Source organism: Halobacillus sp. B29 (assembly GCF_052246755.1).
Taxonomy (GTDB): Bacteria; Bacillota; Bacilli; order Bacillales; family Halobacillaceae; genus Halobacillus; species Halobacillus halophilus.
On sequence record NZ_JBQQCM010000001.1, the window covers coordinates 1 to 230,686 of the forward strand.

Annotated in this window: 213 protein-coding genes, 4 pseudogenes, 6 riboswitches and 1 other annotated feature (1 of these 224 cut by a window edge); of the genes and pseudogenes, 138 read left to right on the forward strand and 79 right to left on the reverse strand. The window is 43.7% G+C overall.

Features of this window, described 5'->3' with window-relative positions:
* Together ACTWP7_RS00005 and ACTWP7_RS00010 are read left to right on the forward strand one after the other, a co-directional pair.
* Positions 1–119: cold shock domain-containing protein (locus ACTWP7_RS00005; RefSeq protein ID WP_443121863.1), on the forward strand; the 119-nt coding region annotated here is incomplete at its 5' end.
* Positions 120–621: 502 nt separating this feature from the next.
* Positions 622–819, forward strand: coding sequence for a cold-shock protein (locus ACTWP7_RS00010; protein WP_014641831.1), 198 nt, complete (start codon positions 622–624; stop codon positions 817–819).
* A 205-nt stretch (positions 820–1,024) separates the two neighbouring features.
* Here ACTWP7_RS00010 and ACTWP7_RS00015 read toward each other — a convergent pair whose 3' ends face one another.
* From ACTWP7_RS00015 to ACTWP7_RS00025, 3 genes are all read right to left on the reverse strand, one after another.
* On the reverse strand, positions 1,025–2,584 hold the full coding sequence (locus tag ACTWP7_RS00015) for an alkaline phosphatase (RefSeq protein ID WP_443121491.1): 1,560 nt from the start codon (positions 2,582–2,584) through the stop codon (positions 1,025–1,027).
* A 208-nt stretch (positions 2,585–2,792) separates the two neighbouring features.
* Positions 2,793–3,098: a hypothetical protein gene (locus ACTWP7_RS00020; protein ID WP_014641834.1), complete on the reverse strand. Its 306-nt coding sequence runs from the start codon at positions 3,096–3,098 to the stop codon at positions 2,793–2,795.
* Positions 3,099–3,244: 146 nt separating this feature from the next.
* The gene (locus ACTWP7_RS00025) at positions 3,245–3,541 is read right to left on the reverse strand and encodes a rhodanese-like domain-containing protein (protein ID WP_014641835.1); all 297 of its coding nucleotides are present in this window, start codon (positions 3,539–3,541) and stop codon (positions 3,245–3,247) included.
* A 292-nt stretch (positions 3,542–3,833) separates the two neighbouring features.
* On the opposite strand from ACTWP7_RS00025, the gene ACTWP7_RS00030 reads away from it, so the two are divergent.
* From ACTWP7_RS00030 to ACTWP7_RS00045, 4 genes are all read left to right on the forward strand, one after another.
* Positions 3,834–5,000 (forward strand): LysM peptidoglycan-binding domain-containing protein, encoded by a 1,167-nt coding sequence (locus tag ACTWP7_RS00030; protein ID WP_443121492.1) that lies wholly within the window; start codon positions 3,834–3,836, stop codon positions 4,998–5,000.
* 431 nt (positions 5,001–5,431) lie between these two features.
* Positions 5,432–6,256, forward strand: coding sequence for an amino acid ABC transporter substrate-binding protein (locus tag ACTWP7_RS00035; protein ID WP_443121493.1), 825 nt, complete (start codon positions 5,432–5,434; stop codon positions 6,254–6,256).
* Positions 6,234–6,938 carry an amino acid ABC transporter permease gene (locus tag ACTWP7_RS00040; protein WP_014641839.1) on the forward strand — a complete coding sequence of 235 codons (705 nt, stop codon included), beginning with the start codon at positions 6,234–6,236 and terminating at the stop codon, positions 6,936–6,938. The genes ACTWP7_RS00035 and ACTWP7_RS00040 overlap by 23 nt, the downstream gene beginning before the upstream one ends.
* An 11-nt stretch (positions 6,939–6,949) precedes the next feature.
* On the forward strand, positions 6,950–7,687 hold the full coding sequence (locus ACTWP7_RS00045; protein WP_443121494.1) for an amino acid ABC transporter ATP-binding protein: 738 nt from the start codon (positions 6,950–6,952) through the stop codon (positions 7,685–7,687).
* A gap of 86 nt (positions 7,688–7,773) precedes the next feature.
* Here the strand turns inward: ACTWP7_RS00045 and ACTWP7_RS00050 are convergent, their stop codons facing one another.
* The 3 genes from ACTWP7_RS00050 to ACTWP7_RS00060 all read right to left on the reverse strand — a co-directional run bounded on the left by ACTWP7_RS00050 (position 7,774) and on the right by ACTWP7_RS00060 (position 11,065).
* The gene (locus tag ACTWP7_RS00050; RefSeq protein WP_443121495.1) at positions 7,774–9,297 is read right to left on the reverse strand and encodes an FAD-dependent oxidoreductase; all 1,524 of its coding nucleotides are present in this window, start codon (positions 9,295–9,297) and stop codon (positions 7,774–7,776) included.
* 15 nt (positions 9,298–9,312) lie between these two features.
* Positions 9,313–10,452, reverse strand: coding sequence for a M14 family metallopeptidase (locus ACTWP7_RS00055; protein ID WP_443121496.1), 1,140 nt, complete (start codon positions 10,450–10,452; stop codon positions 9,313–9,315).
* 430 nt (positions 10,453–10,882) lie between these two features.
* Positions 10,883–11,065, reverse strand: coding sequence for a YjzC family protein (locus tag ACTWP7_RS00060; protein WP_089754391.1), 183 nt, complete (start codon positions 11,063–11,065; stop codon positions 10,883–10,885).
* A 299-nt stretch (positions 11,066–11,364) separates the two neighbouring features.
* Here ACTWP7_RS00060 and ACTWP7_RS00065 point away from each other — a divergent pair, with 299 nt between their 5' ends.
* From ACTWP7_RS00065 to ACTWP7_RS00090, 6 genes are all read left to right on the forward strand, one after another.
* Positions 11,365–12,348, forward strand: a complete 984-nt coding sequence (locus ACTWP7_RS00065) for a ring-cleaving dioxygenase (RefSeq protein ID WP_443121497.1) — start codon at positions 11,365–11,367, stop codon at positions 12,346–12,348.
* Between the two features lie 173 nt (positions 12,349–12,521).
* On the forward strand, positions 12,522–13,172 hold the full coding sequence (locus ACTWP7_RS00070; RefSeq protein ID WP_443121498.1) for a hypothetical protein: 651 nt from the start codon (positions 12,522–12,524) through the stop codon (positions 13,170–13,172).
* Positions 13,157–13,906, forward strand: a complete 750-nt coding sequence (locus tag ACTWP7_RS00075) for a cytochrome c biogenesis CcdA family protein (protein WP_443121499.1) — start codon at positions 13,157–13,159, stop codon at positions 13,904–13,906. The genes ACTWP7_RS00070 and ACTWP7_RS00075 overlap by 16 nt, the downstream gene beginning before the upstream one ends.
* Positions 13,907–13,924: 18 nt before the next feature.
* Entirely contained in the window at positions 13,925–14,506 is a 582-nt protein-coding gene (locus ACTWP7_RS00080) for a redoxin domain-containing protein (protein WP_443121500.1), read from the forward strand.
* Positions 14,507–14,521: 15 nt separating this feature from the next.
* Positions 14,522–15,205, forward strand: coding sequence for a response regulator transcription factor (locus ACTWP7_RS00085; protein WP_443121501.1), 684 nt, complete (start codon positions 14,522–14,524; stop codon positions 15,203–15,205).
* On the forward strand, positions 15,192–16,271 hold the full coding sequence (locus ACTWP7_RS00090; RefSeq protein WP_443121502.1) for a sensor histidine kinase: 1,080 nt from the start codon (positions 15,192–15,194) through the stop codon (positions 16,269–16,271). The genes ACTWP7_RS00085 and ACTWP7_RS00090 overlap by 14 nt, the downstream gene beginning before the upstream one ends.
* Positions 16,272–16,330: 59 nt before the next feature.
* Here the strand turns inward: ACTWP7_RS00090 and ACTWP7_RS00095 are convergent, their stop codons facing one another.
* Entirely contained in the window at positions 16,331–17,008 is a 678-nt protein-coding gene (locus ACTWP7_RS00095; RefSeq protein WP_443121503.1) for a superoxide dismutase family protein, read from the reverse strand.
* Between the two features lie 136 nt (positions 17,009–17,144).
* Positions 17,145–18,266: a zinc-dependent alcohol dehydrogenase gene (locus tag ACTWP7_RS00100; RefSeq protein WP_443121504.1), complete on the reverse strand. Its 1,122-nt coding sequence runs from the start codon at positions 18,264–18,266 to the stop codon at positions 17,145–17,147.
* Between the two features lie 272 nt (positions 18,267–18,538).
* Between ACTWP7_RS00100 and ACTWP7_RS00105 the strand changes: the two genes are divergently transcribed.
* Positions 18,539–19,297 (forward strand): class I SAM-dependent methyltransferase, encoded by a 759-nt coding sequence (locus ACTWP7_RS00105; protein ID WP_443121505.1) that lies wholly within the window; start codon positions 18,539–18,541, stop codon positions 19,295–19,297.
* A gap of 37 nt (positions 19,298–19,334) precedes the next feature.
* Positions 19,335–19,763 (forward strand): annotated as a pseudogene (fosM, locus tag ACTWP7_RS00110) (FosM family fosfomycin resistance protein).
* Positions 19,764–20,532: 769 nt separating this feature from the next.
* On the opposite strand, the gene ACTWP7_RS00115 reads toward fosM, so the two are convergent.
* Both ACTWP7_RS00115 and ACTWP7_RS00120 read right to left on the reverse strand, forming a co-directional pair.
* Positions 20,533–21,744 carry an Nramp family divalent metal transporter gene (locus ACTWP7_RS00115; RefSeq protein WP_443121506.1) on the reverse strand — a complete coding sequence of 404 codons (1,212 nt, stop codon included), beginning with the start codon at positions 21,742–21,744 and terminating at the stop codon, positions 20,533–20,535.
* A gap of 171 nt (positions 21,745–21,915) precedes the next feature.
* Positions 21,916–23,397 carry a xylulokinase gene (locus tag ACTWP7_RS00120; RefSeq protein WP_443121507.1) on the reverse strand — a complete coding sequence of 494 codons (1,482 nt, stop codon included), beginning with the start codon at positions 23,395–23,397 and terminating at the stop codon, positions 21,916–21,918.
* A 900-nt stretch (positions 23,398–24,297) separates the two neighbouring features.
* On the opposite strand from ACTWP7_RS00120, the gene ACTWP7_RS00125 reads away from it, so the two are divergent.
* From ACTWP7_RS00125 to ACTWP7_RS00145, 5 genes are all read left to right on the forward strand, one after another.
* The gene (locus ACTWP7_RS00125; protein WP_443121508.1) at positions 24,298–25,263 is read left to right on the forward strand and encodes an AAA family ATPase; all 966 of its coding nucleotides are present in this window, start codon (positions 24,298–24,300) and stop codon (positions 25,261–25,263) included.
* Entirely contained in the window at positions 25,260–26,525 is a 1,266-nt protein-coding gene (locus ACTWP7_RS00130; protein WP_443121509.1) for a DUF58 domain-containing protein, read from the forward strand. Before ACTWP7_RS00125 ends, ACTWP7_RS00130 begins: the two co-directional genes overlap by 4 nt.
* Positions 26,525–28,729: a transglutaminase TgpA family protein gene (locus ACTWP7_RS00135; protein ID WP_443121510.1), complete on the forward strand. Its 2,205-nt coding sequence runs from the start codon at positions 26,525–26,527 to the stop codon at positions 28,727–28,729. The genes ACTWP7_RS00130 and ACTWP7_RS00135 overlap by 1 nt, the downstream gene beginning before the upstream one ends.
* A gap of 31 nt (positions 28,730–28,760) precedes the next feature.
* A riboswitch (purine riboswitch) is annotated at positions 28,761–28,862 on the forward strand.
* Positions 28,863–28,980: 118 nt separating this feature from the next.
* The gene (gene guaA / locus ACTWP7_RS00140; protein ID WP_443121511.1) at positions 28,981–30,519 is read left to right on the forward strand and encodes a glutamine-hydrolyzing GMP synthase; all 1,539 of its coding nucleotides are present in this window, start codon (positions 28,981–28,983) and stop codon (positions 30,517–30,519) included.
* A gap of 83 nt (positions 30,520–30,602) precedes the next feature.
* Positions 30,603–30,705: riboswitch (purine riboswitch) on the forward strand.
* A gap of 147 nt (positions 30,706–30,852) precedes the next feature.
* Positions 30,853–32,187 (forward strand): NCS2 family permease, encoded by a 1,335-nt coding sequence (locus ACTWP7_RS00145; protein ID WP_014641860.1) that lies wholly within the window; start codon positions 30,853–30,855, stop codon positions 32,185–32,187.
* A 685-nt stretch (positions 32,188–32,872) separates the two neighbouring features.
* Here ACTWP7_RS00145 and ACTWP7_RS00150 read toward each other — a convergent pair.
* Positions 32,873–33,298: an Hsp20/alpha crystallin family protein gene (locus ACTWP7_RS00150; RefSeq protein ID WP_443121512.1), complete on the reverse strand. Its 426-nt coding sequence runs from the start codon at positions 33,296–33,298 to the stop codon at positions 32,873–32,875.
* 142 nt (positions 33,299–33,440) lie between these two features.
* Between ACTWP7_RS00150 and ACTWP7_RS00155 the strand changes: the two genes are divergently transcribed.
* The 14 genes from ACTWP7_RS00155 to purD all read left to right on the forward strand — a co-directional run bounded on the left by ACTWP7_RS00155 (position 33,441) and on the right by purD (position 47,174).
* Entirely contained in the window at positions 33,441–34,013 is a 573-nt protein-coding gene (locus tag ACTWP7_RS00155; RefSeq protein WP_443121513.1) for a DUF2179 domain-containing protein, read from the forward strand.
* Positions 33,982–34,182, forward strand: coding sequence for an NETI motif-containing protein (locus ACTWP7_RS00160; protein WP_443121514.1), 201 nt, complete (start codon positions 33,982–33,984; stop codon positions 34,180–34,182). Before ACTWP7_RS00155 ends, ACTWP7_RS00160 begins: the two co-directional genes overlap by 32 nt.
* An 84-nt stretch (positions 34,183–34,266) precedes the next feature.
* Positions 34,267–34,367: riboswitch (purine riboswitch) on the forward strand.
* A gap of 94 nt (positions 34,368–34,461) precedes the next feature.
* A complete protein-coding gene (gene purE, locus ACTWP7_RS00165) occupies positions 34,462–34,953 on the forward strand; it encodes a 5-(carboxyamino)imidazole ribonucleotide mutase (RefSeq protein WP_443121515.1) in 492 nt (163 codons plus the stop codon).
* Positions 34,943–36,070 (forward strand): 5-(carboxyamino)imidazole ribonucleotide synthase, encoded by a 1,128-nt coding sequence (purK, locus tag ACTWP7_RS00170; RefSeq protein ID WP_443121516.1) that lies wholly within the window; start codon positions 34,943–34,945, stop codon positions 36,068–36,070. The genes purE and purK overlap by 11 nt, the downstream gene beginning before the upstream one ends.
* Before the next feature lie 18 nt (positions 36,071–36,088).
* Positions 36,089–37,381 carry an adenylosuccinate lyase gene (gene purB / locus ACTWP7_RS00175; protein WP_443121517.1) on the forward strand — a complete coding sequence of 431 codons (1,293 nt, stop codon included), beginning with the start codon at positions 36,089–36,091 and terminating at the stop codon, positions 37,379–37,381.
* A 127-nt stretch (positions 37,382–37,508) separates the two neighbouring features.
* Entirely contained in the window at positions 37,509–38,231 is a 723-nt protein-coding gene (gene purC / locus ACTWP7_RS00180; protein ID WP_014641867.1) for a phosphoribosylaminoimidazolesuccinocarboxamide synthase, read from the forward strand.
* The gene (gene purS / locus ACTWP7_RS00185; RefSeq protein WP_014641868.1) at positions 38,219–38,464 is read left to right on the forward strand and encodes a phosphoribosylformylglycinamidine synthase subunit PurS; all 246 of its coding nucleotides are present in this window, start codon (positions 38,219–38,221) and stop codon (positions 38,462–38,464) included. Before purC ends, purS begins: the two co-directional genes overlap by 13 nt.
* Complete coding sequence (gene purQ, locus ACTWP7_RS00190) at positions 38,465–39,148, forward strand: phosphoribosylformylglycinamidine synthase subunit PurQ (RefSeq protein WP_443121518.1); 684 nt, start codon at positions 38,465–38,467, stop codon at positions 39,146–39,148. It begins immediately after the preceding gene.
* Positions 39,132–41,360 carry a phosphoribosylformylglycinamidine synthase subunit PurL gene (gene purL, locus ACTWP7_RS00195; RefSeq protein WP_443121519.1) on the forward strand — a complete coding sequence of 743 codons (2,229 nt, stop codon included), beginning with the start codon at positions 39,132–39,134 and terminating at the stop codon, positions 41,358–41,360. The genes purQ and purL overlap by 17 nt, the downstream gene beginning before the upstream one ends.
* Positions 41,336–42,748: an amidophosphoribosyltransferase gene (purF, locus tag ACTWP7_RS00200; RefSeq protein ID WP_443121520.1), complete on the forward strand. Its 1,413-nt coding sequence runs from the start codon at positions 41,336–41,338 to the stop codon at positions 42,746–42,748. Before purL ends, purF begins: the two co-directional genes overlap by 25 nt.
* A gap of 18 nt (positions 42,749–42,766) precedes the next feature.
* A complete protein-coding gene (gene purM / locus ACTWP7_RS00205) occupies positions 42,767–43,789 on the forward strand; it encodes a phosphoribosylformylglycinamidine cyclo-ligase (protein ID WP_443121521.1) in 1,023 nt (340 codons plus the stop codon).
* On the forward strand, positions 43,786–44,364 hold the full coding sequence (gene purN, locus ACTWP7_RS00210; protein WP_443121522.1) for a phosphoribosylglycinamide formyltransferase: 579 nt from the start codon (positions 43,786–43,788) through the stop codon (positions 44,362–44,364). Before purM ends, purN begins: the two co-directional genes overlap by 4 nt.
* A complete protein-coding gene (gene purH / locus ACTWP7_RS00215; RefSeq protein ID WP_443121523.1) occupies positions 44,361–45,890 on the forward strand; it encodes a bifunctional phosphoribosylaminoimidazolecarboxamide formyltransferase/IMP cyclohydrolase in 1,530 nt (509 codons plus the stop codon). The genes purN and purH overlap by 4 nt, the downstream gene beginning before the upstream one ends.
* Positions 45,891–45,908: 18 nt before the next feature.
* On the forward strand, positions 45,909–47,174 hold the full coding sequence (gene purD / locus ACTWP7_RS00220) for a phosphoribosylamine--glycine ligase (RefSeq protein WP_443121524.1): 1,266 nt from the start codon (positions 45,909–45,911) through the stop codon (positions 47,172–47,174).
* On the opposite strand, the gene ACTWP7_RS00225 is transcribed toward purD, so the two are convergent.
* Both ACTWP7_RS00225 and ACTWP7_RS00230 read right to left on the reverse strand, forming a co-directional pair.
* The gene (locus ACTWP7_RS00225; protein ID WP_443121525.1) at positions 47,148–47,261 is read right to left on the reverse strand and encodes an EYxxD motif small membrane protein; all 114 of its coding nucleotides are present in this window, start codon (positions 47,259–47,261) and stop codon (positions 47,148–47,150) included. The genes purD and ACTWP7_RS00225 overlap by 27 nt on opposite strands.
* Before the next feature lie 68 nt (positions 47,262–47,329).
* Positions 47,330–47,581: a YgaP family membrane protein gene (locus ACTWP7_RS00230; RefSeq protein ID WP_443121526.1), complete on the reverse strand. Its 252-nt coding sequence runs from the start codon at positions 47,579–47,581 to the stop codon at positions 47,330–47,332.
* 75 nt (positions 47,582–47,656) lie between these two features.
* On the opposite strand from ACTWP7_RS00230, the gene ACTWP7_RS00235 reads away from it, so the two are divergent.
* The 19 genes from ACTWP7_RS00235 to ACTWP7_RS00325 all read left to right on the forward strand — a co-directional run bounded on the left by ACTWP7_RS00235 (position 47,657) and on the right by ACTWP7_RS00325 (position 70,898).
* Entirely contained in the window at positions 47,657–49,402 is a 1,746-nt protein-coding gene (locus ACTWP7_RS00235) for an adenine deaminase C-terminal domain-containing protein (protein WP_443121527.1), read from the forward strand.
* A gap of 39 nt (positions 49,403–49,441) precedes the next feature.
* Positions 49,442–50,488, forward strand: coding sequence for a DUF3048 domain-containing protein (locus ACTWP7_RS00240; RefSeq protein ID WP_443121528.1), 1,047 nt, complete (start codon positions 49,442–49,444; stop codon positions 50,486–50,488).
* A 20-nt stretch (positions 50,489–50,508) separates the two neighbouring features.
* A complete protein-coding gene (locus tag ACTWP7_RS00245) occupies positions 50,509–50,811 on the forward strand; it encodes a YerC/YecD family TrpR-related protein (RefSeq protein WP_014641879.1) in 303 nt (100 codons plus the stop codon).
* Positions 50,812–51,461: 650 nt separating this feature from the next.
* On the forward strand, positions 51,462–52,565 hold the full coding sequence (gene thrC, locus ACTWP7_RS00250) for a threonine synthase (RefSeq protein WP_443121529.1): 1,104 nt from the start codon (positions 51,462–51,464) through the stop codon (positions 52,563–52,565).
* Between the two features lie 60 nt (positions 52,566–52,625).
* Complete coding sequence (locus ACTWP7_RS00255; protein ID WP_443121530.1) at positions 52,626–53,231, forward strand: YitT family protein; 606 nt, start codon at positions 52,626–52,628, stop codon at positions 53,229–53,231.
* Positions 53,232–53,394: 163 nt separating this feature from the next.
* Positions 53,395–54,087, forward strand: coding sequence for a heptaprenylglyceryl phosphate synthase (locus ACTWP7_RS00260; RefSeq protein WP_443121531.1), 693 nt, complete (start codon positions 53,395–53,397; stop codon positions 54,085–54,087).
* A 16-nt stretch (positions 54,088–54,103) separates the two neighbouring features.
* Positions 54,104–56,338 (forward strand): DNA helicase PcrA, encoded by a 2,235-nt coding sequence (pcrA, locus tag ACTWP7_RS00265; RefSeq protein ID WP_443121532.1) that lies wholly within the window; start codon positions 54,104–54,106, stop codon positions 56,336–56,338.
* Positions 56,339–56,352: 14 nt separating this feature from the next.
* The gene (ligA, locus tag ACTWP7_RS00270) at positions 56,353–58,362 is read left to right on the forward strand and encodes an NAD-dependent DNA ligase LigA (RefSeq protein ID WP_443121533.1); all 2,010 of its coding nucleotides are present in this window, start codon (positions 56,353–56,355) and stop codon (positions 58,360–58,362) included.
* Positions 58,363–58,479: 117 nt separating this feature from the next.
* Positions 58,480–59,631 carry a CamS family sex pheromone protein gene (locus tag ACTWP7_RS00275; RefSeq protein ID WP_443121534.1) on the forward strand — a complete coding sequence of 384 codons (1,152 nt, stop codon included), beginning with the start codon at positions 58,480–58,482 and terminating at the stop codon, positions 59,629–59,631.
* 287 nt (positions 59,632–59,918) lie between these two features.
* The gene (gene pruA, locus ACTWP7_RS00280; protein ID WP_014641886.1) at positions 59,919–61,469 is read left to right on the forward strand and encodes an L-glutamate gamma-semialdehyde dehydrogenase; all 1,551 of its coding nucleotides are present in this window, start codon (positions 59,919–59,921) and stop codon (positions 61,467–61,469) included.
* Between the two features lie 363 nt (positions 61,470–61,832).
* Positions 61,833–61,961 carry a hypothetical protein gene (locus ACTWP7_RS00285; protein ID WP_014641887.1) on the forward strand — a complete coding sequence of 43 codons (129 nt, stop codon included), beginning with the start codon at positions 61,833–61,835 and terminating at the stop codon, positions 61,959–61,961.
* A 6-nt stretch (positions 61,962–61,967) separates the two neighbouring features.
* Positions 61,968–63,479, forward strand: a complete 1,512-nt coding sequence (gene putP / locus ACTWP7_RS00290) for a sodium/proline symporter PutP (RefSeq protein WP_443121535.1) — start codon at positions 61,968–61,970, stop codon at positions 63,477–63,479.
* 916 nt (positions 63,480–64,395) lie between these two features.
* Positions 64,396–64,686: an Asp-tRNA(Asn)/Glu-tRNA(Gln) amidotransferase subunit GatC gene (gatC, locus tag ACTWP7_RS00295; RefSeq protein ID WP_014641890.1), complete on the forward strand. Its 291-nt coding sequence runs from the start codon at positions 64,396–64,398 to the stop codon at positions 64,684–64,686.
* An 11-nt stretch (positions 64,687–64,697) separates the two neighbouring features.
* A complete protein-coding gene (gene gatA / locus ACTWP7_RS00300) occupies positions 64,698–66,170 on the forward strand; it encodes an Asp-tRNA(Asn)/Glu-tRNA(Gln) amidotransferase subunit GatA (RefSeq protein ID WP_443121536.1) in 1,473 nt (490 codons plus the stop codon).
* Positions 66,167–67,597, forward strand: a complete 1,431-nt coding sequence (gene gatB / locus ACTWP7_RS00305; RefSeq protein ID WP_443121537.1) for an Asp-tRNA(Asn)/Glu-tRNA(Gln) amidotransferase subunit GatB — start codon at positions 66,167–66,169, stop codon at positions 67,595–67,597. The genes gatA and gatB overlap by 4 nt, the downstream gene beginning before the upstream one ends.
* Before the next feature lie 156 nt (positions 67,598–67,753).
* Positions 67,754–68,668, forward strand: coding sequence for a diacylglycerol kinase (locus ACTWP7_RS00310; RefSeq protein WP_443121538.1), 915 nt, complete (start codon positions 67,754–67,756; stop codon positions 68,666–68,668).
* A 110-nt stretch (positions 68,669–68,778) separates the two neighbouring features.
* Positions 68,779–70,161 (forward strand): 23S rRNA (uracil(1939)-C(5))-methyltransferase RlmD, encoded by a 1,383-nt coding sequence (gene rlmD, locus ACTWP7_RS00315; protein ID WP_443121539.1) that lies wholly within the window; start codon positions 68,779–68,781, stop codon positions 70,159–70,161.
* Between the two features lie 33 nt (positions 70,162–70,194).
* Positions 70,195–70,395: a hypothetical protein gene (locus ACTWP7_RS00320; protein ID WP_443121540.1), complete on the forward strand. Its 201-nt coding sequence runs from the start codon at positions 70,195–70,197 to the stop codon at positions 70,393–70,395.
* A 215-nt stretch (positions 70,396–70,610) separates the two neighbouring features.
* The gene (locus tag ACTWP7_RS00325; protein WP_443121541.1) at positions 70,611–70,898 is read left to right on the forward strand and encodes a YkvS family protein; all 288 of its coding nucleotides are present in this window, start codon (positions 70,611–70,613) and stop codon (positions 70,896–70,898) included.
* 159 nt (positions 70,899–71,057) lie between these two features.
* On the opposite strand, the gene katG is transcribed toward ACTWP7_RS00325, so the two are convergent.
* Positions 71,058–73,298, reverse strand: a complete 2,241-nt coding sequence (gene katG / locus ACTWP7_RS00330; protein ID WP_443121542.1) for a catalase/peroxidase HPI — start codon at positions 73,296–73,298, stop codon at positions 71,058–71,060.
* A 398-nt stretch (positions 73,299–73,696) separates the two neighbouring features.
* On the opposite strand from katG, the gene ACTWP7_RS00335 reads away from it, so the two are divergent.
* The 3 genes from ACTWP7_RS00335 (at position 73,697) to ACTWP7_RS00345 (ending at position 76,730) form a co-directional block, all read left to right on the forward strand.
* Positions 73,697–73,822, forward strand: coding sequence for a hypothetical protein (locus tag ACTWP7_RS00335; RefSeq protein WP_263622350.1), 126 nt, complete (start codon positions 73,697–73,699; stop codon positions 73,820–73,822).
* Between the two features lie 225 nt (positions 73,823–74,047).
* A complete protein-coding gene (locus ACTWP7_RS00340) occupies positions 74,048–74,647 on the forward strand; it encodes a class I SAM-dependent methyltransferase (protein ID WP_443121543.1) in 600 nt (199 codons plus the stop codon).
* Between the two features lie 154 nt (positions 74,648–74,801).
* Positions 74,802–76,730 (forward strand): SEC-C metal-binding domain-containing protein, encoded by a 1,929-nt coding sequence (locus ACTWP7_RS00345; protein WP_443121544.1) that lies wholly within the window; start codon positions 74,802–74,804, stop codon positions 76,728–76,730.
* A 104-nt stretch (positions 76,731–76,834) separates the two neighbouring features.
* On the opposite strand, the gene ACTWP7_RS00350 is transcribed toward ACTWP7_RS00345, so the two are convergent.
* The 3 genes from ACTWP7_RS00350 to ACTWP7_RS00360 form a co-directional block, all read right to left on the reverse strand.
* Positions 76,835–77,806 carry an arsenic resistance protein gene (locus ACTWP7_RS00350; protein WP_443121864.1) on the reverse strand — a complete coding sequence of 324 codons (972 nt, stop codon included), beginning with the start codon at positions 77,804–77,806 and terminating at the stop codon, positions 76,835–76,837.
* A 105-nt stretch (positions 77,807–77,911) separates the two neighbouring features.
* On the reverse strand, positions 77,912–79,078 hold the full coding sequence (locus ACTWP7_RS00355) for a DUF4317 domain-containing protein (protein ID WP_443121545.1): 1,167 nt from the start codon (positions 79,076–79,078) through the stop codon (positions 77,912–77,914).
* A 163-nt stretch (positions 79,079–79,241) separates the two neighbouring features.
* Complete coding sequence (locus ACTWP7_RS00360; protein WP_224893437.1) at positions 79,242–79,415, reverse strand: hypothetical protein; 174 nt, start codon at positions 79,413–79,415, stop codon at positions 79,242–79,244.
* A gap of 848 nt (positions 79,416–80,263) precedes the next feature.
* Between ACTWP7_RS00360 and ACTWP7_RS00365 the strand changes: the two genes are divergently transcribed.
* From ACTWP7_RS00365 to ACTWP7_RS00385, 5 genes are all read left to right on the forward strand, one after another.
* A complete protein-coding gene (locus ACTWP7_RS00365) occupies positions 80,264–82,459 on the forward strand; it encodes an ATP-dependent helicase (protein WP_443121546.1) in 2,196 nt (731 codons plus the stop codon).
* Positions 82,460–82,596: 137 nt separating this feature from the next.
* Positions 82,597–82,965 (forward strand): hypothetical protein, encoded by a 369-nt coding sequence (locus ACTWP7_RS00370; protein ID WP_443121547.1) that lies wholly within the window; start codon positions 82,597–82,599, stop codon positions 82,963–82,965.
* A 572-nt stretch (positions 82,966–83,537) separates the two neighbouring features.
* Complete coding sequence (locus tag ACTWP7_RS00375) at positions 83,538–84,374, forward strand: deoxyribodipyrimidine photo-lyase (RefSeq protein WP_443121548.1); 837 nt, start codon at positions 83,538–83,540, stop codon at positions 84,372–84,374.
* A gap of 3 nt (positions 84,375–84,377) precedes the next feature.
* A complete protein-coding gene (locus tag ACTWP7_RS00380) occupies positions 84,378–85,037 on the forward strand; it encodes an FAD-binding domain-containing protein (RefSeq protein ID WP_443121865.1) in 660 nt (219 codons plus the stop codon).
* Between the two features lie 130 nt (positions 85,038–85,167).
* Complete coding sequence (locus tag ACTWP7_RS00385) at positions 85,168–85,656, forward strand: divergent PAP2 family protein (RefSeq protein ID WP_443121549.1); 489 nt, start codon at positions 85,168–85,170, stop codon at positions 85,654–85,656.
* A gap of 121 nt (positions 85,657–85,777) precedes the next feature.
* On the opposite strand, the gene ACTWP7_RS00390 is transcribed toward ACTWP7_RS00385, so the two are convergent.
* Positions 85,778–86,560, reverse strand: a complete 783-nt coding sequence (locus tag ACTWP7_RS00390) for a DUF5995 family protein (protein WP_443121550.1) — start codon at positions 86,558–86,560, stop codon at positions 85,778–85,780.
* Between the two features lie 248 nt (positions 86,561–86,808).
* Between ACTWP7_RS00390 and ACTWP7_RS00395 the strand changes: the two genes are divergently transcribed.
* The 4 genes from ACTWP7_RS00395 to ACTWP7_RS00410 all read left to right on the forward strand — a co-directional run bounded on the left by ACTWP7_RS00395 (position 86,809) and on the right by ACTWP7_RS00410 (position 90,159).
* The gene (locus ACTWP7_RS00395) at positions 86,809–87,648 is read left to right on the forward strand and encodes an Nmad3 family putative nucleotide modification protein (protein WP_443121551.1); all 840 of its coding nucleotides are present in this window, start codon (positions 86,809–86,811) and stop codon (positions 87,646–87,648) included.
* 146 nt (positions 87,649–87,794) lie between these two features.
* Positions 87,795–87,926 carry a hypothetical protein gene (locus tag ACTWP7_RS00400; protein ID WP_443121552.1) on the forward strand — a complete coding sequence of 44 codons (132 nt, stop codon included), beginning with the start codon at positions 87,795–87,797 and terminating at the stop codon, positions 87,924–87,926.
* Between the two features lie 90 nt (positions 87,927–88,016).
* Positions 88,017–88,628: a class I SAM-dependent methyltransferase gene (locus tag ACTWP7_RS00405; protein ID WP_443121553.1), complete on the forward strand. Its 612-nt coding sequence runs from the start codon at positions 88,017–88,019 to the stop codon at positions 88,626–88,628.
* 142 nt (positions 88,629–88,770) lie between these two features.
* Positions 88,771–90,159 (forward strand): MFS transporter, encoded by a 1,389-nt coding sequence (locus tag ACTWP7_RS00410; protein ID WP_443121554.1) that lies wholly within the window; start codon positions 88,771–88,773, stop codon positions 90,157–90,159.
* Between the two features lie 421 nt (positions 90,160–90,580).
* On the opposite strand, the gene ACTWP7_RS00415 is transcribed toward ACTWP7_RS00410, so the two are convergent.
* The gene (locus ACTWP7_RS00415) at positions 90,581–92,542 is read right to left on the reverse strand and encodes a hypothetical protein (RefSeq protein ID WP_443121555.1); all 1,962 of its coding nucleotides are present in this window, start codon (positions 92,540–92,542) and stop codon (positions 90,581–90,583) included.
* Between the two features lie 33 nt (positions 92,543–92,575).
* Entirely contained in the window at positions 92,576–93,835 is a 1,260-nt protein-coding gene (locus ACTWP7_RS00420) for an ATP-grasp domain-containing protein (RefSeq protein WP_443121556.1), read from the reverse strand.
* 599 nt (positions 93,836–94,434) lie between these two features.
* Here ACTWP7_RS00420 and ACTWP7_RS00425 point away from each other — a divergent pair.
* From ACTWP7_RS00425 to ACTWP7_RS00435, 3 genes are all read left to right on the forward strand, one after another.
* On the forward strand, positions 94,435–94,629 hold the full coding sequence (locus ACTWP7_RS00425; protein ID WP_443121557.1) for a DUF6366 family protein: 195 nt from the start codon (positions 94,435–94,437) through the stop codon (positions 94,627–94,629).
* A 126-nt stretch (positions 94,630–94,755) separates the two neighbouring features.
* A complete protein-coding gene (locus ACTWP7_RS00430) occupies positions 94,756–95,217 on the forward strand; it encodes a YkvA family protein (protein WP_443121558.1) in 462 nt (153 codons plus the stop codon).
* A gap of 13 nt (positions 95,218–95,230) precedes the next feature.
* Positions 95,231–95,695, forward strand: coding sequence for a UPF0158 family protein (locus ACTWP7_RS00435; RefSeq protein WP_443121559.1), 465 nt, complete (start codon positions 95,231–95,233; stop codon positions 95,693–95,695).
* 377 nt (positions 95,696–96,072) lie between these two features.
* Here ACTWP7_RS00435 and ACTWP7_RS00440 read toward each other — a convergent pair whose 3' ends face one another.
* The 6 genes from ACTWP7_RS00440 to ACTWP7_RS00465 all read right to left on the reverse strand — a co-directional run bounded on the left by ACTWP7_RS00440 (position 96,073) and on the right by ACTWP7_RS00465 (position 102,165).
* Positions 96,073–97,122 (reverse strand): homocysteine S-methyltransferase family protein, encoded by a 1,050-nt coding sequence (locus tag ACTWP7_RS00440; RefSeq protein ID WP_443121560.1) that lies wholly within the window; start codon positions 97,120–97,122, stop codon positions 96,073–96,075.
* A gap of 62 nt (positions 97,123–97,184) precedes the next feature.
* Positions 97,185–98,384 carry a cystathionine beta-lyase gene (gene metC / locus ACTWP7_RS00445; protein ID WP_443121561.1) on the reverse strand — a complete coding sequence of 400 codons (1,200 nt, stop codon included), beginning with the start codon at positions 98,382–98,384 and terminating at the stop codon, positions 97,185–97,187.
* Complete coding sequence (locus ACTWP7_RS00450; protein ID WP_443121562.1) at positions 98,381–99,490, reverse strand: methionine biosynthesis PLP-dependent protein; 1,110 nt, start codon at positions 99,488–99,490, stop codon at positions 98,381–98,383. Before ACTWP7_RS00450 ends, metC begins: the two co-directional genes overlap by 4 nt.
* 80 nt (positions 99,491–99,570) lie before the next feature.
* Positions 99,571–99,675, reverse strand: a riboswitch (SAM riboswitch).
* 262 nt (positions 99,676–99,937) lie between these two features.
* Positions 99,938–100,201, reverse strand: coding sequence for a hypothetical protein (locus ACTWP7_RS00455; protein ID WP_041601185.1), 264 nt, complete (start codon positions 100,199–100,201; stop codon positions 99,938–99,940).
* Positions 100,202–100,447: 246 nt separating this feature from the next.
* Positions 100,448–101,029: a YdhK family protein gene (locus ACTWP7_RS00460; RefSeq protein WP_443121563.1), complete on the reverse strand. Its 582-nt coding sequence runs from the start codon at positions 101,027–101,029 to the stop codon at positions 100,448–100,450.
* Between the two features lie 353 nt (positions 101,030–101,382).
* Positions 101,383–102,165: a CAP domain-containing protein gene (locus ACTWP7_RS00465; RefSeq protein ID WP_443121564.1), complete on the reverse strand. Its 783-nt coding sequence runs from the start codon at positions 102,163–102,165 to the stop codon at positions 101,383–101,385.
* Between the two features lie 382 nt (positions 102,166–102,547).
* On the opposite strand from ACTWP7_RS00465, the gene ACTWP7_RS00470 reads away from it, so the two are divergent.
* Both ACTWP7_RS00470 and ACTWP7_RS00475 read left to right on the forward strand, forming a co-directional pair.
* A complete protein-coding gene (locus tag ACTWP7_RS00470) occupies positions 102,548–103,303 on the forward strand; it encodes an SDR family NAD(P)-dependent oxidoreductase (RefSeq protein WP_443121565.1) in 756 nt (251 codons plus the stop codon).
* A 92-nt stretch (positions 103,304–103,395) separates the two neighbouring features.
* Complete coding sequence (locus tag ACTWP7_RS00475) at positions 103,396–103,743, forward strand: hypothetical protein (protein WP_443121566.1); 348 nt, start codon at positions 103,396–103,398, stop codon at positions 103,741–103,743.
* Between the two features lie 662 nt (positions 103,744–104,405).
* On the opposite strand, the gene ACTWP7_RS00480 is transcribed toward ACTWP7_RS00475, so the two are convergent.
* Complete coding sequence (locus tag ACTWP7_RS00480; RefSeq protein WP_443121567.1) at positions 104,406–106,073, reverse strand: DUF2207 domain-containing protein; 1,668 nt, start codon at positions 106,071–106,073, stop codon at positions 104,406–104,408.
* Between the two features lie 150 nt (positions 106,074–106,223).
* On the opposite strand from ACTWP7_RS00480, the gene ACTWP7_RS00485 reads away from it, so the two are divergent.
* Genes ACTWP7_RS00485 through ACTWP7_RS00500 form a run of 4 tightly spaced genes read left to right on the forward strand, consistent with a single transcriptional unit; the run spans position 106,224 to position 108,952 of the window.
* On the forward strand, positions 106,224–106,610 hold the full coding sequence (locus ACTWP7_RS00485) for a GntR family transcriptional regulator (protein ID WP_443121866.1): 387 nt from the start codon (positions 106,224–106,226) through the stop codon (positions 106,608–106,610).
* On the forward strand, positions 106,607–107,512 hold the full coding sequence (locus ACTWP7_RS00490; RefSeq protein ID WP_443121568.1) for an ATP-binding cassette domain-containing protein: 906 nt from the start codon (positions 106,607–106,609) through the stop codon (positions 107,510–107,512). The genes ACTWP7_RS00485 and ACTWP7_RS00490 overlap by 4 nt, the downstream gene beginning before the upstream one ends.
* A complete protein-coding gene (locus tag ACTWP7_RS00495; RefSeq protein WP_443121569.1) occupies positions 107,496–108,248 on the forward strand; it encodes a hypothetical protein in 753 nt (250 codons plus the stop codon). The genes ACTWP7_RS00490 and ACTWP7_RS00495 overlap by 17 nt, the downstream gene beginning before the upstream one ends.
* Entirely contained in the window at positions 108,245–108,952 is a 708-nt protein-coding gene (locus ACTWP7_RS00500; protein WP_443121570.1) for a hypothetical protein, read from the forward strand. The genes ACTWP7_RS00495 and ACTWP7_RS00500 overlap by 4 nt, the downstream gene beginning before the upstream one ends.
* Positions 108,953–109,664: 712 nt before the next feature.
* Here ACTWP7_RS00500 and ACTWP7_RS00505 read toward each other — a convergent pair.
* Genes ACTWP7_RS00505 through ACTWP7_RS00515 form a run of 3 tightly spaced genes read right to left on the reverse strand, consistent with a single transcriptional unit; the run spans position 109,665 to position 113,619 of the window.
* Positions 109,665–111,461 carry an LTA synthase family protein gene (locus ACTWP7_RS00505; RefSeq protein ID WP_443121571.1) on the reverse strand — a complete coding sequence of 599 codons (1,797 nt, stop codon included), beginning with the start codon at positions 111,459–111,461 and terminating at the stop codon, positions 109,665–109,667.
* A complete protein-coding gene (locus ACTWP7_RS00510) occupies positions 111,458–113,059 on the reverse strand; it encodes a GNAT family N-acetyltransferase (protein WP_443121572.1) in 1,602 nt (533 codons plus the stop codon). The genes ACTWP7_RS00505 and ACTWP7_RS00510 overlap by 4 nt, the downstream gene beginning before the upstream one ends.
* On the reverse strand, positions 113,056–113,619 hold the full coding sequence (locus ACTWP7_RS00515; protein WP_443121573.1) for a glycerol-3-phosphate acyltransferase: 564 nt from the start codon (positions 113,617–113,619) through the stop codon (positions 113,056–113,058). The genes ACTWP7_RS00510 and ACTWP7_RS00515 overlap by 4 nt, the downstream gene beginning before the upstream one ends.
* An 803-nt stretch (positions 113,620–114,422) precedes the next feature.
* Between ACTWP7_RS00515 and ACTWP7_RS00520 the strand changes: the two genes are divergently transcribed.
* From ACTWP7_RS00520 to ACTWP7_RS00540, 5 genes are all read left to right on the forward strand, one after another.
* Complete coding sequence (locus ACTWP7_RS00520; RefSeq protein ID WP_443121574.1) at positions 114,423–115,244, forward strand: ABC transporter permease; 822 nt, start codon at positions 114,423–114,425, stop codon at positions 115,242–115,244.
* A gap of 16 nt (positions 115,245–115,260) precedes the next feature.
* On the forward strand, positions 115,261–116,040 hold the full coding sequence (locus ACTWP7_RS00525; protein WP_443121575.1) for an ABC transporter ATP-binding protein: 780 nt from the start codon (positions 115,261–115,263) through the stop codon (positions 116,038–116,040).
* A 14-nt stretch (positions 116,041–116,054) separates the two neighbouring features.
* On the forward strand, positions 116,055–117,146 hold the full coding sequence (locus ACTWP7_RS00530; protein ID WP_443121576.1) for an ABC transporter substrate-binding protein: 1,092 nt from the start codon (positions 116,055–116,057) through the stop codon (positions 117,144–117,146).
* 108 nt (positions 117,147–117,254) lie between these two features.
* Positions 117,255–118,487 carry a GNAT family N-acetyltransferase gene (locus ACTWP7_RS00535; RefSeq protein WP_443121577.1) on the forward strand — a complete coding sequence of 411 codons (1,233 nt, stop codon included), beginning with the start codon at positions 117,255–117,257 and terminating at the stop codon, positions 118,485–118,487.
* A 133-nt stretch (positions 118,488–118,620) separates the two neighbouring features.
* Complete coding sequence (locus ACTWP7_RS00540; protein ID WP_443121578.1) at positions 118,621–119,958, forward strand: D-serine ammonia-lyase; 1,338 nt, start codon at positions 118,621–118,623, stop codon at positions 119,956–119,958.
* A gap of 83 nt (positions 119,959–120,041) precedes the next feature.
* Here the strand turns inward: ACTWP7_RS00540 and ACTWP7_RS00545 are convergent, their stop codons facing one another.
* Positions 120,042–120,824 carry an SDR family NAD(P)-dependent oxidoreductase gene (locus tag ACTWP7_RS00545; protein WP_443121579.1) on the reverse strand — a complete coding sequence of 261 codons (783 nt, stop codon included), beginning with the start codon at positions 120,822–120,824 and terminating at the stop codon, positions 120,042–120,044.
* Between the two features lie 228 nt (positions 120,825–121,052).
* Between ACTWP7_RS00545 and ACTWP7_RS00550 the strand changes: the two genes are divergently transcribed.
* From ACTWP7_RS00550 to ACTWP7_RS00560, 3 genes are read left to right on the forward strand one after another with little or no spacing between them, the layout of a single operon-like run.
* Positions 121,053–122,741 carry an SLC13 family permease gene (locus ACTWP7_RS00550; protein WP_443121580.1) on the forward strand — a complete coding sequence of 563 codons (1,689 nt, stop codon included), beginning with the start codon at positions 121,053–121,055 and terminating at the stop codon, positions 122,739–122,741.
* Between the two features lie 16 nt (positions 122,742–122,757).
* Positions 122,758–123,969, forward strand: coding sequence for an MFS transporter (locus ACTWP7_RS00555; protein ID WP_443121581.1), 1,212 nt, complete (start codon positions 122,758–122,760; stop codon positions 123,967–123,969).
* Positions 123,966–124,295 (forward strand): CHY zinc finger protein, encoded by a 330-nt coding sequence (locus tag ACTWP7_RS00560; protein WP_443121582.1) that lies wholly within the window; start codon positions 123,966–123,968, stop codon positions 124,293–124,295. Before ACTWP7_RS00555 ends, ACTWP7_RS00560 begins: the two co-directional genes overlap by 4 nt.
* 824 nt (positions 124,296–125,119) lie before the next feature.
* Here the strand turns inward: ACTWP7_RS00560 and ACTWP7_RS00565 are convergent.
* Both ACTWP7_RS00565 and ACTWP7_RS00570 read right to left on the reverse strand, forming a co-directional pair.
* On the reverse strand, positions 125,120–125,890 hold the full coding sequence (locus ACTWP7_RS00565; RefSeq protein WP_443121583.1) for an SDR family NAD(P)-dependent oxidoreductase: 771 nt from the start codon (positions 125,888–125,890) through the stop codon (positions 125,120–125,122).
* A 171-nt stretch (positions 125,891–126,061) separates the two neighbouring features.
* The gene (locus ACTWP7_RS00570) at positions 126,062–127,012 is read right to left on the reverse strand and encodes a nuclease-related domain-containing protein (protein ID WP_443121584.1); all 951 of its coding nucleotides are present in this window, start codon (positions 127,010–127,012) and stop codon (positions 126,062–126,064) included.
* Positions 127,013–127,244: 232 nt separating this feature from the next.
* On the opposite strand from ACTWP7_RS00570, the pseudogene nagE reads away from it, so the two are divergent.
* The 8 genes and pseudogenes from nagE to ACTWP7_RS00610 form a co-directional block, all read left to right on the forward strand.
* Positions 127,245–128,654: pseudogene (nagE, locus tag ACTWP7_RS00575) on the forward strand (N-acetylglucosamine-specific PTS transporter subunit IIBC); the annotation flags it as partial.
* Positions 128,655–128,883: 229 nt separating this feature from the next.
* Positions 128,884–130,062, forward strand: coding sequence for an N-acetylglucosamine-6-phosphate deacetylase (gene nagA / locus ACTWP7_RS00580; protein ID WP_443121585.1), 1,179 nt, complete (start codon positions 128,884–128,886; stop codon positions 130,060–130,062).
* A 2-nt stretch (positions 130,063–130,064) separates the two neighbouring features.
* A complete protein-coding gene (gene nagB / locus ACTWP7_RS00585; protein WP_443121586.1) occupies positions 130,065–130,811 on the forward strand; it encodes a glucosamine-6-phosphate deaminase in 747 nt (248 codons plus the stop codon).
* A 4-nt stretch (positions 130,812–130,815) separates the two neighbouring features.
* Positions 130,816–131,541, forward strand: coding sequence for a phosphonate metabolism transcriptional regulator PhnF (phnF, locus tag ACTWP7_RS00590; RefSeq protein ID WP_443121587.1), 726 nt, complete (start codon positions 130,816–130,818; stop codon positions 131,539–131,541).
* Between the two features lie 13 nt (positions 131,542–131,554).
* Positions 131,555–132,277, forward strand: a complete 723-nt coding sequence (locus tag ACTWP7_RS00595; RefSeq protein WP_443121588.1) for a sugar isomerase domain-containing protein — start codon at positions 131,555–131,557, stop codon at positions 132,275–132,277.
* Positions 132,278–132,423: 146 nt separating this feature from the next.
* Positions 132,424–132,990 (forward strand): TetR/AcrR family transcriptional regulator, encoded by a 567-nt coding sequence (locus ACTWP7_RS00600; RefSeq protein WP_443121589.1) that lies wholly within the window; start codon positions 132,424–132,426, stop codon positions 132,988–132,990.
* Positions 132,991–133,027: 37 nt separating this feature from the next.
* Positions 133,028–133,891 (forward strand): SDR family oxidoreductase, encoded by an 864-nt coding sequence (locus tag ACTWP7_RS00605; protein WP_443121590.1) that lies wholly within the window; start codon positions 133,028–133,030, stop codon positions 133,889–133,891.
* A complete protein-coding gene (locus ACTWP7_RS00610) occupies positions 133,888–134,523 on the forward strand; it encodes an NAD(P)-dependent oxidoreductase (protein ID WP_443121591.1) in 636 nt (211 codons plus the stop codon). Before ACTWP7_RS00605 ends, ACTWP7_RS00610 begins: the two co-directional genes overlap by 4 nt.
* Before the next feature lie 91 nt (positions 134,524–134,614).
* On the opposite strand, the gene ACTWP7_RS00615 is transcribed toward ACTWP7_RS00610, so the two are convergent.
* Positions 134,615–135,418 (reverse strand): alpha/beta hydrolase family protein, encoded by an 804-nt coding sequence (locus ACTWP7_RS00615; protein ID WP_443121592.1) that lies wholly within the window; start codon positions 135,416–135,418, stop codon positions 134,615–134,617.
* A gap of 181 nt (positions 135,419–135,599) precedes the next feature.
* On the opposite strand from ACTWP7_RS00615, the gene ACTWP7_RS00620 reads away from it, so the two are divergent.
* A complete protein-coding gene (locus tag ACTWP7_RS00620; protein ID WP_443121593.1) occupies positions 135,600–136,022 on the forward strand; it encodes a DUF1801 domain-containing protein in 423 nt (140 codons plus the stop codon).
* Between the two features lie 213 nt (positions 136,023–136,235).
* Here the strand turns inward: ACTWP7_RS00620 and ACTWP7_RS00625 are convergent, their stop codons facing one another.
* Together ACTWP7_RS00625 and ACTWP7_RS00630 are read right to left on the reverse strand one after the other, a co-directional pair.
* Positions 136,236–136,538: a MerR family transcriptional regulator gene (locus ACTWP7_RS00625; protein ID WP_443121594.1), complete on the reverse strand. Its 303-nt coding sequence runs from the start codon at positions 136,536–136,538 to the stop codon at positions 136,236–136,238.
* A gap of 48 nt (positions 136,539–136,586) precedes the next feature.
* Positions 136,587–136,748: a Fur-regulated basic protein FbpA gene (locus ACTWP7_RS00630; protein WP_145955983.1), complete on the reverse strand. Its 162-nt coding sequence runs from the start codon at positions 136,746–136,748 to the stop codon at positions 136,587–136,589.
* Positions 136,749–137,187: 439 nt separating this feature from the next.
* On the opposite strand from ACTWP7_RS00630, the gene ACTWP7_RS00635 reads away from it, so the two are divergent.
* Positions 137,188–138,258 (forward strand): AI-2E family transporter, encoded by a 1,071-nt coding sequence (locus ACTWP7_RS00635; RefSeq protein ID WP_443121595.1) that lies wholly within the window; start codon positions 137,188–137,190, stop codon positions 138,256–138,258.
* Between the two features lie 884 nt (positions 138,259–139,142).
* On the opposite strand, the gene ACTWP7_RS00640 is transcribed toward ACTWP7_RS00635, so the two are convergent.
* Positions 139,143–140,390 (reverse strand): cytochrome P450, encoded by a 1,248-nt coding sequence (locus tag ACTWP7_RS00640; protein WP_443121596.1) that lies wholly within the window; start codon positions 140,388–140,390, stop codon positions 139,143–139,145.
* A 262-nt stretch (positions 140,391–140,652) separates the two neighbouring features.
* On the opposite strand from ACTWP7_RS00640, the pseudogene rpsN reads away from it, so the two are divergent.
* A pseudogene (rpsN, locus tag ACTWP7_RS00645) lies at positions 140,653–140,921 on the forward strand (30S ribosomal protein S14).
* Between the two features lie 363 nt (positions 140,922–141,284).
* Here rpsN and ACTWP7_RS00650 read toward each other — a convergent pair.
* Positions 141,285–142,808, reverse strand: a complete 1,524-nt coding sequence (locus ACTWP7_RS00650; RefSeq protein ID WP_443121597.1) for a BCCT family transporter — start codon at positions 142,806–142,808, stop codon at positions 141,285–141,287.
* Between the two features lie 195 nt (positions 142,809–143,003).
* Between ACTWP7_RS00650 and ACTWP7_RS00655 the strand changes: the two genes are divergently transcribed.
* Positions 143,004–143,489, forward strand: coding sequence for a GNAT family N-acetyltransferase (locus ACTWP7_RS00655; RefSeq protein ID WP_443121598.1), 486 nt, complete (start codon positions 143,004–143,006; stop codon positions 143,487–143,489).
* A 48-nt stretch (positions 143,490–143,537) separates the two neighbouring features.
* Here ACTWP7_RS00655 and ACTWP7_RS00660 read toward each other — a convergent pair whose 3' ends face one another.
* From ACTWP7_RS00660 to ACTWP7_RS00680, 5 genes are all read right to left on the reverse strand, one after another.
* Entirely contained in the window at positions 143,538–144,548 is a 1,011-nt protein-coding gene (locus ACTWP7_RS00660) for a Gfo/Idh/MocA family protein (RefSeq protein WP_443121599.1), read from the reverse strand.
* Between the two features lie 30 nt (positions 144,549–144,578).
* The gene (locus tag ACTWP7_RS00665) at positions 144,579–145,400 is read right to left on the reverse strand and encodes an STAS domain-containing protein (RefSeq protein ID WP_443121600.1); all 822 of its coding nucleotides are present in this window, start codon (positions 145,398–145,400) and stop codon (positions 144,579–144,581) included.
* A gap of 71 nt (positions 145,401–145,471) precedes the next feature.
* A complete protein-coding gene (locus ACTWP7_RS00670; RefSeq protein ID WP_443121601.1) occupies positions 145,472–146,218 on the reverse strand; it encodes a VCBS repeat-containing protein in 747 nt (248 codons plus the stop codon).
* Between the two features lie 110 nt (positions 146,219–146,328).
* On the reverse strand, positions 146,329–146,784 hold the full coding sequence (locus ACTWP7_RS00675) for a hypothetical protein (RefSeq protein WP_443121602.1): 456 nt from the start codon (positions 146,782–146,784) through the stop codon (positions 146,329–146,331).
* A gap of 232 nt (positions 146,785–147,016) precedes the next feature.
* The gene (locus ACTWP7_RS00680) at positions 147,017–147,874 is read right to left on the reverse strand and encodes a DUF1206 domain-containing protein (RefSeq protein WP_443121603.1); all 858 of its coding nucleotides are present in this window, start codon (positions 147,872–147,874) and stop codon (positions 147,017–147,019) included.
* A 317-nt stretch (positions 147,875–148,191) separates the two neighbouring features.
* On the opposite strand from ACTWP7_RS00680, the gene ACTWP7_RS00685 reads away from it, so the two are divergent.
* A complete protein-coding gene (locus ACTWP7_RS00685; RefSeq protein ID WP_443121604.1) occupies positions 148,192–148,422 on the forward strand; it encodes an excisionase family DNA-binding protein in 231 nt (76 codons plus the stop codon).
* A gap of 33 nt (positions 148,423–148,455) precedes the next feature.
* On the opposite strand, the gene ACTWP7_RS00690 is transcribed toward ACTWP7_RS00685, so the two are convergent.
* Entirely contained in the window at positions 148,456–148,836 is a 381-nt protein-coding gene (locus ACTWP7_RS00690; RefSeq protein WP_443121605.1) for a RidA family protein, read from the reverse strand.
* A 210-nt stretch (positions 148,837–149,046) separates the two neighbouring features.
* Here ACTWP7_RS00690 and ACTWP7_RS00695 point away from each other — a divergent pair, with 210 nt between their 5' ends.
* Together ACTWP7_RS00695 and ACTWP7_RS00700 are read left to right on the forward strand one after the other, a co-directional pair.
* Positions 149,047–149,220: an aspartyl-phosphate phosphatase Spo0E family protein gene (locus ACTWP7_RS00695; RefSeq protein WP_014642015.1), complete on the forward strand. Its 174-nt coding sequence runs from the start codon at positions 149,047–149,049 to the stop codon at positions 149,218–149,220.
* A gap of 1,477 nt (positions 149,221–150,697) precedes the next feature.
* Positions 150,698–152,143, forward strand: a complete 1,446-nt coding sequence (locus ACTWP7_RS00700) for a carbon starvation CstA family protein (RefSeq protein WP_443121606.1) — start codon at positions 150,698–150,700, stop codon at positions 152,141–152,143.
* Between the two features lie 54 nt (positions 152,144–152,197).
* Here the strand turns inward: ACTWP7_RS00700 and ACTWP7_RS00705 are convergent, their stop codons facing one another.
* Positions 152,198–152,704 (reverse strand): peroxiredoxin family protein, encoded by a 507-nt coding sequence (locus ACTWP7_RS00705; RefSeq protein ID WP_443121607.1) that lies wholly within the window; start codon positions 152,702–152,704, stop codon positions 152,198–152,200.
* Between the two features lie 123 nt (positions 152,705–152,827).
* Here ACTWP7_RS00705 and ACTWP7_RS00710 point away from each other — a divergent pair, with 123 nt between their 5' ends.
* Positions 152,828–153,454, forward strand: coding sequence for a flavodoxin family protein (locus ACTWP7_RS00710; RefSeq protein ID WP_422164781.1), 627 nt, complete (start codon positions 152,828–152,830; stop codon positions 153,452–153,454).
* Between the two features lie 84 nt (positions 153,455–153,538).
* On the opposite strand, the gene ACTWP7_RS00715 is transcribed toward ACTWP7_RS00710, so the two are convergent.
* Genes ACTWP7_RS00715 through ACTWP7_RS00735 form a run of 5 tightly spaced genes read right to left on the reverse strand, consistent with a single transcriptional unit; the run spans position 153,539 to position 157,112 of the window.
* Positions 153,539–154,315, reverse strand: a complete 777-nt coding sequence (locus ACTWP7_RS00715) for a TatD family hydrolase (RefSeq protein WP_443121608.1) — start codon at positions 154,313–154,315, stop codon at positions 153,539–153,541.
* Complete coding sequence (locus tag ACTWP7_RS00720; protein ID WP_443121609.1) at positions 154,312–155,049, reverse strand: ABC transporter ATP-binding protein; 738 nt, start codon at positions 155,047–155,049, stop codon at positions 154,312–154,314. Before ACTWP7_RS00720 ends, ACTWP7_RS00715 begins: the two co-directional genes overlap by 4 nt.
* Positions 155,042–155,812 (reverse strand): ABC transporter permease, encoded by a 771-nt coding sequence (locus ACTWP7_RS00725; RefSeq protein WP_443121610.1) that lies wholly within the window; start codon positions 155,810–155,812, stop codon positions 155,042–155,044. The genes ACTWP7_RS00720 and ACTWP7_RS00725 overlap by 8 nt, the downstream gene beginning before the upstream one ends.
* Positions 155,809–156,102: a thiamine-binding protein gene (locus tag ACTWP7_RS00730; protein ID WP_443121611.1), complete on the reverse strand. Its 294-nt coding sequence runs from the start codon at positions 156,100–156,102 to the stop codon at positions 155,809–155,811. Before ACTWP7_RS00730 ends, ACTWP7_RS00725 begins: the two co-directional genes overlap by 4 nt.
* Before the next feature lie 14 nt (positions 156,103–156,116).
* Complete coding sequence (locus ACTWP7_RS00735; protein ID WP_443121612.1) at positions 156,117–157,112, reverse strand: ABC transporter substrate-binding protein; 996 nt, start codon at positions 157,110–157,112, stop codon at positions 156,117–156,119.
* 141 nt (positions 157,113–157,253) lie between these two features.
* A riboswitch (TPP riboswitch) is annotated at positions 157,254–157,365 on the reverse strand.
* 146 nt (positions 157,366–157,511) lie between these two features.
* On the opposite strand from ACTWP7_RS00735, the gene ACTWP7_RS00740 reads away from it, so the two are divergent.
* Positions 157,512–158,456: an ATP-grasp domain-containing protein gene (locus tag ACTWP7_RS00740; protein WP_443121613.1), complete on the forward strand. Its 945-nt coding sequence runs from the start codon at positions 157,512–157,514 to the stop codon at positions 158,454–158,456.
* A 53-nt stretch (positions 158,457–158,509) separates the two neighbouring features.
* Here ACTWP7_RS00740 and ACTWP7_RS00745 read toward each other — a convergent pair whose 3' ends face one another.
* Positions 158,510–159,568 carry an NAD(P)/FAD-dependent oxidoreductase gene (locus tag ACTWP7_RS00745; RefSeq protein WP_443121614.1) on the reverse strand — a complete coding sequence of 353 codons (1,059 nt, stop codon included), beginning with the start codon at positions 159,566–159,568 and terminating at the stop codon, positions 158,510–158,512.
* A 766-nt stretch (positions 159,569–160,334) separates the two neighbouring features.
* Between ACTWP7_RS00745 and ACTWP7_RS00750 the strand changes: the two genes are divergently transcribed.
* The 5 genes from ACTWP7_RS00750 to ACTWP7_RS00770 all read left to right on the forward strand — a co-directional run bounded on the left by ACTWP7_RS00750 (position 160,335) and on the right by ACTWP7_RS00770 (position 167,787).
* The gene (locus tag ACTWP7_RS00750) at positions 160,335–161,402 is read left to right on the forward strand and encodes a C45 family autoproteolytic acyltransferase/hydolase (RefSeq protein ID WP_443121615.1); all 1,068 of its coding nucleotides are present in this window, start codon (positions 160,335–160,337) and stop codon (positions 161,400–161,402) included.
* A gap of 89 nt (positions 161,403–161,491) precedes the next feature.
* Positions 161,492–162,157 (forward strand): diphthine--ammonia ligase, encoded by a 666-nt coding sequence (locus ACTWP7_RS00755; protein WP_443121616.1) that lies wholly within the window; start codon positions 161,492–161,494, stop codon positions 162,155–162,157.
* Positions 162,158–162,317: 160 nt separating this feature from the next.
* The gene (gene fabI, locus ACTWP7_RS00760; protein ID WP_443121617.1) at positions 162,318–163,097 is read left to right on the forward strand and encodes an enoyl-ACP reductase FabI; all 780 of its coding nucleotides are present in this window, start codon (positions 162,318–162,320) and stop codon (positions 163,095–163,097) included.
* 338 nt (positions 163,098–163,435) lie between these two features.
* A complete protein-coding gene (locus tag ACTWP7_RS00765) occupies positions 163,436–164,812 on the forward strand; it encodes a Glu/Leu/Phe/Val family dehydrogenase (RefSeq protein WP_443121618.1) in 1,377 nt (458 codons plus the stop codon).
* 242 nt (positions 164,813–165,054) lie between these two features.
* Positions 165,055–167,787 (forward strand): UPF0182 family membrane protein, encoded by a 2,733-nt coding sequence (locus ACTWP7_RS00770; protein ID WP_443121619.1) that lies wholly within the window; start codon positions 165,055–165,057, stop codon positions 167,785–167,787.
* A gap of 73 nt (positions 167,788–167,860) precedes the next feature.
* Here the strand turns inward: ACTWP7_RS00770 and ACTWP7_RS00775 are convergent, their stop codons facing one another.
* Complete coding sequence (locus ACTWP7_RS00775) at positions 167,861–167,989, reverse strand: hypothetical protein (RefSeq protein WP_443121620.1); 129 nt, start codon at positions 167,987–167,989, stop codon at positions 167,861–167,863.
* 34 nt (positions 167,990–168,023) lie between these two features.
* Complete coding sequence (locus ACTWP7_RS00780; protein ID WP_443121621.1) at positions 168,024–168,599, reverse strand: phospholipase D-like domain-containing protein; 576 nt, start codon at positions 168,597–168,599, stop codon at positions 168,024–168,026.
* Positions 168,600–168,741: 142 nt separating this feature from the next.
* Here ACTWP7_RS00780 and ACTWP7_RS00785 point away from each other — a divergent pair, with 142 nt between their 5' ends.
* Positions 168,742–168,960: a hypothetical protein gene (locus ACTWP7_RS00785; RefSeq protein WP_443121622.1), complete on the forward strand. Its 219-nt coding sequence runs from the start codon at positions 168,742–168,744 to the stop codon at positions 168,958–168,960.
* 70 nt (positions 168,961–169,030) lie between these two features.
* Here the strand turns inward: ACTWP7_RS00785 and ppc are convergent, their stop codons facing one another.
* The gene (gene ppc / locus ACTWP7_RS00790) at positions 169,031–171,790 is read right to left on the reverse strand and encodes a phosphoenolpyruvate carboxylase (RefSeq protein ID WP_443121623.1); all 2,760 of its coding nucleotides are present in this window, start codon (positions 171,788–171,790) and stop codon (positions 169,031–169,033) included.
* A gap of 314 nt (positions 171,791–172,104) precedes the next feature.
* Between ppc and ACTWP7_RS00795 the strand changes: the two genes are divergently transcribed.
* Positions 172,105–172,977, forward strand: coding sequence for an SMP-30/gluconolactonase/LRE family protein (locus ACTWP7_RS00795; protein WP_443121624.1), 873 nt, complete (start codon positions 172,105–172,107; stop codon positions 172,975–172,977).
* A gap of 29 nt (positions 172,978–173,006) precedes the next feature.
* Here the strand turns inward: ACTWP7_RS00795 and ACTWP7_RS00800 are convergent, their stop codons facing one another.
* The 3 genes from ACTWP7_RS00800 to ACTWP7_RS00810 are packed head-to-tail and all read right to left on the reverse strand — an operon-like array spanning position 173,007 to position 174,901.
* Positions 173,007–173,549, reverse strand: coding sequence for a GNAT family N-acetyltransferase (locus tag ACTWP7_RS00800; protein WP_443121625.1), 543 nt, complete (start codon positions 173,547–173,549; stop codon positions 173,007–173,009).
* Complete coding sequence (locus tag ACTWP7_RS00805; RefSeq protein WP_443121626.1) at positions 173,542–174,567, reverse strand: HAAS signaling domain-containing protein; 1,026 nt, start codon at positions 174,565–174,567, stop codon at positions 173,542–173,544. Before ACTWP7_RS00805 ends, ACTWP7_RS00800 begins: the two co-directional genes overlap by 8 nt.
* Entirely contained in the window at positions 174,554–174,901 is a 348-nt protein-coding gene (locus ACTWP7_RS00810) for a PadR family transcriptional regulator (protein ID WP_014642040.1), read from the reverse strand. The genes ACTWP7_RS00805 and ACTWP7_RS00810 overlap by 14 nt, the downstream gene beginning before the upstream one ends.
* A 191-nt stretch (positions 174,902–175,092) precedes the next feature.
* Here ACTWP7_RS00810 and ACTWP7_RS00815 point away from each other — a divergent pair, with 191 nt between their 5' ends.
* On the forward strand, positions 175,093–176,574 hold the full coding sequence (locus ACTWP7_RS00815) for a Na+/H+ antiporter NhaC family protein (protein ID WP_443121627.1): 1,482 nt from the start codon (positions 175,093–175,095) through the stop codon (positions 176,572–176,574).
* 44 nt (positions 176,575–176,618) lie between these two features.
* On the opposite strand, the gene ACTWP7_RS00820 is transcribed toward ACTWP7_RS00815, so the two are convergent.
* A complete protein-coding gene (locus ACTWP7_RS00820) occupies positions 176,619–177,104 on the reverse strand; it encodes a DinB family protein (protein WP_443121628.1) in 486 nt (161 codons plus the stop codon).
* Between the two features lie 176 nt (positions 177,105–177,280).
* Between ACTWP7_RS00820 and ACTWP7_RS00825 the strand changes: the two genes are divergently transcribed.
* The 7 genes from ACTWP7_RS00825 (at position 177,281) to ACTWP7_RS00855 (ending at position 184,171) form a co-directional block, all read left to right on the forward strand.
* Complete coding sequence (locus ACTWP7_RS00825; RefSeq protein WP_443121629.1) at positions 177,281–178,894, forward strand: gamma-glutamyltransferase family protein; 1,614 nt, start codon at positions 177,281–177,283, stop codon at positions 178,892–178,894.
* A 37-nt stretch (positions 178,895–178,931) separates the two neighbouring features.
* The gene (locus ACTWP7_RS00830; protein WP_014642044.1) at positions 178,932–179,507 is read left to right on the forward strand and encodes a chromate transporter; all 576 of its coding nucleotides are present in this window, start codon (positions 178,932–178,934) and stop codon (positions 179,505–179,507) included.
* A complete protein-coding gene (locus ACTWP7_RS00835; RefSeq protein ID WP_443121630.1) occupies positions 179,504–180,034 on the forward strand; it encodes a chromate transporter in 531 nt (176 codons plus the stop codon). Before ACTWP7_RS00830 ends, ACTWP7_RS00835 begins: the two co-directional genes overlap by 4 nt.
* Positions 180,035–180,623: 589 nt before the next feature.
* Positions 180,624–181,322, forward strand: a complete 699-nt coding sequence (locus ACTWP7_RS00840; protein WP_443121631.1) for an AIM24 family protein — start codon at positions 180,624–180,626, stop codon at positions 181,320–181,322.
* Positions 181,323–181,500: 178 nt separating this feature from the next.
* Positions 181,501–181,620, forward strand: a riboswitch (SAM riboswitch).
* Positions 181,621–181,738: 118 nt separating this feature from the next.
* Positions 181,739–182,212 carry a peptide-methionine (S)-S-oxide reductase MsrA gene (gene msrA / locus ACTWP7_RS00845; RefSeq protein WP_014642047.1) on the forward strand — a complete coding sequence of 158 codons (474 nt, stop codon included), beginning with the start codon at positions 181,739–181,741 and terminating at the stop codon, positions 182,210–182,212.
* Positions 182,213–182,366: 154 nt separating this feature from the next.
* Positions 182,367–183,467, forward strand: a complete 1,101-nt coding sequence (gene eutH, locus ACTWP7_RS00850) for an ethanolamine utilization protein EutH (protein ID WP_443121632.1) — start codon at positions 182,367–182,369, stop codon at positions 183,465–183,467.
* 50 nt (positions 183,468–183,517) lie between these two features.
* Positions 183,518–184,171 (forward strand): peroxiredoxin-like family protein, encoded by a 654-nt coding sequence (locus ACTWP7_RS00855; RefSeq protein ID WP_443121633.1) that lies wholly within the window; start codon positions 183,518–183,520, stop codon positions 184,169–184,171.
* 42 nt (positions 184,172–184,213) lie between these two features.
* On the opposite strand, the gene ACTWP7_RS00860 is transcribed toward ACTWP7_RS00855, so the two are convergent.
* From ACTWP7_RS00860 to argS, 6 genes are all read right to left on the reverse strand, one after another.
* Complete coding sequence (locus ACTWP7_RS00860; protein ID WP_014642050.1) at positions 184,214–184,738, reverse strand: ribonuclease H-like YkuK family protein; 525 nt, start codon at positions 184,736–184,738, stop codon at positions 184,214–184,216.
* Between the two features lie 222 nt (positions 184,739–184,960).
* Positions 184,961–185,668, reverse strand: a complete 708-nt coding sequence (locus tag ACTWP7_RS00865; RefSeq protein ID WP_443121634.1) for a TspO/MBR family protein — start codon at positions 185,666–185,668, stop codon at positions 184,961–184,963.
* Positions 185,669–185,803: 135 nt separating this feature from the next.
* Positions 185,804–186,562 (reverse strand): poly-gamma-glutamate hydrolase family protein, encoded by a 759-nt coding sequence (locus ACTWP7_RS00870; protein ID WP_443121635.1) that lies wholly within the window; start codon positions 186,560–186,562, stop codon positions 185,804–185,806.
* A gap of 770 nt (positions 186,563–187,332) precedes the next feature.
* On the reverse strand, positions 187,333–187,560 hold the full coding sequence (locus tag ACTWP7_RS00875; RefSeq protein WP_443121636.1) for a hypothetical protein: 228 nt from the start codon (positions 187,558–187,560) through the stop codon (positions 187,333–187,335).
* A 305-nt stretch (positions 187,561–187,865) separates the two neighbouring features.
* The gene (locus tag ACTWP7_RS00880; protein ID WP_443121867.1) at positions 187,866–189,290 is read right to left on the reverse strand and encodes an MDR family MFS transporter; all 1,425 of its coding nucleotides are present in this window, start codon (positions 189,288–189,290) and stop codon (positions 187,866–187,868) included.
* A 144-nt stretch (positions 189,291–189,434) separates the two neighbouring features.
* Positions 189,435–191,117 (reverse strand): arginine--tRNA ligase, encoded by a 1,683-nt coding sequence (argS, locus tag ACTWP7_RS00885; protein WP_443121637.1) that lies wholly within the window; start codon positions 191,115–191,117, stop codon positions 189,435–189,437.
* A 38-nt stretch (positions 191,118–191,155) separates the two neighbouring features.
* Positions 191,156–191,364: a binding site (T-box leader), on the reverse strand.
* 103 nt (positions 191,365–191,467) lie between these two features.
* On the opposite strand from argS, the gene ACTWP7_RS00890 reads away from it, so the two are divergent.
* The 5 genes from ACTWP7_RS00890 to ACTWP7_RS00910 all read left to right on the forward strand — a co-directional run bounded on the left by ACTWP7_RS00890 (position 191,468) and on the right by ACTWP7_RS00910 (position 197,096).
* Positions 191,468–192,079 (forward strand): DUF421 domain-containing protein, encoded by a 612-nt coding sequence (locus ACTWP7_RS00890; RefSeq protein WP_443121638.1) that lies wholly within the window; start codon positions 191,468–191,470, stop codon positions 192,077–192,079.
* Between the two features lie 87 nt (positions 192,080–192,166).
* Positions 192,167–192,496, forward strand: a complete 330-nt coding sequence (locus ACTWP7_RS00895; RefSeq protein WP_443121639.1) for a thioredoxin family protein — start codon at positions 192,167–192,169, stop codon at positions 192,494–192,496.
* Positions 192,497–193,792: 1,296 nt separating this feature from the next.
* Positions 193,793–194,635 carry a pyrroline-5-carboxylate reductase gene (gene proC / locus ACTWP7_RS00900; RefSeq protein WP_014642059.1) on the forward strand — a complete coding sequence of 281 codons (843 nt, stop codon included), beginning with the start codon at positions 193,793–193,795 and terminating at the stop codon, positions 194,633–194,635.
* Between the two features lie 50 nt (positions 194,636–194,685).
* On the forward strand, positions 194,686–195,813 hold the full coding sequence (gene proB / locus ACTWP7_RS00905) for a glutamate 5-kinase (protein ID WP_443121640.1): 1,128 nt from the start codon (positions 194,686–194,688) through the stop codon (positions 195,811–195,813).
* A gap of 20 nt (positions 195,814–195,833) precedes the next feature.
* Positions 195,834–197,096, forward strand: coding sequence for a glutamate-5-semialdehyde dehydrogenase (locus tag ACTWP7_RS00910; RefSeq protein ID WP_443121641.1), 1,263 nt, complete (start codon positions 195,834–195,836; stop codon positions 197,094–197,096).
* Positions 197,097–197,246: 150 nt separating this feature from the next.
* Here the strand turns inward: ACTWP7_RS00910 and ACTWP7_RS00915 are convergent, their stop codons facing one another.
* Positions 197,247–198,104: an STAS domain-containing protein gene (locus ACTWP7_RS00915; protein WP_443121642.1), complete on the reverse strand. Its 858-nt coding sequence runs from the start codon at positions 198,102–198,104 to the stop codon at positions 197,247–197,249.
* Between the two features lie 201 nt (positions 198,105–198,305).
* On the opposite strand from ACTWP7_RS00915, the gene ACTWP7_RS00920 reads away from it, so the two are divergent.
* Positions 198,306–198,770 carry a DinB family protein gene (locus ACTWP7_RS00920; RefSeq protein ID WP_443121643.1) on the forward strand — a complete coding sequence of 155 codons (465 nt, stop codon included), beginning with the start codon at positions 198,306–198,308 and terminating at the stop codon, positions 198,768–198,770.
* Positions 198,771–198,875: 105 nt separating this feature from the next.
* Here the strand turns inward: ACTWP7_RS00920 and ACTWP7_RS00925 are convergent, their stop codons facing one another.
* Positions 198,876–199,400, reverse strand: coding sequence for a CotY/CotZ family spore coat protein (locus tag ACTWP7_RS00925; protein ID WP_443121644.1), 525 nt, complete (start codon positions 199,398–199,400; stop codon positions 198,876–198,878).
* Between the two features lie 1,108 nt (positions 199,401–200,508).
* Positions 200,509–200,814 carry a hypothetical protein gene (locus ACTWP7_RS00930; RefSeq protein ID WP_014642066.1) on the reverse strand — a complete coding sequence of 102 codons (306 nt, stop codon included), beginning with the start codon at positions 200,812–200,814 and terminating at the stop codon, positions 200,509–200,511.
* 172 nt (positions 200,815–200,986) lie between these two features.
* Here ACTWP7_RS00930 and ACTWP7_RS00935 point away from each other — a divergent pair, with 172 nt between their 5' ends.
* The 13 genes and pseudogenes from ACTWP7_RS00935 (at position 200,987) to ACTWP7_RS00995 (ending at position 213,029) form a co-directional block, all read left to right on the forward strand.
* Positions 200,987–202,198: an acyl-CoA dehydrogenase gene (locus tag ACTWP7_RS00935; RefSeq protein WP_443121645.1), complete on the forward strand. Its 1,212-nt coding sequence runs from the start codon at positions 200,987–200,989 to the stop codon at positions 202,196–202,198.
* 4 nt (positions 202,199–202,202) lie between these two features.
* Positions 202,203–202,982, forward strand: coding sequence for an SDR family oxidoreductase (locus ACTWP7_RS00940; protein WP_443121646.1), 780 nt, complete (start codon positions 202,203–202,205; stop codon positions 202,980–202,982).
* Positions 202,983–203,020: 38 nt separating this feature from the next.
* On the forward strand, positions 203,021–203,893 hold the full coding sequence (locus tag ACTWP7_RS00945; RefSeq protein WP_443121647.1) for a 3-hydroxyacyl-CoA dehydrogenase family protein: 873 nt from the start codon (positions 203,021–203,023) through the stop codon (positions 203,891–203,893).
* Positions 203,894–203,906: 13 nt separating this feature from the next.
* The gene (locus ACTWP7_RS00950) at positions 203,907–204,305 is read left to right on the forward strand and encodes an acyl-CoA thioesterase (RefSeq protein ID WP_443121648.1); all 399 of its coding nucleotides are present in this window, start codon (positions 203,907–203,909) and stop codon (positions 204,303–204,305) included.
* Positions 204,306–204,319: 14 nt separating this feature from the next.
* Complete coding sequence (locus ACTWP7_RS00955; protein WP_443121649.1) at positions 204,320–205,378, forward strand: phosphotransferase family protein; 1,059 nt, start codon at positions 204,320–204,322, stop codon at positions 205,376–205,378.
* Between the two features lie 2 nt (positions 205,379–205,380).
* Positions 205,381–206,127, forward strand: coding sequence for a 2-phosphosulfolactate phosphatase (locus ACTWP7_RS00960; protein WP_443121650.1), 747 nt, complete (start codon positions 205,381–205,383; stop codon positions 206,125–206,127).
* Positions 206,108–207,880, forward strand: coding sequence for an acyl-CoA dehydrogenase family protein (locus ACTWP7_RS00965; protein WP_443121651.1), 1,773 nt, complete (start codon positions 206,108–206,110; stop codon positions 207,878–207,880). The genes ACTWP7_RS00960 and ACTWP7_RS00965 overlap by 20 nt, the downstream gene beginning before the upstream one ends.
* A 16-nt stretch (positions 207,881–207,896) precedes the next feature.
* Complete coding sequence (locus ACTWP7_RS00970) at positions 207,897–208,682, forward strand: enoyl-CoA hydratase/isomerase family protein (RefSeq protein ID WP_443121652.1); 786 nt, start codon at positions 207,897–207,899, stop codon at positions 208,680–208,682.
* Between the two features lie 12 nt (positions 208,683–208,694).
* Complete coding sequence (locus ACTWP7_RS00975) at positions 208,695–209,666, forward strand: quinone oxidoreductase family protein (RefSeq protein ID WP_443121653.1); 972 nt, start codon at positions 208,695–208,697, stop codon at positions 209,664–209,666.
* A 221-nt stretch (positions 209,667–209,887) separates the two neighbouring features.
* Complete coding sequence (locus tag ACTWP7_RS00980; protein WP_443121654.1) at positions 209,888–210,439, forward strand: GNAT family N-acetyltransferase; 552 nt, start codon at positions 209,888–209,890, stop codon at positions 210,437–210,439.
* Positions 210,440–210,466: 27 nt separating this feature from the next.
* Entirely contained in the window at positions 210,467–211,303 is an 837-nt protein-coding gene (locus ACTWP7_RS00985; protein WP_443121655.1) for a PP2C family serine/threonine-protein phosphatase, read from the forward strand.
* 48 nt (positions 211,304–211,351) lie between these two features.
* Positions 211,352–212,048 (forward strand): annotated as a pseudogene (locus ACTWP7_RS00990) (alpha/beta fold hydrolase).
* A gap of 93 nt (positions 212,049–212,141) precedes the next feature.
* Positions 212,142–213,029, forward strand: coding sequence for a branched-chain amino acid transaminase (locus tag ACTWP7_RS00995; RefSeq protein WP_443121656.1), 888 nt, complete (start codon positions 212,142–212,144; stop codon positions 213,027–213,029).
* Positions 213,030–213,085: 56 nt separating this feature from the next.
* Here the strand turns inward: ACTWP7_RS00995 and ACTWP7_RS01000 are convergent, their stop codons facing one another.
* The 4 genes from ACTWP7_RS01000 to pxpB form a co-directional block, all read right to left on the reverse strand.
* Positions 213,086–213,754 carry an O-methyltransferase gene (locus ACTWP7_RS01000; protein WP_443121657.1) on the reverse strand — a complete coding sequence of 223 codons (669 nt, stop codon included), beginning with the start codon at positions 213,752–213,754 and terminating at the stop codon, positions 213,086–213,088.
* Between the two features lie 939 nt (positions 213,755–214,693).
* Positions 214,694–215,461, reverse strand: a complete 768-nt coding sequence (locus tag ACTWP7_RS01005; RefSeq protein WP_443121658.1) for a LamB/YcsF family protein — start codon at positions 215,459–215,461, stop codon at positions 214,694–214,696.
* A gap of 11 nt (positions 215,462–215,472) precedes the next feature.
* Positions 215,473–216,474 (reverse strand): biotin-dependent carboxyltransferase family protein, encoded by a 1,002-nt coding sequence (locus ACTWP7_RS01010; RefSeq protein WP_443121659.1) that lies wholly within the window; start codon positions 216,472–216,474, stop codon positions 215,473–215,475.
* A complete protein-coding gene (gene pxpB, locus ACTWP7_RS01015) occupies positions 216,468–217,187 on the reverse strand; it encodes a 5-oxoprolinase subunit PxpB (protein ID WP_443121660.1) in 720 nt (239 codons plus the stop codon). The genes ACTWP7_RS01010 and pxpB overlap by 7 nt, the downstream gene beginning before the upstream one ends.
* A 168-nt stretch (positions 217,188–217,355) precedes the next feature.
* Between pxpB and ACTWP7_RS01020 the strand changes: the two genes are divergently transcribed.
* The 3 genes from ACTWP7_RS01020 (at position 217,356) to ACTWP7_RS01030 (ending at position 218,380) form a co-directional block, all read left to right on the forward strand.
* Positions 217,356–217,811, forward strand: a complete 456-nt coding sequence (locus ACTWP7_RS01020) for a DUF2188 domain-containing protein (protein ID WP_443121661.1) — start codon at positions 217,356–217,358, stop codon at positions 217,809–217,811.
* Positions 217,812–217,876: 65 nt separating this feature from the next.
* A complete protein-coding gene (locus tag ACTWP7_RS01025) occupies positions 217,877–218,089 on the forward strand; it encodes a DUF2188 domain-containing protein (RefSeq protein ID WP_422167841.1) in 213 nt (70 codons plus the stop codon).
* 96 nt (positions 218,090–218,185) lie between these two features.
* Positions 218,186–218,380, forward strand: a complete 195-nt coding sequence (locus ACTWP7_RS01030) for a YwbE family protein (RefSeq protein ID WP_014642086.1) — start codon at positions 218,186–218,188, stop codon at positions 218,378–218,380.
* Between the two features lie 58 nt (positions 218,381–218,438).
* Here ACTWP7_RS01030 and ACTWP7_RS01035 read toward each other — a convergent pair whose 3' ends face one another.
* The 5 genes from ACTWP7_RS01035 to ACTWP7_RS01055 form a co-directional block, all read right to left on the reverse strand.
* Entirely contained in the window at positions 218,439–218,834 is a 396-nt protein-coding gene (locus tag ACTWP7_RS01035) for a hypothetical protein (protein WP_041601192.1), read from the reverse strand.
* Positions 218,835–219,264: 430 nt separating this feature from the next.
* The gene (locus ACTWP7_RS01040) at positions 219,265–220,266 is read right to left on the reverse strand and encodes an NADPH:quinone oxidoreductase family protein (protein ID WP_443121662.1); all 1,002 of its coding nucleotides are present in this window, start codon (positions 220,264–220,266) and stop codon (positions 219,265–219,267) included.
* A 13-nt stretch (positions 220,267–220,279) separates the two neighbouring features.
* Complete coding sequence (locus tag ACTWP7_RS01045; RefSeq protein ID WP_443121663.1) at positions 220,280–220,483, reverse strand: hypothetical protein; 204 nt, start codon at positions 220,481–220,483, stop codon at positions 220,280–220,282.
* Positions 220,484–220,626: 143 nt separating this feature from the next.
* On the reverse strand, positions 220,627–221,265 hold the full coding sequence (locus ACTWP7_RS01050) for a hypothetical protein (protein ID WP_443121664.1): 639 nt from the start codon (positions 221,263–221,265) through the stop codon (positions 220,627–220,629).
* A 745-nt stretch (positions 221,266–222,010) separates the two neighbouring features.
* Positions 222,011–224,041: a sigma-54 interaction domain-containing protein gene (locus ACTWP7_RS01055; protein ID WP_443121665.1), complete on the reverse strand. Its 2,031-nt coding sequence runs from the start codon at positions 224,039–224,041 to the stop codon at positions 222,011–222,013.
* Positions 224,042–224,201: 160 nt separating this feature from the next.
* On the opposite strand from ACTWP7_RS01055, the gene yfcC reads away from it, so the two are divergent.
* The 3 genes from yfcC (at position 224,202) to ACTWP7_RS01070 (ending at position 227,586) form a co-directional block, all read left to right on the forward strand.
* Positions 224,202–225,692, forward strand: coding sequence for a putative basic amino acid antiporter YfcC (gene yfcC, locus ACTWP7_RS01060; RefSeq protein WP_443121666.1), 1,491 nt, complete (start codon positions 224,202–224,204; stop codon positions 225,690–225,692).
* 32 nt (positions 225,693–225,724) lie between these two features.
* Positions 225,725–226,897, forward strand: coding sequence for a beta-aspartyl-peptidase (gene iadA / locus ACTWP7_RS01065; protein WP_443121667.1), 1,173 nt, complete (start codon positions 225,725–225,727; stop codon positions 226,895–226,897).
* Positions 226,898–227,010: 113 nt separating this feature from the next.
* On the forward strand, positions 227,011–227,586 hold the full coding sequence (locus tag ACTWP7_RS01070; protein WP_443121668.1) for a M15 family metallopeptidase: 576 nt from the start codon (positions 227,011–227,013) through the stop codon (positions 227,584–227,586).
* A 688-nt stretch (positions 227,587–228,274) separates the two neighbouring features.
* On the opposite strand, the gene ACTWP7_RS01075 is transcribed toward ACTWP7_RS01070, so the two are convergent.
* The 3 genes from ACTWP7_RS01075 to ACTWP7_RS01085 all read right to left on the reverse strand — a co-directional run.
* The gene (locus tag ACTWP7_RS01075) at positions 228,275–229,195 is read right to left on the reverse strand and encodes a ketopantoate reductase family protein (protein WP_443121669.1); all 921 of its coding nucleotides are present in this window, start codon (positions 229,193–229,195) and stop codon (positions 228,275–228,277) included.
* Between the two features lie 188 nt (positions 229,196–229,383).
* Entirely contained in the window at positions 229,384–230,505 is a 1,122-nt protein-coding gene (locus ACTWP7_RS01080; RefSeq protein ID WP_443121670.1) for an RNA-guided endonuclease TnpB family protein, read from the reverse strand.
* A gap of 116 nt (positions 230,506–230,621) precedes the next feature.
* On the reverse strand, positions 230,622–230,686 hold the final stretch of the coding sequence (locus ACTWP7_RS01085; RefSeq protein ID WP_443121671.1) for a DUF1428 family protein. It continues 295 nt past the right edge of the window; only the last 65 of its 360 coding nucleotides appear in the window; the start codon falls outside the window, past its right edge; it ends in the stop codon at positions 230,622–230,624.

The window sequence follows — 230,686 nt, forward strand, 5'->3', positions numbered from 1 at the left end:
TCGTTCATTTCTCTGCTATTCAAGGCGAAGGTTTCAAAACACTAGAAGAAAACGAAACAGTTTCTTTCGAAATCGTTGAAGGAAACCGTGGACCGCAAGCAGCTAACGTTCAAAGATAAAACGTTAAATGAAAGACTCCCTTTTGAGAGGGAGTCTTTTTTTTGTGTCTTGACTCGGGTTCAGATGACACTAAATAGGGAAGCATCTTTCTGCCAATTCAGGGTAGTACCTCTTCAGTTCTCGAATCAGGCTTTACAACGTCCAGAATAAGGAAAATGGCAGACAGGATATGCGTGATAATTCTTGCAAACGGTATCTCCTGCATAAGAATTTCCTGTGCTCTTTTTTCGTTGATAGCAGGGTGATAATGTGTAAGATCAGCATAATTTGAAACTTCGGAACAATTTAGGCGATTGAAAGAGCATCTATGTGCCCTCTGACAAAAAAGTTTGCGATAAGGTTGACGGGGATTCACTCAGGTGCTATGATAGAAATTAATTATTCTTGTTCGTCTATGAATGAAAGAAAAAGTAACCTAGTAAGTCACTTTCGTCTAGAATGAATATGCAGAGCAATAATAGTAATACAATGTGGAGAAATTCCACGCAGGAGGCAACAATTATGTTACAAGGTAATGTTAAATGGTTCAACGCAGAAAAAGGTTTCGGTTTTATTGAAGTAGAAGGTCAAGACGATGTATTCGTTCATTTCTCTGCTATTCAAGGCGAAGGTTTCAAAACACTAGAAGAAAACGAAACAGTTTCTTTCGAAATCGTTGAAGGAAACCGTGGACCGCAAGCAGCTAACGTTCAAAGATAAAACGTTAACGAAAAAGACTTCCTTTTTACAAGGGAGTCTTTTTTTTATGCAAATGGATTTTTTGGAGAATTGAGGTGGCACGGTCTGAAGATGTGCGACCTGGTTCTCTCAGGCTTATTTTCTTTGAAGTGATTAATGGTATATGTGATATCAAAAAACAAAAATCAGGTCTGCTTCGAAGCAGACCTGATTTTTTCCCGTTATTTTATTTACTGTGCCATTCATCTTTTAACGTTTGCAGCATAAACACATTCTGATCGTAAGTGCCTTGATAATTGTTTATGTCAAAGCTGTCTGCAATTTCACCGCGGAAGGAAAAATTCGCCTTGTATCCGTTGGATTTTAAGTAATCTACGACACTTCCTCTGTGCCATCCACCCATAGGGACTGCATATTCTATGCCGTCATGTTCTTTCCAAGCCATTCCACCTTCATGGCCTCCGTCTTCGTCATCTAGCTTATGACCCATGGCAGCTGCTATTTTTTTCGGCATATCCGTATTGTTTACCAATCCGGAAAACTGATCAGAAGATGGACCGAATGCATAAACAGGTACATCTACTCCAGTGTGATTGGAACTTGTCCAACCTACGAGCGCGCGGTCACTGACAATTTGATTGATCGCCGCGTTTGGAGTTTCAGAAGAACGGATGGTTTCTACTTCTTCTTTGCTTAACTCCAAACCAGTATATTTGTTAACTACATCTTTAATATTAGATTTATCGTCATTCAATTGCTCCGCCATATGATCGCCAGTAGCCGTAATTTCCTGAACAACATCCTGTTTCACATCATATTCACCGTTAGCACCAACACTCATACCGCCTGTGTCATGGTCACCTGCAATCACAACTAAAGTATTTTTATCTTGTTTAGCAAATTCCAAAGCTTCTGTTACAGCTTTTTCAAAAGCTTGAGTATCGTTCATAGCCCAGGCAGCATCGTGAGCATGGCCGGCCCAGTCAATTTGACTGCCTTCTACCATAAGAAAGAATCCATCTTCATCTTGAGAAAGAGCGTCGATAGCAGAAGAAGTCATATCAGAAAGACTTGGCTGATCGGTTTCATCTCTATCCAGTTCTGAGCTCATTGGACCTTCAGCGAACAGACCAAGGACTTTCTCATCTTCCTTAAGATCCATCATTTCCTCTTTATTTTCCACATAAGAGTAACCGTCTTCCTGAGCCTGTTCAACGAGGTTATTTTCTTTTTGTTTTCCACCCTCAGATTCAGGAAGGAAGTATTCTTTACCTCCGCCCATGATCACGTCTACATCATTTTCTAAGTATTGAGGAGCAATTTTCGCCTGGTCATCACGATCTTTTACAGACGAACCAAATGTAGCGGGGGTAGCATGTGTAATTGTTGAGGTAGCTACCAGGCCAGATGATTTACCTGCTTTTTCGGATACATCAAGAATACTTTCCGCTTCTTCACCATCTGGAGTTACGCCAACCATGCCATTGTTTGTTTTGGTCCCTGTAGCCATAGCCGTTCCAGCCGCTGCTGAGTCGGTCACTTCAGAATCCTCCGAATAGGTTTTCATCATTCCTTTTAAGTAAGGATCGAAAGCAGAATCTTCACCTTTAAACCATCGATAGTTCGTGGCATAGGAAGTTGAATAGCCATCGGGAATCATGTAAATAACGTTCTTTACTTCAGAAGTTTCGTGCTCTCCCGCATGAACCTCTTGACCTCCTCCAAAAGCAGCTCCAGCGAACAACATAGTCGAACTTGCCAATACAGCAGCAGATTTTTTGAGCATACTGTTTCTCCTCTCTCTAATGTAATGGTGTTTCATAGATAACTATAGTATCCAATTGTTAGTGTAACTTTAATTAGATGTAAAATTGTAGAAAATTAAGGAAAATGAGGAAAAAAGACTGAATATAGTCGATGGATAGGAAAGAGTAATGATACTTTTATACTAGTAGAAAGATAAAAAAATACCTGTTCCAAAGGAAGCCTGAAAATCAGGCTGTTTCTCCTTCAGGATCAGGTTTTGCAGCGTCCAGCATAAGGAAAATGGCTGATAGGATATGCATGGTAATCCCTACAAAAGGGATCCACCCTACACAAGAGGTTATAATCCCCAGGATACTTCCCGTGGAGGCGCCGTTATCTTTTTTCGTTAATACCAGGGTGATAATGTGTAAGATTAACATAAGTGCTAAAGGTGTCCAGAGCAGACTGATGATAATGGTTGCACCAAGAAAAGGTACACCCAGAATGGCTTCAAAGCCGCCGGTTACCCATTTCAAAATACGAGATGCTGACATTCGTTTCCCCCTTAAAATGTACTCTAACGGTTAAGTATATCCAGACAACTAGTCCGATATGCTCCGATACATATCAACGGAAAAAAGGCGTCATTATCAAATGTAAAAAAACCCCGCACTTTTTTAAAAAGCGCGGGGTTATGATCTTATCGTACTTCTCCAGTCCAGGCTTTCATGCCGCCTTCCATGTTAAGGGCATTTAAGCCTCTATCATTCATGATGTCGGCAGCCATATCACTTCGTCTGCCAGAGCGGCATACCGTGATATATTCCTTGTTAGGGTCAAGCTCTCCAACTCGTTCTTCTATTTCATCCAATGGGATATGAAGAGCTTCAGGAATTTTACCTTCTGCAACTTCTTCATTGGTCCGTACATCAAGAACTTGAATGTGGTTTTCTTTTCGCTTGCTTTCAACTTGTTCAGGCTGAATGGTTTTAGCCATAGTGTGAACCTCCTTGCTCTTATCGAATATTATAGGTTTCTTAGCCGTACACTTCGATGCGTAAACCTTAGTGTTTAGCACTCAATAATAGATTTTATTGAATCTTATAAAAAGTATTCCCTGTATAAGTGCCACTAAACGAATCATGACTGAATACATATGATCAAAAATTGTTAGCGTTATTTTGAGCTTTATGTAGTATAATAGACTTAATTAGACAAAATATTCTGTTTATTGCAGCTGATCATCTTCACATTAAGGATTCAAAAAAACTTAATAAGAGGTGAATGTAATGGGAGAGAAGTTTTTTAAATACAGTGTGATCTTTCTTCTGTTTATGGGCAGTATCCTGTCTTTTTCTATTCCTGTAGAAGCGTCCGCTTCAGAGTTTGTTACCAAAGGAAATACCTCTGGTAAACGTGTAGCTTTAACGTTTGATGACGGCTCCGATGGGACAAACATTGCTAAGATCCTGCAAACGCTCTCCAAAGAAAATATCCACTCGACCTTCTTTTTAACAGGCTCCGGAACAAAAGCTCATCCAAATTCTATTAAAGATATTAAAGCGGCCGGTCACGAATTAGCTAATCACTCCTATTCCCATGCTGACTTTACTGAGCTATCAAGCGCTGAAATAAAAAATGAATTAGACCGGACTGAAGCTGCGGTGAAAAGTACGACAGGCGTATCCACAAAACCATTATTCAGGGCACCTTTTGGCTCCGTAAATTCCACTGTACTTAAAGCCGTAGGAAACGCGGGCTATACCCACACCATCCACTGGAATATTGATACACTGGATTGGAAAGGTCTATCAGAAACAGAGGTTTATAACCGGGTGGTGAATAACATCGTTCCAGGTTCCATTGTGCTGATGCACACCGGTGCGGGAGCCTCCGGGACTCCGGGTGCACTTCCGGATATCATCCGGTCATTAAAAGCCAAAGGCTATCAATTTGTTACGGTTTCGGAAATTTTAAATATGCCTTCTGCTTCAGGAACCATTCATACGGTAAAAGCAGGAGATACTCTTTATAGCCTCGCTGGAAAATATGAGGTAACGGTAAATCAAATTGTAAAAGCGAATAACCTGGTAAATGCTAATGTAATTCAGATTGGCCAACGCCTTTCCATTCCAGGGGATACGCCGAATCCTCCGCCTGTCCAGGGAGAGAGCTATACAGTGAAAGCCGGGGACACACTTTACAGCATTGCTAAAAGATATAACGTCTCCCTGAATGACCTTATTGAGGCAAATCAAATTTCAAATCCCACCTATATACGGATCGGGCAAAATCTGGTGATCCCTCAGGATATGAAAAATTACACCGTAAAAGCTGGGGATACCCTTTATAGTATAGCGCGGAGAAACGGAACAACGGTTCATCGTTTAGCGGAGGTTAACAATATTTCAAATACGAGTTTAATCTATCCTGGTAGAACGTTAGTGCTTCCATAATATAGGGCGTGAGACAGGGAACTTTTGTCCTTTTATGGTTTTTCAGTATCGTAAAAATTTTTAAAAAGGCGGAAAAGGACTCAGTTTGCGTAGGGCTTTCTAGTGGAACATTTACGTATGTACACAAGGAGGTATGACGATGAAACTGATTCGTTCACTAATTCATACAATTGTTGATATCCTTCTCTTTATCCCACGCGCTATTGGAAGGTTAATCAAGAAAATCGTATAATCAAGAACACTGGAATGCTAAAAGGACACTCTCCGAAGTAGGGAGGTGTTCTTTTTTTTGTAGGCATAAAACAGCCGTACTGGTAGAAATTAAGAGAGATCAAACATTATTGTTGACCTTTACTGAAACGACATGTATTCTCTAATAGTATATTAAACCGATTAAATTAGTTGGTATTAAAAAGGAGGAAGCAAATAGAATGAAAAAATTAACCTGGTTAACCATTACGTCATTATTTATTATTATACTTTCAGCCTGCGGATCAAGTGTAGATGAAGAGGAGTCTTCATCTGGCAGTGACCAAAGCAGTGACAAAAGTTTATATGAACAAATTCAAGAAGAAGGGGTCCTGACGGTAGGAACCGAAGGGACTTATGCCCCGTACACGTTCCATAACGAAAACGATGAACTCACAGGGTATGATGTAGAAGTAGCAAAGGAAATCGGCAAACGTTTAGATCTTGAAATTGAATTCAAGGAAACCAAATGGGATTCTATGTTTGCCGGCTTGAACAGCAATCGTTTTGATATGATTGCGAATCAGGTAGGGATTAAACCGGATCGAGAAGAGAAGTACAGCTTTTCTGTACCTTACACTTATACATCAGCTGTGCTGGTAGCAAGAAAAGATAACAACGATATGCAAAGTTTTGAAGACCTGGAGGGCGCCGTGTCCGCTCAGTCATTAACAAGTAACTATGCCGATGTCGCGAAAGAATACGGGGCTGAGATTCAAAGTGTGGAAGGGTTCAATCCTGCTATGGAATTATTAAATAATGACCGTGTGGATGCTACCGTGAATGACCGTCTTTCCGTGTTGGATTATTTGAAGGAAAAAGGCGATCAGTCGAAAGTGGAGATTGTTGCTAAAGAGGATAACGCATCAGAAACGGCTATGATGTTCCGTCAGGATAATCCTGAACTTGTGGAGGCCGTAAGCGGAGCACTGAAAGAAATGAAAGAGGACGGTACGCTAGAAGAAATTTCTAACGAATGGTTCAATGAAGATGTTTCTACTCAGTAGTTTTCTCAGTTCAGAGGACGTGACTATATTACAAGACTCCTTTCTTCCTTTGTTGAAAGGAGTTCTTTCTTATACGATTCCCCTTACGCTCATTTCTTTTGCAATTGGTCTGATATTGGCGATCACGACGGCTTTATTTAGAATTTCCGGTATCAAAGTACTGTCTGGAATAGCCAGAGTGTACGTATCCATTATTCGCGGGACTCCTCTGCTTGTCCAGTTGTTCATTGTCTTCTACGGGTTAGGTAATTTAGGAATCGAAGCTTTGAAATTTGAACCTTTTGTGGGAGCGATTATTGCGTTCTCCTTAAATACGGGGGCGTATGCTTCCGAGACGATACGGGCCTCTATTTTATCGATTGAAAAGGGACAGTGGGAGGCTTCGTCATCTATCGGAATGTCTTATCTTCAATCTTTAAGACGAGTGATCCTTCCTCAAGCTACTAGGGTGTCGGTTCCTCCTTTATCCAATTCATTTATTGGGTTAGTTAAAGAAACATCACTGGCTTCTACGATTCTGGTCAGTGAAATGTTCAGAAAAGCTCAGGAAATTGTAGCCACGACTTATACTCCTTTACTGGTGTACGTGGAAGCGGGTGCTATTTATTGGGTCATATGCTTTCTACTATCGGTTCTGCAAGGCAGAATTGAGAACCGCATGAACCGTTATGTGAAAACGTAAGGAGAATGCTCATGATTAACATGAACAATATATCAAAACAATTTGGCAACTTAGTCGTTTTAAAAGATATCAGTTTACAAGTAGAACAAGGAAAAGTGGTTGTCATCATTGGTCCTTCAGGTTCGGGTAAAACGACGCTTCTCCGGTGCTTGAACGTTCTTGAACGACCGGAAGAAGGCTCCATCACAATTGATCAGCAGACCCTTAAATTTTCAGAAAAGGTATCCAAAAAAGAAATTAGGGAGTTCAGGAAACAAACCGGCATGGTTTTTCAAACCTATAATTTGTTTCCTCACTTTACGGCCGTTCAAAATGTGATGGAAGGGCCCATAACCGTCCAAAAAGTCGCTAAGACCAAAGCGCGTGAAAAAGCAGTGGATATTCTGACTAAAGTTGGTCTCCACGAGAAAATGGAAGTGTATCCTTATCAGCTTTCAGGAGGGCAGCAGCAGAGAGTGGGGATTGCCCGGGCCATGGCGATTGACCCTAAAGTCATGTTGTTTGATGAACCGACTTCAGCACTGGATCCGGAACTAGTCGGTGAAGTTCTCCAGGTCATGAAGAAACTAGCAGCGGAAGGTCGTACGATGGTGGTCGTTACTCACGAAATGAGCTTTGCTAAAGAAGTAGCTGATGAAGTGCTGTTTATGGATAATGGCATGATCGTTGAAAGAGGCGAACCATCTGTTCTATTTGAACAGCCTAAGGAAGAACGCACAAAGCAGTTTTTAAATTTAATAAAGCAGTAATAAAAAAGAACTTCCGGTTGCGGAAGTTCTTTTTTTAGGGAACGCAATTTTCCAACAAAGCAAACCACTAGTTTAATGGAGGATTATTATTCTTTGCTTAATTTTTTTAGTGGTTTCGTCGCAGGACCTTCGATAACTTCTCCGTCCAGTGTAAACCGGGAACCATGACAAGGGCAGTCCCAGGATCGTTCTCCATTGTTCCATTCCACATCACAGCCCATATGGGTGCATGTAGTATCAACTATTTTCACAGTCCCATCAGCTGTTTTATAAGCACCGGCTTTCTTTCCATCCTTATTTATGAGAGCCCCTTCATCCGGGGCCAGGTCGTTTATTGTCCGATCACCTTTGGTCAGTTTACCCTTTACGAATTCCTTAGCAACATCAGCATTTTCTTTCGTGAAACTCTTTACATCTTCCTGTGCGTGAAAACGAGAAGGGGTAAAAAGTTCTGCATAAGGACTGCTGTCCTTGCTGATTAAATCGGTAATCACCATGGCGGCCGCTGTTCCGTTTGTCATTCCCCATTTAGCAAATCCGGTCGCAACATGGATGTTGGAGTGTTTTTCTGTAATCGGTCCTATATAGGGAACCATATCCAGGGTGGTCATATCCTGAGAAGACCAACGGTAGGACACGTTCTCAACGTCAAAATGGGTCTCCGCGTAATCACGCAGTCTCTCATAATGTTGTTCTGTATTTCTGGTCTGGCCGCTCGGGTGTCCTTCACCGCCGATAAGCAGATAGCGTTCTCCGTGATCATCAATGGCATGGCGCAGCGAGCGCTTGGAAGACTCTGCGTTTATATACATACCGTCTGGGGGTTGATCCGTCATTTTAACGGCCAGACTATAAGAACGGTCGACATGGAGTCTCGCAAAATATAAACCTTTAAAATCTTTGAAGGGGAAATGGGAGGCCATTACGACATAGTCAGAGCGCACAAGCTGCCCGTTTCTTGTCATAACTTCAGGCCTTATGCCTTCTTTAATATCCTCTGCGCGTGTGTCTTCGTAGATTGCTGTGCCGTTTTCTCTTAAGAAGTCAATAAGAGGGAGCAGAAATTTGACCGGGTTAAAGTGGGCCTGGTCTTTCATTTTTATAGAAGCTGTTACAGGAAAAGGGAGATCCGTATGGTCGGAGAGCCCTCCATTAATCCCAAGCTGCTCATAGGCTTTGGCTTCTTTCTCAATGTTCCGTGTTAATTCTGCAGTGGTGCTGTAAACGTAAGCGTCCTGGTAAGCGAAATCGCAGTCGATATGATGTTCCTGTCTAATGTGATCTATCAGCTGCAGTGCCTCCTGATTCGCCTTGTAGTAGAGTTTTGCTTTTTCTTTGCCGAACGTTTGAATAAGGTGGTCATAAATGAGTCCGTGCTGAGAACTGACTTTCGCCGTAGTATAGCCGGTGGTACCTTCCACCATCTTTCCTGCTTCAAGGATCACCACGCTGTATCCTTTTTTCACCAGAAGATAAGCGGTCATGATTCCGGTGATCCCGGATCCGATGACCGTCACATCTGCTTCCGTATTCTCGGTTAGGGCGGGAAAGGATTCAATTGACTGGTCTCTCCATAAGGGAAAAGATCTTTCAGGGAGCTGATGAACCATGTTTTTTTCTCCTTCCTAGATAGTTTGATAGGAAACTAAAATCTCTTCTTGTGTAAGAATAGACTCGATGGCGTGACGTGCTTCTTCCAGTACCGATTGTCGCCATTCGTCCTGATTGGGGTAGAACATATTTTTGAATTCCTCAAGAATCCATTGCCGATCCTGCTCCCTTTCTGCCCCTTCCCAGTAAAGCTGGTTTTCGAGGATAATCGTTGTAAATTCCCGCAGCTCTGCTTTTCGGCTTGTACCGAATGTGCCAAATTCAAATAAAGCTGAAAATAGATACGTATCTGGATTTTCTTCATTTTTTACTTTATGAAAATAGTTGGTAGAGTCTCCTTTTACCTTTTTAGGAGTGAACTTCTGGATATTTTCCATTCCATACTCTTCTTTCATATGATCTTCTTTCCGTTCATCATGTTCGGAGACGACCATTGTAACCTCGTTGGTTGGTCCAAGAGCTGTATGCCAATCCATATGGATCACACGTGGATAGGTAGAAAGGAGCTTTCTCTGCCAAGCTTTTAAAAAGCTGGCTGATTCCTCTTCGCTCGATCCTCCGTAATAGACGCCGCGTGGGAATTCAAATTGTCCCATGCCTTTTGCTTTCTTAATTCCACTGTATCCTTCTCTCATCATTCCTTTGCTCAATTGTTCGTATAGCTCTGTTTTTTCTTTGGCTACATCCTTAACGGGACCGTTGGGCTGAAAAATATGACTCTCTTCCGAGTAATTCTCGTTTACATTCTCAGGAACTGATCCTGGGTCGAATAAATAATTACGGTTCAAATCCACGTTATTTTCAGTTACACGTCTGAAATTCCTCATTCCCCAGGGGTTGATAGCGTGGACGAGGCAGATGCCAGTAGTTTGTGGATCGATTTGATCAAGGTATTCCTCGACAAACAGGTGAGTTACTGCTGCTCCGGCATAACCTTCAATCCCGTGCTCTCCAGTGGTGAAAAAAACGACTTGGTCGTTCGACGTAAGTGCTTCGGAATAAATAACATCAATGGTATTGTCCGGATCCTCTCCGATGGTTTCGATTGATAAAACAGCCTGAGGCCACTTTTCTTTGATGGTGGATAAATGTTCTTGGAACGTTTCTCTGGATTGTTCATAATCTCTCTTGAAAAATTTTTCTATTGCTGTCATAGGACTCACTACCTTTCGAATGCTTTTTGTAATAAATTCCACAAATGTGAAATGCTAAACAGTTATTTTTTATATTAAGATAATATAATTGATGGTGCGGAGTGAATTGAATGCTTTTGAAGTGTCAGAAATAGTATGGTTAAGGTTTTTTGTTTGAGGTATAATTTAATGTTAAAAGATGGTATATTGAATTGTTTTCTTAAAAAAATAAATTCAGTCTTATTTCCGGAGAATGAATCCAATCTAGGGAGAGGGTTTCGTTAGGAATACGGTAAAGGGCAATAAAGTAAGTGGGAGATGAATCCTCTATCCAAAAACTATAGGCATTGTACTCAACCGAGGGCTGTTGTTTTAGTTCAGGACTTTTTCCTATAAGAAAAAGACCGGATCAAGGTTTCCCTTTGATCCGGTCTATCTTTACGTTTGGTGATTACGAAGTTTTTACCCAGTGGGCAGCTTCATTACTTGAAGGAGAAGGGGGGAACTGTTCACCTTTTTCCACTTTCACTTCAGTATTGTCCTGATTTGAAGAACCTCCACTGACTAAACTTTGTACCTTGTAAGTGCCTGATTCTGGCGCTTTTTCGCCTGTCTTATAAGTGTTTTGTGCCATGTTGCTCCACCTCCTGAATAAATTAGAAAAGGAAAAAAATAGGTTGTCCTTTTCTTATATAACGTATTTACCATAGAAGTAATGGGTTAAAACGTAATTATTTGATAAAAATGGAAAATAGGAGATTCGGCAGAGCTGGTTTTTTGGAAAAGTGGGAAGAATTGAGGGAGTATAGTTCGAACAGCATATAGCGAATCATAAAACGGGATGAAATCTCTAAAATTGACATTTAATTGTATTCGTATTATATTTATCTTGAAATTGAGATAAATTATTTTTAAGTCAACGGAGGGTATGAAATGAACGAATTGAAGGGCTTGCACCATGTGACCGCTATTACCAGCAGTGCTGAAAAGAATTATGAATTTTTCACATATGTACTGGGAATGCGGCTGGTGAAGAAAACGGTCAATCAGGATGATATTCAGACATACCACTTGTTTTTTGCGGATGATAAAGGGAGTCCGGGTACAGATATGACATTTTTTGATTTTCCAGGCATCCCTAAAGGTGAACACGGAACGAACGAAATATCTAAAACTTCCTTCCGGGTTCCCAGTGATGAAGCGCTCGAGTACTGGGTGAAGCGGTTCGACCGATTAGAAATTCAACACGAGGGAATCAAAGAGACATTCGGAAAGAGAGTGCTGCCGTTTACAGACTTTGACGAACAAGCATACGAACTCGTCTCCGATGAAAATAACACTGGGGTACCTGCGGGGACTCCTTGGCAGAATGGTCCGATTCCACTGGAGTATGGCATAACGGGTCTTGGACCGCTGCACGTAAGGATTGCAGATTTTGATTATTTTAAAGAAGTACTGGAAAAAGTTCTCCTGTTCAGAGAGATAGCCAATGAAGGTCCTTTTCATCTATTTGAAGCAGGGGAAGGTGGAAATGGAGCTCAGGTGGTGGTAGAGCATAATGATCAAATGCCTTCCTCTCGCCAGGGGTACGGTACGGTTCACCATGCGGCTTTCCGTGTAGAGGACCGAGATGCACTGAATGAATGGATTGATCGTATGCCTCGCTTCGGATTCAGGACCTCTGGTTACGTGAACCGTCATTATTTCGAATCCTTATATGCCGGTGTAGCACCACAAATCTTATTTGAGTTTGCGACCGATGGTCCAGGGTTTATGGGAGATGAACCTTATGAAACACTGGGCGAAATGCTGTCGCTGCCTCCAATGCTTGAGCCTAAACGAGAAGAGATTGAACAAGCGGTACGTCCAATTGATACCGTTAGAAGTACAAAAGATATTAAGAAAGAATATAATTAAAACGGTAAGCCCTCTCCAAGTTGATGAAACTTGGAGAGGGCTTTTTTCTTGAGAATTCATACAAATACTTCCACCTCAGGTCATCCATATTTTAGCACCTCAGGTCATACAAATATTGTTAATGATGCGTCTGTTTAGGTGTGTTCATCATATTTTCACAGAAGTGAGGTATGATGGAATTCAATTCAGTAAAAGTAGAGGTATGTAAGATGACTATTCAACCCGTAACTATCATTCGAGTTGCTTCATTAGTAATTGCTGCCCTGGTCATGTGGCTGGCTGTATCGAAGGAAACCAGTCACAAGAAAAGGGCATTGGATCAGTTCAGCTCTCTACTGCTAACGTGGGCTTTATGGTTTATTGCTGTAAAACTTCTGACGACCTGGCCCCTTGTGCTGGAGTATCCACTTTCCGTATTAGCGTATCCAAGCGGGACCCTGGAATTTTACTTAGCTTCGTTGCTTACGATCAGCACAGAGTTTCGCAGGAAAAAGAAGCATCAGACGTTCATGTACGAGTATATTCTTCTGCTCGCTTGCAGTTTTTTCTTTTTTACATTACTTTCCCAACTGCTGCTCGAGCGAGGGGGATTGGTCGAACTGGTCCTATTTTTTGTATATCTGGCAGCCGTTCTGTTATTCAGGCAAGTTTTTATCATAAGCGCTATTTTTTCTATTAGTGCGGCAGCTTCTGCGTGGGTAGGCGGACCACCGGCCTTAATGGGCTATCGTATGGATCTGTGGTTTTATGTAGTGATCAGCCTCGCGATGTTTTTATTATGGAATTTAGAGAAGAGGAGAGAGGTATCATGTCGGTCGATGTAACGATATGGCTTGCTTTTGGAGCCGGAGTCATTTCATTTTTATCTCCATGTACACTTCCTTTGTTTCCGGCGTATTTGTCCTACATAACCGGAATGAGTGTGAAAGAGATTAAAGAGGATCAGAGTGCCAAGGTAAAAAGGAAGCTGCTTCTTCACTCGGTGTTCTTTCTATTAGGTGTATCTACCGTATTTTTGACTCTGGGGATTGGAGCATCCTACTTAGGAAACGTGATCCAGGGATTTTTATCAGGCGAATCAGGCCTTTTACTGCAGCGAATAGCAGGTGTATTTATTATTCTGATGGGCTTTTTTGTAGCTGGATGGCTTAAAATTAATTGGTTTATGAGTGAAAAACGAATGAGCTTTAAACCGCGCCGTTCGTTTAGTTATGCCGGCACCTGGTTTGCGGGAATGGGGTTTGCAGCAGGGTGGACACCGTGTATCGGGCCGATTTTTGCCTCCATTTTAATGCTTGCGGCAAGCCAGCCCACGCAGGGAGTACTGTACACAGTGGTGTACGTCCTTGGGTTTATTCTGCCGTTTCTTGCCTTCTCCTTTTTCATGGGATCTACACGAATGATTCTGAAATACAGCGGTCAGATTATGAAAGCGGGAGGGGCTATGATGATTGTGGCAGGAGCACTTTTATATACCGGGTATATGACGAGGATTTCGACCTTTATGTTGAACCTCGTGCAAGATACTTGGCTTTCCAATTTAGGATTTATTTTTTAATATGAAAGGAGACAGGTTATGAAACGCTGGATCATTATATTGGCTGTGACGGCTTTGTTTGGCTGGGCGATCTATGATTTTGCTTATCAGGGTAAAGCGAGTACTGATCCTGAAGAAGAGGGGACGACGGTTACCACAGGAGAAACAGATGAACGTTCGAATGCGCCGGAGAACGGGAGGACAGGACTTGAAAAAGGTCAGGAGGCTCCTGACTTTACTCTTCAAACGCTTGAGGGAGAAGAGGTGTCTTTATCCGATTATCGGGGTGAAAAAGTGATGATTAACTTTTGGGCTACCTGGTGTCCTCCTTGCCGGGCGGAAATGCCTGATATGGAGAGATTTTATCAGAACGAAGATATTGTCATCTTAGCTGTAAATCTGACGGAAACTGAATCCGGTTTAAAAGAGGTACAGGAGTTCAGAGATGAATTTAATTTGTCTTTTCCTATCTTATTAGATAAAAAAGTGGAAGTAGCCAATAAGTATCAGATTAATCCTGTTCCTACTTCAGTGTTCGTGGACGAAGATGGAAAAATTGATTCCGTGATGCTTGGAGCGATGAACTATGACATGATGCTTCAGCGTGTGGAGGAATTATAGGAGAGAGTACGTTATATGAAACCGGAAATTTTAATTGTAGAAGATGATCCGAAGATTTCAAATCTCGTTGCTTTGTATGTGAAAAACAGTGGTTATGAGGCACTTCAGGCTTATGATGGCGAAGAGGCAATGCGTCTGTACTCCGAGCGGAAACCATGCTTGATTATTCTCGATCTGATGCTGCCGAAAATAAGTGGGGAAGAATTCTGTGAATGGGTGAAGGAAGGACGGGAAGATGATCCCGGGGTTATTATGCTCTCGGCGAAAGCCAAAACGGATGATAAGATCAGCGGCTTGAAGCTGGGAGCAGATGACTACGTGACGAAACCGTTCAGCCCTGAAGAATTAATGGCTCACGTGGAAGCGGTACTTCGTCGAACAGGACGTGTCTGTCAAAAGATTGTTGTGAATGGACTTGTTATCAAACCTCGAAAAGGAGAGGTGTGGCTGCACGATCAACTGCTCGAATTAACCCATTATGAGTTCAACTTGCTTTATTTTCTAATGGAAAATGCCGAACATGTATTTACACGAGAGCAGCTGGTTCAGCAAATCCATCCTTATGGAGAATCAGAAATCATGGGGCGTACGATTGATGCACATATAAAGAAACTGCGTAGAAAAATCGAGCGTGATCCAGCCAAGCCTGAGCGGATTCTTACCGTGAGAGGAATGGGGTATAAATTTGTTCAAAATTAGAAGAAGCTTAACTCAGAAGCTGTGGGTGAAACTCACTATGGCCAATATAGCCATGCTTGCTGCGGTTGTTATCCTTACAGGCTTCACCCTCTATCGAACCGCTTGTTTTCTGGCTTCGAACATAGCGGGCGTCGAGGGGCAGACCCAGACGTCCTTTAATTCCACCTTGTCGTCTTATGTGTGGATCATTACGCTGCTTCTTATTATAGTAGGTGCCTTCTTCTATTCTGTCATAACGAAGCGAATGCTTGAACCTGTGAATGAACTCTCGCGCGCCATTCAAACGATGAAAAAAGGGGAGTATCCAACGCAGTTGACGGCTAGGTCCCAGGACGAAATCGGAGAACTGGTGCACCATGTGAATCATTTAAATTCTCTGCTTGAACAGCAGGAGAGCAGTAGAAACCAAATGCTTCATGATCTCTCTCACGAGCTCAGGACTCCGCTTTCAAATTTACAAGGTTATCTGGAAGCACTTAATAAAGGCGTAATCCAGGGAGATAAGGCTATTTATAAGTCTTTGGCTGAAGAAACTGAACGGGTTACTCAGCTGGTTCAAGGACTGGATGAAGTGAAGAAGTGGGGCAGGAACGATGAAGAACGTCCCATGACCAAACAGTATACGGTCATGGACAAGTTTATCCTGCAAATTGTCCAGCTGTTCGAAATCGAATATGAGCGAAGGGGAATTGATTTAATCGTTCATGCTTCTCCTGAAGTGATCATGATTAATCAGCAGGGTATCCAGCAAGTGGTAACCAACCTATTAAATAACGCTTTGCATTATTATCAAGGCCACTCCTCTGTAGAAGTAAAAGGAGAGCCAGGAGATTCATTCTATACGGTAACCGTTTCAGGCCCGGGAAAACCAATCCCTTCTGCGGACCAGAATAAAATTTTTGACCGATTCTATCAGGTGGATCCTTCCCGAACACGTAACGACGGTGGATCTGGTCTTGGATTAGCGATCAGCAAGGAAATTGTGGAGAAGCACGGTGGGAAGGTATGGCTCGAGACAGACGGCACGCGTCATTCGTTTCATGTACAACTGCCTTTAAACACATAGGAGAATAAGAGCGATAAGGAAAGCCCCTGGGTCTCAGGGGCTTTCGTAATGGATGGGACTTATTTGCTGATTTCACCACATGCAATTCTTGCACCTGCATCTCCGGAAGGCTGAGATTCTTGATCATCAGCTCCTGCATGAATAACGAGAGCCGTTCCGCCTTCCTTCAGGAGGGAGTTCTCCTGGCCTTCTTCCAAAGTAACACGTTCCGCCGTTAGTTCCTTCTGAATAGAACCTTCTTCGGACACTTCAAGATTAGGAAGGTCTCCTGCATGGGGTCCGTCCTCCGATTCTGTTCCATGACTCACGTTGGTCGGGTTAAAATGACCGCCTGCTGATTTAAAATCTGGATCTTCGCACATGCCTTTTTCATGGATGTGGAATCCGTGGGTGCCCGGCGGAATATCTGACGCGCTGAAATCAATTTTTACAGCGCCATCAGCTTGTGTGAGTTCAGCTTTACCCATCTCTCTGTCTTCCGTATTCATCATCTGTACAGAGATGGTTTTACTAGAGTCATTCTCTGACTGGGAGTCGCTGTTACTTTCAGATTCACTATTTTCACTAGATTCTTTTTCCTCCGAATTTTCCTCACTTTCTCCATTGCCGTCCGCATTCGTTTCGACGGATTCCTCTCCATCGTTTCCAGAATCTCTGGCACTGTCTTCATTTTCTGTGCATGCAGATAGAGCAAATACGGCTAAACCAATAATGAGTAAGGGTAGTAAACGCCTCATATAATCTCTCCTTTAGGTATCGATTGATGGATAGGATATTTTTGGAAACTGAGATGAAGCTGAACTAAAAAAAGTTTATTTCTTTTACTTAAACCATGCAGAAAAGCAGCAAGTGGTTGACTTGCTGCTTTTCATATTATGGTTTAAGCACGACCTTGATGTTGTTGTCTGATTTTTTATCAAAAATATCATAAGCTTCAGGTGCATCTTTGAGGTCCATTTTGTGCGTAATGATATCAGTAGGATCAAATTCGTTGTTTTCAATCATGTTATAAAGTTCCGGCATTAGGTGAATGACGGGAGCCTGGCCCATTTTCAAGGAAACGTTACGGCCGAACAAGTCCCCGATTGGGAAGTTATCCGCATTGATGCCATATACACCTGTTAATTGTAGGGTTCCAAATTTCCGAACGGACTGGGAAGCTGTGATAATGGGGCTGATATTCTGGTCATTGCTGGGTCCGTGATCGCTGGAAGCAACGGTCCCGTCCATTCCTACACAATCAATGACCACATCGGCTCCCCCTTGAGTTGATTGATGGAGGAAACCACCGATTTCATCATGTTCTTCAAAGTTATACGTTTCAACATTGTTGGTACGCTTAGCATGTTCAAGCCTGTGAGGAACATGATCGATGGAAATCACTCGCTTGGCTCCTTTTATCCAGGCGAATTTCTGAGCCATCAGACCGATGGGTCCAGCACCAAGAATGACTACCGTGTCGTCCTGCTTCACACCACTGTGTTCCACACTCCAATAGGCGGTCGGTACGACATCGGACAAGAAGAGCACACTCTCATCTTCCAATTCACTTGATTCTGGAACGACAAAGGAAGTGAAATCAGCGTAAGGAACACGGAGGTACTCGGCTTGGCCGCCGGGATAGTTCCCGAATTGCTCGGAGTAACCAAATAGAGACCCGTTATCGCTGTGCGGGTTAGAATTGTCACACTGGCTTTCCATCTGATTATTACAATAGAAGCAGTCGCCGCACCCTACGTTAAATGGGATCACTACACGGTCTCCCTTTTTAACATTTTTCACTTCAGGTCCTACTTCTTCTACGATACCCATGGGTTCGTGTCCGATAATGTAGTCTTCGGACAGGGGGATTCCGTTTTTATAAAGGTGTAAATCTGAACCGCATATACCTGTTGCGGTAATACGGACGATCATATCATCGCCTCTTTGAATTTTAGGAGCTTTAACGTTTTTGACTTCAACATGGTCTTTTCCTTGATAGGTCAGTGCTTGCATGGAACGTCACGCCTTTCTTTGGAATAGATTACTTCTTATATACGTTCACTCTGCCAAAGGGTTTAAAACTATAAAAAGGATAATATGGTATATTTTACCTAATGGTTGCTTCTTCTATTATCAGATTGTAGTTAGGGTGAATAAAGTGTAAATGACTCATGAAAAACCCTTGTTTTTCCGTTTCATTCCTTAAACCTTCTTGAAAAAAGGGCAGTCAGACAAGCTTCGCGTTATAGTATATATACGGGGTATAGAGAAAAGAGGAGGAAACGATGGTGTCAAAAGAAATTCTAAAACAGAATAAGGTAAGCTGGGATATCGTTGCGCCACATTTTAACGGGGTGGATGCTTTGCCAAACTATGGACCATTCGCTCAAACCGAAGAAGAATTACAGCTTTTCGAAGAACTTCAAGGTAAAAATGTGCTTGAAATTGGTTATGGAAGCGGTCATTCCTTGCGTTATATGGATTCTAAAGGGGCGAGTGAACTGTGGGGCGTCGATTTATCCAATACGCAAAAGGAAGCGGCCGCTCAGCTACTTCAAGGGTTAAAGCCTCATTTATTCTGCGGAGCGATGGAATCAGATGTCGGCCTGCCGAGGGAGTATTTTGATTATGTGTACTCGGTTTATGCGATTGGGTGGACGACAGATTTACAGGCAACCTTTGATCTCATTTATTCCTATTTAAAAAAAGGCGGGATCTTTATATTCAGCTGGGACCATCCTTTATATGCCCATGTGACTAGTGAAGATGGAACATTGCGCTTGGAGGGGAGCTACCAGGAAAAAGGGGCTGAAGTCATGAAAAATTTTAAAGGGGAAGAGGTGGATATGATGATCTATAAACGGAAAATGTCTACTTATATGAATCAGTTAATTCAATCGGGATTTCGAATAGAAGAAGTTATAGAAAGTGAGCCTGGGGAGAGCTACGATGGAATAGAAGCAGAAGTGTCCGATCGCTATTATTCATTGTACAAAGCCCGGAAGTTTCCGGCAACTATGATTATAAAGGCAGGTAAACGCTAGACTGAAAGCTGCAGATAACCTAGAAGGAGTTGAAATTATGTCCATTCAAGGATTAAATCACTTTCTATTTTCCGTATCCGATTTACATAAATCGATTCAGTTTTACCGTGATGTGTTTGAGGCAGAGTTATTGGTGAAAGGCGAGAACACGGCATATTTTGATTTGAATGGGATGTGGCTGGCACTTAATTTTGAGAAGAATATTCCCCGCAATGAAATCAGTCAGTCTTATACTCATATCGCCTTCTCTATAGAACCATCGGATTATGAAGCGATGTATAACAAACTTGAGGCATTGAATGTAAATATCCTATCTGGACGGCCGCGCAGTGAGCAAGATAAAAAGTAGATCTATTTCACCGATCCGGATGGTCACAAGTTTGAGTTTCATACAGGTACTTTGGAAGATAGGCTAAACTATTATAAACAAGAAAAACCACATATGGAATTCTATTACCGGTCATAAATACCATCCTAATATTTCCACCTCAGGCCATTTATATAATGTAATTAAATCCATATAATGTAATTTTGTTTAGGTTTTAATTTAATTACGGTTCTTTTATAGTTTATTTTTAATTTTTCATAAGGCTTATTACGCAATAGGGCCGTTTAGTTAAAGACTCAGTTTCGAGATATTGGTTTGCCGTGAAGGTCCTACGGGGGACGATTTCGCTTTCCGTGGGCATGTGCTGAGCCTCCTCAAGCATCGCTTTCCGGGGTCTCACCGATCATGTTTATCCCACAGGAGTCTTCATCGTCCCCCTCCGGCCCTTGCCAAAACAGAATTTCAAAACCACTTCAAACATCACCTGAGTGATGAGGGATGAGACCATGTGGTTTCGTACCTATTTTAGGATGTAACGATGCACAATAGCCTGTCATAAAAGCATTTCATACAGATTAAGGAGGAAAACCTTTCTCTTCTAGGAGGGTCCGTTTTTCTTAATCATGTTGGGGTGGCGGAGGAAACGACGAGACTCCCGCGGGAGAAGGAGCTAGGTGAGACCCCACAAGGAGTGTTAACGACTGAGGAGGCTTGCCAGTTCCCCCGCAGGAAAGCGAGTTGTTTCCGTAGCCGCCATCATCTAATGTTTGCAACGGACCCGAGTTATCTCGAAACTGAGTCTTCAAGTAATGGGAGCTTTACCTTAATAACAACACGGAAGGTTAACAGAGCCTTAATTAAAGAAAGATCAAATAAAAAAACCCGTCCGATGGCGGGTTTTTTGGGTTTAGAAAATACCAAATGACATAAGGGATAAGGTTACAGTAATGATGAAGATCAGCCAGCCTACTATATTGATCCAGATTGGATTGACGTATTGGTGCAGTGTTTTTCGATTATTCATGGCAAACATTAAGAATAATACGATAATCGGCAGAATCAATCCATTCGCATATTGAGAAAAAACAATCAGTTGAATAGGATCATAGCCCAGGCTTGAAAAGATGACACCTACGAGCAGAACAATAATCCAAACGAAACGGAATTTTGCTGAACGAAGATTCTTTTTCCATCCCAGCGCTCCGGCTGTGGCATAGGCAGCAGCCAGAGGAGCTGTCATGGAGGAAGAAATTCCAGCAGCAAAAATCCCTATGGCAAAGACGTATTTTGCCCATGAGCCAAGCAGCGGCTGTAACTGTTCTGCCATGGAGGAAGGATCCTGAATGGACGTTCCTAAAGGAAAAGCAGCAGCTGCTGTAATGATAATGGAAACGGATATAATTCCGCATATTGCCATAGTCAAAATAACATCGAAGCGGCTGTCGCTTAGGTGTTCTTCCCCTTTAAATCGTTCCTGCACGGTAGAGGATTGCAAGAACAGAGTGTAAGGGACAATGGTGGTCCCTATTAAAGAAATGACATACAATGTATTCCCAGATGAAACTTTAGGAACGAATCCTTTTGTGAATATAGCAGAGAGCTCAGGCTGAACTACGATAGCCGTGATCACAAAGCTTAGTGTCATTATTAAAATAAGTCCTACAAAGACTCGTTCAATCACCTTATACTGGCCAATCCATAAGAGAATTCCAGCAAAGACTCCAATTATAACAGCAACTAATTTAGTAGGAAGTCCGGTGATGGCTACCATCCCGAGGGCTCCGCCCACGATATTTCCAGCTTCATAGGCTGCACTTCCAATCACGATGGCAGAAATAATTAATAAAATTGTGGTCCATTTTAATACAGGATTGGAAAACTGTTCTCTTAAAATAGTACTTAAATCCTTACGAGTAATTACTCCAAGTCTTGTTACCATTTCCTGGAGAAACATGGTGGCTATGACGGAAAAAACAAGCGCCCAGATAAGAGCGTAACCAAATTCTGCTCCAACATTACTGGCTGTCGTGACCGTTCCTGGACCAATGATGGCCGCAGCCACAATAGCGCCTGGTCCGACATTTTTCAGCCGTCTTTTAAAGGTGCTGTCTTTAGGCATAACGTTCCCTCTCTTTCTATTTTTTAAATAGGAAGTGGCTAAGCTTTAAAGGCTGCTTCGGCTAGGTCTGGGAATATGTACAAGGAATTCATTACATTATCGGGAAAATATTTTAATTTTTTAACAATTCCCTTTATGATCCTGCGTTAATCGTTTTATTTTTAATGCTAATCAATTGTTATAGGTAGCCTGGAGACTAGGATAAAGCTTGATATAACGCCCGTATTGGGCTCTATAAGTCTCTTGGTTTTCTTGTACAGGTGTGAAGACTTCCGCTTCCTGGGGATCGATATATTTTTCAGTAAATTCCGCGTAATCCTCGACCCAGCCCATAGATATAAAAGCAGTCGAGGCAGCTCCAAGTACAGTAGAGTATTCGCTTTCATTCGGAACTCTGATTGGTCTGTTTAAAATAGAAGCGAGTGTTTGAGTCCAGACGCGGCTTCTGGTTCCACCTCCTATGATCGTTAGCATTCCTTCTTGTTTTTCGGATAGGGATTTAATCACCTGACAGCAGGAAAAGCATAATCCTTCTACTACCGCACGTGCGAAATCGGACTTCTGGACAGCTGGGTTCAGCCCAACGAAGGCGCCTGAAGCTTCCTGATCCATAACCGGAAACCGTTCTCCGTGCAGATAAGGCAAAAAGAGAACGCCATTTGCACCAGCTTGCGAGGCAGCAGCCAATTTTTCAAAATACTCGTAAGGTGCTTCACTCTGATCGCCCCAAGTATGGACGGCCCACTGATAAACGTTTCCGGCGTTCAACAGCGGGGCGATGGAAATGTTGGTTCCTTCCGGCAGATGCGAAAGGGTGAATACGCTGTCTATCTTATTTGCACTCTTATTTGTAGGAGCAGCTGCCCAGCCCGTAGTTCCCAAGTATAAATACAAATCACCTTCGTGAAGAGCGCCTGCACCGAGTGTGGCGGCACCTGCATCCCCGCTGCCGCACAAGACAGGAATGTCCACAGAAAATCCTGTCCATTGAGAGACTTTATCCGTTATCTTTCCTGCTTCTTGTTCAGGTTCAAGAAGACGCGGCATCTTACCGGCATCTATTGAAAAATCGGAAAGAAGTTCTTCGCTCCACCTCCGCTCGTGTAGATCCATTAGACCTGAAGATGCTGCGGTTACAGGGTCGGTCACTGCTTTATTTGTCAACTTATAGATGAGATAATCCTTCGCGCTGAATACGAAGGCTTTTGCATATAGGTATTGAGCTGGCCGATGCTTTTTCATCCATAATAATTTCGCAAGAGGAGTAGAAGAGCGGATCGAATTCCCTGTTATATTTGAAAGGAAAGGCTTCTTTGATTGTATATATTGTGCTTCTTCATCCGCTCTTGTGTCTGAATAAAGAATGGCTGTAGAAGTAGTTCCGGAAGCATCCAGCGGAATAACATCTTCCATTTGGCCGCTAAACGTAACTGCCCTGATGGCCTCTACTCGTTCGGGAGTGGTGTCCTGCCAAAGGGATAGGATAGTTTGAAGCGCCTGCCACCATTGTTCCGGCTGTTGTTCAACTTCCTCGTTCGGCCCATATTTCGTTTCAATTTCTATCGACTGTTCACTCGTCCGGCGACCCTGTCTATCTAAAAGAATTCCTTTTAGAGCAGATGTTCCCAGATCGAATGCTGCTATGTATGTCATTCTGATCCCTCCAGCTTGAATAGTAATCCTTATTTCTTCAAATTGTACACGATTCAATCCATATAATGAACGTGAAAGATTAAGAGATGATAGAAATGATAGGCTCGTTTATTCCAACAATTTATTATGAGAAAGACCAGCTTAAAAGGGGAGAAAAAAGATCTGTATTTATTTGTAAAAAGATAGGCAGAGAGGTATATTTATGTTATCTTTAATTCAAGCCATCTTAATTAAAGAGAAATTATAAAAAAGAGACGATGGTTTGTATAGGTATAGGATTAGGTGGTGAAGCTCTGGTCCATTGGCCAGGGCATTCAGTGGCAGTAATAGTCACATTGAGTAAAAAAGTGGGAATCCTCATCATGGATTTCCACTTTTTTATTTTTTGCTAATTTTAGTCAACCTGAGGCTTATTGCAGATACGCTCCCATTACTTGAAGACTTTATTTCGAGATAAATGGGTCCGTTGTCAAAAAAGGGGAAGGCGGCTACGGAAACAACTCGTCTTGTTCCATCACCCAGACACTTGAGACATAAGCCGCTCATCAACGGATGGAAAAACCGCCATCCTTTTGATGGTCGGCTTATGCTGGTCGTGTCTTTCGGGGTGATTCCACATTTGAACACTTTCCTGCGGCGTGCAGGGCCGGAAAGCGAACTCGTTCCCTGGAGACCCTTTCTCCATAAAATATCTCGAAACTGAGCCTTCCACAATATGGCCCTTTAGTTTAATAGATCCTGATTTTTACAAATTCTTAATGTTACTGAAATCCTGATAAGCCGGGAATTTTAATAGATAGGAACATCTACATATTTTGTCCCGAGTCTCTGGATGTAGTATAGTTAGAATGAGCGTGAGAATTCTGAAAATAGTGTAATAGGAAGAGAGGGGTACACCTAATGAATCAGCAAACATTTTTATATCAGCCAAAGATTTCTGATGTGATGAAAAATATTAATAAGGTGATGATTGGGAAAGAAGAAGCGGCTTTACTAAGCATTGTGGCTTTGCTCGCGAAAGGGCACGTACTGCTTGAAGATGTCCCGGGCGTAGGAAAGACGATGCTTGTAAAAACCCTTGCCAAATCCTTGGATTGTGAGTTTAAACGAATTCAGTTCACCCCAGATTTGCTGCCATCTGACGTTACAGGTGTCTCTATATATAATCCAAAAGAAATGGAATTCGAATTTAAGCCTGGTCCTATTCTAGGAAATGTTGTACTGGCAGATGAGATTAACCGTACTTCTCCGAAAACACAATCCGCTTTACTGGAAGGTATGGAAGAAACGAGTATTACGGTAGATGGAAACGCTGTGCCTCTTAAAGATCCTTTCTTTGTCATGGCTACCCAGAACCCCATTGAATATGAAGGAACATACCCGCTGCCTGAAGCTCAGCTGGACCGTTTTTTGTTAAAGATGAAAATGGGATACCCTACTGCAAGTCAGGAAATGGAGATGCTAAGCCGGACCTCAGGCGGCCATCCGATCAATGAGATATCGTCTGTAATTACCCGCGATGAACTGGTAAGTTTACAGAAAGAAGTCGAAGAAGTGTATGTGGATAGAACCGTAAACCGCTACATTATTGATTTAGTTACAGGCACCCGAAATCATGAAGGTGTCTATCTGGGTGTGAGCCCTCGTGGATCGATTTCCCTCATGAAAGCTGCTAAAGCCTATGCATTTGTTCACGACCGTGATTATGTCGTGCCCGATGATGTCCAGTACCTTGCCCCTTATGTATTGTCACACCGTATGATTCTTACTTCTGAAGCGAATTTTGAAGGAGCAACACCTGAAAGTATTATCGAAGAGCTGCTCTCCGCCACTTCCATTCCTGTAAAGAGGAATATTAGTGAATGAGACAGACTTTTCAATTCACGGCTAAACTCCTCGTTGTATTGACATTGTTTACTGTTTTATTTTCTTATGCAATGTTTCAGGGAGGCTTTGTCAGCTGGTTTCTCTTCTACGCATTTCTTCCTTTTCTCGTCTACATGACAGGGGTACTGCTTTATCCAATAAACGACTGGAAGGTAGAACGTAAACTATCAAAAAGGGTCGCTACAGGAGGCGAAAGTGTTGAGGTTAAGGTGACACTGACAAGAAGAATCCCTTTTCCGATTTATTATTGCGTTATTGAAGAGTATCTCCCTGAGTCCCTCAAGAAACAGGACCGTCATCTAGAGAAATTCAGAGATATGGAGAAAGCGAATGAATTTCAGCAGGACAGGATTGTTAAGAAAGTCACGTTCCCCTGGTTCAAGAGACATTTACGCTACCATTATGAGCTTGAGAAGCTACCGCGTGGAGAGCACCAATTTAAGGCTTTCCGCATCAAAACTGGGGACTTTTTTGGGTTTATTAAAAAAGAGCACGTGTATCAGGAAGAGGATAAACTCCTCGTCTTTCCTTATAAGCGTCCAGTGAAAATGCGTGAGCGTGTGTACAGCTTTGAACAGGGAGCGAGCCCCTCTTTTAAACTCAATGAAAAAAATACGAACGTCGTCACAGGTGTTCGTGAATATATGCAAGGCGACCGCTTTGCCTGGGTGGATTGGAAGACTACTGCCAAAAAGAATCAAATGATGACGAAAGAATTTGAGCAGGAAAAAAGTGTCGATATGCTTATCATTTTGAATGCAGTCTATCACCCTTCCATGAACCCTGTGAGCTTTGAAGGCTCCGTTGAATTCACCGCCTCTTTACTAGAGGAACTTCATAAAAAATCTTCTCAGCTTGCTTTCATGACTCTTGGAGATGGACGAGCGTATTTTCCGTTTCATCAAAATCATTCACAGACCCACCAAATTCAGGGCCATCTTGCTAAAATAAGGCCGCTCGGCCGTGTGCCGTTTTCACAGCAGCTGGACCGTGAACGGGCTCAGATTCCTTCAGGGACGATTGCATTAGTGATCAGTCATTACTTAGATGAGAATACCGAACAATCCCTCGTGAAATTAGCGAAAAAAAGCAAACGTCTTGTCTTTTTTTATGTGCGCCCGCGCGAGCAGTTGAACTTTCAAGACCATCAGCACATTAAGCTGTTAAAAAATCAGGGAGTCGTTGTTCAAGTATTATCAGAGGAGCAACTGATACAACAAGAATTTGAGGTGAGTACCTGATGCCAAATACAATTAATGACCAGCGCTCTACTGTGTTTAAACTCATGATCTATGTAATTGGTTTCCTATTATTTTGTGAATGGCTCCTGCCTCTGGAGGCTATTACGGAAACGAAAAATGTGACGATCTTTTTTATTTATGCAACGTTTTGTTTTTTTGTATCTTTTATTCAGGTTCCATGGTATTTATCTATGCCCCTCAAACTATTGGGATTAGCCTTTATATTGGACGGGCTCTATATTGCCGAAACCATTTTCAGCCGCAATTGGTTTTCTGTCCTCTATGATCAAATCGTCTTTAACGTCCAGGTGATTCAGGCACAGGAATGGTGGCAGATGACTCCTTTATTCCGGAGTCTGCTTTTTCTCATCCTCTTATGGTTAATGAGTTACTTGCTGTTTTACTGGATTGTAGTCGCAAACCGTATGTTCGTGTTCGTACTGCTTACGCTTATTTACGTTACGGTGATTGATACGTTTACTGTATACGATGGAAAATGGGCGATCATCCGCACATTCGTGCTGGCAATGTCCGCTCTCGGTGTTACCAGCTTCCACAAAGAGATGGATAAAGAATCGATTGGTTTGAGCGGGTTTAAAAAAGGTCACCTGTGGGTGCTGCCTTTGCTTGCGATCATCCTGATTTCAACGGTTGCGGCTTATGCTTCTCCCAAACTCTCGCCGCAGTGGCCGGACCCCGTTCCCTTTATTCAGAGTGCTGCAGGAGGCGCTGGACCTGGAGGAAGCGGTGTCGTCCAAAAGGTTGGCTACGGTGAAAACGATAGTCGTCTAGGAGGATCTTTTATTCAGGACGACACTCGCGTCTTTACAGCCATGGCCGATGGAGAAAGGTACTGGAGAATTGAATCAAAAGATACGTACACCGGAAAAGGCTGGGAAGATACATTGGAAGATCCCGTCCAAACGGTTTCTCCTGACAATATTCCTTTTCAAACCTTTACGGATGAAGTCGAAGTAGAAGAACAGCAGTCCCTTATCGAGTTAACTAGTGAAGCTGATTTTCAAAAACTTGTGTATCCATATGGCGTCACTTCGCTTGACTCTTACCCCGAAGATTATAGGCTTCAGATTCATGAAAATACCGGTGAAATGGATACACTCAAAGGAGATTCCAAAGCTAAGCTGAACAGATACGTCATCAACTATGATTTTCCTTCTTTTGAATATGATCAGCTTCGGGAATCGAGCACTGACGACCCGGAAGAGATCAAAGAGAACTACTTGCAGCTTCCAGATTCCCTGCCGGGGCGTGTGCGCAATCTCGCCAGTCAAATTGTCGAGGAAGCAGACAATCGGTATGATAAAGCGAAAGCTGTAGAGTCGTATTTTTCATCGAATGGATTCGAATATTCAACGACCGATGTACCGGTACCTGATGAAAACGAGGACTATGTGAACCAGTTTTTATTCGAATCTCAAATCGGATACTGTGATAACTTCTCCACGTCCATGGTGGTTATGCTGAGGTCAGAAGGCATTCCGGCCCGCTGGGTAAAAGGGTTCACAGCTGGAGAGCGAATTGATGCAACAGATACTACGTACACTGATGGACTTCAGAATAAATATGAAATCACAAGCGGCAATGCGCATTCGTGGGTGGAAGTTTATTTTCCAGATGTCGGCTGGGTTCCATTCGAACCAACGAAAGGGTTTACGAACAACGCGGATTTCTATACAGATATAGAGACCGATGAAAGTGACTCAGCAGCTTCAGGTTCAGATACGGAAACCCCTGAAGACAATATGGGTAACCCGCAGCAAATGGAGGAGCAGGAAGCAGCCTCTGATTCTGAATCCGTGAATATCGATTCAGAACAGAGCTATGTATGGGTCTATGTTCTAGCCGCATTTCTACTCCTTGCTTTACTCGTTCTGTATGTGACTCGTTACAAGTGGATCTCCGCTTTTCTCATTCGACGCTATCGAAAAAAAGAGGACGAAGAAACGTATGAAAAAGCCTACCAATATTTACTAAAAGTACTGGATCATAAAGGGTTCAAGCGTAAACCCGAACAGACGCTCAGAGACTATGCCTTCGTCGTCGACCGCCACTTCCAGTCCAATGACATGCGGCGTTTGACGAATGATTACGAGCGGGTTCTGTACAGAAATGAGAGTCGCCGTTCCCATTGGCCGAAAGTCACTGAATTATGGGAAAATTTAATTAAAAAAGCATTGTCTTGATTCCTGTCAGAACCGTTGATAAAATGAATGGAAATTAGACGCATTCTTCCTTCGTATATCCTCGAGAATATGGCTCGAGAGTCTCTACCGGGGCACCGTAAATGTCCTGACTATGAAGGTGGGGATCACGTGACGAGATATGCACGGATGGATTTCTGCCTTCGCCTGAATTATTTTAACGGGAAGGTGGGAATCCTTTTTTTATAGGCCCCAGGTCGTGCGTTTTTTCTAATGAAAAGGAGTGGAAAGATATGGAGCAGGTCCAAGGTATGATCCTGGTACTGGATTTCGGAAGTCAATATAACCAATTAATTACCCGCCGTATACGTGAGTTCGGGGTTTATAGTGAACTTCACTCTCATAAGATGACGGTTGAAGAGATCAAGGAACTGAACCCAAGCGGGATTATTCTTTCTGGCGGACCTAACAGCGTCTATGGAGAACATAGCTTCCGTTGTGATGAAGGTCTGTTTGAGCTGGGGATCCCGGTGCTTGGCATTTGCTATGGCATGCAGCTGATGACTCACCATTTCAAAGGAAAAGTGGAGCGTGCGAATGAACGTGAGTACGGAAAAGCAGAGATTAACATAGCCGAAGATCCGGTTATCTTTAAGAAAACTCCCCGGCATCAGACGGTTTGGATGAGCCATAGTGATAAAGTCATTGACCCGCCTCAAGGCTTTGTCGTAGATGCGACCAGTCCTTCCTGCCCTGTAGCTGCGATGAGCAATGGGGAAATTAATATGTACGGTGTTCAATTTCACCCGGAAGTGCGTCATTCCGAGTACGGCAATGATATCCTGCGCAGCTTCGTATTTGATGTATGCGATGCGAAGGACGACTGGACAATGGAGCACGTGGTGGAAATGGAAGTAGAGAAAATCCGCGATCAAGTCGGGGACCGTAAAGTATTGTGCGCGCTAAGCGGCGGGGTAGATTCCTCTGTTGTTGCAGCGCTGATTCACCGTGCGATCGGAGACCAGCTGACTTGTATTTTCGTTGATCACGGATTGCTTCGAAAAAATGAAGCAGACGATGTTATGCGCACGCTTGGCGATGGCTTCAATATGAACATTATCAAAGTAGATGCCAAAGACCGATTCCTAAGCAAGCTTGAAGGCGTATCTGATCCTGAACAGAAGCGGAAAATCATCGGTAATGAGTTTATTTACGTATTTGATGATGAGGCTGAAAAACTGAAGGAAATTGATTATCTCGCTCAGGGAACTCTTTATACCGATATTATTGAGAGTGGTACGGAAACGGCTCAAACGATTAAATCCCACCACAATGTCGGGGGCCTTCCTGAGGAAATGGAACTTCAGTTGATCGAGCCTTTGAACACACTCTTCAAAGACGAAGTGCGTGCGCTTGGAACTGAGCTTGGTGTACCGGAACATATCGTTTGGCGCCAGCCATTCCCAGGACCTGGACTTGCGATCCGCGTATTAGGTGCGATTACAGAAGAGAAGCTTAAAATTGTTCGTGAATCCGATGCTATTTTGCGTGAAGAAATTAAAGAAGCCGGGCTGGATAGGGATATTTGGCAGTATTTCACCGTCCTTCCAGATATTCGATCCGTAGGAGTTATGGGCGATGAGCGGACGTATGACTATACAATCGGCATTCGTGCGGTTACATCCATTGATGGGATGACGTCAGATTGGGCTCGAATTCCCTGGGACGTTCTCGAGAAAATTTCCACCCGCATCGTGAATCAGGTCGATCACATCAACCGAGTGGTTTATGACGTAACGAGTAAGCCGCCGGCTACGATTGAATGGGAATAAACGAACGTTAAAGTTGTTTTTGATAAATAATGTTCGGGAATAGGGTTGACGAACTATAGTCTTCCCTAGTAAGATAGAGAAAAATTAAGAATTAGTAACACCGCCGTATAATTTTGGGGATAAGGCCCATGAGTTTCTACCGGACCGCCGTAAACTGGTCTGACTACGCTGGTGAATAGTTGACGCCTTGCATGTGGTTTGTGCCTGGCTCATCTATTGCCTCCGTATATAGGTAGACACTCTTGATCATTCAAGGGTGTTTTTTATTTGGGTCTTAACATAGAGATAACTCTCCGAATGGAGCGGCTGGTGACTGTGAGGGAGGAAATAGAAATGAGTAAATTTTTTAAGTTTAAGGAGCTGGGCACGAACTACCGCACGGAATTCATGGCGGGTCTTACGACATTTCTCGCGATGGCCTATATTCTGTTCGTTAATCCGTCTACGCTTGCTCTTGATGGGATTGAGCAGCTTCCTGAAGGAGTAACGCGTATTGATAAAGGGGCTGTATTTACAGCGACGGCCATAGCTGCTGCTGTTGGTACATTGATTATGGGTGTTTTTGCAAAATATCCAATTGCTCTTGCGCCTGGTATGGGACTGAATGCGTTTTTTGCTTATACAGTAGTTCTTGGATATGGCATCCCTTGGGAAACGGCACTGGCAGGTGTATTAGCATCCGGACTTATTTTTATTGTATTAACGGTAACCGGCCTGCGCCAAAAGATCATTGATGCAATTCCTGGGAACTTGAAACTGGCTGTTGGAGCAGGGATTGGTTTATTTATTGCTTTTATCGGCTTTCAAAATGCAGGTATCGTTCAGAACAGTGATGCGACGCTTGTACAGCTTGGTGACTTAACGGCTGGTCCAACGATGCTTGCGATTTTTGGAATTATCGTATCTGTTGTATTTCTTTCTTTAGGCATTAAAGGCGGTATTTTCTACGGCATGGTGCTGACGTCTATTGCTGGAATGGTGACAGGACTGATTGCACCGCCGACAGCAGTGAATGATGTCGTAGGGGCTGCGCCGAGCGTGGCACCGACTTTTGGGGCGGCATTAACTCACTTTGGTGATATCTTTACAATTGAAATGCTGGTCGTTATTCTCACCTTCTTATTTGTCGACTTCTTCGATACAGCGGGAACATTAGTAGCGGTGGCTACGCAGGCAGGATTCATGAAGGATAATAAATTGCCTCGTGCCGGACGCGCACTGTTTGCGGATTCTGCAGCGACTGTAGTTGGGTCCGTTGTAGGTACATCAACGACTACCTCTTACATCGAATCCACAGCAGGCGTAGGAGCCGGGGGGCGAACAGGCTTTGCATCTGTCGTAACAGCTGCCTTTTTCTTACTGGCGCTATTGTTTTCGCCATTATTATCCGTTGTAACCGCACAGGTCACGGCACCAGCCTTGATTATTGTAGGTGTGCTGATGGCATCCACTTTGAAAAATATCGACTGGGATCAATTTGAAATCGGTGTTCCGGCCTTCTTTACAATTGCCGCTATGCCGCTTACGTACAGCATTGCTACAGGAATTGCGATCGGATTCATCTTTTATCCAATTACAATGCTGTTAAAAGGACGTTCCAAAGAAATTCATCCAATTATGTACTTCTTGTTCGTCATCTTTGTTCTTTACTTTGTCTTCTTAGCTTAATGGAGGTATCTCAAGGTGCAGCTTATTCCATATAAGCTCCCGTTTGTTGAAGGCTCAGTTTCGAGATAAATGGGTCCGTTACGTTAGATGGATAAGGGCTGGTGGGGAAATAACTCGCTTTCCTATGGGGGAACGGTGAGCTTCCTCGCTCGTTTCACTCCCTGCGGGATCTCACCTAGTTCCTTCTCCCATGGGAGTCTCGCCATTTCCCCACCAGCCCAGCCGAGTAAGCATAACGGACGCTTTTATATGAGAAGATGTTCTCTTTCTTAATCGGTCCTACATGCTTTTATGGAAGTCTATTTCACATCGATATAGCATAAAAATAGCCTCGTGATCCATGCTTTTGTCTCATGAACCAGTCGATTTCTTAAATGGTTTCGAGTTTATGATTCGGCCAGGTCCGGAGGGGGACGATGAAGACTCCTGCGGGATGAACATGATCGGTGAGATCCCGCAGGGCTGTCAAGCCCGAGGAAGCTCAGCACAGAAGAGGTTCGACTAAGAACGCCACGTCGTGTGGCAACGTCGAACGACCCTGCGTCGTGCAGGGCCGGAAAGCGAAATCGTCCCCCGCAGGACCTTCCCTCTCTTCAAGTATCTTGAAACTGAGTCTTACAGTAAACGGCCCGTTGGCTTAATAAGTCTCTTATAAAAAACACGGCAGTCGTGGTGACTGCCGTGTTTATTCATCTTCAAGGTGACGGATGCTGAGTGGCTTTTGACGCGTCTGGTCCGTAACGTGACGATAGAGCTGGATGACGAGCAGACCGTGCTTATAGGTGGCTTCCATTTTGTCGCTTCGGACAGGGAAAGGCAGGTCGATGCTACGCTCGAAAGTTCCGTCCGCAATTTCAGACATAAGCTGGTGACCACCGCGCTGGTTGATTTCAATTTTTCCTTTTATCGTGAGGGTGGTGTGATCGACAAGTACTTCTACATTTTTCGGATGGCTCATTCCAGGGATACTCACATAGCATAAAAGTTCGTTATCATACTGATACATATTGATATAAGGAATAGAAGGCTTCATCATTCCCTCAAAGTCGCCCCAGAATTCATTACCGAAAAAACGGTCTAAATTGGATTTCCAGTCTTTAAATTGATTCATGTCATCACCCTCCATAATTTGTCAGTAATTGCGATGAAAAATGATTGTGTCACAGACTTCTCATAGTTTATAGTGTATGCAAGAAAGAGCCCATGGGTGAATATCCTGAATAGTAAGAGGGGCAGAGGCAGGAGGGTGCTGGATGTTTGAAAATCCGTTATTGCTGATCGGAATTATTTTAGCTGTCAACATTGTTTATGTATCGTTTTTAACGATGCGTATGATTTTTACATTAAAAGGCCGCCGTTACACGGCAGCTTTCCTCAGCATGTTTGAAATCGTTACCTATATATATGGTCTTGGGATTGTGCTTGAGCGTTTGGATCAGATCGAAAATGTTATTGCTTACGCCATCGGTTACGGTCTTGGTGTAATTGTCGGGATGAAGATTGAAGAGAAGCTTGCTTTAGGGTATATTACGGTTAACGTTATTTCTTCAGACCCGGATATTGATTTTACCCGCAGGCTTCGTGAGAAAGGATACGGAGTTACGAGCTGGTATGCTTATGGGATGGAAGGTGATCGGTTGGCTATGCAGATTTTAACTCCACGGAGATATGAGCTTTCTTTGTATGAAACCATTCGCACCATTGATCCTAAAGCATTTATCATAGCTTATGAACCTAAGCAGATTCATGGCGGATTCTGGGTTAAATCCGTTAGGAAAGGAAAGATCCGCGAAGATGCCGAAAAACAACAACAAGAAGCGCTTTGAGGTACAAGAGCACGAAACCATTGGCCAATGCCTGGATCGTATGAAGAAGGAAGGTTATCTTCCAGTGCGCCGGGCGGAGGAACCGATATTTCGTGAAGAGACTAAAGATGGTGAAAAAGTCATGGAACCCGTGAGTAAACGAATTGTTTTTCATGCGGTGAAGGAATAAACACGAACGATACTAAGTTTGTATTTTTAAAATGTTCGTCATTTACGTTGACATTTCTTTGCGGCTATTGATATGATGGAAGCAGAAATTGCATAAAAGGAACCTCATATAGGATGGGAATACGGCCCGTCCGTCTCTACCTGGGAACCATGAATTCCCGGACTATGAGGGGAGTCCAAGCATTCTATATCCATCAACAGTCGACACGTATGCCTGTTCAACTCCTCTCATGATTTGAGGGAGCTTGAGCAGGTTTTTTTAATGAAAGAAGGGATAAACATGGCTGAAGTAGGTGTTATCATGGGTAGTATCTCCGATTGGGAGACGATGAAGAATGCCTGTGATGTATTAGATGAGTTACAAATCTCGTATGAAAAAGAAATCATTTCTGCCCATCGCACCCCGGAGGATATGTTTACCTATGCGGAACAGGCGAGGGAAAAAGGATTGAAAGTCATTATTGCAGGAGCTGGTGGAGCGGCTCACTTGCCAGGGATGGTGGCTGCTAAAACCACACTGCCTGTCATTGGTGTTCCAGTAGAATCGAAATCACTCCAGGGACTCGATTCGCTGTTGTCTATTGTGCAAATGCCAGGCGGCGTTCCTGTTGCGACAGTGGCCATTGGAAAGGCCGGAGCGAAAAATGCAGGGATTCTGGCAGCGGAAATGATCGGAGCTTTTAATACGGACACAGCAGAGCGTCTGGATTCGTATCGCAAGCAAATGAAAGATAAGGTCGAAGATATGAGGAGCGATTTAAATGAATCCTAATGTAATTAGACCAGGTCAAACGATCGGTATTCTAGGTGGAGGTCAGCTCGGAAGAATGATGGCCGTGGCTGCCAAACATATGGGCTACCGGGTTGCTGTTCTTGACCCTGCCGAAGACTGCCCATGCGCCCAGGTGGCTGATGAACACATCGTGGGTGCTTATGATGATGTGGAAGCCGCTGAACAGCTGAGCGAGCGGAGTGATGTCATTACGTATGAATTTGAAAATGTAGATCTTGAAGTGGCCCGTCTGTTTGAGAGTAACGGGAAATTACCTCAAGGTGCTTACTCTTTGGAAGTAACTCAAAACCGAGCCAAGGAAAAGCAGGAAGCCGTAGCAGCTGGTCTTTCGGTTCCTTTTTACGACATTATCGATAATTATGATCAGTTTCTGGAAGCTCTTGATAAGACTGGCTATCCAGCGGTCATTAAAACGACCAGCGGTGGGTATGACGGAAAAGGTCAGTTGAAGATCGACCATGAAGATGAAGCAGCAAAAGCGCGTCAATTTATAAAAGAAGGACGCACGTATATCGTGGAGCAGTGGGTCGAATTCGATATGGAAATCTCGCAAGTGTTTACGCGAGCAGCCGATGGTGAGATTACGTATTTCCCTATCCCTGAAAATATTCACAAGAATCATATTTTACATGAATCGAGAGTGCCGGCGGAGTTGGGTGAAACTCTGGTGGATAAGGTGCAAGAAGCGGTGAAACGCCTGTCGGAGCAGATGGGAATTGTAGGAACATTTGCCGTCGAAATGTTTGTGAGCGGAGAAGATATTTTTATTAATGAAATGGCCCCGCGGCCGCATAACTCTGGTCATTTTACCATCGAAGCCTGTAATGTTTCCCAGTTTGAACAGCATGTACGGGCGATTTGCGGGCTTCCACTGCTGCCGGTCCATTCTTTTTCGTCAGCCGTTATGGTGAATGTACTGGGTAAACACCGGCAGATCCTGATTGATAAGCTGGAATACTACCGGGGTGTTCATTTTCATGATTATGGTAAGAAGGATGCCCGCACGAATCGCAAGATGGGTCATCTTACGTTCATAGGGACAAGCCTGGAAGAGATTGATGAGAGAATTCAAGAAAATCAAATACATTTATGGTAGAGACCGAGGAGGAAGACGATGATTGAACGATATACAAGGCCTGAAATGGGGGCTATCTGGACAGAAGAAAACCGTTATGCAGCCTGGCTTGAGGTAGAACTGCTGGCTTGTGAAGCGTGGAGTGAGCTTGGAAATATTCCAAAGGATGACGTGAAGAAATTGAGAGAGAAAGCTTCTTTTGACGTGGAGCGTATTCATGAAATTGAAGCAGAAACTCGTCATGATGTGGTTGCTTTTACCCGCGCTGTTTCCGAAACAGTCGGTGAAGAGAGGAAATGGGTCCATTACGGACTGACGTCAACGGATGTCGTAGATACGGCCCTTTCTTATCAATTAAAGCAGGCAAACGCCATTATCCGCAAAGATCTCGTAAACTTTATTGATATTTTAGGAGATAAGGCACGCGAACATAAGCATACTGTGATGATGGGGCGTACACACGGTGTACATGCGGAACCTACAACGTTCGGACTGAAGCTTGCTCTTTATTACGAAGAGATGAAGCGTAATCTGGAACGCCTGGATCTTGCGATTAAGCACATTGAAGTTGGGAAGCTTTCCGGAGCCGTTGGAACGTACGCGAATATTGATCCTTTTGTAGAAGAGTATGTGTGCGAAAAGCTGGGCATTGCACCGGCACCGGTATCCACACAAACGCTGCAGCGTGACCGTCATGCTCATTACGTATCTACATTGGCTTTGATTGCGACGTCCATCGAGAAAATTGCCGTGGAAATCCGTGGCCTGCAAAAGACAGAAACGCGGGAGGTAGAAGAATTCTTCGCGAAAGGCCAGAAAGGCTCGTCTGCTATGCCGCATAAACGAAACCCGATTGGATCGGAGAATATGACCGGCATGGCTCGTGTACTGCGCGGAGAAATGGTAACTGCTTTTGAAAATGTGCCTCTTTGGCATGAGCGGGACATCTCTCATTCATCTGCCGAGCGCGTGATTCTGCCGGATGCTACGATAGCTATTAATTACATGCTCAATCGTTTCGCTTCGATCGTTAAGAACTTAACGGTTTTCCCGGAACGGATGCAGGAGAATATGGAGAAAACGTACGGATTGATTTTCTCTCAAAGAGTTCTGTTGACACTGATTGATGAAGGCATGGTCCGAGAAGAAGCTTATGATCTGGTTCAGCCGAAAGCCATGGAAGCGTGGGAGCGTGGTGTTCCATTCCGTGAACTGGTAGAAGCGGATGAGCAGATCACGGCGACGCTGTCAGAAGAACAGCTGGACGCCTGCTTCGATTACAAGCATCACCTGAAAAACGTCGATCGCATCTTTAGCCGCATCGGCCTGTAAATTACCAATAACTGTATGACCTGGTCCTCCAATCATTTACAGACCAGGTCATACATAAATTACCAAACTATCAATTTATCAAACTGCCAGATCTGTTTATTTCTATAATTAAGTGAGGTGTCTATTGATGAAGGGTTCGCTGTTATATGAAGGAAAAGCCAAGAAAGTTTATCACGTGACGGATCAGCCGGAACGTTTAATTTTATCTTATAAGAACGACGCCACCGCCTTTAACGGCAAGAAAAAAGATCAATTTGAAGGCAAAGGCCGGCTGAACAATTTGATTACCTCCCGAGTATTTGACTATTTAAAGCTGCATCACATTCCATCCCACTTTATTGAAGCGTTGAACGATACGGAACAATTAGTTGAGAAAACGACCATCATTCCTCTCGAAGTGGTTGTTCGCAACGTCGCTGCCGGCAGCATAACACGCAGGCTAGGTATCGAAGAAAAAACAACCTTCACCCCACCGATAGTCGAATTATTTTATAAAAAAGATGAACTGGATGATCCGATCATTAACGACGTTCACGCTTATCACCTGACAGATGTCAGCGAACAGGAATTAACCCGCATCAAAGAAATGGCCCTTACGATCAATGAACATTTAATCGAATTATTTAAACAGGCTGGGCTGCAGCTTGTTGATTTTAAACTGGAATTCGGACGCTTAAAAGACGGAACGATTGTCCTGGCTGACGAAATATCACCAGATACATGCCGTCTTTGGGATTTAGAGAGCGGACAAAAACTGGATAAGGATGTCTTCCGCGAGGGTATTGGAGACCTGATTGAAACGTACGAACTCATATTACAACGACTGGAGGAAAACACATGCGCAAAGTAAAGATCTACATCACATTAAAAGAAGGGGTTCTTGATCCCCAGGGTAAAGCAGTACAGAACTCCCTTCATTCCCTGGAGTATAAAAACGTCAGCGAGGTACGTGTTGGCAAGTATATGGAAGTTATGATGGAAGACACGAACGACATTGAAAAGCAGGTAGATAAGATGTGCGATCAATTGCTTGCGAACCCAGTCATTGAAAATTACACCTACACGATCGAGGAGGTTGTCTAAGTGAAATTTGCTGTCGTCGTATTTCCAGGCTCCAACTGTGACCGTGATATGTACTTCGCTGTTAAAGACGCCCTCGGAGAAGAAGCAGATCTTGTCTGGTATCAGGAAGCGGATTTGAGCTCGTATGATGCCGTTCTTCTACCTGGCGGATTCTCTTATGGAGATTATTTGCGCTCAGGAGCCATCGCTTCTACTTCGGATGTGATCAGTCAGATCCGTGAAGCAGCGGAAGTGGGGAAACCGGTACTTGGTGTCTGTAACGGATTCCAGATTCTGCTTGAGATGGGGCTTTTGCCAGGAGCTATGCTATCCAATAAGCATCTGAAGTTCATGTGCCATTTCGAAACATTGAATGTGGAAAATGCGGAAACCATGTTTACCCGTGAGTATGAACCACAGGAAAAAATCAGCATCCCGATTGCTCATGGTGACGGGAACTATTATTGTGATGAAGCCACTTATCAGGAGCTGAAAGATAATCGCCAGATTGCTTTCACATATGAGAACAACCCCAACGGATCCGTAGGTAACATCGCCGGGATTACAAACAAAGCAGGTAATGTGCTTGGCATGATGCCTCACCCGGAACGAGCGGTGGAAGCTCTCGTTGGAAATGAAGACGGACTGCGTTTGTTCCAGTCTATTTTGACACATTGGAGGAATAACCATGCCATCAAAGCTTGAAATCAGCCCGGAACAGATTGAACAGCAAAAGCTTTACAGTGAAATGGGCCTGCGGGATGAAGAATATGCTTCCATTAAAGATATTCTCGGCCGCCGTCCAAATTATACAGAAACCGGTCTATTCTCTGTTATGTGGTCGGAACATTGCAGTTATAAAAACTCCAAACCGCTTCTAAGGAAATTTCCAACAGAAGGGCCGCAAGTCCTTCAAGGTCCAGGAGAGGGAGCTGGCATCATCGATATTGGCGATGAGCAGGCGGTGGTTTTCAAAATTGAAAGCCATAATCACCCATCTGCTGTAGAGCCTTACCAGGGAGCAGCGACAGGCGTGGGCGGAATTTTAAGAGACGTCTTCTCTATGGGCGCACGCCCGATTGCTTTACTCAATTCCCTTCGATTTGGATCGCTGAAACAGCCTCGCGTTAAGTATTTGTTCGAAGAAGTAGTTCGCGGGATCGCGGGCTACGGCAACTGTGTCGGCGTCCCGACAGTAGGAGGCGAGGTCCAGTTCGACAATGCCTACAATGGCAACCCGCTTGTTAACGCCATGTGTGTCGGATTGATCGAGCACAAGGATATTCAAAAAGGAATTGCTGCCGGGATCGGCAATACCGTTATGTACGTTGGAGCTAAAACCGGTCGTGATGGTATTCACGGCGCAACGTTTGCCTCCGAAGAGCTCTCCGAGGAATCCGAAGAGAAGCGTCCTTCGGTGCAGGTCGGTGACCCGTTTATGGAAAAACTCCTCATTGAAGCTTGTCTGGATGTTATCCAGCACGAAGCTCTTGTAGGTATTCAGGATATGGGCGCTGCCGGTCTCACTTCCTCAGCCAGTGAAATGGCCAGTAAAGCCGGAACGGGCATGACGATGAACCTTGATTTAATCCCTCAGCGCGAACTAGACATGACACCTTATGAAATGATGTTGTCTGAGTCTCAGGAACGCATGCTGCTTGTTGTGGAAAAAGGACGTGAAGAAGAAATCGCACAAGTCTTCCGTAAATATGATCTGGAAGCTGTGGCAGTGGGAGAAGTTACGGATACGAAGCGCTTCCGTCTCGAGCATCGAGGAGAGATGGTGGCGGATGTACCGGTGGACAGTCTGGCGGAGGACGCTCCCGTCTATCATCAGCCTTCTGCGATTCCGGCTTACTATAACGATTTTCAGGCAATGGAGCCTTACGTCCCAACCGTAACGGACCATAGGTACACCCTTCACAATCTTTTAAGTCAGCCGACCATTGCCAGTAAAGAATGGGTCTATGACCAGTATGATTCCATGGTCCAGACGAACACCGTCGTATCTCCAGGTTCAGATGCAGCCGTGTTACGTGTGCGGGGTACCGATAAAGCTCTTGCCATGACGACCGACTGTAACTCCCGCTATATCTATGTGGACCCGGAAGTCGGAGGCAAGATTGCTGTTGCGGAAGCAGCCCGGAATATTGTCTGCTCCGGCGGACGACCGCTTGGACTTACGGACGGTTTGAACTTCGGATCTCCGGAAAACCCGGAAATCTTCTGGCAAATGGAAAAGAGTGTGGAGGGGATGAGCGCGGCCTGCAATGAACTGAGTACACCGGTCATCAGCGGCAATGTTTCCTTATATAACGAATCATTTGGAGGTCAGGCCGTTTACCCTACTCCCGTTGTCGGGATGGTTGGATTAATTGAGCATACCGAACAGATTACCACTTCCCATATGAAACAAGCCGGTGATTTGATCTATCTCATTGGAGAAACGAAAGCTGAATTCGGTGGAAGCGAGCTGCAGGGATTGCTGGAAGACCGCCACTTCGGAGCTGCTCCGGCCATCGATTTACAAATAGAAGCACAGCGTCAGAACCAGGTGTTGACGGCGATTCGTTCCGGTCTCGTTCAGTCGGCTCACGATCTTGCAGAAGGCGGACTTGGAGTCGCTCTGGCCGAGAGCTTATTTGATCAGGAATTAGGCTGTGAAGTGACCATTGACGGTGACCCAACTACCGCTTTATTCTCAGAAACCCAATCCCGTTTCCTTCTGTCGGTCAGACCGGAAGATCGGGAAGCTTTTGAAAAATTGGTCCCTGAAGGCCGTGTTATCGGAAATGTTAAAGGGGACGGGGTGTATCGTATCCTGTCGAACGATCAAGTCATTTTGGAAGATCAGACAACGAAGCTTAAACATACGTGGAAAGGAGCGATCCCATGCCTGGTGAAATCAAAGGTTTAAACGAAGAATGTGGTATTTTCGGCGTGTGGGGGCATCCTGATTCTGCCCAGCTGACGTATTATGGGCTGCATGCTTTGCAGCACCGCGGTCAGGAAGGCGCAGGGATTGTCACAACAGACGGGAAGCAAATGAAGCTCCATAAAGGACACGGGTTGATCAATGAGGTCTTCTCCCAGAATCAGCTCCAGGAATTAAAAGGTCATGCCTCTGCTGGACACGTCCGTTATGCGACAGCAGGCGACGGCGGTTACGAAAATATTCAGCCGCTGGTCTTCCGGTCTCAGACGGGAAGTCTTGCTCTTGCTCATAACGGTAATTTGGTAAACGCCCATGCGCTAAAAAGCCAATTGGAAGGTCAGGGAAGTATTCTTACAACTACCTCTGACACAGAGGTGGTGGCCCACTTAATTAAACGAGCACGCTATCTGCCTCTTGATGAAGCCATTATGGAGGCACTATCCATGATTAAGGGAGCCTATGCTTTCTTATTAATGACAGAAGATCAAATGTTTGTCGCAAATGATCCGAGAGGGCTCCGCCCGATTAGTCTTGGCCAAATGGGCGACGCCTGGGTGGTTTCTTCTGAAACATGTGGGTTCGATGTGATCGGAGCCACACACGAACGCGAAGTGAAGCCTGGCGAACTTGTGGTCATTTCGAATGAGGGAGTAGAAGCGAAACGTTACGCTTCGCCGATCCAGCGAACGCTTTGCTCGATGGAATATGTCTACTTTTCAAGACCGGACAGCAACCTGGACGGAAAAAATGTGCACGCGTCCCGGAAGCGGATGGGGAAAGCGCTCGCTAAAGAAGCACCAGTGGAAGCGGATGTAGTCACCGGAGTGCCGGATTCAAGCATCTCAGCGGCTATCGGCTATGCGGAGGAATCAGGAATTCCTTATGAACTTGGACTCATCAAGAACCGTTACGTTGGCCGCACATTTATCCAGCCTTCTCAGGAACTCCGTGAGCAAGGGGTGAAAATGAAACTGTCAGCCGTCCGAGGTATTGTAGAAGGAAAACGAGTGGTTATGGTCGATGACTCCATCGTGCGCGGAACAACCAGCCGGCGCATTGTCCAAATGCTCAAAGATGCGGGTGCCAGTGAGGTTCATGTGCGCATCGCTTCTCCTCCGATCAAAAACCCTTGTTATTACGGGATTGATACGGCGAACAGTGGTGAACTGATTGCCTCTAACCGCTCGGTGGAAGAAATTGAAGAGCAGATCGGCGCCGACAGTTTGACTTTCCTTAGTCCTGATGGTCTGAACGAAGCCATCTATCAAGGAGAAGAATCGATCGAACACGGAGGGTGCATGGCCTGCTTCACGGGCAATTATCCGACAGAGATTTATCCGAATACCGCACATCCGTATGAAAAGCTGTAGAGAAATGGGGGAACCTCGATGAGTGAATCGTATAAACAGGCCGGTGTAGACGTGGAAGCTGGCTATCAATCCGTCGAGCGCATGAAAAAACATGTGCAGCGAACGATGCGTAAAGAAGTGATTGGAGGCCTTGGTGCTTTTGCTGGGCTGTTTGATATTAGTGAAATGAAGTATGAGCAACCGGTTCTCGTCACAGGTACGGATGGCGTAGGCACGAAGCTGAAACTAGCCTTTGAAATGAATAAACATGATACGATCGGGGTGGATGTGGTTGCGATGTGTGTGAACGATATTGCGGCACAGGGAGCAGACCCTCTTTTATTCTTAGATTACATCGCCTGTGGAAAAAATGAACCAGCGCGTATCGAACAGATCGTCAAAGGAATTGCGGATGGCTGTGAACAGTCGGGAGCGGCTCTTATCGGCGGAGAAACGGCCGAAATGCCTGGCATGTACGAGCTGGATGAATACGACCTGGCCGGTTTTGTCGTAGGGATGGCCGATAAGAAACAGCTGGTGACCGGGGAATCGATTCAAGCAGGAGACGTGCTTATTGGTCTATCGTCATCAGGTGTGCATTCTAACGGCTTTTCTTTAGTTCGAAAAATTATCGAATCAAGTGAGCTGCAGCTGGACGAAGTGTATCCTGAATTCCAGCGCCCGCTTGGAGAAGAGCTTCTTACACCGACACGGATTTACGTCCCGGCGATTCAGCGGTTAAAACAGGCTGTCACCATTAAGGGTATTGCTCATATTACAGGCGGCGGTTTTTATGAGAATATTCCGCGCGCGCTGCCTGAAGGACTCGGGGCACAGGTGGATCGGACAAGCTGGTCAGCTCCTTCCATTTTCTCTTTCTTAAAGCATCAAGGAAACCTATCCGAAGAGGACATGTTCGGTGTGTTTAACATGGGTATCGGAATGGTTACGGTTGTGTCGAAAGAACATAAGGAAGCGGCACTTGCTGCTTTACAGGAAGCTGGGGAGACACCGGTGGTTATCGGGCAGGTTACAGATGAGGAAGGAATTCACTGGTTATGAGAAATATAGCGATTTTTGCCTCAGGCGCAGGCTCGAATTTCGATGCCATCGTTCAAGCCGTTGAAAGAGGAGATCTTGAAGCAAACATTTCTCTTTTGATCTGTGATCGTGTCGGGGCTCCCGTGATCGAAAAAGCCCAGCGTCATGATATTGATACCGTCGTGTTTACACCGAAAGTGTATAAAAATAAAGCGGCCTACGAAGCAGCTCTTCTTGAAGACTGCCGCTCAAGAAATATCGATTACATCGTGCTGGCTGGATACATGAGGCTGCTTGGCCCTACGCTGCTTAAACCTTATCAGAACCGAATCGTAAACATTCATCCCTCTCTGCTGCCGGCCTTTCCAGGAAAAGATGCGATTGGTCAGGCACTTGATAAAAAAGTGAAAGTTACCGGTGTGACCGTGCATTTTGTAGATGACGGCATGGACACCGGACCGATTATCGATCAAGAAGCTATCCGTATTAAAGAGGACGATACCGAAGAAGATGTGAAACAAAAAATTCAGGCGGTCGAACATCGCCTGTACCCGGAAGTTATTCAGTCTTTACTGGTCAAGGAGGAATCGAAATGAAGAAACGCGCCTTACTCAGCGTATCAAATAAACAAGGATTAACAGAATTTGCGAAGCAGCTGCATGAACTAGACTACGAACTAATCTCGACCGGCGGGACGAAGCGAACGATCGAAGAAGCAGGTATTCCGGTGTTGTCGATTTCTGAAATAACCGATTTCCCTGAAATCATGGATGGGCGCGTCAAAACTCTTCATCCGGCCGTACATGGCGGTCTCTTAGCCAAGCGCGGCAATGACGACCACATGCAGCAGCTGGATGAACTGAATATCCAGACGATTGATCTAGTGGCCGTTAATTTATATCCATTTAAAGATACGATCGCGAAGCCTGGCGTAACAGAAGCGGACGCTATTGAAAATGTAGATATCGGCGGACCGACGATGCTGCGGGCAGCAGCAAAGAGTTTTGAAGATGTAGCGGTTGTCGTGGATCCGGCTGACTATGATGAAGTAATCGCCGGGTTACAAGATGAAATAACTTATGAAAAACGCCGGAACCTTGCGGCGAAGGTTTTCCGCCATACGGCTAATTATGATGCCATGATTGCGGAGTATTTTTCCACTAAGACGGAAGAAGCTTACCCGGAAACGTACACAGCTACGTATGAGAAAGTACAATCCTTACGATATGGAGAGAACCCTCACCAATCAGCAAGCTTTTATAAAAAAGCGAATTATGAAGGTGCCTCTCTTGCTCAGGCTGAACAACTGAACGGCAAAGAGCTATCTTATAACAATATTCAGGATGCTAATGCAGCGCTTGAAGTCGTACTTGAATTTGAACAGCCGGCCGCGGTTGCTGTGAAACATATGAATCCGTGCGGTGTAGGCGTGGGTGAAAACATATATGAGGCGTACGTTAAGGCCTACGAAGGAGATCCTGTCTCCATTTTCGGTGGTATTGTAGCTTTGAACCGTGAAGTGGACGAGGCCACAGCAGCAAAATTAAAAGAGATTTTCCTAGAAATTATTATTGCACCTTCCTTCAGTCAGGAAGCTCTGGACCTTCTGACGAAAAAGAAAAATCTGCGCCTGCTTACCGTTGATATGAAAAAGGCAGAGCAGCAGACGCACAAGCTGACAAGTGTAAGTGGAGGTCTGCTTGTTCAGGATACCGATGAAGGTTCTGTTGATGTAACGGAGCTTGAAGTAGCGACCAGCCGGAAGCCGACCGATCAGGAGCTTCATGATTTGAAGCTTGGCTGGAAAGTGGTGAAGCATGTGAAATCGAATGCGATAGTCATTGCTAAAGGCGACCGTACACTGGGTGTCGGTGCGGGTCAAATGAACCGTGTAGGTGCTGCGAAAATTGCTCTTGAGCAGGCGGGTGAGCAAGCGAAAGGAAGCATTATGGCTTCTGACGCCTTCTTCCCGATGCCGGATACGGTCGAAGCAGCAGCTGAAGCTGGTGTTACAGCGATCATCCAGCCGGGTGGTTCGAAGCGTGACCAGGATTCGATTGATGCCTGCGATAAGCACGGCATCGCCATGGTATTTACTAGAATGCGTCATTTCAAACATTAGAGGAAGAGGTGGACAGGCATGAAAATCATGGTCATCGGACGCGGTGGAAGAGAACACAGCCTCATTCAGAAGTTTGCCGAAAGCGAACAGGCAACGATGGTTTATGCCGTACCTGGAAATGCTGGTATGGAAGAATTGGCTGAGCGTGTAGCTATACCGGAAACCGATCAGGAGGAGTTAGTTCGTTTTGCTAAAGAATGCAACGTTGACCTCACAGTGGTCGGTCCTGAAAATCCGTTGCTTGAAGGGATCGTCGATGCCTTTCAGGAAGCAGGCTTAAAGGTTTTCGGACCTAATCAACAAGCCGCGCTGATTGAAGGAAGCAAACATTTCGCGAAACAGATCATGGAGCAGTATGAGATTCCTACCGCTTCCTATCAGGCCTTCACGGAAGCTGAGCCTGCCGTTGCATATATTAAAGAAAAAGGCGCACCGATTGTCGTAAAAGCAGATGGTCTCGCTGCTGGTAAAGGGGTGGTCGTGGCAGAAACGGAAGATCAGGCGATCGAAGCGGTAGAAGAGATGCTTGACGGCCAGTTTGGCGAAGCCAGTGAAGAAATTGTGGTAGAGGAATTTTTGCAGGGGAAAGAGTTTTCCTTAATGGCTTTCGTCCAGGGTGAAAATGTGTACCCAATGATTCCTGCAAGAGATCATAAGCGGGCATTCGATGGTGATCAAGGCCCGAATACAGGCGGAATGGGGGCTTATGCTCCGGTACCTGAATTAGAAGAGGGAGCGTATCAGACGGCGGTTTCTTCTATACTCGAGCCGGCAGCGCGGGCTCTTGTCAAAGAGGGACGTTCTTTTACCGGCATTTTATACGCCGGCTTAATTGAAAGTCCCGAGGGGCCAAAAGTGATCGAGTTCAACGCGCGCTTTGGAGATCCCGAGACGCAGGTCGTTCTGCCGCTGCTTGAAAATGATCTTGTGCAAGTGATACTGGATGTTCTGGAAGGCAAGGACCCTGAACTTACCTGGTCAAAAGAGGTTTGTGCAGGGGTGGTCGTCGCTTCGAGCGGATATCCGGGGGGATATGAGAAAGGACGGCCGTTACCTGTATTAAAAGCACACGATCAGGCGTTTACGGTTCACGCCGGTACGGAAAAGGACGAGGAAGGCTATGTATCCAGCGGCGGGCGTGTCCTGCTTGCAGGTGCTAAAGATAAGAATCTTGCCCGGGCGCTGGATGGCGTTTATGATTATTTGACCTGTTTCGAAGGGTTCTCTGATTTTTTCTATCGCCGTGACATCGGACATTCATCGATTTCTTCGACGGAGACCTAAATAAAATAGGGCGGCGATCGAACCGATGATCGTGATGACAACGAATCCGACGTCTGTTAAATATTCCATAAAGTCCATTGATTTCATCCTTTATAAGAAGGACGGGGAGTGCCCCGTCCTTTTTTTATTTCGGGATTAACCCGATTTCATCATCATTAACTGCTGAACTGGTTTAAATTCTGCTGCCATCCTTGTTCAATACCGTCTGTTTCCTCAGCCATTTCTTCAAAAGCTGCCGTTAACGGGCAGTAGCGGACAATACCTTCTGCTACTTTCATTGATGCGAGGATAACAAGCATAGGATGGACTTCTCTTGTCTTATTTGCTCGAATGGTCAGTAACGTCAGCATGCTTAATCCAGCTGTAATACGAACCATTGAGTTTATGATGCCAATGTTTGGCTTCATGGTCGGCTTCCTCCTTACCACATAAAGACTTCCTGTGTTACCATAGTACATATTGACTCGATAGGAGGACGCTCCATGAATGAAACACGATTCCGTTGGCGTAACCGGCAGCTGCGTGAACACGCAAGCGTCATGGATGGTACGCATGCGCCAACCAAATTAATTAAACATACCACTTATTTAAACGTATATTTAAAACAATGGATGACTGGACATATATGGTTGTACGAAGACCGCATCATTTATACCGGTTCGGAGCTTCCTGCCAATCTAGAAGGAACAGAAATCATTAATGGAAAGGACAGTTACATTGTCCCGGGGTATATTGAACCCCACGCCCATCCTTTTCAATTATATAATCCCCGAAGCTTAGCGGAATATGCAGCGCGCACAGGTACCACATCATTAATCAACGATAATCTCATGTGGCTTTTTTTAACAAAAAAAGAGAAAGCGTTTTCGCTGCTTGAAGAATTCATGGATTTACCGGCTACGATGTACTGGTGGGCACGCTTCGATCCCCAGTCTGTCTTAAGGCACGAAGAACGAGAAGCCTTCGACGAGCAAGTTGTGTCCTGGATTGAACACGATGCTGTCATACAGGGCGGCGAACTCACGGCCTGGACGGACGTCTTATATAATGGCGACGAACAAATCCTGCACTGGATGCAGGAGACGAAACGCGCCCGCAAGCCGCTTGAAGCCCACTTACCAGGAGCCAGCGAAAAAACGCTCGTGAAAATGCGTCTGTTAGGCATGGATTCAGAACACGAATCCATGAACGCCGATGATGTGATTAAGCGGCTTTCGGTCGGTTATCAGACAGGAATCCGCTATTCGTCTATACGACCGGACCTTCCGGAGATTTTTAAAGGTCTGAAGGAAAAGAATCATACACACTATGATCACCTGATGTACACCACCGATGGGTCAACGCCTGGTTTTTATCGTGAAGGACTGATCAATATGTGCATACGGCTTGCCATAGAGGCCGGAGTGCCCGTTATTGATGCTTACATGATGGCTACCTATCAGCCGGCACGTCACTTTAATATTGAAAACCGGGTAGGAAGTATTAATTCCGGACGCGTGGCTCACTTGAACTTTTTGACAGATCCCAAGGATCCGACTCCGCATTCCGTGATTGCTAAAGGGGAGTGGGTCAAGCGCGATGGAGAAGACATCAAACCGGAGAACACCATCCAGTGGAAAAAGAATGGCATTGATCATTTAAATCTTGATTGGGAAATGAACGAGCAGGACATGCAGTTCTCCATGCCGATTGGAATGAAGATGATTAATGACGTTATTATGAAACCTTATGCGATTGATATTGATGCATCTACATCACAGCTTCCAGACGATACAGATGAAGCCTTTCTCATGCTCATGGACCGGGAGGGTAAATGGACCGTAAACACCCTGCTCAAAGGATTCACGGATTCCCTGGGGGCTCTTGCAAGCTCATACTCCAACACGGGAGACCTTATCCTGATCGGGAAATCGCGTGCGGATATTGAAAAAGCATTTTCCCGAATGAAAGAAATCGGCGGTGGAATCGTTCTCGTGGATCAAGGAAAGGTTGTTTTTGAATTACCTCTTCCGCTTGGCGGGATCATGTCTGATCTGCCGCTTGAGGATTTAATGCAGGAAGAAAGCAAACTGAAGGAATATTTGAAGGAGTACGGTTTTTCATTTTCCGATCCTGTGTACACACTGCTTTTCTTATCTTCTATGCATTTGCCCTATATACGAATCACACCGCTTGGTATCATGGACGTGAAAAAGAAAGAAGTACTCTATCCTTCCATCATGAGATAGTATAGAATGATATGAAAAAAATGATGAGGGAAGTGCGAGATGAGAAGGTTAACCTGGATGCTGCTGTTTGGTTGTGTGCTGATGCCTCTTCAGGCCTGTGCGGGCGAGGCTCCTCAGGCGCCGTCTCCTTCACCAGAATCCCCTGATGGGGTTTCTACAGAAAACGAGACGCTTGAAGATGATGAGGATGTTTTTCCATTAACCGGAGAACCTGCGGAGGACAGGGTTGATCATCGGGTGGTTTCTGTGATGATTAATAATCATACAAAAGCCCGGCCACAATCCGGCTTAAGCGAGGCAGATATCGTCTTCGAAGTGTTGGCAGAGGCTCAGATCACCCGTTTTTTAGCTTTATTTCATAGTCAACTACCTGATACAATAGGACCAGTGAGAAGTGCCAGACCGTATTTTAATGAGCTGGCTTCTGGATTCGACGCACTGTATGTGTACCACGGAGCTTCTACAGCGATCAACCGTCACGTCGCTGAAAGCGGTCTCCCTTACTTGGACGCAGCAGGCTATGATAACAACGGCTGGCTGTTTGAACGGTCCACTGGGAGAAAAGCTCCCCACAATTCCTATTTGCTGACGCAGGGTATTGAGCGGTTTATGAAAGAAAAGGAATACACAAACCCGGATCGCATCGAGGCGTTACCTTTTGAAAAAGAAAACAGGGAAAGCGCAGAAGGTACGTCCATTGATAAAGTAAAAGTTATTTACTCCGAGCGCCCTGAAGAAACCGTTACTTATTCATTTCGAGAAGCGGACGGAGACTTCGAGCGTTCGAGCGACGGAAAGCCCTCAGTCGATCACGAGAACGGCGAGCGGTTAGCTGTGGATAACGTTTGGATTGTTGAAACAAGACATACCATTATAGATTCACAAGGCCGGAGGGCGATAGATTTAACTTCCGGCGGAAACGGGTATCTATTACGAAAAGGGAAAATAATAGAGGCAGAATGGAAAAATGTGAACGGGCGGATCCTGCCTTATCGAGATGGACGTCCCATTCGCTTCACCCCGGGCAAAACCTGGGTGAATATTATCCCTGAACAAGCTAGAATAGAAACCACATATAGAAAGTAACCAAGGAGGAATCTTGACACATGCAGATTGATAAATTACGCGGGAAGACGCTGGATCAATTGTTCGAAGCGATTCTTTCTCTGCAGAATGTGGAAGAATGTTACGAGTTTTTTGATGACCTGGCGACAATGAATGAGGTTCAATCCCTGGCTCAGCGCCTGGAAGTTGCTCGTATGCTTAGAGATGGATATACGTATCATAAGATCGAAACGGAAACAGGTGCGTCCACGGCGACCATTTCACGTGTGAAGCGCTGTTTGAACTACGGAAATGACGCCTATACCCAGGCGCTTGATCGTGTTCAGGAGAAGAAAACGGAATAAATCAGCAGGAGCAGTCCAATTCGTATATTAAGTTGGGCTGTTTTTTTGTATGGGCGGGTTTAGACAACCTTGATGATTTTCATAAAAGGGTTATTATCCTATAGGTTTGGATTGTGTAAGGCTCAATTTCGAGATATTGGTTTACCGTGAAGGTCCTGCGGGGGATGATTCGCTTTCCGCGGGCATGTGCTAAGCCTCCTCAGTCTTCGACTTCCGGGGTCTCACCGATCATGTTTATCCCGCAGGAGTCTTCATCATCCCCTCCGGACCTTGCTGAAATGAGAGGCTCGAAACATTGGCAAAAATCACTTGGATAGGAAATATAAAAATCATGCCATGAGTTTCTGTTTTCTCTAGGTTTTGTTAGAAAAGGCCTGATACCACTGGATTTAGAAAGGATCACGTCCAACACCTTCACTTCTAAAGAAGGGGTCCGTTCCCCCATAGGAAAGCGAGTTATTTCCCCACCAGCCCTCTTCCGCATAGAGTAACGGACCCGAGTTATCTCGAAACTGAGTCTTAAACAAACGGGAGTTTTACTGGAAGGGTGGAAGTTCGACTAAGAGCGCCGCGTCGTGTGGCAACGTCGAACGACCCTGTGTCATGCAGGGACGAAAAATTTTGAATATATAATGATAGGAGTGTAGGGGATGAAGGCTGTGTTTGTGGATAAGTGGAACAATGAATATATACCGAATCGAACGGAGTGGAAGCCGGAAGAAGGTATATTCCGTATAAAGCCGTATCCGGTGAAATTCCCAATGAACCAAATTAAAGAGAGACAGGCAACTATGTGGCGCTATCAGGAAGCTCTGCCTTTTGAGAACACAGATACATATACCTCGATAACCATGGGAGAAGGGATGACGCCTCTCGTCCCTCTCGACGCTGATCATCCAAACCTTTTGATGAAAATGGACTACCTCATGCCGACAGGTTCTTTTAAAGACCGTGGGGCTGCGGTTTTAATCGCAAAAGCGAAAGAACTCGGTGTATCCTCTCTCATTGCCGACAGCAGCGGGAATGCCGGAACAGCTATTGCCGCGTACAGTGCTAGAGCCGGTATAAGATGCCATATCTATGTGCCAGATTCCACTTCTGAGAAAAAACTCGCCCAGATCGAAGCCCACGGGGCTCATATCCATAAGATTCCCGGGTCACGTGAGGATACGGCCCAGGCAGCTAAAAAGGCAGTGGAGAAAGAAAACCTCTATTACGCAAGTCACGTGTACAATCCATTTTTCTATGAAGGTACGAAAACATTTGCTTTTGAAGTCTGGGAGCAGCTGGGGGAACAGGTGCCGGATTCCCTCATTCTTCCGGTCGGGAATGGGACACTTCTGCTCGGAGCCTATATTGGATTTCAGAATTTAAAAGAGGCCGGCGTCATCAACCGGATCCCAAGAATAATTGGTGTCCAGTCCGAGGCATGTGCGCCGATTGCCCGTGCTTTTACAAACGGTGAGCCTGTGAGCCAGGCAGAAAACAGTGGCACTCTGGCCGAAGGGATTGCCATTGCTGATCCCATGCGCGGGCCAGAGATTATAGAAGCGGTTAAAGATACGAAGGGCACCATAGTGACAGCGCCTGAGGAGGGCATAACGTCTGCAGGAGAAGAACTAGCCGGCAAAGGTTTCTATGTAGAGCCGACAACCGCTGCTACGTACGCGGCTTATCAGCAGCATAAAGCAGAAATGGTCCATCCCGATGAAACGGTTGTGATGGTGCTGTGCGGATCAGGGTTTAAGAAATAGCTTCTAAGCAGGGCGGGACAGGCATAGGCTAGAAGAAACCTGTCCAAAAAGGGGATTTTTATGATGAAATCCTTATTGAAAAAAGGCCTGATGATCCTGTTAGGAAGCTTATTTATTTCGCTTGGTATCAACTTTTTCCTCATGCCGGATCATGTGCTTGATGGGGGGATGATCGGACTTGGTCTGATTGCCAATTACGTGTGGGGCTTGAAAGTCGGTTTCACCATCATATTGTGCAGTATCCCGATTTTTACTATAGCCTGGTTCAGGTACCGCGCCTATTTTTATAACAGTCTTCATGGACTGCTCATCTCCTCTTTTTTCATTGATGTTCTTCATGGGCTCAGAGCCTATCACCTGCCGCTTGATCCGGCGCTCAGTTCCATCGTAGGCGGTGCGTTCGTAGGGGGAGGGATCGGACTGATGCTCCGGCATAAGACAAGCACCGGAGGAACGGACCTCCTTGCCCAGATGATTGCGGATATCTCGCGAATGAACGTCGGTTTTGTGATATTCTTTATCGATCTTATGATCATTGGGATAAGCGGCTATGTCTTCTCCATGGAAACGCTGCTGCTATCCACCATCACTATATTAAGCGTGGGTCTGGTGACGATGCTGTGCACGTCATCACGTTTTTTTCCGAGTCGTTCAATTTTTGATTGAACGGCTTTTTTGTTCGGGTTAAAAAGTCCATCCATACGGAGGTATGCCCTCTTAAGCCGGCAGACATAAAACATTCGTTAATTTATCTCCCTTATCCATTCAACCCAGTAAGCAAAGTTTGCTATAATAAGTGAATGGACAAAAGTTTTTTTGGAGGACGGAAATGAACAAACTGAGCGAGTGGAAGCATGTCTTCAAGCTGGATCCGCAAAAGACGTTGTCGGATCATGACCTGCAATTGATCTTGGAATCAGGTACGGATGCTGTGATTATCGGAGGCACGGACGGTGTAACCTTTGAAAATGTGAGTGATTTGTTTGACCGTGTCCAGCCCTATGACGTGCCGTGTCTGTTGGAAGTTTCAGATATAGAAGTAATTGCTCCTGAGTTTGATGGGTATCTCATTCCAATGGTGCTGAACAGCCGTGAGAAAAAGTGGATGCTCGATATTCATCATCAAGCGGTGAAGGAGTATGGCGACATAATGGATTGGGAGCAGATGGTGGTTGAAGGCTATTGCGTCTTAAATGAAGAAGCTAAAGTGTTCAAACATGCCGAATGTTATCTTCCTGATGAAGATGATGTTCTCGCCTATGCAAGGATGGCTGAACATATGTTTCATTTGCCGGTTTTTTACTTAGAATACAGCGGCACTTACGGAGATCCTGAGCTTGTTAAAAAGATAACCAATGAATTACAACATACAACAGTCGTTTACGGCGGCGGTATCAGGTCCAGCGAGCAGGCAGAAGAAATGAGTGCCTGTGCGGACGTGATCGTTGTCGGAAACGTACTTTACGAAGACCTTGACGCTGCCTTAAAGACCGTCAGCGCAGCCAAGAATTCTAATTTTTGATTAAGGATGGTGTACGATGGCACAAGCAATGAATGCCTTGATTAAAGGCTTGAACGAAGAACAACGAAATGCAGTGACCCATACAGAAGGACCTTTACTAATTATGGCTGGGGCAGGAAGTGGGAAGACTCGCGTTCTGACGCACCGGATTGCCTATTTATTAAGTGAAAAAGATGTAGCTCCCCGAAATATTCTTGCGATTACCTTTACGAATAAAGCTGCCCGTGAAATGAAGGATCGTGTAGAATCTCTAGTCGGAAAAGATGGAGAAAAGATCTGGATGTCCACCTTCCACTCCATGTGTGTAAGGATCTTAAGACGTGACATCGACCGGATCGGTTATGACCGGAACTTTTCAATCCTGGATTCGAGTGACCAGCTGTCTGTGATCAAGCAGGTATTGAAAGAATTTAATCTTGATCCAAAACGGTGGGATCCAAGAGCGATGCTCGGGGCGATCAGTAACTCGAAAAACGAACTGATGACGCCGGAAGACTATGAACAGAAAGCCGGCAGCATGCATGAGGAGCAGATTGCCAAGATTTATAAAGGCTATCAGAAGAAGCTTCGCAAAAATCAGTCGCTCGATTTTGATGATTTGATTATGCAGACCTTGTCTTTATTTGACCGCGTACCGGAAGTGCTGGAATATTACCAGCGCAGGTTCCAGTATATCCACGTCGATGAGTATCAGGATACGAACCATGCCCAGTATCAACTGGTGAAACAACTTGCAAGCCGATATAAGAATCTGTGCGTGGTAGGGGATTCCGACCAGTCCATTTATGCCTGGCGCGGAGCGGATATTCAGAACATCCTTAATTTTGAGAGTGATTATCCGAATGCCCGTACGATTCTGCTTGAACAGAACTACCGCTCGACTGAACTGATTCTGAACGCAGCGAACAATGTGATTGATAATAACAGCGGACGCAAGCCGAAGCGACTTTGGACGGATAATAACGGCGGAGATAAAATCCATTACCATCAGGCGAATACCGAGCGTGAGGAAGCCTTGTTTGTGACAGATAAAATTGAGGATCTCATCAGACAGGGACGCTTTCAATATAAAGATGCAGCTATTCTATACCGTACCAACGCCCAGTCCCGTACCATTGAGGAGACCTTCGTAAAAGCCGGGGTACCTTACCAGATGATCGGCGGCACGAAGTTCTACGATCGTAAAGAAATCAAGGACATGCTGGCTTATCTGCGTCTAATCGCGAATCCGAATGATGACCTTAGTTTCCAGCGTGTGGTCAATGAACCGAAGCGCGGCGTCGGGAAGACGAGTATGGATAAGATGATGGCTTACGCGACTGACCATGACATTTCTTTATATGAAGCGGCAGCGGAAGTCGATTTCGTTGGCGTCAGTGCAAAAGCAGCTAAAGCGATCATGGCCTTCCGTAAAATGATTCAGAACTGGACCCAGCAGCAGGAATTTCTGTCGGCCACCGATATGGTCCAGGATGTCATTACCAAAACGGGATATGAAGAAATGCTGAAGAATGAGAAAAGTATAGAGGCACAAAGCCGTCTTGAGAATATAGAAGAGTTCAAATCGGTCACGAAGAACTTTGAAGAAAACAGTGAAGATAAGACACTAATTGCCTTTTTAACAGATCTTGCTCTGATTGCGGATATCGATTCCATGAATGAAGACCCTAGTAGTGATGACACGGTTACGCTGATGACGCTTCACTCCGCCAAGGGACTTGAATTCCCGCTCGTATTCCTCATAGGGATGGAAGAGAATGTATTTCCGCACAGCCGCGCCCTGATGGAAGAATCGGAAATGGAAGAAGAGCGCCGTCTCGCTTATGTAGGCATTACCAGAGCAGAGAAACAGCTATTCATTACCCATGCGAAAATGCGTACGTTATACGGCCGTACGAATATGAATCCGATCAGCCGTTTTATCAATGAAATCCCAGAGGACCTGGTAGAAGGTAAAGAACAGCCGGAAGAGCTGCCATTCTTTAATAAAAAACGCGAGCCTGCAGGAGCACAGGGCCCTGCACCGCAGCCGAAGAAGCGGGCAGCGAAGAAAACGCAGCCGAAAGAATCTACAGGCGGGGAGAAGATTACCTGGAACCCTGGTGATAAAGCTGCCCATAAAAAGTGGGGCGAAGGGACCGTCGTAAATGTACAGGGTGAAGGAGATGCAATGGAGCTTGATATTGCTTTTCCAGCCCCAACCGGTATTAAGCGACTACTCGCCCGGTATGCACCGATTACGAAAGCGTAAGGAAGTGGATGGTTATGAACGCAGATGAAGCAAAGAAAAAAATAGATTCCCTAAGAGAAGAACTAGAACAATACCGCCATGAATATCATACGCTCGATGCTCCAAGCGTTCCTGACTACGAATATGATCAGAAAATGCAGGAACTGATAGAGCTTGAGGAGGAGTTTCCTGATTTACAAACGGCCGACTCCCCTTCTCAGCGTGTCGGCGGTGCGCCGCTCGATGCATTTGTAAAAGTGCAGCACGACGTGCCGATGCTGAGTCTTGGGAATGCATTTGACGACCAGGAACTGCGCGATTTCGACCGACGGGTGCGCGGGGGAACTGATGAAGGTGTGAGTTATGTTTGTGAATTAAAAATTGACGGTCTTGCCGTTTCCCTCCGTTACGAGGATGGTGTGTTTGTCCGGGGAGCCACCCGAGGCGACGGGACGACCGGTGAAGATATTACAAAAAATCTCCGCACGATTCGGAATATACCACTCAGGCTGAAGGAGCCGGAGACGCTTGAAGTCCGAGGCGAAGCGTATATGCCGAAGCAATCCTTCAATTCTTTGAACGAAGCACGTGCAGAACGTGGGGATGAACCTTTTGCCAATCCGAGAAACGCAGCGGCGGGCTCCCTGCGCCAGCTTGATCCGAAAATTGCGGCGAAGCGTAATCTGGATATTTTTCTTTACGGAATTGGCCAATGGCAGAATGAGTCCTCCGAAGCCCATAGTGAACGTCTAGAGCAAATGGAGAAGCTCGGGCTTAAAACGAATCCAGAATGGAAAAAGTGTAACGATATTGAGGAAGTAATCGCCTATGTTCATAGCTGGGTAGAAAAACGCCAGGACCTCGATTATGAAATTGACGGTATCGTCATTAAGGTTGACCGTCTTGATCAGCAGGACACGCTTGGCTTTACCGCGAAAAGCCCACGCTGGGCAACGGCTTATAAGTTCCCGGCTGAAGAAGCGATCACAACTCTTAAAGATATTGAACTGAGTGTCGGCCGTACTGGAGTGGTGACGCCTACCGCGATTTTAGAACCGGTCAAAGTAGCGGGCACAACGGTTCAGCGCGCCTCTCTTCACAATGAGGACTTAATACGTGAGCGGGATATTCGGATCGGAGACACCGTGGTGATTAAAAAAGCCGGCGACATCATACCAGAAGTGGTTCGTGTTGTTGAGGATGAGCGTAGTGGTGAAGAGGAACCGTACCATATGCCGGAATTCTGCCCGGAATGCGAAAGCAAGCTCGTTCGTTTAGAAGAGGAAGTCGCCTTGCGCTGCATTAATCCGAACTGTCCGGCTCAGCTCAGGGAGGCCCTCATCCACTTCGTATCCCGTAATGCGATGGATATTGAAGGCCTTGGAGAGAAAGTCATCGCCCAGCTGTTTAGAGAAAAGCTTATTCATACGATCGCAGACCTGTATAAGCTGGAACGCGAAGAACTGCTGAAGCTCGAACGCATGGGTGAAAAATCGGTCCAGAACTTATTAAATTCCATTGAAATCTCCAAGGAAAATTCAATGGAACGCTTGTTATTTGGGCTGGGTGTCCGCTATGTGGGCACAAAAGCGGCCAATACACTTTCGCAGGAATTCGGACATATGGATGATTTAGCAGCGGCTGATGCGGAAGCGCTCGAAGGCATTCCAGAAATCGGCGAAAAAATGGCGGACTCGATCGCAAGATATTTTGATAAACCTCAGGTCATCCAGTTACTGGAAGAATTAAAGCAGCTGGGGATTAATATGGCGTACAAAGGAGCAAGGAAGCAGGAAGCACCTGCGGACTCTCCATTTGCGGATAAAACGATTGTCATTACAGGAAAGATGGAAGAATACAAACGCTCGGATATGAAAGGTATTGTGGAAGAGCTGGGTGGAAACGTCACGGGAAGTGTCAGTAAAAAGACGGATATCCTGATTGCTGGAGAAGATGCCGGTTCGAAATACACGAAAGCACAAGAGCTGGGCGTGGAGATATGGAACGAAGAGCAGTTTAAGCAAGCGGTACCTCAGCCGGAGTAAAACAGACAGGCGCCACTCCTCTAATGTAAACGAGTGGAGCTTTGGGGACAGGCAGGAAAGCCCGGCACAATTCACGGAAGATCATCGTTTCACGTAAATACATGGGGAGTGGGATACATGAGGAAGTGGCACGCACTGTTGGTTGGTTCATTGCTTTTGGTTAGCGCGTGTACGCCAGTGTTTGATAATAAGGATGAAGTTATACAGGAAACAAAAGATAAAGACAGCAATCAGGCATCGATCGTTCCGAATCATAGCATATCGGAAGAAACGTACCGCATGATTTTATCCGAAGACCGTTCGAAAGTATCAAAAGCCCGGTCGGTCACGGTAAATCAGATGGGAAACCGGATGGACATCTCCGAGTTTGAACAAGGCCTCAGGCGGCATTCTAAGGAATACTATGATCCGGAGGAATACTTTTTTCAGCCTGGACAGTTTCTAAACGGAGATACGCTGCTTGAAGAATGGCTGTCGAGATATGCAGAGGGAGAAAACGAAGACGGATTAAATCCGGAGCTTGATGAAGGCGAGGCGACAGTGGAGCAGTTCCGTAAAAACCCTAAATATATTTCGAACATTGTCGAGCAGGATTACCTCATTAAAAAAGATGACGATGTCGTGGAATTGAAAGGGTTAACCATAGGCATTTCCTTGCGCACAGTTTATAACTTCACAGCTGAAGGAAGGAGTTATAAAGAAGATCATTCTACTGAAAAGCTATTGGAAAAAGGAAAAGAATATGCCGGAACGATTCTAGAGCGACTCAGAGAACGAGACGAGCTGAAGAATGTGCCGATCGTGTTTGCCCTTTATGAAGAGGAAGAAGCGAGTTCCAAAATTCCTGGTCAATTTATTAGCAAAACCATGGTGAAAGGCTCTTCTTCATCAATTGGTGACTGGAAAGACATTAATGAAAAACACGTCCTTTTCCCTTCGAAGGAAGCGGAGAATGACTACTTTGAAGATTCGCAGATTTTTTCTGATTTCCGAGAAGAAGTATCCGATTACTTCCCGAACTTCGTAGGAATGATTGCCAACGGATTTTATGTGGATAATGAACTTCAGCAAGTGTCTATTGATATTCCGATCCAGTTCCGCTCCCAGTCAGAAGTTGTCGGATTCACTCAGTATGTGTACGGTCTTGTGGTCGAGATGTTCCCGGACCACTATGATGTAGAAGTAAAAATTAACAGTATGGATCAACAGGAAAGCCTCATTGTCCAGCAGGCGGGCAAAGAGGAACCTTTCGTTCATATCTATGAATAATTATCTTGGGCCGCGTGGATGCTAAACATCGACGTGGCTTTTTTATATTTAGAGATCTGCAAATTTCGAGCAAATTCGATTTACTATACTTATATGAACGAAATTTTGCTGTATGAAGAGTTGTATTTAGTTTAAGTATTTAAATTAAGTTAAATCAGATTATTTGCGATTATTTGATTTGTGGAAGAGGAGAAGTTGCGGTAAAATAAGCTTTGGAAAAGCCGTGGTAATTTTCAAAAAATTACTCGGCGTCTGTATGTATTTATTCCTTTAGGAGGCGGGTAACCATGGTGGTCCCTTACAAACATGAACCATTTACCGATTTCAGTATTGAAGAAAACCGTAGAGCACTTGAATCTGCTATTAAGCAGGTGGAAGCAGAGTTAGGAAAGACGTACCCTTTGATTATCGGCGGCGAACGGATTATGACCGATGACAAAATAGAAGTGGTGAATCCAGCAGATAAGAAAGAAGTGATTGGATACGTCGCAAAAGCGAACCAGGATCTCGCAGAAAAAGCGCATAGAATTGCAGACGAGACCTTTAGCTGGTGGCGCAAAACAAAAGCTTCGTTCCGTGCTGACATCTTATTCCGTGCCGCAGCCATTGTCCGCCGGCGTAAACATGAATTTACAGCTCATCTTGTTAAAGAAGGCGGAAAGCCCTGGAAAGAAGCAGACGCCGATACAGCGGAAGCTATTGACTTTATGGAGTTCTATGCCCGTCAGATGCTCGATATTGATAAAGGCGTAGAAATAAATTCCCGTCCGATCGAAAATAACCGATTCCATTACATCCCGCTTGGCGTAGGCGTGGTTATTTCTCCGTGGAACTTTTTGTTTGCGATCATGTGCGGTACGACGACAGCAGCCATGGTCTCCGGCAACACGGTTTTACTCAAACCAGCAAGCTCCACACCTATTATTGCTTATAAAATGATGGAGGTGCTTGAGGAAGCCGGTCTTCCCGCCGGAGTCATCAATTACATCCCCGGCAGTGGAAAAGAAGTGGGCGATTATCTTGTTGACCACCCTCGGACTCGATTTATCAGTTTCACTGGATCTCGTGAAGTCGGTACCCGGATCTTCGAACGCGCGGCCAAAGTGCATGAAGGTCAAAAGTGGCTGAAGCGCACCATTATCGAAATGGGCGGAAAAGATACAATTATCGTTGATAAAGATTCCGATTTGGAACTGGCCGCTGACGCCATTACTTATTCTGCTTTTGGCTTTTCCGGTCAAAAATGTTCAGCATGTTCCCGTGTGGTGGCCCATGAGGCTGTGTACGATGAACTGCTCGATCGTGTTGTTCAGAAAACAAAGAATGAAGTAAGTCATGGTAACCCTGCAGATAACCGCTCTTACATGGGGCCTGTCATCGATCAGGGGGCTTATGACAAGATTCTCAACTATATTGAGATCGGCAAAAAAGAAGGGAAACTGATGGCGGGAGGAAAAGGCGATGACAGTAAAGGCTGGTTCATTGAGCCAACCGTCTTCGCAGATCTTGATCCTGACAGTACGATTATGCAGGAAGAAATCTTTGGTCCTGTGTTAGGGTTTATGAAAGCTTCTTCTTTTGATGAAGCATTGGAAATTGCCAACAACACAGATTATGGGCTTACCGGTGCTGTCATTACCAATAACCGTCAGCACATTGAGAAGGCGAGAGAAGATTTCCACGTTGGAAACTTATACTTTAACCGCGGATGCACGGCTGCGATTGTCGGCTACCATCCATTTGGAGGCTTTAACATGTCCGGCACCGACTCCAAAGCTGGTGGACCTGACTACCTGTATCACCATATGCAAGGAAAAACCACATCTGAAATGCTGTAAATCATAATTAAACCCATTCTCTGCAATAAAAAAAGCAGAGAATGGGTTTTTTTTAGAAAATGGAGCATACTACATGTAGCTGCAAAATAAGAAGAAAAAGATAAAAAATGGTAAAGTGACCAATAAGAATTAAAAAAATTTAATGAATGTTTATAGTGAATTCCTCGAATATGTGTATATAAATACAGTATTTGTGCATATAAATCCACGATCGATAATATGTCTCAATTTTTGCAATGTTCTTGTAATTATACTATGATATAGTTGTACTTGTGTTTGACTTTTGAGACTTCTATGACATATGTATCACAAGTAAAAACTAGTGCATAGGAGTGCATATTACGACATACAGGAGGTGAAAATGTGTTTGAACTAGCGACTGCAGCTGCTTCATATTCCATTTCAGGGGCAACCTGGTTCTGGTTGTTTGTCCCTATGCCTATCTTAATTATCTTATCCATTATTACATTATTTACTGAGAGGAGCGACTAAAAAAACATGAGTACAGCAACGTTAATAACGTTTATTATTTATCTAATTGGTATGCTAGGTATCGGTTTTGCCGCATATCGTTTAACAAGTGATTTATCTGACTATGTATTGGGCGGCCGCCGTCTCGGTCCAGGAGTAGCCGCACTTAGTGCCGGTGCCTCCGACATGAGTGGCTGGTTGCTATTAGGTCTTCCAGGTGCTATTTACGCATCCGGTTTATCTGAAGCGTGGATTGGTGTAGGTCTCGCTATTGGTGCTTATCTAAACTGGCAGTTTGTTGCCCGCCGCCTGCGTGTCTTTACAGAAGTGGCGAACGATTCCATTACGGTACCGGACTATCTTGAGAACCGTTTCCGTGATAAATCCCACATTCTGCGTGTTATTTCCGCAGCCGTTATTTTATTATTCTTCACATTCTACACCTCTTCCGGTATGGTTGCCGGCGCGAAGCTGTTCGAAGCTTCCTTTGCATTAAGCTATACACAAGCTCTTTGGCTCGGAGCTATTGTAACGATATCATATACTTTCCTTGGAGGATTCCTGGCCGTAAGCTGGACAGACTTTGTTCAGGGTATCCTTATGTTCCTGGCTCTAATTGCTGTGCCAATTGTAGCTATCTCTGAACTTGGCGGCTGGAACAACGCTGTCGATGCTGTTGGTCAAATCGACCCGGCTCACTTGAACATGGTACAGGGTGTAGGCGCATTAGCTATTATTTCATCTCTGGCCTGGGGTCTTGGTTATTTCGGGCAGCCTCACATTCTTGTACGTTTCATGGCCCTTCGTTCACCTAAAGATGTTCCGAAAGCCCGCTTTATCGGTGTAGGCTGGATGGTTCTAGGTCTTTACGGGGCGATCTTCACAGGTCTTGTAGGACTTGCTTACATTAACACAGCGGATATTAGTGATTTAAGCACGTTCAATGCAGAAGTTATGAGTGAAGGCGGCGTACAGATGCTTGCCGATGCTGAGAAGATCTTCATTACCTTCTCACAAATTCTGTTCCACCCTGTCATCGCAGGTATCCTGCTTGCAGCGATCCTATCTGCTATTATGAGTACGATTGACTCTCAGCTGCTTGTATCTTCTTCTGCTCTTGCAGAGGACTTCTATAAAGCGCTGTTCCGTCCAAACGCAACTGAGCGTGAGCTTGTATGGGTTGGACGTGTTGCGGTTGCCGGTATCGCCTTAATTGCCGTATTGATTGCCGGAAACCCGGACAGTTCTGTACTTGATCTTGTATCGTATGCCTGGGCAGGGTTCGGTGCCGCATTCGGTCCGATCATCATCTTGTCCTTGTTCTGGAAAGGCATTACCCGTAACGGTGCCCTTGCCGGTATTATTGTCGGTGCGGTAACCGTTGTTGTATGGGGTGACTTCCTGAGCGGCGGTATCTTTGATCTTTATGAAATCGTACCTGGTTTCATCTTGAACTTAATTGTAGCCATTGCAGTTAGTGCTGCAGGTGAACCGCCGAAAGAAATTATTGAAGAATTTGATGAAGCAGCCCGTCGTTAATTAGATGAGTCTGCTAAAAAGATCTCCGGACTTCCGGAGATCTTTTTTTGTTTCGCTCTTTTAAAGTCTAATGTTGATTTTTAGTAAAAGACTTGTTAAAGAAAAGGGCCGGATTGGAAGACTCAGTTTCGAGACAAATCGTGGTCCGTCACTTAAAAGGTATAGGGTTGGTGGGGAAATAACTCGCTTTCCTATGGGGGAACGGTGAGCTTCCTCGCTCGTTTCACTCCCTGCGGGATCTCACCTAGTTCCTTCTCCCATGGGAGTCTCGCCATTTCCCCACCAACACAGCCACGGAAGAATAACGGACTCTTCCAGAAGAGATAATGCTCTCCTTCTAAATAGGTCCTAAATGCTTCTATAACAAGCTTGTTCACATCGTTCTAGCATGAAAATACAGTCCTCATCCCATACTTTTTTCTCACCAAGCAAACGGTGTTTTGGTGGTTTCGAGTTTCTGATCTGGATAGGTCCGGAGGGGGACGATGTAGACTCCTGTGGGATGAACATGATCGGTAAGATCCCGGAAGGCGAAGCCTGAGGAAGCTTACCACATGCCCGCGGAAAGCGAAATCGTCCCCCTCCGGACCTTCCGCTCAACAAACACCTCGAAATCAATTCTTCAAGTAATAGGAGCGTTACTTAGATATCAATCCGGAACACTGACAGAGCTTTTAATTTATATATCATAAGTGGTTACAAGTATTTTTCCGACATCATAATGAGCGGATCTCAAAAAGGTTAGTTGGACAAGCTGGGCTAAGGAAAGGTTTAATTTGAGGGAGACCGGCGCACGCTAAGACAGCCGGAGACCATTTATGTTAAGATAAGAAGGGTAAAAATAGCGCACGTTGATTCATAAGCCGTATATTTGGTATGATCATATATTATGTGAGATCGAAATGGAGGTCGCATTATGTCAAGAATTAGTAAAGACGAAGTGAAGCACGTAGCCAACCTGGCACGCCTTGCTATCTCAGAAGACGAAGCCGATACATTCACCAAACAGCTCGACGATATTATTACATACGCCGAGCAGCTGAATGAACTCGACACAGAGGGAGTAGCTCCTACCACCCACGTACTGGATCTGAAGAATGTGTTACGTAAAGACGAGCCTAAAGAATGGCTGAACAAAGAAGATGTACTTAATAACGCACCCGAGCACAAAGATGGACAATTCAAAGTGCCATCGGTACTGGAATAGGAGGTTTGATCATGTCTCTATTTGACTATACATTACGTGAGCTTCAAGAGAAGCTACATAATCAGGAAATCCGAGTAACGGATCTTGTAGACGAGTCGTATAAACGAATTGAAGAGGTAGACGGGCAAGTGAAGGCTTTCTTAACGCTAAATGAAGAAGCCGCCCGCGCCCAGGCTGCAGAACTCGATCAGCAGCGAGGCGACAGCGCCGCTAAACTGTTCGGTCTGCCAATTGGTGTGAAGGACAACATCGTAACCAAAGGTCTCCGCACCACAGCAGGAAGCCAGATTCTAAGTAATTTTAACGATCCATTGTACGATGCTACGGTCGTCAATAAGTTGAATGACGCGAAGTCCATTACCATTGGTAAACTCAACATGGACGAGTTTGCTATGGGTTCTTCTAATGAAAACTCAAGCTACGACGCGGTTCGTAACCCTTGGAATACCGATTACGTTCCAGGTGGATCAAGCGGTGGTTCAGCAGCGGCCGTTGCAGCTGGAGAAGTTCCTTATTCACTCGGTTCCGATACCGGCGGATCGATCCGTCAGCCAGCCGCTTACTGCGGAGTTGTCGGTTTGAAACCAACATATGGCCGTGTCTCCCGTTTCGGTTTAGTCGCTTTTGCTTCCTCTTTGGATCAAATCGGTCCAATCACACGCAATGTGGAAGACAACGCGTTCTTGCTGGAAACCATTGCCGGACACGACAAGATGGATTCGACATCAGCGAACGTTGAGGTTCCAAATTACAGTGAAGCTCTGACAGGTGACGTCAAAGGGTTGAAAATCGCTGTACCAAAAGAATACCTAAGTGAAGGTGTTTCTTCTGAAGTGAAGGAAGCCGTTCAAGCTGCCCTTAAGAAATATGAAGAGCTTGGAGCAACATGGGAAGAAGTATCTCTTCCGCACTCCAAATACGCTCTATCCACGTACTACTTGATCGCATCATCCGAAGCTTCTGCCAACCTGGCCCGTTTTGACGGTGTTCGTTACGGCAAGCGCGCACAAGATGCGGAAACCATGCTCGACATGTTCAAGCGCTCCCGTGCTGAAGGCTTCGGTGACGAAGTGAAGCGCCGGATCATGCTTGGAACGTTCGCGCTAAGCTCAGGGTACTACGATGCTTATTATAAAAAAGCTCAGCAGGTACGTACGCTGATTAAGAACGATTTTGAAAAAGTGTTCGCGGATTACGACGTAATTATCGGGCCGACGACGCCTACACCAGCCTTTAAAATAGGCGATAAAGTCGATGATCCGATGACGATGTATGCGAACGATATCCTGACGATCCCTGTGAACCTGGCAGGCGTGCCTGGTATTTCAATTCCATGCGGCTTCTCTTCCAATGGTCTTCCGATCGGTCTGCAAATCATCGGAAACCACTTTGATGAAAGCAGTGTGTATCGTACCGCTCATGCCTTCGAACAGGCTACTGAATTCCATAAACAACGCCCGTCCCTTGGAGGTGCGCGCTCATGAATTTTGAAACAATAATTGGCCTAGAGGTCCACGTAGAATTAAAAACGGCATCTAAAATCTTCAGCCCGTCCCCGAACATGTTCGGAGATGAGCCGAATACGAACGTAAACCCGATTGACCTCGGGTACCCGGGCGTATTGCCTGTATTGAACGAAGAAGCCGTCAACTATGCGATGAAAGCTGCTATGGCTCTAAATTGTGATATCGCGACCGACACGAAATTTGATCGTAAAAACTATTTCTATCCGGACAACCCGAAAGCGTATCAGATTTCCCAATTTGATCAGCCAATCGGGGAAAACGGCTATATTGATATTGAAGTGGATGGCGAGAAAAAACGCATCGGCATTACGCGTCTTCACATGGAGGAAGATGCCGGTAAGCTGACCCACAGTGATGATGGTTACTCCCTTGTGGACTACAACCGTCAGGGTACACCGCTTGTCGAAATCGTATCCGAGCCGGACATCCGTTCACCAAAAGAAGCCTACGCGTACCTGGAAGCTTTGAAAAATATCATCCAGTACACAGGCGTTTCTGATTGTAAAATGGAAGAAGGCTCGCTTCGTTGTGACGCCAACCTGTCGATCCGCCCGATCGGTCAGGAAGAGTTTGGTGTGAAGACCGAGCTTAAGAACTTGAACTCTTTCTCTTTCGTACAAAAAGGACTTGAGTTTGAAGAAGTGCGCCAGCAGAAAGAACTGCTTTCCGGTGGAGAAATCCTTCAGGAAACACGCCGTTATGATGAGCAGACAAAAGAAACCATTCTTATGCGTGTGAAAGAAGGTTCTGACGATTACCGTTACTTCCCCGAGCCGGATCTTGTGCCTCTGCATATTGATGAAGCCTGGAAACAGCGCATTTTCGATCAGATTCCTGAGCTTCCAGCTGCCCGTAAGAAGCGTTATATCGAAGAACTCGATCTTCCAGAATACGATGCGATGGTGCTGACCAATAACAAAGAACTATCCGACTTCTTTGAAGAAGCCATTGCTGAGGGAGCCGATATTAAACAGGCATCCAACTGGCTGATGGGCGAAGTTTCCGCTTATATGAACAAGAACTATAAAGAGCTTCATGAACTTGCCCTTACACCAGCTTCACTCGCGAAGATGATCAAGCTGATCGAAGATGGCACGATTTCATCCAAGATTGCAAAGAAAGTCTTCAGCGAACTGGTTGAAAAAGGCGGCGATCCTGAGAAGATCGTTAAAGATAAAGGACTCGTCCAAATCTCCGATGAAGGTCAGCTGACCGAAATCGTAACGACGATTCTGGATAACAATCCACAGTCCATTGAGGATTATAAAAACGGTAAAGATAAAGCGCTCGGATTCCTTGTCGGTCAAGTAATGAAAGAAACCAAAGGTCAGGCCAACCCACCGATGGTAAACAAAATTATTTTGGCTGAAATGGAGAAGCGTTAAAGCCTGCCAATAGGTTAAGCGAAAGCACGCACGGCGATTGGTGCGTGCTTTCGTATGGATGAGGAAAACCCATCATATACTATAAAAAGTGTTTTCAAATTCAGGAAAAAGAGCTATGATGTTCTATGGAACAAGCCTGGATGAGGGGGTCATACCATGAAACGTGCTCGAATAATTTATAACCCGACCTCTGGGAGAGAACTCATTCGTAAAGTCCTCCCTGATATTCTGCAGCGGTTTGAACAAACCGGCTATGAAACATCGACACATGCAACCACCTGTGCCGGGGACGCGATCGAAGCTGCAAAATACGCTGTGGATCGGGAGTTTGATGTAGTCGTTGCTGCCGGTGGTGATGGAACCATTAATGAAGTGATTAATGGTCTTGCCGAACAGGACCACAAACCGAAGCTCGGGATCATTCCAGTCGGGACAACGAACGATTTTGCACGTGCGTTAAATATACCAAGGAACATTCATAAGGCCGTTGATATCATTCTGGAAGAACACACCCAGCCACTTGATATCGGCCGCGTGAACGGTCATTATTTCATGAACATTGCAGGTGGAGGAAAGATCACCGAGGTTTCCTATGAAGTCCCAAGCAAGCTGAAAACTATGATCGGGCAGCTGGCCTATTATCTTAAAGGAATTGAAATGCTGCCTTCGATCCGTCCAACACGCGTCGAAATAGAGTATGACGGCAAATGGTATGAAGGAGAGATCATGTTATTTCTCGTTTCCAATACAAACTCCGTCGGCGGCCTGGAGAAACTGGCTCCATCGGCCCGCATGGATGATGGATTGTTCGACTTAATGATTATTGAAAAAATGAACATTGCCGAATTCGTCCGTCTCGCCACACTCGCAATTCAAGGCAACCATTTGAACCATCCGAAGTTCATTCACACCACCGCAAGCCGCGTGAAGGTGAAGACGGATGAGAAAATGCAGTTGAACATTGATGGGGAGTTCGGCGGCATGATGCCGGGAGAATTTGTGAATCTATACCGCCACTTGGATTTCTTCTTACCGAAGGATAAATTTCCAGGCGAATTAGAAGAATCGTGAAGCGCTGCTGTCCTATCCGGGGCAGCGGCGTTTTCTAATGGTTTCATGAAACAACAGGATTTGTGATAAACTACGAACACAGAGTCTAACTAGAAAAGGACGGATAAATGATGGCGAAACCAAAGCCGCCCGTACAGAAAAACCAGACCATACACCTGACGTTTGAGGATTTAACCCATGAAGGCAATGGGGTAGGGAAAGTGGATGGCTATCCGCTCTTCGTACCGTATGGTCTTCCCGGGGAAGAAGCCGAAGTAAAAGTCGTCAAAGTGAAAAAGAACTTTGGCTTCGGCAAGCTCTTGAATGTAAAAGAAGAAAGCGAAGACCGTGTTGAGCCGCCATGTGATGTGTATTACCAGTGCGGCGGCTGCCAGCTGCAGCATATGAGCTATAGCATGCAGCTTGAGATGAAGCACAACCAGGTGAAAAACGCGATGAAGAAAATCGGACACCTCCAACACGTTCCTGTCCACGAAACGATCGGAATGGCCGATCCGTGGCGCTACCGTAATAAAATTCAAATTCCCGTCGGACAGAAAGAAGACGGCCAGCTCAAGACCGGCTTTTATCAGAAGCGCAGCCACAATATTATCGATATGGATACGTGTATCATTCAGGATGAACTGAACGACCGGATGGTGGAAACCGTAAGGCGTATTGCCACGGAGCTAGGGATCTCAGCTTATGATGAAGACACCCACCGCGGTACGCTGCGTCATATTATGGTCCGCACCGGGCAGACGACAAAAGATATTATGATTGTGCTCGTAACCAAAACGAAGAACCTGCCTGAACAGGACAAGCTGATTGATGAGATCCGTGATGCTTTTCCAAGCGTGAAGTCAATCGTGCATAACGTGAACAATCAGAAGACAAATGTAATTCTCGGCAAAGAAACCAAAGTTATCTGGGGCGACGAATACATCTACGATATGATCGGCGATATTAAATTCATGATCTCACCGAAATCGTTCTATCAGGTCAACCCGACCCAGACGAAGAATCTATATGACAAAGCGCTCGAATACGCTGACCTTCGCGGAGGCGAAACCGTCATTGACGCCTACTGCGGCATCGGCACGATTTCTCTTTTCCTGGCCCAGCAAGCGAAGAAAGTGTACGGCGTCGAAGTCGTTCCCGAAGCCGTCACCGACGCGAAGAAAAATGCCCGTCTGAATAAAATGGACAACGCCGAATTTTACGTCGGACAGGCCGAAGAGCTGATGCCATGGTGGCGCAACCAGGGACTCCGTCCGGACGTGATCGTAGTCGATCCACCACGTAAAGGCTGTGATGAAGAACTGCTTAAAGCTATGCTTGATATGGAACCGGAGCGTATCGTCTATGTATCGTGTAACCCTTCAACGCTCGCGCGTGATTTACGTGTGCTTGAGGATGGAGGATATGCGACACAGGAGGTTCAGCCGGTGGATATGTTCCCGCAGACGAGTCATGTGGAGTGTGTGACGTGGCTTGAGAGAACAGATAAGTAAGACTTAAATGATATTCTTTTAGGAGGTGCTTGAATGGAAGCGAATAAAAAGTGGTTAGCCATACCTGAAAATGAAAGAAAGCAACTTATAGCAAACGTTTTTTGCCGATCCTGTAAGGATGCAGTGACCATCACAGATTTTATTATCGTGGATCATCCTATGGGTGTGATGTTAGAGGGTAAATGCAAAAACTGTGGAAGTAAGGCAGTAAGAGTAGTGGAAATGGATGAATGAAGGAAAAGCAGGGGGGCCTTGCTTTTTTTTGGTATTTGGAGTTGAATACTAATTCTTTAATTGGAAGCGCTGTCCCCATGCTTCTACAAAAGAATCGTGTTAGAGTAATACTATAAGAAGAATGAGAGTCCTTGATTACGGGTATAGATAAGAAAATCCTTGGCCTGAATCTTGACACAAGCGAACATTACATTCACTAGGAAGGGGAGTTTCTCATGGCTGATGAAAATGTAAGCAAAAATTTAATGGATGCTGCGTTTAAAAAGAAAGAGTCAGAAGAAGAACTGAAAGTAAAAGAAGAAGACAAAGCAACGGAAGGCGATATCATTACTTTCGAAAAAGATGGCCAACAGATTGAGGCTGTCGTAACTTCTGCTAGATTACAAAACTCTGTTGTTTGCGACATGACCATTATGGAGGATTTCCACGAGCGCAATTTAGAATTCGAAAAAACCGTTGTTGCTCATACAAACTACAGCATTAAAGAACGCCGTGACAGGTAAGTTAAACAATAATAATATATAAGAAAGAGGATCAGATGCTCTTTCTTTAGTGTGAGAAGGATCTGTTCTTCATCAAGGAAGCGCCGAAACCTTCCCACTGCTTAAAAAAAGCCCCACACCGAATGCCATTACGGCATCCTGGTGTGGGGTTTATTTAAATTATGCGTTATGATACGCCAAGGAATCTTTATTTGCTTTCAAATCAAAACGATCTGCATTCATAACTTTCACCCATGCATTTACGAAGTCACGCACAAATTTCTCTTTGTTGTCATCCTGTGCATAGACTTCCCCGTAGGAACGCAGGATGGAGTTTGAACCGAAGACAAGATCGACACGTGTGGCTGTGCGCACGAGCTCTCCTGTTTGACGGTCACGTCCTTCATAGGTGTTGAATTCGGTTGGATGCCATTCGATTCCCATGTCCAGCAGGTTTACGAAGAAGTCGTTCGTAAGTGTGCCGACGCGGTCTGTGAATACACCATGTTCAGTGTCGTTGTAGTTTGCGCCAAGTACGCGCATACCGCCGACGAGAACGGTCATTTCTGGTGCAGAAAGGTCTAATAGATGAGCTTTATCTACTAATAGTTCCTCTGGACTCCACGCATATTTCTTCTTCTCATAGTTACGGAATCCATCGGCCATCGGCTCAAGTACTTCAAAGCTTTCTTCATCTGTCTGTTCTTGAGTAGCATCGCCTCGTCCAGGCGCAAATGGAACGGTTACGTTCACACCGGCATCCTTGGCTGCTTTCTCAATGGCGGCACTACCGCCAAGTACAATCAAATCAGCAAGGCTGACGTTTTTATCAAGGTCATTTTGAATGTCTTGATAAACAGAGATGACGTTGGCCAGCTGCTCCGGTTCGTTTACGTCCCAGTCTTTCTGAGGGGCTAGACGGATGCGGGCACCATTCGCGCCGCCGCGCATATCGGATTTACGGAATGTGCTGGCAGAAGCCCATGCTGTTTTCACGAGCTCGCTTACAGTCAGTCCAGAGCTTAGAATTTTCTCCTTCAGGTCAGCGATTTCAGCGTCCGTTAAGGTGTAATTCACATCTGGAACTGGATCCTGCCATACTAAATCTTCATCTGGAACTTCAGGGCCTAGATATCTCGCTTTAGGTCCCATGTCGCGGTGGAGCAGTTTGAACCAGGCGCGAGCGAATTTATCGGCAAATTCATCCGGATTTTCGTGGAAACGGCGTGAAATTTTTTCATAAGTTGGATCTTCACGCAGCGCCATATCCGCTGTTGTCATAAATGTAGGAACGCGTTCAGAGGAATCCTCTGCATCTGGAGCAAGGTCCTCTTCTTTAGGGTTAACGGGAGCCCATTGATTGGCACCTGCTCGACTCTTCGTAAGTTCCCACTCGTAGCCGAATAATAGATCATAGTAACCGTTGTCCCATACCGTTGGGTTAGGAGTCCAGGCACCATCTACGCCACTCGTGATCGTGTCACGGCCTTTACCGCTGCCATGACTGCTTTGCCAGCCTAATCCCTGCGCTTCAATATCAGCTGCTTCTGGTGCTGCGCCTACATTGGCTTCTGCATCGCCAGCTCCGTGTGCTTTACCAAAGGTATGACCACCGGCGATAAGGGCAACAGTCTCTTCATCATTCATTCCCATGCGTCCAAATGTGTCGCGAATATCGCGCGCACTTGCAAGGGGATCTGGATGTCCGTTTGGTCCTTCAGGGTTTACATAGATAAGACCCATTTGAACGGCAGCAAGCGGATTTTCAAGCTCGCGGTCGCCTGAATAACGGTTGTCACCAAGCCATTCTTTTTCATTACCCCAGTAGATATCTTCTTCAGGGTGCCAGACGTCTTCACGTCCTCCGCCGAAGCCAAACGTTTTCAAGCCCATGGATTCAAGCGCCACATTACCAGTAAGGACGAGTAAGTCGGCCCATGAAATCTTGTTGCCGTATTTCTGTTTGATTGGCCACAGCAGACGGCGAGCTTTATCCAAGTTCGCATTATCGGGCCAGCTGTTAAGCGGAGCAAAACGCTGTGATCCTGTAGCTCCGCCGCCTCGTCCATCGCCTGTACGATACGTACCGGCTGCGTGCCATGACATACGTATGAATAGCGGGCCATAGTGTCCATAGTCAGCAGGCCACCAGTCCTGGCTGGTTGTCATAAGCTCTTTTAAATCCTGTTTCAAGGCATCATAATCGAGCTTTTTGAATTCTTCCGCATAATCAAAATCTTCACCCATAGGGTTGGTCTTCTTATCATGCTGATTTAATATGTGCAGATTCAGCTGGTTCGGCCACCAATCTTTATTGGTCGTACCAACTTTAGTCGTCGTAACGGCATTCTCTTCCTCCGTTTTTCCGTGCATAACCGGACACTTCTCGGGCTGATTGCTATTCATTTCGTTTTTATCCATGTATAAATTCTCCCTTCTTATGTTGGAAAAACTAATTATAATCGATCTTAGATTATAATTATAATAAATTACTACTTAAATTGAAAGCGAGATGCATAGATTCCGAAAAGATTATTTTCAATTAGGCCAAAAACCAGGGATGCGGGCGCAGCAGATTGATAATAAACTGAAGTTTATCATGGGGGAATTGAGATTCTCTTAACTCTTATTTTAACAAATTTACTGAATTGAAAGTAGATTTTATCGTTTTTAAATAGATAAGATTTCTTCTAGTGCTCAAAAGGGGGTACAAACACTCTATAGTGATTTCATTATAGGTAACCATTAAACGGCACATAAGACAGTCATGTTAGGTCAAACTAAGCTTGTTCAATTATTTAAAATAGGAGTGAGTAAATATGAGCAAGAAATCTAAATCGAAACGCAATATTCAAAAAGGAAGAGATGCTGTCCAGCCGAGTACGGGAGAAGAAAGAATTACGATAAACAAAACGAGTAAACAGATGGACGACCGCATTAAATAGAGGATTGTAACTATCACTTATGGTGAAGAGGGGATACCACAAAGACGGAACCCATCAAGTAGGGATCCGTCTTTGTGGCGATCTACATAGTTGTAAGGTTTTAAATCATGATAAAGGACTGGAATTATGTAAATACGGCAGGCTAGAAGGTAATTTTCATTCCTATATGGAAGAAAATTAAAATGTTATACTTGTTGAAGCACTATACAATAGGGTGTATGTAATATGTCTAAAGAAATGTGGGATCAAAGATTTTCCGAGCCTGATTATGCCTATGGAAGGCAGCCTAATGCTTTTATTAAAGATATGAGTGAGCGGATTCCTAAAAATAGCAAAATCGGATGCTTTGCTGAGGGAGAAGGACGTAACGGGGTTTATTTGGCCAAAATGGGACATGACGTGTCTATTCTGGATCAATCTGATCAAGGGTTGAATAAAGCACTGCAGTTAGCGAAGGAAGAAGGTGTCCGCATAGAAACGGTTCAAGGCGACTTAACCGAAATGGAGATGGAGTCGGATCAGTTTGATGCAGCCATTATGGTATTTGGTCACGTACCGAAGCAGGATCAATTGTTTCTGATGGAACAATTGATCCGTTCTGTAAAGCCGGGAGGACATATCCTTTTCGAAGTTTATTCTGAAGAGCAACTGTCTTATGGAACAGGCGGTCCAAAATCAACAGAGATGCTTTATGCCGCAGAAGATGTCCTTAGTTGGATCAAGGATTATAAATGTCTTCATTTTTATTACGGAGAGGCTGAACGAAACGAAGGAGAAAGACATAACGGGATCGGTCATGTGATTCAAGGCTTTATCCAAAAATAAATGAGCTTAAATAGTGAGGGTAAGAACTCCGGGCAGACGAGGTTCTTATCCTTTTATTATTTTTTCGCATGATGATGGTTTTGCAGGGCATTCTAGCTCTCTTCCATCTCGCCTAAACTCTCGTTATAATATAGGTAGAAGGGATGTGTGCGGTATGAAAGCTGGAAGAAATGATCCGTGTCCGTGCGGCAGCGGAAAGAAGTACAAAAAGTGCTGCGGGGATAAAAAGATAGTCAGTCTAACTGGCACAGTAGTTAAAGAAGAACTGGATCAATTATATTTTCGATTTCAGGATTATATAATGGATCACTATCCTTATCTATTAAATTTTGAGGATCCCTCTGATCATTTAGAGGAAATTAAAGTTAGCATGAGGATTGCGGATAAGACCATTTTTCAGACCAATGCTCGTGGGCAGACTGTAATACAGGAATATGTAGAGCAAGTTAAGAAAGGTATCTCTCGTCCAGCTACGCGAAAAGCATTAGAAAACTGGCCTCAATCGATTCCTGGCTTGTTTACTGTGGTTGAAAAAGGAAACGGCTTGGTTCAGAAAGTAGAGCGGGAATGGACGGAAGAAGTGTATGAGGTTGATTTCTCGGTACTAGTTGAGCCTGAAGAGGAAATAATGAACCATTATTTTGGAGTGTTGATGGACTGGGGCAATTATTATCAATTCGTTCCAACCGCGTTAGGTGTGAGTCCAAAGATGTTTTCCTCCTTTTCCGGTTATGTGAAAAAAGAATATGAAGAGAGTAATACCAAAGGGAGTATTGCAGATTTCTTTACTGCTCATTTCTCGGATTATCTGGTCGAATTTCTTCAGTACGATGTGAATGAAAACATCGCAGACAGCTGGGACGGAAGTGAGACGGAGAAAGAAGTTCTTTGGTTGTTAGATCAGAAGATTGATCCTGTGATCAAGCATCAGGATAACTATACTCATCTCCACTACCTGTGGATGTATTACTGCGATCATTATTTACCGACCATCCGTAAACCCGAAGTGTTCACTGCCACACTGGAATACTATTATAAGGATAATCCTCATTTCGGCTATTTTAAGCCTGTTACTCAAAAAGAGATTGCCCAGAAGTATGGAGTAAGTCCGAATAGTATTTCCCGGCGTGTGGAAGAAATGGATGATGCTTATTTTAACTTACTTAAAGACTATGGAGAAACGGATCAACCGTCATCTGGTCCCGCTTATTCTCAATTTACGTTCCCGAGCTGGGAAGTAGCAGCAGAACGCGCTAATTATGAGATGATCGCTAGACTTTCCAGGGAGAATTTTTCCACAAGACAAGAAGTGGAAAGCTTCATACAGGCTAATTCCCAGAAGACCTTCGTTCCAAAAACAGATGACGAAAAAGCACAACTGCTGGCTTATGATGCCTATTTGGCAGAGACCGAAGATAAAAGAAAGCAGCTGGTCGATGAAGCTCTTCGCCTATATCCAAACTCGGTGGATGCTCGTGTCCTGCAAGCTTATCTTGAAGCGGAGCCATTAAAGAAATTAAGCCTCCTCTATGAAGCATCCAACGATGCTCTCTATAACGATCTGGATTTAAATAGTGGAGAACTGTGGAATGACGTGACAGCACGGCCATTTATGAGAGCTCAAGAGCTACTGGCTTCCGTTTATGCAGAAGAAGGCGACCTGGATCGCGCGATTAAATTTTATGAAGAACTGCTCGAGTATAATAAAGCTGATAACCAGGGTATCCGGCAGGAAATCTTTCCGTTGTATATGAAGTCTGGCCGGCTTGAGAAAGCTGAAGAGCTTCTTCGAAAATACCCGGAGGATGGTACGTGGGGAGCTTACTCGGAAGCTCTGCTAACGATTGAAGAGGGCCACCCTCCGGAATTGATAGAAGATTTTCTTTCTGATGCAGAGGAAGAAAACCCATTTATCCTCTCTTATCTGGCAGGGGTGAAAACGTGGGATGAACTACCACGGACCTATCAGCCTGGTTCTGAAGAAGAAGCCATTGTCTACCATTACCGGAATGCTTCTGCCTGGAATAAACATCTGCATCATGTAACGAGATATCTAAATGAACGGTTTATATTTTCTGACTGAAAATATAAATGATAGTGGGAGTAAGAAGCTTATTTGCTTTTACCCCCTTCCGGTCTGTAATCATTCTCCCCGCGTAATTGTGCGTCAGGGGAGATTTTTTGGTTTCAATTCGTTTGTTCATCTCTAAGCAACACATGTGGCACAAAGCGAACGTAGATCAGTTCGCTAATTAGTTCTACAATGGTTTGTGTGATGACCACAGCTGCCACCATGTTCCCTATCTCTGGTAGTGAAAAGGCGAGGGGGAGCACAACTAAAGAGTTCCTGGTGGAGCTGCTGAAAATAAGGGTGCGACCTGACTTCGTGCCTAATTGAAACCATTTCGCTGCGAACTTAGATAGGAAAGGCATAATGATCATAAAAGCCACGTAAAGAGGGACAACTTTCACAACATCACTTGCATAGGCCGGTAATTTTGGTAATTGAGAAGCTGCAACTGCAAAGAGCGTGAAAGCCATAAACGGAACAGGCAGCCAGGCTGAACCACTTAAAATCTTTGCCCCTATGCGGTATCTCTTTGCTGCTAATTGGATACAGATTGCGGTGATAAGAGGAATGAAAATGAGCCCAAAAAAGGCTTCCAGGAAAGGGGAAGGATCTACGATTCCTGCTGCGCCCCTTCCCATAAACAACCATAAGTAAAAAGGTAAAAGCACTAGCTGTATGACCAGTAAAATGGGAGTAGAAGCTAACATGAGCCTCTCATCACCCTTTCCTAGCGCAGTGAAAACAATGACATAGTCAATGCACGGGGTTAATAACACAAGATAAAACCCTATCAAAAGTTCAGGGTTTTGTGGTAACAATCGAGCCAGCAGCCAGACCACGATCGGTACCATGATAAAATTGGTCGTTAATAGAGCTTTGAGAAACTTTTTATCGCCTAGTGATTCTTTCAGGGAAGTAAACGGAATTTGAGAAAACATACTATAAAGCAGTAAAGCTATAACAATTGAAATAATCGATTCCAGACTTTCTGCGGACCGTGGCATAAGGAAACCGAAACCTGCCGCTGCAATCATGAAAATAAAATAAATCCAAATTTGGTTGTTTTCAAGTTTTTCTTTAGAAAGCAGAGGAATTCTCCTTTCTTCATTTATTAGATTTGCTAAAAAATAAAAATCAACACAGAGATCGAGCGAAATCTCTGTGTTGGTTTTTGTTTGTGGCGGTAGTAGGTTTTACTCTCCAAATGCTTCCGGAAGCATCTTAAATCCATCAATCTCTGCATCTTCTTCTACTTCAATCATAATGCAGCGTTTCCCTTTGTAGTTCACCTGTCTCACATATTCCAGGTCCTGAGGGCTGATGGAAATGTTAGCGATCTTGGTGTTGATTTTGATCGATTTAGTTTTATATTTAGGAACAATACTGCTTGCTTTGAGCTCATACGTTTCGTTATCGGTAACGCGCTGGAAAGCGGTTTTCACTTTTTCAGAGTCAACTTTTTCTCCGCTCTGATTCAGAACACGCTCCACGTCCTTGTAATCAAGTCTTGGAGGTTCATCTTCTTCATTCTCTTCCACGACGCGGTTAATTTCTCCGTACACACTGGCGAGGGTGGAAGGGTTAAGCTGGTCGCCGACGACATCTTTAATAACTTCCTCGAAAACCGCCTTATCTTCTTTCGCTGTCATGATTTCTTCGCCGTTTAAGACGTCTTCAATGAAGCGGTAGTCTGGTTCATTAGCTTTACCAGAAGCGTAAAGAACGTGATTCACATCAGAAGCCCCGTCTGTGATGGTTGGGAAAAGAAATCCAGTCATCGGATTCTTGAGGTCAATGACAGGATCTACCTCAATTTTATACTTGAATTCTTTCTCCACGTAGTCGAACTGGATCTCTTTTTTAGGCTCCTGTGTCTGATTGACACTGCACAGAATAAAGGAATTGGAATAAACAGCATCCCGTTCACTTTCTTCTGCTTCGTCATTACGGCGCTTCGCCGGCTTTAAGTATTCGGCGCGGATGAAAGTGATGACGACATCCTTTTCATAAGGATTGTCCCGGATCATCTTTTCGGTCATCGTAAGCATCTGTTCCTTCCAGTCCTCGAGATTCGTGCTCAATAGCCCTTTATGTAATATAAGCTGACTATGGTCTTCGGCTTCGCGCACAAATTTCAGTTCAAATAATTTTTCATCCAGCTGCCCGGTCAGTACCTTCTTGAAATTGTTCATAAACAGTTCCTGCTGGTCCTGGTCGAGCATTTCAAATGGCTGGCTCTGGTGATGATAAATATCGGTCGTTTCCTTCATAATATATACGTTAAAAATATCTGAGATTTTCATCAGATCGTTATCCACTTTGAACTGTCTGCGGATATCTGCAATATCTTTTTTGTCCATCAATCGTCCACTCCTAAGCTTATAATCCTTCTCTATTATTTTAACATAGGGACCGTGAAATCAAGCGTTAGAATTAATAGAGTAAGAGACGGGGGAATGGCTTGATTTCGGAAGTGTGAAAAGGAAAAGACTCCTCCAATAGGAAGGAGTCTTTTGTATAACCCTAATTAGCCTGGTTAGGGCGATGTGATTTTCTAGCGCGTTTAGCTTCTTCTTTATGGATTCGATTGGCTTCTGCGCTGCCGAATCCTTCTGCAAACTCAGTGTCAGCTTTCTTCGGATCGAAGCTATTTTTGTGCTTTTGCTCCGGATCGTTCTTCTTCGTTCTCTTCGCCATCAATATCGCCTCCTTTTCAAATTTAGTATAAGATGCTGTGCAGAATTTATACCGAAGCCTAAATTAAGCGCAGATAATCCCAATAAGGCGTTTTACCACAATAGGACCGATTGTTGAAGACTCAGTTTCGAGATATCTCGGGTCCGTTACCATATGGGGAGGGGGCTGGTGGGGAAATAACTCGCTTTCCTATGGGGGAACGGTGAGCTTCCTCGCTCGTTTCACTCCCTGCGGGATCTCACCTAGTCCCTTCTCCCATGGGAGTCTCGCCATTTCCCCACCAATCCAGCCGAGTAAGAATAACGGACACTTTTATAAGAGAGGATGCTCGCCTTCTTAATCGGTCCTAAATACTTTTATGACAGGCTATTCCACACCGGCATAGCCTGGAAATAGCCTCATGCCCCCATGATTTTTTCTCATGAACCCGTCGATGTCTTAAATGGTTTCGAGTTTCTGATTTGGCCAGGTCCGGAGGGGGCGATGCAGACTCCTGCGGGATGGACATGAGGCTTAGCACATGCCCGCGGAAAGCGAAATCGTCCCCCGGAGGACCTTCCGCTCCACCAATTGTCTCGAAACTGAGTCTTCCGGTATCGGGAGCTTATTTGAAAAAATAAACGCTCGATTATAAACAGGGCTGTTCATGTAAGAAAAAGGTTCCGAAACTCTTAGCATTAAATTCACTCCCTAGCGGTAGAATCCCACTCCTATAAGAGATATAATGTAATAAGGATATTGGGTGCGCAAGTACTCAATCGGTTGATAGGAATAGATGGAAGAAGGGGCTCTCTCCCTTCTTCCATCTATTTTTCTTTGTAGCAAGGATAGAAAGGAGGGACGTACCTATGACGAAGGACTTCTTTGAATTCATGGAAGAAAGCACTGGTGTGCGTTTGAATGACGTGCAGAGAGAAGCGGTTCTACACACGGATGGGCCACTGCTCCTGCTTGCGTCCCCGGGTTCAGGGAAAACCACCACACTTAATATGAAAATTGGCTATTTATTACTGGAGAAAAAGGTGAGAGCGGACAGGATTATGGCGATCACATTCAGTAAAGCGTCCGCCCGGGATATGTCGGAGCGTTTCGATCGGTTCTTTTCCGGCTTAACGAATGAAAAAGTTCATTTTTCAACCATTCACAGCTTTGCCTTCCAGGTCGTTCGGGAGTATCTGCGTAAGAAAAATCAGGATTTTCAGCTGATCGAAGGGCAGGTTCCGCAGGACGAATGGAAAAAAGGCTGGGACGGTCCAGAGGTACCCCTGCATAAGAAATTTATTTTGAAAAAGATATATGAGGATACGAACGGCACGCAAATGACGGATGACGAGATGGACGAACTGATGACTTATATCAGCTTTGTAAAAAACCGGATGGCTTCTGGGAAGGAATTGGATAAAATCACCTGCACCGTTAAAAATGCGGTTTCCATCTATCAAGCCTATGAACGCTTCAAGAAAAATCATTCGGCGCAACTGTTACTGGATTTCGACGATATGCTGACGTATTGCTATCAGTATTTATTAGATGATGCGGTCATTTTGTCTAAATATCAGAAGAAATTCGAGTATCTTCTAACCGATGAGAGCCAGGATAATTCCGTGGTTCAGCATGAGATTGTGAAGCTGTTATCCCAGCCGCAAAACAATCTTTGTGTGGTAGCGGATGATGACCAGTCCATCTTTATGTGGCGTGGGTCGGATGTGACGAAACTTCTGCAGTTCGAGAAGGAGTACCCTGGAGCCACGGTGATGACGATGTCGCAGAATTATCGCTCCTCGCAGGAGATCGTCCAGGCTTCCAATCAGTTCATTAAGCGTAACCAGAACCGTTATCCAAAGGAAATGTTCACGTCCAATTCATCCGATCAGCCGGTCGCTATCAAGACGATGCATCATTATGAGGATCAGTTGAAGTATGTGACAGAAGAGATAAAAAAGAGTGGAGTTAGCGAGGAAGTCGCTGTCCTCTATAGGAATAACGCTTCTGCGGTTCCGCTTGCGGATAAGCTGGATAAAGCGGGGGTCCACTTTTATATGAAAGATATTGACCCGAAGTTTTTCAAACACTGGATCGTTGAAGATATGCTGAATTTCATGCGCTTTACTTATAACGACCGCAGAGTTGATATTCTTGAAAGAATCCATATGAAATTCAATGCCTATATATCGAAGCGGCAGATCGCCTACTTGAAGAAGATGCCGATAGAAACGTCTATTTTTGACACGCTGCTTGATAGTGAGCTGCCTTCCTACCAGAAGAAGGCCATTCCAAAAGCACAGAAGCTTTTCCAATCCATCAACCAAATGCCGCCAGATCAAGCCATTCGAACGATCCGTGAAAAGCTCGGATATGACCACGCGATCAAAAAAATGTGTGAGAAATTCGGCTTTAACTCTGAACACCTTTTCGGCATCATCGACACGTTGGAAAAGATCGCAGAAGGACTGGGGACGTTAAAAGATTTCGCCAATCGCTTGAAGGAGCTGGAGCATCTCGTACAAACGTCTAAATTTAATAAAAATAAAAGCAATCTGACGCTCACCACTTTTCACAGTGCTAAAGGGTTGGAGTATGACAAGGTTTATATGATCGACCTCATTAATGGAGTTGTTCCGTCCCAGAATGATATGGAGCGCTACCGTAACAAAGAGTACGGCCCTATGGAAGAAGCGGTACGTTTGTTTTATGTGGGGATGACGCGGGCCCGGACGAACCTGGAACTCCTGACGTACCACTATAAAGGCAGTGAGCGGGTGACGGAGTCGATATTTGTAACGAATGTGAAAAAGATTGTTCAGCCAGCGAGCGAAATCCCCTCTTCTAAGAAGAGTAAGTATGCCGCATCGGACTTGTCGGATGAAAGTCTGCTTCAGCACGATGATATTGATATAGGGCTAGAGGTCATTCACAGTAAATTTGGTCCTGGTGTGATTAAAGAGTACGGCGGAGATCAAATTGGGATTCAGTTTGAAGAGGGTGGTTACAAGGAAATGCTTTTAGAAGTTTGTTTGAGTAACGGTCTGCTTAAGAAGCTTTGAAAGGAAGGCTCGTAATACATGGCCGGGAGTCTGCCTGACAAGAGAGGAGCTTTAAAAAGTTGAGTGTCTATAAACTAATCATTCCTTTTCCCCTTCATTCTTCATAGGATATAAAAAGTGGATGAGAGGGGAGCTACATGTCTCAACGAGCTCAACGAGGAAATAACCTTCTTTTTATGACAGAACCGGCCGGGCAGACGATTGAAGCGGGGAAAACGGTAGTGGTGACAGAAATGGAAGCTGGTGGAATTCACGTTCAGCCTTTTTACACGATCCGGGTCGTTGTGGGAAACCGGATTGTTTCAGAGGGGGCTGTAACTCTTAAACTAATTACAAAGGTTGATCAGGTTAACTTTTTAGTGCTGGATATACTTATCCTTGGTCCAGGTGAACAGCTTACTCGAACATATCATGCGCCTGGTCTCGATTTGGTCATGAAAGCAGAGGTGCCGGAAGATTCCGGGGTGAATGCGATTGATGTGGCTGTATTTGGTTTCAAATTTTAAGAATTTCGATCCAAATCCATGGGAAGCTGATCTAATTAGGTAGAGCGGCTTCCTTAATTACAAAAAAGTGCCCTCTATATAAAAAAATTAAAAAATATGAGACCGAAACGCTCTTCCAAATCGATAATAGATATGGAAGAGTTTTTATATAAAAAAAGAAAGAGGCGGTACTCATGAATTATTTAAGAGAATTGAATGGATTCTTCGATCAGATTGAGCTGGATGGATTGTCAGCATCAGCAACATGATCGGTGAGATCCCGCAGGGCTGTTAAGCCCGAGGAAGCTCAGCACAAGGGATGTTCGACTAAGACCGCCACGTCCTGTGGCAACGTCGAACGACCCTGCGTCGTGCAGGGCCGCGGAAAGCGAGCCGGTCCCTCGAGCCCCTTTCTCCACACATTATCTCGAAACTGAGTCTTCAACTATACTGCCTTTTAGCTCAATAAGTCTTCCTATTATAGATCGACTCTAATGTTTAACGCAGTTAACAGACAAAAGGGGAACATCAATTCGTGCAATCACAGCGTCTAAATTATACAATGGACATACTATAAACAAGGAGTGGATGGTATGCTGCACGTGGTCTGGTTGAAACGGGATTTACGTTTATACGATCATCAGCCGCTTTATAAGGCAGTCCAGGGCGGCGAACCGATTCTTCCTATCTACATTGCAGAACCTTCCATATGGCAGGGGCAGGAACTCTCGGCACGCCATTTTCATTTTGTGAAAGAAAGCCTCATGGATCTTCAGAAAAGTTTCCGGCAAAAAGGCGGCAATCTATTTACAGCTATAGGCGAGATGGAGGAAGTCTTAGAGGACATAAATCGTACCTTTGGTGAGTTCATTTTACATGCTCATGAAGAAAACGGAACACCCCATACATACGAACGTGATCTGCGTGTGCATAAGTGGATGAAAGAGCGCGGATTAGATTTCCGGGAGTATCAGCATTATGGTGTAGTACGACGATTGAAGTCCAGGAATGATTTTCAAGCTTATTGGGAACAGTTTATGAATAAGCCCTTGATTCCTGTATCAGAGCACATCACTTGTGTGGAGACCGATAAGACACCTGATTTATTGACGGATCAGCTGGAGGTACTCAACCATTTTGAAGTTGGAGGAAAGCTGATCGAAACTGGTCAGGTTGGCGGTGAACGTCGAGCTCACCACACGTTTAATGATTTCTTAGACGAGCGGTATCAGTGCTATCATTTTCATATTTCAAAACCAATGGCTTCAGCTGAATCGTGCAGCCGGCTTTCCCCATACCTCGCCTGGGGCAACTTATCGATGCGTTATGCGGTACAGAAAACGCGTGAAAAGATGGACGCCTCTCCAAAAGGACGTAAGCACTTGAAGATGTTTATGTCGCGGCTTCATTGGCATTGTCATTTTATCTAGCGGCTGGAGGACGATCCATCCATTACAGAGCACGCCATTAACCCGGCATTTGATCAGATCCGCACCGAGTGGGATGAAGAAGCCTTTACGCGCTGGTACAACGGGCAGACGGGCATCCCGATGATTGATGCAGCCATGAGAGCTCTGCACGAAATCGGCTGGGTCAATTTCAGATCGCGTGCGATGGTGGTATCGTTTGTCTGCAACACGCTGCTGCTGGACTGGCGAAAACCGGCTCATGCACTTGCAGGACTTTTTCTGGATTATGAACCAGGCATTCACTACAGCCAGATTCAAATGCAGTCAGGCACGACCGGATTTAATACGATACGTATTTATAATCCGGTCAAACAGGGGATTGATCATGACGCGGACGGGGCGTTCATCAAGCGGTTCGTACCTGAACTTCGTTCTATTCCAGTATCCTTTATTCATCAGCCCTGGCAGTTGCCGAACTTTAACGAACTCGATTACCCGTCTCCTATTGTTGATATCCCTTCTGCTAATAAAAAGGCAAGGGACTTGTTGTGGTCGGTCCAGCAGACTGATGAAGCAAAGTCCACAGCCCAAAAGCAGCTGAAAAAGCATGGAAGCAGGAAACGGAAAGAGAAGGAACGAGAGCGCCAGACAGAAGAACAATTGTCTATGGACCTGTTCGAATGATCTTGAAAGCGAAAGAAGAAAGCCGTATTCCATGGAAAGAATTTAATGAATCACCGCATAAAACACTATATTTAGGGTAATGAAATGAGTATAAGAAAGTAGAAAGATTGTAAAGTAAAGGGTGAACGACATGCAGAAGATGAACCGAGGAATACTGACAGCATTAACCGCCATAGGGGTTGCCCAGGCACTCAAAATTGTAACTTACAAAAGATTGACAGGTAAGTGGGATGTGAAACAGGTGGCGACTACCGGTGGCATGCCGAGTTCCCATTCGGCAGGGGTTGCTGCGCTAACCACCTACATAGCAGCTAATAAAGGCTCCCGCCACCCTGAAACAGCGCTGGCGACCGTTTTTGGTGTCATTGTCATGTACGATGCGCAGGGCATTCGCCGTCATACAGGCGAAATTGCTAAACTGGTCAATGACTTAGAGGATAATTTCGCTGAAATTGCTCTCGACTTTCCAAGCTTTGAGTTTGTGGAGCGCGAGAAGGAATTGAAAGAACTATTAGGCCACCAGCCGGTTGAAGTGCTCGGTGGAGCTGTTTTTGGTTCTGTGCTTGGTTTTATGTCAGCCAAGTTTGAAAATAGAGAGAAGAAAGTAAGTGAATCTTAAATTCGAATGGGTAATGAGGAAGACCAAAATAGCAGACCCGAAGCAAGGGCTGCTATTTTTAGCTTTATAGCGAATTCATACGAACGTTCCTGCTCATAGGAAGAGGTGGGCGTATTCTGGATTAGAACCAATGATATCTCCTCATGAAGGGGGCGAGGTTTTTAATGAAGCGGTGTTTTGAAAAAGGAGAGTAGTCGGCGATTTGAAGTCCGATACGGTAGGCTTCTTCATCAATTCGTTCTTGCTGATTCTGAAATTCAGTTTCACTTGAGACGTCCAGGAGCAGTTCAACATTATACCAGACGTTTGTACGGCAGTTAGCCATAAAGAAAGAAGATAGTGTTTCATCGTTGCGCCCCATAAGAACATCTACCCAACGTAGCAAGCGGGCATAGTGTTTGGCTAGTTCGTCTTGCACGATATCCACCAGATCCCCTAATACATCGTTTATACGTTCATGATCCCGCCGCCGGTGCAGCATAAGACGAGCATTAGGCCAAGTATGATCTTCAATAAGGATTTTATGTAAGACCATGGGGAGATCGCGATTAATGTGGGCGTTAATCCCGAGGAGTGCATCTTGCAGCGCGAAGCTCTGTTTTTCTTCAGCTATTTGAAAAGCAAGCTTCCATGCGGGTGCACAAGAAATGTCTGCTTCATAGGCGTTGACGGCGCTAAAATAATAGTGGGCAAAACGAACAAGAACACGTTCCATCCAAATAGAATCTTCAAAGAAACCAGATTCAAGACGCAGCTGCATTTCCCGTGTCATTAATAGATAAACATGCTGGAATACAGCCCGGTAGTCACCGGTACGTTGAAGAGCATGGAGGTGTTCTGTCATTAATTCAATGACTTCTTCCAAGGTTTCTACCTGTTTTTCGGGCGTGCTTATAGATTTCATTCCATCAGCTCCCTCGAGGGTTAATAGGTATTGATGAAAAAGTATGAGTTAGACAACGAAGTAGGAAATGATTAATTTGTAGTGGTAAATGATTGGGATAAGAATTGTGAAGTATTTCAGCCGAAGTAAAATTATGTTTCAATTTGTGATCATGTTTAGTATAACACCTAAATTTAATAGCTTTAATGGAAATTCTTTAACTTCAAAAAGTTTGGGTGAGGAGTGAATTATAATAGGAGGCGATGCTTGTGGTAAGAAAAGTCATCCTGAGTCGAAAAGGTTTTGACAGCAGTACGGGCGGTAAGCCTAGTCCGATTTACGCAGATAGCCTGCTGCCTTTTCATATTCCAAGGGCAGATACAGGGATATATTATAAAGACCTCAGCGCGGTAGGCAGCGAAAGCTATCTGGACATCATGAAAGATTTAGGAATTAATCAGTTTTCTGAAACCCATCTGGACCCTGATTTGGAGTCTACTATGATGAAGAACCGCCCAGAAGAATGGCGGGGCCTGTTCGGTCAAAGTGGTATATCCCAGGGCACCTTGCATAACCGGGATGTCGGCCCGGGAGATCTATTTCTTTTTTTCGGCTGGTTTAAACAAGTGGAAAAAGTAAATGGGAAGTATCGTTATGTTCCGGACGCACCGGATCTTCATGTGATTTTTGGTTACCTCGAGGTGGATGAGGTATGGGATGTACATGCGGATCAGGTACCATGGTGGGCCGAATATCATCCTCACATCCAGGAAAAAGAGGATAATAAAAGCAAACGTAATAGTCTCTACGCGGCTACTCCTGACTTTTCTAAGAACCCGGGTCAAAGAGGCTGGGGAACATTCGGTTATGAGAAAAGTTTAGTACTGACAGAAGAAGGGTCGAGAAATCGCACCAAGTGGAAACTGCCTCCTTGTTTCAAAGATGAACAGCCACAGTTCACCCATAATATTAAAGTATGGAATGAAGGACCTGACGGGATTGAAATGCAGACTTCTGGCAGAGGCGATCAGGAGATGTATGTGAGCAGTAATCGTAATGTAGTGGAATGGGCGGAGCGTTTAATTGCAGAAGGAAGAGTGTTTTCTTGATGGAAAAGGACCTGGATCACAGTGAAGTTTAGTGGTTCAGGTCTTTTTATGTAATAAAACCCTTGTGGAGCTAGAGGATATTTTAAGAGAATATGGTTTTTATTGTATAATAGGACTAATAAATAATAAGAATTAGGGTGATCGTTGTGAAAGGAAAAGCAGAACCGATCGTAACGAATCCTCGCGTATTTGGTGAATATCTCGAAAGAATAGATCAGCTGATTCAGTCGATGGTGAATGAGGAAAAGCTTCAAGAAGAAACGGTCAAGCAAGGATAGATTGAGGAGAAAAGTTTCTGACGCTCTGGATAATTCAGGAGGAGGTCAGAAACTTTTTGTTTCTATTTCACTAAAAAGGGGAGACCTTCATTGGAAATCAATCGACAAATTAAACTCTTTGAGAAACAGGCCGGAAAATATGCCAAACGTGCAAGAAAACAAACCGTCGATCACAAATGGCGGAGAAGGTTGCTGCACTCAGCCGAGGGGAACATCCTGGAAATATCGGTAGGGGCAGGAACAAATTTTCAATACTACCCTGAAGATGCTGAGATAACGGCAGTGGATTTCAGCCCGACCATGATTGAACAGGCCAAAGGAGTAGCGGCTGAACAGAATTTGAAGGTGGATTTTATGGTTGAAAATGTTGAGGAGCTCGACTTGCCTGCCCGTTCTTTTGATACGGTCGTATCCACCTTGTCGATGTGCTCCTATCACAATCCGGAAAAGGTGCTTGAGAAGCTTGGAACGTTATGTAAGGAAGATGGACAAATCCTTCTGCTAGAGCACGGCGTGAGTACAAACCGACTGGTTTCCAGTCTTCAGCACATGATGGATCCATTGGTGAAAAATCGGATTGGGTGCCATGTGAACAGGGATATGTTGAAGCTGTTTGATCAATCAACATTAGAAATAAAGCGGGTGGAAAGCTCACTTCTTAATTCCATTCATCTAGTATGGGCGAGACCTTTGCATTCCTGAGTATAAAAAAAGCGAGATGTGTTTTAGCTGAAAAGAGGAATTCATTTGTAAAATATTCGATTTCCGGTTCATAATCTTTGCAATGTGCTCTCTTATTCGTTAGGATTCATTTCGAGATGCGAAATAAAAAGGGGGCATGAGAATGGAGAAGCAACACGAATCGTCTGTACCTAATCCGACGAGACTATTAGTCTCATTATGTGCAGTTCTTATGCTTTCCGTGATGAACGGAACGATGTTTAATATTGCTGTGCCGGATATAGCGAAGACGTATCAGCTGATGCCTTCAGAAGTAAGCTGGGTCATGACCGGCTATATTATGGTATATGCGGTGGGGGCGCTAACGTATGGAAAACTCGCGGACTTTTATCCCTTCCGTACCTTAATCACGGTTGGTCTGACAATCTTTGCAGCGGGATCGTTATTTGGTTTCTTTGCTCAGAATTATGGGATGGTCCTTGTGGCCCGAGTCATTCAAGCCGTAGGCGGAGCGATGATTCCCGCGCTAGTATTTTTAGCACCCATTCGTTACTTTCCTAAAACGAGAGGAAGAGTACTGGGTATTGTATCCTCTGTTATGGCATTTGCCTCAGGTATAGGGCCGATTGCAGGCGGGTTTATAGCCGGATTCCTGGATTGGCGCTACTTATTTTTGACGTCTGCGTTAATTATTGTCACACTGCCTTTTCTTAGAAGAAATCTGCCACAGGAAGAGACTAATAAAGGCTACATTGATTATATAGGAGCGGCTTTGATTGCTGGGTTCATTTCCACATTGCTGCTTGGGATTACACTCGGAATTCCATGGATCTTCGGATTAACTGCTCTGTTTTTCTTTTCAAACTTATGGCGAATGAAGGCCATCGAAGAGCCATTTATTCCTCCGCATTTATTTAAAAATATTAAATACAGATCCACCATTATTACAAGTTTTCTAAGTATTACCTGCTTATTCGGCATGATGTTCATGCTTCCGATCATGTTCCGGGATACGTACCAATTGGGCACGATGGCCATCGGTCTCGTCCTCTTCCCGGGAGCTTTAAGTGCTGCGCTTATGGGGCAAAAAGGCGGAAATCTGGTAGATTCCAAAGGGAATACCTTTGTGCTTTACCTGGCGATGACACTGCTTGCTTCAGGATTCTTCCTGCTCTCCATGATTGTAGGAGCTAACCAGTACATCGTAAGTGCAACCATTATCGTTGCCTATATGAGCTTTCCGCTTGTTCAAGCTTCGTCCGCTGATATTCTTGCCAATCTGCTCGATAAAAAAGAAACCGGAGTAGGCATGGGCGTGTTCAATCTGCTGAACTTTGTTTCCGGTGCGTTAAGCGGAGCCGTCATCGGTAAAACACTGGACCTGTTCGACCCCGCCCGACCGCTCAATTGGCTGGGTTTCAATGGAGATACGGCGATTTACAGTAACATTTTCTTAGGTTTTTCCATTATTATTCTATTATCGCTAGGGCAATTCTATTTATTTTACAATCGAAAATCCCTAGCCTTAAAGAAAGCAGCGTCAGACTATTAAATTGAGGATCCCCCAGCATATGTGGATGCTGGGGGATTCTTTGTTTATATGGCTTTGATTTCTGATCCGAACTGGAGATTGCGTGGATCAATACCAGGGTTTAAGTCGTATAAGTCATTAACCTTTACACGGCGTGAAGATTCGCGATACTTGCAAGTGTACTTTCTGGGCACAGCCCGATTGAGGTAGAGCACGGCCCAAATGAGGTAACTCCACTCGGATCACCAGCCAAATCCAAGTATACGGGAGGTGGCGCAGAAGGTGTGGAGAAAGGTTTCTTTCCCAGTCATTATCGTTTCTATGAATGTATAGCAATGGGGCTCTACATATCCAAAAGCCTATTTAAAAAACCAGGATGTCTCATGACTACTCCCCAAACTAAAAACCAGACCCTCATCTAGAGAGTCTGGCATCAATCATTTTATACCCACGTATAATCCTTGCCCCAGCTTTCTTTTGCCAGCTGCTGAACGTTCTGAACAATGGAATCATCGACAGCGTAGGCTTCACCCTGTTCATAAGGATTGTAGTGAAAGGCATAAAGCCTTGAAGCGAATTCATGGAACGGAAGTGAGCTCTCGCCTTCTTCTTCTCCATTTCCAGCTACGCTTGGTTCAATATTCTGCCCCCAGTTCTGGGAACCGTCGTTGTTCGGATTGTAAAAATAGATCCTGTCTTTCCCTTCAGGGTCTACACCAATTCTTATAATGGATACGGCATGAAGTCCCAAGAGCTTCCCGTGAACATTTGTTATAAAAATTCCAACGGGGTTTGGATAAATCATTTCGTAATCGTCATTGTATTCAGTATGGTGGGTAGCGTAAAACAGCCGTACAAATCCAGGGTAGTCCTGTACATAACCGGTTAGCGGATCGATTATATTGGCGAAACCTTTTTGAACCCAGTTGCCGTAAAAGGCCGGGTTGACCCATCGGTGTCCGTCGTCCCCGCGTAGAGCAACACGTGACATCATTTCGCTGTAAATCCTGTCCAAATGAGGAACAAGAATGAGTGAGATCGGATCGAGTTCTTTATGCAGCTCGGGAGCGAGTCCACCACTTAAATTTTTAGAGTGTATGGCCTGCCCTTCGAACATAAAATCGATGTCCCCATCCCGCGCTGCGCGTGGGATGATTTCCAGTAAGAACCCTGGAGCATGCTGCGCCCATAAGCTGATTCCTCTGGCAGCCTGGCAGGTGGGATTGAATCCCTGACCGATACCGAGCGGCTGGCCCAGCACCTGGATTGTCGCGGCAACTAGAATGTTATTTGCTGTTAATCCCTCTCCAACGTTGGTCGTCTGCGCAAGAGCGTTCCGGACGTCAGGACGGATATCAAGCTCGATTAATCTCCGTAACCCTGGTGGAACAGGAGAGTGAGAGAGGACACCTCGCTCAAGCATCAGTGCAAGCCCGTAAATCGCCTGACGGGTTGCTGGAAAAACGGACGCGCGGATCAATTGAATCACGAGCTCGTTATTTTCCTCCAGGTTGGCAATTCCTTTGCTGCTCAAATCAAGCGCATGAGGCAGCAATTGAGGCATGCGTTTCGACAGGTAGCGGATCAATGTTGCATGATGCGGTGCAACGAGCCCGGTGGCACGCATGGATTTAGCAAAAGAAACGCTTTCTGAAATAAGCTCCGAGCGTGACAGCCCTTTGAGCTGCGCCCGGTATGCGTGAACATCCTTATAACGGCTGCTGATCTCCGATGGACCTTCAATCGCGGCGATAAAGCGGACGAGTTCTGATTTATCATTATCCTCATGTTCTTTTTCTAACATTTCTTTGGCCATTCGAATCATGGATACTGTTCGCTTAATCATAATCGGACGCTGCGCGGTCAGACGCTTGATTTCGTCAATCAGCGTCTGAATAAGCGCGTTAGATGAAAGGTGGTTCGCTAAGAACTGAAAAAGCTCACTCGCTTTTTCATCATTCTCATGCTTTTCAATCCGTGCGCTCTCTGAAGCATCAGGAAATAGAAGGTTCAAGTTAAGAACCATCACTTCATTTAGAAATTCTTCTGCCATCTGTGGAGTTACGGCTGGATTGACATATCTTTCTTTCGCAAGAGCAAGCATCCGCAGCTCACTTAAAATCTCAATGATCATCGGCAGTCCTTTTGCTTTTAGGGATCCAGCAACAAGCGGGGGCTGAAGTTTATTCGCTTCCTCCCATGGTCCATCCTGGAATACACCGGTTTGTTCGAATCGGTCGGCGTATCCATAGAGGTGCTCCAGTCCGTTTTCCGTTTCGATGAGGCGATTGGCCTCCTGATAGACATCGGTCTGGTATCTTGATTTTGCAAAAGGCGGCGCTTCTTCTAAAGCAGCCAGGGCCTGTGAGAATCGTTCGATAATAACACCTGTAGGTTGAGGCATTTCACCTCTCCTTTCTATAAAAACTTCACTTGTCTAGACGTAGAAATCATACTTCTCGTAACGTTTGAGAAGGTTGGTCATTTCCTCACTATCTTTTCCGTAGAAAAAGATGGTTCCATAATGGTTCCCAAAACCGACACGTTCTGCTACTTTGCCTTGAGGCGGGGTGAACATATCGTGCTTTTCAAAGTAGGAATGGTGCTCCAGTTCCTCAGGAATTTCAAGGTCTTTTACATAATCCGTATTAGGATGGACCATCAGACATCCAGCGTAAGCTTCATATTGGTACGGATCCGGGAAGAACTGCTCCAGTTCCTCTTCGGTCGTATTCGGATCACTGCATAGAATTTGTGCTTCATAGGCACTGAATCCGTAAGCACGCTCAATAAGCTCAAAAATATGTCCGCCCGGCACACGAGCAGCCACTTCACCGAAGTGCAGGGTTCCGTCTGGAGTGAGGAAATATTCAGGGTGGATCACGCCGTATTCAATTTCGAAGGCATCCACCAGCTGCTGGACCGCTCGTTCAATCAGAGGTCTCTTTTCTTCCAGTGATGGCGAAGCGGGGACAAAATTGGAATAGCCTAGACGAATATATTCCGTAATATTTAGAAAGCGAACCTTGCCCTTATGAACAAAGGCTTCACATGAAAATTCTTGTCCATCCAGATGACTTTCCATTAAGAGCGGGAAGTCTGTATCCTGAATTTGTTCGATTCCTTCAGCGGTATTAATAGCCAGGTGACCAACAGATCCAGCCTTGTCCAATGGTTTTACGTGGATTGGATCAAGATGATCGCCATCTAATTTAAGCAAAGCTTCATTTACACGCTTCAGGAAACGTTCTACGTCGTCTTTACTGCGTGCCTCTTCGAAAACGCCTACCTTAATACCGGAGATTTGCGCTTTACGCTTCATCATCCCTTTATCCCGTAATAATAAGGAACGGTTAAATACGCGCGGGTCTTCGCGGAAGCGGGCATTTAACGCTCCAGCCCACTCGACACATTCTTCATATAAAGGAACGGCTACTTCTGCGCCCATTTCTTTCAGCTGCATATAGAGGTGATCAGAGCTTTCATTGATTTTGTTGAAATCCCATCCGACAAACGGAATTTCGTGTTTCTCAGCATAGGATTCAAAATCGGGCGGACCCACTACGATGAACGGCCGGTTCATTTTCGCGGCAGCTTCTATTGCCTGCACGCTCCATCCAATCAGAGCTGTATAATAAGGCTTCGTTTTCTCCGATTCCTCTACAGTTGTATTCAATTCAAGTTGATCAAGTTCCATCTCATCGCTCTCCTTTTAAAATGACTTTTCTGGAATTCGAAACCGCATCATTTTGCCATGTAGTCATGAACGGTCTCTATCATTTTAAAAGTATCAAAGTCTAGCAAAAACTGTAAGCATTATTATTGCATTCGACAATCAAAGTCAAAATTCTTGTTTCTTCTACATTACATGTAGGGGAATTACTTTAGTAACTTTATGTGGATTGATAATGACCATCTATACCAACAATTAGAAAATAATAAACCTATTTCCAAAAATTAAATAAATAGGAGATCAAGAGAACCATTAGTTTGTCCGTAAGAGTTTGATACAAGCTAATTGAAGTTTTGAAACCTAGCTGGGTCAGCTTCGTATACAGGGTAACGATAATTTTTTAAAAAGGGATGTTCATTCATCATTTTGCCCTGTACATGTGAGAGTAATCTAATAAGTCAATCCACTTTACTGTACTGAATGCAGCTGTATAGAAGATTAGTACACAGGGAGAACATCTGAAATGATTAGAAGTTAAGCCCTCAATTGCTCAATGAGAATACAAGCCTTCCTGTATTGCGGGCTTATAATTCAGCAAAATATCGACTTGTGGAGGTGTTCACTTGACTGATAAAAAAGAAAAACCTGAAGCGGCAAGGGAAAGAATGAGACAAGAGGAATTTAAAAAAGATCCTTCTGCAAGTATTCATGGAGGAGGACTTCCTGACTTAGTTGGAAATTTAGGATGGAAAGGAACCGGAACCATTATTCTTGTACTGGTAGCAGGGTTTATGATCTATGCTGCTTTCTTTCGCTAACTCACTGTTCATCAATGGAACTCATCCTTAACTCTATAATAAAAGCATGGCAAATCTACCATTTTTCTTAAAATAGGTTTAAGCAAGGGTTTTTTTGTCAAAAGTACCCCAAAAGGGTGATGAATAATGACTAGCGAACTAAAAGAAAAACAACGCTATCGCGACAGATTAAAAAAGCTGAATCCAGCTAAAGCTATAAAACGAAGCAGGAAGCATTTTTCGGAGAAAGAATACGGTGAAAAAATCCGTACGAATGGAAGCCGGATTGGATCAAAAATCGTGTACTATAGTCTATTACTCTATTATGCGTTTAAGAGTGAAGATACGCCGAAGAAAGCGAAGCTCACGATTGCCGGAGCGCTTGGTTATTTAATTCTGCCGGTCGATTTAATTCCGGACTTTATTCCAGTCGTCGGTTTCACGGATGACAGTGCTGTCATCGTTTATGCGGTCTATCAGGTGATTTCTCATATTGATGAGAATGTGAAGGAGCAGGCTCGTAATCGCGTGAGCAGCCTATTTGGCGAGTCCGTGCTGGACGATTTGGAAGATCCGTCTAAAAATTCAGCGGAAGATCCGCAGCAATAGTTGGAGGAAGACTATGAATCAAGTAAACATACGTGAAGTGGCTGAGGAAATTGAGTTGCAAACGGAAGATACGCGAGTCCTTGTTGATAAAATCGATGGCAAGGTCTTTCAGATAAGTGAGGAAGCGTTAGTTGACGTAGAAGATGAGAAGGACTTTTCCCATTTACTTGAATGGCAAAGAGAAGAACGCCATTTAGCTCAGCACATCTTAGAGAATGAGACTCGCTACGTCCAATTGCCGGATTGTTCAGAAGTGGACGAGTATCAGATGATGGAAGCATTCATCAACTCTCTTGAGGACGATCAGATTCATAACGATTTACTGAGATCCATCCGTGGAAAGGGAGCTTTTCGCAGATTTAAAGACGGAATCGTAACTTATGGGGTTCGTGATCAATGGTTTGAATTCAAAGATGAGCAATACCGGTTGCTTGCTATCGAATGGTGCGAAGAAAACGACATTCCTTATAAAAAATAAGGCTTTATTAAACTTCCGTGTTGATTTTAAAATAAAGCTCCTGTTTGTTTAAGACTCAGTTTCGAGATAAATGGGCCCGTTACTAGAATGGGTAGGAGGGCTGGTGGGGAAATAACTCGCTTTCCTATGGGGGAACGGTGAGCTTCCTCGCTCGTTTCACTCCCTGCGGGATCTCACCTAGTTCCTTCTCCCATGGGAGTCTCGCCATTTCCCCACCAACCCAACTCTATTAGGGGGGGACGGACCCTTCTTTAGAAGTGCAGATTGTTGGACTTGATCCTCTCTAAATCCAGTGGTATCAGACCTTTTCTAACAAAGCCAAAAATAAATAAAACTTTAAAAAACGCCTGTCCGGATTTACGGACAGGCGTTTTGACTTATGCTTTCGTCTTATAAGAAGTGATGTGATCCTGCAGTGTATCGTCCTTGCCGAACAGGAAGTGTTTCTCCATATCCGGGGAATACGTAGAGTTTACAGCCGTACGTCCTACGGTTTCTGCAACTTCACGAAGCATAGCCGGAGAAGCTCCGCAGCAGAGTCCCAGGTAGTTCACGCCAATGCTGTGTGCTTCTTTTGCCCATTCGGCGAGCTCATAGCGGTTCGTGTAAAGTGGATCGAGAGACGTTGGGAACGTCGTTTCTGTCGGAAGTGTACAAGCGCAGCCACCGTCCGGCAGGTTGAAGAAGGTAGGGTGTTCTTCCGTCGTACGGTAAGGAATGGGAAGGGCACCTACATAACCGTCCACCGTATTACGGATTTTTTCTACATATGGCTGCATTGTAGCTGGTCCGCGGAAGCAGTTCATTCCGACGACAAGAGCGCCTTTTTCTTTTAATAGACGGCAGGCTTCTTCTACCTCATAGCCGTCCCGAAGAATATTCTCGCCCATTAGACCGAACGTGATCACAGCAGGGAGATCTTGTTTTTGAATTTCTTCAAGAGCAATCAGGGCTTCCTCATAATAATAGAAGGTTTCACCGTTCACAAAGTCTACGCCTTCTTCCTTACACCAGCCGATCATCTCTGCAAACATGCTTCTTGTTTTTTCAACAGCTTCAGGATCATCCGGGTTGAACAAGTTCGTGTTGGAAATGTTTCCGGCTACGAGCGCTTCTTCTTCTGGATGTTCCTGCGCAACCTCTTTGGCTAAACGGATAGCCTGGCGGTTAAGCGGTTCTAATAACTCCTCTTTACCGATGATTCTCATTTTTTCGCGGTGTCCGTTATAGGTGAACGCTAAGACGACGTCGGAGCCTGCGAGCATATAGTCACGATATGTCTGTTTTAGTGCCTGAGGGTTATCAAGAGCAACTTCCGGTACAAAGGATCCGGCCTGTAAATAGCCGCGACGCTCCAGTTCAAATAAGTATCCTTCTCCACAAATAACGGGTCCATCCTGTAATCTCTGTTCTAATGATCGTTTCATTTCATTCAACAACCTTTCCATTTTGTAATCATAATTATATTAGTTGAAAGCTAATGCCCTTTTTACAGGGACACGCCGACTTTCTGTCTAGTACGGGCAACTGCCTGTAAAGCTTGTTCAATGTCTTCAATTAAATCACCGGGGTGTTCAAGTCCGACGGAGAGTCTGAGCAAACCATCAGTAATACCACGTTTCGCTCGTTCTTTTTCCGGCATAGCTGCATGGGACATCGTGGCCGGATAGGATAGAATCGATTCCACAGCCCCAAGGCTAACGGCAAAGACAGGGAGACGGATCTGCTCCACAAACGCTTTGGCCGCTTCTTTATCCGGTAGCCGGAAAGAAAGTAAAGCACCTGCTCCGGTAGATTGTCTCCTGTGTATCGGATGACCGACATGATGGGAAAGACCTGGATAGTAAACTTCTTCCACCAGTGAGTGATCTTGCAGATGAGAGACTATTTTAAGCGCTGAGCCTGACGACTGTTTCATCCTGGCGCCGAGTGTCTTGATCCCCTGAATGAGCTGGTAAGAGTCCTGAGCGCCGAGAATAGAACCGAAGGAGTTTTGAATAAAAGCGAGTCTCTCTCCAAGTTCTTCATTTTTAGTTACGGCAAGCCCTGCTATGATATCGCTGTGACCGGATAAAAACTTGGTCGCACTATGCAGGACGATATCGGCTCCAAGCTCAAGTGGATTCTGATAGAGCGGCGTCATGAATGTATTATCCACGAAGGTTAAACATCCATGGGCTTTAGCAAGTTTTGCCACTCCTTCAATATCTGTAATATTTAAGCAAGGGTTGGACGGCGTCTCTACATAAATAACTTTTGTATTGGACTGGATCGCCCGGCTGGTTTCATTGAGATCGGTCATGTTAACGAAAGTGTGATCGATATTGTACTTGCCAAGCATTTCGGTGATCAACCGGAATGTCCCGCCATAGACATCTTTGGAAACGAGTACATGGTCACCGGCGGAAAGCAGCATAAAGGCAGAGGAGATAGCTGCCATGCCAGAGGAGAAGGCGAGACCTCTTGCGCCGCCTTCCAAGTTAGCGATTGTATCCTCAAGCACCTGTCTCGTTGGATTTCCGGACCTGCTGTAATCATAAGGCCCCATCGTATCGAAGCTTTCCTGATGGAAGGTTGAGGATAAGTAGATTGGTACATTCACTGCACCGGTAGCCGGTTCGTGATGACTTCGATTATTCGCAGAGCCGTGGATGAAACGGGTTTCCAACTGATCGTTTTCTGGCCTCATTGTATTTCCTCCTTTTGAATAGCAGAGAGAGCGTGCTTCAAATCATCAATCAGATCGTCTTCATGTTCTGTACCTACCGAGAAGCGAAGCAGCCGGTCACAGATTCCGCGTTCTTCCCGTTCTTCTTTTGGAATATCCGCGTGCGTCTGCGTTGCCGGGTACGTAATGAAGCTTTCGACTCCTCCGAGACTTTCGGCAAAAGAGATGACCGACAAATTCTCAAGAAAATCAGAGATGCTGGAAGGATCGTCCACACGGAATGAAATCATTCCTCCTTTTCCAGGATAAAAGACTTCTCTAATGCCCGGATCGTTTCTGAGAAACTCAACAATGGCCTTCGCATTCGCCTGCTGTTTATCGAAACGAAGCGGCAGGGTCTTTAATCCACGTATTAAGAGCCAACAGTCAAAAGGGGAGAGGACAGCACCTGATGAATTTTGGAAGAAAGCGAGCTTCTCACAAATCTCTTCTCCTTTGGCGACGACCACACCGGCTAATACATCGTTGTGCCCGCCGATATATTTGGTAGCGCTGTGGATCACAATGTCCGCTCCTAAATCCAGCGGCTGCTGAAGATAAGGCGTTAAGAATGTGTTATCGACAATGAGCAGGAGATTGTGTTTCTTAGCAATCTTTGAAACTTCTTCTATGTCCACTTCTTGCAGCAGCGGGTTGGTCGGCGTTTCAAGAAAGATGGCTTTGGTTTTCTCGGTAATGACACTCTCAACATCCGTGAAATCGGAGTAGGTTGAATGGATCTGGTAAGCATCTGCGTAGTGTTCGAGTAAACGGTACGTGCCGCCGTAAATATCTTCCGCAACGATCAATTCTTCATTTGCACGGAACAGGGAAAGGATCAACTGGATCGCTGCCATTCCTGAACTGCAGGCGAAGGCTTGATCACCGTTTTCAAGCTGGGCCATGCCTTCTTCGAGAAGATGGCGTGTCGGGTTTTTGGTGCGGGTATAATCATATCCTGTGGATACCCCGAGTGATTTGTGCTGATAAGCGGTAGATAAATAGATGGGCGGATTCACAGCCCCTGTTTCTTCATCACTGTTATTGCCTAGCTGGGCTAAAATTGTTTCAATCCTGTTCCGTGCCATGGTGATCATCTCCTTCGTAAAAAAATGGATATAAAAAAAGGACCTCCTTGAAGAAGAAGGTCCTTTATGTATAAAGAGTCTCCTTATCTTCAAGGTATAACTACTACCTTCTGGATTTAGCACCGTGCCAATGGCTGGTTGCTGAGGTATCAAAGGGCCAGTCCCTACACCTCTCTGGATAAGTTTTATTATTATGTAATTTTTGGAAAAGCAACTGCTGAACACTTTACATGAAAGGTATGCTTAAATCAAGAATGATATTAAAAATTACTAAAAATTTCTTTCAAAAATTAGGCGGTTATCATTTCGCTTGCGATTTACAATACAGGAAAACAATTCAATAATCAATAGAGTTTTCAGAAAAAAATCATTTTTCTAAAACTGATACTTTGTTTAAAGAAGATCATTTAACCCCCCAGTCCACCTAAAGACAGAGGGGAAATGATTTTACGCATATTGCTGAAGCTGCTTATACATTTGTTCGCCTTCTTTGTTCAGGACGTTACCTTTGCCGTGACATTTCGAGCATTCCTTCACATAACTGGTTTCTTCGATGGCCATCTTCCAGGCTAGTGTCTCATTGGCGTAGTTTACACGCTGGTAATGGTCCACAATTAAATTGGCTTTCCCATCATCATATTCCTTATACTTTCCAGATCCGTGACAGAGAGGGCATACATTATATAGAGTACTCACCGATTGAGTCTGCATTACGCTCACTTCCTTATAGTTTATTATTATAAATTATGATTGATTTTACGTAATATTCAGTCTATTTGCAAGGTAATTTTCTGTTTTTTCCAAATATAAAAAAGAAAAAAAGTCATGAGAGTGGATAGAACAAGGGTTCAGGGCATTTGTTAAAATATTTAACGTGCGTAGAAAGAGAGAGGATATAGTTTTATATAAGTGTAAAATAGTCATGAAGAAACCCCGATTGACGGAGGTCTGTAATTTCTATTTAGCTGATAATTCGGCTTCTGTAACCCACTTATGATTGGTCACTTCTTGTCCGCTGTCCGTGTCTGTATAGTCCACCATATAAACAGTTGTTTCTTCGGCAGATTCCACTTGGGCTTTAGCTCCACTCATTCCGTCACTATGGTCTGCATTTACGGTTACTTCTGAACCCGGATCTAACTTTTTCTGGGAAGGATCTTTTACTTCTTCATGAATGATCCATTTATGATTCTCCACTTTGTCACCAGTGATAGAGGATGCATAAGATACGCTGTAAGCGGTGGTTTGATAGGCTCCTGTTATCGTTGCTTCTGCTCCATTCATTCCAGGCATATGCTCAGCGTTAATCTCAGCCTTACTCCCTGGAGGATAGGCTGGGTTTTCAGCTTCGCGCAAACCTTTAGGCAGTTCACCCGAACCGGAATGATCCATGCCGGCATGTTCATCGTGAGTGGATTCTGAAGAAGCACTTTCTGTGCTTTTTGGCGAATCATTGGTCTGCTCAGCATTGCTGCAAGCACCTAACAATAGAACTGAGGAAAAGATGAGACTCCCTATAGCGAATGTTGTACGTTTCATAATTTTCCCCCTTCAAGAAAAAAACTTTTAATAGATATAGATAAAAGATACCCCGGGCACGTATGTGTATTCAATCGTTTTATTCTATATTTTTACAAATGAATGTGCTAGATTTTGCAGTTGTTTTTATCCAGAGAGGGCTGACACTAAAGGGGCGTAGTGTTGTAGAATCGCTATCCGTGGCAGCACACCTTATTGCAGGTATGGGCGGCGCGATAGTTTTCACGGGGCAATAGGGTAGGTTAATGCCGCAATAGAGTGGGTATACATAACAATTGCTGGTACGAGCGCGCCCTAAGTAAGAAAAAGCCACCGGAATCTGTAATCCCGATGGCTCCTATACATAGATCTATTTATTTACCAATGAACATTTGTGTCCAGTAGTTTCCATCTTCTACATAACCGACCCCGATGTGAGTGAAGTTCGGATTCATGATGTTTTTACGGTGCCCTTCACTATTCATCCAGCCCTGGACTACTTGCTCAGGAGAAGTATGGCCCATAGCGATATTTTCACCAGCTGTACGATAGTCGATGCCATAGTCTTTTAACATATCAAACGGAGATCCGTAGGTTGGGCTGGTGTGGGAAAAGTAGTCATTTTTCTGCATATCAAGAGACTTGTCTCCCGCGACAGCACTTAACTCTGTATCAAGTTCGAGAGGCTCTAGTCCCTGCTTCGCACGTTCCTGGTTGGTCAGTTCGACGACTTGCTGTTCAAAATCTGAGACTTCAGATTGGTCGGCTTGATCTGTGGTATTTTCTTGAGGAACGGCCTGTTCGGACGGCTGCTCCTGCTGTTCAGGCTGAGCTTCAGGTGCTTGCTGAGCAGGTTCTGCTGGTTCTTCCTTCACAGGTTGTTCCTGAACTGGGGCTTCTGGCTGTTCAGGTTTCTCTTCAGGCTGATTTTGAGTTTGGAATTGCTCCAGAAGAGACTGAATATCCACTTGTTGGATATTTTGACTCTTTAAAGCTTCTTCATTTTGTTGAACCCAGTTCACTACATATTCTATATGAACATTTCCTTGCTGGAATTTATGAGACTCGGTGTCTCCTGATGATGCGAGAGAAATTGCTGGAGAAGCTAGTAGTGATAGTGCAAGAGATCCTGATAGAATCAATGATTTGCCTTTCATACTCGAATTCCTCCTTGAAAGTTATGTTTTTGGAACAATTTCATCCTATCATCTGGTTTTTGTAATAATATTGGATTTTTTTAGTAAGAAAGAGACGAACTTAAATCTGAACATCTCTTAGGGAAAATTATCGCTTCGGCGAAAGCAGATAGATCTTTAATTTTCGGGAAATTTAAGTACTACTATGAAAATAGTAAAATAAATGTTTCTCTGGAATTTTTATCATTTAGTAGTATAAATTAGCGGCGTCAGATGGTTGACAGGGGTTTTAATACCTTGGTTTTTTTACAAATATGTCTGAGATGTTACATCGATCCTATTATAAATTTTAAGAATGACTGCCTAAACAAAAGGGAAGGGAACAGGAGAAAGGATGAGGCTAATGAAATTAGAAGGAAAAATAGCACTAGTTACAGGTGGATCAAGAGGACTTGGGAAAGTCATCAGTAAACAGCTTGCTGCTGAAGGAGCACGAGTGGTGGTGAACTACGGAAGAAATCCGGACCCGGCCAATGAAACCGTGGATGAAATCAGGGGAAAAGACGGAGAAGCCATCGCTGTACAGGCTGATATAACCGATGAGGACTCCGTGGACGAGCTCGTTCGTAAGGTTCAGGAATCATATGGTGAGAATATAGATATTGTCGTTAATAATGCTTCGGGACCTCAGCCGGAGTACTCCCTTGAAGAAAATACTTGGGAAACGTACATGGATCAGCTTCAGTTTTTTGTTAAAGCGCCATTAATTCTAACAAAAGCAGTTATGCCAGGTATGAAGGAGAACCAATACGGCCGTATTATTAATATTGGCAGTGAAGTTGTACAGCTTGGAAATGCCAATTTCTCAAACTATGTAACAGCTAAATCAGCCATGATTGGCATGACCCGTTCCTGGGCAAATGAACTTGGACCGCATGGTATTAATGTAAATCTTGTTAATCCAGGCTTTATTCCTGTAGAGAGACACGGGGAGGTAGATCCTTCTACCCTGGAGGGTTACAGCAGTCAGCTGCCTCTTCGACGTATGGGGAAACCTGAAGACATAGCTAGTTCAGTTGTTTTCTTGGCATCTGATGATTCTCAATTTATTACCGGACAATCGATTTCTGTGAATGGAGGAAATACGTTCGGGGTTTAATGAAGTTCAACTCTTTTTCTAAGTAACCTTTTTCCAAACGGAACGTCTAACTCTATATAGGAGATCAAAATCCATGTATGGGAGGGCGTTCTATGAGACACGGGAAGTTCAGGTTGCTGATGCTCGGAATCCTGCTCGGGGCCGGCGGTTACGGCTGCGAAAATAGACAGCCAATTGAGCCGCCGCAGGAGGATCCTGTAGAAAGCATAGAAGAAGAGGTATTAGAGAACGAAGAATCCTCCACGAATCTACCCGGAGAAAATTCTCGTAAAAGTATGATAGCTAACGATGAGGAAATCATCGAAATGCTGAAAGCTTCTGGTGAGCTTAAAGATAACGCCACGGCAACGGAAATAAAGAAAGCTCTTCAAGGCTACCTCGGAGGCAAAGCTCAATCGAAAAAGAATGAGAATATAAAAAGTGAACCAGAACTGCCCTGAAGGCTGCATAGCCCCTGGGCAAGTGTTGGTTCACTTTTCTTACTTATTTTAACTGGCAGGTGAGCACAGCGCATATGGTTGAGTAGATCAGAGAGGTAGAGAATACGTTCATCTTCTTAGATAATATCTGGTTTATGAAAAAGTCTTATCCGTTAACCCGCCATCGCAAAGTTGCGGCACTGTTGAGCGCAGTGTAAACACATGCGTCCGCATTGCTGTGATAATTCATCGGGATGCTGGAGACAGTGATTGCCGCAAATTTCACATATATGGGCGCACAAGGCGGCCGTTGATTGGGCAAATATGCTGCAGCGGGCGATATACTTTGCAGTTAATGTACAAATATCCGCGCAATCTCTAAGTAATCTCAGTTGTTCTTTCCTGCGAGTTGCTTGTTTCATTTGCAGCACACAGTGTTCCGTGTATTCACATAAAGCTTCACATTCTTGGACCGTGTTTAATACAGACAAGGGCAATCCCTGCGTTTGACCGCCGTAGTATGGTGTATTCGCATGCATATATATAACCTCCAGAAAGTATTAATTTCATAACCTTTTCATCGTATGCAAGAGAAGATGTCTATGTTTCTTAAAAAGACTCCATACACCAATAATGAAAGCTCGGAGTAAAAAATACTCCGAGCTTTTTTATACTGCTAACATCTAGAATGCCCCTGATCCCCCGCCGCTGCCGCCAACACCAGCTCCACCTCCGCCAGCGTTTGCGCTGGCTGCAGCTGCAGCCGAGATGGTTTGGTCCGCCTCGCTGAAGCTTGATTGCAGTGAACCAGCAAGAATAATAAAGAGCATCATATCATGATGGGCAGTCGGTGTGCCTATGTCGATACTGGAGAGTGAGTGGTTTCGAACCTCGGGCTCATTTTCTACTTTTCTATGTCCTGTGCCAATCTCATAAAGAAAAATGCGAAGTTGTTCATCATCAGTTAAAGACCCTCGGTCGCTCTCTGTCTGCAACAGTTTTTTCCATTGCACCTGAATCTTTTTACCTTTAATCGTATGCGGGCGATAAGCAAATGCCGTTACCAGTAACAAGGCTCCAAAAACGATGTATAGGATCATCCAGGGAAACAATTGATAAATACCAAATAGAATGGCAAGGGTTCCAATAAGGGCGGTTAATCCTCTCCATTTGTTCATGCTCTCATAAAGGTTATGAGTCTTTACCTCTTGTTTGACGGCCTTTTTCCATAAGTTGAAATCTTTCTGGTACTGCTCGTGGTTCGATTTGTCAGCGGTGTACGATTGAATATCCTCGAAATGAAATGTACCGTTTCCGCCAACTTCATCAAACAGCCAGGAGAGGAGGATCCTCTCGTGTTCATAGTCTGTATTCCGATGAATAATCAGGAATTCCTGATCCGATTTCTGCTCGACGTATCCTTTCCGGACAAGGTCAAGAATTGCAGCTGTAAGGGAACGGATGGTCAGGCTACGGTGGTTTTGAAAATATAGCGTGGCCGGAAGACTCATTTCTTCTTCAGGAATAAAGGAAAAAGAGTTCAGCTGGCGGTTCACTTCACTCTGGTTCGAACGATAACGGCTGAACGCATAGCCTGCCAGCAATAGTCCGGCAGTTACAAATAAAGCCAGCGCATAAGGTGTAATGCGGTATAACGTATTTCTTCTTTGTTCTTCTGCAGCGGCTTCAGCGGCCAAACTATCTTTTTCCGACTGAATCTCTCCGCTTATTTCTTTGTCAGAAATCGGTTCGGCAGAAAATAGAGAAGCTGGATAAGCTGCTCGCACCGTTGCCTCTTCTCGTTCCAATATTTCTCCTACATTAAACTGGACGGCACCATCTTCTCTCAGTTGCTCGGTTGTATAGGCCTCTTCATAACCAAGAGCCAGTACATCATTCTCCGGGGCAGGCGGGGAGATGGTAATGATCAAACCTCCATGATCAGACTCATGGTTTTCATCAAAAAAAGTCCAATAAAACTGTGCCCGGTCAGCATAAACCTCGACCCCATCCTCAATCAGATAGGTTAAGGTAACTGTAATGGTTTCATCCTTACCACTTCGGTATATTTTGTAGGTCTGATCTTCGCGTTCCACCTTTAATTTCTGTTCTTTCTCATATGCTTGTACGTTTGTGATTTTGGTACCTGTTTTTGCATGTAAGGTTCGGGTTATACCGTTAAACTCTCCGTTAAAAGCATACGTATGCTTTTCTTCCACTCTCACATCTCCATTTTCCTGAAGCTCAGTGTCAATGATGGTTTTTGGAATGGAATACTCCACAGCCAGCGCCGGGAGAGGAAGCACGAGAATAATAACTGCGGCAAATAGGATGGGAAGTATTTTTTTCATAATCATCCACCTTCTTTCCTCTTAGTAATACGCTGTTCCAAACGAATAAGTTTCATAAAAAAATGTTTTAGTCCAAGTTGATTTTTGGAAGTAACAGTAATATACTACATTACAACACTAATGCACCAATTCAGAGAGGAAGGGGAGCATGTGATTCTTAACACCGACGGAACGAAGCCGATTTACTTGCAGATAGCTGAATGGATCGAAAATGAAATCCTAAACGGCGATCTGCCGGAGGATGAGAAGGTTTATTCTCAATATAAGCTTGCGGATATGTATAACATAAATCCGGCGACAGCCGCCAAAGGACTCACGAAGCTTGCGGAAGAGGGAATTCTTTATGATAAGCGAGGAATTGGAAAGTTCGTGTCCTCCGAGGCGATAAAAATCATCAAGGACAAGCGAAAAAACCATACACTAAAGAGTATGGTCGAGGATCTTATTCAAGAGGCTGAACGGCTCGATATGGCAGAAACAGAACTTATTTCACTGATAAAGGAAACAAGAAGTAGAAACAAAGGGGGAGAAGAATGAACATCATTGAATGCAGGCAATTAACGAAAGCTTACCGGGGGTTTAAAGCTCTGGATCAGCTTTCCTGCACAATTGGAGAGAATAAACTGGTTGGACTGGTCGGAAGAAATGGTGCAGGTAAGACAACACTCATGAAGATTTTAAGCGGCATGCTTAAGGAAACATCCGGAGAAGTGAAAGTATTTTCTCACCGCCCGTTTAACAGTCTGCTCGTATCTGCCAATTCTATCTTTATTGACGACCAAATGAACTTTCCAACAGCTCTTTCCCTGTCAGACATTCTGGTGGAGGCCGGCGAGTTTTATGAACATTGGAATGAGGAACTGGCATGGCATTTATTTGGTTACTTTGGGTTTCATAAAAAGGAATACCATAAAAATCTATCAAAAGGGAAAGAAAGCACCTTCAATATGATTGTCGGACTTGCGGCCCGCTGTCCACTAACTATATTTGATGAACCGACTACAGGCATGGATGCGGCCGTTCGCAAGGATTTTTACCGAATATTACTTAAAGACTATCTCGCTTATCCACGCACGATCCTCCTATCCACCCATCATTTAGAAGAAGTGGAAGATCAATTGGAAGAGGTGCTGCTGCTGGACCAGGGGGAGAAAGTACTTCACATGTCGATCGAAGAGTTGAGAGAGCTTGCGATAGGGTTGATAGGGAAGAGTGAAATACTGGCACCGTATATCGCTGACCTCAAAACCATTTATACGGAACCGTTTGGGATGGGTGACGAGTATATCGTTACAAGAAATAATTTTTCTGAGAAAGAGAAACTGGAAATGAAGCGTGAAGGAATTCAATTTTCAGGCGTTTCCGCGAGTGATCTATGTATCTACTTAACTTCTTCAGAATCTCAAAAAGGGGGGACTTTAGATGACATCCTTAACTGAAGTAAGCACCAGGGAGGTGATTGGGAAACAATATCACTATAAACTGAAAGCTTATATGGGGATTCTCACCTCTCTCGTTACTGTGCAATTGCTAGGACTGTTGTTCTCGTTGAATGGCGTCGGTTCTCGAAGCCTTGGTACCTTTGGTCTGGACCTCAATATTAATTATTATTCAGCGGATATGATCATCATTTTCACCTTTTTCTGGGGCTTCATGAGTGCCCTTCTTTTGACCACGAAAGCTTATCGGGAGGATGATTTTGCTTTTATTACCAACCGCTTCAGCAGCAACATGTCTTCCGTTGCTTTCATCGCTACAGTAAGTGTTATCGGCGGTCTGACTGCAATAATGGCCGGTTTCTTACTTAAAGTGGTAGTCTATTTTATTTTAGGAAACAAGGAGGTTATAGGCACAGGGCTCGCGTCCGGACCGTTAACGTTTACTGAGGGTGTGTTGGCTATAATTCTGCTCGTTTTCCTGTTCAGTTCTCTTGGTTATTTAGCCGGGATCATGGTCCAGATTCACCGAGTGTTTGTGGTTTTGCTTCCTGTCTTGTTTTTTGGAGGACTTCAGTATTTATCCAGCACAGAAAACTGGAATCTTCCAGCGTTCATGTTTGAATTCTATTTTCAAGAATCTTTGTTTCTACTATTTGCAGCTAAAGTAGTGGCAAGTGCAGCCCTTGTCTTCACGATTGCGTTGTGGATTTCGGACCAATTGGAGGTGAAGAAATGATGGACGCTCTATTGATTGGTCTTCTGCCCATTACGTTCTTTATAGTTTTATTCGGGTCTTTAATTGTAATGAATTATAGAAAAAGCAAAGCTCGAAGTACCCACTTGTCAGCTAAGACCCCGCTATGGGTATTTGGAGGCTATGTGTGCCTCCTGCTCGTTAGCTTTATTCTCTTTTTCTTTATCCCTGATCAGAACATAAGCTCCGATAACAGTGAGGGGAATATTTCAGAAACAGGAAGAGAGCTCTATCAAAAAGCTCTAGCGGGTAAAGTTACGGATATAAATGAGAAATACCTGCGAAAAGAGTGGAGCTTTGATTATGAGTATGAGCGGCTTGAGATTGGCGAAGAAATTGAAGCACCGAGCGCACTTACTATTGTGGTGGACCAAACAAACGATAGTGAGCAAATTACGGCTGCTTTTTATTCAACCCCGGCTTCTCTCCAGGGAACAGTGCTGAATCATGATTTACCGCTTAGGATCGGGATGGCAGACCAACGCCTGAATCTTCTTCTCGCTCAAACGACCGACCGTACATTTACTGTTTTTAGTCCGGCGTTTCCATTCACCCAGTTTACGGAGGAAAAGGATGGTATGATGGAAGCAGAGATGGAGTGGGGCACTTATATCTTGTATGTGAGCGTTCCTAAGGACATTAATGTGTCTTCGGATTACCATTCTGTGGAATATGTAAAGAAATAAAAGAAAAGTCCTGATTCGCGGGGCTTTTTCTTATTTAGGTTTTATTTTTGGGTTTTATTAAACGGAAAAAGACTTATTAAACTATAGGTCCGTTTAGTTGAAGACTCAGTTTCGAGATATCTTAGGTCCGTTGCTGATATAGAGAGGAGCTGGCTGCGGAAACAACTCGCTTTCCTGCGGCCCTACAAGACGTAAGGTCGATCGACGTTGCCACAGGACGTGGCGACTTTAGTCGATCCTCTTTTTCAGGAGCCTCCTTCTCCCGTTGGAGTCTCCTTGTTTCCTCCGCCACCCTATGATTGAGGAGTGAACGGCACCTTGTATAAGAGAGATAATCGTTTTGGATCAGCCTTCAACCCTTATATATCAAGGGTTGTACAATTAAATAAGCTAGATATTTTTTTGCTTTCCAGTTAATTTTAGCAGGCATTTTTGGTGGATTTCGAGTTTCTGATTCGGCCAGGTCCGGAGGGGGATGAACATGATCGGTGAGATCCCGCAGCGCTGTTAAGCCCGAGGAAGCTCAGCACAGAAGAGGAGGTTCGACTAAGAACGCCACTTCGTGTGGCAACGTCGAACGACCCTGCGTCGTGCAGGGCCGGAAAGCGAAATCATCCCCCGCAGGATCTTCTGCTCAACAAACATCTCGAAATCAAGTCTTCAACAAACGGAAGCTTAACTGTAATATGGACGCCGGGCTTTAACCGGGCCATTATTTAAAACGAAGCAGGTCTCCTTTGATAATGTGATCGGACAATTTAAGCTTTTCACGTGCCTTTTCCCGGCCTTCTTTGCAATGCGAAGCATTTACAGGCTGGCTGCTGTCTGTTTTATAACAAATGCCATCCTGGAAGAGGTAGGAAGGCTTAATAAAATCGCCATCACGGAAAGCGACAAACTCTTCTTTTTCGCCAGCTAGAAGATTCTGGCTGAAACTCATGTAATCTTCTGTTTGCTTCCCGAGCAAATGGAGAACAGTCGAGCGAATGTCAATTTGCCCGCCTAACGTATCAAATGTTTTACCTTCCATTCCAGGAATATGAATAAGCAGAGGAACACGCTGGTTCGTGGTATGAGAAAGCGCCGTATCGGGCTGATCAAGAAGCTCATGTACCCCGTCTTCATATTCCTTAGAGATACCGTAATGGTCCCCGAACAGCACAAACATCGTATCCTCATACATCCCTTCTTCTTTTAAAGACTGAAAGAGCTGACGAATCGATTCATCCAAGTACCGAACCGTAGTTAAGTACCGATTTACAACCGGCTCCGATGTATCCGCAAGAGGAAGGCTGCGGTCCTTCTCGTCCAGTAAAAAAGGAAAGTGATTCGTAAGGGTAATAAACTTCGTCATATAAGGCTCATTTAATTGCTTCATATACGGGATCGATTGTCTAAAAAAAGATTTATCCTCTATTCCGTAATTAATCTGGTTTTCTTCGTTAATCTCATAATCCTGTTTGGAAATAAACTGGTCATAGCCCAGGGAATCATACATTTGCTCCCGATTCCAAAACGTTCTTACGTTTCCGTGAAAAACAGTAGTCTGATAGTCTTTCAAAAGTTCTGGCAGGCCGTTAAACGTATTATTGGGCCGGCGTACGAAGACAGAACCACCGTCGAGCGGATATAAGCCAGTATCCACCATGAATTCTGCGTCCGAGCTTTTGCCTTGAGAAGCCTGATCGTACAGGTTGGAAAAGTAAAGACTATCATCTTTTAATTGATTTAAAAAAGGAGTAACGGGTACGCCCTTTACGTCGGTATCAATCACGAAGTTTTGTACGGATTCCAGTGTGATAAATACTACATTCTTTCCCTCTGCCAGGCCAAACCATTCTGTCTTTAAAGAGTCTTTTTCTGATACAAACTCTTCTACAGACCCATCAGCCGATTCGTCCGCCGTAACCTTCTGCAGCGGGGCAGTGATGCTGTAGGCAATATCAAACCATTGATACGCATAGATGCTGATCGAGGTCACGACTTTATCACGGTTATAGTTTTCCTGAAATAGGTGGGGAGAATGCCACCAGGAAGCTGCTAGGAGAACAAGTGTAATACCCGCCGCACTTCCCGCGTATTGCTTTTTCTCCTTAGATGGAATCGTGAAGGGTCCTCTCTTAATTAACCACCAGCCAATTACAACTAAGTCAATAACAAAAAACAAATCCCAAGGTGAAATAAGCGTCCATGTACTCTGACTAAGTCCTCCCACGTTTCCTACCTGAAGCAAAATAGGAAGGGTGAGAAAGTCTTCATAAAAACGATAATAAATTAAATGAGCATAAAGGAAAAAGGTGGTTAAAAACATTAATCCTATTAATACCCATGGATGCAGGCGTTTGAAAAAGAAAAATGAGAGCCCGAACCAAAGCAGCAGGGGCCCGAGCGAGCTGAAAATTAACAACAAATGATCGATGAGTCCAGGCGGCGACATCTGGAAAGCAACATACATAACGGCTGTTGTTTTCAGCCAGTAAAACAAGGCAATCCAATAGGCTTTTTTCACGACTGCTTCACCTTTAGGAGATTTTCAGAACTCAAGACACGGTTTATAACTTCCCCGAGCCGAAGGAGGTGGTTTGAATCCACGTCACCCATCAGCGCAATCTGTACCCAGTTTCGTCTAGCCAAATAGCTGCTTTCGTAGTTAATGAAAATCCCGTTTTTCTTTAACCTGTCCCCAAATCTCTGCTGGGAAATGTAATCCGGGAGGGCAATTGTAACAATCCCGTTTGAATACCTGTGATCACCAAGAACCTTTAATCCCTGGTTACCCAGCACGTTTCGAAGTTCCATCATGAACGCCCCAAGAGGACGTTCATCGACCGAAGATAGAGATGCCTCAAGAGCATGAACCAGGTTGGTAGAGTGGGTGTAAGGGATGCTCTGATTCGAATCGTAAACGCCAAGGTCCAGGTATTTTGGAATATCCGGGTCCGGTACCGGTGCATAGTTGTGAAAGACAATCGCAAGTCCGGGGAAAGAGGCAAGAGCTTTCCCGCTGACACTGGAAGCAATATGAACACCAGAAAGATCAAGCGGATCGGCGCCAAGGGAGCTGCAGGCATCAAGACATAGCTTTACATTTTCAGACTCTGCTATTTTTTTCAGTTCTTCAACATCAAACAAATACCCGGTCGAAGTTTCGCAATGGACACACCAGATCCATCCAATGGAAGGGTGTTCTTTCAGAAAGTCACGAACACGGTTCAAATTGACTGGATCGTTCCACGCTTTCTGCATCCTGTAAAAATCAAGCCCTGTCCGGTGGGCATGGTCCATCAGCCGGTCGCCGAATTCACCATTTGAGAGAATCAGGCCTGTTCGGTCCAACTGTTTAATCTGCTGGGCAACGACGTCATTAGCAAGTGTTCCTGTACCTACGGACACCGTGACGTATCTGGCATTTGTCCGCTCTGTAAGCGAGTTACGCACCTTTTTCATTCGCTCGATAAAAGCTCCGGTTCGATGAGACAGGGGAGTGGCTGCCAATGCCTCTTTCACTTCATTTTTTACAGGTACTGGCCCAGATAGAAACGAAATCGGTTCATATCGGGCCAATATCCGGTGGAAGGCCTGGGTAGCTTTGACAAAGCGGTCCTTCGTGAGTTTCATCGGCTGGAATTTAGCTCCTTCCTGACCTGTCATGGGGCCAAAAGGTTCAAAACCTAACTTCAGGTACAGCTTCCATTCACGTTCCGTTCCAGAGATTAAGGCTGCATCGTAGTTCTCCCTGAGACAGTATCGAATCAATTGGTCAATGAGTCCGAAGAAAACAGAGCCTTTCCGGAATTCCGGGTTGATCGACAGCAGACGAATTTCGCAGGGAGCCTCAACATCATGTAAGTAGCTGTCCAGATTAGGTAGTTTTTGATCGAGAGAAAAAGGACGTGTGGCACGGACGGCGATCATGCCTATAATTTTTTCATCTTGTTTAGCAATGATATATGTATTTTCGTCGTGAAAACGATCCACCAGCTTGCGGTTGTCATTCTCTTCATGCTGGGGGATTTCTTCTACAAACGTTTGATAGTTCAATTCATGAATTTGTCTGTATTCTTCCTTTGAGTCAGCAGTTTTATATTGAATAGACTGTTTTGTCATATCTGTTCCTCCTTTATTGACAAACGGGGGTGTACAGGGAGGGTATGGGCTATAACGACCAGGCAGTATCCAATACCCAGGCATAGGCCAACCCATAGGTCCCCCTGCCAGATCGTCATAAGCGGGGGAATTGCCATTGCGGGAATCATTACTTTTGAAAATGGCATAGGGGTAATACTTGCTATGAAGGCGATAAGACCGAATAGAAGCAGGCCCAGGAGTTCAAGCATCAGAAGGGCTGCTAAATAGACGACTATCCCCTTACCGCCACTTCCTTTTAAAAGCAGCGGCCATATATGCCCTGTAATTAAGGCGATAACTGAGATTCCAACGATGATGGGTGAGGCCGATAAGTATAGGATTAGGCTTAAAGGCAGAATTATTTTTAGTGCATCAATAACCACCGTCCATACAAAAGCCGGCTTCCCCAATACACGTCCTGCGTTTCTTGCCCCGCCCGTGCCACTTCCAAGAGTACGGATGTCCGCACCTTTCTGCCATTTGGTCACCATATAGGCTCCGTTTATATTTGCAATGAAGTAGCAAATCACGATCCACACTTTACAACACCTTCCTGTCTGCTCATATTTTACCATCTTGAAGTTCCTGGTAAAGGGAGAAGGTGACGAAAACCGTCAGAATTTCTTCTTTTTTAGAATTTTTCTTTATTAAATCTCAATATCGCATGTTAAAGATAAGCTCCCTTTTCTGGAAGACTTGATTTCGAGATATTGGTTATGAGAAAGGTCCTCCGGGGGACGATTTCGCTTTCCGCGGGCATGGGCTGAGCCTCCTCGAGCAAGCTCTGCGGGGTCTCACCGATCATGTTCATCCCGCTCTTACCCTTTAGGAAGTTGCAAACGTCAATCATGTCCTAAACGACGTGTAGTGCTCTCCAGCTTCAGCACCTAGCGGCTAGTGAGACTTCCCTCACTTCTGTACGATAAGGCAACATCGAATCGCTCCGCTCTTCGTGTTTTCTTTATCTCCGCCAGCTCAGTCCAGTCCATACGACGCTGAGCAAGGTGCTTCCGCTTTTAAAATAGGAGTCTGCATCGTCCCCCTCCGGACCTTGCGATATATGGAGCTCGAAATCATGTTTGAAAAATCTCAAAATCGAGTCTTCCACAAACCGGCCATTTAGTTTAATAAGCTGTGGGAAGGTGGCCGGTTTGTTTCTTAATATGTACCCCCACTTCCCTTTGACAAACCTCTTGAAAGCGCACAATAGATGCAGTTTAAAGCCTCTCGTGGTGCATCGTTTGGCAAGGTTATGAGGAGCGGGCAGTGCTGGGATAAATCTTCCCCTTCCATTCACACATCTAGGCAGGGGCACATATGATTGCCATAGAGGTGGTGAAGAGTGAAGAAAAGACTTAACAATATAGAACATGATCCGCTCACGGTTGAAAAAGAAGAATGGAAAAGACGACAGTTGAAAAGCCGGTTAAAGCAGCTACTTACCATATCATCACCGATCTTTATCCTGATTTTATGGGAGTTTTTATCGCGAACCGGCCTAGTGGATGCACGGTTTTTTCCGCCTCCCACAGAAATTGTAGGCACGTTTATTACGATGGGGACAAGTGGTGAATTATTTGAACATATAGGAATATCACTGTTTCGCATAATGGCAGGATTTTTGCTTGGCGTGATCCCGGCCATCATTCTTGGACTGCTGATGGGTCTGTATTCTCCGCTCAGGCATTTTTTCTCCCCGTTAATTATGGCCCTTATGCCGATTCCAACGCTTGCTTTATTACCAATTATTTTAATTCTGTTCGGAATAGGAGAAGTATCGAAAATTGTTACCATCGCCGGGAGTGTATTTTTTCCGGTTATTATCAATACCGTTGCCGGGGTTATAACTATTGATCGTATTTATTTAGACGTAGCCCGGAACTATGGAGCGAATTCCCGTCAGTTCTTTTTTAAAATCGCACTTCCCGGCGCTTTACCCGTCATGATTGAAGGAATCCAGATGGGGCAGGCCATTGCTCTTCTTACAATAGTGGCTGCTGAAATGATGGGCGCGAATTCCGGGATTGGTTATCTAATCTGGACGTCCTATAACGCCTTTTTGTTAAAAGAAATGTATGTCGGCCTGGTGCTGATTTCATTCTTTGGCTACTTGTTCTCATTAATTCTGAGAGGATGCCAAAACAAACTGCTGCCATGGAGATAAACGAAGGAGGAGGTCTATGAGTACCCCTGCAAAGATTTCAATTCGTGATTTAACGAAGGTGTTTTACAAAAAAGGTTCTAGTGTCACCGCTTTAAAAGGGGTGAATCTAGATATTAAAGACGGGGAATTTGTCTGTCTTCTTGGTCCAAGCGGCTGTGGGAAAACGACCCTGCTCAGAATTCTGGCAGGGCTTGAAACTCCAAGCACCGGGGAGTTTATCATTTCCCGGGAAAAGGAGGAACGCCCGCTTCAGTCTATGGTTTTTCAGGAACGCGGTGTGATTCCATGGCTGACTGTCAGAGAAAATGTGGCGTTTGGTTTGAAGATGAGACATCTTCCCAAAGGCTATATTAAGGAGCGGACGGATTACTACTTAGAAAAAGTAGGGCTTGAGCAATTTTCTACTCTTTATCCAAAAGAACTTTCCGGTGGGATGAAGCAGCGGGTCAGTATTGCACGGGCGTTTGCTAATGATCCGGAAATTCTTCTGATGGATGAACCGTTCGCTGCCTTAGATGAACAAAACAAGTTTATTTTGCAGGAAGAGCTATTAAGTATTTGGAGTGAAACCAAAAAGACGGTCTTATTTATTACTCACAGCATTGACGAAGCTTTATTATTGAGCGACCGTATTGTGCTTATGAGCTCACAGCCTGGCACACTTGTGAAGGAAAAAAGGATCGACATGCCGCGACCACGTACGATGGAAGAGGTGAGGGCAAACGCCGATCTTGCTTCAAGTTTTGTGGAAATCTGGACGCATCTTCAGGATGAGGTTCAAGGATCAAGAATGTAGGAAGGGGAAACATTATGAAAAAGTTGGGCATCTTTCTTATTCCAATTATGTTTTTCGTTTTACTGATCGGCGGGTGTGGTTCGGAGACCACTAAAGAGAAAGAGGTAGGTATTCCTCCTGAAACGTCCGGTGACCATCCTTCTGGGGATCTCGCGCCGCTTGATAAAAAAGCAACGGTCATTATTGCAGAAGATGGAGCAGCTTCCGGAGCGGGATTTTATATTGCGAAGGAAAAAGGTTATTTTGATGATTACAATATTGATGTAAAGTTCACTCAATTTGCGAACAGTGATGATATGCTTCCTGCCCTTGCTGCCGGTGAAATCGATATAGCGGGAGGCGTTTCTACAGCATCCTTTTTCAACGCCATCGCTCAGGGAATTGATGTAAAAATCATTGCAGATAAAGGCCATTACATTAAAGGAGATTCGTATTTCTCTTTTGTGATCCGGGAAGAATTAAAGGATGAGATTAAAGGCTATTCAGATCTAAAAGGAAAAAGGTTGGCTGTTTCCTCGCAAAACGCTGTTGATGATTATATCTACCGGTCTATGCTAGAACATGCGGGTTTAAACGAAAGTGATGTAGAATTCGTGCTAATGTCTGACTTTGGCAACATGCTGGCAGCTATGGGGAATGGCTCTATTGACGCAGCGCTTCAAATTGAACCGCTGATCACACAGGGAATAGAACAGGGACTTCATGTTCGCCTCGGCGATGCTACTGACTTCGCACCAGATGCACAAATTGCCATGGTGCTTGGATCTCCAGAATTCATTGAGCAGGAAACCGACGTATCGCTTCGTTTCATGGCCGCTTATTTAAAAGGGGTACGTGATTACAATGACGCCTTTATTAAGGGAGAAGGAAAAGAGGAAGTCATTGATATCATGACCAAACATACGGCCTTAAAAGACCCTGCGCTGTGGGAAAAAGTAGCCATTACTGGACTTGATCCAAACGGACGGATGTTTACAGAGGATATCAAGAAACAGTATGAGATGTATAAAGAGAATGGAGCCATTCGCGGCGAGTTTGATTTTGAAACATCAATAGATACATCTATGACCGAAAAAGCGGTCGAGGTGCTTGGTGAATATAAGTAAGAAGCTGAAGTGAGAGGGGTTCCTCTCACTTTTTGCTTTATAAGTAAGACATCCACTATAGATTCCCCTATAATAGAAGGGAAAGTGTAATAGAGAGGAGAGAAAGTAATGACGTTCCAGAAGCTGACCGATTTTAAAGCATTCACTGATCTATGCAGCCGCTGTTATCCAGGAATGAAACTCGATTCCGAGGAAGCGATAGAAAATCATCGCAAGCGCCAGAAGAAGTTGGACAAAGAAGCCAATATCCAGCATTTGGGTCTTTATCAAGACAACTCCTTGGTCGGAGGATATATCGAATATGCTCACACGTTGAACCTCTACTCACGGAAAATAGATGCCCGCGGCGTTGGCATGGTAGCTGTGGACCTGCCTTACAAAAAGCAGGGGTTTGCCAAGCAGATTATTCAGGCCTTTATTAAAGATGCTCGTGACCAGAGCATACCACTCGTGCAGCTCTATCCTTTCCAGCCTTCTTTTTATAGAAAGATGGGCTTTGGGCTTGGACCATTTTTACATACATTTCAGTTCCATCCGTCACAGCTTCCTTTCTTTTCTAAAAGTGAAGCCCTTACTGTGCTCGATCCGGCTGATAAGTATGAGATGGCAGCGTGCTATCACCGGTGGGCTGATCATACGCATGGGTCGTGTGAAAAGCCGTTGTACGAGTTCAGATCACTGGAAGCGGATGATTATCATGTGGTTGGTTTGAAAAAAGAAGGGAAAATAGATGGGTACATGGTTTTCCAGTTCAAGCAGTCTCCAGACGATCATATGCTGCTGAATGATTTACATATTGTTGAATTTATCGCGTGTACAACCGAAGCCTATCAATCGCTGCTTCAATTCTTGCACAATCAGAAGGATCAGGTTCGTTCCGTTTATTTTCCGACCTTTAATGAGCAATTTTCTTATATGTTGGAGAATCCTACTCATACAGACGATGAACTAATCTTCCGGATTTATCATAAAATAAGTGAACAGGGCCAAGGGCTGATGTACCGGATCGTGGATGTTCCTCTGTTTTTGGAAAAGCTTGAGCACCACTCGTTTGGCCGGGAATCCATTCGAATCGGCTGGCACATATCAGACAGCTTTTTGGATGAGCAGCACTTCTACGTATGGGAATTTACGGACGGGGTTCCGAGAACAACGAATCAGCTGCCAGACGTAGAGGTCCACATAGGAATAGCTGAATTTTCATCACTTATGATGGGATGTGTAACCTTGGACAATCTTCTGCTGGGAGGTTATGCAGAAGCAGAACCAGGAGAGTGCCTTGATCAGGCTATTAAGCTATTTCAAAACCCTAAACCACCCGAAAGCTGGAGTTTCTTTTAGGTGAACGATAGGCGTCCCTTTCCCTGCTGGTACGTGCGGGAAGGAAAAGCGAGTCCTGCCCGGCGCTCCGATTAATTATTCGAATTCAGGGAAAAATCAGGATAGAATGATTTTCTGTCATGGAGGTGCTTCAATGGAAAAGATAGCAGGGAAAACGGTATCCGAATGGGGTGAGAGTCTTCCCTTATTAGATAAAGTCATGAAAGGTGAGCCCGTGTTTTGGATCAATACGTCTGCCAGGGAGATGGATAAGGTACCGGAGTTTGCGGTAACCAAAGATGATATCTATGAAGCGGAACAACTGTGGAAACGGTTTGCCCCTTTTCTAAAGAAGGCTTTTGCAGGAACGAAGGATGGGGCGATTGAGTCGCCTATAAGATCATTAAAAGAAATGAAAAAAGACCTGAGCGCCTATTATGATCAACCATTTGAAGGAGAGTTTTACTTAAAATGTGACCATGATCTTCTTATATCGGGGTCTATTAAAGCACGTGGCGGGGTGTTTGAAGTCCTGAGCTATGCAGAGAAGCTCGCGCTTGAAAATAATATGATCTCCAAAGAAGATAACTATGAAGTATTTCTTGATTCTTCATTCAAACAGTTCTTCAGTCAGTACACGATCGGCGTTGGATCGACAGGGAATCTGGCGCTGAGTATTGGTACCATTAGTGCTAAACTCGGATTTACGGTAGAGGTTCACATGTCAGCTGATGCGAAGCAATGGAAGAAGGATCTGCTCCGGCAAAAAGGAGCGAAAGTTTACGAGTATAAAGGAGACTTCAGTGAAGCCATTACGCAAGGGCGTTCGATTACGATGGACGATCCGCTTGGCTATTTTGTAGATGATGAGGACTCGAAGGCCTTATTTCTAGGATATAGTGTGGCTGCCCTTGAATTAAAAAGACAGTTGGATGAAGAGGGGATTAGAGTAGATAAGGACCATCCGCTGTTTGTTTATCTGCCATGCGGCGTAGGAGGCTCGCCTGGAGGTATTACATTTGGATTGAAGGAAGTGTTCGGTGATCATGTTCACTGCCTGTTCGTAGAGCCTACTCATTCTCCGTCCGTACTGCTCGGGGTAATGACTGGAGAACACGAAAAAGTGTCCGTTCAGGATTTTGGTCTGGATAATCTTACAGAGGCGGATGGGCTGGCGGTTGGACGTCCTTCCCGGTTTGCGACAGAAATTAGTCAGTATTTGGTAAGCGGTTTTTACACTATGGAAGACGATGAAATGTACCGTTTGCTTGCATTACTGGCTGATTCAGAAAATATAGATGTAGAGCCATCCGCCGCTGCCGGACTCTCCGGACCACTGAGACTTAAAGAATCAGGCTATATCGAACAAAAGGGATGGCAGGACAAAATGGGTCATGCGATTCATTTAACCTGGTCCACAGGCGGTTCCCTAGTGCCGGACCAGGATAGGGAAAAATTCTATCAAAAAGGAAAATCCCTGCTAACCCCCTGACCGAATCCTGAACCAAATGGAAGAAACAGCCACCTTAGGTCATCCAGATTCTGGATGACCTAAGGTGGCGTTTTTTTACATATTCATAGCAGTGATTCGGCGCCGTCGATGAACACCTCGGTTCCTGTAATGTGGGAAGAAGCATCGGACAGCAAGAAGTGTACCAGGTCGGCCACTTGTTCAGGTGAGCCGACTTCTTCATTAAGCGGTGAACCTTCTACTTCTTTCTTTACTGGTATATCAATTTTTTCAAGCTCCTGCTCATCCGGACGCGTGTTTTCACCAATATTTGTATCGATGAAACCTGGGCACATAATGTTAACGCGGATTCCCTGGGAAGCCAGTTCCACGGAAGCCATTTTGCCGAAGGCCATAATCCCGGCTTTAGAAGAACTGTATGCAGAAAAGCCTTTATTCGTGAAGGTACGGTTACCATTAATCGAACTGGTCAGTACGACACTTCCGCCTTTTTCCTTCATGTGGGGGATGGCATATTTCAGGGTCAGGAAAGAACCCTTTAAATTGGTTTCAATGGTATGGTCCCATTCTTCCGGAGGCATGTCCTCGATAGGCATAACTTTACCGTTGACTCCGGCATTGGCAAATACCCCATCAATTCGGCCCCAGTGTTCTTGGACCATATCTATGCTTTTTTTCACCTCTTCCGGCGAAGACAAATCAGTGGTCAGGGTCAGCGTGCGGTTGGATTCCCCTTGAAGCTGCTGTTCAGCTTCTTTTAATCGATCTTCATTAATGTCTAACAGGGCTACATTTGCCTGTTCATGTACAAGTCTGTGAGCGGCCGCATATCCCATACCAGAAGCAGCGCCCGTAACGATGAATACTTTATCCTGTACAGTTGTCAAACCTTCCACCTCTTTCTATTGTCATACTTCCCTTTATCCAGAAAACCCCTATTAAAAACCTGCTCCTTCATATTAAATACCATAAAATGGATGACCTGAGGTGACAATATAAGGGATTTATTTGAAAGGGTTGAAGTGGTTTTCTACCTTGGATACCAAATTTATGATAAAATTTGTTAATATATGAGAATATTCTTGCAATAATAACAAATTTGGATGGGAGGAATTATGATGCAGGAACAATCCGGAATAAAAAATTTCTGGAACTGGATGTGGCAGTTGCATGATCAAGCCAAAGATTTAATGAGCTTTGCTGTTACGGGAAATCCTGAGAAAGTTAAACCGAAAGAAAATGATCGTAAGCAGGCGGGGAACGGTTCGGATTCGAATCAACCATCAAACGGGAGCGGCGGATCCGGTTCTTCCTTTGACACCCGTCAAAAAGTTGGTATCATCTTAGGACCTCTTTTATTTATTGTGACGCTTTTATTTTTTGAACCAGAAGGATTGTCAGGCAGTGCGGTAGCGATACTCGCAAGTACCCTATGGATTGCTACGTGGTGGATCACCGAGGCGGTACCGATTCCCGCTACGTCTTTATTACCTTTAATTTTGTTTCCGCTTACAGGAGGTCTCTCCGGTGATGCAACGGCATCATCTTATGGGGACAACACCATTTTCTTATTCATGGGTGGTTTCCTTATTGCCCTTGCGATGCAGAAGTGGAACTTACATAAACGCATCGCCTTGTTTATTATTTCGCTAGTAGGGACAAGCACCGAGATGATTGTGCTTGGGTTTATGCTTGCAACCGGACTGCTTTCTATGTGGATCTCCAATACAGCCACTTCTATGATGATGGTACCGATCGGTCTTGCAGTTATTTACCAGGCATCTGAACAGTTGAAGAAGGAAGGAGAAGGTCAAGTCGACCACTCTTCCTTTAACTTTGGAAAAGTCGTTATGCTTGGGATTGCCTACAGTGCTTCTATAGGAGGCCTGGCTACTATTATCGGTACGCCGCCGAATACCATCTTTGCCGCTGTCGTCTCAGAAACGTATAACATTGAGATATCCTTTGCGGGTTGGATGGCTTTTGGAGTGCCCTTATCCTTAATTTTCCTGGGGATCGCCTGGGTCTATCTTGTAAAAGTAGCTTTTCCTATGAAGATTAAACAACTCCCCGGGGGTCGTGAAGTTATCGACAATGAGCGCCGCGGACTGGGTGAGATGTCGGTGGAGGAGAAGATTGTCCTCACTGTATTTGGTGTAACGGCTTTAGCGTGGATTTCCAGATCATTTATTCTAGTACCTTACGTTAGCGGAAACATTGACGATACGATAATCGCTATGACCGCAGCTATTATCCTGTTTCTAATACCATCAATCAGTAAAAAGGGAGATTTCATCCTGGACTGGAACACGGCCAAAGGGCTTCCGTGGGGAATATTACTTCTTTTCGGTGCAGGTCTTGCGATTGCAGCAGGCTTCCAGGAAACCGGACTTGCGGAATGGATCGGTAACCAATTGACTATTTTAGAAGGGGTCAGCTTGTTCCTGATTCTCGCTTGCGTCATAGCTATGGTAATTTTCTTGACCGAAATTACCTCGAATACCGCAACAGCCACAATGATGTTCCCAATTATGGCTTCGCTTGCATCGGCACTATCCGTGCACCCCTACAGTCTGATGATCGGGGCAGGGGTTGCAGCCAGCTGTGCATTTATGCTGCCTGTCGCCACACCACCGAACGCAGTTGTATTTGGATCAGGATACTTACGAATACCCGATATGGCCAAGGCCGGGTTTTTGCTAAACATATTGGCTATTGTTTTAGCAACCTTAGCGATTTATTTCTACTTACCAATCGTATGGGATATTGATTTAACCACATTTCCTCAAAAATTCAGCCAATAAGTAAAGGATGAACACCATGGATTCAAGTCAGCCGGCTATTAAGCCCTATACCCCGGACGAGTCTGGATTCTGGCGCGTTACTTTAGCCCTGATGCTTGCGTCCTTACTCGTCTTTTCAACTTTGTATGTATTTCAGCCGTTACTGCCTATTTTCGTGAATGAATTTCAAGTATCGGCTACCGAGTCCAGTTTTCTTATGTCAGCTGCTGTAATTGCGATGGTCGTTGGACTTTTCATTCTAGGTTTTGCCGCAGACCGCTACGGACGACTGCGACTGATGCAACTATCTCTTGGAGTGACGGTATTGCTGCTTGCAGCAATGCCGTTTACTTCTTCTTTTGAATGGCTGGTAGTTCTACGATTGCTGCAAGGCTTTTTCCTGGCCGGAATTCCTGCAGCAGCTATGGGTTATTTAGGAGAAGAAGTAGATCCTAATCATTTAGGTCTGGCTATGACGCTGTATATATCCAGTAACGCACTTGGCGGTATGGGCGGGAGAGTCGCAGGCGGTTATTTAACGGATGTATTTGATTGGGAGAAGACCTTGTTCATACTCTCTGCATTTGGTGTGGCTGCTGCTCTGCTTTTTCTATTGCTTCTACCTTCCGAACGTTATTTTACAAAAGGGGACCAGCCGCTTCGGGAAGATTTTAGGGGAATGCTTGTGCACTTGAAAGACCGTTATATGCTGGTTTTATTTTTAATGGGACTGCTGCTTCAAATTGTTTTCACGGCTATATGGACGTATATTCCTTTCCATTTGCAATCAGACCCCTACCAGTGGCCGCTAAAATGGATATCCTTTACGTATTTTGCTTATGTGCTCGGGGTGCTTGCTCCGCCTCTTGCCGGGCGACTGTCTAATCACTTCGGTTTAACAAAAGTGATGTTTTCTGGATTATTTATTCTGATTGCAGGAGCTGGTTTCACCGCTTTACAACCGGTATCATGGATCATGGCAGGACTCGGTGTGCTTTGTTCCGGCTTTTTTATTGCTCATTCTATGGCTGCCGCTCTTGTTAGTAAATCAGCGAATCATCACAGAAGCGGCGCCTCAAGTTTTTACTTGATCAGTTATTACGTAGGGGTTGCAGTAGGAAGTACAGCTGTCGGAACCCTTTGGGAGAAATGGGGCTGGTCGGGCGTGATCAGTACCGTTCTTGTCTTTATCTTAATTTTTATCTCTTTGCCGGTATTTAAAAGGAAATCAGGAGGAGGAGAAGTATGAACAGGATTAAGGTGAAAGGTACAGGTGTAGATGAACATACGAGATGTGCACATTATCATAGTAACGTCGACATTGTAGCGGTCAAATTCTACTGCTGTAAGGAATACTATGGTTGCTACTATTGTCATAAAGAGAAAGCGGATCACAGGGAGAGAAAGTGGCCTAAGGAGCATTGGGAAGAAAAAGCGATTTTGTGCGGAAATTGCTGGACTGAGTTTTCTATTCACACATATATGAAGGTGAATCAATGTCCAGAATGTGCCCATCCGTTTAACGAAAAATGCAGCTACCACTACCCCTTGTATTTTGAAGGAGTTTCAGAGTAAGCACTATTAAACTATAGGGCCGTTTAGTTGAAGACTCAGTTTCGAGATGTTTTTATGAGAAGAAAGGTCCTTCGGGGGATGATTCGCTTTCCGCGGGCATGTGCTGAGCCTCCTCGAGCTAAAGCTCTCCGGGGTCTCACCGATCATGTTCATCCCGCTCTTACCCTTTAGGAAGTTGCAAACGTCAATCATGTCCTAAACGACGTGTAGTGCTCTCCAGCTTCAGCACCTAGCGGCTAGTGAGACTTCCCTCACTTCTGTACGATAAGGCAACATCGAATCGCTCCGCTCTTCGTGTTTTCTATATCTCCGCCAGCTCAGTCCAGTCCATACGCCGCTGAGCAAGGTGCTTCCGCTTTTAAAATAGGAGTCTTCATCATCCCCCTCCGGACTTTGCCAAATCAGAAGCTCGAAACGACTTCAACCATCACCTGCATCATGAAGTATTATCCAATGTAGTTAGGATGTAACGACACACATCGCCCGTCATTAAAGCATTTCATACAGATTACGGAGGAGAACCAATCTCTTCCGGAAGGGTCCGTTCGCAACATTATAGTTGGGTTGGTGGGGAAATAGCGAGACTCCCATGGGAGAAGGGACTAGGTGAGATCCCGCAGGGAGTGAAACGAGCGAGGAAGCTCACCGTTCCCCAATAGGAAAGCGAGTTATTTCCCCACCAGCCCTCCCCCACTTAGAGTAACGGACCCATTTATCTCGAAACTGAGTATTCCAAAAAAGGGAGATTTAGTTTAAGATTATTGCATTTATCAGAACCTACACAAAAAAGGAGCCTCATTGCCTGAGGCTCCTTTTAATCAAGATCAAGTGGCACCCATGCCGCCATCCACGCGGTACTGACTGCCCGTAACAAATCGACTATCGTCAGAAGCAAGGAAAAGAACGACTTTTGCGATGTCTTCCGTTTCGCCATAACGATTCAATGGAATCGCATTGGTCTGTTCTTCTTTAGCTGCTTCTGCATCGTCAGGGCTGAACCCTTTTTCAAGAGAACGCATCATACGGGTGTTAACCGGAGAGGGGTGAACGGAATTAACCCGCACGCTGTAAGGTGCAGCTTCTAAAGCGGCAGCTTTGGTCAATCCGACCACTCCATGCTTGGAAGTCACATAAGGCGCCACTCCCGGAGAACCCATTAAGCCGGCAACCGATGACATATTAATGATGCTGCCATCCTGCTTTTTAGTCATGACAGGCATCACATGCTTCAAACCTAGAAAAACTCCGCGAACGTTTACGTTCATGACTTTATCAAAATCCTCGACCCGCTGCTCGATAATCGGGCGAACTTCTCCTTCAATTCCTGCATTATTAAAGAAAATATCGATGGTTTCAAATTGGTCTAGTGTCTTTTCTACATAATTTTGTACGTCTTTTTCCTCCGTGACATCGGCGGTAATCATCATCACTTCACCATAGTCGTCGAGTTCAGATTTCGCATCACTCAAAGCTTCTTCATCTACATCCACGAGTGATACTTTGGCTCCTTCTTGCAAAAACAAGCGTGCGGTGGTCTTTCCGATGCCGCCGCTTCCACCAGTAATGACAGCGGTTTGTCCATCTAGACGACCCATGTGAGAACCTCTCCTTATGACATGTTTGTAGAAAGGCAAACGAAGTAAATCGTTTGTCATAAAGAATCTTCCACTTTATCCCATAAATTAAACGCAGTAGGGTGGGGGGCCTGGTTCTCGGCGTGAGGTTAATGAATGAGCATAAAAAGGTGAGGAGAACAACTTTAATGCTTATTCATTGAATACATAATAAAGGTTTTTATTCAATCCTGACTTTTCGCTGGCTACTTCATTCAATATTTGAAGTGCTGCCGTACTGGAGTCAAGCTTAAGGAATGCGCATGCCCTCTGGTTCGTAATTCGTTCGCCGAAAAGAAACTGGTAATCTTTTAAAGCCTCTACATGAGCATTTCTTGATGTATGGTGACAGGATTTACAATACCATCGTCCGTGAACTCTCTTCATTGGAAGATTACTACATTCAGGACAGATGACGCCTTGAAGAATATCAGTTTTATGAAGATGAAACCGGTCTAAGATAAATGGCTGATAAGGAGTATGTTCGATGACCAGCAGATCACATAGTCGGTTTAGATCGAATTCTTCCAAGGTGGAAGAGTCGTAGAGCCGATCTAATGATTGGAAGGCTGCTAACAACTGGTCTAAATGTATAACCTGACTGTTAGATCCATATGAAGGGTGGATGAAGGAAGCAGGACTGGTTAAAACGACCAAATAATGGATCGGGATACTTTGAAATCCGGCCATTGTTAGCCAGTAGGTTAATTGATGCGCCTGAAGCTCTGCTTGAGAGAGCGGGTCTGGCATCCTTGATTCTATCCGTTCATTCACATGCATGAATCGGTAATCTTTTGCCAGGTTTGGTAAGGGAGAATGGTTAACTTCTAAAATAAGGGCGAAATTTCGCGTGACTATAAGCACATCGATCTGACAGTAGGAGTGATCAGGAAGTGGGAGACGAAGGTCAAACAAGATGCGGGATTCTTTGGAGGATAAATGAGTCAATACAGGTAAAATCTTTTTCTCTCCATAGTAATTGGACAATAATTTTGTGCGCCAATGTTCGATTTCTGAATGTTTATGATGAGTCATCGCGATTCGTCTGGAAGCAGCTTCCAATTGATCGAGATAATAAGGTTTTGATAGATGTTTAATGAACAAAAACATCAACTCCATTCAAAATGATTATTTCTATATTCCATGAGGTTTATGGAAACTCCTTCCTGTAATATAAACTTCTAATTTTTCCACTTTTTATATCGAATTTCTGCAATTTTATCAACTATTTTCATAAATTATCTGTACTGGTATAGACAACTATATAACGTAATGCTATTCTCTTATTATAAAGCGGTTTCAAAATCGACGACTTGAATATAGAGGAGGAAGAAACATGTTAAGTTTTCTACAACGAATTGGGAAGTCGTTAATGTTTCCAATCGCTACACTGCCCGCTGCCGCGTTACTTGTTCGATTAGGAATGGAGGATTTGTTTAATATTCCATTTATGACAGCAGCCGGAAATGGAATCCTTACCAACCTTTCCATTATTTTCGCCATAGGCATTGCGATGGGGTTTGCTAAAGATGGAAGCGGAGGAGCAGCTCTGGCCGGAGCAATTGGAGTTCTTGTTCTGGAAGGAGGAATTAAGGAGATTAATAATGATATTGATATGGGGGTGTTTTCAGGAATAATAGCCGGAGTAATTGCTGGTATGCTATATAATCGCTTCTATGATATTAAATTTCCAGAGTTCCTGTCTTTCTTTGGAGGGAAGCGGTTTGTGCCAATCATTACCTCTCTCACTATGGTTGCTCTTTCTTTTGTCTTCGGGCACTTATGGGTTTATCCCCAATATGTTCTTGACGCTACGGCCAACTGGATATTAAATGCTGGAGAATTGGGAGTAGGAGTGTACGGAGTACTCAACCGGTTACTCATCCCCGTAGGTCTGCACCACGTGATGAATACCCTTATATGGTTTGATTTCGGCTCCTTTACCATGGAGTCCGGGAAAGTGGTGAAAGGTGAAATTAATCGGTTTTTAAATGGAGATCCAAATGCAGGCTACTTTTTAGCCGGATTCTATCCTGTCATGATGGTAGGTCTTCCAGCAGCTTGTATTGGCATGTACGCGGCTGCGAAAAAGCACCGTAAATCGATGGTAGGCGGAATGTTTTTAAGTATCGCCCTGACATCTTTCCTGACTGGTGTTACAGAACCTATTGAATTCTCATTTATGTTCTTATCGCCAATCTTATATGTCGTTCACTCTCTTTTGACAGGAGTATCGATGGTTGCTGCTTATATGCTCGATATTCGCCACGGTTTTGGTTTTTCAGCTGGGCTCATTGACTATTCCTTAAACTTTGGTATTGCGCAGAATCCTCTTTTGCTGCTTCCAATCGGTCTGGTTCTTGGGTTAATCTATTTCCTAGTCTTCTACTTTCTGATTGTTAAACTGGATTTGAAGACGCCAGGACGTGAAGATGAGGATGAAGACTTTGTAGAAGAGACCCAGGCAGTCGGACAACCCTCTGAAGGATCTGAGAATGATGATGACCGTAAAGCTTCAGACTATCTGAAAGCTCTCGGCGGTGCAGAAAACATTAAATCACTGGATTATTGCACCACTCGCCTCCGTTTACAAATGGTAGACCGGGAGCAGGTGGATGAAAATGCCTTGAAACGAGCCGGAGCACGTGGAGTGATGAAGGTAGGCGGGCAAAATCTGCAAGTGGTTGTAGGAACGTCTGTTGAGTTTCTAGCCGAGGCGATTCGAAAAAGAATGGACACCGATAATCGTAATAAATAGCTTCCTGTACTTGAAACCATATAAAAAATGGAGCGTTTAACAAAGATAATTTTGTTATGGCATCTGAAGGAATTGTTCTTCCGCTTGAAGAAGTACCAGTTAGGCTTTTTCAAAGAGACGGCAGACAATAAAAGGACCAAAATGATGCATGATTTTTGGCAGAATAAAGGGGGAGGATATAATCTCCCCTGAAGTCTTACGAAGGAGTGAGGAGTCCATGGCTGATAGTGTAGAAATAATAAACGTCACTGTCGTTTGTAATAATAAAGTTATTCCCTCAGGTTCGGTATTACTTAAGGGCGGTTTGATTGGATCTGTTACTGAGCATCCGGTAGGTGGTGCAGATAAAGTTATCGATGGTAAAGGGAAAAGGTGGACCCTCGTGCCTGGATTTATAGATGTGCATATCCACGGAGCAGACGGCCACGACGTGATGGACGGTACGAGCGAAGCACTGACAGGAATGGCGCGCACTCTGCCGGCCGAAGGCACCACCAGTTTTTTGGCGACGACCATGACCCAGTCCAGCGATAGTATTACCAGAGCCTTAAACAACATTAGAGAATACATGAACACTGAACAATCGAGCAGACAGGCGGAGATACTTGGCATTCATTTGGAAGGACCTTTCCTATCGATAAATAAAGCAGGAGCTCAGCCGCATGAACATATTCTTTCTCCTTCAACCGACCAGTTTGATCGTTGGCAGGAAGAAAGCGGTGGCCAGATTCGTTTAGTTACTTTAGCTCCTGAAGTTCCCGGGGGCTTGAGGTTTATTGAGCACTTGACGGGCCGGGGAGTGATTGCCTCTATAGGTCATAGTGAAGCGACGTTCGATCAGGTAGAAGAAGCGGTGGACGCTGGCGCCCGTCACGTCACTCATTTATACAACCAGATGAGCGGATTTCATCACCGCGATCCAGGTGTGGTCGGCGCTGCTTTGCTGAACAAACGGTTGAAAGTGGAAATGATTGTAGATCATGTTCATGCGAGACCGGAAGCGGTTCGATTGGCTTATGAGCATACGAAAGCTGAGAGAACCATTCTGATCACGGATGCCATGAGAGCGAAGTGCCTTACGGAGGGGACGTACGACCTGGGTGGTCAGCTAGTAGATGTAAAAGGTGGAGAGGCCCGCTTAGGCGACGGGACACTCGCGGGCAGTGTATTGACTCTGCAGAAAGCCTTGAAAAATATGCGTGAGCATACAGAACTGCCGTGGGAAGACCTTGTCCGGATTACCTCTCTAAATGCAGCAGAACAATTAGGACTCGATGAACGAAAAGGGAGAATTGAGAAAGGGAAAGATGCGGACCTTGTCCTTTTAGACGAAAATCTGGAAGTGGTCATGACCGTTTGTAACGGTGAGATAGCCTATCAACGAGAGGAGAGTTAACTGTGAAAATATGGGTCTCTCAAGACTACCAATCTTTAAGTCAGAAAGCCTGCGGGGTGATAGAAGATGAGGTAACTCGTAATCCTGCAGCTGTTCTCGGTCTTGCTACAGGAAGTACGCCTCTTCAAACCTATCACGAAATGGTAGAAGGGTATAAGAGAAGATCAGTGGATTACCGTCATATCTCCACGATCAATTTAGATGAATATGTGGGTCTTGGAGAAAAAGATCCGCAAAGCTACCATTTTTTTATGAAAAAGCATTTATTTGATAAGATTAATATCAATCCAGCCCGCACGTATATTCCTAATGGGTTGGCCGAAGATTTGGAAGACGAGTGCAGACGTTATGAACAATTGATTGACCAGATCGGACCGCCTGATCTACAGATTTTAGGAATCGGGGAGAATGGCCACATTGGATTCAATGAACCCCATACCTCATTTAAAAGTGAAACCCACATGATCAAACTTGCTGAATCCACAAGAAAAGCCAATGCCAGATTTTTTGAATCCCTCGAAAATGTTCCCAGAAAAGCCATCACCATGGGCATCCAGTCCATTTTAAAAAGCAAAAAAATTCTTCTGCTTGCTTCTGGAGAAAATAAAGCGGAAGCTATAAGTAGTTTATTAAAAGAGCCGCCTAGTGAAGATATGCCAGCGTCTGCCCTTTGCTACCACGAGGATGTTACGTTACTTGTAGATAAAGAAGCTTATAAAAAGGTAGAGTACCTGAGAGGAGACGAATAGAGTCATGATTGATAAAAAGTCGCCGCTTCCGATTTATTACCAAATTGAAGAGAGTATTAAACAGAGGATATCGGATGGGGAGTATCAGCCAAACGATATGATTCCATCTGAACGTATTCTGTCAGAAAACTACGCTGTCAGCCGAATGACGGTCAGACAAGCGATTACCAATCTGGTTAATGAAGGAGTTCTTTACAGAGAGAAAGGCAGAGGAACATTTATAGCTGAGAACAAAATCGAACAGTCTCTGAAAGGTTTAACGAGCTTTACAGAGGACATGAAAACACGAGGGATGACAGCCAGCAGTAAGCTGCTGGATTTTGAGAAAGTGACGGCAAGCGGAGAAATTTCCCGCAAACTGGAAATCGAAGAGGATGCAGAGATTTATCGTCTGCAAAGAATACGATTTGCCGATCAAAAGCCTATGGCTATTGAAACCAACTTCCTGCCCGTGGCTATGTTTCCTAATCTGAGTACAGAAGATGTACGGGGCTCTCTCTATGATTATGTAGAGAAAAACAAACGACAGAAAATAGGAAAAGCCAGCCAAATCATTGAAGCAACCATTGCCAACGAAGATCAATCATCCCTACTTGAAATCCCTCTTGGCTCTGCTGTTCTTCATATAGAAAGACACAGCTTTCTTGAAGATGGGACGCCATTTGAGGTAGTTAAATCATCCTATCGTGCGGACCGTTATAAATTCTCAAGTGATATTACCCGCGGTTAAGGAGAGGCTAGCTATGAGTTATTTATTACAAGCAGCGGAACGATTGGAACGGTTGGAGAGAGACACAGGCGAACAACTGAACTCCATTAGTAGAGAGATCGCTCACCGTCTGAAGGATAAAGGAGTTATTCATGTGTTTGGCTGCGGCCACTCCAGCCTCATCGCGCAGGAACCTTATTATAGAGCGGGTGGTCTGGTGCCGGTTCGTCCAATTTTAGTGGAGCCGCTAATGCTTCATGAAGGAGCAGTGAAATCCAGTCAATATGAGAAGCAGCCAGGCTTTATCCAGAGTTATTTAGAAAAAGAGGATATTCGTGAAGGAGATGTCTTTCTTGTTATCTCAACATCTGGACGTAACCCAGCCCCCATTGATGCTGCTATTTATGCACGTGAAAAAGGGGCTTATGTGATCGGCATGTTGTCCATGGATTACGCAGATAACTTCCCTTCCCGACATCCGTCAGGTAAACGACTGGAAGAAGTCGTTGAGGAAGTCGTGGATACTCAAATACGGGCAGGAGACACTTCACAGGAAGCTGAAGGCGTGTCTCAGGCATTTGCACCCATGTCTTCCGTCATCGGAACCGCTTTACTACAGAGCTTGTTAGCCCAAGTAATTCTTAGTTACAGAGATCTTGGAGAAACCCCGCCCATCTTTCTGAGCGGCAACTTAGAAGGCGTACAAGAACATAATTCTGAACTTGTGGAAACGTATAAGGACCGCATAAGTTTTTAACCATGTATCCATGTTCTCCACGCGCAATATTGTTTACAGAAACCTTTGCTGATAACAGGCAGGGGTTTTTTTACTGGCTAAAAAAATAAAAAGAGTTATAATAAATATATATAGACCGATTGGTATAATTAAAAGGTGGTACATTTATGAATAAGAAAGAAAATTCCCGGACTAAGTTAGTTCAAACAGCTTCAAGGTTATTCCAGACTCAAGGTTATCACGGCACCGGTTTGAATCAGATTACCAAAGAGAGCGGTGCGCCGAAAGGATCGTTGTATTATTATTTTCCAAATGGAAAAGAACAGCTGGCGATTGAAGCTGTTCATCTTACCGCAGCTAAAGTAACGGATAGGATTGAAAGGGGGCTTGAAAAACAGGAGGATCCTATTAAAGCAATTCAGCACCTGATTAACGATTTGGCGGATCAAGCCGTGAAGGATGGAGAAACGAGCGGTGTCCCTGTTGCCGCTGTTGCTCTTGAAACCACATACGCAAGCGAGCCGATCAGGCAGGCTTGTCATGCCGCATATGAACAGTTCCAACAAGCGTTTACAAGGAAGCTAAAGGACAAAGGTTATGCCGAAAAAAGAGCAGAGGAACTGGGGGTTTTGATTAACTCTATGATTGAAGGAGCTTTTCTAGTGTCGTTCACTACAAAAAGTAAGTTCCCGTTACGGTTAGTGGCAGATCAGATACCTATGCTGCTGAAGTAAGGAGAACACCTTTACTTGATAGAAGGGCGTGGAAAGTATGACCATTTTAGTAACAGGTTTTACAGGAAAGGTAGGGCATGAAGTAGCTAAGAAGCTGAAAACCTTCCAGTTACCTATTCAATGTGCCGTAAGAGACGTAGAAAAAGCTAAAAAACGATATGGCGATGAATTTGATTTTGTAGAGCTCGATTTATCAAAGCCCAAAACCTTTGAAAGGGCCCTTAGTGGAATAGATCGTGTATTTCTTATGTATCCTCCTGGAGAAGGCATCCAATTTGAACAGTTTGTAGAAGCGGCACGCCTGAATCATATTCAGCATATCGTCTATCTTTCTTTAAAGGACGTCCAGTACATGCCTTTTGTTCCTCATTATAAAAATGAAAAGACGATCAAGAAATCTGGTATTCCTTACACGTTTGTTCGAGCCGGATATTTTATGCAGAATCTTAACGATTTTCTTCGAACTGAACTCAGGGAAAATCACCGGATCTTTGTACCTGCCGGAAAAGGAAAAACCAGTTTTGTAGATGCGCGGGATGTGGCTCATATAGCCGCTATTTCCCTTAAAGATTCTGATGAACATCGCTTTCAAAAATATGTGGTTACTGGAACTGAGTCTTTTGATTTTTTTGAAGTCGCTTCCCAAATGACTCAAATACTGAAGATCCCGATTCATTATGAGAACCCTACAGTTAAACAATTTAAGAAGACGATGCTGAGCCGCGGCGTGGATGAAAAGTTTGTGAACGTAGTTGTTGGTGTGCACGCTCCGACTAAATTAGGACTTGCGGGAGGAATTAAACGCGATTATGAAAAAGTAACCCACGAGCAACCTGCCTCTTTACATCGATATATCATGGATTATCAATCCGAATGGATTACGAAGGAGGAACATTCATGAAAGTTATCATTTTTGGAGCGAGCGGCCGTACTGGCCATCCCTTAGTCAGACAGGCTCTTGAAAGAGGCCACGAAGTAACAGCTTTTGTAAGAGGAAAGCACAAGCTGGTTATACCTCATGCGGAAAATCTTCGTATCCTGGAAGGAAGTGTTCTTACTTACGAAGATGTAGAGCGAGCTGCCGCGGGGCAGGATGCAGTTTTGAGTGTTCTGGGCCACACTAAAAATAATCCTAAAGATCTGCTCACTCAGTCAGCGGCCAATATAGCAAGAGCCATGCAGGCACATAGCGTTAACCGGATCATAACCTTAACAGGGGCCGGAGTAGCTGTGGAACAGGATGTGAAGCAGGGAGCCATGAGCCGGCTGTTTGGCACAGCCTTAAAGTGGATGGCGAGAGATTTATGGCAGGATTCTGTGAACCAAAAGAATTACCTGGCTCAAACAGACTTAGATTGGACCATTGTCAGAGCGCCAAGGCTGACGGAAGGAGAGTTCACTAAACAGTATCAAACGGGTTATTTTAAATTTACTAAGCCGATGATTTCCCGGGAGGATGTAGCCCATTTCATGCTGGAAGAACTGGAAAATTCTCAGTATATTAAAGAGTATCCGCTGATTGGTTCCAAATAGGTAAACGGATTACTATTATAGAATTGGTGCTTTGATCTGAACGAGTCCATAGAAAATCCGCCTTTTTCTGAGGCGGATTTTCAAAATTCTATTACACATGCTTCTTAAGTAAATCCATTTCTTCCAAAATCGTCTCCCATGCTTGAGAGGAAGTATCCGTAAGCATAAAGTGTTCATCTTCAGGAAGTTCTACGTACTTAATAAAGTCTCCCAAATTCTCCGCCATCTGGTAGTAGTGATCACTAATACCTACGGGAACATTAATGTCCATAGAACCATGTACAATGACTTGAGGTACATGAAGGGGCAAAAGTTCTACAGGATTGGCTTCCCTATATCGTTTAGGGTATTCATCGGGAGAGCCCCTAAGCAGTTCCGCTGTTGGATTAGATGGCTGCAGGGAAAGGGCAGTGTCCCTTCTATGATGAACCTCATACATACGGCGTAAGTCGTTTACTCCTGCTAAACTTACAGAGGCAGCAATCGGAAGGGGAGAAGTGCTTGTAACAAGCTCGCTATCTTCAGGAAGATGATGTCTACCGGCTAGCCAAAGGGCCAGGTGCCCTCCTGCTGAATGACCAATGGTTATCACTTTTGTAAGATCAAGAGAATAAGTGTCGGATAGCTGAGACAGGTAGTCGCAGGCTTCTGCGGCGTCCTTAAGAGTTCCTGGCCATGCTCCACCCTCCTGTCCTACTCGTCGATATTCAATGTTCCATGTGGCAAAACCGCGTGAAGTTAAACTTTCAGCGATATCATTCACGATTTCAAGACCGAAATGCTTTTTCCAAAAACCACCGTGGATGACTACAGCCACTGGGTGTGGCCCTTCTCCTTCTGGAAGGCGCAATTCCCCAAACTGGTTTTCATTTGTTCCATAAGCTATTCTTTCCATAGTTACACTCCTTTTAATTGGACTGCTCTAACATAAACGAGAGAAACATTCATGATCTATTAGTATTTTATTTTATCCAGTTTTAAACTACAAAAGTTTTATAAAAGGAGATTTCCGTGAAAGATAGAATATCATGGGCTATGATAAAATGAACGTAATCGAATGGAAGGAGAGAAAAAAGATGTATGAATTAAAAACCAAGGAAAATGATGAAAGTGTGCTAGCGTTTATTGAAACTATAGAGAAGCCTAAAAAACGTGAAGATGCTTACCGTCTCCTGGATATTTTTACGGAAACCACTGGGTATGAAGCGAAGATGTGGGGGAGTAGTATTATTGGGTTTGGGTCTTATCATTACAAATACGCCTCTGGTCATGAAGGTGATGCTCCGCTTGTAGGATTTTCCCCTCGTAAGGCGAAAATCAGTTTATACTTTTCGCCGGGAGAGCCCCGCCGGGAAGAACTGTTAAAGAAATTTGGCAAGCATACGACCGGGAAAGCCTGTGTGTATATTAATAAAGTGGAAGACATAAACGAGGAAGTTTTAAAAGAGTTGATTCGTGCTTCGATCACACACCTGCAAAGCCTTTACTCTAATGAATGAAAGTTCTTCCAGTATCAGGTGGGAGGTTTAATGTCACAGTTGACGGTATTTCCTGGTAATTATTTAATATAAAAGGATCGATATTTTAGAAAGAATGCGTAGATTATCTATGAGGAAGTTTTCTTTAATGAGAGATTTTGAGAGTGGTGAAGCCGAAAAATAACGAGATAATCCTTGGAGGAGCATCCAAGGATTATCTCGCTTTATTAAAGATTATTTCATTTTGAAATGAGCGTTAATCTGCCCCCGCAGCATACGCTCAATTGCCTTTTCCTTGTCACCGGACCGCAGCATATCTTTTCTAATCTCATACGTTTGAACGCCTTCTTCGCGCTTGTCTGCAATTTGAAGCAGAACTTCCACATCAGCAAAAGAATACTTTCTAGTACCTCTTTTAGTTCTTTCAGGGAAGATTAACTCTCGTTCCTCGTAGTATCGTATCTGCCGGAGGGATAAGCCCGTTAATTCATTCACCGTCCCTATAGAGATTACTTTTTTATCCTTGTAAGAAGACATCTTTTCTCCTCCTTGAACGTTTCTAAACAAAGGTCTCCTGGTGTGAATTCAGGGACGTGGCTGATCGAGGCGTTTTACTAACGCTTCCAGTTGAGTTAATGTCAACGTTTGTAAAGCCTCATCCGTAGACTGAACCACACCTGAATTAATTAACCTCTGGATATAATGCTCTTTCATGGTTTCTACTGCATCACGTAAATGATTTTTCATAAGGCCCACCTCAACATTCAGATTTGGAATTTTTTTAAAGCTTTACGGTTGAAAAGAAAAAGCAAATAGTTGAAGATCGATGCCGTTTTCTTTTCGTGAATTATCCTTAGGATAAAACATCCATACCTATTTGTCACTCGATATGTAAGAAAACCTAACATACAATATCTTGTATGTTATCAAATCTAACATATTTAAATATTGGCAAAGGTACCGTGTGTCCACCTGATTGAGATGAATCTCTTTGTGGAGTTTTAATAAAGAAGGTTCTATTTAAAAATTCTCATGTAAGTTTTGAAGCTTTTTAGTAGAAAAACGTAATGTCTGATAAGAATCTTAAAAAAATAGGGTTCTTTTTTTAAATTTAGCTGTTTATCTCGGCTTAAATTAGTGAATGTGTTAAAAGAAGATATAGTAGTAAAATGTTAGGAGAGTGCCTATGTGGATTAAACATCCTTTTTTCAAATATTTAACCGCTATTATACTAGTGTTAATATGTATTTTCTTTTTGAATTTGTTAGAATTCTTTAAACCGATCCGAACCGTGATCGGAACCCTTTTCTACCCATTTTTAATTGCAGGATTTTTGTTTTATCTGATACGGCCGCTGGTAGAGTTATTATCAAAGAGTAAGTTTTTCCCTCGGCCCGTGTCTATTCTTACGATTTTTGCAGGGATAGCCGGAATTCTTTATGCGGCTTATGTTTTGCTTGCGGGAACGATAAAAAAACAAGTAAACAACATCTCTCAATTGCCTGACAAGATGAAAAGCGCTGCGAAAGAAGCTGAACAAAAGATTCAGGAGAATGATATGGGGATGCTTTCCGGTCAGTCCCTTACCCATAAAGCTAATCAATTCTTTGGAGATATGATTCAGGGGATCCTGGATAATATCACGGGTATTGTATCAGCATTTGCTGGGGCGGCTACCGTTTTAATTATTGTACCTTTCGTTCTGTTCTTTCTATTAAAGGATGGGCATAAATTAATCCCGTTTATTGGAAACAGACTTCCGAAAGGACATCAAAAAGAAGGGAAGGGTCTGCTAAGGGACGTGGACCGGACACTTGCCGCTTACATTATAGGACAAGTGACTGTAGCCCTGGTGGATGGCATTCTCTCTTACATTGGATATTTGATCATTGGACTAGACTATGCCCTTATACTGGGTATTTTTGTAACTGTAACAGCCATTGTACCTTTTATCGGTCCGATAATTGGTGCGATTCCGGCGATTGTTGTTGCTCTTATGCAGGATCCACAGATGGCCATATATGTTATTCTCACATTAATTATCGTTCAGCAGCTTGAAGGAAATCTTGTAGCCCCTGTCGTACTTGGCAGCCGGCTTCATATCCATCCTTTAACGATTATTCTGCTGCTGGTTGTAGCTGCTCCGTTGTATGGGTTTATAGGAATGCTGATCGCTGTTCCGTTGTACTCAGTGGTTAAAGTTGTAATAAAAGATCTCTATAAGTTCTATAAAGTGGACACAGGACTTAAAGCATAGGCTCTATTAAAGTTTGTGGTTGATTTTTTCATAAAAGACTTATTAAGTTAAAGGGCCGGATTGTGGAAGACTCAGTTTCGAGATATTGGTTTGCCATGAAGGTCCTGCGGGGGGGGCGATTCCGCTTTCCGTGGGCATGTGCTGAGCCTCCTCAAGCTTCGCTTTCCCCGGGGTCTCACCGATCATGTTTATCCCACAGGAGTCTTCATCGTCCCCCTCCGGGCCTTACTAAATCAGAATCTCGAAACCACATTAAACATCACCTGCGTGATGAGGCCTTAGACCATGTGGTTTTCTACCTATTCTCAGGATGTAAAGACCCGCAATAGTCTGTCACAAAAGCATTTCTTAAAGATTAAGAAGGAGAACCTTTCTGTACTAGAAGGTCCGTTCGCAGTATTATAGTTGGGTTGGTGGGGAGATGGCGAGACTCCCCGGTTAAAAGCGGAAGCACCTTGGTCAGCGTCGTATGAACTGGACTGAGCTGGCGGAGATAAAGGAAACACGAAGAGCGTAGCGATTCGATGTTGACTTATCGTACAGAAGTGAGGGAAGTCTCACTAGTCGCTAGGTGCTGGAGCTGGATAGCTCTCTTCAACGTTTAGGCACTCATTTATTCTTACGTCTCTAAAAAGTGTAAGAGTGGGAGAAGGATCTAGGTGAGACCCCACAAGGAGTGAAACGACTGAGGAGGCTCACCAGTTCCCCCACAGGAAAGCGAGTTATTTCCCCACCAACCCTTATCCATCTATCGTAACGGACCCATTTATCTCGAAACTGAGTCTTCAAGTAATGGGAGCTTAACTGAAAAAGCAGTACGGAGGTTTAATAGAGCCAAAGCATAAAATAAGCCCGGTTCCTCATGAAGGAATCCGGGCTTATTTTTATTGACGGTGGACGTTTTTAATAACGAACCCACTTTTCGGCAAGGCTGGCATTTTTCTTAAACTATAACTGTAATCCTGTTTCGGCACCTCATAATCCAGATGGTTCGTCATATAACGGAAACTGGTTTTCAAAATTTCAATCGTTGGCTGCTCTCCTGGACAACGGTGTCCTTTATAATAGTCACCGCCTCCTTGAGGAATAAGATCATATAAGCCTCCACTCCAGTTCAGGAAACGATCAGGATTAAACTCATCAGGATTTTCCCATAATCGAGGATCGTGGTTTGTTCCATAAATATCAATCATAACGAGCTGTCCCTCTTTAAAATCATACTGCTGCCAGGTAAAGTCATGATCGACTCTTGCACCGAGGAAAGGAACGAAAGGATAAAAACGACGCACCTCCTGAGTGAATCGTAACAGATAGTCATCCTCATTGGCTGCTTTTGCAATAGTTTGGGGGAATTGATAGAAAGCCAGAGCGCCAAAGGTGATAAATTTAGATATAGCTACAAGGGGACGAATGACATTAATCAGTTCAATGGCAGCCATTCGAGCATCCAAGGGATTTCCGTGAAGGTCTTTATGCATAGCCATCTCGTAGATAGCTGTCCCTTTTTGGGCTTGCTGTTTTCCTTCACGAACGTCTAGAATTAAATCTTCAATCCATTTCTCTGTACGTTTTCGTGCTCTTCGGCTTTCTATATGTTTAGGGCCGACAGCGCTGAAACCATCGATCATGTTACTTAAATCGCGGGTTCGTTTTTCCACTTCCTTTTCCTTTAAAGGTACTCCTGCCCATTCACAGGCTGTACGGCAAAGCAGCTCGCGTGTTTCATCATAGAGTACTACTTTTTTCTTGCCTTCCCATCTGTTTGCGAACTGATCCCAGTGTTTGTTTGTGATAACTTTTAAAGAAGCCAGTGCTTCAGGCGTCATTAAGGACATGAACAAAAGCTTACGGTGAGTATGAGCTTTTCCATCCATTGTCTGAATAGCGTCTTCTCCAAAAAGAGTTTTCAGAACGCGGCCAGGAAGAGCGTTTTTACGGTTCATTCGATTAGTATCGTAGAAGAGCTTTGCTCCTTCTTCACCGCTTAGAAGGGCGACCTTTTCTCCGAGAACCCTCGTTTCGTAAACATCCAGGTGATTGTTTTGAACGCGTTTAGAAATAAATTCATAACCATCCTTGAATATTGCGAGTGTATTATCTATTGTCCTGTCTTTCGGTACTTTTACCGTCATATGTAGTCTCCTTTTCAATAAGGGTGTAATAATAAAGATTCCTTTTTAACAGACAGAGTAAACCAGTTAAGGAGACTAATTTGTTAAAAAGTGGAGGCCGGGAATTCAATACCTTGACTATAAGTAATGATACATTAAAAAATCGCAATAGTTACTATTTAGTTATTATATCAGGAAGCTGCTGGATCGTAACAGATGGTGAAAGCCAGAAATGATTGAACTGATAGAAATTACTAATTTAAAGAAAGGATGAATAAACCATATGGCTAAGAAATCCAAAATCGCTAAAGAGAAAAAGCGCGAAGAGATGGCGATGATTTATGCTGAGAAGCGACGTGATCTTAAAGGAAAAAGTGATGAAGATGCCCTGCCTAAGCTTCCTCGTGATTCATCGCCGCCACGTGTGAAAAGGCGGTGTGAACTATCGGGCCATCTAGAGGGTACATGACAAAGTTTGATATGTCTCGTATTGCTTTCAGAGAACTGGCTCATAAAGGTCAAATTCCTGGGGTGAAAAAAGCCAGCTGGTAATCCGGTACATTTCTCTGTAGGAGAAAGAAAGGCAGACGCAGTCTCCTTTACAGAAAAGCTCCCTTTTCTGTAAGACTCAGTTTCGAGATATTTGTTGAGCGGAAGGTCCTCCGGGGGACGATTTCGCTTTCCGGCCCTGCATGATGCAGAGTCGTTCGATGTTGCCACAGGACGTGGCGATCTTAGTCGAAAATCCCTTGTGGTAAGCTTCCTCAGGCTTCGCCTTCCGGGATCTTACCGATCATGTTCATCCCGCTCTTACATTTTTATTAATGCCTCTTTTAACATAGCTACCTGGAAAATAGAACATAAAAATCCCAGGTAAGCTTAGGTTTGCTTACCTGGGAGAGAAAATGATGAGTCCTAAGAAGTAGCGCTCATTTTTTTAGATGAAGTTTTTTTCTTTTCAGCGGCTGTTTCCTGCCGGGCGGCTTTAAAGAAGGAAGCTCCCATCATGAGCAGAACAATAGAGAATGGGAGGGCGGCTATGATTAACATATTTTGCAGTCCCTGTGTTCCGCCGAAATAAATAATGATAGCAGCCATGCCGGAAAGAGCCAGTCCCCAGGTGATTTTAACCATTCCTGAAGGGTTAAGTGCTCCTGAAGTGGATAACATGCCTAACACAAAAGTTGCTGAATCGGCTGATGTTATAAAGAAAATCGCGATAACGAAAATTGTAATAAACGACATGAGTACACCTAAAGGATATTCTTGTAAAACGGCGAAAGTAGCTGTCTCTAGTGAATAATCCGATATGGTTGCTATACCATACTGTTCAAGGTTAAGCGCCGAGACGCCGAAGACAGTAAAGAAAACAAAACAGATCAGTGAAGGCACCAGCAGCACTCCTGCCATGAACTCCCGAATGGTGCGCCCGCGCGAGATTCTTGCAATGAAGATCCCGACAAACGGGGACCACGACATCCACCAGGCCCAATAAAAGATGGTCCAGTCATTAATCCAGGTGCGATTTCCTTCATTGAGGGGGGCCACATTGAAACTCATGGAAACGAAATTCGTAATATAACCGCCAAGCGTATTGGTGAACATATTCAAAATATACTGAGTTGGTCCCACTATAAACAATAAGACTAACAAAGCTACTGCAAGAACCATGTTGATGTTACTTAAATATTTAATCCCTTTACTAATCCCGCTCCAGGCAGAGAATATAAATAAGGCAGTGGAGACGGTAAGAATAATTAATTGAAAAGTAAAGTTTGCAGGTACATTGAATAAAAAGGAAAGTCCTTGATTAATTTGAGCGGTACCAAAACCAAGCGTAGCCGCAACACCGAACACAGTAGCTACTACGGCTAATGTATCAATGGCTTTTCCCAATATTCCTTTCATACTTTTTTCACCAAGCAAAGGAATGAGGGTCGCGCTTACAAGACCAGGATAGCCTTTATGGAATTTAAAATAGGCGAGCACAAGTGCTACCAATCCATAAACAGCCCAGGCACTGACACCCCAATGAAAGAAAGAGTATTGCAATGCTTCCTTTATAGCTTCATCCGAACCTACTTCAGCTTCAGGTGCATTTTTAAAGGCGTGTGCAATGGGTTCAGAAGTTGTCCAGAATACGAGTCCCATTCCCATCCCTGCACTAAAGAGCATAGCGAACCAGGTGGGAAGAGGAAACTCGGGTCTTTCAGTCTTCTTTCCTAATTTCAGGTGTCCAATTTTAGAGAAAGTTAAATAGACGCAAAACAGAAAAATGACCATTACAATTAATAAATAATACCAGCCAAATCGGTTAGCAATAAAGGTAGTGGTTTCGGTCGTGACCGTCTCCAAATTTCCTGGAGCAACGGAACCCCATCCTACTACCAGTGCACAGATAGCCAGTGCACTCCAAAATACAATCGTTACGTTTTTCATATCGTCACCTCGTATGTAGGGGGAATTGTAAATGTGTAAATCGGACCCTAATATTATATAAGTATATCTATCGCTTCCCTAACGACCTCCCAATCAAACCAATGATTAGTCGATTTGGACTGGTAGATGGAGGGAAAGTTTCGTGTTACATTTAGAAAAATAGCTTTTGCTCCATATTTTTAGGAGGTGGCTGAAATGCTTGAAACCGTTCAAATCGTAAGTATTCAAAAATCTCATTTGCAGCACATGTACTTATGGGAGCTTGATAAAGAGATCCAGATGAATACAGGGATTGAACACCCGAGAACATATGAACTTTTTTTAAATTCTTTTGCGAAATACTTGCGTGGAGAGAAGCCCCAATATTTTATAAAAGCTGTGGAAGTAAATGGTGAACTTCTTGGAAAGATAGAGCTTTTCTATGATGGGAATAAAAATTACCTTGGAATTGTACTAGCTTCTCAGAGAGATCAGGGTATTGGAACCAGGGCTCTGAATCTATTTTTAATAGAAGTTAAAAAGTGTAGGTATGTTGATCGGGTATATGTGGAAGTCTATGATGATAATGAAAGAAGCTTACATTTCTTTCAGAAGAATAAATTCGTCTATACAGGGGAATCTTCGGCTGAATGGTACAAAAATCAACAGCGGAAATTAGTGACTCTTGTGCGTGATCTATAAAAAATCTAGCTCTGCCTCATGTACCGATTGTATGAGACAGAGCGTTTTTTATTTCAAAGGAGTCAGTTCTTGCAAGTCGACCCGTCTGTTTCTTTTCTGTGATAAAGCAGCTCCCTGGTTGATTAGAGTTAAATTCCATGCATCAGTTCTAGTGATGGAAGGAGTGGTTCTTTCTTCAATAGCTGCTGCCCATTGGTTTATAGGAAGGGGGTGTCCAGGAACTTTTGCGGGCTTTGTCCATTCTTCTGTATCCAGTTTTGTGCTCTTAATTCGAATTTCTTTGTTCTCAATCATAAGCGTGCCTGCCGTTCCATATAACTCTAGCTGGAACGGGCTTTTCGAAGAAATAAAACTGGTCTCAAGAACCGCCATAGCCCGGTTGGTATATTCAACTACTGCTACTGACTGGTCATCGACACCCCGTTCTGTTAATTGCTGAAGATGTCCAGTAACCGCGGAAGGCGTACCTAATAACCGGTTTGCTAGATAAATAGAATGGGCACCGAGGTCAATCATAGCCCCGCCTCCGCATTGAGTGGGATTGAAGAATGTATCAGGAAGCCAGCCTGAAGGGGCTGCATCAGAGGGAACGGCTCCATTGTGAGCCGCACGGCATCTTACCATCGTTAATTGACCAAGCAGCCCCTGATTCACGGCTTGCTCTGCGTAGATAAAATAGTCATCGGCCAAACGGGGAAGGGAGACCATTAGTTCAACACCTGCCGCGTCTACTGCGGAAAAAATTTGTTCACAGTCTGCTACAGAAAAAGCTAATACTTTTTCTGTAAAAATATGCTTCCCATGTTTAGCAGCCGCTAAAATCAGGTTCTTGTGCTGGTTTGTGGGGGATGCGATAATCACTGCATCAATGCTTGAATCAGAAAGGAGGGTGGTAAGATCCTGAACGAAAGGAACTCCCAATTCCTCTGCCCACTCTTTCCCTCTCGCGGGATCCTCATCCCATACGGCTGAGATTGTAATATTGGGGTTCTCTTGAGCTTGTGCCGCATAGTCGACAGCGTGCACATGCCATTTACTTAAAAGAGCCACTCGCAACATAATCCTTCCTCCTTGCACTTCAAAAATATCTTAATCTACCTGGTTTATTGATTCAAGCGCCTGGCGCAGGTCGCTATAGGTTTCCAATTGATCAAAGTTCATTCCTGCCTGAATAGCAGCCATCGCCATTTCCGTTCGGATGCCAGTCAATACCGTGCGTGTCCCAAGAAGTTCAATGGTCCGGGTTAAGTTAAACAGATCATTAATAAAGATCGTATCAAAGTCTGCAATACCTGAAAAATCAATGAAAAGGATATGAAGACTGTGTTCTTTAACTTTATGTAACGTTTGATCCATGACTACCTCGAACCTGTCTTGAGAGAATTCTCCTACAAGCGGGAGGACGGCTTGATGATGATTGATTAGAACAACAGGGGTAGAGATAGCATTTAAATGTTTTTCCATTTCAGCATGTTCTTTTTCTTTTGTTTTATTATAATTTTCAGTGGTTGCCCGAATGGCTGCATCAAAGGCATAGACAATTTGTTCGGAAACTATAAATCCTTCTTCTACTCTTCCCTCACTGACCAAGTCGGTTTTGCGCATGTGTTTAAGTAAAGAAAGGCGGAAAACGCTGAGGACATCGATGGTTTGTTTTAATAGCACACCTTTTTGATAGAAGTAGTTTTCGGAGTCATAACCGATTTCTGCAGCCGTTGTCTCTTCATCTGTCCTAAGTAAGCTTTTGGCTACACGATCTAACAGCCTGCGAAGCATATCATAGTGATAATTTAAATCTCCTTCAGAATAGTCGATCTCAAGTTGATCAAGTGTGCGAGGTAATAGTTCGTTGACGAGTATAGTTTGATGTTCTTTGAAATAATCGGCCATTTTTTCATTCAAATTTGCCATGTCGATATCCTCCCATTTGTAAATAAAATAAGTAACGTATAATGCTGCAATAGAACAAAAGAAGGGGAAGTTTATCCCCCGTTCACACCAGGCACAGCTACATACTGATTATTAAGAAAAGGTAAGAAAACACCATTCCTAAAAGCTAAAGGTGTCTGGATCAGTCCGAGTTGGTCCGCATTGTATCTGCCGACGACTCGCTGCAAAGCATACAGTTCATAGACACCATTGCCATCAAAATCAATGGGGTAGAGTTGATTTAACCCCGACACCCATCCGTTCAGAGGCTGTTTTAGTGTTCCGTTCTCGTTATAGATTTCTGCTAAATACTCTGAATCACGGTTGCTGAGATCGATTAAAAAAGTTAGATGAAGCGTTTGATTTTCAACTACCACTCTAAATTGATCTTTGTAGGTAACTGTATACTCATACCATTCATTAAAATTCTCATAATCAAATAACAGGACAGCTTGATTGTTCACGAAGGAATAGAGGTAAAAATATCCGAATCCACCGCTGCCGCCAGAGCTAATACTTATTAAGATATCGTCTATTCCATTACCTGTGAAATCCCCCAGGAAAATCCTGGGCTGGTAACCCTGACCGTTTGGGAGGGGGATGTAGTAAAACTGGTCGGAAAATCCGTCCTGGATCACTAAAGTAATGTGAGTAACATAAGGGCTGTCTTCCACCTTTTGTCCTATCAGGTAGATGTGATCCTGGATATTGTCACCATTCACATCTCCCTGGGCATGAGCTGTTACAAAATATCGATATCCTGACCGCCATTCATTCTGGTTATACACGTATTTATTCATCTGTTCCTCCATTTTTTGGGACACTTTACGGAATGTAGAATAGTGTATGCCCAAGATAATGGAATTGCGATTCGGGTGGGCAGATATGCCCTCAGTTTCAAATACCCATCTTACAGAGGGCTGAATCCTTCTTGCTCCAAAAAGTTGACGGCTTCTTCGTAGGAATTGAAGGTACCTTCAAGCTGTTCTTCTGCGTATACGTTATACCCGTCATCTTCTCTCATAAGAACGAGAGCCTGATCGTGCTGATTTAACCATTCTTCCATGACCGGATTCTTCTCTGCCTGAGTCATCGCGAGGGAGTCAATGGATTGCCTAATAATGGCTCTTAAGTCTTCCGCTTCATAATCTTTAATGTTGGTCATACCTTTTTGATCCGTCGGATAATCTTCTAATTCTCCCGTATATACAAAACCATTTCCATTAGGATGGAGACGGTAGACGACAATTTTTTTATCATATTTACTTTCTTCGAAATGAAAATTTAAACGTCCTAAAGATACTTCTTTTTTGTCCAATTCATCAAATTCTTCAATGATGGATACTTTTTCTTCAAATGTTAGCATGAGAGCCTCCTGAACCATGTATTAATTTGTTTAGTATAGCATATGAGGGGACGACAAAGCACGGCTATTGTCATATTCGTTAATCAGTGGTATAGTAGTCATGCGATGAGCTGTTTGCGTAAGACGAAGTATGAGCTTTAAAAGCTAAACGACGAATGTGGTCGTCGGTACATTCGCGGCAATATATCAGAAAAGCCTTCCCATTCAAGATGGGAAGGCTTTTTTTAATGTTTTATTTTCTCTTACCAAAGCTCATATGCTCGTATCGTCCTCTAATAATCTGGTAAACGCCATAAAGAATTAATCCTGCTGCTACTACACCCAGTATCCATTGACCAAACGGGTTCGAAGCTACTTCAGAAAGCGCGCCGTCAAGTCCCTTTGCCTGATCTGGATTGGAAGTAAGGGCCGTCTGTACAAAGAAATACCCAATCAGACCCAGAACAGAGCCGCGAGCGATCAGTCCTGCAGTACCTGAATTCTTAGCAACTTTGTATTCGTGGTGATCCATTTCGCCCGTTCTGAATTTCTTTAGGAACTTCTGTGTGGCCCCGCCAATGAATTCATAAAGACCATATCCAATAATAATGACTCCGATAGCTCCAATAATCCAGGCACCAAATGGTTGTGCCAGCAGTTTCGCAGACATAGTCTGCTTGGAACCTCCACCTCCACTGCTGCTTCCAGCACTGGAAGCAATGTTAATGGCGTTGAGGGCCAGAGCTCCATATACGACACCGCTCACCATATAACCGACTCTGGAAATAATTCCTTTGGCACCTGTGCCCTCATTTGTAGGGTCTTTGATAGCCTTTATAAAAACCCAGACAATGTAACATATAAGTCCAATTCCAATAATCCATAAGATGATATTGCCTGAAGGAACACCCGCTAAGGATCTCAGCATGCCGGAGGTACCTGTCGTTTTACCGCCCACACCGATAGCAGCCATAAAGGCAAGAATTCCTACAAGGGCATAAACAATACCTTTAGCCATATATCCGAATCGTGCCAGCCGTCTGATCCACGGTTTTATTTCCTCTTTAGCATCTTTGGCTTTCTGCGCATTAGAAGATGCAGTAGAACTCATGATTGAACACCTCACTTAGTAATTTTTCTAGGGTTTCAAATAAGAGTTTCCCTATTATTGTAATATAGAAACTAAAAAGGGTGATAAAATTATAATCAAATATTTGGCAATGAATCATACCTGCTAATTTAAAAAGTAAAAGCTCTGGTTCTGAAAAGGAGAGGCTGTAAAAAAGTAAGTACGTCGGGCCGCAACGTCGTTTGTACATGAAAAGACTAATCCAGGAAGGAAGTCATTTTTCAGAAAAAATGGTGATGGAGGGTTATGATTTATTTTTTGATACCTTATAATAAAATTAGAGAAAAGAAGGTGTAAACGTGTATTTAACCCTAACAGAAACAGCCGAATTTTTAGATTTACAAGAAGAATATGTGCTAAAGATGATTCGGGTGAATAAAATCCGAGCCGTTTATGATGGTGAACAGTACCTTATTAATAAGAATCAATTTAGTACTCATGTAGAACAGCTGGAGAAGTACCGGGAAATGATTCAAGATTATTTAAATGAACCTATTCCAGAAGACCCTGATGTAAAAGATGAGGATTAAAAAAAGCAGAGCTCTGGAAGCTCTGCTTTTTCTTTATTGGCGGGAGGCAATGGCTTCAATTTCTACTTTGGCGCCTTTAGGAAGTCGGCTGACCTCGACAGCAGCACGTGCAGGATAAGGCTCGCTTAAATAGCTTGCATAGATGTCATTCACCGTTACGAAGTCATCCAATGAATCCAGATAAATATTCATCTTCACTAAATTCTTATAGGACAGTCCAGCTTCTTCCAGGATTGCTCCGATATTTTTCATCACTTGATGAGTCTGGTCCTGAACGTGGTCTGATACAAACTCCATAGTAACTGGGTCAAGTGGAATCTGTCCTGAAATAAATACTAAATTACCGAGATCACTAGCCTGGGAATACGGACCAATTGCGGCAGGTGCATGATCTGTCTGAATGGGCTTAAACATAAAAGACACTCCAATACTGTAAAGATGAATCTATCCTAACACGAGATGAAAAAAATCAGAAATAGATCTATTTATTCCCAGGGCAATAATCGACGATTTTCCCGCTTACGGCAAAAATTATTTGCAATCAATTTTTAATATGAAATTGTTTAATAGTAAGTTTAAGGGGGAGGACCTGGGGAAAATGAATTTCAGGAAGGGAGTGGAAGTTTGGATTACAAAGCACGCTTAGAGAAACAGATTGAAGAACTTAGAATTCGTATGTATGAAATTTACAACCAGAATCCTACCGATGATGAACTTGTTGAAATCTCCCAAGAACTGGATGACTTATTAAATAAATTCGGAAAATACAAACACAATCTTCCAACCAATCAAGAGTAGGGAGCTTTCCTTACCTAATAAGCTTGATGTATAGATTGAGCTGTGGTAGGTTTAGGTTAATGCCACTTCAATGGTCGTATAAAAACGACTGCGGGAAACTTAACCATTTTCCATTGAAGTGGCAGTTTTAATTTATCACAAAACCTTTCCAATCTGGAAAGGTATTTTTTATGAGCAAATCCGAAATAATCAGAGTGTTCATTTTTTATAAAAGGAAGTACTGTAAAATCTCCAACTTAATTTTATAGAAAAGCTCCCGTTTCTGTAAGACTCAGTTTCGAGACATTGTAGGATCGGAAGGTCCTCCGGGGGACGATTTCGCTTTCCGCGGGCATGAGGTGAGCTTCCTCGGGCTTAACAGCCCTGCGGGATCTCACCGATCATGTTCATCCCGCTCTTACCCTTCAGGAAGTTGCAAACGTCAATCAGTCCTAAACGACATGTAGTGCTCTCCAGCTCCAGCACCTAGCGGCTAGTGAGACTTCCCTCACCTCTGTACGATAAGGAAACATCGAATCGCTCCGCTCTTCGTGTTTTCTATATCTCCGCCAGCTCAGTCCAGTCCATATGCCGCTGAGCAAGGTGCTTCCGCTTTTAAAATAGGAGTCTACATTGTCTCCCTTCGAACCTGGCCAAATCTGAGACTCGAAACCATTTAAGACATCGACGGATTGGTGAAAAAAAGCATGTGATCATGAGGCTATTTTTATGCTATAACGATGTGAAATAGCTTGTCATAAAAGCATTTAGGATCGATTAAGAAGGAGAGAATTCTCTATTTAAAAGCGTTCGTTATTCTCACTCGGCTGGGTTGGTGGGGAAATGGCGAGACTCCCATGTGAGAAGGAATCAGGTGAGATCCCGCAGGGAGTGAACGAGCGAGGAAGCTCATGGTAAAAGGAGGATCGACTAAGGTCGCCACGTCCTGTGGCAACGTCGATCGACCCTACGTCGTGTAGGGCCATAGGAAAGTGTTCAAATGTGGAATCACCCCGAAAGACACGAACAGCATAAGCCGAGCATCAAAAGGATGGTGGTTTTTCCGTCCGTTGATGAACGGCTTATGTCTCGAGTGTCTGGGTGATGGAACAAGACGAGTTATTTCCCCACCTGCCCCCATCTCATATCGTAACGGACTCAATTTATCTCGAAATCGAGTCTTCCACAATCCGGTCCGATTGTGGAATAAGTGTCCTCTAAACAATCAACAACGTTTATCAGAGACAAAAAGGAAGGAATAATGAAAAAATCTTTGAAAGTCTGCAGCTCTTTGAGTAGGTGAATCTTACGATCAATAGTTCATGATCCTGGTAAAACTTACACGCCTTCATTCCTTATATAACAGGATTAACTAATGCAAACGCTTTAATGATAAGAAAAAAAAGAGAAAAAAATTAATTTTCGGAATTTGGGTTGTCTTTCCCTGATGGGCTCGCTAGAATACTCCTTACATTCATTTTTGAAAGGAGGCTCAGCGATGGTCACATTTATCGCTTCCATCTTATTACTTATTGTCGGTTACATTGTTTATGCGAAGGTGGTGGAGCGAATTTTTGGTATAAACGATCAGCAGGAAACTCCTGCTTATACCAAAAATGACGGCTTCGATTTTATGCCTATGAGCTGGTGGAAAGCGAGCTTAATCCAACTGCTTAATATTGCTGGACTTGGCCCTATTTTTGGCGCTGTATTAGGCGCATTGTACGGCCCTGTAGCATTTATTTGGATTGTTATAGGTTCCATATTTGCAGGGGCAGTGCACGATTATTTCTCCGGGATGCTTTCCCTTCGCCATAAAGGTGCTCAATATCCAGAATTAGTCGGTAAATATTTAGGCAAGCCGGTAAAAACAGTAATTAATTTACTTTCCATCGCACTAATGGTGCTCGTCGCTGCAGCCTTTACGGCGGGACCGGCTCAGTTAATGGCCGAGGTTACGCCCCTTGGATTCTTTACATCGATCATTATTATCTTTGCTTATTTCCTGGTAGCTACCGTGCTGCCTGTTAATAAAGTTATTGGAAAGGTATATCCGATCTTTGGTGCTGTTTTAATCTTTATGGCTGTTTCTATAGGGATTGGGATTTTCTTTTTCGACCAATCGATCCCTAACTTAACCCTAAGCAACTTGCACCCTCAAGAATTGCCGGTCTGGCCCATGCTGATGGTTACGATTTCCTGCGGGGCTATATCCGGTTTCCATAGTACGCAAAGTCCAATCCTTGCCCGTACGTTGAAAAAAGAAAGCGAAGGACGTAAAGTTTTCTTCGGAGCTATGATCGCCGAAGGGATTATAGCACTCATATGGGCTGCAGCTGGCATGACGTTTTTCGGAAGTACAGGTGCTCTGCAAGCCGCGCTTGATGCAGGTGGACCAGCCGGTGTTGTAAACGAAATCAGCAGTACAACACTTGGTACCTTTGGAGGAGTTCTTGCCGTGCTTGGTGTGATTATCCTTCCGATTACCACAGGAGATACCGCTCTTCGTTCTTCAAGGATGATGCTTGTAGATGCGGTAAGACCTCTTCTTAGTAAGGAACTGAATGGGAAATGGGTACCGATTCTATTTGCCATTCCTGTAGCTATTCCAGCTTTTTTATTAACTCAGATGGATTACAGCTTTCTATGGCGCTATGTAGGGTGGTCGAACCAGGTGGTAGCTACCGTGATGCTATGGACAGGTGCTATGTATTTGCTCAAGAATCATAAGTTTCATTGGATATGCAGTATACCGGCCTTATTCATGACAGCCGTCGTGAGTTCTTACATTTTTTATGCACCGGAAGGCTTTGGGCTCGCTTACTCCACTTCCATGATTATCGGTGCAGTTATATGGACAGCCGTGGCTTTATGGTTCGTTAGACAGCTATTTAAACAGAAACAAACGATAAATGAAGAATTGGTGGCTAAAAAAGCCGGATAATTTAACAAAGAGCCGTTCCTATCTAATAGGAACGGCTCTTTTAATGGAATATTTTCACTTAAGGTTTTTTCTGATATACTGAATAATTTTACGAAGTTCCTTCGGATGCGGGCGGCCAAAAGGACTCGTTTGACGCTGCTGATAAAGTAGTTTTCCATCTCCATCTGTTAAAAAATAGGCAGGTTCGCCATGGGTCCCATGATCTTCATAAGGACTGCTTTCATCATGATAGTGAATATCGTATTGATTAAGAACATGAAGTTCTTGATCAGCTAAAACCCTTAGGGAGAGATCGTGTTTTTTCACCATGTTATAGAGACCGTCCTTATGGTCTGCCGAGATAGTTGTAAGATGTACCTGGTGGTTATCGAAGTATTCATGATTCTCTTCTAAATCTTTTAACTCTTGTATGCAGGCAGGGCACCAGGAGCCCCTGAAATAAATCAGCAGGTGCCAGTCATCTCCATTTTCCTGGAGGAATTCTTTAAATGAAAAATTGCTCCCGGTAACGGACGGCAGGGTGAAGTCAGGAACTTGGTTGTTTAGGCTCAATGGACTCATGAGTTGACCTCCTTTTTTGTCTATTACTTAAATAATACCCTTTCTTACAGAGCCTAACACAAGGTTTGTTATAAAATGGAAGTGGGAATGTGTAGTAAGGATAAGAAAGAAGGAGGAATAATGATGAGTAAACTAAAAGCTTTGTTTATTAATACTTCTTTAAAGAAGTCAGAAGAACCATCCAATACACAAGCCCTCTGGGAAGAAGTAGAGAAAATCTATGATAAAAAAGAAGTAGAATATGAGTCTCTTCGCTTGGCGGACTACCATATACCACCAGGTATCAGCGCGGATTTAGGAGGTGGAGATGAGTGGCCGCAAGTATTAGAAAAGATAAAAGCCTCAGATATTTTAGTTGTTGGATCTCCTATTTGGCTGGGGCAGCAAAGCAGCATTGCCACCACCTTAATTGAAAGACTAAACGGCAGCGGAAGTGAGACCAATGAAAAGGGTCAGCCTATTTTCTATAACAAAGTAGCCGGAATAGTTATTACGGGGAATGAAGACGGTGCGAAGAAGGTAGCCGAAAGCATTCTTTACCGGCTTGCAGCTCTTGGATTTACCATTCCGCCCAATGTGGATGCTTACTGGGTAGGGGAAGCAGGTCCAGGACCATCCTATATGGAAGCGGAAGGTATACAAAATGATTTTACTAAAAGCCGAGTCAAAATGCTTGGATACAACACCACTCATCTGGCTGAAATCTACCGGAATCATCCGATTCCTGCAGAAGGGAATACAACAGAATAAGCTTTAGCTGAAAAGCAGTTCCGTAAAAGCGTCCACTATATGATGGACACGCTGCTACGGAGCTGCTTTTTTTGGGATGCTGCTCTAGAGACAGAAGAATCTTACAGTATTTTGATAAATGATGCGGTATACCGTCTGCAAAGGCAGTCTCTTAATTTCACTGATTTTAGCGATCGAGTCATGCATCATGGCAGGGTTAGTCATCTTGTCTTTAAACGGCCCTTCAAAAGGCCAGGGACCATCCGTTTCAACCATAATCCGGTTCAAAGGATATACCTCGATCAACTTCTGAATTTTAGTTTTGTAAACACACTCAGGTGTAACAGAGATATAATAGTCATTTTCCATTAAAGTCTGGATCGTAGCAGCACTTCCTTTAAACCAATGGAAGTGGGCATTTCTGACACCATGTTTTTTTAACAGATCGCAGACTAGATCAGCATCTTCATAGATAGCATGTAAAACAATAGGCTTGTTCAGCTCTGCCGCAAGCTTAATGAATTGTTCAAGCAATTTTACATAAGATTCCACATCTATAGATGGATCTTCTTTTCTGGAATAGTACGGGAGTCCAACTTCTCCAATGGCAGAGATGTTGCTGCTATATCTTCGAGCGAGCGAAGTAATATTCTCGATTTCCTCCCTTGAAGGAAGCGGCTGCTCTGGATGGTAACCAAGCGCCGGTTTAATTTTCTTATCGTCTAGAGAGAGCGTTAGATTCTTTATTCCCGAAGTGAGGTGACTGGATACGGTAATCATGGATGCTATACCATTGGCCGCGAGACTTTCAAGGATTTCTCTTCGGTCCTCTTCTGTGTAAAGATCAAAATGAATATGGGCATCTACGATAGAAGCAGTCATACCAATACCTTCAATTCTTCAAAAATGTCTTTCTTCCAGTTTAAAAATTCCCGGGTCAGCATAAGAGAAGAATGCCGGGGTCTGGAAAAAGGGATGTTGAACTCTTTCTGGACCTTTGCCGGCCGATCTGATAATACAATTACCCGGTCTGATAGAAATATAGCTTCCTCAATATTGTGGGTAACAAAGAGAATAGATCGCCGGTGTTCTGTCCAAATCGACAGCAGCCATTCCTGCATGTCCATCCTAGTAAATTCATCTAAAGCGGAAAAAGGCTCATCTAAACAAATTAAGGATTGCGGACTTAGTAAGCTTCTTATGAAGGAAGCCCGTTGTTTCATCCCACCGGATAATTGGGAGGGGTAGGCCTGTTCATACCCTTCAAGTCCAGCTTGTTGAATCATTTTGAGAGCTTCTTCTTTATTTGGCTTTTCGATAATTTCACTACCTAGAATCACATTTTCCAGAATAGTGCGCCAGGGAAGGAGAGAAGGACTTTGCGGCATATAACTAATCCTGCCTTTTTCACCAGTGGTTCGCTCTCCATTAATATAAATATCCCCTGAGTCGGGTGGGTAGAGCCCGCCAATTAAATGAAACAGCGTACTTTTTCCGCTTCCGGAAGGCCCAAGTATAGAAACAAATTCTCCTTCCTGAATAGAGAAGCTCATATCTTGAAGAATAATAGAGGAATCAAAAGATTTCGTCAGCTGATCGACGACTAATTTATTCATGAGAACCACTTCCTTTCCTTTGCCAGTTTGTGAGTCTATTTTCTAATAAGTTAATAAGCAGGAAAAATAGCAGGCTTAACCCCATTATTAAAAAAATGGCTACAAAAACCCGGTCTGTGCGGAAAGAGGAAGAAGCGAGTGTCATATAGACTCCTATGCCTCTATTGGCCCCGAGCCATTCCGAAATAACAGCGCCCATGACACTGTAGGCTGCGGATATTTTCACCCCTGAAAAAATAGCCGGCAGGGCGTTTGGCCATTCCAGTTTCCTGAAAATCTGTCCCTTCGTAGCACCTGCCATTTTCATATAATGCATCCATTCAGGGTTTGTCTGACGAAGACCATCCATGGCTGCAATCGCAATAGGAAAGAAGCAGACAAGTACGATTATAATCAATTTAGGTAAAGCCCCGAATCCAAACCATATGACAAGCAAAGGAGCAAGGACGATGATCGGGATGTTTTGTGACAAGATGAGTAAGGGATACAAGGCTTCTCTTACTACTGGGAGCAGGTGAAGAAAGACCGCGAGTAATATCCCGAACATAATCCCAATCATAAATCCTGTAAAAGTTAAAAAAATGGTTGAAAAAAGGTGGGGAGCGTAACCCGCCCAGCCGTTTATGCCTGTTTCCATAATTAAGCTAGGGGGTGGTAAGAGCCATCTAGGGAGGTCAAACCAACGAGTGCAAAGCTCCCATAAAAGAATGAAAAGGAGGAGAACCGCAACGGGCCTCCATCCTTTGATGAATCTTTCAGTCATGTTCGATATTTCGATGTTAAATCATCCATCGAAGCTCCTGATGGCTGATAAAGAACTTTAATCTGAGAAATGACATTGCTGCACCCTTTTTCAACCATAACTTCGTTCATTTTTTCGATTAAACCAAAAATGGTGGAGAGCTCTCCTTCGATCGTTGTTTCAAGAGGGTGGACTTCGTACTTTAGCCCCGATTTTTCAATGAGTGAAATCGCATGATCCACATAAGGGATAACATCCTCGTTCTTCTCGGTTTTGGGTATGATTTGAATGCTGACAAGTGAATTAGACATCTCATTTTCCTCCTTTATTCTGGTAAAAATTCGTTCGTAAATGCCTCATTAGCCTTCAGTTTTTCTTCAAGTAAGTCATGATTGTACATCCACTCGGCGTAATTGCTCCAGACCTCATCCTTTTGAATGCCCCACTGATCTGCATCATCTTTATATTTAGGTGACAGCCATTCTTGACTGGCTTTTACCAGCTCTGGTTCGAGGTCCGGCACAGCTTCGATGAGAATATCAGCCGCCTGATCAGGTTTTTCGATCGCAAATTCGTATCCTTTTGAGACAGCAGCCATAAATGCTTGTACAGTCTCAGGATTCTCATTTATCATCGTTTCGCTCGTCGTTAAAACAGGTGTATAATAATCCAACTTCTCAGAGTAGTCCGTTAGGTATTGCATATTAAGTTCTTGTCCTCGAAGTTCGGCTTCTACACCTGTCCACCCGTAATAAATCCAGGCAAAATCGATATCCCGTTCTACGGCCGTAAAAAAGTCCGTATTTCCCATATTTACAATTTCAACCTCAGAAACATCCGCATTTTCTTTCTGCATGAGAGAAGAGAGGACCGCTTCTTCTACAGGAGCCCCCCAACCACCGTACGTCTTTCCTTCGTAATCAGCTGGAGAGGTAATGCCTTTATCCTTGGGAGAGGCAAAACCTGACGTATTATGCTGGATAATAGCTCCGATTGATACCACAGGAATGTCCTGAATACGAGCTTCTGTCAATGTTTCTTGAGCGCTGATCCCAAATTCTGCTTTTTGCGAGGCGACAAGCTGATCGGCACCCGCTTCACCTGGAAGCATGATTTCCACATCCAGTCCTTGCTCCTTAAAAAAACCTTCAGCTTGAGCCACATAAATTCCGGTGTGGTTGGTGTTAGGCGTCCAGTCCAGTACCAGTTTGACCGAGTTCGTTTCCTCTTGCTTGGCTGAAGCTTCTTCATTTTTCCCGTCATTGGATGAGCAGCTAGTTACTGCTAAAGCCGTCATGAGTAGGATGATTATTTTTTTCAATTGATTCCCTCCCAATTATATGTTCATCAGAGAGATTAATAGAGTAGAGGGAAGAACCGGCGGTGGTATTCCAGAGTTTAATCCATACAAAAAGCACCCTGGTACCATAACCTAGGGTGCATATATAGTAATCGATCAGAAATATCGGCTACTTATGTTTCCTACGCTGGTATCAACCAGTTCAGGTTCTAAGGGTCAGTATCATTAAAGGATACAATCTCAACCAGCTACACTGGTCCCCCTACATTGAAACTATTCAATTTGATGAACAACGTTATAATTTTACTGTGCCATAACGAAGTAGATTTAGCAAGTACTATAATCTTATTCCTAGTAAACAGATAGGTTTTTTATGTTAAGATAAAAGAAATCGTTATTACAGAAAGGGAGTTCCTTTTTATGAGTAAAATTTATGTACTTCACGAGAACGATGAGTGGACCGTTCACTTAACAGAACGTTTAGAAGAATTAGAACTGCCATATGAATTATGGCACCTGGATCAAGGTACATTAGACTTAACAGAAGAGCCGCCGGAAGGGATATTCTATAATCGGATCAGTGCATCCTCTCACACGAGAAACCACCGTTATGCTCCTGAATTTGCTGGGGCAGTCCTTTCCTGGCTGGAACGCTACGGCAGGACGGTCGTAAATGGAACAGAAGCATTGAACCTTGAAATAAGTAAAGTGAATCAATACATGGCACTGAATCAACAAGGGATCCGCACTCCAAAAACGATCTCAGCTGTTGGGAAAGAGAATATATTGAAAGCTGCAGATAAGCTGGGAATGGATTCATTTATCACAAAGCACAACCGTGCTGGTAAAGGACAGGGCGTACAGCTGTTTCATTCTAAAGAAGCACTTCAGGAATATGTGAAAGGCTCTGGATTTGAAGAACCTGTCGATGGTATCACCTTAATTCAGCAGTATATCGAAGCACCAGAGCCGTATATCGTACGTCATGAGTTCGTAAACGGGAAGTTTCTTTATGGAGTGAAAGTAGACACGTCCGAAGGATTTGAATTGTGCCCGGCTGATGCGTGCTCGATTGAGGATCAGTTCTGCCCAACCGATGCAGAAGAATCAGAGGAAAAAGCAAAATTTGAAATTCTGGAAAATTACCGTCCAGCAATTATTGACGACTTCGAAGCTTTTCTACAGGCAAATCATATCCAAGTGGCCGCTATTGAAGCTATTCAAGATCAAGATGGGAACTTATATGCTTACGATGTGAACACGAACACGAATTATAACACGGATGCGGAAGCAAAAGCCGGCGTGTACGGAATGCTTGAGCTTGCTAAGTATTTAGGGCGCCTGCTGGAACCAGTACGCGTTTAATATAGAAAGCCATTTTCCTCTGAGGAAAATGGCTTTCTTAAATAGAAATTAGTTTAATGACGTTTGCTTAACCAGAGAACTCCTGATTTGGCGAGCCTTGGTAAAACACCGGTCATCGGTTTTTGAAGCATGTTGCCAAAGCCATCATTCTTACCAAGAGAACCTAAAGCGCCTTTTAGTTTAACCTCGCCGGGAGGAACCGGTACACGATTTTTAAGAAAGGCCAATATGACTTCCGCTACTTTTTCTCCTTGTTGTCCTGCTAATTGAGCACTTGGAGAGTGTTCGGCAGATGCGCAGTCTCCGATCACGTAAACGTTTTGGTGGCTTGGAACCTGATAGTAATCATTTACAATAACCTTATTTTGAATATCTTTATCAAAAGGAAGCTCTCTAACCAGGTAATTCGGCTGCACACCTGCTGTCCAGACCGTAACATCATTCATATAGCAGAGACCGTTATTGCAAACGCCGTCTCGTTCAACGTATTCTACGTTCGCGTTATGAATGACCTCCACATCATGCTCATGGAACCATTTTTCTACATACTTCTGAATTTTATGGTCGAATGCTTTCAGTACCGTCTCACCACGATCGAGCAAGCGAATGTTTAAATCAGAACGGCTTTCGCGTACTTCTGAAGCCACTTCGATACCGCTTAATCCCGCTCCGACAATCGTCACTTTTCCGTAGGCTCCCAAATTATTAATGGAGTAGCCTGCGCTTCGGGCTTGGGAGAAAGATTGTACACTTTCCGTAAACTCCCTTGCGCCTTCAATTCCGTGATAATTGTCCTCACATCCAAGGCCGATTACAAGATAATCGTACTCGATGTCATAGGCAAAGTTCTTCATTAGAACCTTTTCGTTTTCAACATCAATTTTTTCGATCTCGTCAAATACATACTCCACTTGATCATGTTCTGGAAAGTCCACACGGGCATGACGATCTGACTCAGTACCGGCAGCAATTGTGTAAAATTCTGTTTTTAGTGAATGGTAGGGGTTACGGTCCACAACAACGATATGTACATCTTTTGGTAAATCATCTAAAAGACCATGTAATATATTGAGGCCACCGTACCCGCCGCCTAATATGACTAACCGTTTCATGCATCAACACCACCTTTTTAAATTGATTCTCAGCTGCTCACATTCAGGTGCATCACCGATTTATGTCGAAAACGCTTACGGTTTTCTCACTATTTTAAGATTATCAAAATTCTGCCTGAAAAACTAGAAGAAGTGAACAATTCGTGACAAGTTTCACGAGTTCCTCCTATTTTGTGAGAATTTCTCTAAAAATATCATAGTTATAACAAGGATTTATTAAATCGCCATAGGGCTTGTTTAACATAAAATCCAAATACTGGAATAATCGAACTCAAGATATTTGGGCCCGTTACTAAAAGGTGGCAAGCCTCTTCGTTCGTTATCACTCCCTGTGGGGTCTCACCTCGCTCCTTCTCCCGCGGGAGTCTCATCATTTCCCAACCAGCCCAACTGATATTTAGTGAACGGGCCCTGCCAATAGAAAAAGTGGAGAACCTTAAATCGTCTTAAAGGCTTTTATAGAAACATTTATCCCCTCTGGACAGACTCGGAATTTAAAGTTGATTATAGGTCATTCTCCTCAAATGGAGCCATATACGTAGAGAATTTCGAGCTCTCCATGATCGCAAAGAGTCGTTCCCTGGAGCCCATTTCTCCACACAATAGCTCGAAACTGACTATTCAACTATACGGCCCTTTAAGTGCAAGAACTTCTTTTAGTACAGCTAAATTAGCTCTTTGACCAGGTATGGTGCAAATATCTTTATGGTAGTGAAAGGAAAATGGTAAGGTTATTACATAAAACCAGCGTAGAAAGGAATTCTGCATGAAACACGTACATAGTGATATTATACAATTTCGGGGAAGTCATTATAATTTTGGCTATTATCAGGGCGAGTTATTACGAAATTCATGGTCTGTTAAAAATAGAGAAAAGCAATGGAAAGTGAGAAAACCTCGTTTCACCGTAGAAGAACAAGAGGTGAAAGAAGCCATTACGCGTTTTGCTCCGGGCCTATGGGATGAACTTCTTGGACTTAGAGATGCTCTCGGCTGGCCGATGGAACGTATTATGATGGAGTTTGGCGGGTATCGAATTGACTACAAACGTTCCGGCTGTTCCATCATGACCGGGGAAGGTTATTTCATTCGGAATTATGACTATATGCCGAAAACCTATGAAGGGCGCTACAGTCTTTTTCAGCCAACAGATCAAGGATACGCTATAATCGGACCGACCCAAAGAATTACAGGAAGAATGGACGGTATGAATGAAAAGGGACTTGTGCTCGGATATAATTTTATGCACAGGAAACGTCCGGGAGAAGGGTTTATATGCTGTGCGATCGGACGTATGATACTCGAATCCTGCGCTAGTGTTGAAGAAGCGGTGACTATGCTTAAAGAAATTCCTCACCGTCATTCATTCAGCTATACCGTTTTTGACCGGAGCAACCAAACATTTGTAATTGAAGCTTCCCCAAGAGGGGTAGAGGTGAGGGAATCGAATGTCTGCACTAATCACTTTGAGATGCTGACCAAAGAAAATCGGAACCACCTTGTTGATTCTAAAAAGCGGGAAAGCGCGATCAATACAAACCGCAGTTCCTTGCAGAATGCGGAAGAAGCGTTTGAATTCATGAATGGAACTACAAGAGGCGTGTTTTCTAAACTATACAGCAGCTGGGCCGGTACGATTCATACGGCTGGCTACCTGCCTCAGGAAATGAAAGCGTGGTTTGCCCTCGGAGGAGATCAGCCGCCTGTAGAATTTGATTTTAATCAATGGCTGCGAGGGCAAGACATCCAACTGGAAAAAATAACGGGACTTGTCGATACGGATATTCCGTTCGCCCATATGGAAGACGGGGCTTACTGGACAGGTAAAAAATAAGGAAAACCTTCTGCTTAATACACGAGCAGAAGGTTTTTTATAATATCTTCATCCGCTAAACTTAAAGAAAGTGAAAAAGGAGGGAGTTTATGAAAAATGTAATGGTTTCCTGGAGTGGAGGTAAGGACAGTTCCCTTGCGTTGTTTAAAATGCTGAATGACCCAACTATTAAAGTCAAAGGGTTATTTTCTACCGTTTCTTCTGAAAGTGACCGCCTGCCGATGCATGAAGTTAAGCGAACCTGGCTTACAAGGCAGGCGGAAGCAATTGGTCTGCCTCACTACGAATTAGAATTGCCTTTACAGGCGTCAAATGAAATTTACGAAAAAGAGCTCCATAAGCAGTTTGAGCAGTTTAAAAAACGAGGAGTTCAGGCTATCGTGTATGCTGATTTGTTTCTCGAAGATATAAGAAACTATCGTGATGAACTATTGAAACGAATGGACATGCAAGGCGTTTACCCACTCTGGGGTACGAATTCTGAGGAAATCGCCCATGAATTACTAAGGCGAGGGTTTAAGGCAGTGATTACGACGGTAGATACTGACCAGCTTTCTGGAGAGTTTGCGGGTCATGTGTACAATGATGATTTCTTAAGACAGCTTCCAGCATCCGTGGATCCTTGCGGTGAATATGGAGAATTTCATACATTTGTTTTCGATGGACCTATATTTAATCAACCGATCTCTATAAGAACAGGGGATTCTTTTTCGACAATGAATGAGCGGTTTGGTCATATAGAGCTGAAGGAATAGTTTAATCAAATCTTAAGAGTGAGCGTTCTGGTAACATTTGTGTCTTTCATTAACTGTTTTGTCCTCTTAATTTTTATTATTGTTAAGAGAATAGCGGTATATAAACTATGATAGGATGGTAATGATATCAGTTATTAATTACTTTATTATGGAGGTTACTATGGAAGATTTATTAAAAATGACAGGTAAGAATGTAGTGATCATGGGTGTAGCGAATAACCGCAGTTTGGCCTGGGGTGTTGCCCAGTCCCTTTATAAAGCAGGGGCAAACCTCATCTTTACATATAGAAAAGATCGTTCCTATACAAAGCTAAAGAAGCTGCTGGATGAGAATGACATGGCAGCGGCAGCGGTCGTTCCCTGTGATGTAAACAATGATGAAAGCATCCAGGAAGCTTTTCAGACGATTGGAGAAAAAGTGGACTGCATTCATGGAGTGGTACACTCTATCGCCTTCGCTCATGCAGAGGATTTAAAAGGCGAATTTCTGAATACTTCAAGAAGCGGCTTCGCATTCGCGCAGGATACAAGCGCCTATTCCCTAATTGCTGTGGCCAAAGCAGCTCATCCTTATATGAAAGAAGGAGGCGCGATAACAGCGATGAGCTATCTAGGAGCTGAGCGCGTAGTAGAAGGTTACAATGTAATGGGAGTGGCCAAAGCATCACTCGAATCTACTGTAAAATATTTAGCCGCAGATTTAGGAAAGCACAACATCCGTGTGAACGCTCTTTCAGCGGGAGCGATCCGCACGCTTGCAGCAAAAGGAGTACCTTCATTCAACGAAATACTCCACAAGATTGAAGACACTGCACCGCTTCGAAAAAATGTAACCAAGGAAGAAGTTGGAGATATGACGCTTGCCATGATGAGTCATCTTTCCAGAGGGGTTACAGGTGAAATTGTATATGTGGATTCAGGTTACAACATACTTGGATAGCTTAAAAAAGTCCGATTCTCCACTGAGAATCGGACTTTTTTAATTCAAGAGGTAATTAAATTAGAGACTTGAAGTCTCAGAGTTAAGCGAATCATCTTCCGCAGGACCTTCAAGTAAATTAATATCTCGAAGCAGATTCTTCCTTGATCCGGCCCGGAAGTTCATCAACTAGTCAACAAAATCCCAACAAATGCAATCTATAAAGTGATGTTAATCGATAGAAATGAGAAGTTATTTCTTGGAAAGAAAACGTTTTATACTTTTAAATTAGGGAAAAGAAAGCATTAGACAAGGAAATAAGACGCAGGACAAAAAGTACAGAATGGAGGATCAGTAAGATGCAAAAACAACAGACCATTATTGAAGAATCGATGAAAGCTTTAATGGAAGATGAATCATTCCTGCCTGATCTTCAGGCACAGACACGTGAACAGGCCTTTAAATCCCTGGTAGCTTTACTTTCCACCCCCAATCATATACATAAATCCTTTTTGAGGGTGACGCTGGATGACAACACCATTGTTCGTATACCGGCATTCCGGGTCCAGCACAGTGATACAGTTGGGCCATACAAAGGCGGGGTGCGTTTCCATGAATCCGTCAATGAAGGAGAAGTGTCGAATCTGGCCAAGCTGATGACCTTGAAAAATGCACTCCATGAGCTGCCTTTTGGTGGAGGTAAAGGCGGGGTGGTTATTAAACCTCAGGAGTACAACATCAAAGAGCTCAATTTGATATGTAAGAAATACGTACAGTATTTCGATGATATACTAGGTCCCGATAAAGATATTCCTGCTCCGGACGTAGGAACCGGTGAACGGGAGATGGACTGGATGATGGGCGAATTCAAAAACATTCATCCTGGTGAACCTTACCGCAACAGCTTTACAGGAAAGAGTGTAGTTAACGGCGGATCACTTGGAAGACGTGAAGCTACCGGTAAAGGAGTTTACTTCACCTTCCGTTATATGATGCACAATTTCTTAAATGAAAATAGAAAGTGGTTGTCCAACACCGATAACATTTTTGCAAATACTGCTTTAAATCATCATGATCAAAAACTGAGCATGGCTGTACAAGGATTTGGTAATTTGGGTTCTGTCGCAGCTCTTGAGGCTTATCAATGCGATTATCTTCAGAACAAAATCGTAGCGGTCAGCGACCACAATGTTATGCTTTACAATAATGACGGACTTGATATACCTGCCCTCATTAAGTTCACTGAAAAGTCAGATGGAGACCTTCCAACGACAGAAGAGGACTTAGAAGAGCATGAAATTAAAGCAGAGATCCGAGAGCGTGATGAACTGCTGGAAATGGATTGTGATGTTCTTCTGCTTGCTGCACTTGAGGATCAAATTCATGAAGATAATATGGAACGGATTCAGGCTTCTATGATAATAGAAGGGGCCAACGGTCCGATTACAGAAGACGCTGATCGGTATCTTGCCGACAAAGGTGTACTAATTGTACCGGACATCCTTGCGAACGCAGGGGGAGTTATTGTTTCATACTATGAATGGATTCAGGGTCGCGAAGCACAATTTATGACAGAGGATCAGGTTTATGAGCGCTTATTTGATAAAATGAAGTACACGATGGACACGATTTTACCACAGTTCTTTGGAGATCCATTCCCGCTTAGACAGAACTGCTATATTCATTCAGTAATGAAATTATCCACGATTATGTATCGTCAAGGAAAACTGTATTAATCAGTGAGAGGAACCAGCCAATTTATTTGGCTGGTTTTTTTAATAAAAAATGAAACTAATAGACCGGGGGAGACGTATAACTATATAGAACGTCAGGGAAAGCCTGCAGGTTTCGAACGACTTGAAATTTTACGGATTCCTATAGAATAGAATATAGTTAGTCTATAGGAACTTTTGGCTCACCGCTTTTCATTGAAAAAACAGGGGAGGTAAGTCCTGAATAGACTTGGAGGAGGAGAAAGTTGGATAAAAAGATAAATAACATTCGACCACTGCAGAATAAGAAACAAAAGAAGTACCTTGGCTTAGCAGGTAAAATTATTGGAGTTTTGATCGTACTTGCTTTTCTACTATGGATTACCCTAAGTTGGATTACCGATTATATTTGGATGGATTCTCTGGGATTTGAATCGGTGTACACCACAATATTCAGCACTAAGATCTTACTTGGTATTATAGGATTCATTGTTTATTTCGCACTGACATATGTAACGCTTTCATTAATTAGAAAAGGGTACATCCGCTATTTTGAAAGGGACGAACTGCCATCCGTGATCCGGGATAAGAAGTGGGGACGCCTCATCAGCCTCGGTATTTCGGCATTGGTTGGGTTGTTTGGAAGCAGTATTGTTCAAAGCGTAGGCTGGGAATTGTGGCTGAAGTTCTTAAATAATTCTCCTTTTGGAGTGAATGATCCTCACTTCTCCATGGATATTTCTTTTTATATGTTTGAACTGCCCTTTATTAATTTTGCCTTAAATACTCTGATGGGCTTAGGGATTTTCTTGCTTCTTGTTGAAATCGGCTTTTATTCCGCATTTAATATGTATCGAAAAAGCCGTTTTGCTCAGCTTCATATGGGTGGAACTCTGGCAGTAATTGCGCTGCTTTTAGCTATGGAACATGTATTAGCTCCATTCGGCACGCTCCTTACCAATGAAGTGAACATCTTTCAAACCAGCGTGGTGCACGGGTTAAGTTACACAGATGACGCTGTAAATATCCCTGCCTCCTATGTGTTAGCCGGAGCAGCCATTATCGGGGCAGTCTGGATGATTATTGCTTTGATGCGTGGTAAATATAGAGCCATGCTGATTCCTGTAATTGCATATATAGGTATAGTTCTGCTAAGTCAGGGAGCATCTCTCATCGTCCAGAACTATGTAGTATCCCCAAATGAATTCTCAAAAGAGAGTCCTTATCTTGAGCACAATTTGAACTTTACTCGGACTGCTTATGATCTGGAGTCGATTGATGAACGCCAGCATCCAGGAAATGAAACCCTCGATCAATCGCTGATTGAAAGCAATCAGTTGACCATTGATAATGTCCGGATTAACGATGCTAGACCGATTCTTGACATTTATAATCAACTTCAAACATTCAGGACCTACTATGAATTCAATGATATCGACATTGACAGGTACCAGGTAGATGGAGAATATCAGCAGGTATTCCTTGGAGCCAGAGAATTGAACACGGAGGACCTTCCGTCACAGGCTAAAACGTGGGTGAACGAAAACTTAAGATATACACATGGTTACGGTATAGCGATGAGTGATGTAAATGAAATCACGCCTCAGGGACAGCCGGAGTATATGCTTAAAAATCTGCCTTCTCAAGGTGTGATGGATATCTCACGTCCGCAAATTTACTTCGGTGAAGAAAACTATCAAAATGTAATCGTGAATAGTGGAGTAGATGAATTTGACTACCCTTCCGGTGAGGAGAATAAGTCCACACGTTTTGAAGCAGACACCGGTATCCCGCTATCGGGTCTGAACCGGGCGCTTTTCAGTTTAGAAGCTGGATCCTTCCGAATGTTTGTATCGGATCAGGTGACCGGGGAAAGTCAGCTGCTGGCTGAGCGAAACATTATGGACCGAGTTGAAAAAATTGCTCCTTTTCTAAATTACGATGAGGATCCTTATATCTTTGTTCGTGAAGACGGCAGTCTTTCGTGGATGATTGATGCATACTTAACAGCCGAACGGTATCCTTACTCAGAGCCGCATAAAGGAGAAGAAAATTATGTCCGAAACTCTGTAAAGGTAACGATTGACGCTTACACAGGTGAAGTAGACTTTTACGCTGTTAACTCGGATGAACCGCTTCTTCAAACGTATCAGAAAATGTTTCCGGATCTCTTTACAGAAGACATACCGGCTGATATCCAGTCCCACTTCCGTTACCCAGTGGATCTGTTTAAAATACAAGCATCCATGTATGGTACTTACCACATGACCAATCTGGAAGTATTTTATAACCGGGAAGACTACTGGGAATTTCCTACTGAAAAGTACTTTGATGAGGATATAGAGATGGAGCCTTATTACATCACGATGAAGCTTCCGGAGAGTGATGAGGAAGAATTTGTACTCATGACTCCTTACACTCCAAGAAATCGTCAAAATATGATTGCCTGGATGGGAGTGAGAAACGATGGGGAGAACTACGGAGAAACATTTGTCTATCGTTTCCCTAAACAAGAGAATGTCTATGGTCCCCAGCAAATTGAAAATCGAATTAACCAGGACAGTAATATTTCTCAGCAATTGAACCTCTGGTCTCAGGGCGGTTCGGAAGTCATTCGAGGTAATCTGCTTGTCATTCCGATTCAGGATACGGTATTGTACGCTGAACCGATTTACATTGAATCTTCCAACGAAACGTCCCTGCCTGAAGTCAAACAGATTATATTGGCTTATGGCGATCAGATTGTAATGGAACCTACATTTGACCAGGCGCTCGAAAGTCTTCTAGCTCGAACCGATCCAGACGTTGAACCGAGTGAGGGTGAAGAAGAGCAGCCTGAAGGAAATGAAAACGCTCAAGACTTGGTAGAATCAGAACAAAAACTCCAGGAGCTTTCCACTTTATTTGAGGAATATCAAAATGCGCTATCCAATGGAAATTGGGAACAAGCGGGCACGATTATGAGTGAAATAGAAAGTATGCTGGGTGAAACGAATTAACGATTTTTAACATAAAAAGATGCTTTCCATGTTAAAGGAAAGCATCTTTTCCTTTTTCCTCTGCGAGTTCTCCTTATTGATTACCCCCAAATAAAACCCCATTATCTCCGTCATTTTCACCCAGTTCATACGCCGCTGACCAAGGTGCTTCCGTTTTCAACCTGGGAGTCCCGCCATTTGATGCCAATCCAGTGTTTTTCATGAACAGACCTAAAAAGGTGGAGAACTTTCTCCCTTCAACTAATCCTTTCTTCGGGCTGATCTTTATAAAACTGCCAGTTCACTCCGTCCTGCCATAAATCTTCGAAAACTGAACTCAGTTGCCGTCCCATTCTTTCGTCGTCTGCCCGAAGCAGGATTTCATCATTTTTTCTCTCGGCATTATAAGTGAAATTATAAGAACCAACTAAAGCATGCAAGCGGTCAGTAATTAGCATTTTAATATGCATCGTTCCGTCGTGGGTGTTGGTACGGACGGCAACCCCGTTGTCCGTGAGTTCCTTAATATTTTTGATCTGAGCTTCGAACGATTTTAGCTGTTCCCGGTCAGTAAATACTCGCACTTTAACGCCTCGTTTCGACGCTTGAATCAGCTCAGCGGCTATATTTTGGTTGGAAAAAAGAAAAATGGCTACATCAATGGTTTTTTCAGCATTTTGAATGGTTTCTATAATCTCTTTTAAAGGAGAGCGCTCCGTCTTAGATAGAAAATAAGCGAGGGAATACGTCTCTTTCTTTTGCCTAATTGTCCACCTATACGTAATATAAGAGCTTGCTAAGATGGAGCATCCGGCGGTTATTAGGATTTCCATAGAGTTCCTCCTATCCTTACATCTATATTTATGTGAACCCATTTCTGTCCTATTCAATCCGTCTTGTTTGGATGTCACTCATCAATTAGGAGAATAAATTCAACCGTGTACACTCAAGTTAATAAAAAAGGAGGAAGTATGTATGGATAATGATTCACAGAACATTCATTCTGAGAGTTCACCGCACCCTGATGGGAATGGGGAAGGAGTAATCAGTGATTCTAAAGGGTTGCAAATGGGTGTTACCGTAGATGCGAAGCGATCTTGGAAAGGAAAAGAAAAAGAATTGAACTTGCAGCCCGATGAAAAAATAAAAGAGTTTAAACAGCATATGGAGAATATAAGGGGTAAGAAAGACTAACGTTCAAAGATGCTAAAAAAGCTCACAGCCATAAGCTGTGAGCTTTTTCTATAATGTCTGATATTTCTAATCAGCCTGTATTACGAAGACCAGCTGCAATACCACTTATGGTCAGCAGGACTTCGGTTAGTAGTTCATCATCTTGATCTTCCGATGCGCGCAGCTCTTTAATCAGCTCCACTTGTAGGAAATTCAGCGGATCGACGTAAGGGTTACGCAGACGTACGGATTCTTTGATCGTCGGCTGATGAGTGAGTAATTCTTCATCCCCTGAAATCTTCAGAAGAATTTCTTTGGTTCGCTCGTATTCGTCAACGATGTTATTAAAGATTCGTTCGCCAAGCTCCTGGTCATTAACCAGCTGTGTATATTCCTGTGCTGTTTGAATATCCGCTTTAGTAAGAGCCATCTGTAAGTTGTTGATGGTGGAGCGGAAGAACGGCCAATTAATATACATCTGCTTAAGCTGTTCAAGTCTGTCATTATCATTTTCAACGTAACTCGCGAGGCCCGAACCTGCTGCATACCACGCAGGGATCAGCTGACGGTTCTGTGACCATGCGAATACCCATGGGATCGCACGCAGATTCTCAAACTTGGAACTGTCTTTACGCTTCATTGGACGTGAGCCAATGTTCAGTTCACTGATTTCTTTTAATGGTGTTGCTTCGTTGAAGTAGGTCAGGAAGTCTTTATCGCCGAATACCAGGGATTGATATTTCTTCAGTGAAATTTCAGCAATTTCTTCCATCGCCTGTTCCCATGCGTCTTCGCGATTATGAGCTTGTTCTGATTCCTGGGAAACATTGGCTGCCCCTTCGAGTAGGGTGGACGCGCCTTGTTCCAGGCTGCGGTAGGCAATATCTTTTATCAAATAGCGGGAGGAAAGAACTTCCCCTTGTTCGGTAATTTTTACACCATCCCCCAGTGTTTCTTCCGGCTGGGAAAGGAGACTTCGGTTTAGGGGACCGCCACCGCGACCCAAGGAACCGCCGCGCCCGTGGAAGAACTTCAGTCCGACGTTATACTCGCGGGCCATTGTATGAATTTCCTGCTGAGCTTTGTATAGTCTCCAGTTAGCTGTTAATGTACCACCATCTTTACTGCCGTCTGAATAACCAAGCATGATTTCCTGATGGTTATTTCGGTGCTTAAGATGTTTCGCATAGACATCCATCTCAAATAACGTCTTCAGGATTTCAGGTCCAGCTACGAGGTCATCAACGGTTTCCAGTAATGGAGCTACGTTAATATTGCTTTCAACCGTTCCGTCAGCATGCAGACGGTAAATGCCGGCTTCTTTAGCAAGCACGAGAACTTCTAACAGGTCGCTTGCAGATTCCGTCATACTGATCAGATAAACTTCAATAGAGCGCTTTCCGAACTCAATATGTGCGTTACGGATCATTTGGAAGACGGTAAGCATTTCCTGAGTGCTGTCTGAATAATCCTCATTTAATAATGAAATAGGACGCGGGTCCTTCAATACGCTTTGCAGAACCTCAATTTTCTTGTCTTCAGCAAGTTCACTATAATTATCTTCAATACTTACCTTACGCAACAGCTCGTCCACTGCTGATTCGTGTTCACCGCTATGGTTCCGGATATCGAGAGTTGCTAAGTGGAATCCGAACAATTCAACCTGGCGAATTAGTTTGCGCAGTTTTTTCAATTCGCGTCTGGCAGGCTGGTGCGTTTTGGCGCTTTTCTGAATTTGATAAAGATCTTCAAGCAGCTCATCAGCATAATCATAGCCGAGATCTGATTGACCGACCTGGCGCAAACGTTCAAGAACGATAGCAAATTTACGGCGGTAAATCTCTTTTTCTACGCGCCATTTCTTCCCTTTAGGGAGCAACGGTTCTTCTTTCTCTATAGAGGCCATTAATTCGTCTGTAACCGTTACTTGAGCAGAAGAATGACTGAAACGTTTCATTAACTCTACAAGCACCTCTTCATACTTTTTCAGAACAAGATTACGCTGCTTCTGTAAAGTCTGCCACGTAATATCAGGGGTCACGTTCGGATTTCCGTCACGATCGCCCCCAATCCAGGAACCGAAACGAAGGAAATTAGGCACATCCCAATCTTCTTCCGGATAGTTCTCCTCGAGACAATATTCCAGTTCCTGATGGATTTCTGGAAGCACATCGAAAAGCGTTTCATCAAAGTAATAGAGGCCGTTTCGCACCTCATCCATTACAGTCGGCTTACGATCACGCAGTTCATCCGTCTGCCATAGAACGCTGACTTCGTTTTGAAGACTGTCCTTCAGGCTGTCTCTTTCATTCTTAGTAAGTTGAGGATTATCCAGCTTCTGCAAAATAGTAGCAATTCTCTTCTGGATTTCCAGCACGGTTCTTTTTGTAGCTTCTGTTGGGTGTGCGGTAATAATCAGTTCAAGAGAGAGATGATCCAATACTTTTTGAATGACATCTTTTGAAAAATTGTTTTTCTTTAGATTTAGTACGGCGCTTTCTAGAGAGAAAGGCTGGGCTCCGTGGTCTTCTCTTAGTTGATACTCGCGACGCCTGCGGATACGGTGGTTTTGTTCAGCTATGTTAACGAGGTGGAAATAAATTGAGAAAGCCCGGATCACCTGGGATCGCATAGGAGGCTTGAGGTTTTGAATTTCTTCTTTCAGTTGATTATAAGTAGATGTACTATGATTGTTTCGAAGATCTTTCGTCAATTGACGAATGGTTTCAACTTTGTTTAATAACTCTTCTCCACCGTGATGGACAAGTAGATTACCGAGCATTTTACCCAGTTCACTAATGTCCCGGCGTAAGGGAGTTGTATGATCGTTTGTTTTTGGCTGATTAGTCACACTTTCACCTTCCTGTAATTACATTTATTTTATAGTTACTTGAAAGTTACCTTATGTTTTCATAATGTTATCAGAATAATGGGCATAGTCAAATACTTCGAACCGTAATGATGACAGCAGATGCAGAGATTTTGAACAGGGTTAAATTGGTAAGAGTAAAGAATATACGTAATGTAAGCGTTATCTTTTAAGGGGAGGGAAGAAGGACCTATTTCTGTAATTTTTTTTAAGAATGAGTTACAAATGGTTTGCTTACCGTTAAAAAAAGGAAAGAAATGTTATTATAGTAGCAATTAAATTATAGGAGGATCTCCATGTCTGTACAATTAGTACTTGATTCCAAGTCAACATTAGGTGAAGGTCCAAGCTGGGACTCAGAAAAGGAAGTTCTGTATTGGGTAGATATTGTCGGGAAGAAGATTCACCGATATGATCCCGTCCAGCATGAAAATACGACGGTAGAATTGGAGCAGTATCCTGGTACCATTCAACCACGGGAGGATGGCGAAGTCGTTCTTGCGCTTCAAAATGGCTTTTACTTTTATAACTGGATGTCAGAAACTCTGGAGCCTATAACCGATCCGGAAAAACACTTACCAAGCAATCGGTTTAATGATGGTAAATGCGACCCTGCCGGAAGGTTTTGGGCAGGGACTATGAATTTAGAGGAGCAACAGGACAAAGGAGCTCTTTACAGGCTGGATACGAATCTTGAAGTTACAGAGAAGCTGAATGGACTCAGCATATCTAATGGGCTCGCATGGTCACCTGATCATGCCTATATGTATCATATTGATACGCCCACCAAACAAGTGGTGCGATACGACTTTAATATGGAGACAGGGGAAATTACCAATCCGAAAACCGTGGTAACCATTCCGGACGCTCAAGGGTCGCCGGATGGCATGACCATTGATGAAGAAGGGATGCTATGGATCGCTCATTTTGGCGGAGCGGGCGTCTCCAGATGGGACCCTGAAAAAGGAGAGTGTTTAGAATTCATCGACGTCCCAGCCGCAAATGTCACTTGTTGTGTATTTGGCGGTAAGGATATGAATGAACTCTATATTACGACAGCAAGAAAAGATATGAGCGATGAGGACTTAGAGAAATATCCGGAAGCAGGAGGACTATTTAAATTAAAGACAAAAGTCCGCGGGCTTCCGTCTTATCCATTTAAAGGATGAGGTCCAGAATAAATAAAAAGGGAAGCTTCCTAGCATGAGGAAGCTTCCCTTTTTTTGTGTGAGAAGTATGGATCCCACTCCGTTCGCAACAGACTCATTTCTAATAAATTCCAAAATGATCCGTTAACTTTCCGGTGGTCTCTAAGCAGTCCATCTTTCTGAAAACCGGCTTTTTCATAGCAGCGGATCGCCGGTTGATTAAAATCAAAGACACCAAGGGCTACCTTATGAAGCTTAAGTTCCTCGAAAGCAATAGCTGTAACTTCGGCAATCATTTGTTCTCCAATTCCACGGTTTTGATGTTCTGGACTTACCAGGACTTTACCGATTCGGGCTGATTCATTTTTCTTATCTATTCTTCCTAAAGAAATGTGTCCGACCACTTCTTTGGATTCAGAATCCCATGCTTTATACACGATGCGGTCAGGCTGACGGGTATAAGAGTCCAGCTGGTTATGATCCAGAGGGAATTGAAAAATAGGACCACCCCATTTCATTAAGAAGGCCTCTGTAGGAATCCAGCCAATCAGCTGATCATAATCTTCGCTTGAAAAATTCTGTAACTCAATCAACTTGTTCCACCTCTAACCTTTTGTATTTCCTTCCTTTTCTTGCCTTATTAAATCCCTCAAATATATCTATTCCAGAAAAAACCACAGCGGTTATTACAGCCGTTAGCCTGATCCACTGAGTTAGATTCGATAAATCGGATTGGAGAGCTGTTTCAAGCTCTGTAACAGCGGCGGGATTAAACAAATCTGGATGGCTGATCATCAGACTTAATAGAATGATCCAAAGAAGGTTATATAGTGTATTAATAAAAGCCAGTTTTATCGTCCACTGCTTTAAGAACCATTTATAAATGATTATAGCAAGAGAACTTCCTGCTAATATAGCAATGTAAGGCCAAAAGCTAGTCAGGATTTCTTCGTTAAATATCGTGGCGGCCTTATTTAAACCTTCACCATCTTCCTGCTCGTATATAGCAAAAAGACGGGAAGCATTCAGGTAAACTGTTATCCCAACAGCGGTCCAGATAAGTCCCCCTGCCAGTTCCCAGTTCGATATCAATCGTTTCTTTGGAATGGCTGGTTTATTCTTCAACTGATCTGGGATCCAGGCTTTTCCGAAAGGTTCATCCTCTGATTTCGTGGACCGTTCGACAACAGCAAAAATAACTGTAATCCAGAACACAGATTGAATCCCGGCAGATACTGCCGCAAAAGAGGTTTGAATGAAGATCGATAGAATAATAGAAAGCATACTTGTTTCGCCAGAGAAAGAAAGAATCTCTTCAGCCACTACGGAGATGACAACAATGATCATAATAATAGGAAGAACGAGCTTTAAAACGTTCAAATACTGATCGTATAAGGCAGGACCAATTAAATAGGAAGGACGATCACTATAGCGTCTGGCGAGTACAGCCGGGTCGCCCAGGTTCGTTAACACAGCTCTTACATCTTTTTCTGATGGATGCTCAGGAAGCATATCTTCAATAGTGGATTGGAGTTCGAGGGCAACATCGTCCTGCATTTTCTCTGGGAGTCTTCGAGTGACCTCGTAAACATACGTTTTAATTAAGTCCATCCTTTTCCTCTCCTTGTAATAAATTATGAAGTTGTAAAGAAGTTCTTTCCCATTCTGCTTTCAGCTCATTAAAGATCTCATAACCATAATCACTCAGTACGTAATACTTTCTAGGCCGGCTTTCCGACGTATCCCACGTGCTGGTTACTAATTCCTGTTTTTCGAGTCGTCTGAGCAAAGGGTAAAGTGTACTTTGATCAATAACAATGCCCGAAGATTCCAAGCGCTGAACAAGTGAGTATCCATACTGAGGAGACTTTAATTGGCTGAGCACAGCAAGCGTCAAAGAGCCCCTTCTCATCTCCGTAATTAAGGAATTTAATAATTTACTCAATGAGCCACCTCGCTCTCTCTTTATAGTGTATATCATACACCATTGTATGACATATAACAATAACATTATTACGGCGTCCTGAAAGGTCAAACCCTTTCGCTTTAAAGTGGCAAAATTTTTTAGTTTCTAACAGGAGCTATTCAATGATAAAGTAGATAAGAAGTTTAAGATTGAAGTAAGGAGGGAGTCTAGTGGCTGACCAGGAAAGTAACGAAGTCATAGATGAAGCATTAGGAGAGAAAGACATTCGACGGTTAGAATTTCGTGGTGGTGTATTTGCTGCGACGATTCCTTTAGTGTTTTTCATTATTTGGGCGATTGCCTTAAGTGTAACGGAATTAGTAACTGAGCAGTCCCTTGTACTTGGGATGGTAATCGGGATAGCCATTGGTTTGTTTTTCTGTAAATCCCAGTGGGCAGATTATGCTCAAAGTTTATTTTCAGGAATGGCTCAGCCCGTAGGTGTTATTGCTGTTATTGCCTGGTTTTGGGCAGGGATGTTTGCAAAGCTATTATCGGCCGGTGGGCTTGTAGATGGCCTGATCTGGTTTGGTTTTCAGACAGGATTAGAAGGTGGCGCTTTTGTAGCCATTACTTTCTTATTGTCAGCTCTGTTCGCAACGGCCGTAGGTACAGGTTATGGTACAGTAGCTACGTTTGGCGTCCTAATGTATCCGGCTGGGGTCATTTTAGGGGCAGATCCCGTAATATTACTTGCCGCTATCTTAAGTGGTGCGGTGTTCGGGGACAATCTGGCTCCCGTATCTGATACAACCATCGTATCTGCGACTACTCAGGAAGCAGATGTACCTGGGGTTGTTCGCTCAAGGTTCAAATATTCCATAACGGCTGCTATTCCGGCTCTTATTCTATTTATTATCTTTGGTGGCGGCGGAGAACAGGGAAGTACAGAGGTTATTAACCAGCTGCAGGCGCAAGTAGCTCCTGACGGGTTGATTATGCTCCTGCCATTCATTCTCGTACTCTATCTGGCACTGAGCGGCCATCACTTGCTTACCTCATTGACATGGGGGATCGTCACTTCCGTAGGACTCATTGCTGTGTCAGGTGTTTCCTTAACAAAAGTTCTTCACATTTATAAAAATGATTCTGGAGAGGCTGTTGTGGAGGGCGCCTTAATGAGTGGAATAGGCGGCTATTTTAATATGGCCATTCTAATTCTATTAATCTTGGCTGCTGCCCATTTGCTTGAGATAGCCGGTACAATGGAAGTTATTAAAAATTTCTTCCTTGGAATTATTAAAAATGTGGTTCGCCGGGCGGAACTTTCGATATTTGGAATTGTAGCCTTTTTAAATGTGTTTATCACAATAAACACAGCGGCAGAAATTGCTGCAGCTCCATTTGTCAGAAAGCTTGGGATAGAGATGAATATCCATCCATATCGCAGAGCCAACTTTCTCGACACGGTGACTTCATCATTAGGCTACATTTTTCCGTGGAGCGGTGGAGTGCTTCTCGCATGGGCTACGATACAGGGAGCTGCTGAGGAGTATGACTTCCTTCCGGTTGTTGGTCCAACAGAAGTCTTTCCATATGTGTTCCAGGGCTGGGGACTGCTCATCGTTATGTTTGTTGCAGCAATGACTGGCTGGGGACTACGCTATAGTGGGAAAAATGGGGAAGAAGTTAAACCAACAAAACATTCGTAATAGAAAATCCTCCCTGGGCGGCTTGCCGCAGGGAGGATCTTTTTTTATTGGATATGAGCTTTTGCTTCTTTCATCTGATCTAAATGACGAAGCTCGTGCCAGCCGATAAATTCCACCCACTGTTCAAGGTTTAGGTCACCGAAAGAGGGATGAGGGAAAGCGCGATTCTGAAGTGTTTCCTTATCCTTATTATGAACTAGGAAATAAGTGGCTTCACGCGTATGTTCCAAACCTTTCTTTGCCTCTTCCAACGTGTTGAATTCGCCTTTTGGTTTCAGGGGCTGAGGTGCCTCTACTTTATAGTCGCGGTTGGTTGTCTTATGCAGCGGCTTTTCATTTACCTGCTGCTCATCCCCCTGTTTGATCGCCTGATTCATCTGATGGACAATCATTTGTTCCATTAAGTACAAATGCTCTAAGACTTCTAATATAGACCAGGAATTTTCATCCGGCTTCGTGCGTGCTTCCTCGTCAGATACCTCTTCCACAAAAGCTAGTAATTCGTTTCTTTTTTCTTCTATTCCGTACATCTTGTAACCATCCTTTCCAAGTATAGGATATTTCGAGTCTACCATATGTAGCCGCTTATTTTCCTCTATTAAATATGTAAACGGTTTTTCTTTTAATAGAAGACATAGTAAAATGATGGGAAGATTGAAAAAATTTACTTTTCTACTTTTCTTACAAGTGAAAGGAGCACGATTAAATGCAGCACTTAGACTATCTCTATCATCCCTATGAGACTACAAGAAATTCGACCATTGCGAAAAACGGAATGGTTGCAACCTCACAGCCGCTTGCGTCTCAGGCTGGGCTATCCATACTGCAAAAAGGAGGAAATGCGATAGACGCAGCCATAGCAACCGCCGCCGCGCTAACGGTTGTGGAACCTACTTCCAACGGAATTGGTTCAGACGCCTTTGCCCTCGTTTGGACAGAAAATAAACTTTATGGACTGAATGGGAGTGGTCATTCACCTGCCTCGATTTCTACTGAAGAAATAAAGAAACGAGGGTACGAAGAGATTCCGAAGTTTGGCTTTGAGCCTGTTACTGTTCCTGGAGCACCAGGGGCATGGGCAGAACTATCCCGCCGTTTTGGGAAGCTTCCATTTAAAGAATTGTTCGCTCCCGCTATTCAATACGCGGAAGAAGGATATCCAATCTCTCCTGTACTAGGGAAGTTCTGGCGAATGGCTGCAGCCAAATTCCGTGAAACATTAATAGGAGAAGAATTCACCCACTGGTTCGATACCTTTGCCCCAGATGGCAAAGCTCCTGAAATCGGTGAAGTCTGGAACTCGGAAGGCCATGCCCAAACACTGAGAAAAATAGCTGAAACGCATGCGGAAGACTTCTATAATGGAGAAACAGCTGATCGAATCGATGCTTTTTCTAAACAGTACGGCGGTTTTATTTCTAAAGAAGACTTAGCCAGCTATCAACCGGAATGGGTTGATCCAATTTCTGTGAATTACCGTGGTTATAACGTGTGGGAAATCCCTCCGAACGGCCAGGGACTTGTGGCGCTTTCAGCTTTGAACATGCTAAAAGGGTTTGACATACTTGAAAAAGAAAGTGATTCTACATATCATAAGCAAATAGAAGCTATGAAACTCGCTTTTGCAGACGGAGAAAAGTACATTGCTGATGCCTCTTCTATGGAAGTAGACATCGATGATTTATTAAATGATGATTATTCAGCTGAACGCAGATCTTCTATTACAGAAGAGGCGGGCGTGCCGGAAGCGGGCGTTCCCCCGAAAGGAGGAACCGTGTATCTCGCTGCCGCGGACGGGGAAGGGAACATGGTATCGTTTATTCAAAGCAACTACATGGGATTCGGTTCTGGATTAGTGGTTCCTGGAACTGGCATTGCTCTTCAAAACCGTGGTCATAACTTCACCATGGAACAAGGGCATGCCAACTCTCTGGAAGGGAATAAGAGATCGTATCATACCATTATCCCTGGCTTTTTAACGAAGGGAGATCAGCCCGTCGGACCATTTGGCGTCATGGGCGGATTTATGCAGCCCCAGGGCCACGTTCAGGTTGTTATGAACACGGTTGATTTTCATTTAAACCCGCAGTCAGCGCTTGATGCTCCACGCTGGCAGTGGATGAAAGGTAAAACGGTATGGGTAGAGCCGAACTTCCCTAAGCATGTCGCGGAAGCTCTCGCGCGCCGCGGCCACGAAATCAGCGTTCAGCTGGAAACAGGTGCTTTCGGGAGAGGCCAGATTATATGGCGTGATCCGGAAACAGGAGTTTTATATGGCGGCACGGAGTCAAGAACAGATGGTACGATCTCCGCTTACTGAATGAAGAGGAGAGTCGGTTTGGAAGGAGAGGAGAAGTATGCAGCAGTGGAATCTCTTTATAGCCTTTTTTCGTGTGGGAATGCTCGGTTATGGAGGAGGTCCTGCTTCCATACCGCTGGTCCATAAGGAAGTGGTTGAAAAATATGAATGGCTCACGGACGATGAATTTGGCGATGTCCTGGCTTTAGGCAACTCGCTGCCAGGTCCCATTGCTACAAAAATGGCAGGGTACATAGGTTATCGAGTTTCAGGAATCATAGGGATGTTGAATGCTGTATTAGCAACCATTATACCTACAATTGTCATCATGATTGTGCTGATTACTTCGTTAAACAGTTTTCGCGACCAGGCCTGGGTCAATGGGATGACACGAGCCGTGGTTCCGGTGGTAGGAGTTATGCTTGCCAAGCTGACTTATGATTTTCTAAAAAAAGCTCAAGGAAATCTGGGGTGGATCGTCTCGCTATCTCTTGCGGTTGTCTCTCTTTTACTGATTGAGTGGATCGGCTTGCATCCTGGTCTCCTTATCTTTGCGCTGTTACTATATGCTTTGCTTAAACCTGTAAAAGCTAAAGATAAACCAAATCATAAAAGTCAGGAGCAGTCATCATGATTTTTTGGAAACTATTTGTTGCTTTTTTTATACCTGGAATTATTGGTTATGGGGGAGGTCCTGCTTCGATCCCTTTGGTAGAAAATGAGGTTGTGGGACGATTTGGATGGATGAGTGTGACGGAATTCAGCGAAATGCTTGCTATGGCGAATGCGCTGCCAGGGCCGATTGCTACAAAAATGGCCGGTTTTGTCGGCTATCAGCAGGCAGGGGTTCTGGGTGCAGTGGTCGGTGTCTTTGCCACAGTTGCTCCATCGCTTATTTTAATGATTGTCCTGTTGAGTTTTCTATATAAATTCAAGGATTCTCCCAGGGTCAAGCGGATGACTAACTTAATCCGCCCAGCGATTGCCGTGCTTCTTGGGATTATGGCGTACCAGTTTTTTGGGAATTCCTATGAATCCACAGGTTTCCTGCAAACAGCAATCCTGATCATCGCCAGTTTCTTGTTACTTGAAAAAGTAAAACTGCACCCCGCCTTTGTAATCCTTGGATCGCTCATATACGGCGCCTTGTTCTTAGGTTGAACAAAGCCGCTTATTAAACAAACGGGACGGATTGTTGAAGACTCAGTTTCGAGATAAATTGAGTCCGTTGCCTGAAATCGATGAGGGGCGGCTACGTGAGAAGAACGGACCCTACTATTGGAGAAGCTAGTGTCCTACATCAGCCTTAAATGCTTCTATAGCAGGGGTTATCCCACGTGCACGCTCATTGTTATAGGTTTAACCCCACCGTAAACCATGGCGTTCCGAACATGATATCGAGTTCCCTATTTAGCAAGGTCCGGAGGGGGACGATGCAGACTCCTGTGGGATGAACATGATCGGTAAGATCCCGGAAGGCGAAGCCTGAGGAAGCTTACCACATGCCCACGGAAAGCGAAATCGTCCCCCGCAGGACCTAATTCTCACAAAAGTCTCGAAATCAAGTCTTAAACAAACGCGAGCGAATCTATAATATTCAACAGAGACTTTAGGTAGTACAAGAACTCACAGTTTCCGGACTCTCTTTAATCATCAGTTCAGCAAAATCCCCCTGTGAAGAAGGAGTACCATAGGAATAGAGCGAATATCCTAGTTAGGAACCAACTATGCGATTAAAGGGGAGAGAAGAATGAGCAAATATTCTATTGAACAATTTATAAGAGAAACAAAGCAGGACGATGCAGAGAATGAATACTTCGAGCTGGAAACCCCGCGTATCCTGGAAGTGAACCTGACCGATCAAGTGTGGGCGAAAGCAGGATCCATGATCTCGTACAACGGGCAGATTAAATTTGAAAGAGAAGGATTCCTTGAGCACGGTGTAGGTCGTTTCGTGAAAAAAGCCATGAGTGGAGAAGGAAGCTCTCTGATGAAAGCTACCGGACGCGGCAGCCTTTACTTAGCTGATCAAGGCAAAAAAATTACTATTCTGGAACTGGATAACGAAGAAATTACAGTGAATGGCAATGATCTTCTCGCCTTTGAGCCAGGCGTAGACTGGGATATTCAACTGATGAAAAAAGTTGCCGGAATGATGTCGGGCGGCTTATTCAACGTTAAACTGAAGGGAAGAGGTAAAGTAGCGATCACGTCTCATTACGAACCGCTTACCATTATGGTGCGCCCGGGGCAGCCAGTAATTACCGATCCAAATGCTACGGTCGCCTGGTCGGGTCATTTGCAGCCTGAGTTTCGTACAGATATAAGCTTTAAAACTCTCATTGGACGGGGAAGTGGAGAATCGATCCAAATGGAATTCAAAGGCGACGGCTTTGTCATCGTCCAGCCGTTTGAAGAGATTAATACTTCAGGCGAGCGCGGCAAATAAAGATTTGTCGAATGATGGAGAGTTCAATATGGACTGGCATTTTCTTATGACAGTCTGAATAGAGTAAAAGACCGGGAGCTGAATATGTTTTTTTCCAAAAAAAATTTTAGCTTCATCCTTTACTTCACTGCTAAAACGTTGTAAGATATGAAATAACTTAAAAATAAATAACGGAAACTTCTTATCCAGAGAGGCGGAGGGACTGGCCCTTTGATGCCCGGCAACCATCGAATCAATCTAATGATTGACGAGAACGGTGCCAATTCCTGTAGGATGGTGACATCCTAAGAGATGAGAGGATCGTACGGACTATAATACGACCCCTTTTCTTGGATAAGAAAAGGGGTCTTTTCGTTGTCATATACCCGTGAAGGCTCTCGATAGAAGTTGCGTTAAAAAGAAAGGAAAGATGAGATATGGCGAAGGCAATTTTTGGAGCAGGGTGTTTCTGGGGAGTAGAAGCATTCTTTGAAAAATTTGAAGGCATTACATCTACACGAGTAGGTTATATTGGCGGGAATCTGGATAATCCATCTTATGAACAGGTGAAAACGGGTAAAACAGGTCACGCAGAAGCTGTGAAAGTAGAGTATGACCCGACTGTCATTACTTATTCTGAACTCGTAAATATCTTTTTTGAAACGCACGATCCAACTTCAAAAAATCGTCAAGGTGCCGATATTGGCCACCAATACCGCTCGGCGATTTTTTACAATGATGCCAGTCAAAAGTATATTGCTGAAGAAAAAATTAAAGAGTGGGATGAAAAAGGCACATTCAAGCGCCCGATTGTAACAGAGGTTGTTAAGACCACCACTTTCTATGAAGCGGAAGAGCATCATCAGAAATATTTGCAGAAGAACGGTTCCGTAGCATGTGGAATCGGCTAAAAACGCTTATCCTTGAAAGGCGCTCAGAGTATTTACTCTGAGTGCTTTTTTTATTTTTAGGGCTGCGAAGTTACGCACAGAACCAGGAAGGGAAAACCTTTGAACAGAGCGAACTGAGTGAGAGATAGGTTTTGTGAAGGGAGAGGGAGCGGATTTGTTATGGGTCAATGAATCGATACTAATCATCATGTGTTTGTTTATGGTGGCAGGGGCCCTGGATTACTATGTTCTTAATCAGCGTTTATCTTTAGGAAAGCATTTCTATGATGCCTTTATGATGATGGGGCCGCTAGCCTTATCCATGGTAGGTATCATTTCGCTAGCTCCCGTCTTGTCAGAAGTCGCTGCACCGGTTATTGGTCCTGTCTTTAAAGAACTGGGGGCCGATCCTTCTATGTTTGCTTCTATGATTTTAGCGATTGATATGGGAGCGTACTCCCTGGCCGAAGCGTTAGCCTTAACGGATGAAGCGGCTGTGTTTTCATGGGCATTTTTAGGAACTATGATGGGTCCGACACTCGTCTTTACTATACCGGTCGCTCTTACTGTCATTCAAAAAGAAGACCGTCCTTATTTCGCGAAAGGGATCCTCATCGGAATAGTGACAATACCGATTGGTTGTCTGGCAGGCGGAGCGATCGCAGGATATGAATGGTTATGGATGCTGCATAACTTATTGCCGGCGCTTCTCCTTTCCATTTTTATCGGGATGGGATTATGGTTGTTTACGAATGGAGCTATACGTGTATTTGCCTGGTTTGGAAAAGGAGTCGAAATCCTTATTATTACCGGACTTGCAGCTATTACGATTGAAACGCTTACGGAATTCACCCTCATTTCTGGCATGGCCCCGCTTTCTGAGGGGGTCTCTATTGTAGGCAGGATTACCGTTACCCTTGCAGGAGCGTATCCTTTAATCGCTTTTATTAATCAAAAAGGGGAAAAGGTATGGAATCGGTTGAGCCAGAAGATTGGTTTAAATGCTTCTGCTATGACCGGCCTCCTGGCTTCCCTTGCCCATCATTTACCTATGCTTGCCATGATGAAGCACATGGATCACCGGGGGAAAATAGTGAATTCGGCTTTTGCGGTAAGTGGAGCTTTTGTACTGGGGAGCCACTTTGCTTTTGTAGCAGGAATTGAAAAAGATATGATTGTTCCTGTTATTGTGGGCAAGCTGATCGCTGGAGGACTCGCTGTAGGTATTGCCTTACTTTTAACAAGAAGGAATAAGCAGATAACTTTAACCAAGTAATCAACTAGGCTATAATCGACGTGAATCTAACCATAAAGGAGTTTTTTCCTGTGAAGACAGAAATGAAAGAGCGCTACAACGAATACATTGAAAAATTCAAAGCGACGGCTCCTGGAGATGTGCAAGAGAAAATGAAGCAGGCCATTCAAGAGCTTGAGCAATCTTCTGATGGGAAAGGTCTATCTGAAGGTGAAAAAGCTCCTAATTTCAACCTTCCTGATGCGAAGGGAAATTCAATTGAATTGTACAAACAGCTGGAAGAAGGGCCTGTCATATTGACGTTTTACCGTGGAGGCTGGTGTCCTTATTGTAATATGGAACTCCGGGCCTATCAGGAGATTCTTAGTGACATTCACGATAGTGGGGGCGAACTAATTGCGATCAGTCCTGAACAACCTGATCACTCTTTATCCACCACTGAGAAAAATGACCTCCAGTTCCATGTGGTAAGTGATGTTGGAAATGAAACGGCCAATCAGTATAATCTCGTTTATCAGCTGCCCGATTATCTTGTTGACGTGTACAAAGAAAAAGGGCTGCGAGTGGACGAGCATAACGGGGATGAAGCGTGGACCCTTCCTGTTTCTGCAACCTATGTAATTGACCAGGACGGAACCATTGTTTATGAATACACCAAAGAAGACTACAAAGATCGTGCAGAGCCTTCAGAAGTACTGGAGCAATTAAAAAAAGTACAAGTATAAAAAGGAAGCACAACCCAGTTCATCGACTGTGGTTGTGCTTTTTTATTTTGTGTATTTGTTAGCATAGCTGCTCGCGGCAATCGAATCTGGCTTAATTTTCGGTTCGATCCCAAGCGATTCAATTCGGGCTACCATTTCATTTACATATAGCCTTGTCCGGTTCCGCTCTCCTGAACCAATGTCAATATGCCCCTCCATTGTAAAAGTAGCACCTTTATAAATATGAGGCAGAATGATATCAATCATTTCATTTTTCTTATCTTCCGTGAATAAAGAAGCGATATGTTCGGTAAGTGATGTCTCATAGGAGATTCGTTCATGCAGCGTGGTCATTTTTCGCGAAATAAGCTTCTTACAGAAACACGCCCACGCGCCTTTTCCAACACGTTGGATGACGATCCCTGTAATAAAAATGGTGTGAGAAGGGTGGATTTGAGAATCAGTACCAAGCATTAAACGGTAATTTCCGAGCGGATCCTTTTTCATAAAGGTCAGGATATGGTCAAATACTTGATCAAAGTCCATCTTTTTGTGGGTTATGTTTTGGAACTTGAGGTCCTTTTCCATCTCAGTCACCCCTTTGTTTGTTAAGCAAGGGCATTACATGCTGCCTTCCTTATTATAAGATATTCATCAACTTTTACTTGAATGCAGAATCAGAAGAGGTGTCGGAGTAATTTAACTTTATCACGTTTATAACGGGAGTATGCCTCCTTTATTATAAAATTATGTATGAATTTAATGAAGATTAGTAATAGGGATACAAAAAAATTTTTATTACCCTCCTCCTTAAGAAACGCGATTCTTTTGGAACCAGCTGAAGAAAATAATAAATAATAGAATGACGACAAAAGCTCCTGTAATAAATTTGATAAGTGTGTTTTCCTGATAAGCAAAGATTGCTCCATAGCCCCATATGAAAACAAGAGGAAACCACGTATCTTTCTGAATGAAATAAAAGGCAAGGGCAATGAGTCCCCCTACTACAAGAATAAATGCGGACCATCCCAGTTCTCCAATGGCAAATAGTTCTTGTACTTCATTTGCTTTCAAAACGACAAAGGTATCCACGATAGTAGCTATAGAGGTCCAGGCGAGGTAAATGGAAAAGGGAGTTCTGTATTTTTGAGTAGAGAGATTTAGTCTTTGAATGATCGTATATACCACACATAAGGTAAGCAACGATAAAGTAATGAACAGTAACGATGGAGTGGTTCCTACCATTACCGTAGTCCCGGATAGGAACATACTTAATGGAAACCATAACCCGATATGACCAATGACACGATTAAGCTCTTCATTTGCAAAGAATGATTTCATTAGAAAGATGAAAAGAAGTAAGTAAATAACGAACCAAATAGAAAAGGCAAACGGGGCCGGCATAACATATACATTGTCGGTAGATGGCTGCATGAAATTTTGTGATAAGAAGAAGGAGGCGGTGAGCAGATACATAAAGCTGGCTAAATTAATCAACTTAAAAGCAAGCAGTCTCATGTGATGATCTCCTTTACTCTGTGATGTTAATCTTGCTGCTGTTCAATCGTCTGGGGCAGTACAGCTTGGAGCTAGTACAGTGTATGTGCCAATTTGGATTAAATGACAGGAAGAAGGAATCGCAACGATGCCTGATTAAAGATTTTTCTCTTTGTACTCTTTTAATGCCGCACGTATGGCTGTTATGTAGTGTGTAAAGGCTTCGGTTTGATTAGTAGCATCATTTCTGGAACTGTAGCTAATCGTTCCATTTTCAAAAAATGCTTTTCTTTGCGCTCGTGTTAGTTCCAATTGAACGCCCTCTCCGGATTTAGTTTGATTCACAATATTTTTTGGATGGTCGCCGTCCAGGTGCTCAGGGGCTTCCTTAACACGGAAGCCCCTTGATTCTAAATGTTCAGAAATTAAGCCTCTCAAATTCTCGTTTAATCCACCTAGTAGTGTTCTTTTCGTTTCCCCTACAGCCCCATGGATAGAAATATGGACCGAAGCTTCGTTCGCCATAGAAAGAGCCTGTGGTTCATCAAAATTGACAGAACTTATATGTAAATTATTAAAATTTCCGGAACTAAGCTTTCCCTTAAAGGTATAAAAACTGTATTCTTTCCCAGCAACAGCATCTGCCAGCTGTGAAGTTACCTGCTCAATTCCTCCTCCGTGAATGGCACTTACGAGTACACGGCTATTTGGAGATTGGCGTTTTTTGATTTCCCAATCCTCACTTTCTTCGTATACGTCACTTAACTCCGTGAATGTGCAGAATCGATCACCTTCTGCTGGACACTCTACGGAAGAAAAGCTTCTGCTAAAGATGTTATTTTGAAGCAGCAGGGTGATGGCAGCCGCAGAAGCAGCCAGCGTAACCGCTCCAATGATCAATTTAGTTTTAAACATGGGAATCACTCTCTCTGAAATGTTCAAATTATTAATGACCCTTACGAATAGGATCTGTTAAATCGCAGTGTTGATCTTACAGAAAAGCTCCCATTACTTGAAGACTCAGTTTCGAGATAAATGGGTCCGTTACGATAGATGGATAAGGGTTGGTGGGGAAATAACTCGCTTTCCTGTGGGGGAACTGGTGAGCCTCCTCAGTCGTTTCACTCCTTGTGGGGTCTCACCTAGATCCTTCTCCCACGGGAGTCTCGCCATTTCCCCACCAACCCAACGATTTCTTGTGCACGGTCCCTTCTAGAAGAGAAAGATTCTCCTACTTAATCTGGATTAAATGCTTTTATGACAGGCTATTGAGAGTTAATACACCCTGAAATAGGTAGAAAATCTAATGGTCTAATTCCTCATCACGCAGGTGATGTTGTAGGGGGGCCGATCCTCTCATTTCAGTAAGGTCCGGAGGGGGACGATGAAGACTCCTGTGGGATAAACATGATCGGTGAGACCCCGGAAAGCGAAGCTTGAGGAGGCTCAGCACATGCGCACGGAAAGCGAAATCGTCCCCCGCAGGACCTTCACGGCAAACCAATATCTCGAAACTGAGTTTTCAACTAAACGGCCCTATTGCGTAATAAACCTTTTCTAAAAAAATCCACAACTGCGCTTAACAGAGCTTACGAATAACAATGATTGAAACGTTTGGACAAGGTTAAATAACTTACATAAAAACAGGAACCTTCCTGAGGAGGAAGAGTTCCTTATCTTCTGTGCTATAAGATAAAAATCCAGATGAGAATAATAGAGAGGACAAAAGTAATGGAATAAATAACCGTAAGCATAGGTATGCTCGAATTATTAGTTTCGTTTTTCAGACTATCTGTTTCATTTTTGGAAGAGCTTTTCTTCTCCTGTTTGGTCATTTCCTTAGCAATCATGATTGTGCTGACAAGGGCTATGATGGAAACGATGATCACCACTGCATAATAAATCGGGTACATAGATATCCGCTCCTATCACTCATACTTACTCCTATTATAAATTATGATGAAGTTTGCCGCGAAACATTCACGCTCTCCAGTATGCTTTCATACTGGATCCTTACACGCACGAAGGATTATCTTCATCTTTTATGATGCTAGAATCATTTCCGTGAACGTCTCTTTTAAATCTAAAGAATCCTTTTTGTTCTAATACACGTATTCTGAATATAGGTCTTTGAGAGAGGAATGATCTGCAGGGAGGTTTACCCTGGTTATCATAATGAATCCCCATCAGGCAGACGGATGGGGATTCGCTTAGGTCCTTAATGTTCTACAGCTGCCTCGTGTTCTCCAGGTGTTTCGTGCTCTGTCTGTTTTGCCCGTTTAACGAAAAGGGAAACGAGAAATCCGATAGCAGCTAAAGAAAAGGCAATAAAGTAAACCAGTTCAACACCGGCGACAAGTGCTTGGCTCATGACCGTTTCAGATTCAGGATTTTGTGCATTGTTTAAATAGCTTTCCTCTCTCGTAGTCATCAGACTGATGAACACAGCAACTCCTACAGCACCGGATACGGGCTGTAGAGTATTCATAATTGCCGTACCGTGAGGATAAAGACGTTTAGGAAGCTGATTCAATCCGTTCGTCTGAGCTGGCATCATAACGGCCGATATGGAGAGCATGAGTAATAGGTAGCTAAGTACGATCCGCCAAATGGGTGTATCCATACTCACTTGGCTCAAGGAAAACATGGTTCCCATCAGGATAGCTGTCGCTGGGATAATCAGCAGTCTCGGACCAAACTTATCAAAAAGTTTTCCCATTACTGGAGACATGAGACCATTCAATAAAGCTCCTGGCAGCAGAATAAGTCCAGCTGTTGCAGCAGGGAGAGCGAGTGGTCCCTGCATATACATCGGCAGAATGATTTCGGAGGAAAACATCGAAACCATTACAATGATGAATAACACAAGACCAATGGTGAACATGGGATATTGGAATACACGTACGTCAAGAAGCGGTTCTTCAAGTTTCAGCTGGCGAATTGAAAAGAAGATGAGGGATACAGCCCCCGCTATAATCATGGCCAGCACCTGGGGATCAAGGAAACTCGCTTCTCCTTCTCCAGCCGAACTAAACCCAAGTACAATCCCGCCAAATCCGACAGTGGAAAGTACAATGGAAAGTATATCGACTTTAGGCTTCGTAACTTCTCCTACATTTTTTAAAAACTTATACGCGAATGCAATTGAGAATAGAGCAAATGGAATAACGGTAATGAACAAATATCTCCATCCTAAATACTCTACGATAATTCCTGATAACGTTGGACCAATCGCAGGCGCAAACATAATGACAAGTCCAATCATACCCATAATCGCCCCGCGGCGTTCTGGTGGAAATAGCAGCAGGAAAGTGTTAAATATAATCGGAATTAATAATCCTGTTCCAACTGCCTGCAGCAGTCTGCCAGCAAGCAGAACACCAAACGAAGGAGCAGCAGCACAGATTAAAGTCCCAATCGTAAAAATAGTCATCGTCCCAAGAAACATTTGTCTCGTGGTAAACGTTTGAAGCAGCAGGGCGGATACAGGAATCAGTATTCCCATCACCAGCATAAAGCCGGTAACCATCCACTGTACCACAGGAGCGGTAATATTAAATTGTTCCATTAATGTCGTCAAAGCAATATTCAAAAGCGTTTCATTTAAAATAGCAAAGAACGCCCCAATAATCAGTGAAATCATAACGGGTTTTACATTAAAGTCAGGATCGTCGGCTAAAAATTCATATTTGGTTTTATCGTCCACAAGTAAGCCTCCTTTTTTAGCAGTCACAACCTATTATTATAAAGGAAGAAATGGGGGAGCGATAGTAAAAGTACTTTACACCTACATATGTTCAGGAGCCTCAATACCTAGCAGACTGAGCCCGTCTTTTAGAACAACGGTAAAGACGTAAATAAGGGTTAAACGAGCATTCTGCTGGTCATTCTGTAAGATTTTTGTGTCCGCATAATACTTATTAAAAGCCTTCGTTAGCTCAAGCAGGTATTTAGCGATAATGGAAGGATCATGATTTGTATTGGCTTTAAAAACCATCTCTGGATAATGGCGGACCCATTTCACAAGTGGCCAGGCAGATTCTTCTTTGAGAGAAGCGTCTGCTGTTTCTATGTGAAATCCTCCTTTTTCTAGCAGTGAGCGTCCTCTGACATAAGCATACTGCAGGTAAGGAGCAGTATTTCCTTCAAAAGTCAGCATGGCTTCAAGCGAGAACTCTATATCATTGCGGCGATCGTGCTTTAGGTCGTGGAAGATCACGGCTCCAACACCGACTTGTTTCGCAATTTCCTCCTTGTTTTGTAATTCGGGATTTTTCTCTTCAATGTTGGAGGCAGCTTGTTGTATAGCTTCGTTCAGTACTTCCTCAAGCAGGATCGTTTTCCCTTGACGGGTGGACATTTTCTTTCCATCTGTGAGCACCATACCAAAAGATATATGCTTAAGTTGATCTGCCCAGTCAAAGTCAAGTTTGCGTAATACATGCTTCACTTGCTCAAAATGTAACGATTGTTCATGTCCTACAACATAGAGAGCTTCTTCAAATTTATATGTCTGATAACGATCAATAGCAGCCGTTAAGTCTCTTGTCGCATAAATGGATGTTCCATTGCTTTTCTGGATCAGGCAGGGAGGAAGCCCTTCTTTATCAAGACGAACCACTTGGGCACCTTTAGATTCTTCAAGCAGTTGTTTTTCCTGCAACAGCTTCACCGTTTTGTCCATTTTGTCATTGTAGTAAGCTTCTCCTCGAGTCAGATCGAACTCAATACCGAGAAGTTCATAAACCTTATCGAATTCTTCAAGGGATACAGCTTTAAACCATTTCCACAGCTTTAGTGCTTCTTCGTCCTGCTGCTCCAGTTTCTTAAACCATTCCCTTCCTTCTTCAATTAAGGAAGGATCGTCTTTTGAGGCCTGATGAAAATGGACATAAATTTTCGTAAGTTCCTTTAAGGGATTCTCTCGTACCTTCTCATCATTGCCCCAGTGCTGGTAAGCAGCAAGAAGCTTTCCGAACTGCGTGCCATAATCTCCTATGTAGTTAATTTTCACGGTAGTATAACCGCATTTTTTAGCCAGATTAGAGAGAGCACTTCCTATAACAGTAGAGCGGAGGTGTCCCATAGAAAAAGGTTTAGCGATATTCGGTGCAGACATATCCAATACGACCGTTTTATCTGTGCCAATGGAGTGGCTTCCATAAGAGGATGGATCGGTAAGTACCTGCTTCATGGTTTGCTCCGTCACAAAAGCCTGATTTAGAAAAATGTTAATATACCCGCCTGCTGTTTGAACTTTTGCGAATAGATCATGTTTGAGCTGCGGTGCCAGCTGAGAAGCGATCTCTTTGGGATTTCTTTTAAAGAAAGAAGCCAATGAAAAACAGGGAAAGGCTAAATCCCCTAAATGCGGTTGTTTAGGAATTTCAATTTTGTCGTACACCCATTCTCTTGAAAACTGTTCACCTAGAAGATGGGATAGCTGTAGAGCCAGAATGTGCTTTTCCATTTATAATTCCTCCTTCAATTAAAAAAAACTCGTCTCCTGAAAGAGACGAGGTTTAAACTCGCGGTACCACTCTTATAGCTATAAAGCCACTCGATATTGTTAACGGGGACTGCCCCGGCCCATCCCTACTTCATTCAGGCAGGCTTCTCAAAAGTCCGGTTCACTTACGGAGCTAGGTTCAGGCTCGCACCATCCCTGAATCGCTTGACCTTTCACATAAGCTACTCTCTTTTTTCCTGGAATTTAAATAATTTTAGAAAAGTATAGCGGATGTAGGATTGATTTGCAAGATAATTATGGAATAACAATGGATGGTATGGGAAAAATATCAGGGAAATGAGGTGTGTGTTATGGACTGGATTTGGAAAGCCATACTGATTATCATCGTAGGTACGATCATCCTTAGAATTGCAGGACGCAAATCGATATCTCAAATGACGCTGTCCCAGACCGTCATTATGATCGCAATCGGGTCTCTGTTGATCCAGCCGGTGGCCGGGAAAAATGTGTGGGTTACCTTCGGCGTAGGTGGAGTGCTTGTACTAACATTAATTGCTATGGAATTTATGCAAGTGAAATTCGACTTTATGGAAAAATTTCTAACAGGAAAATCTAAGCCGGTGATTGTAAACGGTCAATTAAATGATCAGAACTTAAAAAAAATGCGGCTGACCGTTGATCAGTTGGAAATGAAATTAAGACAGCAAAGCGTTACCTCAATTCAGGACGTAAAATCAGCGACCCTCGAACCTAATGGTCAGATTGGTATAGAACTGAAAGAAAATTATAAACCAGCTACCAAACAGGACGTAGAAGAAGTACGGAAAGAATTAATGGCTTTAAAGAACCTGTTAGGATCGAATACGGCTTACCAGACACCGCAGACAGCACAATCAGCAAACATTTTTCAGGAAGTTGAAACGAAAAAAAACCAGAAGGATATTCCGGACCGCCTGCAGTAAAAGCGTTTTTTAACACATAGGCAGAATGAAAGAAACTCTGGTTAAATCTTGGTACAATAGAAACAAGTTTAATTAGAGGTGAGTTATTTGAATTCCTTACATTCATTAGAATCTATTCAATCGTTTATTAATCGTGAACGATTGTCACTTGTTTATATATCACAACCGAATTGCTCCGTCTGCCACTCGTTAAAACCACAGGTCGAGGAGTTGCTGGAGGAATACCCTGGCATATCATCTGTCCATGTGGACGCAAGCGAAGTACCTGAAGCAGCCGGACAGTTCTCTGTGTTCTCTGTTCCGGCAGTTCTTGTTTTCTCTGAAGGTAAGGAGCTGTTTAGAAAGGCACGCTTCGTACCACTTGGAGAACTGAATCAGCAGCTGGTGAAGTATAATCATTTTATTAACGAATCTTAAGCAGAAAATTATAAACTTACGGGCCCCATAAGCCCGTAAGTTTTTTTGTGCGAATTTATTGAAACACTCTTAGGAAGGAAGAGAAGGGGGCTGTCTTTTGAAAAGGTTCCATTAAACGTTGTAGATAATATCTGATACAAGATACTCCACTAAAGAGCCGGATACTGTAAGACTAAGTTTCGAGATAATTCGGGTCCGTTACGATATGTGGATAAGGGCTGGTGTGGAAATAACTCGCTTTCCTATGGGGGAACGGTGAGCTTCCTCGCTCGTTTCACTCCCTGCGGGATCTCACCTAGTTCCTTCTCCCATGGGAGTCTCGTCATTTCCCCACCAACCCAGCCCAATAAGAATAACTGACACTTTTATAAGAGAGAATGCTCTCCTTTTTAATCGGTCCTAAATGCTTTTATGACAGGCTATTTCACATCGTTATAGCATAAGAACAGCCTCATGAGCACATGCATTTTTCTCATTCACTCGTTGATGTCTAAAGGGTTTTGAGTTTCTGATCTGGCTAGGGCCGGAGGGGGAAGATGAAGACTCCTAGGTTAAAAGCGGAAGCACCTTGGTCAGCGTCGTATGGACTGGACTGAGCTGGCGGAGATAAAGAAAACACGAAGAGCGGAGCGATTCGATGTTGCCTTATCGTACAGAAGTGAGGGAAGTCTCACTAGACGCTAGGTGCTGGAGCTGGATAGCTCTCCATGTCGTTTATGTTCTGATATTTGAATAAGACAAAATAAAGTGTAAGAACAGGATGAACATGATCGGTAAGATCCCGGAAGGCTGTGAAGCCCGAGGAAGCTTACCACATATAAGAAGTTCGACTAGGATCGCCAAGTCCTGTGGCAACGTCGAACGACCCTGCGTCGTGCAGGGCCGGAAAGCGAAATCGTCCCCCGCAGGACCTTCCTCATAACCAATATCTCGAAACTTAGTCTTCCACAAACGGGAGCTTACCTGGACCAAGCAATACAGAGATTTAACAGAGTTAATGAAAAAGCTATAACCCTTGCCCTGATAAGTTTTTAGAATATTTCACTAATTCATATTATTGGGTTTTATATGGGAATTCTTAAAAAATCAGTTCGCAAATACAGCTGTGAGAAGCCATTATTTGCGATGAGAAGCGATGAGACGAAAATATCTCGCGGTGAAACCGTTTACACTAACTAATTGGCTCTTATAGACATCATTTGGTAAATACCCCTTGATTCAATTTTTGCCAGTGTTATGATGAAAAACGTCATAAAGAAAGCGAACAAAAAATACGAACGGGAGAGATTAACTCAAATGATCAAACAAACGATTGCTTTTCTAGGTGCAGGCTCTATGGCTGAAGCTATGATTTCAGGTATGGTTGAATCCGGGAACATTTCAGCAGATCAGATCATTGTAACCAATCGAAGTAATCAAGATCGATTAAATGAGATTAATGATAAATATGGTGTACGTACAGTATTAAAAGATGATTTAGACTTTTCACAAGTGGATCAACTAATTCTGGCTATGAAGCCAAAAGATATTGATGCCGTACTTGAAGACTTACGTTATAAATTAAATCCGAATCAAGTACTTGTATCCGTGCTCGCTGGCATTTCTACTTCCTATATGGAAGACCGTCTCAATGATGGTCAGGAAGTTATTCGAGTGATGCCGAATACATCCAGTACGCTTCGCGAATCAGCAACCGCAATGTGCCCTGGCCACTATACAGACATGGAAAATGTTCTAGTGTCTAAGGCTCTCCTACAGTCTATTGGAGAAGTTTTCATTATTCCAGAGGATAAAATGGATGTCTTTACCGGAATTGCCGGAAGCGGTCCTGCTTATTTCTACTATTTAATGGAGCATATTGAGGAAACTGGCCGTGCAGAGGGGATGGATTCCAAAACACTCAGGGAAATAGGAGCACAAACCCTGCTCGGTGCAGCAAAAATGATGCTGGAGGGCGAAGAAAGCCCAGCGGAACTTCGTAAAAAAGTTACCTCTCCAAACGGTACGACAGCGGCTGGTCTTGATGCACTGGAAGAAAGTGGCGGCGGAGACGCGATCTCAGCAGCTATTAAAGGTGCAGCCGGACGCTCGAAAGAACTCAGTAAAGAAATAGAAGGCCTGTTAGTAGGCAGTAAGTAAATAGCAGTAAATAAATAACTCGATGCAATACGTTAAATAGGAGTGATATGTTGACTCAAGATAAAAAAAGGGTAGTTATAAAAATAGGAAGCAGTTCATTAACCAGTTTGCACGGTGAAATAAGCCGTCGGAAACTCGAAAAACTAGTAGATGAAGTCGTCCAATTAAAGGATGATGGCCACGAAGTATTACTCGTATCCTCGGGTGCAGTAGCGGCAGGCTACCGTAAGCTCGGATGCCTGGAGCGTCCAAGCACTTTACCTGAAAAACAAGCCGCCGCCTCTATTGGTCAGGGATTATTGATGGAATCGTATTCCGATCTATTCCTGTCTAATGGTTATATCGGCTCCCAAATATTAATCACACGCAGTGATTTTTCTGATGAAGATCGTTATAACAACGCTCGTAATACTATTAACGTATTGCTTGAACGCGGAATTATCCCCATCGTAAATGAAAATGACACCATCACCATCGACCGGTTGAAATTCGGTGACAACGATACATTGTCCGCTAAAGTAGCTGGACTTGTCGATGCTGACCAATTAGTGATCTTATCGGATATAGATGGTTTATATGATGCAGATCCTAGAAAAAATGAGGATGCTGAACTTCTCAATAAAGTCCACGAAATCACCCCAGAGATTGAAGCAGCAGCTGGCGACCCAGGAAGCGCCGTCGGTACAGGAGGCATGAAATCCAAAATAGACGCCTTTAAGATTTCTATGGCTTCCGGAATATCTTCCTTCTTAGGAAAAGCAGGTACCGACAACATTGTTTATGATGCTGTCTACCACAACGCAAGAGGAACATATTTCGAAACTGCACCGGAAACGGAGAATCTCGACCAGAAGAAACAATGGATCGCATTTAACTCCGGTCCTGAAGGCGAAGTCATTATTGACCATCGTGCTAAAGAATCTATTGTAGAAATGAAGAGAAGCTTGCTTCCTATGAATGTGCACCACGTAAAAGGACGTTTCAAACAAGGTGCCGTTGTGCGTATTCATGATTTAGAAGGCGAAGAAATTGGTCTAGGCGTAGTGAATTATTCCTCAGAGCAAATGAAGGAAATGATTACTCTAACAGAACCTGAACTCGAATCTTATGAAAAAGCAGCGATTGAACGTAAAGATTTTGTCTGCCATTTAGACGTAGCCCTGCCCGCAGGAGTTTAAAATAATCAAGGAGGTCTTTGATGACACTAACAAAAGATAATGTGAACGTTGAAGAACAAGCGATTGAAGCGAAGAAAGCGTCTAAGAGTTTAATGATTCTTTCCGATAAGGAAAAGAACGATGCTCTTCACCATATCGCGGATGTTCTGGAACGTGATTTCGAAACGATTCTTGCAGCAAATGAGAAGGATTTACGAAACGGAAGAGAACAAGGTTTTACGGAAGCTTTTATGGATCGACTTTCTTTATCACAAGAGCGAATTCGAGACTTTGCACAAGGCTTACGGGATGTAGCTGAACTTGAAGATCCGACTGGTAAGAAGCTCTCAGACTGGACGCTTGAAAACGGTCTTCAAGTTGAGAAAGTTACCGTGCCCCTTGGTGTGATTGGCATGATCTATGAAGCTCGTCCAAACGTAACTGTAGACGCAACCGGTCTTGCGCTTAAATCCGGCAACGCGATCGTGCTGAAAGGCGGATCCTCAGCCATTAATTCTAACCAGGCAATCGTGGAAGTTATCCACAAAGCCCTGGCGGAAACAAAAATCCCACAAGAAGCCGTGCAGTTTATCGCGTCCACAGACCGTGCCGCAACAAACCAGCTTTTCACAATGAAAGAACATGTCGACGTACTCATCCCACGCGGCGGAGGTAAACTGATTCAGGCAGTTGTGGAAAACGCAACGGTTCCTGTGCTTGAAACAGGTGTAGGAAATTGTCACATCTATATTGATAAAGATGCCGATGTGGAAAAAGCCATCAGCATCCTTGTGAATGCTAAAACAGACCGTCCTGCCGTTTGTAACGCAGCAGAAACCTTAATTGTTCACAAGGAATGGCTGGCTCAACACAGTGAAGAGCTAATTAGTGCTCTGAAGAAAGAAAACATCCACGTACATGGAGACGAGCATGTCCTTACTATTATTCCAGACGCTGTGCCTGCAGGTGAAGATGACTGGAAAAATGAATATTTAAGTACAGATATCGCTGTGAAAGCTGTCGACGATCTTGTAGATGCTATTGCGCATATCGAAACGTACGGCACAAAACACTCAGAAGCCATCGTCACCGAAAATCAGGAGGCGGCTGATAAATTTTTAGCTATCGTAGACGCAGCAGCGATCTACCACAATGCTTCGACTCGATTTACGGATGGAGGCGCTTTAGGTTTCGGAGCAGAAATCGGCATTTCCACACAAAAATTACATGCCCGTGGTCCAATGGGTCTTCCAGCACTTACGACTGTGAAGTTCCTTATGAAAGGTTCGGGTCAAATTAGATAAAATAAAGTATAACATGAGAAGGGACTCCTAATGAGGGGTTCCTTTTTTTATATTTGAATGGGATGGAAGGACTATTCATAATCACTTTAGGTATTTCCGTAGATTGTCTTTTCATATATAAACAAATGATATATTGAAAAAAACCCTCTATTAAGAAGAGGGTTTAGAAGTATATACAGGATCACGGTCAATCGCTTGAGCAAGAGTAGGGGTTATCGATATTTGGCCAAAATCGATGCCCAACTGGACAGCCGTATGAGCAATTTCAGGACGGATGCCTGAAAGGGTGGTAGAGACTCCGATCAGCTGCAACCCGGTGATCAATTGAAAGATTTGGTGAGCTACCATTGTATCGACCAAGTACACACCTGACAGATCAATAAAAAGCTGGTCAATTCCTTTATCGGTGCAACCTTTTAAGGTGTTGTCCATAATGGCACTGGCCCGTGAAGAATCAATATCTCCAACAAGGGGGAGCAAGGCTCGTCCATTTGAAAGGTCAATAAGGGGGGAGCTAAGTTCATTAATCGTTTTTTGTTGTTTATCTATCCGTGTATCAAGTTGATTGGATTTTTCTTCAACTACTCGCATCGTTACGATATCAAATGCTTTAATGAGTACCTCTTTCCATCGATCGATCTGCTCCTGAGTATAAACATTATCGGATACGGCAATAAACTCTTTGATAAAATACAAATATTGATCACGAACTCGTAAGAATTCTCTCATAATAAGGTAGGTAGGCGTACTCAGATGTTCCGGATCACTGGCTATTTTCATAACCCAATCGTCAAATTCTTCAAGGAACTGATCCATTGGCTGAATAAAAACCTTGCATAAGTGCTGATGAAATTCAAAGTTTTGCCCTTTTAGAGTTTCAATCACCTTAGGATCTTTAGAGGCGTAAACCCCTCTAGGATCGCTTTTATCCAGGGACTCGTACCATTGCTCAGTTAAATCTTCGGCTTTATGCAACAAAAAATCATGCAGTTCTCTATTTCTTTGCATTCTATTACTCCTCTCATACCGCTAAGCTGTCATCATTTCTTGTGTGTGGAAAAACAAGGAATCCTTATGGAGTCATTATAATACATTTCAAAAGTGAATAGAGAATTATCGGTAAATTTAATTATAATTCTTATAAAAGAAAGAGGGTTTGTAAAAGATTTGTCGAATATAACATTAATTTAATATGTGGAGGCGAAAAGCATGACAATGAGAGAAGTATTATTAGAGCAACTAGCCGCCATTTATGACGAAAACAACTGGTTTGTCTGCTATGAAATGTCTATTCAGGATTTAGAAGAGTACCAGGTTCACGAAAGACCGGATGACGAACAAACCCACTCTATTGCAGAACTCCTCAATCATCTCTACTTTTACAACTACCGTTATTTATGCCGCTTCAGGGGGGAGGAAATAGATGAACTTCCCAGATACTACGATACGTTCCAGGATCATGGCACTCTGTCATGGAGACAGGTAGCTGCCAGCAACAGCGTCGTTTTATCCGAATTTCGTAAAGAAATTAAGCGATGCAGTGACGAAAAGCTTGAGAAATGGGGGGGCACCCTGTCTCACCTTTTTATCCACAATGCCTATCATATCGGTCAGGTCGTTCATATACGCAAACAATTCGGCACGTGGAGTCTTTCGCCGGTGGTTAGAGGTTAAAAGACTTTGCGGACCGGGTGTGTTTTTTGCTGAAGCTGGTTTAAGAACAGGTTGTCCACTTATTATTTGAAAATAAGCCAGGGATCCTTCCCTGGCTTATTCCTATTAACCTTCGCGTACATGCATAGGAGCAAAGTCAGCTTCTGTTACAGGGACTGGGGTAGTTGTATCAAGACATGTGATTCCGCAGATGCAGTTAAGGTCAAACGTCATACAGATTCCTGTAGATTTGAATTCCGTAACTCCGTTTACCAAGTCACATACATCTCTTTTGCTGCAATGGCTGTTTAAGCTCATGCTGTTGTTATCAGGTTTAAGCAGCTCAAGTTTGATACAGTTTTTCTTTTCGTCTGTGAATTTAATAGCTTTGAAGATAGGAGTCTCTACGCAGTAGAACGTGTCGTTAATCTTTTTAACACCGCTGGCAAAGAAAGGTTTGCAATCTTCACAGTAAAGAATGAAAGGAATTGTGGTATCCCCGTTCCCTCCTGTAGCAGGACCTACTAGATCACGGATAGACCGTTCACAGCTAACGTCACATTCGTCAGCCATAGCCACCTCTGCTTGAGCATCTAGAATTTTCTTAAGAATGTCGCGTACGCAGTTCCCTTTGTTTGAATGATATGACATTAAAATATCTCTCCTTTTCATATTGATCATTCCTTATCATTCTATGTAAGATAAAGATTAGCGCCTGTACATCTGTCTATTTTCTATAAGATCAATAAAAATTTTAAGTTTCTATAATTTATAGGGCATCTACCAATACAAAATGAAAAAGACAACATATAATAGGGTATCTATAACTAATGGTTATAGATTCATGGTTTACCACACTATGAGATTTTCCCTACGTTTGGACGCAAGCTGTACATTTGCGTCTTTTTTTTGTTCCTAGAAAGATATATAAGCATTGCATGGAAACTGAATAGCTTATTAAACAAAAGGGCCGGATAGTTAAAGACTCGATTTCGAGATAATTTGGATCCGTTATGTTGTTATGGAAAAGGGCTGGTGGGGAAATAACTCGTCTTGTTCCATCACCCCGATAGACACTCGAGTCATAAGGCGCTCATCAACGGATGAAAAAACCACCATCCGTTGATGAGCGCCTTATGCTGGTCGTGTCTATCGGGGTGATTCCACATTTGAACAATTTCCTATGGCCCTACGTCATGCCGGGCCAAATGTGGAGGTGCCTTGCTCAGCCTCGACAAGCTTAAGAACGACCATGAAAGGAAGGGCTCTTCTTCCTTTCATGGTTGGACTTAAGACCTCGAGAGGCTAGGCACAGAAACTAGACTTGAGCTGGCGGAGATAAAGAAAACACGAAGAGCGGAGCGATTCGATGTTGCCTTATCGTACAGAAGTGAGGGAAGTCTCACTAGACGCTATGTGCTGGAGCTGGATAGCTCTCCATGTCGTTTATGCTCTGATATTTGATTAAGACTAAAAAAAGTGTAAGAACGGGATGAACATGATCGGTAAGATCCCTCAGGGCTGTGAAGCCCGAGGAAGCTTACCACATATAAGAAGTTCGACTAGGATCGCCAAGTCCTGTGGCAACGTCGAACGACCCTGCGTCGTGCAGGGACGGAAAGCGAAATCGTCCCCCGCAGGACCTAATTCTCTCAAAAGTCTCGAAACTGAGTCTTCAAGTAATGGGAGTTTATCTGGAATGTCTATAAAGTCTATAAAAAGAGCTGTCAGTTAGACTGACAGCTCTTTTTGTATGACTCTATTTTTTTCGCTTTACGGTTTTATCTTTTATAGTTTTCCAGGCTTTAGAAGAGGTATCGGAAGTCTTATCAATAGCTTCGTTGCCCTTATCAGCTACTTTTTTAATAATATTTCCGGAAGAATCAATCGTTTTACCGAGAAGGCCTCCTTCACCTGTGATCGACTTTATAATCTTGCCTGAAGTATCCACTGTGTTGTGAACAACCTGATTGGCTTCTTTACTGACGTTCTTAATCAAGCTTTCTTTTTGTTCATTTGAGGACTTTCTATCATTCGCGGAGTTTTCATTCTGATGGTCACGCATGTTTGCATCCCTCCTGTAAAGTGTCCTACATCTCATACATATGGGTAAAGCAGAATAATATGACAGATAAAAATGAATACTCACTCATTTCTGTTGAATTTTCAGAATTATCGGTATAAAATGGATATTATATACTAACCGGACAGTATGCTTCCGGGGAAGGGGCAAATCGTTGAATTTTGATTACTCGGAGAATGTAAAAAGATATCAGCAGCAGATCCGAAGCTTTATGGAAGATGAAGTGTACCCAAATGAGCGCTTGTATGAAGAGCAGTTGAACCAGCAGGAAACTCGCTGGTCTTCGGTACCGCCAATAATGGAGGAATTAAAATCAAAAGCAAAAGATGCGGGGCTGTGGAATTTATTTTTACCGGATTCTACATATGGAGCAGGACTTTCAAATCTGGAGTATGCTCCTCTTTGTGAAATGATGGGACGATCTCTTATAGGTCCTGAAGTATTTAACTGTAACGCACCAGATACCGGTAACATGGAAGTTCTTGCTCGTTACGGAAGTGAAGATCAAAAGAAAGAATGGCTTGAGCCTTTATTAGAAGGGGAAATAAGGTCTTGTTTTTCTATGACAGAACCAGATGTGGCGTCCTCAGATGCTGCAAATATTGAAGCGCGGATTGAACGAGAGGGAGACGAATACGTCATAAACGGTCGAAAATGGTGGTCTTCTGGAGCCGGAGATCCCCGTTGTAAAATTGCTATATTTATGGGGAAAACCGATCCGGATGCCCCAAAATATGATCAGCAGTCTATGATTCTCGTTCCTTTGGAGTCAGAAGGGGTCAAAATTGAACGCATGCTTCCCGTATTTGGTTATGACCATGCGCCTCATGGACATGCGGAAATTACGTTTGAAAATGTGCGTGTTCCGGCGAGCAATATGATCTGGGGAGAAGGAAAAGGTTTTGCAATGGCCCAGGGACGCCTGGGCCCGGGGAGAATTCACCATTGCATGAGGCTGATTGGTGCCGCTGAGCGTGCGCTTGAAGAATTATGTAAGCGTGTCCAGAATAGAACGGCTTTCCACCGGCCGCTTGCTGAGCAAGGAGTGATACGAGAGTGGATTGCAGATTCCAGAATTGAGCTGGAACAAGCCCGGCTGCTTACATTAAAAGCTGCTCATATGATGGATACCGTTGGAAACAAACAAGCCAAAACGGAAATTGCCATGATCAAAGTTGTCGCACCGAACATGGCGCTTCGTGTCATTGACAGAGCCATTCAGGCTCACGGAGCCGCGGGGTTAAGTGAGGATTTTACGCTTGCTGCCCAGTGGGCCGGAGCCCGTACACTACGGCTTGCTGATGGACCAGATGAGGTACACCGCAGACAAATCGCTAAGCTGGAATTATCCAAATACGAGGAGTGAGAAGATGCATGTAAATGAATTATTTAATCTGACTGGGAAAACGGCCATTGTAACAGGAGGCGGGAGAGGTTTAGGTGCACAGATTGCCGAAGGATTGGCCGAAGCAGGAGCTAACGTTGTTTTATGCTCAAGAAAAGTAGAAGCCTGCGAGCAGATGGCTTCCAAATTGGAAAGCGAACTTGGTGTAGACACCCTGGCCTTAGAATGTGATGTTACCAATCCATCTCATATTGAAAATGTTGTCGGTCAGACGCTGGAGCGCTTTGGCCAAATTGATATCCTCGTCAACAATAGCGGAGCCACATGGGGAGCACCGACTCTGGAAATGCCGCTTGAGGCGTTTCAGAAGGTCATGAATGTGAATGTAACAGGCACTTTTTTAATGGCCCAAAAAGTAGGAGAAATCATGGTTAAACAGCAGGCCGGAAAAATCATTAACATTGCTTCAGTTGCCGGACTTGGCGGAGCAGACCCAAGGTTTATGGACACTATCGGCTATAACGCAAGTAAAGGAGCTGTTATTACCTTTACAAAAGATTTGGCCGTAAAGTGGGGATCCCATAATATTCAGGTAAACGCTCTCGCTCCAGGATTTTTCCCTACCAAGATGTCTCAAGGCTTACTTGATCAGGGCGGCGATCTTATCCTCGACCGTACCCCGATGGGAAGGTTTGGAACAGATGAAGATTTAAAAGGGGCTGCCCTATTTCTAGCCTCCAGAGCGTCTAACTATGTCACTGGGGACGTTCTAGTGGTGGACGGCGGGATGCATGCGTCTTGCTAAATGGACATCATGATCAGGATTAATAAGGAGGAGTCACTATGAAAGTAGAACAGATAGCCGTTATTGGAGCAGGATCGATGGGTCATCAAATCGCTATGCTGGGAGCATTAGCGGGATTCCGCACGAGTTTACAGGATATTAGCAACGATTCGTTAGCACAGGCAAAAGATAAACTAGCTGACATTATGGACAAATGGGTGGCGAAAGATAAAATTTCGGAAGCTGAGCGAAATGAAGCATTCAGCCGTCTTACTTTTACGACGGACTTGAGAGATGCTGCGAGTGAAGCGGATCTTGTCATTGAAGCAGTGGTAGAGAAACTTGCTGTAAAACGGGAAGTCTTCAGCAAGCTTGATGAGATCGTGCCCTCTCATGCGATTCTGGCAACGAATTCCTCGACCATCGTAAGTTCGTTAATAGCAGACGCAACATCAAGACCTGGAAGCGTGTGCAATATGCATTTCTTCTTCCCGCCTCTGGTTATGGATTGTGTGGAAGTCGTGAAGGGGGAGCATACCTCAGAAGAAACGGCAGCGCTAGCTATGGAGGTGTGTGAACGTATGAATCGCACGGCCGTACTTTTGCAGAAAGAAATTTCAGGTTTTATCGCAAACCGTATTCTCTTTGCTATTCAGAAAGAAGCGATGAGTCTGTATGAGGGCGGATATGCAGACTTTAAGGATATCGATAAGATCACAAAAAAAGCACTGCACCATCCCATCGGTCCTTTTGAATTGATGGATTTATCTGGTATCGACGTCGGATATTACGTCATGCAGCAGCAGTATGAAGAAACCAAAGATCCAAACGATAAGCCATCCAAAACCTTAAGCGAAAAAGTAGAAGCTGGAGAGCTTGGCAGAAAGACCGGAAAAGGATTTTACACGTACGACAACAAAGTCAGGAACTAGAGGGGGGAAGAAGATGCACGAGCATGAAATTACCGTGCGGTTTTGTGAAACAGACTTATTAGGGCATGTAAATAACAACAATTTCTTTGTATATATGGAAGATTCACGTATCCGGTTTTTTGAGGATCTGGGACTTGTGGGAGATGATTGGAATTTCATTCTCGCTTCGATCAAATGTGATTTCTTAAAGCAAGTCTATTTCAATCAAACGCTAACTATAAAAACCAGCGTTACGAAAATAGGAAATTCGAGTTTTCACTTAGAGCAGGATCTATATGAGAAAGAGAGTGGCGATGTGACAGCCAGGGGTTACTCGGTAATTGTGCAGTTTGATTTCAAAAATCATAAGAGCTCTCCATTGACTGAGGAGATGAAAACTAAGCTATCCTCTCATCAGTTAACAGCAAAATAGAAAGGAGCTTCAGCATGCAGGATACGAATGATACAAGAACCGTGCGCCCGGGAGAAGAAATCGATGTCCAGGCGATTGAACAATTCTTACGGAATAATCTTTCCATCCCAGATGGCGAGTTACAGGTCCGTCAGTTTGGAGCCGGCCATTCGAATTTAACTTATGAACTTGCCGTGAATGATTGGCGAGCCGTACTGCGAAGGCCGCCCCTTGGTCCAGTGGCTCCGAAAGCTCATGATATGGAACGTGAATATAAAATCTTAGAAGCCTTGCACCCGGTTTTTCCATTGGCACCGAAGCCATATTTGTTGGGTTCCGAAGATGTATTAGGAGCCCCTTTTTTCATCATGGAACGAAGAGACGGGCTGGTGTTCGATAAAGAATTTCCTGAGGGGGTGGAACCGAGTCGGGATCTCGCCAGAAGAATATCGGAATCCATGGTAGACCGTCTGGTGGAACTCCATTCTATTGATTATAAAAAGACAGCCTTGAAGGAGATGGTGAAGCCAGAGGGATTTATGGAGCGGCAAATACATGGATGGATCAAGCGTTATGAAAAGGCTGAAACGGATGATGTGGTCAGTGGAGAGCGATTGAAAAAGTGGCTGATAGCTCATATTCCGAATTCTGAAGAAGCGGCCGTAATTCACTACGACTATAAGTTAAACAATGCGATGTTTGATCCAGAGGACCCTGCAAAAATGGTTGGCCTGTTTGACTGGGAAATGACGACCGTTGGAGATCCTCTGGCCGATGTGGGGGCTGCTCTCAGTTACTGGATCGAAGCTGACGATCCTGAACTATTGAAAACAGGATTAGGAAAGCCGCCCGTTACAGTAACGGAAGGATTTTATACAAGGCAGGAATTCATTGAAAGATACGCTGAAAAAAGCGGTCGGAATTTAGATGATATTCATGTGTATCTTACATTTGCCTATTTTAAACTGGCTGGAATCATTCAGCAGATTTATTACAGGTACAAACAGGGACAGACGAATGATCCTAGATTTGCGAACATGAATGTTTTTGTAAACAACCTGATTAAGCATGCTGAAGAGACGGCTGGTATTTAAGTATGGGAGACATTCACGTCATTTTCAAAAAAGAAGATATTAAAGAGGATCTTATGGTGGGGAAAGTAGCGATTGTGTTTGACGTTTTATTCGCTACTACAACGATAACAGCAGCCCTTGCGGATGGGGCCTCATCCGTCATTCCTGTCTATGATGCTGCTCACGCTGAAGAGAGGGCGAAAAGCTTTTCTGAACCTTACATTCTAGCTGGAGAAGATCAGGGGCAGGTTATCGAAGGGTTTCATCATCCTCTACGTACTCACTTACAGCCGGTAGTGAAAGGAAAACACGTTATATTAAGTACTACTAATGGAACGGTTGCGTTACAGCGTTCCAGTCAGGCGGATCATTTGTACGCCTCGTCCTTGCTTAACAATCCAGCTATGGCTGCTTTTCTATCTGAGCGACACGAGAACGATACGATTATGCTCGTTTGTTCAGGTTCAAGTGGACATTACACCCTAGAAGATTTCTATGGAGCTGGAAGTCTCATTCATTACTTACAAAAGCAGGGGAACTGGAATTTATCAGATGCAGCTTTGACCGCATGGCTGTTCTATAAAGGAAACCATCTATCCGAAGCCGATCTGCTATGTGAATCCAGAATCGGCCGGATTCTCCTTAAAGCAGGACTGAATCGTAAAGAAATTGAGTTTGCTGCAAGCGAAGGACTATTTTATACCATACCAACCTATGACCCGATATCAGGCCAATTAAAGGAGGGGGATTATGAATCCCGTAAAACATGATGTCCGTGGTGGGGAATTTTTAATTACGGAGAGCAGTCCAGAATCCGTTTTCACCCCTGAAGACCGCAGTGAGGAACATAAAATGATAGCTTCCACGGCTCGACAATTTATTTCCCGGGAAATACACCCGAACAGAAAAGAGCTGGAAGCAGAGAATTATGAATTTGTTTCAGAGAAGATGAAGATAGCAGGGGATTTGGGGCTTTTGAGTCACAGTATTCCAGAAAAATATGGAGGGCTAGGACTAGATAAGATCAGTAAAGGGATCGTAGGTGAGGCTCTCGGAAGTGGGGGCGGGTATAGTGTAGCTCACTCCAATCATACGTGTATCGCGACGCTGCCCATAACCTATTTTGGCACAGAGGAACAGAAGAATAAGTATTTGCCCAAATTGGCCTCTGGTGAGTATATAGGAGCTTATTGTCTCACGGAACCTGATGCGGGCTCGGACGCTCTTTCAGCTAAGACGACTGCTGTTATGAATGAGGAAGGCACTCACTACTTGCTAAATGGAACAAAGATCTATATCACGAATGCAGCTTTTTCCCACACGTTCATTGTTTATGCAAAAGTGGACGGGAAGGATTTTACAGCTTTTATTGTAGAGAAAGACTTTGAGGGGCTATCGATCGGACCTGAGGAAAATAAGATGGGGATTAAAGGTTCTTCCACGTGTTCCGTCATTATGGAAGATTGCAAGGTACCGGTGGAGAACAGACTTGGAGAAGTAGGCAAGGGGCATTTGATTGCATTGAATGTTTTAAATCTGGGTAGGTTCAATCTAGGTTTTGCGACGAATGGAGCAGCTAAACATTGTTTCAAGTTAGCCTTGGAACATACAACAGAAAGAAAGCAGTTTGGCCGTTCCATTGCTGATTTCAGTGCTACTAAAGAAAAAATAGCTCGTATGGCCGCACGTATTTATGAAACAGAATCTCTTCTCTATAGAACCGCGGGTCATGTGGAATCAGCCCTTGGTCATTATTACGATAGTGAGAATCCAAAAGCTGTTGCAAAGGCTATGAATGAACATGCATTGGAATCTGCTATATGTAAGATCAAGGGTTCAGAGACACTAGATGAAGTCGCAGATGAATCCCTGCAGCTCCATGGTGGAGCCGGTTTTATTAAAGAATACCCAATTGAACAAGCTTACAGGGATTCACGTATTAATCGCATTTTCGAAGGGACTAATGAGATTAATCGCTTGCTGATTCCAGGCGTCTTTTTCAAAAAGCTGGGCAAAGGGGAATTTGATGCTCGAACAGTTCTGGAAAAGGCTGAGCATTCTCTGAAAAATAATTTGTTCAAACAAGTGGAGGGTCCTTTAGATAAACTTCAAGAAGCTGTAGAGTTGTTTCGAAATTTATACATTGTAGCAGCGGGCACAGCACTCAAAGTCCACGGTGAGACGATTCAGCACGAACAGGAAATCATGATGAAGCTTGCTAATATAGCGATCGCGTTATATTCAAGTGAATCAGCTGTGCTGAGGACGCTTAAAGCAATTCGCAGCTCAGATCAGGAAGCGGAACTTAAAACGAAACTCGCTTACACCGTGGTAGAGCAATCAGCTCAAGAAATACAACAGGCTTCTTCCTTTCTATTCTCTAACTTGATGAAAGGAGAAGAACGAATAAGGATTATGAGAAATGTCTCCGTTCTGTTAAGTAACTATCTATGGGAAGATTCGATAGAACGTAATCGCGCAATTGCTGAAGTGATGATGGAAGAAAAACAATATATATCATAAAAGGGAGATGGATCGTATGAACTTAGGTAATGATCATTTGAGCGTGGATCTTAATGGACCGGTGCTTTCATGTGTTTTAAATCGTCCCGATGCTTTAAATGCATTTTCAGACGATATGATAGCCGGGTTAAAAGAAGCGATTAAAGAAGCTGAGCAGAATGATGACATTAAAGTTGTTGTATTATCCGGAGCTGGAAGAGCTTTCTCAGCGGGCGGTGATGTGAAAAGTATGGGATCTGGTTCTTCTCAGGAAGTTTACGATCATATCGGAAAGCTTAATGAGTTGATTCTCATGATAAAAGACCTTCCTAAACCAGTGGTTGCGGTCGTACATGGTTACGCAGCAGGGGCCGGTTTCAATTTAGTTCTTGCTTGCGACCAAATTTTAGCTGGAGAAGAAAGTAAATTCGTTCTTAGTTTTGCCCAGGTCGGATTAGTATCAGATGGAGGGGGGCACTACTTCTTAGCGAAAATCTTAGGGCCATATCGTACGAAGGAGCTATTATTCCGCGCAGAACCTATTCCTGTTGAAACAGCTGCAGAATGGGGACTGGTCAATCGCGTCTACCCTTTAGCAGAATTAGAGGAGTCGGCAATGGAGTATGCTCTGCGTCTTGCTAAAGGCCCAGGACGAGCTATGGGCATGATGAAGAAAATGGTGGATCAGGCTGAGAACAAGGATCTGGCTGCTGTTCTTGAACAGGAACGCATTACTCAGACGATGATGGTGACAACCGAGGATCATAAAGAGGGAGTACAGGCATTTAAAGATAAACGTAAGCCAGCTTTTACTGGCCGTTAGGAGGAAACATTGATGAAAGCTATTCAGTTTAAAGAGTACGGAGGACCAGAAGTGTTAGAATCTGTCCAAGTGGAAGACCCTGCATTAGGGGAAGGCGAGGTAAAAATAAAAGTCACAGCTATTGGAGTTAATTATGCAGATACGGCACGACGAGAAGGTGCATATGTAGTTCCAACGCCTTTACCTTTTATTCCCGGGGCTGAAGTGGCCGGGGTTGTGGAACAAACCGGGAAAGGTGCGGACCAATTCAAAAAAGGAGACCGTGTCGTAACCTTAATTGGTTCAGGAGGATACGCGGAATATGTGGTAACGAAAGAAAGTAATCTTATCCCTGTTCCGGAAGAACTCGATGATGAGAATGCGGTAGCGATCCCGCTTCAGGGGCTGACGGCTTATCATTTGCTGACAACAATGGGGCGTTTGGAAAAAGGTGAAACCGTTCTTATCCACGCTGCAGCCGGAGGAGTTGGCTCACTTGCCGTACAGCTGGCAAAGCACTATGGAGCTGAAGTCATTGCAACAGCCAGTTCTGAAGAAAAGCTGAACCTTGCAAAAGAATTAGGAGCCGATCATACGGTGAACTATACCAATCAGAACTGGCGGGATGAAGTCATGGAGGCAACAGATGGAAGGGGAGTTGATATCGCTCTCGAGATGGCTGGCGGAGACATTTTTCATGAAACCGTTAAGTGCATGAGATCGTTTGGGCGCTTAGTAGTTTATGGCGTAGCAAGTGGAAATCCGCCTCAAATGTATCCATCTGGATTAATGAATAGAAATCTTTCGGTTATTGGCTTTTTTCTTCCTCAAATTATGAAGAAGCCCGTTTTATTTGAAAAAAGCCTGAAAGAATTATTAAAGCTTGTGAACACTGGGGAATTGAAGCTCACAGTTGGAGGGGTTTACAACCTTGATGAAGCCGCTCATGTCCACGAAATTCTCCAAGCTAGAAAAACGAAAGGGAAGCTTGTTTTAAAACCTTAAGTTTATAAATGTCCGGAATCCCGCAGGAGTACAACTCTTGTGGGATTTTATAATCTCTGGGGGAGTCTTACCCAATCCCGCATGATTGGGGGGATATAATATGAAGAAAAAGGAACAATGAAATATAAAATAAGATTATGAAGGATATTTGTAGATAAAGATCGAAATGGAAACATCAGTCTAAATAGGACATTTACTCGTTAATGATAGGAGCTGTTTGAATGTTTACATACAAAATTGATGAAGAAGTCTCATTAAAATTAATAGAACACAAAGATGCCGAAGAGCTTTTTACGTTATCAAATCTGTCCAGAGAGCATCTTCGGGTGTGGCTTCCCTGGATTGACTTCACTCATTCGGCCGAAGATACAAAAAAATTCATCCAGGCAAGTCTTGAAAGGTATGCTCGTAATAACGGATTAACGGTATGTATCCTTTTGAATGGGAATATCGCTGGGGTGGTGGATTTCCATGAAATAGATTGGAGTCATAAAAGAACCAGTATTGGTTACTGGATGGGGACGGAGTACACGGGCCGAGGGTTGCTGACCAGGGCCTGTCGCCACTTGTTCACTTATGCTTTTGAAGATCTCGGACTGAACCGTATTGAAATAAGAGCAGCTGAGGAAAATTTGAAAAGCCGTGCAATACCTGAACGATTAGGGTTTGTTCAGGAAGGAATCATCAGGGACGCCGCGAACATGTACGGCAGCTATGTTAATCACGTGGTTTATGGAATGCTTGCCAAAGACTGGCTGCCTGATAAAAGATAATAATTCCCTTATTTGAGGTGAAATAAAATGGTAGAGCGTAAGCTGAAAGTTGAGAAGGTAAATTACACAAGCCCTGACAAAAAGGAAAGTGAAGATGCCTATATTATTAATCGTGAGGCAGGTATTTACGGAGTCCTGGATGGAGCAACTCCTTTAGATGAATTTCAAGATCAACAAGGTCACAATGGAGCTTATTTAGCCGCTCGAATTTTCAAAGAACATTTTGAAAGTCTTGCTTCTAACGCGGATCTCAGGAAAGAAGTTAGAGAGGCAAATTCAAAATTGTATCAACAAATGCTTGTGCATGGTATCGATGTTTCTGAAGGCTACAAACGCTGGTCGACATGTGTAGCCATTGTCCAAGTAGAGGAATCACACATCAATTACGCGCAATTAGGTGATTCTATGATCGTGGCTGGATACACAAATAAGTCAGCTAAGCTGCTCACTGAGGATACCGTTAAAGGAATTAGTTCAAGAGCAAAATTAAAACGTGCAACCGATCGTGCTAATGGCATCGACGTATTAGATGAAAAATACTATGAAAATAAATGGAATCAATTGCGTTATAATCGTTCGTTGGCCAATCAGCCAGATGGTTATACAGTGGCAAATGGAATGAAAGAAGCGAATCTATATCTTCAAAAGGGCCGGATTTCCACTGAAGATCTAACTGATGTACTGCTCGTTACTGATGGATTATTCCATCCTGACTACGACCTTATGGATTCTTATCAGCAGATAATAACTATTGGTTTAACCCCTTATATTAACGATCTGACAAAAAAACTTGAGGACCGTGAAATGCCGATCGACGACAGGACGGCCGTCCTGATTACTTTTAACTCGTCTTATTCTGAATGATACTTTCCAACATAAACTGAAATAGAAAAATAGTTGGGAGGAAAATATATGCCTTTTTTGCAGCTTAAGGACGGAACCGAGTTGTATTATCAGGATCAGGGGTCTGGCAAGCCATTACTAATGATTCATGGGGTTTGGATGAGCAGCCGTTTCTTTAAAGAACAGGTACCTTTTTTTCAACAAAAATACAGAGTTTGTTACTTTACTTGGATGGTCAATGGGAGCCTTTGTTATTTGGGAGTATCTCCATCAATTTGGTGAGGAAAAGGTGAAAGCTACCGTAATTGTTGATGAACTCGCTTCTGATTTTAAATGGGATGATTTTGAGATCGGAGCTTTTGACCTCCCTGCATTGACAGGAATGATGCGTGAGATCCAAACGAATCAGGAAGGGCTCCTGAGAGGATTTATCCCATTGATGTTCAAGGAAGAAGTTGAAGAGGAAGAATTAGCCTGGATGATAGAAGAGACAACCAAAGTTCCAGCTTCAGTAGCCAGTGCTATTCTATTTGATCAATCCATTATTGACTGTCGTCCTTATCTTCCTTCGATAACTGTTCCAACTTTATTGTGCTTTGGTCGAGAGGAAAAATTGATTCCTTTAGCTGCAGGAGAGCATTTAAAAAATGAAATCCCTAACTCACAGTTAGAGGTCTTTGAATCGAGCTGTCATTGCCCATTCCTCGAAGAATCGGAGCGGTTTAACAAGGTTGTCGATTCATTCATTGCCTCTTCTCATAAATAATTAACGTTAGGGAGGGCGCTCCATCCCTAAAGATGCTATGTAGGTTTTATTTAAAAACGTGAAAGGCGGGGCGTGATGAGGTATCTGTTTGACGTGAACCGATTTGTAGATGAGCGTGCGTTGTCGGTCAGTATAAAAAATAAAGGACTTAATTACGGTTTGGGTTGCTTTGAAGGAATTAGAGGGTTTTGGAACGAAGAACAGCAGCAGTTATTTGTTTTCCGTTTGGAAGATCACTTAAAAAGATTCCATCAATCAGGAAAAAGTTTATTTATTCCGATCCCTTATTCAGTCCCCGATTTAACACAAATCATTCGCAGACTCCTAGTATTGAATCAAGAAATGGCTGATGTCTATATCCGCCCTGTATGCTTTAAAGGTTCAGATACCCTTCGCCCTAATTTGAGTGATCCATATAATCATCTGGGCATTTTTACTACAGTCTTAGACTATAAACCTAAGGAAGCTTTAAAAACATGCATATCCTCTTGGACGAGAATGGGGAGTAATATGATTCCTCCTCAAGTAAAACCAACGGGTGGGTACTTGAACTCCGCTCTTGCGATCAACGAAGCTGAGCTTAATGGGTTTGATGAAGCCATTTTTTTAACGAAGGAAGGAAATATTAGCGAAGGCGCAACAGAAAACATTTTTATCGTACGTGATAATCAAGTGCTTACTCCACCTGTTTCTGACGATATCCTTCCGGGCATTACGAGGGACACGGTATGTACAATTCTCAAGAATGAGTTTGGGATTATTGTTCAAGAGAAAAGCTTCACAAGAGTTGAGGTATATGAAGCGGACGAAGTGTTTTTTACAGGAACGGCTATTGGCATAAAGCCGGTAATTGAAGTGGACCGGCGGGTGATTAGGAACGGCCGTGTGGGCTCACTCACGAAACAGATTCAGGGTATTTATGATCAAATAGTGAGAGGAAAGATGAAAGAGTATCTGGATTACAGTTTCCCAGTTTACTAATGTATAGGTTAATAAGGAATAGACCTTTACCAGCTGTAAGTCTATTCCTTATTAAGTTATTTTACGACCGCCAGCAGAAATCCATCATATCCTTTGCTTCCTACCGTCTGAATCGCTGTTGAATCAATACGTGGTTCATTTGATAGAATATCAAACATGTCACGAATACCCTCAATGTCCGGATCTTGGCTATCCTTTACCACGACTTCTCCATGGCGGACCACATTGTCTACCACAATACAGGCCCCTCGCGCCGATAGATCTATCGCCCACTTAATATAAGAAGGGTTATTTCTTTTGTCTGCATCAATGAATACAAAGTCAAAAGGATCAGTTTCCGTCTCTGCGAGTGAGGGGAAAGTTTCATTTGCTGGGCCGAGGAGGATCTCAACTTTCTCCTTAAGTCCAGCATGTTCTATATTCTTTCTTGCTGCTTGAGCGTGTTTTTCACTTGCTTCCAATGTAACAAGTCGGCCATCTTCAGGAAGAGCACTTGCCAGCCAAATGCTACTGTATCCACCCAGAGTTCCAACCTCAAGAATCCGCTTAGCTCCTTTGATTTTAGCCAGCACGTGAAGCATTTTTCCTTGGGCTGCTGAGACATCAATGGAAGGGAGACCAGCTTCTGAATTAGATTTTAAAACTTCGTTCATCGCGTCCTTCTCTTGAACGAGCTGGCTATTAAAATAGTCATCCACCTCGGTCCAAGTTTTCTGTGTACTCATTAAAAGACCTCCTTAATTTTATTAAAGAAAAGCTCCCGATACTGGAAGACCCTGTTTCGAGATAAATAGGGGCCGTTACATTAGGTGGATAAGGGTTGGTGGGGAAATAACTCGTCTTGTTCCATCACCCAGACACTCGAGACATAAGCCGTTCATCAACGGACGGAAAAACCACCATCCTTTTGATGCTCGGCTTATGCTGGTCGTGTCTTTCGGGGTGATTCCACATTTGAACACTTTCCTATGGGGGAACGGTGAGCTTCCTCGCTCGTTTCACTCCCTGCTGGATCTCACCTAGTCCCTTCTCCCGTTCTTACACTCTGGATAGGAGTAGTCAAAAACCAATGCCTAAACGGCGTGGAGAGCTATCCAGCTCCAGCACCTAGCGTCTAGTGAGACTTCCCTCACTTCTGTACGATAAGGCAACATCGAATCGCTCCGCTCTTCGTGTTTTCTTTATCTCCGCCAGCTCAGTCCAGTCCATACGCCGCTGACCAAGGTGCTTCCGCTTTTAATCTTGGGAGTCTCGCCATTTCCCCACCACCCCAACTATAATGTTGCGAACGTACTTTTCCAGAAGAGATTGGTTCTCCTCCGTAATCTGTATGAAATGCTTTCATGAAGGGCCATGTGGGTCGTTACATCCTAACTACATGGGCTAATACTCCATTATGCAGGTGATGGTTGAAGTGGTTTCGAGCTTCTGATTTAGCCAGGTCCGGAGGGGGATAATGAAGACTCCTGCGGGATGAACATGATCGGTGAGACCCCGGAAAGCGTTAGCTTGAGGAGGCTCAGCACATGCCCGCGGAAAGCGAATTATCCCCCGCAGGACCTTTCTTCTCATAAAAAATCTCAAAACTAAGTCTTACATTAACCGGCCCTATTGTGAAATAACGTGCTTACGAAAAATCAAATAATTTTTGATAGTACCCTTTATCAGAGAAAGCTGCTGATTTTAGATAGTTCAATGTCGGCTTCTTTCAATGCTTTGGTAATATACGCTGCAAATTCTACAGCAGATTCTCCATCACCGTGAATACATATCGTTTGCGGTTCGATTTCAACATCTACATTCTGCAGACTGGTAACTTTATTTTCTTTGATCATACGGATAACCTGTTTTACCGCTGACTGATGATCGGTAATTAAAGAATTGGGATCTCTTCTGGAGGTAAGGCTGCCATCCTGTTGATAGGTACGGTCTGAAAAGACTTCACTTGCCGTTCGCAGTCCGGCGTGGCGGCCGGCTTGAACGAGCTCACTTCCCGCAAGACCAAACAGAATAAGTTCGGGATCTACATCATAAACGGCTTGGGCAATAGCATCAGCCAGCTTTCTATCTTGAGCGGCCATATTAAACAACGCTCCGTGAGGTTTAACGTGCTGTAGATACTGTCCTTCTGCTTTTACAAATCCGTTCAATGCACCCACTTGATAAACGACAAGATCATAAGCTTCCTCAGGAGTGACATCCATCTTTCTGCGTCCAAACCCGGCTAAATCGGGAAAACCGGGATGAGCTCCAATCCCTGTATTATTTTCCGCAGCCAGCTTGACCGTTTTCCTCATGATGGATGGGTCCCCAGCGTGGAAACCACAGGCAATATTAGCAGACGTTACATATTTTAGAATTTCCTCATCTCTGCCTTTTGTATAAGTACCAAAGCTCTCTCCCATGTCACAATTAATATCTACAATAGGCATGTACGTTCCTCCTAACGGTATTTAAATCTAATTCCTTGTGCCAGCTGTTGAATTTGTGTTTCGCGCTCGAGTAATAAATGCTGAGCTTGCTTATGACTAATCTGTTCGAAGCTCACTTGCTCCCCGGGTTTTAATTGGGCGATGCGTGGGAGGTCCACGGTGGCTACTTGACCAATCTTAGGATATCCTCCTGTAGTTTGGCGATCAGCAAGCAGAATAATCGGGTTGCCTTCTGGTGGAACTTGTATGGTGCCAAACGTTACGGCCTCTGAAATCATATCCTTTTGCTTCTTAAGTTCTAATTTACTACCTTGAAGGCGGTAGCCCATTCGGTCTGATTGAGAATCAATTTGGAATCTTTCTTCAAAGAATGAAGATTGGCTATCGTCGGTAAATAGATGGAACTCCCGGCCTTCCATTACTTTAAGTTTGGGCTCACCCTGAATAGGGGCGCTGAATTCAGTAGCCACGAACCAGTCCATAGCCTGATAAGGCTGACTTCCTGCCATATCTTTGAGTTGGTCAAAGGCTTTTCGCGAAGCATTTGATAATTCGCCAAAGTTGATGGTATCTCCTTTATCCAGATCCCGGCCTTGATAACCACCGATTTCTGCTCTCAGGTAAGTGGAGGCACTTCCCATTACAGAAGCTACATCTAAACCTCCTGCGATAGCCAGATAAGCTCTGAACCCTTTTTTGGGATTTCCAAATCTAAGTTCACTTCCTTTTTTGATATATATCGGTCGCCATAGCCCAACGGTCTCTCCATCAATCATAGGTGAGAGGTTTCCGCCGCAGATGGCTATCAGTGCATCTTCCTGGAATTCGAGCACAGGACCTTTAAGTGTTATTTCCATTGTAGGAGTGCGTTGGTCGTTTCCTACAAGCAGATTAGCAATTCGATGGGCTTCTGGATCCATCGCTCCACTCGTAATGACTCCATATTTCTGATATCCATACCGTCCCAGGTCCTGAATGGTAGTCAGCAGACCAGATTTTAGAACTTTCAGCATGATTTCCCCTCCTTAATTGCGAGGTACTCTTTTTCTGAGATGGACGTAAATTTAATTTTATCCCCTGCCTGCAAAAGAGAAGGTGGGTCTTCTTCAGGCTGAAATAACTGCAGGGGAGTCTGCCCAATTAATTGCCACCCTCCCGGTGTAGTAATCGGATAAACTCCTGTTTGGCTTCCGGCAATTCCTACGGATCCTGCAGGTATTTCAAGCCTTGGATCATCTCTTCTGGGAGTGGAAATAGTTTCGTCCATTCCCCCGATATAAGGAAAGCCTGGAGCAAACCCGATCATGTACACAATATAATTTCCGTTCATGTGTCTATTGATAACTTCATCTTCTTTAAGGTCCGTGTACTCGGCTACATAGGATAAATCGGGACCGTATTTCCCTCCATAACATACAGGTATTTCAATCGTCCGAGGTTCAGGTACTTTATCGCGCTTGTTCTGTGTGAGCATTTGTCTTAATTGGTCACACACCCAGTCGTAGGGAAGGGTGTCTGTTTGCTTTATTTGCTGATAGACAAATAGAGGACTGTAAAGAATGGTTATATTGGTAAAGGCTGGTATGTATTCAATCATCCACTCTGGTTGATGTTCTTCTAATAACTTTGATATCGACTGCACTTCTTCATGAATCGTTTGTGAAATCTCATTTCCTAAATCAATGACAACTGCCTGATCTCCAAGAGGTTGAAAATGGTAGTTCATCAGTAAGCCTCCTTAAATAAACTATTCCTTCACCTATCCTATTAAACTATTCCCTTTGAATAGACATTTATTCTTCAAAATTTTAGGTGGTAAAGAAGGTGTTTTCGTTTACAGAAAAGCGGAATGCGGTAAATATAATTATACCATTTGTTAAAAGGAGGGCGTACGATGCCTTGGAATATGAATGATTATCCTAGCTCTTTAAAAAATTTGGATACGCCAGTTAAAAAGAAGGCTATTGATATCGCAAATGCTATGCTCGATGAAGGATATGATGAAGGGAGGGCCATTCCTATTGCAACCGAACAGGCAAAGGAATGGTATGAGAATGCAACCAAAGATGAAATCAACGAAGCGAAGCAGATGGGCGATGATGAATTACAAAGCAGAGATCAGGACGATCAGCAGTATGAAAATCGCCCTGAGTTATTAGATAAAGGAGAGCACGTGGTGCCTCATGAAGATGGTTGGGCTGTACAGGCAGAAGATGCAAAGAAACCATCCAATGTTTACGAAAAAAAAGAAGAAGCTGTTTCCCGTGCTAAAGAGGTAGCGGAGAACAAAGGAACTCAAGTGATTATCCATAAGAAGGATGGAAGCATCCAAGAAAAAACGGATTATTAAAAAAGGTTTAATGCAAGGTTGTAGGGGATATATACCAATTAATACAATATTTAGGAGGTATTGCAATGGCAGATAGTAAAAATCAATCCGAACATGTAGTAGCTCATGAAGATGGCTGGGCTGTGAAGGCAGAAGGTGCCGATCAACCAACGAAGGTTTATGAAAATAAACAGGATGCGATTAACAGAGCAAAAGAAATTGCTCAGAATAAAGGTACAAGTGCAATCATCCATAAGCAGGATGGCACGATCCAGAATCATTATTCTTATTCTGAATAGTAACGCAAGAGTCATACAAGAGTACCCTGCCCAGGGTGCTCTTTTTGTATGAAAATATGGTATGATAGGTAAACGATGATAGAGGGAGGATGAACCATGAACGGACAGAAGCGAAGTGATATTAAGCCTGGTTTAGAGGTAGATATCGTATTAAAGAAAGATCAGAGAAGTGGGAATGTGACTAGAGGGATCGTGAAAGATTTATTGACGAAGTCGCCCTCCCATCCCCATGGAATTAAAGTCCGCCTGGAAGATGGACAGGTCGGCCGTGTAAAGAATATTCATACTTAAACGATATAAAAAACCAGCTCGAAAAAGCAACAGGCTTTCTCAAGCTGGTTTTTTGATACTAGGATTTGGTTTCATCCATATAGCTGCGGAAAGGCATTTCAATTGTGAAGAAATTTCCATCTGCATCACTAGTAGCTTCCAGGACAGTATAGGAGGTTCCGAAAATTCGTTCCATAGCGTGATCTCCATTATCGAAGGGCTCTCGGTCAATGGATAATCCAGATGAGAGAATTTTATGACGGTCTTCTTCAGTAAGGCTGCTGGTTTCTTGCAGTTTAACCATAGGACGGATGATGGTGATGCCGCCTGGTTCTTCAATTTCATCATAATCTATCTCAACGTTAACGAGAGTGTTCGCCTCGCCCAATATTTCTGTTACAATATCCTTCAATTCAGAGAAGTCCATTAAGAAGCGGACTTCTTCTGGTTCTAATCGATTCGTGAATTCAGCCATCTTCGTACCTCCTTCTATTTCTATACGAGTTATATTACCATAAGCCATATATGATAAACCTTTTTAAATTGGAAAAAGCGGACCAGACCGTCGTCTGACCCGCTTTTGTGTTACATCGGAAAAAATAAAGTTTTCTTAAACTTGTTTTTTAAATATTACAAGCGTTGGTTGTTGAATCCCAACCTTTGCCGCGGTTGATTAGTTCTACATGGTAGTTTTATCAACTTAAACGACGCAATCCCTACCTCTATTGCATCCTTACAGCTCCGAAGCTGATCCAGTGTGATTAAGTCGTATCAAAACGTAGCAGAATGCCAGTCTCATACATATCACTCTTTCATTTTCCGAGTTGCCTTATCTAAGGCACTAATTAATTATTATAGTATTCAAGGATACGTTTGTCAATCCGGTGCGTTTTGAATGCAACTACCTATTCGTCATCTTGCAACTTAATTATTGTACGGCCTCTTGTTTCACCTTTAAGAATCTGATGTAATTTTTCCTCAACTTCATCCAAAGAAATAACTACTTTCATACGATTAAACACTTCTTTGGTTTTTAAGTCGTTCGCCATTCGATGCCATACTTTTTTCCGAGTTTCCATTGGACAATAAACGGAATCAATGCCAAGGAGACTAATTCCCCGCAGTATGAAAGGATAAACTTGTGTAGGCACATTAACGCCCGCAGTTAATCCGCTGACTGCAGCTGCTCCATTGTACTGGAGTTTGCTAAGAACTGAAGCTAAAGGTTCGCCGCCGACGGGATCGACAGCAGCAGCCCATTGCTGCTTCGCTAACGCTTTGATTTTGCCATTATAAACATCTTCTCTGGAAAGTACTTTATCAGCACCCAGATCTTTTAAGTATTCGGTATGTTCTTCACTTCCCGTACTCGCATGCACTATATATCCGCGTTTAGCAAGCATTGCTACGGCCATACTTCCTACTCCGCCGGTCGCTCCTGTAACAAGTACCGGACCTTGATCTGGAGTAAGGCCATTTTGCTCAAGGCGATAGACAGATAGTGCAGCAGTGAAACCAGCCGTACCATAAATCATCGACTCTTCAAGTGTTAGACCGTCGGGAAGAGGAACTATCCAATCACCAGGAACGCTGGCATACTGGCTGAACCCGCCATCATGTGATACTCCAATTTCATAACTTGTGGCAATGACTTGATCGCCTTTCTTGAACCGATCATCTCGTGAGCGGACTACTTCACCGGCCAGGTCTATTCCAGGGATAATCGGGTAATCTTTCACAAGGGCGTTATCAGGCTGGGAAACCATACCATCTTTGAAATTCACGCTGGAGTAGTGAACCTTAATCAACACATCACTGGATGGAAGATCTTTGGCTGAAAGATCTTCCAATTTTCCTTTTACTGTGTCTCCGTCTTTATCGATCTTATAGGCTTGAAAAGTTGTCATCTTTACACCTCATTTAATCTTTTTTATCTTTATTTCGAAGATCTTCATCGTATTGTTCTTCTGTCAGAGAATCATTTTTGGACTTTTCGCCTTTTTCCTGTTCTTGTTCTTCTTTCTTAATTTCTTCATTAGGCATGCCATCAATTAATTTCTCTTTTTCTAATTTTTCTTCAAAACTTTGATCTCTTTCTTGCTTACGCTTATCTTGTTCAGCCATAAGGCCACCTCCATTAAATGGGATACACCTGCCTTATTCCTTTTTTAGCCATTTATTAAACTCCTGAAGCCAGCTTATAAACCATGGCTTCTCTTCCAAAAAAAATCATAAAAATAAACTCCATTCCTTAGATCAGGAGGAGTTTACTTATGATTGATTAATTTATTTTTTATGGTTTTAAAAAGGGAAGAGTGCACGATGTAATCGAAAGCTGTGCTGATCACGAGCCCGTGAATAATAACGCCAAGTATAGTAAAAATGACAATGATTGTATAGCCACCGGCCGTTTCAGGTTCAAAGCCGGATCTTCCGAAGAAAGTCAGAGAAAGGATAGCTGTAAACCAGGCATCACTGTAAGAATCCAATTCATTTTCTATCATATTTAAAGGGATGATTAATAGAAAAATGAGTACAAACGTAATGCCAGTCACTAAGAGCAGATGCTGTCTTTTTAAAAATCGGATAAAAGGCAGAGTGTAGTATTTCGTGATCGATTTGAGCCGGAGTAAGTGTAGAATACGCGCTACGCGGGCGAATTGAAAAATAGCATCGAGCGGAATAGCTGCAATTACGATAAATGGATGCTTCTTCACAAATCCCCATTTACTCTCACTTTTATAAAGCCTATAGAGGAAGTCCACGAAAAAAATTCCCCACGTACTCCAGACAATGACGCTATTGTAACCTGTTTCCTGCCATATGGTGGCCACAGAAAGTCCAGCAAGGAGGACCATGAAAATTTCATAGAATGTTTTAGATGGTTTTCGCTTAAAAAACTTCAACTTCCCTGGTCCCCCTTTGAAACTTGTCGAATGATACCCTTAGTATATCACCTGTTAGGGAGAAGGAACACGGCGCACGAACCGGCCACGAATTAGACACTGAAAACTTTGCTGATTATTTTTCAGCTGCTTACTAAACAATTGGGCCGGTTAATGTAAGACTCAGTTTCGAGATAAATTGAGTCCGTTTCCAGAAATTTGATGAGGGTGGCTACGGAAACAACTCGCTTTCCTGCGGGGGAACTGGCAAGCCTCCTCGCTCGTTTCACTCCCTGTGGGGTCTCGCCTAGCTCCTTCTCCCGCGGGAGTCTCGTCGTTTCCTTCGCCACCTTATGAATGAAGAGTGAACGGACATTTCTATAGGCGAAAAGGAAAGTTTGATCCACCTCAAATGCTTATATAACGGGATTCATTCAGCTGGATAAGCTCGTTGTTAAAAATGTCTCTCCATCATAAACCAGAGTTTTTCAAACACAATTTCGAGCTCTAGATATCGCAAAGTCCGGAGGGGAACGGGGAGACTCCTGTGGGATAAACATGATCGGTGAGACCCCGGAAAGCGTTAGCTTGAGGAGGCTCAGCACATGGGATGTTCGACTAAGGTCGCCACGTCCTGTGGCAACGTCGAACGACCCTGCGTCGTGCAGGGCCGGAAAGCGAGTCGTTCCCCGCAGGACCTAACTCTCTCACGAGATATCTCGAAACTGAGTCTTCAACAAACGGGAGCTTATCTGGAAGACTCAATCTAAAAATTTATAGAGTTAGAACTTGATAAGAAGGCAAGACCTTCGGGGGTGATTTGGGTTCCTGAGCGTCCGCGTTTAATCGTTACATATCCACGAGCTTTCAAGTTATCAAGCACTCTTCTGATCTGCTGTTCTGATAATGAAAGGGTACTGTGATCAAGATTTTCATAGATTTTTTTCCGGCTGGCATTGGTGAAAGAATCATTCAAGTCCTTCACTACATTTAAAACTGTTTGATTTAATCTTTCATCCATAACACTTTCTGAGCCAGAGTGTGACTGTACCTTCGGTTTCTGAAAGAACTCCTCACCTGGCAAGTCTGCCATAGTGATAACGGGCTGTTCGGATACGGTAATTAGGTAGGAGATCGTATTCTTTAATTCTCGAATGTTTCCGTACCAGTCATAACGGATCAATTCATTCATTAAAGCAGGATCAAACTGCTGATCTCGTATTTGGTTCTCCTGTAAGAATTGTCTTACCAGAGCAGGTATATCTGCTTTACGTTCCCTTAAAGGAGGGACCGTTAAAAAAAGCACTTTCAGCCGGTGATATAAATCCTCTCTGAATTCTCCCTTATCGATTAAGTCCAATAAATTTTTGTTCGTTGCAGCAATAATTCTTACATTAATGGGGATCGTTTTGGTGCCGCCAATTTTCCGGATCTCCATCTCCTGGATAACCCTCAGCAGTCTTGCTTGCAGTTTTAAGCTAATATCTCCAATCTCATCCAGAAAGATGGTGCCTCCATCCGCCTGTTCGAATAATCCTTTCTTTCCTCCTTTCTTCGCTCCAGTGAAGGAGCCTTCTTCATATCCAAATAATTCACTTTCAAGTAGATCTTCCGGCAGAGCACTGAAATTTACGGCAAGAAAAGGTTCATAGACGCGCGCTGAATGGTGGTGAAGAGCGTGAGCAAATAATTCTTTGCCCGTGCCGCTTTCTCCTTGAATCAATACGGGCAGTTCGGTACTGGCTAATTGCCTGGCTATTTTTTTGGTTTGCTGGATAGAAGGGCTGGTTCCCAGAATATGATCGAAGGAATGTTTAGCAATATATCCTGTCTTCAGGAGTTGTTTACGGGCAGCTTTCTCCATATTGATGGTTTCATCCGTATTTTTAAAAATGAAGATGACATTGTCACTTTCCTCCCATTGCACGCGGTAGATCATCAGGTTATACCCATTGATCGTAAAATACTTGCCCTCCTCCTGGGGATTCGTTAGAAATTGAAGCAGTTTTGTATCTTTGAATAACTGGGGCAGTGTTCTACCGATGGCATGAGTACTTGATAATCCGCTGTACTCTTGAATAAAAGGGTTAAAGACCGTTACTTTCCCGTGGCGGTCAATAGCCATTACTCCGTCATTCACTCCATCTACCACCTGTTGAAGGTGATGGTTCAACAACTCGGTCTGTCGATTCATATCAGCGAGCTTTTTGCTGAGTTCAATTATTTTACCTGTATACCGGCTGGAAATTGTACCGCCCAGCTGCTGCTTCAGTTCAAAATGGTCCAGCACCTCGATTAAGGTAGTGATATCAATTAATCGAACCCCTATATCCATGATCGTCTTAACGGAGGAAGGTGCGAAAGTAATTTCTCCCGGAGTAACAGCCGTTTCAATGTTTTTTTCTATCTTTTTACCGGGATAGTAAGGAGAGTAGGACAGGTGATTCATCCCGATTTTTTTGAGGGTATCAATTGTTTCTTCCGCCATTTGCCGTGTATCGTTCACACAAAGAACAGAAGTTCCTTTTTCAAGTTCAAACAAACGGTCAATATGCTGGTAATTCATCGTCCTGCGTGCCGTCATACATGTAGATGAAGGTGAGACATTAGGAGAGGCTTCTTCTTCAATCAAGTAGGAGGAAAAAATGATAAGGTGGTCATTTAATTGCTCCGGTACATACTCATCGACCGCATAGCTTGTAATTTGAATAAATTCCCCTAATATATCTTCAAGTTGTTCATGCAAAGCCAATTTAGTTTCTGGTGTTCCTGTTATCAGAGTTAAATGATTATTCATGTAAACATTCCTTTTAGTTTGTATTGTTTATTATTATAACACCCAATTACAACCAAATAAGCATTATTTAAAGATAAAATACTTAAATATTCAGAATTTATAGTTGGCATGGTTTTTGCATGTAAGTAGGAGAGAGGAAAAAATAAAGGAGGAACATGTAATGGATAAAAAGAAAAAAGGATTCGAAATGCCACATACGTATGTGATTATCTTCTTTGTCGTATTATTGGCTGCGGTCCTTACGTATCTCATACCTGCGGGGATGTTCGAAACGAAAGAAGTTAAGTATGAACATTCGGGTGCTGAAGAAACGCAGACGGTATTAATCCCTGGAAGCTTTAATGTGGAAGAAGGAGCAAGTGAAGGTACTAGTTTATTTGAACCCGGGGGAGGTGCTGGTTTATTAAACTATGTATTTGAAGGGCTCGTTTCTGGTGATAAGTGGGGCTCTGCAGTGGGAGTCGTTGCTTTTATACTAATTATCGGCGGTGCCTTTGGAATTATTATGAGAACCCGTGCGGTTGAAGAAGGAATTCTATCCGTTATTGACCGGACGAAAGGAAAAGAAGTACTGATTGTTCCAGTGATGTTCTTTTTATTCTCCTTAGGTGGAGCTGTTTTCGGAATGGGAGAGGAAGCTATCGCTTTTGCCATGATTCTTGTGCCTCTTGTCGTCGCCTTAGGGTATGATGCGATCACCGGGATCATGATTACGTATGTAGCTACGCAGATTGGCTTTGGGACGTCCTGGATGAACCCTTTTGGAGTAGCTATTGCTCAAGGTGTTTCAGATGTACCTGTATTATCCGGTACTCCGTTTCGATTTGTAATGTGGCTGGTGTTTACAGCAGTCGGGACATTTTATACATGGAAATATGCAAGCAAAATTCGCAAAGATCCGACTCAATCATTATCCTACGATTCTGATCAATATTTCCGTGATGATTTTGATCACCAGGACATGACCGTTAAATTCAGAACAGGACACATGCTGGTACTGCTGACTGTTGCAGCAGGTATCGGATGGATTATTTGGGGAGTTATCCAGCACGCTTACTATATTCCTGAGATTGCCAGTCAGTTCTTTACGATTGGTCTTGTAGCTGGGATCATCGGGGTAATTTTTAAATTGAATAATATGAAAGTCAATGATATTGCGGAAGGATTTGCCCAAGGAGCGAAAGACCTGCTTCCGGCTGCTCTGGTCGTTGGAATGGCCAAAGGTATTATCATCATTTTGGGCGGAGATGATCCAACCACAGCTTCTGTACTTAATACAGTTCTCCACTCAGCAGGCCAGTTGTTTGAAGGGGTGCCGGAAGTTATTTCTGCTTGGCTTATGTTCCTTTTCCAATCCATCTTCAATTTCTTTGTGGTATCTGGTTCAGGACAGGCTGCTCTAACTATGCCTCTAATGGCACCACTTGCCGACATTGCCGGTGTAAGCCGCCAAGTCGCGGTGCTTGCTTTCCAACTGGGAGACGGGTTAACGAACATCATTGTGCCAACATCTGCTGCTTTAATGGGGACGCTTGGAGCTGCACGCTTGGATTGGGGGAAATGGTTCACGTTTATCATTAAGTTCCAATTAATCATGTTTGGTTTGGCAAGTGCGTTCATTATTACGGCTGTACTAATTAACTTCACTTAAAGACAAAGACAAAACAGAAGGAGGTAGTTATGATGATTATACTAATTAAAGATGCAGTCCTATATACTCCTGAGTTTTCAGGTAAAAAAGATGTCCTGATCGCTGATCAGCGAATTGCAGAGGTAAGTAACTTTATTGACATATCAAGCAAAACTGATTCCGTCCGAGTGATCGAGGCTGAAGGTAAAATGTTAACTCCCGGCTTTATAGATGGTCACGTGCACATTACGGGAGGAGGTGGAGAGGGGAGTTTCCGCTCCCGCACTCCTGAATTGAAGCTGACCGATGCTACTAAGAATGGAGTTACGACAGTGGTCGGTGTGATCGGTACAGATGGAACTACGCGGACCATGACTAATCTAGTTGCGAAAGCGAGGGCTCTCCAGGAGGAAGGACTCTCTTGTTACGTTCATACCGGATCCTATCAGGTTCCTGTGAAAACATTGACGGGTAAAATAGAGGATGACCTGATTCTGATAGATCTTATTATTGGCGCGGGTGAAATAGCCATCGCCGATCATCGGTCTTCCCAGCCGACGGTAGAGGAAATGGCTAAAATAGCTTCCCAGGCAAGGATTGGTGGAATGCTCGCTGGGAAAAAAGGGGTCGTCAACGTTCACGTTGGAGACAGTAAGGATGGCTTGTCTTTAATAGAAGAGGTCGTTTCCACTACGGATATGCCTATCAGTCAATTTTATCCTACCCATATTAATCGGAGACCGAAGTTATTTGAAGAGGGTATTAACTATGCCCTTAAAGGTGGGTTTGTGGACTTTACTACCAGTACCATTACTAAGTTTATTGAAGATGGTGAAGTGAAAAGCAGTGAGGCACTGAAGAGGATGCTCGACCGTGGTGTTCCTATAGAGCAGATTACATTTACATCCGATGCGCAGGGAAGTCTGCCGGATTTTGATCAGAACGGTAATCTCACTGGCATGAAAGTGGGCAGAATCCAATCCCTTTATGAAGCTTTTAAAGAAGCGGTGAAGCAGCAGGGGGTACCATTAGAGGATGCTCTAAAAGTAATTACCTCAAATCCTTCCCGTATTCTGGGACTTCATAATAAAGGAATGGTTGAAGCTGGGAAAGATGCTGATCTTGTCTTAATGGATCCGGAGAGTCTTGAAGTTCATACAGTATTCTCTAAAGGACAGGAAATGGTAGCGGACGGGGAAGTTATGGTGTACGGTACGTTTGAATAAATTAAGCATGGAAAACCTGAACCTTAAAGACTGTCATCAAAAAAAGTGATTCATGTTCTTTTCATATGGTATTCTTAAATTACTAGATACTAGATGAAAGGATTGCCAATCAATTGAAAATCCTATCGAAGCTTATAAGTTTTATCGTTTTCATAGCGACTCTCGGGCTGGTCGTCTATATCCTGATTCCAGAGATTGAAAAGCAATGGCCGGGTTCTCCTTTTGCGAAAAAAGATGTGCCTGTGCCTGAGGAACTTCATCCCAGAGTAGAAGAATATAAAGAGGAACTGGTAGCTCTAGCTGCCGAGCAGGGGATAGAAATTGTAATTACGGATGGACACCGCTCGGTTAAAAGTCAAAACGAGCTTTATGCACGGGGACGCTCCGAAGAAGGCCAAGTCGTGACACACGCTAAGGGAGGCGAATCCTATCACAACTATGGACTTGCCATTGATTTTGCCCTGAAAACGGACAATGGTGTGGTTTGGGATATGGAAAGAGATGGCAACGGAAATGGAAAGTCAGACTGGATGGAAGTCGTGGCGATTGCGAAAGATCTTGGTTTTGAATGGGGAGGGGACTGGTCGAACTTTAAAGATTACCCTCACCTACAAATGGACTTTGGTTTAACGATCCGAGATTTGAAATATGGCAAAAGGCCGAACGTAGCTGAGTATGCAGATAAATAAACCTCGCGCTGCTGAAGTTTAAATTTCTATAATAAAGGTATTCTAAATCTCCATGATCATTCTTACAGAAAAGCTCCCATTACTGGAAGACTCAGTTTCGAGATATTTAGGCTAAGAGGACAGTCCTTCGGGGGATGATTTCGCTTTCCGTGGGAATGCGCGGAGCCTCCTCAGGCTTTGCCTTCCGGGGTCTCCCCTGACATTTTCATCCCACAGGAGTCTACATCATCCCCCTCCGGACTTTGCCAAATCAGAAGCTCGAAACCGCTTTACCCTTCACTGCTTGAGAAGAAATACTAGATTGAGCTTTATCCTTTTATCAGGCTGAAACTATGGGATAGAGCCTGTTATATAAGCATTCCAGCCAGGTTAAGGAGAACAGAATTCTCTTTTTCCGAAGGGGCCGTTCTTCCTAATAAAGCTGGGGCTGGTGGGGAAATGGCGAGACTCCCATGGGAGAAGGAACTAGGTGAGATCCCGCAGGGAGTGAAACGAGCGAGGAAGCTCACCGTTCCCCCATAGGAAAGTGAGCTATTTCCCCACCAGCCCTTCTCCAAATATCGTAACGGACCCAAATTATCTCGAAACTGAGTCTTACAGTAACCGGCCCTATTGCTTAATAAGCTTTATATAAAAATCAGCAATAAACAAAAAGCAGTGTCTCCCATAAATGGAGACACTGCTTTTATTATTGCTGGTACGTTTCGTATGGTTTAATCATGGCGTGAATGGTTTCCGTATAAGGCATGGACAAACCGACTTCACTTCCAAGCCGTAAAGCTCCACCATGGAGATGTTCTACCTCAAGCGGCAGACCTTTTCTCCGGTCCTGATGCATGGAAGAAGTCATGTCATGATCAAGTTTACGTAAATTTTCAAACGCTTTCGCCGCCTGCTCATCTGTTAAACTCACCTGGTGAGCATTAGCAAGTTCCTTCATTTCAAATAGAACATGTTCCGCAATACGTAAAGTCTGAGGATAGGATCGAATTTCCCCAATTGGTTGATTTACAGCCGTCGTAATGCCTGAAAAAGCAGAAATGAACATATACTTTTTCCACATATCCTCTAGAATGTTGGGGCTTATGCTTCCGTTAAGGTTAGCCTGATTACAAGCAAAAGCAAGTTCTTCACATATGGATTGCTGGGAAAAGTGCAATGGTCCGAACACAAGGTCGTGAAATTCGCTGGAATGTACAACGTGTCCTTTTTCATCAAGGGTTGCGATAATATAGGAAAGCCCGCCAATCACGGATTCTTCGCCCAGTTCTTTTTGGAGAATACTAATATGCTCCATGCCATTAAGTACTGGGAAAACCTTGGCTCCTTTTTGAACCAGCTGCTTCAGCCAATCCAGGGTGCCGTGTAGGTGATAACCTTTTACAGCAAGGAAGACTAAGTCAGGATCTTCAATTTCTTCGGGATCTCTGGCAATGACCGGATCGGGAACGGTATAGTCTCCCATTTTACTATGTAACTGTAATCCGTGTTTCTCGAGTTGTTCGGCTCTTCCTTCTCTTACAAGATTGACGACTTCATGTCCAGCTTCTTGCCAGCGTGCACCAAAGTATGCTCCTAAAGCGCCTGCACCTAATACAACGATTTTCATTTCCATCCACCTCCAATAAATTGTAATTCTATGATAGCACGTCTGCTTGATGACTACACGTGAACTACTCCCCCCACTTCCCACCCTTACGGGTTGATTGAAGTGGGGGCTTCTTGGGTAATCGCCACTTTTATTAGCTGACGAAATTGACCAAGCTAACCCTCTTGTTCCAAGAGTTTATATGTTCATTAGGCAATTGCTAATAAGCGAATGCCTTCTTTTTTGATATTGATTGCTGAATTGTAATCTCTATTGAGTTTTAGACCACAAGTGCACTGATAAGTATGCTCTGATAATTTGATTTCTTTTACCAAACCACATTTCGAACAAGTTTTAGTAGAAGGAAACCACCTGTCAATTTTGATAAGTTGCTTCCCATGTTCTTTTAGTTTGTATTGTAAGAAAGAGGTGAACATCCCCCATCCATTATCAGCGACACTTTTTCCGAATTTGGGTGCTTGTGACATCCCTTTCATATCCAAATCTTCAATCACAACCGCATCATATGATGCGACCAATTCTTTAGACTTGCGGTGCAGAAAATTCTTACGTTGGTTGACGACTTTCTCTTGGATTTTCGCAACCCTGATGCGTTGTTTGTTCCAATTCGAAGAACCTTTCCTCTTTCGAGAAAGATTGCGTTGCTCTTTGGCTAACTTCTCAAGCATTTGTCGATAGAACTTTGGGTAATTGGCTTTCTCACCCTCACTATCAACGAATAAACCATCCATCGCAAAGTCTAGCCCAACCACATTTTGAATTTCTTTGGCTTCGATTTCCTTTTCGCATTCTGTAAGAATTGATATATAGTATTTTCCTGATGCGGTCATAGAAATGGTGCAGGATTTGATTTTATATTCCGAAGGGATTACTCGATGCTGTTTCATTTTGACCTTTTTAAGGTTAGGCAATTTGATATGACCATCCAATAATTGAATATTACCGTTTACGACATTGGTTGTGTAGCTTTGGTTGTGTCGTTTGCTTTTGAACTTCGGAAATTTGGCATTTCTCTTGAAAAAGGTTTTATATGCCTTATCTAAATTTAGTTGAGCGTTGGCTAATGCTAATGAGTCTACTTCCTTTAGCCATTCATACTCTTTTTTGTACTTGGCAGGGGTGGGGTGTTTTACGGATTTCAATGCTTCTTTATCATCTTTTAAGTTTTCATAGGTTTCTATTCGTTCAGCTAACATTTTGTTGTAGACAAAGCGAACACAACCGAAGGTTTTACGGATAATCAGAGACTGTTCACCTGTTGGATATATTCTGAATTTGTATGCTCTATTCTGTTTTGGGCTATCACCCAACCGAAATTCATTTCTCCCTTACCGTTGGGCTACGCCCTTCAAACGATTCAAGAGGGAGACTTCTTTCGGAAGTTCGTTAAAATGGAAAGCTATGTAATTACAAAAACCCTCAAAATTTATTGAGGGTTTTTGGTAGTGAAAGAAGAAGTGACTACACGAGTCATTTCTACTAAATCTTTAA

Excerpts from the sequence above, each read along its gene's own strand:
- putP (WP_443121535.1), top strand. The coding sequence starts at position 61,968 with ATGAGTACAGCAACGTTAATAACGTTTATTATTTATCTAATTGGTATG.
- ACTWP7_RS00660 (WP_443121599.1), bottom strand. The coding sequence starts at position 144,548 with ATGTTGCGAGTGGCTCTTTTAAGTAAATGGCATGTGCACGCTGTCGAC.
- ACTWP7_RS00920 (WP_443121643.1), top strand. The coding sequence starts at position 198,306 with ATGACAATGAGAGAAGTATTATTAGAGCAACTAGCCGCCATTTATGAC.
- ACTWP7_RS00465 (WP_443121564.1), bottom strand. The coding sequence starts at position 102,165 with ATGAAAGGCAAATCATTGATTCTATCAGGATCTCTTGCACTATCACTA.
- ACTWP7_RS00345 (WP_443121544.1), top strand. The coding sequence starts at position 74,802 with ATGAAAGCTGGAAGAAATGATCCGTGTCCGTGCGGCAGCGGAAAGAAG.
- ACTWP7_RS00655 (WP_443121598.1), top strand. The coding sequence starts at position 143,004 with ATGCTTGAAACCGTTCAAATCGTAAGTATTCAAAAATCTCATTTGCAG.
- ACTWP7_RS00775 (WP_443121620.1), bottom strand. The coding sequence starts at position 167,989 with ATGAAAAACACTGGATTGGCATCAAATGGCGGGACTCCCAGGTTGAAA.
- ACTWP7_RS01040 (WP_443121662.1), bottom strand. The coding sequence starts at position 220,266 with ATGACAACTTTTCAAGCCTATAAGATCGATAAAGACGGAGACACAGTA.
- ACTWP7_RS00105 (WP_443121505.1), top strand. The coding sequence starts at position 18,539 with ATGGTGTCAAAAGAAATTCTAAAACAGAATAAGGTAAGCTGGGATATC.
- ACTWP7_RS00675 (WP_443121602.1), bottom strand. The coding sequence starts at position 146,784 with ATGCTAACATTTGAAGAAAAAGTATCCATCATTGAAGAATTTGATGAA.
- ACTWP7_RS00225 (WP_443121525.1), bottom strand. The coding sequence starts at position 47,261 with ATGAAATCAATGGACTTTATGGAATATTTAACAGACGTCGGATTCGTT.
- ACTWP7_RS00945 (WP_443121647.1), top strand. The coding sequence starts at position 203,021 with ATGAAAGTAGAACAGATAGCCGTTATTGGAGCAGGATCGATGGGTCAT.
- ACTWP7_RS00875 (WP_443121636.1), bottom strand. The coding sequence starts at position 187,560 with ATGTACCCGATTTATTATGCAGTGGTGATCATCGTTTCCATCATAGCC.
- ACTWP7_RS00065 (WP_443121497.1), top strand. The coding sequence starts at position 11,365 with ATGAACGAATTGAAGGGCTTGCACCATGTGACCGCTATTACCAGCAGT.
- ACTWP7_RS00795 (WP_443121624.1), top strand. The coding sequence starts at position 172,105 with ATGTCTGTACAATTAGTACTTGATTCCAAGTCAACATTAGGTGAAGGT.
- purS (WP_014641868.1), top strand. The coding sequence starts at position 38,219 with ATGCGCAAAGTAAAGATCTACATCACATTAAAAGAAGGGGTTCTTGAT.
- ACTWP7_RS00780 (WP_443121621.1), bottom strand. The coding sequence starts at position 168,599 with ATGGAAATCCTAATAACCGCCGGATGCTCCATCTTAGCAAGCTCTTAT.
- ACTWP7_RS00410 (WP_443121554.1), top strand. The coding sequence starts at position 88,771 with ATGGAGAAGCAACACGAATCGTCTGTACCTAATCCGACGAGACTATTA.
- ACTWP7_RS00435 (WP_443121559.1), top strand. The coding sequence starts at position 95,231 with ATGAATCAAGTAAACATACGTGAAGTGGCTGAGGAAATTGAGTTGCAA.
- ACTWP7_RS01055 (WP_443121665.1), bottom strand. The coding sequence starts at position 224,041 with ATGAATAATCATTTAACTCTGATAACAGGAACACCAGAAACTAAATTG.
- ACTWP7_RS00245 (WP_014641879.1), top strand. The coding sequence starts at position 50,509 with ATGCAGATTGATAAATTACGCGGGAAGACGCTGGATCAATTGTTCGAA.
- ACTWP7_RS00390 (WP_443121550.1), bottom strand. The coding sequence starts at position 86,560 with ATGAAATCTATAAGCACGCCCGAAAAACAGGTAGAAACCTTGGAAGAA.
- ACTWP7_RS00340 (WP_443121543.1), top strand. The coding sequence starts at position 74,048 with ATGTCTAAAGAAATGTGGGATCAAAGATTTTCCGAGCCTGATTATGCC.
- ACTWP7_RS00925 (WP_443121644.1), bottom strand. The coding sequence starts at position 199,400 with ATGTCATATCATTCAAACAAAGGGAACTGCGTACGCGACATTCTTAAG.
- rlmD (WP_443121539.1), top strand. The coding sequence starts at position 68,779 with ATGGCGAAACCAAAGCCGCCCGTACAGAAAAACCAGACCATACACCTG.
- ACTWP7_RS00975 (WP_443121653.1), top strand. The coding sequence starts at position 208,695 with ATGAAAGCTATTCAGTTTAAAGAGTACGGAGGACCAGAAGTGTTAGAA.
- ACTWP7_RS00490 (WP_443121568.1), top strand. The coding sequence starts at position 106,607 with ATGAACATCATTGAATGCAGGCAATTAACGAAAGCTTACCGGGGGTTT.
- ACTWP7_RS00930 (WP_014642066.1), bottom strand. The coding sequence starts at position 200,814 with ATGCGTGACCATCAGAATGAAAACTCCGCGAATGATAGAAAGTCCTCA.
- ACTWP7_RS00740 (WP_443121613.1), top strand. The coding sequence starts at position 157,512 with ATGAGTAAAATTTATGTACTTCACGAGAACGATGAGTGGACCGTTCAC.
- ACTWP7_RS01030 (WP_014642086.1), top strand. The coding sequence starts at position 218,186 with ATGAACGGACAGAAGCGAAGTGATATTAAGCCTGGTTTAGAGGTAGAT.
- ACTWP7_RS00320 (WP_443121540.1), top strand. The coding sequence starts at position 70,195 with ATGGAAGCGAATAAAAAGTGGTTAGCCATACCTGAAAATGAAAGAAAG.
- ACTWP7_RS00595 (WP_443121588.1), top strand. The coding sequence starts at position 131,555 with ATGAGTTATTTATTACAAGCAGCGGAACGATTGGAACGGTTGGAGAGA.
- ACTWP7_RS00785 (WP_443121622.1), top strand. The coding sequence starts at position 168,742 with ATGGATAATGATTCACAGAACATTCATTCTGAGAGTTCACCGCACCCT.
- ACTWP7_RS00275 (WP_443121534.1), top strand. The coding sequence starts at position 58,480 with ATGAGGAAGTGGCACGCACTGTTGGTTGGTTCATTGCTTTTGGTTAGC.
- ACTWP7_RS00010 (WP_014641831.1), top strand. The coding sequence starts at position 622 with ATGTTACAAGGTAATGTTAAATGGTTCAACGCAGAAAAAGGTTTCGGT.
- ACTWP7_RS00870 (WP_443121635.1), bottom strand. The coding sequence starts at position 186,562 with ATGTTTAAAACTAAATTGATCATTGGAGCGGTTACGCTGGCTGCTTCT.
- ACTWP7_RS00620 (WP_443121593.1), top strand. The coding sequence starts at position 135,600 with ATGTATGAATTAAAAACCAAGGAAAATGATGAAAGTGTGCTAGCGTTT.
- argS (WP_443121637.1), bottom strand. The coding sequence starts at position 191,117 with ATGGAAAAGCACATTCTGGCTCTACAGCTATCCCATCTTCTAGGTGAA.
- ACTWP7_RS01020 (WP_443121661.1), top strand. The coding sequence starts at position 217,356 with ATGCCTTGGAATATGAATGATTATCCTAGCTCTTTAAAAAATTTGGAT.
- ACTWP7_RS00555 (WP_443121581.1), top strand. The coding sequence starts at position 122,758 with ATGGATTCAAGTCAGCCGGCTATTAAGCCCTATACCCCGGACGAGTCT.
- purM (WP_443121521.1), top strand. The coding sequence starts at position 42,767 with ATGAGTGAATCGTATAAACAGGCCGGTGTAGACGTGGAAGCTGGCTAT.
- ACTWP7_RS00720 (WP_443121609.1), bottom strand. The coding sequence starts at position 155,049 with ATGAATAAATTAGTCGTCGATCAGCTGACGAAATCTTTTGATTCCTCT.
- ACTWP7_RS00755 (WP_443121616.1), top strand. The coding sequence starts at position 161,492 with ATGAAAAATGTAATGGTTTCCTGGAGTGGAGGTAAGGACAGTTCCCTT.
- ACTWP7_RS00450 (WP_443121562.1), bottom strand. The coding sequence starts at position 99,490 with ATGGCACGGAACAGGATTGAAACAATTTTAGCCCAGCTAGGCAATAAC.
- ACTWP7_RS00615 (WP_443121592.1), bottom strand. The coding sequence starts at position 135,418 with ATGGAAAGAATAGCTTATGGAACAAATGAAAACCAGTTTGGGGAATTG.
- ACTWP7_RS00335 (WP_263622350.1), top strand. The coding sequence starts at position 73,697 with ATGAGCAAGAAATCTAAATCGAAACGCAATATTCAAAAAGGAAGAGAT.
- ACTWP7_RS00460 (WP_443121563.1), bottom strand. The coding sequence starts at position 101,029 with ATGAAACGTACAACATTCGCTATAGGGAGTCTCATCTTTTCCTCAGTT.
- ACTWP7_RS00470 (WP_443121565.1), top strand. The coding sequence starts at position 102,548 with ATGAAATTAGAAGGAAAAATAGCACTAGTTACAGGTGGATCAAGAGGA.
- ACTWP7_RS00115 (WP_443121506.1), bottom strand. The coding sequence starts at position 21,744 with ATGCCTAAAGACAGCACCTTTAAAAGACGGCTGAAAAATGTCGGACCA.
- ACTWP7_RS00540 (WP_443121578.1), top strand. The coding sequence starts at position 118,621 with ATGGAAAAGATAGCAGGGAAAACGGTATCCGAATGGGGTGAGAGTCTT.
- ACTWP7_RS00525 (WP_443121575.1), top strand. The coding sequence starts at position 115,261 with ATGAGTACCCCTGCAAAGATTTCAATTCGTGATTTAACGAAGGTGTTT.
- pcrA (WP_443121532.1), top strand. The coding sequence starts at position 54,104 with ATGGCACAAGCAATGAATGCCTTGATTAAAGGCTTGAACGAAGAACAA.
- ACTWP7_RS00985 (WP_443121655.1), top strand. The coding sequence starts at position 210,467 with ATGGTAGAGCGTAAGCTGAAAGTTGAGAAGGTAAATTACACAAGCCCT.
- ACTWP7_RS00360 (WP_224893437.1), bottom strand. The coding sequence starts at position 79,415 with ATGGCGAAGAGAACGAAGAAGAACGATCCGGAGCAAAAGCACAAAAAT.
- purN (WP_443121522.1), top strand. The coding sequence starts at position 43,786 with ATGAGAAATATAGCGATTTTTGCCTCAGGCGCAGGCTCGAATTTCGAT.
- purL (WP_443121519.1), top strand. The coding sequence starts at position 39,132 with ATGCCATCAAAGCTTGAAATCAGCCCGGAACAGATTGAACAGCAAAAG.
- ACTWP7_RS00495 (WP_443121569.1), top strand. The coding sequence starts at position 107,496 with ATGACATCCTTAACTGAAGTAAGCACCAGGGAGGTGATTGGGAAACAA.
- ACTWP7_RS00230 (WP_443121526.1), bottom strand. The coding sequence starts at position 47,581 with ATGAAGCCAAACATTGGCATCATAAACTCAATGGTTCGTATTACAGCT.
- ACTWP7_RS00125 (WP_443121508.1), top strand. The coding sequence starts at position 24,298 with ATGAATCAGCAAACATTTTTATATCAGCCAAAGATTTCTGATGTGATG.
- ACTWP7_RS00030 (WP_443121492.1), top strand. The coding sequence starts at position 3,834 with ATGGGAGAGAAGTTTTTTAAATACAGTGTGATCTTTCTTCTGTTTATG.
- ACTWP7_RS00665 (WP_443121600.1), bottom strand. The coding sequence starts at position 145,400 with ATGGCAAATTTGAATGAAAAAATGGCCGATTATTTCAAAGAACATCAA.
- purC (WP_014641867.1), top strand. The coding sequence starts at position 37,509 with ATGAAGGGTTCGCTGTTATATGAAGGAAAAGCCAAGAAAGTTTATCAC.
- ACTWP7_RS00055 (WP_443121496.1), bottom strand. The coding sequence starts at position 10,452 with ATGACAGCAATAGAAAAATTTTTCAAGAGAGATTATGAACAATCCAGA.
- ACTWP7_RS00635 (WP_443121595.1), top strand. The coding sequence starts at position 137,188 with ATGTGGATTAAACATCCTTTTTTCAAATATTTAACCGCTATTATACTA.
- ACTWP7_RS00045 (WP_443121494.1), top strand. The coding sequence starts at position 6,950 with ATGATTAACATGAACAATATATCAAAACAATTTGGCAACTTAGTCGTT.
- ACTWP7_RS01005 (WP_443121658.1), bottom strand. The coding sequence starts at position 215,461 with ATGCCTATTGTAGATATTAATTGTGACATGGGAGAGAGCTTTGGTACT.
- ACTWP7_RS00825 (WP_443121629.1), top strand. The coding sequence starts at position 177,281 with ATGCAGCACTTAGACTATCTCTATCATCCCTATGAGACTACAAGAAAT.
- ACTWP7_RS00415 (WP_443121555.1), bottom strand. The coding sequence starts at position 92,542 with ATGCCTCAACCTACAGGTGTTATTATCGAACGATTCTCACAGGCCCTG.
- ACTWP7_RS00015 (WP_443121491.1), bottom strand. The coding sequence starts at position 2,584 with ATGCTCAAAAAATCTGCTGCTGTATTGGCAAGTTCGACTATGTTGTTC.
- ACTWP7_RS00370 (WP_443121547.1), top strand. The coding sequence starts at position 82,597 with ATGTCTCAACGAGCTCAACGAGGAAATAACCTTCTTTTTATGACAGAA.
- ACTWP7_RS01025 (WP_422167841.1), top strand. The coding sequence starts at position 217,877 with ATGGCAGATAGTAAAAATCAATCCGAACATGTAGTAGCTCATGAAGAT.
- ACTWP7_RS00980 (WP_443121654.1), top strand. The coding sequence starts at position 209,888 with ATGTTTACATACAAAATTGATGAAGAAGTCTCATTAAAATTAATAGAA.
- ACTWP7_RS00750 (WP_443121615.1), top strand. The coding sequence starts at position 160,335 with ATGAAACACGTACATAGTGATATTATACAATTTCGGGGAAGTCATTAT.
- ACTWP7_RS00480 (WP_443121567.1), bottom strand. The coding sequence starts at position 106,073 with ATGAAAAAAATACTTCCCATCCTATTTGCCGCAGTTATTATTCTCGTG.
- ACTWP7_RS00955 (WP_443121649.1), top strand. The coding sequence starts at position 204,320 with ATGCAGGATACGAATGATACAAGAACCGTGCGCCCGGGAGAAGAAATC.
- ACTWP7_RS00805 (WP_443121626.1), bottom strand. The coding sequence starts at position 174,567 with ATGGACTTAATTAAAACGTATGTTTACGAGGTCACTCGAAGACTCCCA.
- ACTWP7_RS00355 (WP_443121545.1), bottom strand. The coding sequence starts at position 79,078 with ATGGACAAAAAAGATATTGCAGATATCCGCAGACAGTTCAAAGTGGAT.
- ACTWP7_RS00365 (WP_443121546.1), top strand. The coding sequence starts at position 80,264 with ATGACGAAGGACTTCTTTGAATTCATGGAAGAAAGCACTGGTGTGCGT.
- ACTWP7_RS00600 (WP_443121589.1), top strand. The coding sequence starts at position 132,424 with ATGAATAAGAAAGAAAATTCCCGGACTAAGTTAGTTCAAACAGCTTCA.
- ACTWP7_RS00715 (WP_443121608.1), bottom strand. The coding sequence starts at position 154,315 with ATGACTGCTTCTATCGTAGATGCCCATATTCATTTTGATCTTTACACA.
- ACTWP7_RS00680 (WP_443121603.1), bottom strand. The coding sequence starts at position 147,874 with ATGAGTTCTACTGCATCTTCTAATGCGCAGAAAGCCAAAGATGCTAAA.
- ACTWP7_RS00700 (WP_443121606.1), top strand. The coding sequence starts at position 150,698 with ATGGTCACATTTATCGCTTCCATCTTATTACTTATTGTCGGTTACATT.
- ACTWP7_RS00650 (WP_443121597.1), bottom strand. The coding sequence starts at position 142,808 with ATGAAAAACGTAACGATTGTATTTTGGAGTGCACTGGCTATCTGTGCA.
- ACTWP7_RS00550 (WP_443121580.1), top strand. The coding sequence starts at position 121,053 with ATGATGCAGGAACAATCCGGAATAAAAAATTTCTGGAACTGGATGTGG.
- metC (WP_443121561.1), bottom strand. The coding sequence starts at position 98,384 with ATGAGGCCAGAAAACGATCAGTTGGAAACCCGTTTCATCCACGGCTCT.
- yfcC (WP_443121666.1), top strand. The coding sequence starts at position 224,202 with ATGGATAAAAAGAAAAAAGGATTCGAAATGCCACATACGTATGTGATT.
- purK (WP_443121516.1), top strand. The coding sequence starts at position 34,943 with ATGAATCCTAATGTAATTAGACCAGGTCAAACGATCGGTATTCTAGGT.
- purH (WP_443121523.1), top strand. The coding sequence starts at position 44,361 with ATGAAGAAACGCGCCTTACTCAGCGTATCAAATAAACAAGGATTAACA.
- ACTWP7_RS00095 (WP_443121503.1), bottom strand. The coding sequence starts at position 17,008 with ATGAGGCGTTTACTACCCTTACTCATTATTGGTTTAGCCGTATTTGCT.
- ACTWP7_RS00840 (WP_443121631.1), top strand. The coding sequence starts at position 180,624 with ATGAGCAAATATTCTATTGAACAATTTATAAGAGAAACAAAGCAGGAC.
- ACTWP7_RS00965 (WP_443121651.1), top strand. The coding sequence starts at position 206,108 with ATGAATCCCGTAAAACATGATGTCCGTGGTGGGGAATTTTTAATTACG.
- ACTWP7_RS00120 (WP_443121507.1), bottom strand. The coding sequence starts at position 23,397 with ATGACATACATAGCAGCATTCGATCTGGGAACATCTGCTCTAAAAGGA.
- msrA (WP_014642047.1), top strand. The coding sequence starts at position 181,739 with ATGGCGAAGGCAATTTTTGGAGCAGGGTGTTTCTGGGGAGTAGAAGCA.
- ACTWP7_RS00430 (WP_443121558.1), top strand. The coding sequence starts at position 94,756 with ATGACTAGCGAACTAAAAGAAAAACAACGCTATCGCGACAGATTAAAA.
- ligA (WP_443121533.1), top strand. The coding sequence starts at position 56,353 with ATGAACGCAGATGAAGCAAAGAAAAAAATAGATTCCCTAAGAGAAGAA.
- purD (WP_443121524.1), top strand. The coding sequence starts at position 45,909 with ATGAAAATCATGGTCATCGGACGCGGTGGAAGAGAACACAGCCTCATT.
- ACTWP7_RS00670 (WP_443121601.1), bottom strand. The coding sequence starts at position 146,218 with ATGAATAAATACGTGTATAACCAGAATGAATGGCGGTCAGGATATCGA.
- ACTWP7_RS00420 (WP_443121556.1), bottom strand. The coding sequence starts at position 93,835 with ATGGAACTTGATCAACTTGAATTGAATACAACTGTAGAGGAATCGGAG.
- ACTWP7_RS00070 (WP_443121498.1), top strand. The coding sequence starts at position 12,522 with ATGGAATTCAATTCAGTAAAAGTAGAGGTATGTAAGATGACTATTCAA.
- ACTWP7_RS00040 (WP_014641839.1), top strand. The coding sequence starts at position 6,234 with ATGAAGATGTTTCTACTCAGTAGTTTTCTCAGTTCAGAGGACGTGACT.
- ACTWP7_RS00145 (WP_014641860.1), top strand. The coding sequence starts at position 30,853 with ATGAGTAAATTTTTTAAGTTTAAGGAGCTGGGCACGAACTACCGCACG.
- ACTWP7_RS00025 (WP_014641835.1), bottom strand. The coding sequence starts at position 3,541 with ATGGCTAAAACCATTCAGCCTGAACAAGTTGAAAGCAAGCGAAAAGAA.
- ACTWP7_RS00765 (WP_443121618.1), top strand. The coding sequence starts at position 163,436 with ATGCAAAAACAACAGACCATTATTGAAGAATCGATGAAAGCTTTAATG.
- ACTWP7_RS00625 (WP_443121594.1), bottom strand. The coding sequence starts at position 136,538 with ATGTCTTCTTACAAGGATAAAAAAGTAATCTCTATAGGGACGGTGAAT.
- pxpB (WP_443121660.1), bottom strand. The coding sequence starts at position 217,187 with ATGAACTACCATTTTCAACCTCTTGGAGATCAGGCAGTTGTCATTGAT.
- ACTWP7_RS00835 (WP_443121630.1), top strand. The coding sequence starts at position 179,504 with ATGATTTTTTGGAAACTATTTGTTGCTTTTTTTATACCTGGAATTATT.
- ACTWP7_RS00130 (WP_443121509.1), top strand. The coding sequence starts at position 25,260 with ATGAGACAGACTTTTCAATTCACGGCTAAACTCCTCGTTGTATTGACA.
- ACTWP7_RS00730 (WP_443121611.1), bottom strand. The coding sequence starts at position 156,102 with ATGTCTAATTCACTTGTCAGCATTCAAATCATACCCAAAACCGAGAAG.
- ACTWP7_RS00890 (WP_443121638.1), top strand. The coding sequence starts at position 191,468 with ATGGACTGGATTTGGAAAGCCATACTGATTATCATCGTAGGTACGATC.
- ACTWP7_RS01045 (WP_443121663.1), bottom strand. The coding sequence starts at position 220,483 with ATGGCTGAACAAGATAAGCGTAAGCAAGAAAGAGATCAAAGTTTTGAA.
- ACTWP7_RS00830 (WP_014642044.1), top strand. The coding sequence starts at position 178,932 with ATGCAGCAGTGGAATCTCTTTATAGCCTTTTTTCGTGTGGGAATGCTC.
- thrC (WP_443121529.1), top strand. The coding sequence starts at position 51,462 with ATGAAGGCTGTGTTTGTGGATAAGTGGAACAATGAATATATACCGAAT.
- katG (WP_443121542.1), bottom strand. The coding sequence starts at position 73,298 with ATGGATAAAAACGAAATGAATAGCAATCAGCCCGAGAAGTGTCCGGTT.
- gatA (WP_443121536.1), top strand. The coding sequence starts at position 64,698 with ATGTCTCTATTTGACTATACATTACGTGAGCTTCAAGAGAAGCTACAT.
- ACTWP7_RS00970 (WP_443121652.1), top strand. The coding sequence starts at position 207,897 with ATGAACTTAGGTAATGATCATTTGAGCGTGGATCTTAATGGACCGGTG.
- ACTWP7_RS00075 (WP_443121499.1), top strand. The coding sequence starts at position 13,157 with ATGTCGGTCGATGTAACGATATGGCTTGCTTTTGGAGCCGGAGTCATT.
- ACTWP7_RS01075 (WP_443121669.1), bottom strand. The coding sequence starts at position 229,195 with ATGAAAATCGTTGTATTAGGTGCAGGCGCTTTAGGAGCATACTTTGGT.
- ACTWP7_RS00150 (WP_443121512.1), bottom strand. The coding sequence starts at position 33,298 with ATGAATCAATTTAAAGACTGGAAATCCAATTTAGACCGTTTTTTCGGT.
- ACTWP7_RS00455 (WP_041601185.1), bottom strand. The coding sequence starts at position 100,201 with ATGCAGACTCAATCGGTGAGTACTCTATATAATGTATGCCCTCTCTGT.
- ACTWP7_RS00960 (WP_443121650.1), top strand. The coding sequence starts at position 205,381 with ATGGGAGACATTCACGTCATTTTCAAAAAAGAAGATATTAAAGAGGAT.
- ACTWP7_RS00630 (WP_145955983.1), bottom strand. The coding sequence starts at position 136,748 with ATGAAAAATCATTTACGTGATGCAGTAGAAACCATGAAAGAGCATTAT.
- purE (WP_443121515.1), top strand. The coding sequence starts at position 34,462 with ATGGCTGAAGTAGGTGTTATCATGGGTAGTATCTCCGATTGGGAGACG.
- ACTWP7_RS01010 (WP_443121659.1), bottom strand. The coding sequence starts at position 216,474 with ATGCTGAAAGTTCTAAAATCTGGTCTGCTGACTACCATTCAGGACCTG.
- ACTWP7_RS00710 (WP_422164781.1), top strand. The coding sequence starts at position 152,828 with ATGAGTAAACTAAAAGCTTTGTTTATTAATACTTCTTTAAAGAAGTCA.
- ACTWP7_RS00820 (WP_443121628.1), bottom strand. The coding sequence starts at position 177,104 with ATGTACGGAATAGAAGAAAAAAGAAACGAATTACTAGCTTTTGTGGAA.
- ACTWP7_RS00940 (WP_443121646.1), top strand. The coding sequence starts at position 202,203 with ATGCATGTAAATGAATTATTTAATCTGACTGGGAAAACGGCCATTGTA.
- ACTWP7_RS00020 (WP_014641834.1), bottom strand. The coding sequence starts at position 3,098 with ATGTCAGCATCTCGTATTTTGAAATGGGTAACCGGCGGCTTTGAAGCC.
- ACTWP7_RS00915 (WP_443121642.1), bottom strand. The coding sequence starts at position 198,104 with ATGCAAAGAAATAGAGAACTGCATGATTTTTTGTTGCATAAAGCCGAA.
- ACTWP7_RS00440 (WP_443121560.1), bottom strand. The coding sequence starts at position 97,122 with ATGAAACGATCATTAGAACAGAGATTACAGGATGGACCCGTTATTTGT.
- ACTWP7_RS00610 (WP_443121591.1), top strand. The coding sequence starts at position 133,888 with ATGAAAGTTATCATTTTTGGAGCGAGCGGCCGTACTGGCCATCCCTTA.
- ACTWP7_RS00640 (WP_443121596.1), bottom strand. The coding sequence starts at position 140,390 with ATGACGGTAAAAGTACCGAAAGACAGGACAATAGATAATACACTCGCA.
- ACTWP7_RS00325 (WP_443121541.1), top strand. The coding sequence starts at position 70,611 with ATGGCTGATGAAAATGTAAGCAAAAATTTAATGGATGCTGCGTTTAAA.
- ACTWP7_RS00565 (WP_443121583.1), bottom strand. The coding sequence starts at position 125,890 with ATGGGTCGTCTAGATGGACAAACCGCTGTCATTACTGGTGGAAGCGGC.
- ACTWP7_RS01035 (WP_041601192.1), bottom strand. The coding sequence starts at position 218,834 with ATGGCTGAATTCACGAATCGATTAGAACCAGAAGAAGTCCGCTTCTTA.
- ACTWP7_RS00510 (WP_443121572.1), bottom strand. The coding sequence starts at position 113,059 with ATGACAAAACAGTCTATTCAATATAAAACTGCTGACTCAAAGGAAGAA.
- ACTWP7_RS00910 (WP_443121641.1), top strand. The coding sequence starts at position 195,834 with ATGACACTAACAAAAGATAATGTGAACGTTGAAGAACAAGCGATTGAA.
- ACTWP7_RS00950 (WP_443121648.1), top strand. The coding sequence starts at position 203,907 with ATGCACGAGCATGAAATTACCGTGCGGTTTTGTGAAACAGACTTATTA.
- gatB (WP_443121537.1), top strand. The coding sequence starts at position 66,167 with ATGAATTTTGAAACAATAATTGGCCTAGAGGTCCACGTAGAATTAAAA.
- ACTWP7_RS01000 (WP_443121657.1), bottom strand. The coding sequence starts at position 213,754 with ATGAGTACACAGAAAACTTGGACCGAGGTGGATGACTATTTTAATAGC.
- ACTWP7_RS00235 (WP_443121527.1), top strand. The coding sequence starts at position 47,657 with ATGAATGAAACACGATTCCGTTGGCGTAACCGGCAGCTGCGTGAACAC.
- ACTWP7_RS00530 (WP_443121576.1), top strand. The coding sequence starts at position 116,055 with ATGAAAAAGTTGGGCATCTTTCTTATTCCAATTATGTTTTTCGTTTTA.
- ACTWP7_RS00100 (WP_443121504.1), bottom strand. The coding sequence starts at position 18,266 with ATGCAAGCACTGACCTATCAAGGAAAAGACCATGTTGAAGTCAAAAAC.
- ACTWP7_RS00080 (WP_443121500.1), top strand. The coding sequence starts at position 13,925 with ATGAAACGCTGGATCATTATATTGGCTGTGACGGCTTTGTTTGGCTGG.
- gatC (WP_014641890.1), top strand. The coding sequence starts at position 64,396 with ATGTCAAGAATTAGTAAAGACGAAGTGAAGCACGTAGCCAACCTGGCA.
- ACTWP7_RS00865 (WP_443121634.1), bottom strand. The coding sequence starts at position 185,668 with ATGAGACTGCTTGCTTTTAAGTTGATTAATTTAGCCAGCTTTATGTAT.
- ACTWP7_RS00050 (WP_443121495.1), bottom strand. The coding sequence starts at position 9,297 with ATGGTTCATCAGCTCCCTGAAAGATCTTTTCCCTTATGGAGAGACCAG.
- ACTWP7_RS00385 (WP_443121549.1), top strand. The coding sequence starts at position 85,168 with ATGCAGAAGATGAACCGAGGAATACTGACAGCATTAACCGCCATAGGG.
- pruA (WP_014641886.1), top strand. The coding sequence starts at position 59,919 with ATGGTGGTCCCTTACAAACATGAACCATTTACCGATTTCAGTATTGAA.
- ACTWP7_RS00860 (WP_014642050.1), bottom strand. The coding sequence starts at position 184,738 with ATGGAAAAGGACCTCAAGTTCCAAAACATAACCCACAAAAAGATGGAC.
- ACTWP7_RS00135 (WP_443121510.1), top strand. The coding sequence starts at position 26,525 with ATGCCAAATACAATTAATGACCAGCGCTCTACTGTGTTTAAACTCATG.
- ACTWP7_RS00260 (WP_443121531.1), top strand. The coding sequence starts at position 53,395 with ATGAACAAACTGAGCGAGTGGAAGCATGTCTTCAAGCTGGATCCGCAA.
- purF (WP_443121520.1), top strand. The coding sequence starts at position 41,336 with ATGCCTGGTGAAATCAAAGGTTTAAACGAAGAATGTGGTATTTTCGGC.
- ACTWP7_RS00560 (WP_443121582.1), top strand. The coding sequence starts at position 123,966 with ATGAACAGGATTAAGGTGAAAGGTACAGGTGTAGATGAACATACGAGA.
- ACTWP7_RS00725 (WP_443121610.1), bottom strand. The coding sequence starts at position 155,812 with ATGACTGAAAGATTCATCAAAGGATGGAGGCCCGTTGCGGTTCTCCTC.
- guaA (WP_443121511.1), top strand. The coding sequence starts at position 28,981 with ATGGAGCAGGTCCAAGGTATGATCCTGGTACTGGATTTCGGAAGTCAA.
- ACTWP7_RS00535 (WP_443121577.1), top strand. The coding sequence starts at position 117,255 with ATGACGTTCCAGAAGCTGACCGATTTTAAAGCATTCACTGATCTATGC.
- ACTWP7_RS00605 (WP_443121590.1), top strand. The coding sequence starts at position 133,028 with ATGACCATTTTAGTAACAGGTTTTACAGGAAAGGTAGGGCATGAAGTA.
- proC (WP_014642059.1), top strand. The coding sequence starts at position 193,793 with ATGATCAAACAAACGATTGCTTTTCTAGGTGCAGGCTCTATGGCTGAA.
- ACTWP7_RS00880 (WP_443121867.1), bottom strand. The coding sequence starts at position 189,290 with ATGATTTCACTGATTATTGGGGCGTTCTTTGCTATTTTAAATGAAACG.
- ACTWP7_RS00085 (WP_443121501.1), top strand. The coding sequence starts at position 14,522 with ATGAAACCGGAAATTTTAATTGTAGAAGATGATCCGAAGATTTCAAAT.
- ACTWP7_RS00155 (WP_443121513.1), top strand. The coding sequence starts at position 33,441 with ATGTTTGAAAATCCGTTATTGCTGATCGGAATTATTTTAGCTGTCAAC.
- ACTWP7_RS00500 (WP_443121570.1), top strand. The coding sequence starts at position 108,245 with ATGATGGACGCTCTATTGATTGGTCTTCTGCCCATTACGTTCTTTATA.
- ACTWP7_RS00035 (WP_443121493.1), top strand. The coding sequence starts at position 5,432 with ATGAAAAAATTAACCTGGTTAACCATTACGTCATTATTTATTATTATA.
- purB (WP_443121517.1), top strand. The coding sequence starts at position 36,089 with ATGATTGAACGATATACAAGGCCTGAAATGGGGGCTATCTGGACAGAA.
- ACTWP7_RS00240 (WP_443121528.1), top strand. The coding sequence starts at position 49,442 with ATGAGAAGGTTAACCTGGATGCTGCTGTTTGGTTGTGTGCTGATGCCT.
- ACTWP7_RS00375 (WP_443121548.1), top strand. The coding sequence starts at position 83,538 with ATGCTGCACGTGGTCTGGTTGAAACGGGATTTACGTTTATACGATCAT.
- ACTWP7_RS00310 (WP_443121538.1), top strand. The coding sequence starts at position 67,754 with ATGAAACGTGCTCGAATAATTTATAACCCGACCTCTGGGAGAGAACTC.
- ACTWP7_RS00060 (WP_089754391.1), bottom strand. The coding sequence starts at position 11,065 with ATGGCACAAAACACTTATAAGACAGGCGAAAAAGCGCCAGAATCAGGC.
- iadA (WP_443121667.1), top strand. The coding sequence starts at position 225,725 with ATGATTATACTAATTAAAGATGCAGTCCTATATACTCCTGAGTTTTCA.
- ACTWP7_RS00475 (WP_443121566.1), top strand. The coding sequence starts at position 103,396 with ATGAGACACGGGAAGTTCAGGTTGCTGATGCTCGGAATCCTGCTCGGG.
- ACTWP7_RS00705 (WP_443121607.1), bottom strand. The coding sequence starts at position 152,704 with ATGAGTCCATTGAGCCTAAACAACCAAGTTCCTGACTTCACCCTGCCG.
- phnF (WP_443121587.1), top strand. The coding sequence starts at position 130,816 with ATGATTGATAAAAAGTCGCCGCTTCCGATTTATTACCAAATTGAAGAG.
- ACTWP7_RS00160 (WP_443121514.1), top strand. The coding sequence starts at position 33,982 with ATGCCGAAAAACAACAACAAGAAGCGCTTTGAGGTACAAGAGCACGAA.
- ACTWP7_RS00690 (WP_443121605.1), bottom strand. The coding sequence starts at position 148,836 with ATGTTTAAGCCCATTCAGACAGATCATGCACCTGCCGCAATTGGTCCG.
- ACTWP7_RS00255 (WP_443121530.1), top strand. The coding sequence starts at position 52,626 with ATGATGAAATCCTTATTGAAAAAAGGCCTGATGATCCTGTTAGGAAGC.
- ACTWP7_RS00745 (WP_443121614.1), bottom strand. The coding sequence starts at position 159,568 with ATGAAACGGTTAGTCATATTAGGCGGCGGGTACGGTGGCCTCAATATA.
- nagA (WP_443121585.1), top strand. The coding sequence starts at position 128,884 with ATGGCTGATAGTGTAGAAATAATAAACGTCACTGTCGTTTGTAATAAT.
- fabI (WP_443121617.1), top strand. The coding sequence starts at position 162,318 with ATGGAAGATTTATTAAAAATGACAGGTAAGAATGTAGTGATCATGGGT.